This is a genomic window from Paraburkholderia graminis (assembly GCF_003330785.1).
Taxonomy (GTDB): domain Bacteria; phylum Pseudomonadota; class Gammaproteobacteria; order Burkholderiales; family Burkholderiaceae; genus Paraburkholderia; species Paraburkholderia graminis.
Genome location: NZ_CP024934.1, coordinates 2761320 through 2992005, shown reverse-complemented (window position 1 = coordinate 2992005; position 230686 = coordinate 2761320). Strand labels below are relative to the sequence as shown.

Below are 230686 nucleotides of genomic sequence, written 5' to 3'. Positions count from 1 at the left end.
CGGCCTGCCGATCGACTCATGCGTCTTGCGGCCCATGATGATGGGCGCGCCCATCGTCGTGCGCTTGAAAAACGCGAGGTCTTCGGGAAGTCGCCAGGGCAACTGGTTGTCGCGGCCGATCACGCCGTTATTGGCGCGAGCGACGATCAGGGTGAGCGTCGTCATCGAATGGAAGGGGGAACGTAATCGGATCGATTCTACCTGAGCGAAGCGCCGCGGCCGCCGACGGAGCCGGCAGCGGCAACGGTAGCGGCGGAGCGACCTCGTCCCACAAGGTCACGCGCGCGCTTTTCGCACGCGCCGGTCGTGGCGCGCCGCGAGTCCCGATCCGCGGAATCGGCATCGTGATCGTCCGACAAAGTACCGCATGCGTTGCAATCCGTGCCCGACGGACGCGCAACCGAAGTGTTCGCATAATGACTCTCCAGATGCAGGCAATTAGCGAAACACGTGCCACCGGGCGCAATCCCTTGGTGGGTCGGGTTGCAACTTCTTGCTCGCGCAATCCGATAAAAGGAATCGGCTGTAAACGTTTCAGGTCTGAAACGGCGAGAAGAAAATACCTATTAACTGTTAATTGCAGCGGTATGAACTACCTCCAGCGCTATGTATGAGAGAACCGCTTCCCACAATTGGTTATTCGTAAGTTGATTACTTATTTATCCCCGCGCGCGCCTTGCTGGACAAGGGCAGCCGGATTAAATTCGCATAATTGTTTTCCAAGCGGCGCGCGTATAGTAAGCTCTCGGAAAGAGCTTCAAATTTAAAAAAGCCCGCTAACGGGCCGTCTCAAACACACACGCCGCTTTCTGGGGATCAGCTGTCCGCACGGAATGGAATGGCCGTTCGGTTTTTGCTATTTGCGAATCCCGAATGTGCCAGCGTGTCTGAATTGCGGTTCAGGTGCGTGCATCATCCTTAACGTTCGTTGACGAGAGGATCTGAATAATGGAACCCGCAACGCGGCAACTGATTTACGTTTCGCGAGAGCCAAGCGCGGAACTGAACACCCGCTTTCACCAGCGTGGCTGGCATGTGGAAGTGGTGGGATCGGCGCGCGACGCGCGCCGGGCCGTACGCGCCGGTTCGGCAGCGGGTGGCCTGCTTGATCTGTCCAGTCATTTCCAGCCGCATGAAATCGCCGCTTTCGAATCCTGCCTGACCATGCCGAACGTCGGCTGGGTCGCCGCGACCATGCCCGGCCAACTCCAGGACGCGGCGCTGCGCCGCCTCGTGCGCGATTATTGTTTCGACTATGTGACCGTGCCGTATTCCGGCGACCGGATCGTCGATTCCGTCGGCCATGCATACGGCATGATTTCGCTCGGCGAACCGGCTTCGAACGACGGATCGCAAGGCGCAGAAGGCGAAATGGTCGGCTCGTGCGACGCGATGCTCGCGCTGTTCCGTTCCATCCGCAAAGTTGCGATGACCGATGCGCCGGTCTTTATCTCCGGCGAATCGGGCACCGGCAAGGAACTCACGGCGGTCGCGATTCACGAGCGTTCGTCGCGGCGCAATGCGCCGTTCGTGCCGATCAACTGCGGCGCGATCCCGCCGCATCTGCTGCAGTCCGAACTATTCGGCTACGAACGCGGCGCGTTCACGGGCGCGAATCAGCGCAAGATCGGCCGCGTTGAAGCGGCCAACGGCGGCACGCTGTTTCTCGACGAAATCGGCGATCTGCCGCTCGAAAGCCAGGCGAGCCTGTTGCGCTTCCTGCAGGAGCGCAAGGTCGAGCGGCTCGGCGGTCATAGCGCGATCGACGTCGACGTGCGGATCATTTCCGCCACGCACGTCGACATGACGGCGGCCATGATCGAAGGCCGTTTCCGCTCGGATCTTTACCATCGGCTGTGTGTGCTGCAAATCGACGAGCCGCCGCTGCGCGCGCGCGGCAAGGATATTGAACTGCTCGCGCGTCACATGCTGGAACGTTTCAAGAAAGACGCAAGCCGGCGGCTGCGCGGCTTTGCGCCCGACGCGATCGCGGCTTTGCACAACTACGGCTGGCCGGGCAACGTGCGCGAGCTGATCAACCGCGTGCGGCGAGCCATCGTGATGTCCGAAGGACGCGCGATCACGGCGCGCGATCTGGAGTTGGCCGAGTACGTCGAGATCGTGCCGGTCTCGCTCGCGCAAGCGCGCGAAGCCGCCGAGCGTCAGGCTATCGAACTCGCGCTGTTGCGGCATCGCGGGCGTCTTGGCGACGCCGCGCAGGAGCTCGGTATTTCGCGCGTCACGCTATACCGGCTGCTCTGCTCGCACGGCATGCGTCATATGGAAAGCGAGCCGCTTTCGGCGCCGAACGGTACGTTGCCGGCATCGGTGCCGCATCTCTGAGCTGAGGGGCGGGCTTTACCGGGCGTTGCGTCTGTGAATGAGCGCCGCTGCGGGTGCTGAGTTGCGCCGCGGCGGCGACTTGCGGGTGCGCCTGCGTAGTGTTGGCGTTGCGCGCGTTCGCCTCGCCTCGCCCCGATCCTGGTTCCGTCTGTTCTCACCACTGCTCATCAGTTCCCGTCTGTCGCATCGCGGCGGCGGCGCCATGTCGCCGCGCTTGGTAAAATCGGGTTTTCCGCTCAATCTCGCGGCACGCCGGCTGTAGCGTGCGCCGGCCTGCGCCGCGTCGAAGGAACCCGCATGAAACAATACCTGGACCTCGTCCGCACGATTCTCGACACTGGCTCGTGGCAGGAGAACCGCACCGGCATTCGCACGATCAGCATGCCGGGCGCCATGTTGCGCTTCGATCTCCAGCAAGGTTTCCCGGCGGTGACGACGAAGAAACTCGCGTTCAAGTCCGCCGTGGGCGAACTGGTCGGTTTCCTGCGCGCGTCGCGCAGCGCGGCGGATTTCCGCGATCTCGGCTGCAAGGTGTGGGACGCCAACGCGAACCAGAACCCGCAGTGGCTGGCCAACCCGTATCGCGAGGGGCCCGACGATCTCGGCGATGTCTACGGCGTGCAATGGCGTCAATGGCCGGCGTACAAGGTGCTGGACGCCGCGGCGAGCGCGCAGCTTGCCGACGCGACCGCGCGCGGCTTTCAAGTAGTGACGGAGTTCGACGAAAACGGCAGCCGCAAGGTGCTGCTGTACAAGGCAATCGATCAGTTGCGCCAGTGTCTCGACACGATCATGCAGAACCCGTCGGACCGGCGAATTCTGTTTCATGCGTGGAACCCGGCCGTGCTGGACCAGATCGCGTTGCCCGCGTGCCATCTGCTTTATCAGTTCCTGCCGAACGTCGCGCGCAAGGAGATTTCGCTGTGCCTGTACATCCGCAGCAACGATGTCGGGCTCGGCACGCCGTTCAATCTGACCGAGGGCGCGGCGTTGCTGCATCTGGTCGGCCGCCTGACGGGCTATACGCCGCGCTGGTTCACGTACTTTATCGGCGACGCGCACATCTACGAGAATCAGCTTGCCATGCTGCAGGAGCAGCTCAAGCGCGAGCCGTATGAAAGCCCGACGCTCGCGATTTCCGATCGCGTGCCGGACTACGCGAAGACCGGCGTGTACGAGCCGGAATGGCTCGAGAAGATCGAACCGTCGGACTTTTCGCTAGTCGGCTATCGGCATCACGAGCCGCTGACGGCGCCGATGGCGGTTTAAGCGGCGCTGTACGGAGAAGGGTAAAGCCCCTGCGATGTGAATCGCGGGGGCTTTTTTTATGTCGATGAACGCTGCGGTTTGGGAAAGCAGAGAGCGCTCAGCCTCGGTGATGCTCGTCGTGGCCACCGCCCGAACGCTGCTCGCCGTGCGGCGGTTGTGGTTGCGGCTGGGGGCGCGGTTGCTGCTGCTGCGCTTGCGGCTGAGGACGCGGCTCGGGGCGCGGCTGCGCTTGCTGCGGATGGAACTCGGGGCGCGGCTGCTGCTGAGCCTGCGGCTGAGGACGTGGTTCTGGACGCGGCTGCATCTGCTGCGGATGGAACTCGGGACGCGGTTGTTGCTGCGCCTGCGGCTGAGGGCGCGGTTCGGGGCGCGGCTGCATCTGCTGCGGATGGAACTCCGGACGCGGCTGCTGTTGCGCTTGCGGCTGAGGACGCGGCTCGGGGCGCGGCTGCATCTGCTGCGGATGGAACTCCGGACGCGGCTGCTGTTGCGCCTGCGGCTGACGCTGCGGCTCAGCCCCCGGCTGTGCCTGCTGCGGACGAAACTCCTGCCGAGGCGGCTCTTGCCCCCGCGGTTGCGGGCGCACTTCGCCACCAGCCTGCGCCTGAACCGCCTGACGCGGCTGCTCCTGAACCTGCTGCGGCCGCCCGAGCGCCTGCCCGCGTTGGTCCCGCTGCGCCGGCTGCCCATCCTGCCGCAGCCCCTGACTTTGACCTTGCCCGATCCGCGTCTGCTGTCCCACGGCCGGATTCTGCACCGGACGAGGTGCACCGCCTTGCCGCCCCGCGGCATCCACGTCACCGCGAGCTTGCTGGGCGCCCCCCACCCTTGGCACCTGCGATCCCTCACCTCCGCGCTGCAAACTCTGCTGCGCTTGCTGAGCCATCGGCACATGCGGCTGAGTCCAGGCAGGCTGCTGACGACCATCGGCTCCAGCTTGCCGCCCCGCGTCCTGTGACCGCGCAAACCCGGCCGCGTTGCCGCCGTTCTCACGCGGCGGACGCGGCACGCCGTTGAACGCGGCGCCCGCCGCGCCAGCCGGCTGGCCGTTCGCCACTGCCTGCATGCCGGGCCGCCCCTGCTGCATCGCTGCATGCGGCGGTTCGCCTGCGCCAGGCGCCTCGCCGGGGCGGAGCGCTGCCTGCTCCCCGCGATCAACTGCGCCCGGCGCGGGCCGGCCGCCAAGCCCCGGCTCAGGAGCCGGCGCACCTGCCGCCGCCCCAGGCATTCGTCCGGGAAGATGCGACTGCACGACCCGGACGTTTTGCATCGGCGAAGAACCAGGCGCGCCCGCGAAGTGCGCCGGCACCGACGTCCGCACGATCGGCTGCCCCGCGCCAGGCACGCGCGCGCCGCTTTGCGCAAAACGCTGCGCGAGGCCGTCGTGGTACGCGGGCGGCAGCGACGGACTGCGCGTCGCCATCACCGGACGCCCGATGACGCCCGCCGGCGGCCGGTAATTCGCGTTGCGCTGGCCGGGCCCGAAGCTCTCGCGCACCGGCGCGATGCCCGGAGCGCCGGGGTTGATCCGCGCGTTGCGCCACTGCGCCGGGTCGACCTTCTGCGCGAACCGTCCGACCGGCTGTCCGTGAACGAAAGCCGTAGCGGGCACGGCGGTCACGGCCCGCGGCGCCCGATAGTTGATGTACGTGTTGTGGACGTTGGTGATGTTGGTGATGTTGGTGTGGTTGTAGCTGTTGACCACCGTCGTGCGATTGACGCGTTCGTAGTAGCGCGGGCTCCAGTTGTCGCGGCCGCCCCATTGCGGGTGCCATCGTTCGCCGGGGCCGAGCGGGAACCACGCGACGCCCGCAGCCATCGCGCCGCCGATCGCCAGATTCACGCCCCAGTCGACCCCGCCGCCACCGCCGCCGACGAACGCCACCAGCGCCGGCGCATAAACCGGCGGCGCGTTGACCACTACAGGGCCCGGCACCCACGCCCACGAATCGTCGACATAAGCCCAGCGGCCGTAGTGGTAGGGCGCGAAACCCCACGGCGCGTCGTCGACCCATGTCCAGCCCCACGGCGCTTGCCACACCCAGTGGCCGTCGTGGTAGGGCGCCCAGCCTGCGGGCGTCGCGCGCGGCACCCAGACTTCGCCGTATTGCGGACTGCTGCGCCACGTGCCGTTGGCGTCGAGGTCCTGATAACCCGGAATTTCCCGCGATACATACCGCGCCGATACCGAGCGGTCTTCCGCGGCGTCGCGGCTCGCGGCCCATTGGTCGAACGCGTCGGCGCCCGGCGCGCCGTTGTCGGCGAGCGCCTGCAGATTGGTGCCGGCAAAGCGCAACTGCTGGCCGGCGGCGATCGGCACCTGAGCGCCGTCGCCATACGCCGTTGCGCTGCCGCTGCGCACGGTGACGGTGGTGCTGCTGCCGTCGGGCGCGACGTCCACGCGGTAGTCGCCCGCGCCGTTCAGCCCGAGCGCGAGATTCGGCGTGTCGATTTCATACGACGAGCCCGGCGGCAATTCCCGCACGCGCGCCGACAGCGTGCCTTGCGCGACCTTCAACTGCGCGCTGTTGTCGTCGAGATTGAGCAGATCGAGACTCGTGGACTCGCCCAGACGCACGGCCGTGGAGCCGATATGCAGCTCGGAGCGTGCGTTCCGGTCGTTCCACAACTGATCGCCGGTGGTGAGCGGCCGATTGATTTGGGCGTACGACCAGTCGGCGGCGCCGGCGGGCTCTGTCGTGACGGTCCCGGCCATGTAGTTGAGACGCGCGACGCGCCCCGGCGGATCGGCGTCCTGCGTCGCGACGCCTTGCGGCGCGGGAGCGGCTTGCTGCGCGAGCGCGCATTGCGTCGCGAACAGGAAGGCGGCGGTGGCGAGCAACGTGTAGCCGAGTGTCCGATGTCTCGACGGTTCGCGCGGGGTCGTGGTTTTCATGATTCGTTCTCCGACGGACGATGCACATGCAGCATCCGTGAACCACTCTACCCGCGCCCCATGTTTCAAGGCCCCCACTTTTGTAAGGCCGTCTCACCAGCGGTAACAAAAGGTCTCGATCGAGGCGTGGAGGCGGGCTCGGCTGCGTTTGGCGCGCCAACCCGGACTCAACGCCGAGCCGCTCCGGAGTCAACGCTTCGGCGTTCCGCCTGCCCGCCGCTCACTCCGCGAGAAACGCGTCGAAATGCCGATGACCTGCCGGCGTGATCCGCAAAATGCGCGGCCGCTCGGTCCGTTCGACCCAGCCGCGCGCCGCCCACGAATCCAGCAATGCCGCGCCGAGCGCGCCGCCGAGGTGCGGGCGTCGCTCGCTCCAGTCCGGGCATGTGCAGGCGAAGCGGCGTCGACGGCTGCGCTGCGCCGACACGTCGATGCCCCAGTCGGCGAAGCGGGCAGCGCCGTCGGACGTGGCTTCGAGCGACGTCCCTTGCAGGCTCAGCAGTCCGCGGCCGACGAGCCGCTCGAACACCCGCACCGACAGTTCGCCCGCCATGTGGTCGTAGCAGGTGCGCGCGTAGCGCATGTCGGTCGGCACCGTGCGCACCGGACGCGGCGCGGGGCGCTGGGGCGCGCTGACTTGCGCGACGTTGGCCAGCGCTTCGATGGAGGCCGCGATATCCGCCGACGCAATCCGGAAATAGCGATGCCGGCCGCGCACCTCGAGCGCGAGCAGGCCGCCGTCGGTGAGACGCGCGAGATGCGCGCTGGCCGCCGACGGCGACAGCCCGGCGATCATCGTGAGTTCGCCGGCGGGGCGGGCGCTGCCGTCCATCAGCGCCCACAGCATGGCCGCGCGGCCGGGGTCGGCCAGCAGCGCGCCGATCCGGCTCAAGCCTGGAAAATGGTTGTGTTCGTCTGCGAGGATGGCGGGCATGGGGCGCTCCGTGTTCGGTCTTTCGGGCGATGCGCGGGTCGCACAACGCGTCATGTGGCCACTCTACGCGGCGCATGCATCCGATGTTTCAGCTTAACGTGAACCGTCGAATGCAGCAGCTACGAAAACCCGGCCCGTCTGCGGACGGACCGTGCTCGGCGCTTGCCTGTGCGTTCATGCGTGCGCTTACGCCGCCAAGCTAGAATCGACGCCTGTCTTTCGAAGGAACGCAGTCATGAAAATGGTTTTGGCCTTAGTGGCGTCGATCGTGTTGCTGGGCGCTTGCGCGCAGGGCGGTTCGACGTCGGGCGCGGGCACCGGCAGCGTGACCATGTACGGCACGATCGACGAAGGCATCACATTTCGTAAGTAACGGAACGGCCGCACGGTCTGGTTAAACGGCCCGGGATGGCAGAAAGTGATGCATCATTGTCATGACTGCCACGCGTGAGCATGTGACGATGCGGCTTTCGCTACTCGAGCCACTCGAGCCACTCAGGCCACTCGAGGCACTTGGCCCACTTGGACCACGGAAGCCGCGATGGCTTGAACAGCGACCGCCGCGATCACTCTCCGCCGCCGGAACCGACCTATGCCGCCAGCCGCTTCTGCCTCTACTTCCACCCCCAGCACCGCGTCGACTTTCTCCGACCACGCCGCCGATCTGCGCGGCCCCGATCCCCACGGCCGGCGGGCGGCGCGCGTGCTGGCCGTTTGCCAGGCGCTGTACACATCGTCGGTATCGATCGATCTGACGCTGACCGGGCTCGTCGGCTACACGCTCGCCGACGACAAGGCGCTCGCCACACTGCCGTTCTCGTTGATCACGGTCGCGGCCGCGCTCACGACCGTCTTCGCGTCCTTCCTGATGGCGCGCATCGGCCGTCGCGCGGGCTTCGTACTCGGCGCGGGCGTCGGCGCGCTGGGCGGCGCGGTGTCGGTGTGGGCGATCTTTCATCACGACTTCTGGGCGTTCTGCGCGGGCCCGGCGACCGTCGGTGTGTTTCAGGCGTTCGCGCAGTACTACCGGCTCGCCGCCGCCGACGCGGTCGGACTCGAAGGCAAAAGCCGCGCGATCTCGACGGTGCTCACGGGCGGCGTCGTCGCGGCCGTGTGCGGTCCGCTGCTCGCCGCGTGGAGCAAGGACTGGCTCGCGCCGGTCGCGTTCGCGGGCTCGTATGCGCTCGTGACCGGACTCGGGCTCGCGTCGATCGTCCTGCTGATGCTGCTGTACCGCGACATGGCGCCTGCGCCCGCCGCGGCCACTTCCGACGACGCCGCGCGGCCTCTGCGCGAGATCGTGCGGCAGCCGATCTTCGCGGCGGCGCTCGCGAACAATGCGCTCGGCTATGCCGTGATGATGTTCGTGATGACCGCGACGCCGATCGCCGCAGTGGCGTGCGGGCACAGCATCGGCGACGGCGCCGCGATCATCCAGTGGCATCTGGTCGGGATGTTCGCGCCGTCGCTGTTTTCCGCGCGGCTGATCCGGCGCTTCGGCGTGCTGCCGGTGATCGGTGCGGGCATCGCGCTGTCGGCGTTGTGCGGCGTGTTCGCGTTGCGTTCGACCGATCTCCCGCATTTCTACGCCGCGCTCGCGTGCCTGGGCGTCGGCTGGAACTTCATGTTCGTCGGCGGCTCGACGCTGCTCGCGCAATCGTACCGGCCGTCGGAGCGCGCGAGGACGCAGGCGACCAGCGAATTCACCACGTTCGCGTGTTCCGCGCTCGGCTCGCTGTTCGCCGGGCAATTGCTGGCGCGCTTCGGCTGGGCGGCGATCAATGCGGCGACCTTTCCGCTCCTCGGCGTGGCGGCGCTTGCGACGCTGGCTTACGCGCGCTCGTTGAAGCGCCGCGCGGCGTCGGGAGTCGCGTGATGAGCGCGCGTCATATCGTGTTCGCCGTCGCGCCCGATCTCGTGTTGCTCGACGCATGCGGCCCGCTCGAAGCGTTCTGGCGCGCGGAACTGACTATGGCCGCGGGGAGGGGGGATGGTAGGGGCGCTGGTGCTGGCACTGGCAACGGCAACGGCAGCGGCAGCGGCAACGGCAACGGCAACGGCAACGGCAACGGCAACGGCAACGGCAACGGCAACGGCTCCGGCAACGGCAACGGCAACGGCAACGGCTCCGGCAACGGCAACGGCAACGGCAACGGCAACGGCAACACCAACGGCAACACCAACGGCAACACCAGCGGCGCCTCGCCCGTGCCCCACTCGCCGCACTCCCGCCCCGTCGCATACCGCACGACGGTTGCATCGATTGACGGCGGCGTCCTTCAGACCTTTCCTGGCTTGCCGGTCGTGACCGAACGGCTTGACTCGCTCGACGCCCAGCCGATCGACACACTGATCGTCCCCGGCGTTCCCATCGATGAGCACTGCACGCTGCAACCCGAACTCGTCGCGTGGATCAGGCGCAATGCGCCGCGCGCCCGCCGCATCTGCTCCGTGTGCACCGGTGCGTTCTACCTGGCGGCGGCGGGCCTGCTCGACGGCCGGCGCGCGACCACGCACTGGCGCGAGGCCGCGCATCTCGCGCGCCGTTTTCCCAATGTGCACGTCGACGCCGATCCGATTTTCATCCGCGACGCGGGGCCAGGCGCGGGGTCAGACGGACACACCAGCACAACCCCGCGCGAAAGCGTGGTCTGGACGTCGGCAGGCGTGACCGCAGGCATCGATCTCGCGCTTGCGCTGATCGACGAAGACCTCGGCCACGCAGTCGCGATGCAGGCCGCACGGCGCCTCGTCGTCTTCATGAAGCGGCCGGGCGGCCAGTCGCAGTTCAGCGCGGCGCTGGCGGCGCAGGCATCGGCGGGCGGGCCGTTCGACGCGTTGCATAGCTGGATGGCCGCGCATCTGCGTGACGATTTGACGGTCGAACGGCTCGCCGAGCGCGCGCGGATGACGCCGCGGACTTTCGCGCGCCGCTACGTCGACGAAGTGGGGCGCACGCCGGCGAAAACCGTGTCGGCGCTGCGTCTCGAAGCGGCTTCGCGGGCGCTCGCGGAATCACGTCGGCCGCTTAAGCGGATCGCGCTCGACTGCGGCTTCGGCAGCGAGCAGAACTTGCGGCGCGCGTTCGTGCGGCGCTTCGGCGTGCTGCCGCTCGATTATCGCGAGCGGTTTATGTCGGCGGCAGCAGCGCCGTCGTCGGCGGCGAGCGGCGTGGTTGCCGCGGACAGCAGGCGCCTCGAAACGCTCTGAACCGCGATGCTCGCGCGGAGAACCCGCCGCATCGAGTAGTGGAAATTCGACGTCAAAATCCGCGCCACGCGTCGCCGCACCGCTTCGGCGTGCTGCCGCTCGATTATCGCGAGCGGTTTATGTCGGCGGCCGCGCCGTCGGTGACCGCGAGCGGTGCGATTGCTGCGGACAGCGCGGGCCTGGAAACGCTCTGAACCGCGACGCTCGCGCGCCGAGACCCGCCGTATCGAATCGTGGGAATTCCGTGTCGGAGGAAGCCTCCGGCACGCGTCGCCGCACCGCGCGCGGCCGCACCCGTCGCCACCGTCGTCGACCTTAAGCGCTCAACAAGCCCAGCCGCCGCCCAAACAAGCACCACCTCGTCCACCTATCGCCTCACCAGCCGATCCCACAAATTGGCGCGCCGTCAATATTGCGCTCGTATAATCGCCTCCTTTCAATGCATCCGATTGACCGGAGTCAAGATGAGCAGCCATCCTGCAGCGCCGCTGGACCGTTCCGAAACCACCTTCCGTTTTCTCGCCGAACCGAGTTCGGTCAACTTCGGCGGCAAGGTGCACGGCGGCGCGCTGATGAAATGGATCGACGAAACCGCCTATGCGTGCGCGGCCGTCTGGTCGGGGCGTTATTGCGTGACGGTGAGCGTCGGCAACATTCGTTTTCGTCGGCCGATTCTGGTCGGCAACCTCGTCGAATTGCGCGCGCGGGTCGTGGCGACGGGACGCACCAGCATGCACATCCACGTGTCGGTGCAGGCGGGCGATCCGAAGGGCGGGGAGTTGCTGCAGACCACGGACTGTCTCGTCGTGATGGTCGCGGTCAACGAGAACGGCAGCCCGGTGCAGGTGCCGTCGTTCGTACCGGAAACCGACGAGCAGAAGCGCCTCGCGAGATACGCAATGGATGTGAAGGAAGCGCTCGACGCGATCGTCGAACTGAAGCCCGAAGAAGTGGCGCAGGGCAAGATCTGAGCAACGAGGGTTACGGGCGCCGACTTCAAAGCGGTGCAAGCCACAAGCGCACGCACCTCACGTACTAAACCCACGTTTCCAGACCGAAAATCAAAGCGGGCAAACGGGCAAACGGGCAAACGGGCAAACGGGCAAACGGGCAAACGGGCAAACGGGCAAACGGGCAAACCGGGCAAACCGGGCAAACCGTGCAAACCGGGCGACTCACCATGAGCCGCCCAACAACCGCCCGAGGCATCGAGGCGTTCCTACGGCGCCGAATGCCCGACCATATCTCCCGGCCGCACCCATTCGTCGAACTGCTGCTCGGTGACATGACCGAGCGCGAGCGCCGCGGCTTTCAGCGTGGTGCCTTCCTTGTGCGCCTTCTTCGCGATCTGCGCGGCCTTGTCGTAACCGATGTGCGGATTGAGCGCCGTCACCAGCATCAGCGATTCGTTGAGCAGCGTGTCGATCCGCTCGCGATTCGGCTCGATGCCGACCGCGCAGTTCTCGTTGAAACTGCGCGCGCCGTCCGTCAGCAGACGAATGGATTGCAGCACGTTGTGCGCGATCATCGGCCGGAATACGTTCAGTTCGAAGTTGCCGCTCGCGCCGCCGATGTTCACCGCGACGTCGTTGCCGAACACCTGCGCGCACAGCATCGTCAATGCTTCGGACTGCGTCGGATTGACCTTCCCCGGCATGATGGAGCTGCCCGGTTCGTTCTCCGGAATCGACAGTTCGCCGAGGCCGCAGCGCGGACCGCTCGCGAGCCAGCGGATGTCGTTCGCGATCTTGTTCAGGCTCGCGGCCACCGTCTTCAGCGCGCCGTGCGCGAAGACGAGTGCATCGGCGGCCGCCATCACTTCGAATTTGTTGGGCGCGGTGACGAAGGGCACGCCGGTGAGCTTCGCGATCTCCGCCGCCACCTTCTGCGCGAACTGCGGATGCGCGTTAAGGCCGGTGCCGACCGCCGTGCCGCCCTGCGCGAGTTCGTACAGATGCGGCAACGCCGATTCGACGTGGCGAATGCCCTGGTCAAGCTGCGCGACGTAACCTGAAAACTCCTGGCCGAGCGTGAGCGGCGTCGCGTCCTGCAAGTGCGTGCGGCCGATCTTGACGATGTCGGCGAACGCGCGCGCTTTGCCGTCGAGCGTATCGCGCAGCGTCTTCAAAGCGGGCACGAGATGTTTGACGATGCCATGCGCGGCGGCCACGTGCATCGCAGTCGGAAACACGTCGTTCGACGATTGCCCGCGATTCACGTCGTCATTCGGATGCACCTTGCGCGCCTCGCCGCGCTCGCCGCCGAGCAGCTCGCTCGCGCGATTCGCGATCACTTCGTTGAGGTTCATGTTGGTCTGCGTGCCGGAGCCGGTCTGCCAGACGGCGAGCGGAAACTCTTCCGGATGCTTGCCGTCGATGATCTCATCCGCCGCCTGCATGATCGCGCGCGCCTTGCTTTCGTCGAGCACGCCGAGGCCCAGGTTCACCGCGGCGGCGGCGCGCTTGATCACCGCGAGCGCGGTAATCAGTTCGGGTGATTGCTTCTCGGTGGAAATGCGGAAATTCTGCAGCGAGCGCTGCGTTTGCGCGCCCCATAGACGGGCGTTCGGCACGGCGATTTCACCGAACGTGTCGCGCTCCATTCGTACGTCTTCAGTCATGGTTCAGCTCCGCTTTTAAAGTTCTGCGTTGACCGGCAATAAGGAGAATAGCCCGGTTAGCGCATTCCGGTATAACCCTGCCTGCGGGTCGAAAATATAGGTGCGCCGCACGCCGTTCTCCACATCGGTCCAGACGAGCGGCGACAGCGGCGCGCCGATCGAGCGGAGATAGGCGAGCTGCGCGTCGTCGGCGAGCGTCACGCGATAGCTTTGTTGCGGTTCGATCGCGCGGTCGAAGATGTCAGCCACCTGCGCCGCCAGTTGCGGACTGTGGATCACGAGCGCGAGTTCGGTGTTCAGATTCGCCGAGCGCGGATCGAGGTTCATTGAACCGATCACCAGAATGCGCCGGTCGATCATAAAGGTCTTCGCATGCAGACTCGCGCGCGAACGCGAGCCCGCGAAACCCGCGGCCGGCGTTTCCTGGCGCGGTCGGAACTCATATAGCTCGACGCCCTGCTTGAGCAGCGGCACGCGAAACGGACTGTAGCCGGCTTGCACCGCGACCGCGTCGGTGGCGGCGAGTGAATTCGTCAGGATTGCTACGCGCACGCCGCGCTGCGTCAGTTCGCTGAGCGCCTTGACGCCCGCCTCGTGCGGAACGAAGTAGGGCGACACGATCAGGAAATCCTTGTGCGCGTCCTTGATCAGTTCGCCGAGCCGCTTCAGCGGCGGACTCACGTAGTCCGGCGACGGGTTCTCGATCTTCTCCGGCTCATCCGCCTTGAACTCGGCGTGCGCCCACGTCAGGCCCAGTTGCCTGCTGGAGATCTGCGCGGCGAGCGGCGTTGCGTTCAGCGGCTTTGCGTTGTACGGATCGGCGTTGGTGCGCCAATGCTGGCGAAGATCGTCGCGCGTCTGGTCGAGTTCCTTTGCGTCGAACTTCTGCTTGTTCAGCACACGCAACGGATACGCGAGACTGCTGTTCCAGTAGTCGTCGAAGCTCGCGGAGACATCGGCGGTGATCGGACCGGCGGCGAGCACGTCGATGTCGCGGAACTGCAGTACCTCGCTCGCGCTGAAGTATTCGTCGCCGAGATTGCGGCCGCCGACAATCGCCAACTGGTTATCCGCGATCATCGCCTTGTTGTGCATGCGGCGCGTGAAGTGGCCGATCTGTGTGAAGAGATTCGTGGTGCGCTCGAACACCCCTTCGCGCGCGCTGCCGAACGGATTGAAGACGCGAATCTCGATGTTGCTGTGCGAATTCAGGCCCGCCATGATGCGGTCGATGTCCTTGAAATTCAGGTCGTCGACCAGCATGCGTACGCGCACGCCGTGATCCGCCGCATAGAGCGCCGCGCCGAGCAGCAGCTTGCCGGTGGTGTCCTCGTTGGCGATGTAGTACTGCATGTCGAGCGTCTTGGTCGCCGCGCGGGCGAGCGCAATGCGCATCTGCAACGCGTCGGTGCCGCTCGATAGCACGCGAAAACCCGACTCGTCCGGATGAGCGGCTTCGAGCGGCGCGAGCGCTGCGCGAAGCGGCGTGTTCTCGGTGGCAGGCAGCGCGTGAGTGACCGGACGGTCGAACGCGGTGGCGGGAGGCCTCGTCGCGCACGCGGTCAGAAATGCCGATGCGCAACACAGCAGGAAGAAATGTCTCGCAGAACTGATTGCACGCTTGCGATGCATCGCGGTCTGCTTTTGTTGTGTAGGCAACTGCACGCTCTTTCCCCTTTGTTGTTCAGGCTTTTCGTGCGGCGGCGCAGTGTCTTCACACGCGCCGCCGAGAAAACCATTCTAAGGGGAATCGGGCCGCCGGACTGTTGGCGGCGGCACGAGATAGGCGTGCTTAGACGCGTCCGGGATTCACCGCGCGTTCGTCGTTGGCATGGGTCGAGCCTTTCGCCGGACGCCCTGCCCAGAAGCCCGCGAGCAGCGAGCCCGAGAGGTTATGCCACACCGAGAACAAGGCGCCCGGCAACGCGGCGATCGGCGTGAAATACAGCTTGCCGAGCGTCGCGGCGAGGCCCGAGTTCTGCATGCCGACTTCGATGGCGAGCGTGCGGCAGACGGCTTCGTCGAAACCGAGCAGACGGCCGCCCCAATAACCGCCGAGCAGACCGATGCCGTTGTGCAGCACGACGCCGAACATCACGACGAGGCCGACGGACGCAATGCTCTTTTGCGTGCCGCCCACCACCGCGCCGATGATCAGCAGAATCGCGACCATCGACACGAGCGGCAGCACGGGTTCCACTTTGCGCACCGTCTTGTTGAACAGATGATTCACCGCGAGGCCGACGACGATCGGCAACGCGACGATCTGCAGGATGCTCATCAGCATGCCGTGCACGTCGACCGCGATCGACGCGTCCACATAAAGGCGCGTGAAGAGCGGCGTCGCGAACACGCCGACCAGCGTGGACAACGCGCTGATCGTTACCGACAGCGCGACGTCGCCGCGCGCGAGATAGATCATCACGTTCGACGCCGTGCCGCTCGCAACGCTGCCGACCAGCACCATGCCCGCCGTCAGGTCGGGCGGCATGCGCAACGCCTTCGCGATCGCCCAGGCGGCAAGCGGCATCACGAGGTAATGCAGCACGATGCCTGCGATCACCGGCGCGGGCCGCGTGAAGACGCGCTGGAAATCGGCGACGGAGAGCGTGACGCCCATCGCCAGCATGATGATGGTGAGGAGTGTGGTGACGTGCGGCGCGATGCCGGAAAACGATGCCGGCGACGAATAGGCGGCAACCGAAATGAGCACGGCCCAGAGTGGAAAGAGACGGGTGATGCGGGCAAGCATGAGGCGAGGTCCTTGGTTGGGTATTTTTTCGTGAGAAGCGACTGGCGAAAAGCGCGGGTCTCTAGTAATGCCGTATTAAGCGCTATTGGCGCGGCGCGCGGCGATGGTTCTGCGAAGCGGCGGTGCCGTTACGGATCGGATCGGCCGCGTGCGAGCCGCTTACCCGCAGCGTGTGTGTCGCGCCGGTTGCGCTGTTCGTCTCTTGCAGGAGAAAGGCAGTGCGTCAGCGGATGGCGGACCTGCCGGCGGCGCGGTCCTTTGTGAGGAGCGCGGCCGCGTTTTTTCGTCGGATGGACGCGGGGTCGCGTCGCTCGGAACGAACGCGCATTTTACCGTTGCCGCGCAAAGGCTGCCGGACGCTTCGTTGCGCGTGCAACGAAAGTAAGCGTTCCGCGAGGCAGCACGAAGTAGCGCCTCGACGCACGAAATTGCCGCTGCCGTACTCGCGCTTATTTCCGCGCGCTCATTCCCGCAGACCCGCCTGGTCCTGCCGCTTTCACACCGATGCAGCAGGCGGCGCATCCTTCGCCGGCACGCGCCGCAAGCTCAGCTTGTGAAAGCGCAGCGTCATCAGCAACGCGACGCTCGCGAGCCCGGCCGCGAGTCCCCACCACAAACCGCGCGCGCCGAGTCCGAAGTGAAACGCGAGCGTATAGCCGGTCGGAAAGCCGATCACCCAGTAACCGAAGGCCGCGGCGATCATCGGTATGCGGGTGTCTTTGAGACCGCGCAGGCAACCGGAACCGACTGTCTGCATGCCGTCGACGATCTGAAAAATAGCGGCCACGCCGAGCAGCGAACTCGCGAGCGCGACGGTCGCGGCATTCGCCGGATCGTCGAGATGCAGGTAGAGGCCGACGATCCAGTGCGGCGCCGCGATCAGCACGATGCCCGACAGCGTCATGAAGCCGACGCCGAGCGCGAGCGCGACGAAGCCCGCGTGGCGCGCGGCCAGCGGCTGCCCCGCGCCGGACCAGAAGCCGACGCGCACATTGGCCGCCTGGCCGATCGCGAGCGGCACCATGAAGGCCACCGACGCGACGTTCAGCGCGATCTGGTGCGCGGCCAGTTGCGATTCGCCGAGCAGGCCGACCATCAGACCGGTCGCGAGAAAGAGCGTCGACTCCACGCCATAGGTGATCGCAACAGGCCAGCCGATGCCGAACAGCTCGCCCATCAGCGGGACATTGGGGCGCGTTGCGACGACGAAGTGGCGATAGCGCGGCCGCAGGTGCAACAGCGCCATCAGCACGAGCGCGGTCAGCCAGACGGTGATCGACGTCGCGGCGGCCGAGCCAAGAAAACCGAGCCGCGGCAGGCCGTACGCGCCGTGAATCAGCCCGTAGTTCAGAACGCCGTTCACGCCGACGCTCACGAGCGATACCCACAGGAGCCGCCGCGCCGCGCCGATCGCCGGCAAAAACGAGCGCATCAGACCCACGCCGATCAGGCTGCCGAGCGCGCCCCAGCGCAGCACCGCCGCATATTCGCCGACGTTGTGCGCGAGCAGCGCGGGCTCGCCGAACGCGAGCAGGATCGGCGTGGCGAACGACAGCAGCGCGAACGCCGGCACCGACAGCAGCACCGACAGCACGAAACCGGTCCAGTAGATGTGCGGCACGCGGCTTTCGTCCTGCGCGCCGCGCGCATGCGAGACGCTCACGCTGACGGACGTCAGCACGCCCTGCAGCAGCGTCACCACGACGAAGAAGAGATTCGCGCCGAGGCCGCCGGCCGCGAGCGCGTCGGGGCCGAGTGAGCCGAGCAGGATGGTGTCGGTGACGGCCATCGCCATTTGCGACAGTTGCGCGATCGCGAGCGGCGCGGCGAGCCGCGCGGTGTCGGCGGCGTGGCGCGAGAAAGTCGGCGGCGGGGCGGCGGACCGGGTGAAGCCGGATTGGGTCATGGAGCGTGCGTATTGAGCGGATCGGGACAGCGCGTTGGGCGACAGGGGCATGGGCTTGCGGACGGCGCGGCTTACGCACGGCGTAGCGGCCGGCGCACGAGGCGCGGGCAAGCGGGGGACGCGGCGGCGGCTAAAAGCTGGCGCGTTCGCCGCGATGGCGCGTGCAGCCACGAGTTCCGAAGCCGACGACGTGGGTCCATGCGCGTGTCTGGCAAAACCAACAGCTTATTGTGTGGCCGCTGAACTGTCGATGGAGAACGCACGTTTTTGGTGCGCGAGCCGGCTGCGGAATCTCGTGGTCCGGCGCAGCGCCCGCGTCAAGCCTCGTGGACTGCGATCCGCGTGTCGCCGAGCAGCACCACCTGACCCGCGCGGATCTTGCACGTTTTACGCGTTTCGACGCGGCCGTCGACGGTCACCGCGCCGTCGGCGACCATCAGTTTGGCCTGGCCGCCGCTGTCCGCGAGTCCCGTAATCTTCAGCAGATTGTGGAGTTCGACGTAGTCGCCAGTGAGCGTGAAATCGAGGTTGGGCATGGGCGTTGCACCTTCAGGCGAGGGGTTCGCATCATAAGCCACAAGCTTGCCCTGAAGAAGGCGCGCTGTGTTTGCCAGTGCGTTTGCCCGCGTCATTGCGGATGCCGGCCGCGCGTCGGCGAGCGCATCGCAAGCAAATGCAAGCAGATGTTATGCGCTTGTCAGAAAGTGAAACGTCGCGTAACACCGGTCGCCACGAAACGACTTCACTCGTAAAGTGGGTCTCAGCAGCAAAGCTTGCCGAAAATTTGTTCGGCTGTGAGCAGACCGGGAGGTGTCCTGCAAAGCGTCGCCGACGCGGCGCCGGACGGCTCGCATCACGACAACCTGAAGAGGAAATCGCCATGACCCAGATTCGTACGCTACTGATCGGTACCGCCATGACCGCCTTTGCCGCCACCGCGGCTGTGGCGCAGACCAGCCAACCCGTTCAGCCGATCCAGCCGGCCGCGGGCGTGAATACGCAAGCGCAACTTCAGGCACAGACGCCGGGCGCCGATGTCGCGCCGGCAGCGCCCGCCGCGCAGGGCGTGCAGCCGGTCACGCCGCCGCCGACGCGTCTGACGGCGCCGGGCTCGGCCGATCCGCTCGTGCAGAAGCGCGAAGCGAACGCGAAGGCGAGCGCGGAATACCGCGCGTCGAAGAAGGCATCGAAGGCCGAGTTGAAGCAGCAGCAGAAGGCCGCGAAGTCCGAGTACACGGAGCAGGTGCGCGACGCGAAGATCAACATGAAGGCGGACAAGCAGGCCGCCAGCAACGAAATGAAGATGAACATGCAGGGCCAGGCCGGCGCGCAGACCGACGGCGGCGAGGTCAAGCATTAATCGCCGGTCGCGTCGGGGCGCGATGCGCCCGGCACGTCGGACTTGCGCCCGGGCGCGACGCGCTCTCGCCCGGGCCCATGAGATTTAGATTTGGCAAGGAGGTATCGCATGAACAGCACTCAATCTACGAAGTCGATGAAATCCGCCGCTGGCCGGCTTTGCGCGCTGATGATCGCGGGCTGCCTGTCGTCGGTGGCTTTCGCCCAGGCTAGCGATCCGGCCGCCGCCCCGGTCACGCACGCCGACAAGAAGGCGGCGAAGGAGCAGTCGAAGGCGGACAAGAAGGCGGCTGTCGCGCAAGCCAAGGCCAACAAGGAAAAGACCGAGGCGCAAGCCGACGCCGACAAGGCTAATGCCGAGGCCAATTTGAAGGATGCCAAGAAGCAGTAGGGTTCTGGCTCTCGGCGCGATGAAGGAGCCGGAAGGCTTGCTGGTCCATGACGGCCCGTTCAGCGTGAAGCGAACGGGCCGTTGTGTTTTCTGACTCGGGCTTGCTGGCCGCCGACGCCATACGGCGCCACGCGTCCCGCGCCAAGTCTGCGTACAACGCCCGGAGCCGTCCGCGAAAAAAGGGCGCTTGTGCGCCAGGGTTGTATGGATATACAGTATGCGTCGCTCCCCAATCCATCCAATGCCTGCCAAAAAACGTGCTTTCCGTCGCCGAATCTCCGCCGCCATCCGACGCCGCCGCCTGGCTCACGAAGCTCAACGACGCGCAGCGCGAGGCCGTCGAATACGGCGCGGATACGCCGCACGCACCGCCCGGCGCGTTACTGGTGATCGCGGGCGCGGGTTCCGGCAAGACCAACACGCTCGCGCATCGCGTCGCGAATCTGATGGTGAAAGGCGCCGATCCCCGGCGGATTCTGCTGCTCACGTTCTCGCGCCGCGCGGCGCTCGAAATGACTCGCCGCGTCACGCGCATCGCCACCGCGGCGCTCGGTACGCGCGCCGCGCTCGCGCAAGGGCTGACGTGGGCGGGCACCTTCCATAGCGTCGGCGCGCGGCTGTTGCGCGAATATGCGGAGCTGATCGGCCTTGCGCCGGCCTTCACGATCAACGACCGCGAGGATTCCGCCGACCTGATGAACCTGGTGCGTCATGAACTCGGGCTGTCGGCGAAAGAACGGCGCTTTCCGGCCAAGAGCACCTGCTTCGCGATCTATTCGCGCGTGGTGAACACGGGCGCGTCGCTCGGCCAGGTTTTGGACAGCGCGTTTCCGTGGTGCCGGGAATGGGAGGCGGATTTGCGCATGCTGTTCGCCGCTTATGTCGACGCCAAACAGAAGCAAAGCGTGCTCGATTACGACGATCTGCTGCTCTACTGGTCGCACATGGCCGCCGAGCCGGCCATTGCCGCCGATCTGTCGGCGCGCTTCGATCATGTGCTCGTCGACGAGTATCAGGACACCAACCGCCTGCAGGCGTCCATCCTGCTCGCGCTGAAGCCCGACGGCCGCGGCCTGACCGTGGTCGGCGACGACGCCCAGTCGATCTACTCGTTTCGCGGCGCGACCGTGCGCAACATTCTCGACTTTCCGGCGCAATTCGATCCGCCCGCCACGCAGATCACGCTCGAGCGCAATTACCGTTCGACACAGCCGATTCTCGCCGCGTCCAATGCCGTGATCGAACTGGCCAGCGAGCGCTACACGAAGAACTTGTGGACCGACAAGGCATCGGCGCAACGCCCGCGTCTCGTGACCGTCGCCGACGAGGCCGACCAGGCGCGCTACGTCGTCGAACAGGTGCTCGAAGCGCGCGAGCAGGGCATGAAGCTGAAATCGCAGGCGGTGCTGTTTCGCGCCGCGCATCACAGCGCCGCGCTCGAAATCGAGCTTACGCGGCGCAACATCCCGTTCGTCAAGTTCGGCGGACTCAAGTTTCTCGATTCGGTGCATGTGAAGGACGTGCTTGCCGTGCTGCGCTGGGCCGAGAATCCGCGCGATCGCGTGGCCGGCTTCCGCGTCGTGCAACTGCTGCCGGGCGTGGGGCCGGCCACCGCCGCGAAGGTGCTGGACGAGATCGTCGCTCGTGCCGGCGCCGGTGTCGGCGCAGGTGTCGGCGGCGGTGCTGGCGGCGGTGTCGGCAATCCGGCCGGGACTGTGGCCGAGGGTCTGGCCAACTCGGCGGCCAACGCGCTCGCGGCGTTCGCGCCGCCGCCCCGCGCGCAGGAGGACTGGCATCCGTTCGTCAGGCTGATGTCGAGCGTGTACGGGCGGCAGACGCCGTGGCCCGCCGAGTTCGAGATGGTGCGGCGCTGGTACGAGCCGCACCTCGCGCGCAATCACGAAGACGCCGCGATCCGCCATGCCGACGTGCTGCAGATGGAAAGCATCGCGGGCACCTATGCGTCGCGCGAACGCTTTCTCACCGAACTGACGCTCGATCCGCCCGACGCCACCAGCGACGAATCGGGCGTGCCGCTCATCGACGAAGACTATCTGATCCTGTCCACCATCCATTCGGCGAAGGGGCAGGAGTGGCGCAACGTGTTCGTGCTGAATGGTGTCGACGGCTGCATTCCGTCCGACCTCGGCACGGGCAGCGAAGACGAAATCGACGAGGAGCGCCGTCTGCTCTACGTGGCGATGACGCGCGCGAAGGAAGATCTGCATATCGTCGTGCCGCAGCGCTTTTACGTGCACAACCAGACGCATCTCGGCGACCGCCATGTGTGGGCGTCGCGCACGCGCTTCATTCCCGCGCATCTGATGCCCTTGTTCGACGCTTATGCGTGGCCGCGCGTGCCGGTGGCGAGCGCGCCGACAGCCGCCGGGCTGGCCGCGGCGGCGCAGGCGAAGATCGAAATCGGGGCGAGGCTTAGGAAGATGTGGGATTGAGAGCCGGTTATAGCCGGTTGCTGGCGGCTTGCCGGAGCAGTCATCGGCGAGACAAGTGGGGTCGGTGCGGCGGGGCGCTAGCGGCGCGGCGGGGGCGAGCAAGGTGACCAGAGGCCGCAGCGCCCCAATGCCCCGGAAGCAGCCACGCGAGGCGGCCACCGCGGCCAAAGACCGCAGCGCCCAAAGGCCACCGCGCCAAGACCACCGCGCCAAGACCACCGCGTCAAGACCACAGCGCCAAGACCACAGCGCCAAGACCACAGCGCCAAGACCACAGCGCCAAGACCACCGCGCCCAAGGACCACCGCGCCAAAGACCACAGCGCCAAAGACCACAGCGCCAAAGACCACAGCGCCAAAAACCACCGCGCCAAAGACCGCAGCCACAAATTGCCCGGAAAGCGGCTAAGCGCTCACCACGCTCACCGCGACTGACGTTGCTGCTGCTGAGGCGTCGGACGCGGCGGAACGAAAAAGTTGCGCAGCCATGCCGCCATCCGCGAAAACACGTCGTACGGTTCTTCGACGAAAATTTCCGGTTTCAGCAGGCGCAGATATTCCATGATCTGCTGCGCTTCCTGTTTCTGGAACGAGCCGTGCGAAATGCCGAGGCGCAACAGCCCGCGCAGTTCGCCGAGCTTTTCGCGCGCCGTGCTGCCCACGTTCGTTTCGCACGCGACCTTCGCCTCGTACACGCGCTGACGCAACGATTCGACGAGCCGCCATGCCGGCGTCTGCATGACTTCCTCGAGCGCCTGGATGTCCTGCACGGCGCCCTTGATCTGCGCGGCGAGCGGGTCGACCAGCACGGCGTCGCCTTCGGCTTCCTTGACGATGGCCGCCGCCCAGTCGCGGCACTGCTTGGCGAGTTCTTCCGGCGTCCATTCCGAGCGTGCCGCGAAGCCGAAGCCGAACTCGCCGGCCTGCTGCATCAGAATCGCGACGACGTCCGGGAACTCCTTGTCCAGCGTGCGTTTCGCCCATGCATACTGGCCGCCCTGCAACATCCGCTGAACCGCGTGTTCGGTCAGCGGCACCATGTTGTCGAGCAGCTTTGCGCGCAAAAAGTCCTCGAACGACGGCGTCGCGAACTGCGGATCGAGCTTCAGCGATACGCGCAGAAAAGCCTCGAAATCCTTGCGCAGCGTCGCGATGGTCTCGTCTTTGAGCGTGAGGGTGATTTGACCCATGTGTCTATCCCGTTTGGTCCTGCCGCGCGGCCTCGTCGTGTGCTCCGGTCGCAAGCGGACCCGGAGATTCGACGCGCGATCGATGGCCACGCGCTTGATTCCTGCCTGTTGCCGCGTCGTTGGCGGGACGTATCCCGTATCCCGACGAGCGGACCTCGACTGCTTATCGGCGGATTGACGGGAAACTTAAGGGTTTTATCGGGTAGCGCGCGGGCGCTGGAGGCGTCCTTTGGCGGCGGGATGCGGCGAGGATGCTGAGGAGTGGGCGGCGGCGACGGCGGCCAATGCGTCCGGCGAGCGGGACGAGCGGGACGAGCGGGGGCGTTGGTGGCGGTGGATTATGCATCCGGCGCGCGGACGAGCGGGCGTAGGCGGCGGTGGGCACTGCATCGGGTGAGTGGACGAGCACGGGCGTAGGCGGCGGGCAATGCGTCGGGTGAGTGGACGAGCGGGCGGCGGCGGACTATGCGTCCGGCGCGCGGACGAGCGGGTGCAGGCGGCGGTGGGCACTGCATCCGGCGAGTGGACGAGCACGCGTAGGCGACGGGCAATGCGTCGGGTGAGCGAACGACCGGGCGTTAGCGGCGGCGGGCAACGCGTCAGGCGAGCAGACGCGCAGGCGTTTGCGGCGGCCGGCCGCCGCAGCCATTGGCAATGCGACGGGCGCAACCGCCACCAGCGCCGCTTCCCACGTGAGTAGGCACTCACCAGGGCGCCGCCCAAGTCACTACCTCAGCACCACGCATTGCCAAACAAAAAACACCGCCAGCCCAATCGCGATGGTGACCAGCGGGCGCCGCGTCAGCGCGCTCGCCGCCACAGCGGCCAGCGCGCCGACCAGTTGCGGATTGCGCCAGGTCAACTCGGCGCCGGCGTCGGCGCCATGCGGCGAGACGGCCATCGGCACGATGATCGCTGTCAGCACGGTGACCGGCACGAAGCCGAGGGCAGTGCGCACCAGCGGCGGAAACACCAGCCGGTCGCCGAGCACGAAGACGGCCGCGCGAATCACCCAGGTGATCAGCGCCATGCCGAGTATCAGGACGACGTAGTTCATCGCGACGCCTCCGCGGAACGGCGCGAGCGCCGCGAACGAAGCCCCGGCGTCGACAGCAGAACGCCGACGACGACGCCCGCGAACACCGCAGCGAGCAGGCCGAGCTTGTACGGCCACGCCTGCCAGAGGAAGGCCAGCGTGCCCGCAGTGACCGCTGCCGCGATGTAGCGCAGCGCAACCAGTTGCGGCACGACGATCGCGATAAACGTCGCGACCATCGCGAAGTCGAGCCCGAGCGATTGCAGGCCCGGAAACGCCGCGCCGAACAGCAGACCGGCGATCGTCCAGCACTGCCAGTTCAGATACATCGCGAGACCCGCGCCGAAGAAGTAGTGCGGTCCAACGGTGCCCGGCTCACGGTGGCGATAGTGCTCCCAGGCGACCGCGAAGACCTCGTCGGTGAGAAGCGCGCCGAGCGCCCAGCGCCAGCGCGCCGGCAGATGCGCCACATGCGGCGCGAGCGTCGCGCTGTACAGTACGTGCCGCAGATTGACGACGAGCGTCGTCGCCCAGATCACGGCAAAACTCGCGTGACCGGCGATCAGCCCGAGCGCAATGAACTGCGCGGAGCCGGCGAATACGACGAGCGACATCAACTGGCCGTGCCACAACTGCAGCGGGCCGGACGCGACGAGCGTGCCGTAAATGACACCGAAGGGCGCTGCGCCGATCATCATCGGGATGATGTCGCGTGCGCCGGCGGTGAATTCCTTGAGATGGTTCGAGCGGGTCAAGACTTGCCTCCTTGAGCCGGGAAGCATAGCGGGCGAGGCGCGGCCGCACTTGTACGTTCTTGCGGACGAGCGATCGTCACGCTCCCTGCCAGCGTCCGGGCGGCACGCCGAACATGCGCCGGAAGTGCCGCGTGAAGTGGCTCTGATCGGTGAAGCCGCTGGCGGCGGCCACATCGGTGACTGGAACGCCCGCGCGCAGCGGCGCAAGCGCGCGTTGCAGCCGCACCTGGTTGCGCCACGCGTGCGGCGGCAGGCCGGTCGCGCGGTTAAAGAGCCGCGCCGCGTGAAACGGCGAGAGCCCCGCGGCCTGCGCGAGTTCGGCGAGCGTAACGGGCTCTAGCAAATCGCCCGTCAGACGCTCTTTCATCGTCGCGACGCGGGCGTCGTCGGCGGCAACGCGCGAGGGTTCCGGCTGTGTCTGCGCGTAGCGCACGAGCAAGGTGGACAGCGCGTCGAGCATCGCGGCTTCCGCGGCGAGCGCGTCGGCGCCGTCTTCGAGCAGACGATGCGCGTTCGCGAGCCGCGCGGCGAGATCAGGATCGCGGATCACGCCGGGCGTGAACCACGGCAGCGGCTGCGGCTTGCCGGCGACTTCGTCGGCGAGTTCGTGGATGAACTGCACGGGCGCATACATCACGCGATACCGCCAGCCGGCCTCCACCGCCTTCGAGCCCGTGTGCAACTCGCCGGGGTTGATGATCGGCACGCCGCCCGCTTCGGCAACGTAGTCCGAGCCGCGATACCGGTAGCCTTCCGCGCCCGCGACGATCACCGGGATCGTGTACGCGTCGTGCCAATGCGGCGCGAATTCGTGATCGTGATATTCGGCCGTGAGCAGGTCCGCGCCGGGCAGAAGCGGCGTGCGCCAGTAACGGGCGGAGTTGCGAAAACGATGGGCGGCGGTCATGGCATGGCTTTCATTCAGCCACTCAGTTTAGCGCGGGCAAGCGGTCGGCGGCATGCGCCTTCCGGCTATGCGCATGCTGCACTTTTTCGTAGGACGCTGGTTATGTGCTGCTATGTCGCGCGTTGTCTCGCCGCTGCGGGCTCACTTGAGCGGAATGGTCGTGCCGGCCGGCATGGGCACGGCGCTCACGCTGTTTTTCGCGCTGCCGCTCACCACGCGGTCGCTGTACGTGAGATAGACGAGCGCGTTGCGTTTCGTGTCGACCACGCGCACGACATGCAGCGCCTTGAAGATCAGCGACATGCTGACGGAGAACACATCGGCTTGCTGCTTGAGCGGTCCGCTGAAGTGGATCGCACCGACCTGGCGGCAGGCGATGGACGCCTCCGTGGGGTCTTCGGCGATGCCGAGCGTGCCCTTGACGCCGCCCGTCCGCGCGCGCGATACGTAGCAGGTCACACCTTGCACGAGAGGATCGTCATAAGCCTCGACGACCACGCGATCCGAGCCGGTGATGCGAAAGTTCGTATTGACGCTGCCGACTTCCTCGGCGTGCGCAAACGGCACGAGCGCGGTGGAGGCCAGTGCAAACGCAGCTGTAAGTGCGACCGCAAACGCGGCCGCAGGCGCCGTGCGCAACGAGATGAATTTCATGAGATTGCCGACTGATGAGCAGGGTTCGTTGGGCAGCGCGGTGATGCGCTGCGAAGCCGTCATCGTATACCGCCGCGTCGTTCGCGCGACGATGGATGGCCAAAGCCATCGGCAAAACAAAAAGGCCCGCACGGATGCGGGCCTTCGAATTTTGGCTCCTCGACCTGGGCTCGAACCAGGGACCTACGGATTAACAGTCCGGCGCTCTACCGACTGAGCTATCGAGGAACAGCAGTACAACTTGATCTACATAAAAAAGCCCGTCTTGGTTAACGGGCTTTTGCAATTCTTGGCTCCTCGACCTGGGCTCGAACCAGGGACCTACGGATTAACAGTCCGGCGCTCTACCGACTGAGCTATCGAGGAACAGAACAACAACAGCAGAGAAACGGAATTGTAGGAGCAGCTTTCGCACCTGTCAATACTTCGCGTTCATCTCGATTTGGCTGAAACGGCCGCGTACCGACAGCGCCGCAACGCTCAGCGCACCAGCAGCGCGAGCTTTTCCTTGACGTCCTTGAACTCGTCGGCTTCCGGCAGCGGGGCCTTCGTCTTGGTGATGCTCGGCCAGTTCTTGGCGAGATCGGCATTCAACTCGATGAAGTTTTGCTGGTCGCCCGGCACGTCTTCCTCGGCGTAAATGGCGTTCACCGGGCACTCGGCCACGCACACAGCGCAGTCGATGCATTCATCGGGGTCGATCGCGAGGAAGTTGGGACCTTCGCGAAAGCAGTCCACCGGGCACACATCGACGCAGTCGGTATAGCGGCACTTGATGCAGCTTTCGGTCACAACGTGAGTCATTCAGGCAGCTCCTGCATGCGGAATCAGAAAGGCGCAAACGCCAAAAGCGCTATTGTAACGTAACGTCAAGAGGCGCATGCGGCATCACACAACGCCTTTTATATGTTTTCGTGATTAGTTTATTGCGCGCGAAAACAGTATCCCGCCGACGGCAAGCGGCGCCGCGCGGGCCGCGGCCGGGAGCCTGAAGGCCGGCGCATTCGGGTAACATGCGTCAAGCCGGTGCGCACGAGGCGCGCCGTATGCATGGGTTGAGTCACGCCTCCCGTACTTCGCAGTCCCGTTCGCACCATCATGATTATTACTTCGCTGCTCGACACCGATCTGTACAAGTTCACGATGATGCAGGTGGTCCTGCATCATTTTCCCGCGGCCAACGTCGAGTACCGCTTTCGTTGCCGCACGCCGAACGTCGACCTCGTGCCGTACATCGGCGAAATACGCGCGGAAGTGCGCAAGCTCTGCAAGCTGCGCTTCACCGACGAGGAACTCGACTACCTGCGGCGCATGCGTTTCATCAAGGGCGATTTCATCGAGTTTCTCGCGCTCTTTCATCTGAACGAGAAGTACATTTCGATCGAGCCTTCGCCGAAGAACAACGGCGAGATCGACATCGAGATCAAGGGTCCGTGGCTGCACACGATCCTGTTCGAGATTCCGATGCTCGCGATCGTCAACGAAGTCTATTTCCGCAACACGCAACAGGAACCGGACTACAGCGAAGGTCGCGGGCGCCTCGTCGAGAAGATGAAACTTCTCGGCGCGCGGCCGGAATTCGCCGACTGCAAGATCGCCGACTACGGCACGCGCCGCCGCTTCTCGAAGCAATGGCACGAAGAAGTGATCCTCACGTTGAAGGACGGTCTCGGCGAGCAGTTCGCCGGCACGAGCAACGTCTTTTACGCGATGAAGCACAGCCTCACGCCGCTCGGCACGATGGCGCACGAGTACTTGCAGGCGTGCCAGGCGCTGGGTCCGCGGCTGCGCGATTCGCAGATCTTCGGCTTCGAAATGTGGGCGAAGGAATATCGCGGCGACCTGGGTATTGCGCTCTCCGACGTGTACGGCATGCAGGCGTTTTTGCGCGACTTCGACATGTACTTCTGCAAGCTGTTCGACGGCGCGCGTCACGACTCCGGCGATCCGTTCGATTGGGGCGAGCGCCTGCTCCAGCACTATGAAGCGAACCGTTGCGATCCGCGCACGAAGATCCTCGTGTTCTCCGACGCGCTGGACATTCCCAAGGTGCTGCAACTCTACGAGCGCTTCCGCGGACGGTGCAAGCTCGCATTCGGCGTGGGCACCAATCTGACCAACGATCTCGGCTATAACCCGCTGCAGATCGTCATCAAGATGGTCCGTTGCAATGGGCAGCCGGTGGCGAAACTGTCGGATTCGCCGGGCAAGAACATGTGCGACGACAAGGCGTATCTCGCGTATCTGCGGCAGGTTTTCGGCATCGCGCAGCCCGAGGAAGAGCCCGCGAAGTAGCGGGTTTGTAGCGCGTTTGTCGCGTGTCCGATGTGTTCCTATGCCGTTCGGCCAGGGTGTTCGCGCGGAGGGTGGCCGGTATAATTCCTCGCATGCACGCCCCGCATCTCGCATGGCCATGCACACGAGGACTATCGAGGACTTTCGCATATGGACACATCGATTGCCCGCCGCAATATCCTGGCGCGCATCCGCGCGGCGCAAGGCCGTGAGCCCGAGCCGTCCGCGTCCGAACGCGAGGCCGCGGCGGATTATCTCGCGCGCCATCCGCCGGGTCCGCGCCCCGACATGCCTGCGGATCTCACCGCGCGCTTCATCGAAGAAGCGCAGAAATTGTCCACCACGATCGACACGGTTGAGTCGCTGAGCGACGTGCCGATCGCCGCACATCGCTATCTGGTCGAACATGCATTGCCGTTGCAGGCGATCGCGTGGCAGACGCTGCAGGATCTGCGCTGGAGCGACGCGGGCCTCACCGTCGAATTTCGCAAGCCGAAAGACGGCGACGTGGTCGGTCTCACCGGCTGCTTTTGCGCCACTGCCGAAACCGGCTCACTCGTGCTGCTGTCAGGGCCCGAGACTTATGCGTCAGCAGGCCTGCTTCCCGAAACGCACATCGCCATCGTGCCGGCTTCGCGCATCGTGGCGGGACATGAAGAAGCGTTCGCGCTGATTCGTAGCGAGCGGGGCGAGTTGCCGCGTGCGGTCAACTTCGTTTCGGGGCCTTCACGCACCGGCGATATCGAACAGACCATCGTGCTGGGCGCGCACGGGCCCTATCGGGTGCACGTGATCGTCGTACTCGGCGCCTGAGTGCCGCGGCGGCGTCTATTCGTTCGCCGATGTACGCCGGCTTGCGCCGTCAGTTGCCATTTCAAAAGAACCAGGGAATCTGTTGCATATGACTAGACGTGCCGCTCCGGCGAGCATGGTGCTCGCTGCTGCATTGACGTTAATGAGCTGGCCTCAACTCGCGTGCGCCGCGACATTGGATGGCGCAACGCTTTCCGCGCTATGGGGATTGCCGTTCGCCGGCGTGCTGCTTTCCATTGCCGTCTTTCCGCTCGTCGCGCCGGCTTTCTGGCATCACCATTTCGGCAAGATCGCGGCGGCGTGGGCGCTGGCGTTTCTGGCGCCGTTCGCGTTCGCATTCGGCTCGGACGTTGCCTTCGCCACGCTCATCCATGCGTTACTCGAAGAGTACATTCCGTTCATCGTGCTGCTTACCGCGCTCTACACGGTCGCGGGCGGTATTTGCGTGCGCGGCAATCTGCACGGCACGCCGCGGCTGAACGTGACGATCCTCGCGCTCGGCACCTTGCTCGCGAGCGTGATGGGCACGACCGGCGCGGCCATGCTGCTGATCCGACCGTTGCTGCGCGCGAACGATAATCGGCGGCACGTCGTTCACGTCGTCGTGTTCTTCATCTTTCTGGTGGCGAATGCCGGCGGCTCTTTGTCGCCGCTGGGCGATCCGCCGCTGTTCCTCGGCTTCCTGCAGGGCGTCGACTTCTTCTGGACCACCACGCATCTCGCGTTGCCGATGCTGTTCGTGTGCGCGGTGCTGCTCGTCGCGTTCTATTGTCTCGACTCGTATTATTTCCATCGACGGGAAGAGGAGCGCTCGCTCTTCCTCGATCCGACGCCGGATTCGCCTCGGCTCGGGATCGACGGCAAGATCAATTTTGTGCTGCTCGGCGCGGTGGTCGGCCTCGTCCTGATGAGCGGGCTATGGAAGCCGGGCGTGAGCTTCGACGTGTTCGGCACGCACGTGGCCCTGCAGAACGTCGTGCGCGACGTTGCGCTCATCGGCGTCACGGTGCTTTCGATTCTGTGGACGCCCCGTGCGGCTCGCGCAGGCAACGACTTCAACTGGGCGCCGATCGAAGAGGTCGCCAAGCTCTTTGCCGGCATCTTCGTGACGATTGCGCCGGTTATCACGATGCTGCGTGCGGGCGAAGCCGGCGCGTTTGCCGGCATCGTGCATCTGGTCAACGATTCCGCAGGCCAGCCGCACGACGCGATGTACTTCTGGGCGACGGGCCTGCTATCTTCGTTTCTCGACAACGCGCCCACCTATCTCGTGTTTTTCAACCTGGCCGGCGGCGACGCACAGTCGCTAATGACCACTGGCGCCACCACGCTTGCTGCGATCTCGGCGGGCGCGGTCTTCATGGGCGCGAACAGTTATATCGGCAACGCGCCGAACTTTATGGTGAAGTCCATCGCGGAGTCGCGCGGTGTGCGCATGCCGAGCTTTTTCGCTTATCTCGGTTGGTCAGGCGCGGTGTTGCTGCCGCTTTTTCTCGTCACCGGCTGGCTGTTTTTCTGACACCGGGCCTGCTGCCGAGGCTGTCTCACTCGATTCGCTACACGGAGAATTGCAATGCAGAAGATCCTCGTCGCCCGTCCGATTTTTCCTGACGTGATCGAACGGCTTCAACAGTATTTCGACGTCGACTGGAATCAGGGCGACGTGCTGCCGGCGGAAGAACTCAAGCGCCGCCTCGCCGACAAGGACGGCGCGTTGACTGCCGGCGACCCGATCGGCGCCGACGTTCTCGCGGCCGCGCCGCGTCTGCGCGTGGTGTCGAATATGGCGGTGGGCTACAACAACTTCGACATGGCCGCGTTCAACGCGGCGAACGTGCTCGGCACGAACACGCCGGACGTGCTGAACGAATCGACCGCCGACTTCGGCTGGGCGCTGATGATGGCCGCGGCCAGGCGCATCGCCGAATCGGAGCACTGGCTGCGCGCGGGCAAGTGGCAGAAGTGGTCATATGACGGCTTTCTCGGCGGCGACATCCACGGCTCGACGCTGGGCGTGATCGGCATGGGCCGTATCGGTCAGGCGCTCGCGCGGCGTGCGCGCGGCTTCAACATGCAGGTGATCTATCACAACCGTTCGCGCGTCGCGCCGGAAATCGAAGCCGAACTGAATGCCGAATACGTGTCGAAGCAGGACCTGTTGCGGCGTGCCGATCATGTCGTGCTCGTTTTGCCGTACACGAAGGAAAACCATCACACGATCGGTGCGGCCGAACTCGCGCTGATGAAGCCGACCGCGACGCTGACGAATATCGCGCGCGGCGGTATCGTCGACGATGCGGCGCTCGTTCAGGCGCTGCGTGCAAAGCAGATCGCCGCGGCCGGTCTCGATGTGTTCGAAGGCGAGCCGAATCTGAACCCCGATCTGCTCACGGTGCCGAACATCGTGTTGACGCCGCATATCGCGAGCGCGACAGAAGCGACGCGCCGCGCGATGGCTAATCTCGCCGCGGATAACCTGATCGCCGGTCTTGGCGAAGGTCCGCGCGCGGGTCAGCCGCCTAATCCGATCAATGCCGAAGTCATCGGCCGGGCGCGTGCATGACGATGATTCTGGTCGCGGCCGTCGCGGTGCTCGCGGTCGCTCTCGTGCTTGCTTTGGCGTTGCTGATGCGCGGCCGGGGCCGCGCCGGCGAACAGGAACAGTTCGACCTGCTGAACGAACGCATCGACGCGGCAGCCGATGCGCAGGCGCACGCGTATGAGCGCATCGAGCGGCAATTGCGCAACGACATCACGGAGACGGCGCGCGTTTCGCGCACCGAGCAGAGCAGCGGCTTTGCGCATTTCCAGCAGACGCTGGCCGCGCAATTCAGCAGCATGACGACGGTGCAGGGCGGCAAGATCGACGGATTCGCGCAACAGCTCGACGCGGTGCGTCACAGTCTGCAGCAGCAGGCGCAACAGGCGCGCGATGAACAGGGGCGCTCGCTCAAGCAGTTCGGCGATACGCTCAGCCTGCAACTCGGGCACCTCACCGAGGCGAGCGACCGGCGCTTCGCCGAAGTTCGCGCGACCATCGAGCAGCGGCTCAAGGACATCGAGGCGAACAACGCGAGCAAGCTGGAAGAAATGCGCCGCACCGTCGACGAAAAACTGCACGCCACGCTCGAACAACGACTGGGCGAATCGTTCAAGCTCGTGTCCGATCGGCTCGAGCAGGTGCATCGCGGCCTGGGCGAAATGCAGACGCTTGCGGCCGGCGTCGGCGATCTGAAGAAGGTGCTGACGAACGTCAAGACGCGTGGCACCTGGGGCGAAGTGCAGCTCGAGGCATTGCTCGAGCAACTGCTCACCGCGGACCAATACGCGAAGAACGTGGCCACGGTGCCGAAAAGCGCTGATCGCGTCGAGTTTGCGATTCGCTTGCCGGGGCGGGTAGAAGCGGGCGTGGCGGGCGCGGCCGGTGCCGCGGGCGGCGCGGCGGCGCCAGTGTGGCTCCCAATCGACGCGAAGTTTCCGCGCGAAGACTACGAACGCCTGATCGACGCGCAGGAAAGAGCCGACCCGCTCGCGGTAGAAGAAGCGTCGCGCGCGCTCGAAGCGCGGATTCGCGCGGAGGCACGCAGCATCGCCGAGAAGTACGTGTCGCCGCCGCACACCACCGACTTCGCGCTGCTGTTCCTGCCGACCGAAGGTTTGTACGCCGAAGTGCTGCGTCGGCCGGGGCTCTCGGATCTGCTGCAACGCGAGTATCGCGTGACGATTGCCGGTCCCACCACGCTGACCGCGTTGCTCAACAGTTTGCAGATGGGTTTTCGCACGCTTGCCATCGAACGGCGCTCGAGCGAGGTGTGGCAGGTGCTCGGCGCGGTCAAGACGGAGTTCGGCAAATTCGGCGATGTGCTCGCGAGGACGAAGGCGCAGCTCGAAACGGTCACGCGTTCCATCGAAGCGGCGGAGACGCGCACTCGCGTCATGAACCGCAAGCTGCGCGACGTGGAGGCCCTACCCGGCGAGGAGGCGAATGGTTTGATAGGCGGCGGTGCAGTGCCGGGCATCGAGCCCGATGAGCAGTGAGGTAACAAGAGGCTGACGCCGCGCGTGGACATCGGCGGTCCGCGCCTGCTGCCCGACCGGGCCCGCGCTCGCGGGCTCGGCGGCAGTGACGCGGAACGCAGCGCGCGTCATGCTTCTTCGGGTGCGTCGGTCAACTGGATTTCAATGCCGCCGAAGCGCGACGCCACCCAGTTGTACGCGTGGCAGGCGATCCACAGCAGGATGAAGCCGAGAATCGCATTCAGCAGCAGCGCGCTGAACACCGTGCTCAATTCAACCGAACCGTAGCGCACGAACGCGACCAGCACGCCCAGCAGCACGATAGGCACGGAGAACGTCAGGTAGACGAGGATAAGTGCTTTGGCCGTTTGTCCCGGTGCAATGAACGAGATCTGTTTTTTCATGTAAGTCAAACCCGCATGTCGTAGTGGTAATGGGTAAAACAAATGTGCCGGTGATGACAGCGCCGGATCGCGAATGTTCGCCGAACCGTTAGATCAGGCCGTGGAACAGCATGATACTGACGCGCTCGCCCTCGGCAACGTCGCCGTCTTCATGGCCGAGCACGATGAAACAATTGGCTTCGCTCATCGAACTCAGCACGCCCGAGCTTTGCGACTCTGTCGGCGTGACCTGCCATTGGCCGTTTGCATGCTGGGCGGCGATGCCGCGCTGAAACTCAGTGCGTCCGGGGCGCTTGCGGATCGAGCGCAGGCTTGCCGCGTGGATCACCGGCAGCGGCTGCGGCGTGGCGCCCGACATGAGCAGCAGAACCTCGCGGACGATCTGATAGAACGTCACCATGACGGCCACCGGATTGCCCGGCAGACCGAAGAATAACGCAGGCAGTCCGACACCCGGCCGCTCGCCGGACCAGATGCGGCCAAATGCGAGGGGGCGGCCGGGGCGCATGGCGAGACTCCAGAACGCGACGTCGCCGAATGTTTGCAACAAGCGCCTCGTCACATCCGCCTCGCCGACCGAGACGCCGCCCGAGGTCAGCACCACGTCCGCGCTCGCCGCGGCGCTGCGCAACGCGGCTTCGAGCGCGGCGGGTTCGTCGCGGATCACGCCGAGATCGAGCGTGTCCACGTTCAGGCGGCGCAGCATCGCGAAGAGCGTGTAGCGATTGCTGTCGTACACGGAGCCCGCTTCGAGCGGCTCGCCGAGCGAGCGCAACTCGTCGCCGGTCGAAAAGAAGGCGACGCGCAAACGCCGCCGGACATTGATTTCCCCGATGCCGAGCGAAGCCAGCAAGCCTAAATCGGACGCGCGGATCACGCGGCCCGCGCGCAACGCCGCATGGCCGCGGGCGAGGTCCTCGCCGGCCAGGCGCCGGTTTGCGCCGGCCTGCACGGCGTCGGCTGCAAAACGGATCGACGCAGAATCGGCGCTGCGCTCGACCAGCTCCTGCGGCACGACCGTATCGCAACCGTCCGGAATGCAGGCGCCCGTCATTACGCGCACGCATTGCGCCGTTGCTTCGACGCGGCCCGCGAACGGATGGCCCGCCAACGCCTTGCCGACCACTGCGAGTTCGACGGACGGCGCGCCGCTCGTCAATGCGGCGCGGTTGAACGCATAGCCGTCCATCGCGGAATTGTCGTGCGAGGGAACGTCGATCGGCGAGACGATGTCTGCGGCGAGCACGCGGTCGAGTGCATCGCGCAGTGCCACGCGTTCGACCGCGGCGACGGGCGTGGCCCACTCGCGAGTAATCGCCTGAGCCGCCGAAACAGGCAGCGCATGAGGATCGTACTGCGCGACGCAGCGGGAAAATTCGTTTTGCGTGGTCATGAAGAAGCGGGACGTCGCGGCCGGCGGCGGGCGTGGCGCTTGCCGTGCGGCGGAGCGGGATTTCAGCCGGGACCCCGATGACGCTCGAGGTCGGCGAGTTCTTGTAAAGAATTGATATTGTAAAACGCGCGCTCGTCGGTAAAGGCGACTTCCACGGTCGTGTGGCGCGCGTACCACGCGCGGACCTTGCGCTCGCCGGCTTCGAGAAAATCCGCGAGGTCGTCGGCGAGACGGGTGCGCAGCAGCGCGAAGACCGGGTGCAGCGATACATTGCCGCCGGCGTCCGAGGTCGTGACGGTGGCGATGTCGGCGGCATTCGACTCGAGCGCTTCAGTGAGCCGTGCACCCAGATCCACGGGCAGCCACGGCGTGTCACACGGTGCGCTCAGCAGATAATCGCTTTCGGCCGCGCGCAAACCGGCGAGCAAGCCGGCCAGTGGGCCAGGAAAGTCGGGCAGCGTATCGGCGACGATCTTTGCGCCGAACGGCGCGCCGAGTGCGGCGTAAATGTTCGCGTGACGATTCGCGCTGATCAGCAGCGCGGCGGTTTGTGGCGCGAGGCGCTTCAACACATGCGCGGCGAGCGGTTCGCCGTGCAGTGGCTGCAAGCCTTTGTCGACGCCGCCCATGCGGGTGCCGCGCCCGCCCGCGAGCACGAGGCCGGTGATCCGTTCGCGTGTCGGCCGCGGGGTTGGCTCCATGCGCCGATCAGCCGCCGATGTACGACATTTCGACGCGGCGGGCATCCTGCGCGCCGGAGTCGGCCGCGTTGCTGCCGCGCAGTTGCGAGTAGCGGTCGCCGCGGCCTTGCCAGGTTTCGGCGACGGCCGTCGCGATGTCGGCGTCGCTCGCTCCGGCGCGCAGCAGCGCGCGCAGGTCGTGGCCCGCCGATGCGAACAGGCACAGGTACAGCTTGCCCTCGGTCGAAAGGCGCGCCCGCGTGCAGCTTGCGCAGAACGCGCGCGTCACGCTGGAGATCACGCCGATCTCGCCGCTGCCGTCCGCGTAACCCCAGCGTTGCGCGGTTTCCGCGGCGCTATGCGCTTCGAGCGGCGCAAGCGGGAAATGCTCGGCGATGCGCGCGACGACATCGGCGGAAGGCAGCACTTCGGTCATGTTCCAACCGTTCGACGTGCCGACGTCCATGTACTCGATGAACCGCAGCACCGTGCCCGAGCCTTTGAAATGGCGCGCCATCGGCACGATTTCGCTGTCGTTCGTGCCGCGCTTGACCACCATGTTGACCTTCACGGGCGCGAGTCCCACAGCCTGCGCGGCGGCAATGCCGTCGAGCACGTCGGCTACCGCGAAGTCCGCGTCGTTCATGCGGCGAAACAGCGTGTCGTCGAGCGCGTCGAGGCTGACGGTCACGCGAGTCAGGCCAGCGTCTTTCAGGCTGCGGGCTTTGCGCGCGAGAAGCGAGCCGTTGGTGGTCAGCGTCAGGTCGAGCGGCCGGCCGGCCGGCGTGGTGAGCTGCGCGAGCCGCTCGATCAGGAATTCGAGGTTCTTGCGCAGCAGCGGTTCGCCGCCCGTCAGACGAATTTTCTCGACACCATGCGCGACGAAGAGCCGCGCAAGCCGTTCGATTTCCTCGAAGGTCAGCAACGCGCTGTGCGGCAGGAACGCATAGTCCTTGTCGAACACGGCGCGCGGCATGCAGTAGACGCAGCGGAAATTGCACCGGTCCGTCACCGAAATGCGCAGGTCGCGCAGCGGGCGCGCGAGCGTGTCATGCAGCGCGCCGCTAGGCGTCTGCAGCGGACCGGAGATGACCGGCGCCGCGCTGAGATCGGCAACAGGGATGATGCGTCGGGACATGGGTTGCTTGGGTTGCGCCAAACCGGGAAGGCGAGTTCTTCATTCTATCGGAAATGCATGTTCCAGCAGGGCGAGGGCGGGCGCCTTCGGGGTTTACGGGGATGGCTACTGGCTGCGGGCGGGCTGCGGTTCTTCGGGCGAAAAAAAGCCCGCCGGTGAGGCGGGCTTTTCGAAAGCGGCATCGCAGACTTACTGCGGATGCCTGTTGGTTTCCACTTGCTGCATCGGCGCGCTGTCGGTCGGCGGCAACGGCTTGCGTTCGCGCACGACGCGCGGCGGCTTCACCGTCTGCGCGGCGGCTTGCTGCGCGGCGCGCAGCTTGTCGGCGTCCGTATTGACCCAGACGAGACCGGCTTTCTCCAGCACGGGCTTCAGCGCTTCCGCCGACACCCCGCCGTTGAACGACGCCTGAGCCGGCTTGGCCGCTTGCGACACCTCTGCTGCCTGCGTGGCTTGCACGGCTTGCGACGGCGCTGCAATCGCCGGCTCCACTGCCGGCGCGGCTTCGTCCGCGGCCGGTTTCGGTTCGACGATTTCGGCTTGCGGCGCGGGCTCAGCGACCGGCGCGGCGACTACTTCGGCCGGAGCGGCGGGCTCGACGTGAGCCGGTGCTGCTTGCGCTTCAGCGGCCGGCACAACAGCCGGTGTCTCTTCACGAACGACCGGTTCTGGAGCCGGCGATACCGTTTCCGCAGCCGCGAGGACTGCCTGAGCCGGTTCGGCGGGCGCGGTGGCCGCGACCGGAGTGTCGGCGACCGGCGCTTCGGCAACCGGTTCGACGGCAGCCGGAGCAGCCGGCAGTTCCGCGACCGGCACGATCGTTTCGGTCTTCGCAGCCTTTTCGGCGGCGAGGGCCGGCGTTTCCGTGGCCGCGTGCAGTTCGCTGACGACAGCCTTTTCGGTCGCGACGGCGGCAACGACGACTTCCACCGGCGCCACTTCATTCGCTTCGTTCGCTTCCGGCTTGCGTTCCACCGGCTGCTGGGCGACGCGCACGGGTGCGTCCTCGCTCACGTTGGCGTTGTCGCCTTCCGCTTCCGCGACGTCCGCAGCCAGATTGCCGTTGACGTCTTCCTCACGCTCACGACGACCGCCACGACGGCCGCGACGGCGACGACGACGCTCTTCGCCCTCACGCGCCACCGCTTCCTGATCGACCGGCGCAACGTTTTCAGTGAGGGCGGCCTGGTTTTGCGCCACGTCCTCTGCGATCTGGGTATCGGCTTGCGTCAACGCGTCCGCGGTTTCCGTCTGCGGCTTGCGACGCTCGCCGCGCTCAGCACGTTCGCCACGTTCCCGACGCTCACCGCGTTCCTGGCGTTCGCCGCGCGGGGTGCTTTCCACTGCTTCCGCACGGTCGGCGCCGCGGGTGTCGCGGTCGCGGCCTTCACGGCCTTCGCGTGCTTCGCGCGGCTCACGGTTCTCACGCGGTTCGCGGTTGCCACGCGGTTCGCGTGCTTCCCGTGCCTCGCGCGGTTCACGGCCTTCGCGTGGTTCCCGAACCTCGCGTCCCTCGCGTGCTTCACGCGGTTCCCGTTCCTCACGACGCTGCGACGGCTGCTGGCCCTGACGGCCGCCGTTTGCACCTTCACCACGCGCTGCCACGTCACGGCCGCCCGCGCCGCCACGGCGATTGCGGTTACGATCGCCGCCGCGTTCGCCGGTACGCTCACCGCGCTCCGTGCGTTCGCCGCGCTGCGGACGGGCCTGCTTTTCTGTCGTAGCCGGCGCAACCGGTGCCGGCGCCGCCGGCTGCACGCCGAACAGATTCTTCAACCAGCCGATGAAGCCGCCGCTCGCCTGCGTCACCGCAACCGGAGCCGGTGCCGCGACCGGGCGAACCGGCGCGCTCGGCGCCGGCTTCTCAGGCGTGATGCCCTTGACCGCCGCTTCCTGCTTCGGCTTCACTTCTTCGGTTCGCTTGCTGTAGCCGGTTTCCGACTCGAGCTCGCGAGCCGCTTCCTCGGCCATCTTCCAGGACGCGCGCGGCTCGTCGAGGCGGGCGTCGTCGTGACGCAGGCGTTCCAGCTTGTAATGCGGCGTGTCCAGATGCTTGTTCGGCACCAGCACGACGTTGACCTTGAAGCGCGACTCGATCTTGTTGATTTCCGAGCGCTTTTCGTTCAGCAGGAAGGCGGTCACCTCGACCGGCACCTGGCAATGGATCGCCGCGGTGTTTTCCTTCATCGCTTCTTCCTGAATGATCCGCAGCACTTGCAGCGCGGACGATTCGGTATCGCGGATATGACCCGTGCCGTTACAGCGCGGGCAGGTCACGTGGCTGCCTTCCGACAGCGCCGGACGCAGACGCTGACGCGACAGTTCCATCAGGCCGAAGCGCGAAATCTTGCCCATCTGGACGCGCGCGCGGTCGTGCTTGAGCGCGTCTTTCAGGCGCTGTTCGACTTCGCGCTGGCTCTTGGCCGACTCCATGTCGATGAAGTCGATCACGATCAGGCCGCCCAGGTCGCGCAGACGCAACTGGCGCGCGACTTCGTCGGCGGCTTCGAGGTTCGTGCGCGCGGCCGTTTCCTCGATGTCGGCGCCCTTGGTGGCGCGGGCCGAGTTCACGTCGATGGCGACGAGTGCTTCCGTGTGGTCGATCACGATCGCGCCGCCCGACGGCAGCGGCACCGTGCGCGAGTACGCCGTTTCGATCTGATGCTCGATCTGGAAGCGCGAGAAGAGCGGCACGTCGTCGTGGTAGCGCTTCACCTTGCTGACGTTGTCCGGCATCACGATGTCCATGAAGGCGCGCGCCTGGTCATGGATTTCGGTGGTGTCGATCAGAATTTCGCCGATGTCCGGCTGGAAATAGTCGCGAATCGCGCGAATCACGAGGCTCGATTCGAGGTAAATCAGCATCGGCTGGCCGGCCGAACCGCTTTGCGACGCGGCTTCGATCGCGCGCCACAGCTGCATCAGGTAGTTCAGGTCCCACTGCAGTTCTTCGGCGCTGCGGCCAATGCCGGCCGTGCGCGCGATGATGCTCATGCCTTCCGGCAATTGCAGCTGCGCCATGGTTTCGCGCAGTTCCTGACGGTCGTCGCCTTCGATCCGGCGCGACACGCCGCCGCCGCGCGGGTTATTCGGCATCAGCACCAGATAACGGCCGGCGAGCGAGATGAACGTGGTCAGGGCCGCGCCCTTGTTGCCGCGTTCTTCTTTTTCGACCTGAACGATCAGTTCCTGACCTTCCTTGAGCGCGTCCTGGATGCGGGCGGAGCGCATGTCGACGCCGTCGCGGAAATACTGGCGGGCGACTTCCTTAAACGGCAGAAAACCGTGGCGGTCTTCGCCGTAGTTGACGAAACAGGCTTCGAGCGACGGCTCGATGCGGGTGATGATGCCCTTGTAAATGTTGCCTTTGCGCTGTTCGCGCCCGGCGGTTTCAATGTCGATGTCGATGAGTTTTTGCCCATCGACGATGGCGACGCGCAGTTCTTCCTGCTGCGTCGCATTGAACAACATGCGTTTCATTGAACGGCTCCAGAGCGGCTCGGCCGGCCTCCGCTCCGCGGTTGTCAGGCGCGAGAGCGGGAGGCAGCGGCATGCCGCGCCTTATTGTGTTTTCACAAGCACGCTGGAGCGGGAAGAATGGCGGGAGAATTGCCTGAGAGGGCCCGGCTCCACAAACAAAGGAGCGCGGTGCCGCAGGGCACATGCGAACACGGCTTCAAATAACGACCCGACACGCCGCGGGTTCTGCCGGCAGACTTTCATAAACCCACGTCCCCCTCGCCGGCGCGCCGACTGGGCGCGGGACCGGAGGGTCGAAGGCTGCGGTCATGCCGCAACGGGAAGTTCGCGCAAGAGGCGCGTCTTTTCCTGCTGGGGGTGTCTCGCCTCATTTTGACGTCGCCAAGTCTTGCACTTTCTACAAGACGCCACGGGCGCACGCCGTATTTTCGCAACCTGCAGCTTCGTACAGCCGGGCGTAACGCCGCCCGATACCGAAGCTGGAAGTTAAATTCTTTTTTACCAAAATTCCGTTACCGTCGAAGCCGACCTTGACCGAACGCGCCTGTGGGCGCCGTCCCTGCCGGGTACTGACTTCGTGCGTGCAACTTGTTGCATCTCATTTTCAGGGCGAGCAACCAGCCCCCGGCACAAGTAAAATAACGATTTACGCTTGCACCTGCGCAGTCCGCCCGAATTCCGGACACTGCGCCGGCCGCCGCAGACTGCTGGGCAAATTATATTCAGAATGAAAGAGTTAGGCAAAATATCCCAGAAATCGGTAACAAGCGCGGTCGCGAGCGACCAGGTCTCCGTCATCGAGATCGACGACAGTGCGGCCGGACAGCGCATCGACAACTTTTTGTTAGGCGTCTGCAAAGGCGTGCCGAAAAGCCATATTTACCGCATCCTGCGCAGCGGGGAAGTGCGCGTCAACAAGGGCCGTATCGACGCGCAGTACCGGCTTGAACTGGGCGATCTGGTGCGCGTGCCGCCCATCCGCGTCGCGCAACATGACGAAACGGTGCCGTCGGCGCCGGTTCCGAGCGCCGAATTCAGGATCATTTTCGAAGACGAGCATCTTCTTGTCATCGACAAACCGGCCGGCGTCGCGGTGCACGGCGGAAGTGGCGTCGCCTTTGGCGTCATCGAGCAGATGCGCCAGTCGCGCCCGCAGGCGAAGTTCCTCGAGCTCGTGCATCGGCTGGATCGCGAGACCTCGGGCATTCTGATGCTCGCCAAGAAGCGTTCGGCGCTCGTCAATCTGCACGACCAGATCCGCGAGAACCGAATGGACAAGCGGTACTATGCGTGCGTCCACGGCGAATGGGCGAGCGACTGGGGCCGCCGTCGGGCGGTGAAGGAGCCGCTGCACAAATATCTGACCGCGGACGGCGAGCGGCGCGTGCGCGTGCAGGCCGACGGTCTGGCGTCGCACACGGTGTTCAACCTGATCGACCGCTGGCCGGACTACGCGCTGCTGGAGGCGGAGCTGAAGACGGGCCGCACCCATCAGATACGCGTGCATTTGCAGCATCTGGAGCTGCCGATCGTCGGCGATGCAAAATACGGCGACTTTGCGCTGAACAAGGCGCTCGCCCGCTCGAACGCGAAGCCGGGGCTCAAGCGCATGTTCCTGCACGCTTACCGCCTGAAGCTCACGCATCCGGCCACCGGCGCGCCGCTGCAACTGGAGGCGCCATTGCCGGCCGAGTGCCGCAATTTCATCGCGCAGCTCAACGAATTACGAAATGGGTCATACCCGGAGACGGCACCGCATGGCTAGAGAGCAATTTGACCTGATCGTCTTCGACTGGGACGGGACGCTGATGGATTCGACTGCGCACATCACGCGCAGCATTCAGGCGGCGTGCCGCGATCTCGGTTTGCCCGTGCCCGCGGACGAAGCGGCGAGCTATGTGATCGGCCTCGGCCTGCGCGACGCGCTGCAGATCGCCGCGCCCACGCTCGATCCGGCCGACTACCCGCGGCTCGCCGAGCGCTACCGGTTTCACTATCTGGTGAAGGATCAGACCACGGAGTTGTTCGCCGGCGTGCGCGAGATGCTCCAGGAACTGCGCGATCAGGGCTATCTGCTGGCGGTCGCGACCGGCAAAAGCCGCGTCGGCCTGAATCGTGCGCTCGATCAGGTGCGGCTCACGAGCCTGTTCGACGGTACGCGCTGCGCGGACGAAACCTTCTCCAAGCCGCATCCGGCCATGTTGCACGAACTGACGCGTGAACTGGGGCAGGACCCGGTGCGCACGGTCATGGTCGGCGATACGACACATGACCTGCAGATGGCGATCAACGCGGGCGTCGCGGGTATCGGCGTGACCTACGGCGCGCATCCGGCGGACTCGCTGAGCGCGCTGTCGCCGAAATATATGGCGTCGAGCATCAGCGCGCTGTCGGGCTGGCTGAAGGACAACGCATGAGTTCGGCGGAAGAGCCCGGCGGGCGGGCAACGGAGGCGGCGCAGGCCGTGCGCGTGTGCCGTTCGGAGGAACTGGTCGATGGCGGCATTGGCGTTCGGCGTGCCGCGCGAGTCGGCGCCGAAGAAGTCGTGGTGTTTTTCGTCCGCTACGACGGTCGCGCCTACGGCTATCTGAACCGCTGCGCGCACGTGCCGATGGAGCTGGACTGGGCAGAGGGTCAGTTCTTCGAATCGTCGGGTTTATACTTGATGTGCGCCACCCACGGGGCAATTTACGCGCCGGACACCGGCAAATGCGTAGGCGGTCCGTGCCGCGGCGGGCGGCTGCGAGCGCTCCAGGTCGACGAACGCGATACGCCTGAAGGCCGCGCCGTTTTCTGGCTTCCCGACGGCGAACTGCGGCCCATCGAGTCCTGATCTGCGTCGCCCCGTCTTTCTCCCTTACTGAAAAGCCTGAATGTCCGACAACTTGACGCCTGAAACCAAAGAGCCGTCCACGAACGGCCGCGCTAACGCCGAACCCGGTTGGGAGCGCGCGGCGCTCGAGCGCATCGCGCTTGCCGCTGTCAATGAACAACGGGCCGCGCGCCGCTGGAAAATCTTTTTCCGTCTGCTTTTCCTGGCCCTGGTGGCTTTCGTCGTCTGGACCGTGTTCGATTTTTCCGGCGACAAGCTGGCGGCTTCCGGCCGTCACACGGCGTTGATAGCGCTCGAAGGCGAAATATCGGCGAACACGCGTGCGAACGCCGAAGATATCAGCGCCGCGCTGGAAAGCGCGTTCGAAGACTCCGGCACGGCGGGCGTCATTCTCCGCTGCGACAGCCCCGGCGGCAGCCCGGTCCAGGCGGGCATTATCTACGACCAGATGCGGCGTTTGCGCGCGAAACATCCGTCAATTCCGCTTTATGTGGTGGTCGGCGACATGTGCGCGTCGGGCGGGTACTACGCCGCGGCGGCGGGGGACAAGATTTATGTCGACAAGGCGAGCATCGTCGGCTCGATCGGCGTGCTGATGGACAGCTTCGGTTTCACCGGGCTGATGGACAAGCTCGGCATTCAGCGCAGGCTGCACACCTCGGGCGAGAACAAGGGTTTTTACGATCCGTTCTCGCCCGAAACGCCGAAGATGGACCAGCACGCGCAGGAAATGCTCGACCAGATCCACGCACAGTTCATCGAAGCAGTGCGTCAGGGCCGCGGCAAGCGTCTGCATGAGACGCCGGATATGTTCTCCGGCCTCTTCTGGACGGGCCAGAAGAGTGTCGAGCTCGGTCTCGCCGATGGTTTCGGCGACGCCAACTACGTGGCGCGCGAAATCATCAAGGCGCCGGATATCGTCGATTACACGGTCAAGGAGAGCATTACCGACCGCGTCGCGCGTAAATTCGGCGCGGCCGTGGGCAATGGCGCGGTACACGCGTTGGCGCTTGGCGGGAAGCTAGGTTTGCGCTGAGGCGAGGCGGCCGGAAAGGCTTGTGGGGCTTGTGCCGCGCGCCGGGATTAGCCGCGCGGTCCCCGTCTTCACACTTCAGCCGTCGTCATCTCACGCCGCCAATATCAGAAAAATGGCGGGGCGCTTGTGCAAGTCGAGCGCCGGTTTCTTCTTCCAGTCCGCCACCGTGTGGCTGCGGATGGTTTCGGTGTCCAGCGTCAGGTCGACTGCGACGCAAACCAGCGTCGACGGCGCGCAGGTGGCGAGCAATGTGTCGAGCAGCGCCCGGTTGCGGTACGGCGTCTCGATAAAAATCTGCGTCTGCTTGCCCTTGCGCGATTGCATTTCAAGATCGCGCAGACGTTTTGCCCGCTCTGCCGCATCGACCGGCAAATAGCCGTGGAATGCAAAGCTTTGTCCATTGAGCCCCGAAGCCATCAGCGCCAGCAAAATCGAGCTAGGCCCGACGAGCGGCACCACCTTCACACCGCGCTCGTGCGCCCGACGCACCAGCAGCGCGCCGGGGTCCGCTACCGCCGGGCAGCCCGCTTCGGACACGAGGCCCGCGTCGGTGCCGGCGAGTAGCGGCGCGAGCAGTTTGTCGATTTCGCCGGCCGGCGTGTTGACGTTCAGTTCGCGGATCTCGATGTCCTGAATCGGCCGCTCGGTGCCCACTTTCTTCAGGAACGCGCGCGTCGTCTTCGCGTTTTCGCCGATGTAATACTGCAGCGCCGCGGCGCGGGCGCGCACCGGAGCGGGCAGGACAGCGCCGAGCGCGTCCGCGTCGCCTTCGCCTAGCGTGTTCGGAATCAGATAGAGCGTGCCGCTCATCGTGCCCCCAATAGCGGATAGCCCGCCGTCAACAGCATGCCCGACAGCGCGATCAGCGGCAGGCCGATGAGTGCGGTCGGATCGTCGGAGTGGATTGCTTCGAGCAGCGCAATGCCGAGCCCCTCGGACTTCGCGCTGCCGGCGACGTCATACGGCGTTTCGGCGCGCAGATAGGCTTCGAGCGCCGCATCCGGCAGGTCGCGAAATTGCACGCGAGTGACGACGTCGACGGTCTGTGCGGCCCCCGAGCGGCTGTCGAACAGGCACAGCGCGCTATGGAACAGGACCTCGCGGCCGCGCATCGCCTGCAATTGGGCGAGCGCCTTGTCGTGCGTGCCGGGCTTGCCGATTTGCAGGCCGTCGTAGGTGGCGACCTGGTCGGAGCCGATCACGAGCACCGCCTGATCCGGCGCAAATGACTGGGCCACGGCGCGTGCTTTCGCCTCGGCGAGGCGTAACGCGGTGGCCTCGGGCGTTTCACCGGCATGCGGCGTTTCGTCGATCGCGGGCACGGCCACGTCGAATGGAACGCGCAGGCGTTCGAGCAACTCGCGGCGATACGGCGAACTCGACGCCAGAATCAGGTGTGGCGGGCTTTTTGGGGAATCTGGCATGGTCGATCAACGGCTTGAAGGGCGGGGCATACAGGGTTGCGCGAAGGCCACGCCGGTACGGGCTTAAGTGTTTGACTCGAAAAGACAAAACGGATATGATTTTGGGCTTTTCATCGGTATGCTTGCGTCAGGCGGGCTCGGTGCGTGCTGAAGCAGATCGAGAGCAAATCAAGAACTGCCGGGCACATTGCCGAAGTTACGCGGGCATTCTCGCAACTGATTTACCCCGCGATTTGGCGGCGCGAAACAAACAAACGTCGACCAACAGCAAAAAGCGGCGAAACCTTTGCCGACGCAGGAGCGCACATGACTCAACATCCTGGCAAACCTGCAGGTCTGTCCGACCCGCATGAACTCGATCTGTTCGAATTTGCGCGGAGCGGCCGGCAGGCCGCGGGTGTCGTGCGCGTCTCGCAACTGCCGCGCATGTTAAACGAAGTCCCGGCAGAAGCGCCAGACCGCGATACCGGGTTCACCTGGCAAGCCGAAGGGTCGACGCAGCCGGAATTGCAGGACGACGGCACCGAGGGTCCCCAGCCGTATTTGAGGCTGGCGATTCACGGCGCGGCATGGCTCGAATGTCAGCGGTGCATGACCCCGTACTCGCAGGCCTTCAATGTCGACGCGACCTACCGGATCGTCAGCACTGAGGCGGAAGCCGAAGAGTTTCCGCTCGACGAAGATGAAGTCGAAGTGATCGTGGGCTCGCGCCAGTTCGATCTCATCGACCTGATCGAGGAAGAGTTGCTGCTTTCCTTGCCGCTTGTGCCCAAGCACGAGGTTTGTCCCGAGGTGCACGAGAGTCTCGTCTCTGGTGCGGCCGGTGCCGAGGGCGAGGGCGACGAAGCCGCGCTGGACGAAGCTGGCGAGGGCGAAGAGCCCGAGCGGCCGAATCCGTTCGCGGCGCTCGAAAGTCTCAAGCGCGGTGAGCCGGGCGACAAGAAGCACTGAACAGTTGCATGGGAGCGCGAAGCGGGGCGCATAGGCCATTCGGCCAGTGGCGGACACCGTGTCGGGCTGTGTTAGAATTCGGAAAATTTTTAGGAGTTAGTCATGGCAGTTCAACAAAACAAGAAGTCGCCGTCGAAGCGCGGCATGCACCGTTCGCACGATTTCCTGACGGCAGCGCCGCTGGCCGTGGAACCGAGCACGGGCGAAGTGCATCTGCGTCACCACGTTAGCCCGAACGGCTACTATCGCGGCAAGAAAGTCGTCAAGACGAAGAACGACTAATCGTTTCACTGCGTTGCGCCCACTGGCGTTTCGCGTGGCGATCAGCTCGCTTGACATTTTCCCGGCTCGGCAAAAAGGCGGCATTCAATTGCCGCTTTTTTATGTCTGAAATTCGCCGCACTCCATGACAGTAAAGCTCACGATAGATTGCATGGGAGGCGACCACGGCCCGTCCGTGACCGTTCCCGCTGCCGTCAACTTCGTTCGCTCGCATCCCGACGCGCAGTTGCTGCTCGTCGGCATTGAAAGTGCGATTCGTGCGCAGCTGAAGAAGTTGAAGGCTCAGGACCTGTCGGCGTTGACGGTCGTTTCCGCTTCCGAGATCGTCGCGATGGACGATCCGGTCGAAGTCGCGCTGCGCAAGAAAAAAGATTCGTCCATGCGCGTGGCGCTGAATCGCGTCAAGGAAGGCGAGGCGCAAGCCTGCGTCTCCGCCGGCAACACCGGCGCGCTGATGGCTGTGTCGCGCTATGTGCTGAAAACGCTGTCGGGCATCGAGCGCCCGGCGATTGCGTCCGCCTTGCCGAACCCCAACGGCTACACGATGATGCTCGACCTGGGCGCCAACGTCGACTGCGAACCGCAGCATCTGCTGCAATTCGCGGAGATGGGGCACGCGCTCGTGTCCGCGCTCGAAGGCCGCGAGCGGCCCACCATCGGCCTTCTGAATATCGGCGAAGAAGTCATCAAGGGCAACGACACGATCAAGCGTGCCGGTGAACTGCTGCGCGCGAGTACACTGAACTTCCACGGCAACGTGGAAGGCAACGACATCTTCAAAGGCACGGTCGACGTGATCGTGTGCGACGGGTTCGTCGGCAACGTGGCGCTCAAAACGTCCGAAGGCCTCGCGCAGATGCTGTCGAATATCATCAAGGAAGAGTTCGGCCGTTCGTGGCTCACGCGAGTCATGGCGGTGCTCGCATTGCCCGTGTTGATGCGTTTCAAGAAGCGCGTCGATCATCGGCAATACAATGGTGCCGCGCTGCTCGGCCTGCGCGGACTGGTGATCAAAAGCCACGGTTCGGCAGACGCCTACGCGTTTGAGTGGGCTATCAAACGCGGGTATGATGCCGTCAAAAACGGCGTGCTGGAGCGCCTTGCGCAAGCGATGGAAGAGAACGCGGGTTCTCTTGAACAGGCGGCGCGCGACGCAAGCGGTGCGGGCCACGCAAGCCCCATCGCAGGCCAGCCGGCCGAGCCCTACGCTGCGCAATCCTCGAAGGCATAATGGCTCAATCGACAATTTATTCCCGCGTCCTCGGCACCGGCAGCTATCTGCCGCCCGCGCGCGTCACCAATCAGGACCTCGCCGAGCGTCTCGCGAAGCAGGGCGTCGAGACGAGCGACGAATGGATTGTGGCCCGCACGGGCATCCATGCGCGCCACTTCGCCGATCCGGACGTCACCACGAGCGACCTCGCGCAGTTCGCGTCGCAGCGCGCGATCGAAGCGGCGGACATCGACCCGCAAGCCATCGACCTGATCATCGTCGCGACTTCCACGCCTGACTTCGTGTTTCCGAGCACGGCGTGCCTGTTGCAGAACAAGCTCGGCATCAAGAATCACGGCGCGGCTTTCGACGTGCAGGCCGTCTGCTCGGGCTTCGCGTACGCAGTCGCGATGGCGGACAGCCTGATTCGCGGCGGCCAGCATCGCACGGCGCTCGTCGTCGGCGCGGAGACGTTCTCGCGCATTCTCGATTTCAACGACCGCACGACCTGCGTGCTGTTCGGCGACGGCGCGGGCGCGGTGATCCTGCAGGCATCGGCTGAGCCGGGTGTGTTGGCCAGCGCTTTGCACGCGGACGGCAGCCATTCGGGCATTCTCTGCACGCCGGGCAACGTGAACGGCGGCGTGGTGGCGGGCAGCGCCTTCCTGCACATGGACGGGCAAGCGGTCTTCAAGCTCGCCGTCAACGTGCTGGAAAAGGTCGCGGTCGAGGCGCTCGAGAAAGCGAACCTGTCGGCCGATCAGATCGACTGGCTGATTCCGCATCAGGCCAATATCCGCATCATGCAAAGCACTTGCCGCAAGCTCGGCTTGCCGCAGGAACGCATGGTCGTCACGGTGGGCGAGCACGGCAATACGTCGGCGGCGTCCATTCCGCTCGCGCTCGACGTCGCGGTGCGCGACGGCCGCATCAAGCGCGGCCAGAACGTGCTGATCGAAGGCGTCGGCGGCGGCTTCACGTGGGGCGCGTCGGTCATCCGCTACTGATAACGGGCCGACTTCCGGCGGCGCCTTTCAGGGCGCCTTGCGCCGCGTCCGCGCGCTTTGAAGCCGCGCGCCTACATCTGACTAAATCGTTTTTGGGGACGATATGAAATTTGCGTTCGTTTTTCCCGGACAGGGTTCGCAATCGGTCGGCATGCTCAACGCGTTTGCCGATCACGCCATTGTGCGCGAGACGGTTCAGGAAGCCTCCGACGCGCTCAGTCAGGACCTCGGCAAGCTGATCGCCGAAGGTCCCGCCGAAGATCTGAATCTCACCACCAACACACAGCCGGTCATGCTCACCGCGGCCTACGCGATCTATCGCGCGTGGCAGCAGGCGGGCGGCCCGGCGCCCGCGATCGTCGCGGGTCATAGCCTCGGCGAATACACGGCGCTCGTCGCGGCCGGTGCGATCGCATTTCGCGATGCCGTGCCGCTGGTGCGCTTTCGCGCGCAGGCCATGCAAACGGCAGTGCCCGTCGGCGAAGGCGGCATGGCCGCGATTCTCGGTCTCGACGACGACACGGTGCGCGCGGTGTGCGCGGAAGCGTCGGTTGCAGGCGTCGTCGAAGCGGTCAATTTCAATGCGCCGGCGCAAGTCGTGATCGCGGGGCACAAGGCTGCTGTCGAGAAAGCGTGCGAAGTGGCGAAAGCGAAGGGCGCGAAGCGCGCGTTGCCGCTGCCGGTGTCTGCGCCGTTCCACTCGTCGTTGCTCAAGCCCGCTTCGGATCAACTGCGCGAGTACCTGGCGAGCGTCGACGTGAAGGTGCCGTCGATCCCCGTCATCAACAATGTCGACGTCGCGATCGTCAACGAGCCGGCGCAGATCAAAGACGCGCTGGTGCGTCAGGCGGCCGGTGCGGTGCGCTGGGTCGAGAGCGTGCAGGCAATGGCCGCGCAAGGCGTCACGCACGTCGTCGAATGCGGGCCGGGCAAGGTCCTTGCGGGCCTGACGAAGCGCATCGACGGCAATCTGGTCGGCGCTTCGGTGTTCGATCCGGCCTCGCTCGAGGGAACGCTCAAGCTCGTGACAGCAGGCTAAGCGCGACGCCGCACAGACGCGGCAACTCGTATCGGCAATCAATCAGCCCTGCGAAGGGCATTCGGATCGACAGATGGAAAAGAATCTCGACAAGCACATCGCAATCGTAACGGGCGCCTCGCGCGGCATCGGCCGCGCCATCGCCATGGAACTCGCGCGCCAGGGCGCCACCGTGATCGGCACGGCGACCAGCGAAAGCGGCGCGGCGGCCATCAGCGAAGCGTTCAATGCAGCCGGCGTGAGCGGCCGCGGCGCGGTGCTCGACGTGAACGACGCAGCGGCTGCGGAAGCGCTGATCGACGGCACGGTGAAGGAATTCGGCACGCTCAGCGTGCTCGTGAACAACGCCGGCATCACGCAGGATCAACTCGCCATGCGCATGAAAGACGACGATTGGGATGCGGTGATCGACACCAATCTGAAGTCGGTGTTCCGTCTGTCGCGCGCGGTGCTGCGTCCGATGATGAAGGCGAAGGGCGGGCGCATCATCAACATCACGTCGGTGGTCGGTTCGGCGGGCAACCCTGGGCAGATCAATTACGCCGCGGCGAAAGCGGGCGTGGCGGGTATGACGCGCGCGCTCGCACGCGAGATCGGCAGCCGCGGCATCACGGTGAATTGCGTGGCGCCTGGCTTCATCGATACCGACATGACGCGCACCTTGCCCGAAGAGCAGCAAACCGCGCTGAAAACGCAGATTCCGCTGGGCCGTCTCGGCAGCCCGGAAGACATCGCGCACGCTGTCGCATTCCTCGCGTCGCCGCAAGCCGGTTACATCACCGGCACGACGATGCATGTGAACGGCGGAATGTACATGTCGTAACCAAATTCGGTTACTATCCGCGCCTTGATGCGTTTGCGAATGCGTAAGGCGCATGCCTTGACAGCAACCTGATGCGCCGCTTTTTTGCCGGGTCAAACCTGATAAAATGCGCGCACCTGTATTTTTGAACTTCTTTCCCTTGGAGGGGTAATGGACAATATCGAACAGCGCGTCAAGAAGATCGTCGCAGAACAACTGGGCGTGGCCGAAGCTGAAATCAAGAACGAAGCTTCGTTCGTGAACGACCTCGGCGCCGACTCGCTGGACACGGTTGAACTCGTGATGGCCCTCGAAGACGAATTCGGCATGGAAATTCCGGATGAGGAAGCCGAGAAGATCACCACCGTTCAGCAAGCGATCGACTACGCTCGCGCAAACGTCAAGGCCTAAGGTCATTCGCGCCTGCGTTTCTGCGTTCGCGGCGCATGACGCCCTGCCGCGTCGGTTGCCGACGCTATTGGGGCTGGCGTGTTTTGCCACGCCGCTTGTCGCAAGAGTTGCCATGCAGGAGCCAGCGATGTTGACAGCGCAAGTTTCCGCGCGATTGCCGACTTAACAGCCACAGGGTACACAGGGCAGGTTCCTGTGGCCGCTGTGGCTTTTGCTTTTGTCATCTATGAAAAAGGGGTTACCGTGAGCCGCCGTCGTGTTGTTGTTACAGGCCTGGGGCTGATTTCGCCTGTTGGCAATAATGTTGCCGACGGCTGGGCCAATCTGGTCGCCGGCAAGTCGGGTATTGCCAATATCACGAAGTTCGACGCTACGAACTTCTCGACTCGTTTCGCCGGCGAGGTGAAGGGCTTCAATATCGAGGACTACATCCCCGGTAAGGAAGCGCGCCACATGGACACGTTCATCCATTACGGCGTGGCTGCCGGCATCCAGGCGATGCAGGACAGCGGCCTGGAAGTCACCGACGAGAATTCGGAGCGTATCGGCGTCGTGGTCGGCTCGGGCATCGGCGGTCTGCCGATGATCGAAGTCACGCAAACCGAATTGCTCAATCGCGGCCCGCGCCGCATTTCGCCGTTCTTCGTGCCGGCGTCGATCATCAACATGATCTCGGGTCACCTGTCGATCAAGTTCGGCATCAAGGGTCCGAATCTGGCGATCGTCACCGCGTGTACGACGGGTCTGCACTGTATCGGCGAGGCTTCGCGCCTGATCGAATACGGCGACGCCGACGTGATGATCGCGGGCGGCGCTGAATCGACCGTGTCGCCGCTCGGTATCGGCGGCTTCGCGGCGGCGCGCGCGCTGTCGCAGCGCAATGACGATCCGGCAACGGCGAGCCGTCCGTGGGACAAGGACCGCGACGGTTTCGTGCTCGGTGAAGGCGCCGGCGTGATGGTGCTGGAAGAGTATGAACACGCGAAGGCGCGCGGCGCGAAGATCTACGCGGAAGTCGGCGGCTATGGGATGAGCGGCGACGCGTATCACATGACCGCACCGCTCGAAGACGGCGACGGCGCACGCCGCTGCATGCTCGCGGCCATGAAGAACGCGGCCATCAACGCGGATCAGGTGAATTACCTGAACGCGCATGGCACGTCCACGCCGCTCGGCGATCTGGCTGAAACCACCGGCATCAAGCGCGCATTCGGCGACCACGCCAGGAACATCGTCGTGAATTCGACGAAGTCGATGACGGGTCACCTGCTCGGCGGCGCCGGCGGTCTCGAGTCCGTGTTCACTGTGCTCGCCGTGCATCATCAGGTGTCGCCGCCCACGATCAACATCTTCAACCAGGACCCCGAGTGCGACCTGGACTACTGCGCCAACACCGCGCGGGAGATGAAGATCGACGTCGCGCTGAAGAACTCGTTCGGGTTCGGCGGCACGAACGGCACGCTCGTGTTCAAACGCGCCTGACGCTCGTAGCCGGGTGACGCACCAGTCGACGGCGCCGGCCTCGCCGGCGCTTTGCCCTGAAACAACGGCTATGTCCGAAAGAGCGCCGCAGCGAATTGCGCTGCGGCGCTCTTTCGCGATGCGCGTTGCGTCGGCTGCTTTTGTAGCGACGGCGTCGGCGGCGGTTTATCGCTGCGTGTCGCCGTGGCTCGGCGCGTGGCAGGCGGTTCCGTTGACGCTTGCCGCGTTCGCGCTTCTCGCGCTTTGCGCGCTGAGGCACGACCGGGCGCAACCTGTGGCTCTGCAGATCGGCCGCGAGAATCTCACTGCGTGGGCGCGGGCCGGTATCCTGCTCGCACGAGGCCGCATAGCGGGCTGCGCGCACTGGGGCGACCGTTTGCTGGTGCTCATCCTGAAGCCGGACGAGGGTGGCCGGCAAACGCTGCTGGTTCCCGCCGACACCGTCCCGCCAGCGGTCTTTCGCGAGTTGGCGGTGCGCGCCCGGCGCCGCGCCGGCGCGTGACTGTTACGACTGTAACCGCTGTTACCGCGCGGCATGACCTCCGTAACGTGCCTCGCCGAGGGGGACGCTACAATGGTGCCCCCGTCATGCGCCCTCAAGTTAACGGATTTATCAGGTGAGCGAAAAAGAAATTGATCAGGTGCTGGTCGAGCGCGTCCAGAAGGGCGACAAGGCCGCGTTCGAGCTTCTGGTCTCCAAATACCACCGCAAGATTCTCCGGCTGATTTCGCGCCTCGTGCGCGATCCCGCCGAAGTCGAAGACGTTGCACAAGACGCTTTCATCAAGGCGTACCGGGCGTTGCCGCAATTTCGCGGGGAATCCGCGTTTTATACGTGGTTGTACCGGATTGCGGTCAACACCGCGAAGAACTACCTTGCGACCCAGGGCCGGCGCGCACCCACATCGACCGAAGCAGATGCTGAAGAAGCTGAAACTTTCTCGGACGCCGACCAACTAAGGGATATCAACACGCCTGAGTCGATGTTGATGAGCAAGCAGATCGCTGAGACGGTCAATGCTGCGATGGCGGTTTTACCGGAAGAGCTGCGTACCGCCATTACTCTTCGTGAAATTGAAGGTTTGAGCTACGAGGAAATCGCTGAGATGATGGGCTGCCCAATCGGCACCGTCAGATCGCGAATTTTCCGCGCTCGCGAAGCCATTGCGGCAAAATTGCGTCCGTTGCTTGACACACCTGAAGGCAAGCGCTGGTAAGTCACTAGCGCGCCGAACGGGGCTCGGGTGCAATATCTGGATTAGTGGTGTCACTACGGGGTTTTCGTAAGATGGGGAGCATCATGGGGTCGGTCTCGATGCAATCGCAAGCCAGTTCGCGCGGCGAGCGTCTGTCAGCTTTTGTCGACGGCGAGCTGTTCGGTGAAGAGCATCTGAATGTGGACAAGTTTGTGTCCGAGCTGGACGGCGAAGATCGCGCCGCATGGTCCAGCTATCACCTGATCGGCGACGCATTGCGTTCCGACGATCTGGCGGTCGGTTCCGCGGCTAGCAACGCGTTCCTGAGCGGATTCGCTGCGCGCTTCGAAAGCGAGCCGCATCTGCTCGCGCCATCCGCTCAGCCGGTTACGCGCCGTCTGCTGGCGCTGCGTCGCCGCGTGGTGCCGGCTTTCGCAGTCGCTGCCGCGGCCGCCACGCTGACGTGGATCGTCGTGCCGCAACTGCAGGGCGTGCCGGGCGGCCCCGGCGCGACGCAGGTCGCCTCGGTGTCCTCGCATGGCGATGCGCTGCAAAAGGTCGCGATGGCGTCCGTGCCCTCGGCGAATGTGATGCCGGTCGCGCAAGACGCCAACATCATTCGCGACGCGAGTCTCGACCAGTATCTGGAAGCACATCAGCAATTCGCGCAGCAACCGGTCATGCCGGGTTCCATGCCGCTGATCCGCGCCGCCGCCGTTTCCACGCAAGGCCAATAGTTTGATGCAGACTCCGCGGTTCAATAAAACGACTATCTGGGGGCGGCTGCCGGCATTTCTCTTCTGCGCAGCCGTATTGTTGTCCGCGACACCGCGGGTCTTTGCACAAACCGACGATCCGCTCGTCGCCCGTCGCACGGCCGCCGATCTTCTCGATCGCATTCACCAGGCCGCGCAGCAGCAGAACTACGAGGGCGCGTTCGTTTATCAGCGCGGCAACTTCGTTCAAACGTCGCGCATCGCGCATTACGCGACCCGTGCCGACGGCGAATTCGAGCAGTTGGAAAGCCTCGACGGCAAGCCGCGCAAGATGCTGCGCCATAACGACGAGCTCTACACGTTCGTGCCGGAACGCCACTTGTGCGTCGTTGAAAAACGCCAGAACAAAGACTCGTTCCCCGCGTTGCTGGCTGTGAGCGGCGAACAGGTTCTGTCCGTGTATGAACCGAAACTGCTCGGCGACGATCGCGTTGCCGGCGTCGAAAGTCAGGTGATCGAACTCGATCCGAAAGACGCGTACCGCTTCGCTTACAAACTGTGGGCCGACAAGAAGACCGGCTTGCTGCTGCGCGCGCAGACGCTCGACCCGAACGGCCAGGTGCTCGAACAACTGTCGTTCTCCCAGATTCGCATCGGCGTGCCCGTCGACAAGACTGGCATTGTCAACGGCATTCGCAATACCGCCGGCTGGACCGTGGTGCGCCCGCCCATTGAACCGGTGGATATGGCCGCGCAAGGCTGGCAGTTCGGGGCCTCGGTGCCGGGTTTTCGCAAGATCCGCGAATTGCGTCGTCCGATGGCGGCGCGCGAGGCGGGCCAGCCGACCATTCCGGTCGACCAGGCTGTGTTCTCGGATGGTCTAGCCGCGGTCTCGGTGTTCATCGAGCCGGTTGAGAACAACACGCGCAAGGAAGGCGCGGGCAGCAGCGGCGCGACGCACGTGCTGGTGAAGCGGCGCGGCGATTTCTGGATTACCCTGCTCGGCGAAGTGCCCCAGGCCACGTTGCAGCAATTTGCCTCTGCCATAGAATACAAGGCTCCGAAGTAATTCTCCGACTCCTGAATCCCTCGGCTTCCTACGATATGACGACTTTCTCGGTGCGCAAATTCCTCGCGGCCGCGGTGGTGGCGGCATGTTTGCCGTTCGCACCGCACACGGCGTCGGCCGCTTCCGCCGCCAATCTGCCCGACTTCACCGACCTTGTCGACAAGGTCGGTCCGGCGGTCGTCAACATTCGCACGACCACGCGCGCGACGAGCAGCGGCCCGCGCGGCGCGTTGCCGCCGGGTATGGACGACGGCGATATGTCGGAGTTCTTCCGGCGCTTTTTCGGCATTCCGATGCCGCAGTCGCCGCAATCTCCAGGCGCGCCGCGCGGCGGCGATAACGGTGGCAGCGGCGGAAGTGGCGGCGGTCAGGACACGCCCGACAGCAACGACCCCGAACAGAACAGCGGCGTCGGCTCAGGCTTCATCCTGTCGGCTGACGGCTACGTGATGACCAACGCGCACGTCATCGACGACGCGGACACCATCTACGTCACGCTGACCGACAAGCGCGAGTTCAAGGCGAAGCTCATCGGCGTGGACGATCGCACCGACGTCGCAGTCGTGAAGATCAGCGCCGCGAATCTGCCGACCATCACCATCGGCGATTCGAACAAGGTTCGCGTGGGCGAGTGGGTCGTCGCGATCGGTTCGCCGTTCGGCCTCGAAAACACGGTGACGGCCGGCATCGTCAGCGCGAAGGGGCGCGACACCGGCGACTATCTGCCGTTCATCCAGACCGACGTGGCCGTCAATCCGGGCAACTCGGGCGGACCGCTCATCAACATGCAGGGCGAGGTGATCGGCATCAACTCGCAGATCTATAGCCGCACCGGCGGTTTCATGGGCATTTCGTTCGCGATTCCGATCGACGAAGCGATGCGCGTCGCCGATCAGCTCAAGGCGTCGGGCAAGGTCGTGCGCGGCCGGATCGCCGTGGCAATCGGCGAAGTGACCAAAGACGTTGCCGATTCGCTCGGCTTGCCGAAGGCGCAGGGCGCGCTCGTCAGCAGTGTCGAGCCGGGCGGCCCAGCGGACAAGGCCGGCGTGCAGCCGGGCGACATTATCCTGAAGTTCAACGGCCATTCGGTCGATACCGCGACGGACCTGCCGCGCATGGTCGGCGACACGAAGCCGGGCACGAAGGCCACCATCACCGTGTGGCGCAAGGGCCAGACGCGCGACCTGCCCGTCACCATCGCCGAAATGCAGCCGGACAAGACCGCCAAGGCCGACCAGAAGAAGCCGCAGCCGCCGAAGCAGCGCGCCACGAACGCCTTGGGCGTGGCCGTCAGCGACATTCCGGCCGATCAGTTGCGCGCGCTCAAACTGCGCAACGGCGTGCAGATCGACGCAGTGGACGGTCCCGCTGCGCGAGTCGGCTTGCAGAAGGGCGACATCATTTTGCGCGTCGGCGATACCGACATCACAAGCGCAAAGCAGTTCGACGAACTGAGCTCGCATCTGGATTCGCAAAAGATGGTCGCGCTGCTGGTTCGCCGCGGCGAGAACACGCAGTTCGTGCCGATTCGTCCGCGCGGCGTTCAGAAATGACGGAGAGGGCGCCGCTCACGCTCTACGGGCGCGCGTGGTGCCATCTGTGCGACGACATGCGCGCCGCGCTCGAGTCCTTGCTGGCCGAGTTCGGCGCGCAGGTCGAAGTTGTCGACGTCGACAGCGACCCGTTGCTCGAAGCCCGCTACAACGAACTTGTGCCGGTTTTGCTGTGCGACGGCGTCGAGCTGTGTCATTACCATCTGGACGAATCGCGGGTCCGCGCTGCGCTCATGGCGCGCGCTAAGGCCGCATCGGCGGCCACACGTTGAGAGCGGCCGCGCTCTCGTCATCAGGCGCTGGCACGCGCTTTCAGCTCTGGCGGAGGTCGAATCGCGCGTGCTGCGCCGTTCGTCTCGCCGTCCCACCCTCGCAAGATCCGCCGGGCACCTGCCTTTTCGGCTAAAATAGACAGGTTTTTCACCTACTTACAAGGCGTGCTCCGCTATTGTCCGAGCGCGCCTTTTTTGCTTGATCGGCACTGAATGGATCATATTCGTAACTTCTCGATCATTGCGCACATCGACCACGGCAAGTCGACGCTTGCCGATCGCATCATCCAGATTTGCGGCGGCTTGTCCGACCGCGAGATGGAAGCCCAGGTGCTCGACTCGATGGACCTCGAGCGCGAGCGCGGCATCACCATAAAGGCGCAAACGGCCGCGCTGGCGTATCGCGCGCGCGACGGCAAGGTCTACAACCTCAACATGATCGACACGCCGGGCCACGTCGACTTCTCGTACGAAGTCAGCCGCTCGCTGTCCGCGTGCGAAGGCGCGCTGCTGGTTGTCGACGCGAGCCAGGGCGTCGAGGCGCAAACGGTCGCGAACTGCTACACGGCAATCGAACTCGGCGTCGACGTCATTCCGGTGCTCAACAAGATCGATTTGCCGGCCGCCAATCCCGAGAACGCGATCGCCGAAATCGAAGACGTGATCGGCATCGACGCCACGGACGCGACGCATTGCAGCGCGAAGACCGGCCAGGGCGTCGAAGACGTGCTCGAAGCGCTGATCGCGAAGGTGCCGCCGCCGAAGGGCGATCCTGAAGCGCCGCTGCAGGCGTTGATCATCGACTCGTGGTTCGACAACTACGTCGGCGTCGTCATGCTGGTGCGTATCGTCAACGGCACGCTGCGTCCGAAAGACAGAATTCGCATGATGGCTACCGGCGCCCAATATCCGGTTGAGCATGTCGGCGTGTTCACGCCGAAGTCGAAGAATCTGGAATCGCTGTCGGCGGGGCAGGTGGGCTTCATCATCGCGGGCATCAAGGAATTGGCCGCGGCGAAAGTGGGCGATACGGTCACGCTGCTGAATCGTCCGGCTGCTGAGCCGCTGCCGGGCTTCAAGGAAGTGAAGCCGCAGGTGTTCGCCGGTCTCTATCCGGTCGAAGCAAACCAGTACGACGCGCTGCGCGACTCGCTCGAAAAGCTGAAGCTCAACGACGCGTCGCTGCAATACGAGCCGGAAGTTTCGCAAGCGCTTGGCTTCGGTTTCCGCTGCGGCTTCCTGGGGCTGCTGCATATGGAGATCGTGCAGGAACGTCTCGAGCGCGAGTTCGATATGGACCTGATCACCACGGCGCCCACGGTGGTCTACGAAGTCGTGCAACGCGACGGCACGACGATCATGGTCGAGAATCCGGCCAAAATGCCGGAGCCGTCGAAGATCGAGGAAGTGCGCGAGCCGATCGTCACGGTGAATCTGTACATGCCGCAAGACTACGTCGGCCCGGTGATCACGTTGTGCACGCAAAAGCGCGGCACGCAGATCAACATGCAATATCACGGCCGCCAGGTGCAGCTGACCTACGAAATTCCGATGGGCGAAGTCGTGCTCGATTTCTTCGATCGCCTGAAGTCCATTTCGCGCGGCTATGCGTCGATGGATTACGAGTTCAAGGAATACCGCGCGTCGGATGTCGTGAAGGTCGACATGCTGATCAACGGCGACAAGGTGGACGCGCTGTCGGTCATCGTGCACCGTTCGCAAAGCCAGTATCGCGGCCGCGAAGTCGCGGCGAAAATGCGCGAGCTGATTCCGCGGCAAATGTACGACGTGGCGGTTCAGGCCACCATCGGCTCGAACATCATCGCGCGTGAAAACATTAAAGCGTTGCGTAAGAACGTGCTGGCAAAATGCTACGGCGGCGACATTTCTCGTAAAAAGAAGCTGCTGGAAAAGCAGAAGGCAGGCAAGAAGCGAATGAAGCAAGTGGGGTCCGTCGAGATTCCGCAAGAGGCTTTCCTCGCCATCCTGCGTGTCGAAGACAAATAAGACGAACAACGGAACCCTATGAATTTTGCGCTGATTCTTTTTGTGCTTGTCGTTTTGACGGGCGTCGCATGGATCGCAGACAAACTGGTGTTTATGCCGCAACGGCGGCGCGCGGCAGATGCCGTGGTCGCCGAGTTCGACCGTCAGCAGGAACGCGTGGGCGAGCGTTTCGCCGACGAAAACGCCGCTCAAACGCGCGCGCGTCTGCGTGACGACAAGCTGCGCCAGCCCTGGTGGCTCGAGTATTCGGCGAGCTTTTTCCCCGTCATTCTGGTGGTTTTCGTGGTGCGCTCGTTCGTTGTCGAGCCGTTCAAGATTCCGTCGGGCTCGATGGTGCCGACGCTGCTGGTGGGCGATTTCATCCTCGTCAATAAATTCGATTACGGCCTGCGTCTGCCGATCGTCAACACGAAAATCACCGAAGGCCGTCCGCTTCAGCGCGGCGACGTGGTCGTGTTCCGCTACCCGAAAGACGAGTCGGTCGACTACATCAAGCGCGTGATCGGCTTGCCCGGCGACACCGTTGCCTATCAGGACAAGCAGCTGACGATCAACGGCAAGCCGGTGCCCGAAACGCCGCTGCCCGATTATCTCGACGAAGAGCGTCTCGGCTATGCGAAGCAGTTCGAAGAAAATCTCGACGGCCGCAAGAACGCGATTCTGAACAATCCCGCGGTGCCGCCGTTTATCGTGGGCGCCGAAGATTATCCGTATCGCGATAACTGCAGCTACAACGCGCGCGGCGTTATCTGCAAGGTGCCGCCGGGCAATTACTTCATGATGGGCGATAACCGCGATAACAGTGCGGACAGCCGCTATTGGGGCTTTGCGCCGGACAAGAATATCGTCGGCCGCGCGTTTTTTATCTGGATGAACTTCAGCAATCTCAAGCGCATCGGTTCGTTCCAGTGAGCGATCACGCGCGCTCCTGTGAGTGGCAACGTGTTATCACGCCACTTTAAGAAAGTCCGGTAACGTCGCTTCACCACGCTTTTTCCGCTGGCCGTACCGCGTTTTCGCCCGGTACGGCGCCCGCGTTATACTCTGCCCATGCCCTCATCTCCGTTGGAAAGCCGTCTGCGCTATGAATTTCGCAATGCGGAATTGTTGCGCCAGGCTTTAACGCACCGCAGTCACAGTTCCACGCATAACGAACGGCTCGAGTTTCTTGGCGACTCCGTTCTGAATTGCGCGGTGGCTGCGCTTTTGTTCCAACGTTTCGGCAAGCTGGACGAAGGCGATTTGTCGCGCGTCCGTGCAAATCTGGTCAAGCAGCAATCGCTGTACGAAATCGCTCAGGCCCTGAATATTTCCGAAGGTCTTCGCCTCGGCGAGGGCGAACTGCGCAGCGGCGGCTTCCGTCGGCCGTCGATCCTCGCCGACACGCTCGAAGCCGTGCTGGGCGCGGTGTTCCTCGACGGCGGCTTTGACGCCGCGCAGACGGTCATCAAGCGTCTTTATGTGCCGATTCTCGATCACATCGACCCGCGCACGCTCGGCAAGGACGCCAAGACGCTCCTTCAGGAATATCTGCAGGGACACAAGATTGCGTTGCCGACGTACACCGTCGTCGCCACGCATGGTGCGGCGCACAATCAGCAGTTCGAAGTCGAATGCACCGTGCCGAAGCTGGACGTGAAGGTGTCCGGCTCGGGCGCGAGCCGCCGCGCGGCGGAGCAAGCCGCGGCGAAGAAGGCGCTCGACGAAGTCATGGCCGCGGCGCCGGCTGTCGTCTCCAAGTCGAAGCGGTCGAAGGGCGCGCGCGCGGCGAAAAAGGCCGAGGCGGAGATCGTGCCGGGCGTGACCGGCGTGCAGGCGGCGCTGGATCTGCGCAGTCCCGACCGCAAGAACGAACGCGCGGCGGCGCGCGGCGAAATGCGGACGGCGCCGGCCGCTGAACCGATACCGGAACGCACGGCGATCGCGGTGGCGGCCGTCGCTGCGCCGCTCGCGGTGATTCGCGCCGCGCATGTCGAGTACAGCGCGCCGGAGAAGCTGGAGCGCGCGGACAGGGTCGAAAGGGGCGAAAAGGCGGATAAAGCCGACAAGCTAGACAAGCCCGCCGCCGAACCGAAGATGGCCGAAGCGAAGCCCGCCGAAGCCAGGCCCACCGACCCAAAACCCGCCGAACCCGCCGCCCGCACAACCGACAAGCCGCACCGCACTCGCGACGCCGCGGCTAGTGCGGCGGCCAGTGCAGCGACCAGCTCCGCATCGCCCGCCACCAACGCGGCGGCGCCCACCGAACACGAACCCGGCGTAGCCGACGCGGTACAAACGCGCGTCGCCGACGCGGGCCATTGATTGCCCCGGCGCGCGACTTCCGCGCGTCCCCGAACCTGCCGTAGCCCGAATATGAACGCTCCCACTCCCACTGGTTTTCGCTGCGGCATGGTCGCGATCGTCGGCCGTCCGAACGTCGGCAAATCGACGCTGATGAACGCGCTGGTCGGCCAGAAAGTCAGCATCACGTCGCGCAAGGCGCAGACTACGCGCCATCGCATCACCGGCATTCACACGCTCGAAGACGTCCAGTACATTTTCGTCGACACGCCCGGCTTTCAGACCAAGCACAGCGGCGCGCTGAACCGTTCGCTGAACCGCGCGGTGACGTCCACGCTGACTTCCGTCGATGCGATCCTGTTCGTGATCGAAGCCGGCCGTTTCGGCCCGGACGACCAGAAAGTGCTCGACCTGATTCCGCCGTCGGTGCCCACGCTGCTGATCGCGAACAAGCTCGATCGCGTGTCGGATAAAGATTCGCTGTTCCCGTTCATGCAGCAGATGAGCGCGCTGCGTCCGTTCAACGAGATCGTGCCGCTGTCGGCCAAGAATCCCGACGACATCAAGCGTCTGATGGCGACCATCAAACCGTATCTGCCGGAAGGCGCGCCGATCTACGGCGAAGACGATCTCACCGATCGCAGCGAGCGCTTTCTGGCGGCCGAAATTCTGCGTGAAAAAGTGTTCCGCTGGACCGGCGACGAACTGCCGTACACGAGCACCGTGCTGATCGACAAGTTCGAAACCGAAGGGCGCCTGCGCCGAATCTTCGCGACGATTCTCGTCGAACGCGATACGCACAAGGCAATGATCATCGGCCAGAAAGGCGCGAAGCTGAAGCAGATCAGCACCGAGGCGCGCCTCGACATGGAAAGACTGTTCGACGGCCCGATATATCTCGAAACCTTCATCAAGGTGAAGAGCGGCTGGGCCGACAACGAAGCAGGACTTCGTGCGTATGGGTACGAATGACGCGTGGGTCACGCTGAATTCCGGCACCGACCCGGACGACTCCGAGTCGGCCGAGCCGTCGCGCGGCCGCTCGAAATCCGTTCGCTCTAGCCGCCAAACTTCCACCAGAAAGACCTCCAGCGCCGATGCCGGCGCTGCCGGCGACGAGCCGCGCAAGACGCCGGCTCGCAAGTCGTCGCGCTCGGGCTCCGCTTCCGAATACCGGATCGCCGAGCAGCCCGCATTCGTTCTGCACAGCTATCCGTATCGCGAGACGAGTCTGATCATCGACGTGTTGTCGCGCGATCATGGCCGCCTCGCGCTCGTCGCGAAGGGCGCGAAGCGTCCGCACTCGGCGTTGCGCGGCGTGTTGCAGACCTTCCAGCCGCTCGCGCTGTCGTGGTCGGGCAAGTCGGAAGTGCGCACGCTGACCGGCGCCGAATGGGTCGGCGGCATGTTGCCTTTGACGGGCGACGCGCTGCTGTGCGGCTTCTACGTGAACGAGCTGCTCGTGAAGTTCTGCGCGCGCGAAGATCCGCATCCGCAACTGTTCCATCACTACGTCGTCACGATGACACGCCTCGCGCATGACGAGCCGCCCGTGCAGGTGCTGCGCTCATTCGAGCGCGTGCTTTTGCGCGAGACCGGTTACGCGATGTCGCTCGATCGGACGGTCACGCGCAAAGCGGTCGATGCCGGCAAGCGCTACGTGTTCGACCCCGAGCGCGGCGTGCGCGAAGCGTCCGACGACTTGCCCGCGCAATGGCCCGTGGTCGCGGGCCAAACCTTGCTCGATATGGAACAGGACGATTACCATCGAGCGCAGACCGTGGCGCAAAGCAAAACGCTGATGCGCTTTCTGCTCAATACTTACCTTGGCGGCACGCCGCTCGCGACGCGCCAGATCCTGATCGACTTGCAGAACTTATGAGCTTCCTTCTAACGTCGCCGAATGTGATCGATCTCGGCGTGAATATCGATCACGTCGCCACGCTGCGCAACGCGCGCGGCACGTCGTACCCCGACCCGATCCGCGCCGCGTTGATGGCGGAGGAGGCCGGCGCCGACGCCATCACGTTGCACCTGCGCGAGGACCGCCGCCATATCGTCGACGCCGACGTGCGCGCGCTACGTCCGCTGCTGAAGACGCGGATGAATCTGGAATGCGCGGTCACGCAGGAAATGCTCGACATCGCTTGCGACGTGCAGCCGCACGACGTCTGCCTCGTGCCGGAAAAGCGCCAGGAGCTGACGACCGAAGGCGGCCTCGACGTCGCCGGGCAGTTCGAGGCCGTGCGCGCTGCATGCAGGCAGCTTGCGGACGCGAACTCGCGCGTGTCGCTCTTCATCGATCCTGACGAGACGCAGATTCGCGCGGCGCACGAAGCGGGCGCGCCGGTGATCGAGCTGCATACCGGCCGCTACGCCGAAGCGCACGATCCCGCGGAACAGCAGCGCGAATACGAGCGCGTGGTCCGCGCGGTCGAATTCGGCGCGACGCTCGGCATCAAGGTCAATGCGGGCCACGGCCTGCACTACACGAACGTCCAGCAGATCGCGGCGATCGACGGCATCGTCGAACTGAACATCGGCCATGCGATCGTCGCGCACGCGATCTTCGCGGGCTGGGACAACGCGGTGCGCGAGATGAAGGCGATCATGGTCGCCGCGCGTCTCGGCGCACGCGCCTGATGCCGTCGCCGGGACGGTCGCGCCTATGACGATCTACGGTATCGGCACGGACATCGTGCAAGTGAGCCGCGTCGCCGCGGTGATGACGCGCACCAACGGCCGCTTTGCCGAGAAGGTGCTCGGCCCCGACGAACTGCGCGTCTATCACGCACGCAATGCGCGGTCGGCGGCGCGCGGGCTCGCGTTTCTGGCCACGCGCTTTTCGGCGAAGGAAGCCTTCTCGAAGGCGATTGGCCTCGGCATGCACTGGCCGATGACATGGCGCGCGCTGCAAACGCTCAACAAGCCGAGCGGCGAGCCGATGGTGGTCGCGTCGGGCGAACTCGCCGAATGGCTCGAGGCGCGCGGCATCACCGCGCGCGTGACGATCAGCGACGAGCGCGATTACGCGGTGTCGTTTGTGATCGCCGAAAGCGCTGAGCCGTCATCCCGCGTTGAATAGACACCACTCCGAATGCGGCCGAAACGGCCGCGTCTGTCCTTGCACGCAATCTTCCAACGGAATTCGATGAAAACCATTCCCGGACCGGTGATGCTCGACGTCGTCGGCAAAACGCTGAACGACGACGACAAGCGCCGCCTTGCTCACCCGATGACCGGCGGCGTGATCCTGTTCGCGCGCCACTACGAGAGCCGCGCGCAACTCATCGCGCTGACCGATTCGATCCGTGCGATTCGCGACGATCTGCTGATCGCGGTCGATCACGAAGGCGGCCGCGTGCAACGTTTTCGCACCGACGGTTTCACCGTGCTTCCGGCGATGGGCAAGCTCGGCGCGCTGTGGGACAGCGACGTTTTGCACGCCACCAAGGTCACGACCGCGGTCGGCTATATCCTCGCTTCCGAGCTGCGCGCGTGCGGCATCGACATGAGCTTCACGCCGGTGCTCGATCTGAACTACGGGCAGTCGCAGGTGATCGGCGATCGCGCGTTTCATAGCGATCCGCGCGTGGTGACGCTGCTTGCCAAGAGCCTCAACCACGGTCTCGCGCTGGCCGGCATGAGCAACTGCGGCAAGCATTTTCCGGGGCACGGTTTTGCCCATGCCGATTCGCACGTCGCGATGCCCGTCGACGATCGTTCGCTCGACGAAATTCTGCGCGACGACGTCGCGCCGTACGATTGGCTCGGTTTGTCGCTGGGCTCGGTGATTCCTGCGCACGTCGTCTATCCGCAAGTCGACTCGAAGCCGGCGGGTTTTTCGCGCGTGTGGCTGCAGGAGATTCTGCGCGGCAAGCTGCGCTTCGAAGGCGCGATTTTCAGCGACGACCTGTCGATGGAAGCCGCGCGGCAGGGCGGCACGCTCACCGAAGGCGCGACCGCGGCGCTGCAGGCCGGCTGCGACATGGTGCTGATCTGCAATCAGCCGGAACAGGCCGAAAAGGTGCTGGACGAGTTGCGCTTCACGCCGTCGAAGGAATCGCAGCAGCGGCTTAAGCGCATGCGCCCGCGCGGCAAGGCGCTCAAGTGGAGCAAGCTGGTCGCGCAGCCGCAGTATCTGCAAGCGCAGACGTTGCTGCGCAGCGCGTTCGCCTGAGCGGCGAGCGGAGGCAACAAGAAAACGGCGCCTTGCGAACAAGGCGCCGTTTTTCATTGCACGTTCGCGCGCGAAGCGCGCTGTGTGTCAGTTCAGCCGCATCCGCTGCAGCTTGTTATAGAGCGTCTTGGGACTGATACCGAGCAGCGACGCCGCGCGATGACGCGTGCCGCCGACCGCATCGAGCGTCGCGCGAATCAGCATCTCTTCGACATCGGCGAGCGGCGTGCCGACCGTGACCTGCACGCGGCTGCCGTTCAGATCGCGGCCGTTGACGGAGCCCGCTTCGTCGGCGCGCAGCGATTCGAGCACATCGCCCGACGCGAGATAGGCGCGCCGCACGCGGTCCTCCAGCTCACGCACGTTGCCCGGCCATTCGTAGCTCAGACATTCGCGCAGGAAATTCGGCCCGACCTGTTTCGCGACATCCGACGCGCCGCGCGCAGCGGCGTCCTGATTCAGTTCGTCGACGATGGCCTGCGCGATCAGCGCCGGGTCCTCGCCGCGCTCGCGCAACGGCGGCAGCGTCACGGCGGCGGCTTCGAGGCGCAGCGCGAGATCTTCGTGCAGGCTGCCGTCGGCGACCGCGGCGCGCGGCGCCTTGCGCGTCGACGCGATCAGGCGGAAATCGGTCACCACCTGGCTCGTTCCGCCGACGCGCATGAAGGTCTGCGAATCGAGCGCGCGCAGCAGCGCCTCCTGCTGGGCGCGCGGCAACTCCGCGATTTCGTCGATGAAAAGCGTCCCGCCGCTCGCCTGCTCGAAAAGACCAGGCTCGCGCTGCTCCGCGCCGCTGAACGCGCCGCGTTCGTGGCCGAACAGAATGCTGTCCAGCGAACGGAGCGCCGCCGTGCCACCCGCGCTGCGGCAGTCGAGCGTCACGAACGGGCCTTTGCGGCGCCGGCTCATGTCGTGCATCGTGCGCGCGGCGACCTGCTTGCCGGTGCCGGCTTCGCCTGAAATCAGCACGGCGGCTTCCGTCGGCGCGATATGTTCGATGGTGTCGTAAACGTGCTGCATCGCGCCGCTGCGGCCGAGCATCGAGCCGAAGCGACCCAGTTGGCGCAGCGACGTACGCAGCGTCTGAACTTCCTCGGTCAGCTCGTACGGCCGCGGAATGCGCGCGAGCAGACTGCGCAGCCGCGGAATGTTGACGGGCTTCAGCAGATAGTCCCAGATGCCGTGCCGCAAGCCCTCGATCGCGCTTTCGACGGTCGCGTTGCCCGTCATGACGATGACCGGCAACGCGCCGCCTGGCGGATGCGCGGGCAGATGCTGCAACAGATCGAGCCCGCTGCCGTCCGGGAGATTCAGGTCGACCAGCACGACATCGGGGATGAAGCGTGTGAGCGCGGCCCGTGCCTCGGCGATGGTCGTCGCCGTGTCGACGGAAAAGCCGTCGGCAGCAAGAATGGCGGACAGACCAGACAGGCTATTGGGATCGTCTTCAACAATCAGGGCGTGTGGCATGGCGAGCGCAACTTTTTAAATGAATGGAATATCCGTTGCCGCGCTGCAATTGCTGCGCGTGGCGGGGGCACGATGGCTGGCCGGTACTGTCGGTCGGATGCGTCGCCACGCGCGCAGCCTCAGCCGAGGCGGCGTAGCAGCGGCCTTCCAGTCGGCATGAGCGCGGTATCCGGCGCGCAGGGCGCCGGGCGAAGCGGACGGCGAGTCGACTCACGTAGTTCGGGTCCTTTGCTGTAGCAAAAGGGCGGTGCGCGACGCACCGATGCACGTCGCGCTGCCCCCGGTCCAAATCCGCCGGCATCCTTGCGGCCACGGCGTGGCCGGCAAGGGCGCCGGTATTTACGTCGGTTCTGCTGTCAAAAATCGCGGTTGCTGTCGAAAAAGCGGCGCACTTCGCGCTCGGCGTCTTCGCGGCTCTTGCCGTAGCGTTCCTGGATCAGCCCGGCGAGACGGTCGGCGCGGCCTTCGGCCCGCGTCAATTCGTCGTCGGTGAGCTCGCCCCACGCCGCCTTGGCTTTGCCAACGAGTTGCTTCCACTTGCCTTCAGCGATGTCGTTGTTCATCTCGCATCTCCGGTCGACAAACATAAGGTAAGTGCTGACTAGCATGACTTGTGCCAATGCGCTTTGATTCGCTAGATCAAGGGCTTACATCGTCGCGGGCGGCAAGATCGGGCAACGCGACCGGCAATTTGGACAAAATTGCCGGTAAAGTTTTCCTCAACGATACTCGGCGGCACAAAAAAGAAAAAGCGCCCATTTGGGCGCTTTCGTATTTTTTCTCAGCGCGCGATGCGTTGCGCTGGGATCAGGTTGCCGGCGTTTAGGCGCGGCTGCGGTACTCGTGCGTGCGCGTGTCGATTTCGATCTTGTCGCCGATGTTGCAGAAAAGCGGCACTTGCAGTTCGAAACCGGTGTTGAGCTTGGCGTTTTTCAGCACCTTGCCCGACGACGTGTCGCCCTTGACAGCCGGTTCCGTGTAGATGATTTCGCGAACCAGCGTGGTCGGCAGTTCGACCGAGATGGCCTTCTCGTTGTAGAACACGACTTCGCAAGCCATGCCGTCTTCGAGGTAGTTCATCGCGTCGCCCATCATTTCGGCTTCGACTTCATACTGGTTGTAGTCGGCGTCCATGAACACGTACATCGGGTCGGCGAAGTACGAGTACGTCACTTCCTTGCGCTCGAGCACGACAACGTCGAACTTGTCGTCTGCCTTGTAGACGCTTTCCATGCCTGCGCCGGTCAGCAGATTCTTGAACTTCATCTTGACGACGGCGGAGTTGCGGCCCGATTTGTTGTACTCGGCCTTTTGCACGACCATTGCGTCTGTGCCGATCATCACGACGTTGCCGGTGCGGAGTTCCTGTGCGGTCTTCATAAAACTGTCCTGTACGAAATTAATAGCTTCAACTTGTGCTCAACGGCATACGGCGCAAGCGGCTTCGACGTTTCCTGCGCGTTGCGCCGCGCCGCGACGAGGCGGCATGACGGGAGGCGATGCACGAAGCGTGGTTGGCTTGCCGCGGGATTCACGAATGGCGCCGCTCGGCAGCATGGTCCTGACGCGGGTTATTCCGACTCTGCCTCGCCTTTGCGACCGTTTCAGGTCGGAAAAGAGCTCGGACGAAACCGGAAACACCAGGATTTTTTGCTGCGATCGGACCGCGCTTGCGTCGTCGGCCGTTGGATAACCGCTTATTTTAACTGAGTTTTTGTGAACAAGGCGAGATTTCCGGCGAGGTCGCCGACTTGCGCCAGCTCGCCGGCCCATTCGAGCGCGCGCCGCCGCAGCGCCGGGTAGTGGCGGCGCAGCGCTGCCCAGTCGGGCGCGCCGGCGCCGTTCCATGCATGCCAGAAGCCGGCGAGCGCAGAGGCGGCATCGGCGGGAAGCGTGCGGGCGTAGTGCGCGAGCGCCGCGTCGAGCTTCGGCAGATGGGCGTCGTCGGCTTGCGGGTAGATGTGCCAGACAAAGGGCTTCGCTGCCCACTGCGCGCGCACGAACGAATCTTCGCCACGCACGAAGTTGACGTCGCTTGCCCACAGCAGCGCGTCGTATCCGGATTGTTCGGTGAATGCGAGGCCGTGCGCGTTCAGCGCGCCGCGTTCTGCGTGCGCGCCCGCGCCGAACGAAGCCAGCCCGAAAAAGCGCGCCAGCGCGCCGGAAATGCGGCCCTCCGGCGCGAGTAGCACGATCGGCTCGTCGCCGTCGCGCCATTGTTCGAGCAGACTGTCGACGGCGGGATTTTCGTAGGCGAACAGCGAGACGACCGTGGCGCCGACCGGCGGCGCGCGGCCCACGGTTTTCCGCCACCACGCGTCGCGCGCAGCGGGCGACGCTTCGAACGCGGCGCGCGCTGCCTCCAGATGGTTCTCCTTCAGCACGCCGCCGGTGCCCGGGCCGAGTCCCGGAAAGAAGAACGTCTTGACGAGCGGATAGCGAGGATGCGGCGACGGCCGCAGATGAAAATCCGCGACCCAGTCTTCGGCGCTCAGATATTCAAGGTTGATCCACACGGGCGCGCGCTCGCGCTGCGCCATCGCCGCCACGTAGACGGGCGGCAGCTCGCAGGCAAATGCTTCGATGACGACGTCGGCGATTTCGAGCGTGTCGCCCGCGTGCGCGGGCGTGTGCCAATGCTCCACGACGATCCCGTCCACCGTCTGCCGCGCGCGATCCAGCGCGAGCGACGGGCACAGTCTCTGGAACGCATGCAGATCGTCGACGAAGACGCGCACCTGCCAGCCGTGTTCGCTCGCGAGTTGCCGCGCGAGGCGCCAGCACACGCCGATGTCGCCGAAATTGTCGATCACCGCGCAGAAAATATCGCAGGCGATCGCTACGGGCGTCGCTGCGGGCGATTCGATAGACGAGCCGGCAGACGGGCCGGCAAGCGGCGCAGTGGAGGACATCGCAGGGCTCCGGCGGACGCGGAATGTTCTAAACTGGCGATTCTAAAGCACTCGCACGAAGAAGCACCCGTCGGATTTTCTTGCGCCGGCGCTCATGCGGCGCGCGGCCCACGGCGCGCCGCTTCGCAAGACAGTTCCACCAGCCGATCCTGCATGACCGAACCCGAAGCAAGCATCGAATTCGAGCCCAAGAAAGTGCTCGCCCAGTTGCCGCATCTGCCAGGCGTCTATCGCTATTACGATACGCACGGCGCCGTGCTGTACGTCGGCAAGGCGCGCGACCTGAAAAAGCGCGTGTCGAGCTATTTCACGAAGACGCAACTGTCGCCGCGCATCGCGATGATGGTGACGCGCATCGCGCGCATTGAGACGACCGTGACGCGCTCCGAGGCCGAGGCGCTGCTGCTCGAAAACAATCTGATCAAGGCGCTCGCGCCGCGCTACAACATTCTGTTTCGCGACGACAAGTCGTATCCGTATCTGAAGCTGACCGGTCACAAGTTTCCGCGCATGGCGTATTACCGCGGCTCGGTGGATCGCAAGAACCAGTACTTCGGGCCGTTTCCGAGCGCGTGGGCCGTGCGCGAGAGCATCCAGATCCTGCAGCGCGTGTTCCAGTTGCGTACCTGCGAGGACTCCGTCTTCAACAATCGCACGCGGCCGTGTCTGCTGCATCAGATCGGCCGCTGCACGGCGCCGTGCGTCGGCAACATCAACGAAGAAGACTATGCACGCGACGTCGCGAACGCGTCGCGCTTTCTGCTCGGCCGCCAGGGCGAAGTGATGAAGGAGCTCGAGCAGAAGATGCATGCGTTCGCGAGCGAGCTGAAGTTCGAGCAGGCCGCGGCGGTGCGCAACCAGATGAGTTCGCTGTCGACGGTGCTGCATCAGCAGGCGATCGAGGTCGGCAGCGACAGCGACGTCGATATTCTCGCCGTGGTCGCGCTGGGCGGGCGCGTCTGCGTGAATCTCGCGATGGTGCGCGGCGGCCGGCATCTCGGCGACAAGGCGTATTTCCCTGCGCACGTCGAAAGTGCGTTGACCGCGGACGAGGGCGGGCTGGAAGACGCAGGCGATGAGGGCGCGCTTACTGATGTTGCGTTGGATGCGGGGTCGTCGGTTGAAGAGAGCGCGGGCAACGAGGCCGGGTCGCTCGATGCGGACGCGCTCGCAATCGCACAGGAGTTGCCGCCTGAAGAAGACGAGGCGGGCGAAGCCGACGCCAACGCCGACATACAAGCCGATTCCGCCGCCACCCAGGAGCCCGCGAAACAACCCAAACCCCGCGCCGCAGCCGGCATCGAATCCGAAGTGCTCGAGGCGTTCATCGCCCAGCATTATCTCGGCAACCGCGTGCCGCCCGTCCTCGTGGTCAGCCACGCGCCGGCCGCGCGCGAACTCGTCGACGTATTGATCGAGCAGGCCAGGCATAAGGTCACGGTGCTGCGTCAGCCGCAAGGCCAACGCCGCGCGTGGCTCGCGATGGCCGAGCAGAACGCGCGGCTCGCGCTCGCGCGGCTCCTGTCGGAGCAGGGCTCGCAGCAGGCCCGCACGCGCGCGCTTATCGACACGCTCGGCATGGAGTGCGACGACCTCGCGCATGTGCGCATCGAGTGCTTCGACATCAGCCATACGATGGGCGAGGCGACGCAGGCGTCGTGCGTCGTCTATCACCATCACAAGATGCAGTCGTCGGAATATCGCCGCTACAACATCACCGGCATCACGCCCGGCGACGACTACGCGGCGATGCGCCAGGTTCTCACGCGCCGCTACGAGAAGATGGTCGAGCAGGCCGCCGCGAATGCCGTCGACGAAGCCACCGACTTGCAAAGCGACGCCGCCGACAATCCGCCGTTGACGCAGCAGGCCGGCGAACCGGTCGCGTCGGGCGGAATCTTGCCGAGCATCGTGTTGATCGACGGCGGCAAGGGCCAGGTCGAAATCGCGCGCCAGGTGTTCGCGGAGTTGGGGCTGGACACCGGCATGCTGGTCGGCGTCGCGAAGGGCGAGGGGCGCAAGGTCGGCCTCGAAACCCTGATTTTCGCCGACGGCCGCGCGCCGCTCGAACTCGGCAAGGAAAGCGCGGCACTGATGCTGGTCGCGCAGATCCGCGATGAAGCGCACCGCTTCGCCATCACAGGAATGCGCGCGAAGCGCGGCAAGACGCGCCAGACGTCGCGGCTCGAAGAACTCGAAGGCGTGGGCGCGAAACGGCGTCAGCGGCTGCTGGCGCGCTTTGGAGGATTACGCGGCGTGGTCGCGGCGAGCGTCGAGGACCTGGCGAGCGTCGAGGGCATTTCGCAGGCGCTCGCCGAGCAGATCTACCGGCAATTGCACTGATTCGCCGCGCGCGCGGGATGACGTCGTTCGACTGGAAAGTGGCTACGAAGTGGCTACGTCTTGCGAAACGCGCGCGGACGCCGCCCGCGAGCCTGGCGCCGATTCCCGGCGCCGACGCCTCGCTTCCGGGCCGCTTTGCTTGTGGCAGGCACGGTGACACGGCACAATTGCAACTCTCCCGTCAGACGCTGCGCCTGCCCATGCCGTTCAATTTCCCGATTTTCCTGACCTGGCTGCGGATCGTTCTGATTCCGCTCGTCGTCGGCGTGTTTTATTTGCCCGACATGATGATGAGCCCCGCGCACCGCAATCTCGCGGCGGCGACCATCTTCGTGCTGGCCGCGCTGACCGACTGGTTCGACGGCTACCTCGCGCGCAAGTGGAATCAGACGTCGGCGTTTGGCGCGTTTCTCGATCCGGTCGCCGACAAGCTGATGGTGACCGCCGCGTTGCTCGTGCTCGTGCAGCTCGCGCGAATCGACTCGGCGATTGCGCTCGTGATCGTCGGGCGGGAGATCGCCATTTCGGCGCTGCGCGAATGGATGGCGCAGATCGGCGCGTCGAAGAGCGTCGCCGTGAATTCGCTCGGCAAGTTCAAGACCGCTTGCCAGATGGTCGCGATTCCGATGCTGCTGTTCAACGGCGTGTTGCCGTTCGGCGGCGGCGTGGCGATCGACACGCGCACGTGGGGCCTGTGGCTCATCTATCTCGCGGCCTTCCTGACCATCTGGTCGATGCTCTATTACATGAAGCTCGCGTGGCCGCAAATTCGCGAGCGGGGCGGGGCCGTCTGAGTGCGTTCGCTCGCTTGCATGGCGGTTGCATGTCGGTCGCATGCCGGCGACGGACGGAGAGACACGGCCACGTCGTGAGTGAAATCTGTTCAGTTAAAGAGATTCGCTAAAGGGGTTGACACGTTTCAGTCGTTTCTCCATAATCTCGTTTCTCCGATGCACGCGGTTTCAAACATCGGGTGCAGTAGAGCGTAGTACGCAGCAGTAAGCAGTCAATACGCGGGAGTAGCTCAGTTGGTAGAGCGCAACCTTGCCAAGGTTGAGGTCGCGAGTTCGAGCCTCGTCTCCCGCTCCAGATTTTTGAAGCAGCGCGTTGTAGGTTTGGCGAATTAAGTTTTGCGAAGTAAGAGTGCAAGGCGTTGCGAAGCAGTGCAATGCGGGAGTAGCTCAGTTGGTAGAGCGCAACCTTGCCAAGGTTGAGGTCGCGAGTTCGAGCCTCGTCTCCCGCTCCATACATCAGGGGAAGCAACGCTTCCCTTTTTGTTTGGTGGACTTGAAGCTTGTCCACGAGACAAATCAGCGAATCTGCAGCTAGATTCCGATCCGCTTGCGGCGCGATAGCAAAGCGGTTATGCAGCGGCCTGCAAAGCCGTTTAGGCCGGTTCGACTCCGGCTCGCGCCTCCAGTAGTTGAAGTGCAGAAAAGCCCCGCCATGTCGGGGCTTTTCTTTTTTGCGCGTTCACAATCTCTTTGCCTTGCGTGTTGAGTGCAACGCGCATCGCCGGCTACGCGACGCGCGCACGATCTGGCGCACAATGCGGCTTTCGTCCTCGTCATCAACGCGCATGTATCTACACATCCCCGGCACTAACGTGCGCCTGCTTGGCTCCATGCATCTCTTTCCCGCATCGAGCCGCAGAACGCCGCCCTGGATCGAAGAAGCCTATGACTGGGCCGAAACGCTGGTCTTCGAATCCGATCCGCCGACGATCCTGCCGTTCCTCAAAGCCGATACACAAGCCGGCGCACAAGCTCTGCAATCGCTCGTTTCCGCCGACGTCTGGACTCGTCTGCAAGCCGCCTGGCCCACGGAAGGTCCGTTGGCGCCGCTCGCGGATCTTCGTCCGTGGGCCACGCTGATCGTTGCGCCGACACTTTTCCAGCAGCTTGTCGACGGCGTCGAGCCGCGCATGCTGCGGTGGGCGAATGCGCATGGCAAACCGTATCGGTATCTGGAGACGGCGAGCGAGGTCGCCGACGCGCTCGAGTCCATTCCGCTCGACACCGTCGCCGCCGCGCTCTCGCTGCTGATGTCCGATACCGGCGAGCCGCAGCGCACGCTCGAGCGCATGCATGCTGCATGGCTCGAAGGAGATCTGCCGGCGGTGGCTCGGATCGCCGATGAATCGCCGATCTTCACGTTGCCCGCAATCCGTCACGCGATTCTCGATGCGCGCAATCGCCTGTGGGCGCAGCGCGTGCGCGACCTGTTGCCGCAAGCGCAACGAACGCTGGTGGTGGTCGGCGCGCTGCATCTATGCGGGCCGGGCAACCTTGTCGAATGCCTCGGGCGGGGCCGCACAACCTATACTCGACGACGAGTAACGACGACGAGTCACGACGACGCTTCCGGGAACTTGTCCAGATGCGCAAAATCGCACGATTGACACAGCCCGGATTGCCCGCATTGCCACTGCCTTGCGCAAGATGGTCCCAGGGGACACGCCATGCATACACCACCGATTCCCAGCAACGAAAGCACGCGGCTCGACACGCTACGCGCACTGCATATTCTCGACACGCCGCCCGAAGAGCGCTTCGACCGCCTCACCCGGCTCGCGAAGCGTCTGTTCGGCGTGCCGATCGCGCTCGTCAGTCTCGTGGACGCGAACCGGCAATGGTTCAAGTCGTGTATCGGTTTGACAGCGAGCGAGACTTCGCGCGACGTCTCTTTCTGCGCGCATGCGATCCTCGACGATGACATCCTGGCCGTGCCCGACACGCTCGCCGACGAGCGCTTCCACGACAATCCGCTCGTGACCGAGGCGCCGAATATTCGCTTCTATGCCGGCTGTCCGCTGACCGTGCCAAACGGCAGCAGGCTCGGCACGCTATGCCTGATCGACGTGAAGCCGCGCGAGCTCGACGACGAAGAGCGCGAACTGCTGCGCGATCTCGCACGCATGGCCGAACAGGAGCTCGCGGCCGTGCAGCTTGCCACGCTGGACGACCTGACGCTGCTGTCTAACCGGCGTGGTTTTTCCGCGCTCGCGCAGCATGCGCTGAATGTCTGCAAGCGGCTCGACAGGCCGGCGTCGCTGCTGTTCTTCGATCTCAACGATTTCAAGCAGATCAACGACACGTTCGGTCACGCGGAAGGCGATCACGCGCTGAAGACTTTTGCCGACGTGCTGCGCGGCACGCTGCGCGAGAGCGACGTGATCGGGCGGCTGGGCGGCGACGAGTTCGTCGTCCTGCTCAGCGACACGGACGCCGCCGCCACCCAGGAAGTGACCGAGCGGCTCACGCTTTCACTCGACGAGCGCAATGCGCAGGCGCAACGCGGTTACAGCATTCGCTTCAGCGTGGGCCAGATCGAGTACGACGCGGCGCGGCACGGTTCCATCGCCGAATTGCTGTCCGCTGCCGATGCCGCGATGTACAGCCACAAACAGGCGTCGAAGGCGCGGGCCGCGCGCGAGGCGTGAGTATCTTCGATGGGTTGCGCTTCGTTGCCATTGGTTGCACACCGCCGCGCGCGGCATAATTGCGCGGTCGCCGCTCTAATGCGGTCATCACGCCGCACCATCAAACGGCGCACCTTTTTCTTTTAGCAAAGCTCTCATGACTGAACCGCAGCACACTGCCGCCGCCCGCGTCGCGGCACTCGACTGGCGCTGGAAAGCGTTCGACGAACTGACGAGCGCGGAGGTCTACGCGATGCTCGCCGCGCGTAGCGCTGTCTTCGTGATCGAGCAGAACTGCCTGTATGGCGATATCGACGGACTCGATCTCGACGCGTGGCACCTGCTCGCGTTCGGTACGGCTGCGGTTGCGTCCGCGCAAGCGCTCACGGGTGCCGCGCGTCCGCCGCTCGCCGGCTATCTGCGTGTGCTTCTGCCCGATGCCGACGACGCCGATATTCGCATCGGCCGTGTGCTGACGACCGCGGCATTTCGCGGCATCGGTCTTGGCAACGCGATGCTGGATCGTGCGATCGCGCATATTCGCAAGCAGTGGCCCGGCACGCCGATTCGCCTGCATGCGCAGGCCCATCTGCAAGGTTTCTATGGCGCGTTTGGTTTTGAGCCGGTGTCAGAAATTCACGAGGAAGACGGCATTCCGCACGTGTGGATGCGCTCGGCGTGATGGAGACTCGGCTGCGATGAGCGCACGCCCGAGCGGCGTGGGATAAGTAAGACCGCGCAAGCCGCGAGCAAGGCGCAGCCGTGCGTTAGCCGCGCATCAGCAGCAAAGCCGACCACGGCAGCGCATTATAGCCCCGCCTCAGCGCTGCCCCGCGTCGCTCGTCGAAACCGCCTTCGCGGTGAGTGTGCCGCTCGTCGGCCTGCTCGCATTGGCCACCACCACCGCACGCCGTTCACCGCGCACGCGTCCGCGAGCCGACAGACGCATCCAGTGGCGCAACGCCAGCAGCGCACCTATCACGCTCATCATCGAGCCGGGGATCCACAGCAGCAGCCCGCCGATCTGTTGATCGCGCATCGGGCTAAGCCAGGTGAACGCGCGGCCGCAGATCGAATAGATCGGATACAGCTCGCGCGGCGTGAAGAAGATGAATGCGCCGAGGACGATCTGCGGCGGAATCGCGGCGATCACCACCAGCACGCGCTTGCCGGGCGACAAACGCGCGGGCGGCGCCGGACGCGGATCGAGCACGAGCCACCAGAACAGCAGGCCGTCGATCACCATGCTCCAGTTCATCACGCGATAAAGCCGCCAGTCGAGCATCGCGACGAAATGAATCGGCGACATCAGCCAGAAGTAGATCAGCCCGACGAACAACGTCACCGCGACGACCGGATGCATCACGACGTCGATCAGCTTGCGCACGAACGGCATGGCGAGCGCGGGCCGCACGAAACGCTGGCGCCAGCCGAACGGAATGCCGGCGCGCAATGCCGCGCCCGGATACGACAGCGCGATAAAGAACGGTCCGAGATGATGCAGCACCAGATGCTGCGCGCGATGCATGAAAAACTCATGCTCGAAGAAATAGTCGAGCCGCGTGTGCAACGCGACGTACAACGCCACGAGCCCGAACCAGAAGGAAATGCGCCGCGCCACCGACACCTTCGCCTTGCGCGCGCCGCGCACGAACAGGACGGCGGGCAGCAGCAGAGCGACGACGACCGTCGGCGAAAATTCCCAGGGATCGAGCCAGTACAGCAGGTCCATTGCCGCGAATCGCTCCGCTTACTTCGTTTGCGCGGGCGACTTGACCGCGAAGGGCGTATCGAGCGTCGCGCCGTCGGAGAACTTCAGCTTCAGGTGCACGGTGTCGCCCGGCGCGATCTTGTGCTTCGCGTCCTCGAGCATCACGTGATAGCCGCCGGGCGCGATCGCGACCTGTCCGTGCGCGGGCACCGTGAGCTTGTCGACCATCACCATCTTCTGCGACGAACCGTTCGAGACCGTTTGATGCAGCATCGCGTCGCCGTAATCGCTGCTCGAAATATCGACGAGATCGAGCGGCTTGTCGCCCGCATTGACGAGCGTCACGTAGCCGGCCGCCGGCAGATTGTTCGGCAGCCAGCGCACCCATGCGTCTTTGGCGGTGATGGCCTGCGTGCCGGCGGCGTGAGCGGCGGTTGCAAAGGCGAGCGAAAGGGCGAGGGCGCCGGCAACAGCGGACAGCGTTCTGGTTTTACGGATGATGTGCGTGACGTGGTTGATCTTTGTCATGGCTGAAGGTCAGGAGCGTTGATCGACGATGCGTCGCAAGTCTTGGGCGATCGCATCGGGCGTGTCGTTATCGGTCGCGAGCAGGCGCGCGCGGCCTTCTGCGTCGAATACATAGACGGCGGAACTATGCGTGACTTCGTAGCTGCCGTTCGGGTCGCGCTTTTCCATCTGATAAGCAACGCGGTAGCGCTTCGCGAGCGACTCGATCTGCCGGTCGGTGCCGGTCAGCCCCTCGGCATGCTTCGAGTCGAATGCGCCGACATAGTCGTGCAGCGCTTGCGGCGTGTCGCGCGCCGGATCGACGGTGACGAACAGGATGCGCACCTTCTGCGCGTCGGGTCCGAGCTTGTCGAGCACCTGTATCAGCCGTCCCATCGTTTCGGGGCAGACGTCCGGGCAATGCGTGTAGCCGAAATAAACGAGCGATGTGCGGCCTTTGAACGACGCGCCGGTGACGGGGCGACCGTCGTCGCCCGTCAGCGAGAAATCGAGGTCGGGCAAATGGCCGCTCACGTTCGTCAAATGCCACGGCTCCGCGCGATTGGTGCAGCCGGCCAGCGCGATCATGGTGACGAGCGCGCAGGCTTTGGCCGTCGACATCGATCCACGCGCGCGGCCGCCGCGACGCGATGACGCGTGAGCAGGTTGCAGCCGTCGCAGTGAGATGATCGGGAACAAAGCAGGTATCAATGACTCGATTGTAGAGCGGCGCATTGCCGCCGCGCGCCCCGCGCTAGCTCGCACCCGGGCGTGCGTGCGTTGAGGCGGACGTTCGCGATCATGGACAAAAATCGTCGTAACGCCAAAGTCTCGTGTGGCTGCGACTGTATCGCAAAATGACGGAAGGCGTCGCTCGCAGCCCACGGGCGCACGGCTTGCGAGGCAATTTGACGCACATGGCTGAAAGCGCGCTGAAGCCGGATCGTTTCCGTTTTGAATGCAATTCGACTGGGCGCGGCATGATCGCGCCGCCGCACCTTGCGTTCGCGCTTGCCGCGCGGCCTGGTTTCTCGAAAAATTGATGGATGCGCGGTAAGATGCGCACACTTTTCCGGCTGCACAAGGCCGAAAGGCAAATTAACCCGATGCAAGCACTTCCGGCTTTCCTGTCTCCAAGCGAGACCGCGTTTTTCTTCGATTTCGATGGCACGCTCGTCGAACTCGCGCCCACGCCGGATGGCGTGCAGGTGCAACCTCGCGTGATTGAACTGCTTGGCGAACTGCGACGTTTGACGAACGGCGCGGTCGCCGTGGTGTCGGGCCGCGGTATCGACAGCATCGACGCTTTTCTCGGCATGCCCGATCTGCCGATTGCCGGTTTGCACGGGGCCGAGCGGCGCGACGCGAACGGCGACACGCAGCGCATCGGCTTTCACGACGAGCGGCTCTTGCGCATGGAGCAGGTGCTCGCCGAAGTCGTCAACGCGAACCCCGGCATGCTGCTCGAGATCAAGGGCGCGGCGCTCGCGCTGCACTATCGCAACGCGCCCGATCGCGAGACCGCGGCGCGCGAGGCGACGGAGCGGCTGGTCGCGGATTACCCGAACTCGTATGTGCTGCAGCCGGGCAAGATGGTCTACGAAATCAAGCCGAAGGATGTGGACAAAGGCCGCGCGCTGCGTGCGTTCCTCGACGAGCCGCCGTTTGTCGGACGCAAGCCGCTTTTTGCCGGCGACGATCTTACCGACGAAAAAGGCTTCGCGGTCGTCAATGAACGCAACGGACTGTCGATCAAGGTCGGCGCGGGCGAGACGACGGCGCAAGCGCGCGTGGAGTCGGTGACCGCGCTGCTCGACTGGCTCGCGACAGTGGTCGCGGCCGCGCGTGGCGCATGACGCTCGCATCGCCCGCGCTGCAACGCATACAACGCGCACGACATAGCGCGACAACAACGTATTACATCGGGGACAGCGCTTCATGAGCCGACTGATTATCGTTTCGAACCGGGTCGCGCCGATCTCGGAGGGCGGCCCGGCGGCGGGCGGTCTCGCGGTCGGCGTATACGACGCGCTCAAGGAAACGGGCGGCATGTGGTTCGGCTGGAGCGGCGAGGTGCTGAGTTCGGGCCAGCCGCAGATCAAGCTCGAAGAGCGCGGTCCCGTGACCTTCGCGACCATCGCGCTGATGCGGCGCGATTACGACCAGTACTACCGCGGCTTCTCGAACGCCACGCTGTGGCCGGCTTTCCACTATCGGGCCGATCTGGTGCAATACGACCGGCACGATTTCGGCGGCTACTGCCGCGTGAATGCATGGCTCGCGCAACAACTCGTGCCGCTCTTGCGCGACGACGACGTGATCTGGGTCCACGACTATCACCTGATTCCGTTTGCCGAGGCGTTGCGCGCCGCGGGCGTGAAGAACCGCATCGGCTTTTTCCTGCACATTCCGTTTCCCGCTTCGCAAGTGCTGCTCGCCGTGCCGCCGCATCGCGAACTGGTGCAAGCGCTGTGTTCGTTCGATCTGCTCGGTTTCCAGACGGCGCCGGATTTGCGCGCGTTCTGCGATTACATCGTCAACGAGGCGAACGGCACGGTCGACGCGTCGTCCGACGGCCCGCTCTCGATTCATGCGTTTGGCCGCACGCTGCGCGCCGCCGCTTACCCGATCGGCGTCTATCCGGACGAGATCGCCGAACTTGCGAAAGCGGGCGAGCGCGGCAAGCCGGTACGCACGATGAAAGCGACGCTGCATTCGCGCAAGCTCATCATGAGCGTCGATCGCCTCGATTATTCGAAGGGACTCGTCGAGAGGTTCCGCGCGTTCGAGCGTCTGCTGGAACACGCGGCGGCGCAGCGCAACAAGGTGTCGTTCCTGCAGATCGCGCCGCCCACGCGCGCCGACATGCACGCGTATCAGGACATCCGTCTGCAACTGGAAGGGGAGTCCGGCCGCATCAACGGACGTTTCGCCGAACTCGACTGGACGCCGATTCTCTACATCCACAAACAATATGAGCGCTCGGTGCTTGCCGCGCTGTTTCGCACCGCGCACGTCGGCTACGTGACGCCTCTGCGCGACGGCATGAACCTCGTCGCGAAGGAATACGTATCGGCGCAGGACCCGGAGAATCCGGGCGTGCTCGTGCTGTCGCGCTTTGCCGGCGCCGCGCAGGAACTGGACGGCGCGCTGATCGTGAATCCTGTCGATATCGACGGCATGGCGGACGCGCTCGCGACGGCGCTCGAGATGCCGCTCGCGGAGCGCCAGGCGCGTCATCGCGACATGATGGCGCAACTGCGCGAGAACAATGTCTCGGTGTGGCGCGACAACTTCATGCGCGATTTGCAGAGCGCCAATGGTGCAGCACGCACCGCAAGCGCACGGCCGCGCGCCCGAGTGGGGAAAAAAACCGCGCGCGAGATTGTGGCGAGCTAGCGGCGGGGCGCGACGCGCAGCGCTCGCAATGACGATGCGATAGCGAGCTCGTAAAGCCCGGCCCACAAAGCAGAAAAGCCGCTTTTTAGCGGCTTTTCCGTTGGTGAGCGACTGGGCGCAATGCGATGTGGCGCAATGCGGCGCGCGCCTCAGATCACATGCTGTTCATCGACCTTCTTGCCGCCCACATGCAGCGTCGTGCCTTTGCCGTATTGCTTCGAAAGCAGATCGCGATAGAGGCCGGGGCGCTGGCGCAGCTCTTCGGGACTGCCGTCGTCGATGACCTTGCCCGCGCTCATCACGATGATGCGGTCGAAGTTATGCAGCGTCGACAGGCGGTGCGCGATCGCGATCACCGTGCGGCCGACCATCAGCCGGTCGAGCGCCTTCTGGATCGCTTCTTCCGATGCGCTGTCCAGCGCCGAGGTGGCTTCGTCGAGCAGCAGGATCGGCGCGTTCTTCAGGATCGCGCGTGCGATCGCGATGCGCTGACGCTGTCCGCCGGACAGCTTCACGCCGCGGTCGCCGACGATCGTGTCGAACCCTTCCGGCATCGCCTCGATGAAGTCAGTGCAGCGCGCCTCGCGCGCCGCCGCCAGCACTTCGTCGCGGCTCGCTTCGGGGCGGCCATAGGCAATGTTCTCGTACACCGTGCGATGGAACAGCGAAATATCCTGCGGCACGAGCGCGATGGTGTGGCGCAGGCTGTCCTGCGTGATCGTGGCGATGTCCTGCCCGTCGATCTTGATCGCGCCGCCTTGCGTCTCGTAGAAACGCTGGAGCAGGGCGAGCACCGTCGACTTGCCCGCGCCCGACTTGCCGATCAGCCCGACACGCTGACCCGGTTCGATATGCAGATCGAAATGATCGAGGATCGGCCGGCGGCGCGGATACGCGAACGTCACGCTTTCGAAGTCGACGCGCCCGCCTTGCGGCACGAGTTCGGTGGCGCCGTCGCGATCGGGCATGCCGTGCGGCTCGAGCAGCGTGCGCACAGCTTCGGCGAGTCGCGCGACGTGCTGCGTGACGTCCACCAGTGCGACCGCGAGATCGCGCGTGCCGTGCAGAATCGTGAACCCGAGCGAGCTGACGAGCACGATGTCGCCCGAAGTCGCCTTGCCTTGGTCCCACAGCAACAGCGCCCAGCCGAGCAGACCCGCCGACAGCAGCGCGGTGATCACCGCGTGCAGCAGGCGCAGCTTCTCGAGATACAGCAGGCTCTGCTGACGCGCGTCCATCTCGGCCTTGACCGTCGCGCCGAAACGCTGCTGCTCGCGAAACGTCATGCCGAACGCACGAACGAGGCCCATGTTGCTGATGACGTCGACGAGCTCGCCGTCCACCGAGGCCGCTCTGGTCGCGAAATGGTGATGGCGCACCGAGCCGCGGCCGGCGAGCTTGTACAGCACCACCGACAGGATCGCCGAGCACAGCATCAGGCCGCCCGCCATCAGCGGGTTGACCGCGATGATCATGAAGATCGCGCCGAGCACGGCGATGCACGGCGGCAGAACGTTCCACGCCGTGGTGTTTTCGGCCGTGTAGACGGCGTTCGAGGTCGCGGTGATCCGGCTTGCCAGCATGCCGGGCTGCTTCTCGGCGTAGTAGGTCGGCGAATGTCCGCTCAGATACTGGAAGAGGTCGCGCCGCAAGTCGCCGGTCACGGCGACGAACGTATGCGCCGCGACCCAGCCGCCGACCCGCCACAGCAGGTTATCCGCCGCGATCAGTCCGACGAGGATCGCGAACGCACCCCACAGCGGCCCGGGATGATGCCGGCCGGTGCCGAGCACGTCGATAAGATGTTTGATCGCGTACTGCGAAGCGAGCGCACAGCCCACGGCCGCTACCACGCTGCACAGCACGATCGTATGAGCGAGCGGATGGCGGCGGATAAAACGGAAAAGGAACGCAAGCGGCCTGTGCGCATAGCTCGCGAGCTTTGCGTTTTCGGCGTTGCGCTGGGCGATGGTCAAATGTTCCAATTGATCGAGAGGTCGGTGTGGTTCGGAGGTGTGCATGCAAGCCATGGGCCACGCGAAAAAGCATCGCGGCGAAGCCAATGCTTCGCATTGTAAACATGCAAAGACGATTGCGCCCTGTGTATCCGGGCTTTTGGCGCGATTGATGTCGCGATGGACGTCCGCGATCTACCTCTTGCTCGACTGACTGCGGCGGCAGTGGTTCACGCGGATCGCGGAATATTTCGGGATATAATTACAAATTGCATTCAGCCCGGCGCTGAATTCTCTTCAATGGGTGCCGGTACGCTTGTGCAAGAACTTACAAAGCACGACCGTCGAGCCGGGGCAAGCATGCACGACGGCACAGTAGCAAGCCAGTCGTTACTGTAGAACTGCCTTGCAAAACAAGGGTTTGCAAAGTGTATCCCTGCTGTAACAAAGTAAAGTCTTTGAAATGTTGTGGTGCAGCGAGAATCCCGGCATCGATAATACATGCGCTGTAGGCCCTGCCGAAATTTCTGACAGTTTGTCAACGTCGGGCACGTCTGTGCGTTTACCGCACAGGCATGGACGGCGACCGTCGTCCGGGCTATTTAAACTGAAGCGATCCTTCGCAGGCTATCTCGAGAGAATAGGCCCGCGCCGGCGTGTCCGGCCCGACTGCCCTGGCGAGCAAGCGAGTCGCTTTTACCAAACGCAGTACTTTTGCCGGTTTTTTACGAGGAGTTCTTCATATGCGAATCGCTCAAATCGCTCCGTTGCACGAGGCGGTTCCGCCCAAGCTGTACGGTGGTACGGAACGTGTGGTGTCTTATCTGACCGAAGCGCTGGTCGAGCAGGGCCACGACGTCACGCTCTTTGCGAGCGGCGATTCGCAAACCTCGGCAAAGCTCGAAGCCTTCTGGCCGCAAGCACTGCGCCTCGACCCGACCATCCGCGACGTGATGGCGCCGCACATGCTGCTGCTCGAAGAAGTACGCCGCCGCGCGGAAGAATTCGATGTGCTGCATTTCCACATCGACTACTACCCGTTCTCGCTGTTCGCGCGCCAGCCGGTGCCGTTCGTGACCACGCTGCATGGCCGTCTCGATCTGCCGGAACTTCAGCCGATCTTCAACACGTTCAACGACGTGCCGGTTGTGTCGATCTCGGACAACCAGCGCATTCCGCTGCCGCAGGCAAACTGGCTGCAAACCGTCTATCACGGTCTGCCGGAAAACGTGCTCACGCCGATCAAGAACGTCGAGCCCGGCTACCTCGCATTCCTCGGCCGCGTCTCGCCGGAGAAGGGTCTTGACCGTGCGATCCGTATCGCCGGCCAGGCAGGCATGAAGCTCAAGGTCGCGGCCAAGATCGACAAGGCCGATCGTGCCTATTACGAAGAAGTGATCAAGCCGCTGATGGCGCTCCCGCACGTCGAATACATCGGCGAAATCGGCGAAGCCGAAAAGCGTGAGTTCCTCGGCAACGCGCATGCACTGGTGTTCCCGATCGACTGGCCGGAGCCCTTTGGTCTCGTGATGATCGAAGCAATGGCTTGCGGCACGCCGGTGATCGCGTTTAACCGCGGTTCGGTGCCGGAAGTGATCGACAACGGCGTGTCGGGCTTCGTCGTCGAAGACGAAATCAGCGCGGTCGCGGCGGTCAAGCGTCTGCACACGCTGTCGCGCGAAACGGTGCGCAAGTCGTTCGAAGCGCGTTTCTCGTCGAAGGTGATGGCGCAGAACTACGTCGCGACGTACGAAGAACTGCTGCGTCGCAAGCACCGCACGGTGCTGCGCGAAGTCAACGCAAACTAAAACGCTAGACCGGAAGCTGCCGGTCGAAGCAAACCGGTTCGGCGGATCAAGCGTGTTACAGCGCTTCGCCGGCCACCCGCAACGCCCCGCGTGCCACGCGCTCGCGGGGCGTTGTTGCATGCGCGCCGCGTTTTTTCGCGTTTCGCGATGCAAAGCGGGTGTTTCGCGACCGCCGCAGCAGCCGCCTTTCGTAATATCCCTATAATGGCCGTGCCGCAAATTTGGCTGCGGCGCCGCCGACGACAGGAGGATGCCTTGGCGAGAACGAAAGAGACGCGAGCGAATGCCGCGCCCGGCGCCGGAACGATTTTCGCGCTGCGCGCCATCGGTCTCGTGCTTCTCGCCCGCTGGCTGTTTTCCATGTCGGCGATGGATCTGACGACGTCGCTATCGGCGATGGCGTCGTCGCCGTGGGCGTGCGTCAACCTCGTCTTCCTGTTCCTGCTGATCTTCTTGCCGGGCGCGCGCGCCGTGGCCGAGCGTCCGTTCCATCCGCTGCCGCAATGGCTGCGGCAAGCGCTGCGTCTCTTTGCGTTCCTCGGGTTTCTGTTTGCGGTCTGGGTAGTCAGCGCGTTTGCGATGAGCGCCGGCTGGCGCCGCGCCGCGCAAACCGTGGCCGCGACCAACGGCTGGCTGCTGGTCGCACCGGCGCTCTACGCGGCGGTTCTGTGGATCTGCCGGCCGCGGCCGCTCTGGCGCACCAACATCGCCGCGCGACGCTTTGCGATCGGACGCTATGCGGTGTCTCTTGACCCGCTGACACGCACGGTGAGCGTATGGGCCGAGCGTCGCAAGGTGGGGCAGTACGACGCGCGCGAGCTCTCGGTGCGCTGGGCCGACGGTGCGGGCACGCGGTCTGCGGCGCCGCCCACGCCGGTGATCGCGCTGCATGCCGCAGGCGATGCGGTGACGCAGTCTGCGCCGCGCGCGAGCGGCGCGCCGTCGCTTGCGCGGGCCGCGTTTGGCCGTCGTCCGAAAATCGAATTGCTGTGGGATTCGCCTGCGGCCGCGGGTCACAACCGGCAGACGGTGTTTCGCGCGGCGTTGACGACGGAAGGCGATCGCGTCGCGGCACGCGCGCTCGACAGCACGTTGCGGCAAGTCTGAATCTGAAGCGCGCTGTGTGCCGTCGCTCACATGCCATGACGGACGAGCGCGTTGTAAAGTAAGCCGTGGTCGATAATGAAACCAGGACGCCGCCCGCGCTTGACGGCGGGCGAGCGATAACAACGATGTGCCGTGTCGTTAGCAGGAGTCGCTATGCTGGTTCGCTGGTTACTTGCCGCTCTTCATCTGCTTGCTTATGGCTTCGCGCTTGCGTCGATCCTGCGGCGCACGTGGTCGCTGCGCCGCGCGGCGGTGCCTGCCGCGCTGCGCTCCGTGTTCCGGGCCGACACGCGGTGGGGTCTGTCCGCCCTGGTGCTGATCGTGACGGGGCTGATGCGCGTTTTCGGTTCTTATGAGAAGGGCGCCGACTACTATCTCCACGAGCCGCTCTTTCACCTCAAGATGACGCTGCTCGTCATCATCGTCCTGCTTGAAGTTCCGTCGATGCTCGCCTTGATGCGCTGGCGCGCGTCAATACGAAAGGGCGAGGCGCCGGACCTGCACAACGCACGCCGCTACGCGCACCTCAGCGTCATTCAGACGGTCCTGCTGGTGCTGATGGTGTTCGCCGCGACCGGCATGGCGCGCGGCATCGGCTTGCCTGCGGGCGTGGTGTAAGCCGGCGGCGCGTCAACGGAATAGGCCTTGAATAAAGGCATTTCCGTGTGACGCGCATCATCGTCGGCGTTCTTACTTGCCGACCAGCAGGCTCGAATCGTCAGTCGTCGAACTGCGCATGCGCGCCGTTTCCTGGCGGACGGGGACGGGCGGTTCGCTCAAGCCCTTGATCAACTCCAGCGCCTGCCGCTCGAAGAGCCGCCGGTACAGGCCGTTCTCGAGACCGATCAGCGTTTCGTGGCTGCCTTCTTCGATCACCTTGCCCTTGTCGAGCACGAGCAACCGGTCGAGTGCGCGCACGGTCGACAGGCGGTGCGCGACCACGAGCGTCGTGCGGCCGAGCATCAGCCGCTCCATAGCCTGCTGGATCAGCACTTCGCTTTCGCTGTCGAGGCTCGACGTCGCTTCGTCGAGAATCAGAATGCGGGCGTCGGCGAGAAACGCGCGCGCGATTGCCACACGCTGACGCTCGCCGCCCGACAGCTTGATGCCGCGCTCCCCGACCAGCGTGTCATAACCGCCGGGCAACGCGCTGATGAAGTCGTGCGCGTTCGCAAGCCGCGCGGCTCGCTCGATGTCGGCGCGGCTCGCGTCCGGACGCGCATAGGCGATGTTCTCCGCGAGCGAGCGATGAAACAGCACCGGCTCCTGCTGCACGATCGCAATCTGGCTGCGCAACGACGCCTGCCTGACCTGCGCGATGTCCTGACCGTCGATCGTGATGCGGCCTTCCGAAACGTCGTAAAGGCGCTGGATCAGCTTGATAAAGGTCGTCTTGCCCGAGCCCGAATGGCCGACCAGCCCGACGCGTTCGCCAGGCGCAATGCGCACGGAGAAGTCGCGGTACAGCGGCGTGGCGTTCGCCCCATAGTGGAAGGTGACGTGCTCGAAGCGGATCTCGCCTTTGCCAATCGCGATCGGACCGGCGCCCGGCCGATCTTCGATACCGAGCGGCTGGCGCTCCAGCGACACGAGTTCTTCCATGTCGTTGACGGAGCGCTGCAAGTTGCGAATGTGCATGCCCACGTCGCGCAAATAGCCTTGCAGCATGAAGAACATCGTCAGCGCGAACGTGATGTCGCCGACGCTCGCCTCGCCGCGCAACCACAGCACGAGCGCCGCGCCGAGGATAGCCGTCTGGATTGCCACCAGCATCGCGCCCTGCACGCCGCCGTTGATCGTGCCGCGAATCCACGTGCGCCGCGTGCGTTCGCGCCACTTGCCGATCACGCGCGCAAGCAGCACTTCTTCGCGCTCTTCCGCGCCGAAGGCCTTGACCACGCCGTTGCAGCTCACCGCGTCCGCGAGCGCGCCGCCCATGCGCGTGTCCCACGCATTGGCGAGGCGTGCGGCGGGCGCGACATAGCCGAGCGACAGCGCGACCGTTACCGTGATGTAGATCAGCGAGCCGATGCCGACCACCGCGCCCATCATCGGCCAGCGCCAGCCGAGCAGCAGCGTCGCGCCAACCAGCATGATCAGCGACGGAAACAGCGCGATCAGCAACGTGTCGTTCAGCAGGTCGAGCGCCCACATGCCGCGCGTGATTTTGCGCACGGTGGAGCCCGCGAAGCTGTTCGCATGCCAGTCGGTCGAAAACCGCTGCACGCGATGAAACGCGTTGGCGGCGATCTCGCTCATCATCTTCAGCGTCAGCTTGATGATGTTGAAGTACATGCCTTGCCGCAGCAAGGTCGCGCCGAGGCCGAGCGCGCCGAGCACGCAAAACGCCGTGACCGCCGCGTGCCAGGCGCTGCCGCGCGCGGCCGGGCCCGACGCGATGGCGTCGACGAGGTGGCCGGCGAACATCGGCGTCAGCACGTCCGCCACTGCGGAGAGCATGACGAGCGCTGCAATGACGACGATGCGCCAAGGCTGTTTCGCCCAGTGAATGAAGGTGAAGCCGAGGACATCCTTAAAGGCTTGTCCGCGAAAGTCGAGTTTTTTTCCGGTCATTTTTCGACAACCCCGGCGCGCATGGCGCAACGGGGTTCCAGTCAAAAGCAGGATGAAGAGATAGTCGAAGCACGCGGTTAAACCGCAATGAAGCTGCGGCAATGAAACTGCGGGCAACAAGCCTGCGGAGCGAGCGGTGGACTATCTGGAATTGCGCGGCGCGCCTGCTTCGGCTGCACCGCGGATGGCGACAGGTCAGTGACCCGTCAGCGGCGACTCAGGAAACAACTGAGAGGCAAACGCGAGCGCCGCGGGACCATGTCAGGGACGCCCATATGCACTGCAAACATGTGACGCCTCCCTGTGGTCAATGAGGTGGAGAAAGTAGACGGGGCGAATGCCCGAACACCGACTATATCAGCGCTGTTTTGCCGTCGCAATCGACGAGGTTTCGGTGTTGACGGCACGGCCGATTACGGAGCCACAAAAACCGTATGCCAATACAACCACAAGACAGCGCGCCAAAACGGAAAAGGGCTCACGCATTTCTACGTGAGCCCTTTGTCTTCGGTGATCGACGCACCAAGAATCTGGTGGGTAGTACTGGGATCGAACCAGTGACCCCTGCCGTGTGAAGGCAGTGCTCTACCGCTGAGCTAACCACCCGAAGAGATTGAGATTATGTCAGGCATTGCGGAACTCGTCCAGCACTTTTTAAGCGGCTTGCTCATCCGACACGGCCGACACGGGCGCAGGTTCGAGACGCCATACGCTCGTGCCTTTGATCGCCTTGTCGAGGCCGTCGAGAACTTCCTGATGCGCGGCGAGCTCGTCGTCGCTGGCCGCGATCACCACGAGATCCAGCGATTCGATCGCCACGCGCGGCGCATGCGCTTCGCCGCCGGCGTGCGATTCGCCGAGCATGTCGATGACGAGGCTTTCCTGGCCGCGCGTCATCGCAAGATAAACCTCGGCGAGCAGTTCCGAGTCGAGCAGCGCGCCGTGCAGCGTGCGGTGCGCGTTACTGATGCCGAAGCGATCGCAGAGCGCGTCCAGTGAATTGCGCTTACCGGGGAACATCTGCTTGGCGCGCGCGAGCGTGTCGATGATCTCGCCGCAATACGTGCTCACGGGCGGCAGGCCGAGCAACGCGAATTCGGCGTCGAGAAAGCCGATGTCGAAGGGCGCGTTGTGAATGATCAGGTCCGCGCCCTGGATAAAGTCGCGAATCTGGTCGGCGATGTCGGCGAACTTCGGCTTGTCGCTGAGGAATTCGGTGGTCAGGCCGTGGACCGCCAACGCGCCGGGATCGCTGTCGCGTTCGGGATTGATATAGAAATGCAGGTTGTTGCCGGTGAGCCGCCGGTTCACCAGTTCGACGCAGCCCAGCTCGAGGATGCGGTCGCCGGTGCGGGCGTTCAGGCCCGTCGTTTCGGTATCGAGGATCAGTTGACGCATATCGGTTTTAGCTTTGCCTCAGAAGTTGCAGCCGCAAACAAGCAGCAAAAGAACGCACTGGCCGGCGGCGCGGCGTCATAGTTCCGCGAGCGACGCGACGCCGCGGTTGGCGAGCTGATCGGCGCGCTCGTTCTCCGGGTGCCCGTTATGGCCGCGCACCCAGCGCCATTCGATTTCGTGCTGCGCGACGAGCGCGTCGAGCCGCTTCCACAAATCCGCGTTCTTGACCGGCTGCTTCGCTGCCGTGACCCAGCCTTTCTTTTTCCAGCCGTGAATCCACTCGCTGATGCCTTTCTGCACGTACTGCGAATCGGTGTGCACGACGGCCTTGCACGGACGCTTGAGCGCTTCGAGCGCGGAAATCACGCCCATCAGCTCCATGCGGTTGTTGGTCGTATTCGCTTCGCCGCCGAACAGCTCTTTTTCCTGATCGCCGAAGCGCAAAAGCGCGCCCCAGCCGCCGGGGCCGGGGTTGCCCTTGCAGGCGCCGTCCGTATAAATGTCGATGGTGTTCGCTGTCATTGAGTGTGGTTGCGTGTATTCGGTGTGGCGGCGGGCGCGAGGCCCGCGGCGAGGACGGGTTTTTTCACTTTCAGCGGTCCGACGAGGCGCATGCCGCGCACGCGCTTGATCGCCTTGATCATGTAGGTCGCGCCGAAAATCGGCCACCAGCGGTCGCCGGCGGCTTCCATGAAGCCGTAGCGGGAGAGCCACTGGTCGCTGTCGAGCGGCGGACGATAGCAGCCGAAGCGCCCGCGTTCAAGGTCGAAACCAAGCAGCTTGATCCAGTCCTTAAGACGCGTGAAGGCGATCAGATCGACGGCGGCGGGCACGAACGGCCGGCCGGTCATTTTGCCGACCGATTGCCGCGCGCCCCAGAGCGACAACGAGTTGAAGCCGAGAATGATCAGTTGGCCTTCCGGCATCAGCACGCGTTCGGCTTCGCGCAGCAGGCGGTGCGGGTCGCTCGTAAATTCGAGCGTGTGCGGCATCACGATCAGGTCGACGCTCTGCGCCTCGAACGGCAGATCCAGCAAATCGCACCAGACGGCACTGCGCCCCGTTGGCGAAGGCAGCGGCGCAAACGCGCCGCGCGCCGGGCCGTGCGTCGCGCCGTGCGTCGGATTGCCCGCTCCGTTGCCGGCGTGCGCGTCCGCGCGCGGAAAGCTGTAGGGCGCGCTCGCGCCGCTGGCGGCATCCAGCACCAGCCCGCGGCAAGGCATGCGATTTTCGCGCAAGGCGTCGAGCTGCGGCAGGCCGAGTTGCAGCGCGTGGTAGCCGAACACGTCCGACACCACACGGTCGAGCTGGGTCTGTTCCCAGTCGAGCACGTAACGGCCAGGCGGCGAATCCGTCCAGGCGGGCCAGTCTATAATCGCTCGGTCAGTCATATCAAAGAATGCGTCGCCTATGAATGCGCTCGAGTACGTACCGGTCCCGGCGTTTGAAGACAATTACATCTGGGTCGTTTCCGACGGACACCACGCGGTAGTCGTCGATCCGGGCGAGGCCGCTCCGGTTCGCGCCTATCTGGCCAAACGCGGGTGGCGGCTGAGCGCTATTTTACTCACGCACCATCATCAAGACCACGTCGGCGGGGTGGCCGATCTGCTGAATGGCCAGGACGTTCCGGTCTACGGGCCCGCCGGTGAAGCGATCGAGCGCGTCACGCAGCGTCTTGAAAATGGCGATCGGGTGACGATTGCGGCGCCCGCGCTCGAACTGAGCGTGCTGGACGTGCCAGGTCATACGAGCGGCCACATCGCCTATTTTCAGGCGGCAGATCCCGGCGGCACGCCTCACGTGTTTTGCGGCGATACGCTGTTCGCTTGCGGATGCGGCCGGCTGTTCGAAGGCACGCCGCAGCAGATGCTGGCGTCGCTCGACTCGCTCGCCGCGTTGCCCGGCGAAACGCAAGTGCACTGCGCGCACGAATATACGCTCTCCAACATCCGCTTCGCGCTCGCCTGCGAGCCGGGCAACGCCGACCTGCAAGCCTGGCGGGACCGGGCGGCCGACTTGCGAGCCCGCAATCTGCCGACGCTGCCCACCACGATCGCCCACGAACGCGCGGTGAATCCTTTCCTGCGGGCCGGCAATCCCGCCGTCCAGGCGGCCCTGCAAGAGCAGTTGCAGGAGAAAGTATCGGACCGGCTTGGAGCGTTCACGCTGATGCGCGAATGGAAGAACCGCTTCCGGTGACCGGGTCGGCCCTGGGGTCTTCCTCAAGCGAAGAATCGGAAGAATTCGCCAAGCCTTAGATTTGCTTGATTTTTTCGTCAATTTCCAATTGACGTAGACGTTAGGGTTTCGTACTATCGGCTGCAAATTCCAGCCCTTGTGGAAGCCGAGACGTTCATGCGATTTATCTTTAGTGCGTTGCTGGTCCTGACGCTCGCCGCCTGCGCGAGCCAGGGACCAACGACGGTCAGCCCCACCACCGCAACAAATCCCGCCAGTCAGCAAGCCGTAGCAGACGCACTTCGCAAGACAGCCACCGCCAAGGAAACCATCAACGTCGACAAAGGCTCCGTCACGCAGTTGACGAGCGCGGACGCCGACTTGTGGGGCCGTATTCGCCGTGGTTTCCAGATGCCCGACCTGCAGACCGACCTGGTCGACATGCAGGTCAACTGGTATGCGCAGCGTCCCGATTACGTGCAGCGCATGACCGAGCGCTCGCAGAAGTACCTGTACCACATCGTCGAGGAGCTCGAGGCGCGCCATATGCCGACCGAGCTCGCGTTGCTGCCGTTCATCGAGTCGGCGTACAGCCCGCAGGCGTTGTCGGTCGCGAAGGCGGCCGGCATGTGGCAGTTCATGCCGGGCACCGGCCGCACCTACAACCTCAAGCAGAACATGTGGCAGGACGAGCGCCGCGACGTGCTGGCGTCGACCAGCGCCGCGCTCGACTATCTGTCGCGTCTGCATGACATGTTCGGCGACTGGCAGCTCGCGCTCGCGGCGTACAACTGGGGCGAGGGCAACGTGCAGCGCGCCATCGCGCGTAACGAAGCGGCGGGCTTGCCGACCGACTACCTGAGCCTGCGCATGCCGAACGAGACGCGCAACTACGTGCCGAAGCTGCAGGCCGTCAAGAACATCGTGATGAACCCGCAGATGTACGGGCTCGCGCTGCCGTCCATTCCGAATCACCCGTATTTCGTGACCGTCACCACGTCGCACGATATCGACGTGGACATGGCCGCCAAGCTCGCCAATCTGCCGCTCGACGAATTCCGCTCGCTGAACCCGTCGTTCAGGAAGCCGGTCATTCTCGGCGCGACGCAGCCGCAAATCCTGCTGCCGTTCGACAATGCGAGCGCGTTCGAGCGCAATCTGAAAACGTATTCGGGTTCGCTGTCGTCGTGGACCACGTACACGGTCACCGAGCGTTCGGCGCCCGCGGCGATTGCGCAAAAAATCGGTGTCGACGCCGACACGCTGATGGAAGTGAACAAGATTCCGGTCGGCATGCGTCTTAAGCCGGGCTCCACGATCGTCGTGCCGCGTGGTTCGGACGACGACGAGGACATCAGCGCGGACGTCGCGGAAAGCGCCGTGCTCGCGATGGAGCCGGACGTCCCCGACACGCGCAAGATGCTGATCCGCGTGCGCCGCAATCAGTCGATGGCGGCTATCGCGCTGCGCTATGGCGTGTCCGTCGGCCAGTTGAAGGCGTGGAACCGCACGCATCGCGACAGCGTGTCGCGCGGCCAGGTCGTCGTGCTGCACGTGCCGGTCGGCCGGGCAGTCCCGAGCGAACCGGGGCCGGAGCGCATCGCGACGGATGTCGAAGGTGGCGGCGTCCAAAAGATCGGCACGCGCGTCGGCGGCTCGAAGCGCGAAGCGCGCAGCGAGAGGACGAAAGGGCGCGGACATTCGGCAGCGGTGGTGAAGGTGTCCGAGCCGGTGGCGAAGGGCGGCAAATCGAAAGCGTCCGCGGCGCCTGCCGGCAAGGTGACGAAGGTATCGGCTTCCACCTCCAGCAAGAGCAGCAAGAGCACGAAGAAGAGCAACTGATGCAGATTAATGCTGGTTGATGCGCCGATCGGGCTTCCGATCGACGCAGAGCCTGCCGCGCTCCGACATGAAATGAGTTTTCGACGCCGTCACCCTGTGGTGACGGCGTTTTTCATTGTGCGCCGTCCGGCAACTGGTGCTTGCCTACGAGCCGGGGCGTGCTACTGCCGTCGGGCGCCAGGCGCGACGATGCGCGAATCTTTCCTCCGCGATTTCGATCCCGCCGCCGGGCGTCTTGACGCTATCCCGAAACGGCCGCCGCGCATAAGCCCGGCAACCGCGCAAGCCGCTCGCAGCAAGGCTTTGACCCGCCGGGCGAGCACCGCCACGCCCCCGCCCAGCCATCTCGGATTTGGAGAGAACGGCGGTTTCCGGCTATAATTCCAAGGTTTGAGCTTATCAACCCGCACCCTAGCGCCTACCTCTCCCATACCGTTCATCCGCCGCGCGCCACAGGCGTAGCAAGAAGGGCCCGCACCTCGCCGATCCGTCCACACAATGGACCCATCGTGCGCCCCTTGCGACGTCAACGGCAGTACGCGAGCGAGTCTGCGCGCGCATCCCGTGATGCTGTTCGCTGCGGCTCGCAAACCGGATAGGCAGGTCGGCAACAGGGTGTTCCCCCAAGGAGTCTCCCGTGTTGCCGTCATTTTCTCCCGCTCTGCTCGCGCTCGCCGACGGCACGGTCTTTCGTGGTTATTCGATCGGCGCCCCCGGGCATACCATCGGCGAAGTCGTGTTCAACACGGCTATCACCGGCTATCAGGAAATCCTGACTGACCCGAGCTACGCGCGCCAGATCGTCACCCTCACGTATCCGCACATCGGCAATGTCGGCGTCAACGCCGAAGACGTCGAGGCGACGAAAGTCCATGCCGCCGGGCTGATCATTCGCGATCTGCCGGTCCTCGCGTCGAACTTCCGCATGGAGCGCACGCTCAGCCAGTATCTGCAGGACGAAGGCGTGGTCGCCATCGCCGGCCTCGACACCCGCAAGCTGACCCGCGTTCTGCGCGACAAGGGCGCGCAGAACGGCGCGATTCTCGCCGGTTCGGACGACGAAGCAAAGGCCATCGAACTCGCGCGCTCGTTCCCGGGCCTCTCGGGCATGGACCTCGCGAAGGTCGTGTCGACGAAGGAAACCTACGAGTGGACGCAAACCGAATGGCGTCTCGGCAACGGCTACGGCAAGCAGAACGCGCCGAAGTACCGCGTCGTCGCATTTGACTACGGCGTCAAGTACAACATCCTGCGCATGCTGGCCGAGCGCGGTTGCCACGTCACCGTGCTGCCGGCGCAAGCTACCGCGGCTGATGCGCTCGCGCTCAATCCGGACGGCATCTTCCTGTCGAACGGCCCCGGCGACCCGGAGCCGTGCGACTACGCGATCAAGGCAACCAAAGAGCTGATCGAGCGCGGCATTCCGACCTTCGGCATCTGCCTCGGCCATCAGATCATGGGCCTCGCGCTCGGCGCGAAAACCGTGAAGATGAAGACCGGTCACCACGGCGCGAATCATCCGGTGAAAGATCTGGAAGACGGCCGCGTGGTCATCACGTCGCAGAACCACGGTTTTGCTGTCGATGCGAACACGCTGCCCGCCAACGCCCGCGTCACGCATGTGTCGCTCTTCGACGGCACGCTGCAAGGCTTCGCGCTCTCCGACAAGCCGGCTTTCTGCTTCCAGGGTCACCCGGAAGCATCGCCGGGTCCGCACGACATCGCGTATCTGTTCGACCGCTTTACCGGGTTGATGGACGCGAAGAAGGCCGGCAAGACCGCGGCGGCTTAAGAACGCACGCCGCGGCAAGCCCGGCGGCAAGCCTGGAATCAGGCAGCCAGAAGCAAAGCGCGCGCAACGCCCACGCGGCGCGCGCCGACGGAAAGAATTCAGGAATACATTAGCGAGAGCGTTATGCCCAAGCGGACAGACATCAAGAGCATTCTCATTATCGGCGCGGGTCCGATCATCATCGGCCAGGCGTGCGAGTTCGATTACTCGGGCGCGCAGGCATGCAAGGCGCTGCGTGAGGAAGGCTACAAGGTCATCCTCGTCAACAGCAATCCGGCGACGATCATGACCGACCCGAACACGGCCGACGTGACCTACATCGAGCCGATTACGTGGGAAGTGGTTGAGCGCATCATCGCGAAGGAGCGCCCGGACGCAATCTTGCCGACCATGGGCGGCCAGACCGCGCTGAACTGCGCGCTCGATCTCCACGCGCATGGCGTGCTCACGAAGTACAACGTCGAGCTGATCGGCGCGTCGCCGGAAGCCATCGACAAGGCGGAAGACCGCCAGAAATTCAAAGACGCGATGACGAAGATCGGCCTCGGTTCGGCCAAGTCGGGCACCGCGCATTCGATGGAAGAAGCGCTGTCGGTGCAAGCAGACATCGCGGCACAAACCGGCAGCGGCGGCTATCCGGTCGTGATCCGCCCGTCGTTCACGCTGGGCGGCTCGGGCGGCGGCATCGCGTATAACCGCGAAGAATTCGAAGAGATCTGCAAGCGCGGCCTCGATCTGTCGCCCACGCGCGAGCTGCTGATCGAAGAATCGCTGCTCGGCTGGAAAGAGTACGAGATGGAAGTGGTCCGCGACAAGAAGGACAACTGCATCATCGTCTGCTCGATCGAAAATCTGGACCCGATGGGCATCCACACCGGCGACTCGATCACCGTCGCGCCGGCGCAAACGCTCACCGACAAGGAATATCAGGTGCTGCGTAACGCGTCGCTCGCGGTGCTGCGCGAGATCGGCGTGGACACGGGCGGCTCGAACGTGCAGTTCTCGATCAATCCGAAAGACGGCCGGATGATCGTGATCGAAATGAACCCGCGCGTGTCGCGTTCGTCGGCATTGGCGTCGAAGGCCACCGGCTTCCCGATCGCCAAGGTCGCGGCCAAGCTGGCAGTCGGCTACACGCTCGACGAGCTCAAGAACGAAATCACCGGCGGCCAGACGCCGGCATCGTTCGAACCGACTATCGACTACGTCGTCACCAAGATTCCGCGCTTTGCGTTCGAGAAATTCCGCGAAGCCGATTCGCGCCTGACCACGCAGATGAAGTCGGTCGGCGAAGTCATGGCGATTGGCCGCACCTTCCAGGAGTCGTTCCAGAAGGCGCTGCGCGGTCTTGAAGTCGGCGTCGACGGTCTGGACGAAAAGACCACGAACCGCGACGAGATCATCCGCGAAATCGGCGAAGCCGGCCCGGATCGTATCTGGTACGTGGGCGACGCATTCCGGATCGGCATGACGGCGCATGAAATTTTCGAAGAGACGTCGATCGACCCGTGGTTCCTCGCGCAGATCGAACAGGTCGTGCTGAAGGAAAAGGCGTTGGCCGGCCGCACGCTCGCGAGCCTTTCGAAGGAAGAGCTCAAGTATCTGAAGCAGAGCGGCTTCTCCGACCGGCGTCTCGCGAAGCTCATCGGCGCGAAGCCCGCTGAAGTGCGCGCGCGCCGCATCGAGTTGAATGTGCGTCCGGTGTACAAGCGCGTCGACACGTGCGCGGCGGAGTTCGCGACGAAAACCGCGTACATGTACTCGACCTACGAGGAAGAGTGCGAAGCGAACCCGACGAACAACAAGAAGATCATGGTGCTGGGCGGCGGCCCGAACCGGATCGGCCAGGGCATCGAGTTCGACTACTGCTGCGTGCACGCCGCGCTCGCCATGCGCGAAGACGGCTACGAAACGATCATGGTCAACTGCAACCCTGAAACCGTTTCGACCGACTACGACACGTCCGATCGTCTGTACTTCGAATCGCTCACGCTCGAAGACGTGCTCGAAATCGTCGACAAGGAAAAGCCGGTCGGCGTGATCGTGCAATACGGCGGCCAGACGCCGCTGAAGCTCGCGCTCGACCTTGAAGCGAACGGAGTGCCGATCATCGGCACGTCGCCGGACATGATCGACGCCGCCGAAGACCGCGAGCGTTTCCAGAAGCTGCTGCAAGACCTCGGCCTGCGTCAGCCGCCGAACCGCACCGCGCGCGCCGAAGACGAAGCGTTGAAGCTCGCCGACGAAATCGGCTATCCGCTCGTCGTGCGTCCGTCGTACGTGCTGGGCGGCCGCGCGATGGAAATCGTCCACGAGCCGCGCGATCTCGAGCGCTACATGCGCGAGGCCGTGAAGGTATCGAACGATTCGCCGGTGCTGCTCGACCGCTTCCTGAACGACGCGATCGAATGCGACGTGGACTGCATTTCGGACGGCGAGGCGGTGTTCATCGGCGGCGTGATGGAGCACATCGAACAGGCGGGCGTGCACTCGGGCGACTCGGCTTGCTCGCTGCCGCCGTACTCGCTGTCGAAGGAAACCGTGGCTGAGCTCAAGCGCCAGACCGGCGCGATGGCGAAGGCGCTGAACGTGATCGGTCTGATGAACGTGCAGTTCGCGATTCAGCAAGTGCCGCAGGCGGACGGCTCGAAAGAAGACGTCATCTACGTGCTGGAAGTGAACCCGCGCGCCTCGCGCACGGTGCCGTACGTGTCGAAGGCGACCAGCCTGCCGCTCGCCAAGATCGCGGCGCGAGCAATGGTCGGCCAGAAGCTCGCACAGCAAGGCGTGACGAAGGAAATCGAGCCGCCGTACTTCAGCGTGAAGGAAGCGGTGTTCCCGTTCGTCAAGTTCCCGGCAGTCGATCCGGTGCTCGGACCCGAAATGCGTTCGACCGGCGAAGTGATGGGCGTGGGCCGCACGTTCGGCGAAGCGCTCTTCAAGTCGCAGCTCGCGGCGGGCTCGCGTCTGCCGGAGTCGGGCACGGTGCTGCTGACGGTGATGGACGCCGACAAGCCGAAGGCCGTCGAAGTCGCGCGCATGCTGCACGAACTCGGTTATCCGATCGTCGCCACCAAGGGCACGGCAGCCGCGATCGAAGCGGCCGGCGTGCCGGTGAAGGTCGTCAACAAGGTGAAGGACGGCCGTCCGCACATCGTCGACATGATCAAGAACGGCGAGATCGCGCTGGTCTTCACGACCGTCGACGAAACGCGCGCGGCGATTGCCGATTCGCGTTCGATCCGCATGAGCGCGCAGGCCAACAAGGTCACGTACTACACGACGATGTCGGGCGCGCGCGCGGCGGTCGAAGGCTTGCGCTACCTGAAGGACCTGGAAGTCTATGATTTACAAGGTTTGCACGCTCGCCTAAACTAAGGCTTCGAATACCTGTCCAGGATGTAAGTGCCGCGGTTAAGCGGCGTTTCGCAGGTGCTGTGGTCCGGGTTTTCCCCCGGCCGCCGGCTCCCGCGAAATGCACTTAACCGCGGTGATTTTTTTTACGGCCGTTTTTTGTTCCAAAGCGCTCCCATCTGCCGCTTTAGCGCCAGATCCCAAAAAGGGCCGGGAGGGTTTGGAGCGGCCCGGCGTTTTTTCGAGAGTTGTTTATGAGCACTATTCCATTGACCAAGCGCGGCGCAGACATGCTGCGCGACGAATTGCAGCGGCTGAAATCGGTCGAGCGTCCCGCCGTGATCAACTCGATCGCGGAAGCGCGCGCGCAGGGCGATCTGTCCGAAAACGCGGAATACGATGCCGCGAAAGAGAAGCAGGGCTTTATCGAAGGCCGCATCGCCGAGATCGAATCGAAGCTGGCGGGCGCGCAGGTGATCGACCCGTCGCAAGTGGAGGCGGACGGCCGCGTGGTGTTCGGCGCGACCGTCGAACTGGAAGACCTGGACTCGGGCGCATCGGTCAAATATCAGATCGTCGGCGACGACGAAGCGGACATCGACCACGGCCTCATCTCCATCAGTTCCCCGATTGCGCGCGCGCTGATCGGAAAGTCCGAAGGCGATGTCGCGTCCGTGCAGGCGCCAGGCGGCGTGCGCGAGTACGAAATCATCGCGGTCAGCTACGTTTGAAGGCGACTCCGGTGTCACTGATGCCGCATCGAATCTTTCGTCTGCTGACGGTCGTGTGGGTCGGCAGTCTGCTGACTATCGGCTATGCAGTCGCGCCGGTGCTGTTCACGTCGCTCGACCGGTCGACGGCGGGCGCGGTGGCGGCGCAACTGTTTCGCATCGAAGGTGTGCTTGGCGCGGTCTGCGGCATTTTGCTGCTCGGTCTCGCCAACGTGGTGATCCGGCGCGGCGGCAACGCATACCGGCGCTTACGCTGGCTGGTGGCCGGCATGCTGGTCTGTGTGCTGGTCGGTTATTTCGCGTTGCAGCCCTTCATGAACGCGATGCGCGTGGCCGCGCTGGAAGCGGGCACGGACATCGCGCATTCCGCCTATGCGGCACGCTTCGGCATGCTGCACGGCGTTTCGAGCGTGTTCTACCTGATCGAAAGCCTGCTGGGCATTGTGCTCGTGTGGAAATTGCCCGTGGGCACGGGAGCCGGCGCCGCGCAGCAGGGCGCTCGCGACGATGTGTCCGGAAAAGTAGCGGGCTAGGAAGGCTGGCGGTTGCGGCAGGCGCCGCACGCAGCGCAGGCAAGGTGCAGCTCGCGCCGCACCGTTAATCCGCCTGCTTGTTTCAATCGATTATTTCAACTGCTTATTTCGACTGCTTATTTCGACTGATGCGCGCGCTTCGCGCTGGTTTGCCGCTTCTTCGCGCGCTTGATGTTGCCGCCTTGCGTGACGCGCTCGTTGCCGCGCACCAGCACGGCTTTCGCCTTCGGCTTGCGCATGGGCACTTCGCTCGGCTTCACGACCTTGACGACGCGCGGCGCGCGGCCTTTGCCGGGGTTGGCTTCGACAGCGGCTTCGCGGGCGCTCGGCAGTGCGCCGCGTTTGCCTTTTACCGCGGGTTGCGCGGCGGCTTCCGGCTTCCAGATGACCAGCAGCTTGCCGATATGCTGGATCGGCGCGGCGTTCAGCTTGTCGCAGATCTGTTCGTAAATCGCGATGCGCTCTTCGCGTTCGTCGCCGAACACGCGGATCTTGATCAGCTGATGAGCGGCGAGGTGGACCTTGATCTCGGCGAGCACGGCGTCGGTCAAACCTTCGGCGCCGACGAGCACGACCGGTTTGAGCGCATGTGCCTGGGAGCGCAACTCGGCGCGTTGGTCGGAAGAGACTTTGAGGGCGGGCATGTGAAGTGGGAGACTCGACTAAAATGGCGGCACCTGCGCTCCCCAGTCCGTCTTTCGGCGAATTGGAGCGGAACACGATTGGGACACTGCGGCAGGCGGCGCGTCAGGACAACAGAATCGCGGATAACTGCCAGTTTTCTGGCGGGAGCCGCGCGAATTAACCGCGTATTATCCGCTAAAGCGTGACATGACGCAGCAAGAGTTCAACGTTTAATGGCAAAAAACAAGTTTAATACGGCGTGGCTGCACGACCACATCAACGATCCCTACGTGAAAATGGCGCAGCGGGAAGGCTATCGCGCCCGCGCCGCCTACAAGCTGAAGGAAATCGATGAGCAGGACAAGCTGATCCGGCCGGGGCAGGTCATCGTCGATCTCGGTTCGACGCCGGGCAGTTGGAGCCAGTACGCGCGCAACAAACTGGCAAAAGGGTCGCAGCGCGACGCGGAACGTCAGGGCGGGATCGACGGCACGATCATCGCGCTCGATCTTCTGCCGATGGAACCCGTCGCCGACGTCCACTTCATTCAGGGCGACTTCCGCGAGGAAGCCGTGCTCGGCCAACTGGAAGAATTAGTCGGAGAGCGGCAAGTCGATCTTGTAATTTCGGATATGGCGCCCAACCTGTCGGGAGTGGCATTGGCGGATGCGGCGCGAATCGAGCATTTGTGCGATCTCGCGCTGGAATTTTCGCAAAATCACCTGAAACCGGATGGAGCCCTTTTAGTCAAATGCTTTCACGGCAGCGGTTACAGCCAGATTGTCGAAAAGTTCAAGCGCCAGTTCAAGGTGGTGGCTGCCCGCAAGCCCAAGGCTTCGCGGGACAAGTCGTCGGAAACGTTTATTTTGGGTAAGCATCTGAAAAGGCCCGCGTAGGGCGCCGCGTAGTCCCCGCCATGCTATTTCTGTGGTAGCGAAACCTTATGGCAGGGGTCTGCGGACTGGATTAGAATGCTTTCGTGGTGCCGCAAGGCAAATGTAGGCGCCCGTCTAAGTGAAGGAGTGGTGCTTTGAACAACAATATGTTTTCGAAGGCAGCAGTGTGGCTGGTTATCGCACTGGTGCTATTTACGGTGTTCAAGCAGTTCGACAAGCCCCGTGTCCAGGAAGGCGTTTCCTATTCGCAGTTCATGGACGACGCGAAGAACGGCAAAGTCAAGAACGTCATTGTCCAGGGGCGGAACCTCACGGTCACTCCAGCAGACGGCCAGAAGTACCAGATCGTGTCGCCGGGCGACATCTGGATGGTCGGCGATCTGATGAAGTACGGCGTTCAGGTAAGCGGCAAGGCTGACGACGAACCCAATGCGCTGGTTTCCGCGCTGTATTACCTCGGGCCGACGATCCTCATCATCGGTTTCTGGTTCTACATGATGCGACAGATGCAGGGAGGCGGGAAAGGCGGCGCCTTCTCGTTCGGCAAGTCGCGCGCGCGTCTGATCGACGAAAACAACAACGCAATCAATTTCACCGACGTCGCCGGTTGCGACGAAGCGAAGGAAGAAGTCTCCGAACTGGTCGATTTCCTGCGCGACCCGCAGAAGTTTCAGAAGCTCGGTGGCCGTATTCCGCGTGGCGTGCTGCTCGTCGGCCCACCGGGAACGGGTAAGACGCTGCTTGCTCGCGCCATCGCGGGCGAAGCGAAAGTGCCGTTCTTCAGCATTTCGGGTTCGGACTTCGTCGAAATGTTCGTCGGCGTCGGCGCGGCTCGTGTGCGCGACATGTTTGAGCAGGCGAAGAAGCACGCACCGTGCATCGTGTTCATCGACGAAATCGACGCGGTCGGCCGTCATCGCGGCGCCGGCATGGGCGGCGGTAACGACGAGCGCGAGCAGACGCTGAATCAGATGCTCGTCGAAATGGACGGCTTCGAGGCGAACTCCGGCGTGATCGTAATCGCCGCAACGAACCGTTCGGACGTGCTCGACAAGGCGCTGCTGCGTCCGGGCCGTTTCGACCGCCAGGTGTACGTCGGTCTGCCGGACATTCGCGGCCGCGAACACATCATGAAGGTTCACCTGCGCAAGGTGCCGATTTCGAACGACGTCGACGCCGCGGTCATCGCGCGCGGCACGCCGGGCTTTTCGGGCGCCGATCTGGCGAACCTCGTGAACGAAGCGGCATTGTTCGCGGCACGCCGCGGCAAGCGCATCGTCGAAATGACGGATTTCGAAGACGCGAAGGACAAGATCTTCATGGGTCCGGAGCGCAAGTCGGCCGTGATCCGCGAAGAGTCGAAGCGCGCTACGGCGTATCACGAGTCGGGCCACGCAGTCATCGCGAAGCTGCTGCCGAAGGCCGATCCGGTGCACAAGGTCACGATCATTCCGCGTGGCCGCGCATTGGGCGTCACGTGGCAGTTGCCGGAGCACGACAACGAAACGTACTCGAAAGACTATCTGCTTGACCGTCTTGCGATCCTGTTTGGCGGCCGCGTTGCGGAAGAGTTGTTCCTGAACCTGATCAGCACGGGCGCGTCGGACGACTTCAACAAGGCCACGCAAACCGCGCGCGCCATGGTCGCTCGCTTCGGCATGACCGACGCGTTGGGACCGATGGTCTACGTGGACGACGAAAACGACGCCACGCCGTTTGGTCGCGGCTTCACGCGCACCATTTCGGAAGCCACGCAGCAGAAGGTCGACGCGGAAATCCGCCGCGTGCTGGACGAGCAGTACAACCTCGCGAAGCGCCTGCTGGACGAAAACCGCGACAAGGTCGAGGCAATGACCGCCGCGCTGATGGAGTGGGAAACGATCGACGCCGATCAGATCAACGACATCATGGCAGGACGTCCGCCGCGCTCGCCGAAGAGCTCGCCGCCGTCGGCAAGCGACGCGTCGTCGGGCGGCAGCCCCGGTACCGAAGTCAAGCCGGGTAGCGCGACCGCGCCGGCCTGATCGGCTGGCAGTAGAAAGTGCGGGCCGGTGTGTTTCACACCGGCCCGTTTTGCATTTATCCGCCTATTCGACTTCACGCTACGTGTCTACCGCCGCTTTCTCTCCTTCCACCATCCCCGAGCCGTTGCAGTGCGGGCGGTTCAAGCTGAGCTTCGAACGCCCGTTGGTCATGGGCATCCTGAACGTCACGCCCGATTCTTTCTCCGACGGCGGCCAGTACGCGATGCGCGCCGATGCGTTGCGCCAGGCGGAGCGCATGATGCTCGAAGGCGCGGACATCATCGACATCGGCGGCGAATCGACGCGCCCCGGCGCGCCGCCGGTGCCGCTCGACGAAGAACTCGAGCGCGTGATACCGCTTATCGAGCAACTGCGTGGCGCCAACGTGCCGCTCTCGGTCGACACCTACAAGCCCGAAGTGATGCGGCATGCACTGAGCGCGGGCGCCGATCTGATCAACGACATCTGGGGCTTTCGCATGCCCGGTGCCGTGGATGCGGTGCGCGACAGCGACTGCGGCCTGTGCGTGATGCACATGCTGGGCGAGCCGCAGACCATGCAGCTCGGCGAGCCGGCTTACGGCGATGTCGTCGGCGAAGTCAGGCAGTTCCTCGAGGAACGAGTGGCCGTGCTTACGCAGGCGGGCATCGCGCGTGGCCGGATCAGCGTGGACCCCGGCTTTGGTTTCGGCAAGGCCGTGGTCGAGCACAATTACGCGCTGCTCGCGCGGCTCGCGGACACCGCGCCGCGGGCAGAGCCGCCGTATCCGATCCTCGCGGGCATGTCGCGCAAATCGATGATCGGCGCCGTCACGGGTCGCGCGGCGCCGGAGCGCGTCGCGGGCAGCATCGCCGCCGCGGTGTTGGCAGCGGAACGCGGCGCGGCAATCTTGCGCGTGCACGACGTCGCGCAAACAGTAGACGCATTGAAAGTCTGGGCAGCTCTGCGCGACGCGGCGAATGGCGCCGGCCCGCGCGGTTGAGCCCAAAGCAAGGAGGAATATAAAAGATGGCACGTCGTTATTTCGGCACGGACGGTATTCGGGGCAAGGTCGGCGAAGGGCCTATTACGCCGGAATTTGTATTGCGGCTCGGCTACGCAGCGGGCAAGGTGCTCGTCGGCGCGGACCGCTGGGCGCGCACGGGCACGCGGCCCACGGTGCTGATCGGTAAGGACACGCGGGTGTCGGGCTACATGCTCGAGGCCGCGCTCGAGGCGGGTTTCTCGGCGGCGGGCGTCGACGTGATGCTGGCGGGCCCGATGCCGACGCCGGGCATTGCGTATCTGACGCGCGCGCTGCGGCTCGCGGCCGGCGTCGTGATCAGCGCGTCGCACAATCCGTATTACGACAACGGCATCAAGTTCTTTTCCGCCGACGGCAACAAGCTGCCGGACGACGTCGAATCGCAGATCGAAGAGCACCTCGAGTTGCCGCTCGCCTGCGCGGCGTCGGAGCAACTCGGCAAGGCGCGGCGTCTCGACGACGCAGCGGGCCGCTACATCGAGTTTTGCAAGAGCACGTTTCCGGCCGCGTTCGATTTGCGCGGGCTGAAGCTGGTGGTCGATTGCGCGCACGGAGCCGCGTATGACGTCGCGCCGCACGTCTTTCACGAGCTGGGCGCCGAGGTCATTCCAATCGGCGTCGCGCCGAACGGCTTCAATATCAACGACGGCGTCGGCGCGACCGCGCCCGATGCGCTGGTGCGCGCGGTGCGGGCGAATCACGCGGACCTCGGCATCGCGCTCGACGGCGACGCCGACCGTCTGCAGGTCGTCGACGCGGCAGGCCGTCTCTATAACGGCGACGAACTGCTGTACGTGCTGGTGAAGGACCGCATCGCGACCGACGGCAAAGTGGAAGGCGCGGTCGGAACCTTGATGACCAATATGGCCGTCGAGGTCGCGTTGCAGGCGGCGGGCGTCAAGTTCGTGCGCGCGGCGGTCGGCGACCGCTATGTGCTCGAGCAGTTGCGCGAGCACGGCTGGCAGCTCGGCGCGGAGGGGTCCGGCCACATTCTGTCGCTCGACCGCCATTCGACGGGCGACGGCATCGTCTCCGCGCTTCTCGTGCTCGCCGCAATGAAGCGCAGCGACAGCACGCTCGCCGAACTGCTCGACGGCGTCACGCTGTTCCCGCAGAAGCTGATCAACGTGCGCATGAAGCCGGACGCCGACTGGAAGGGCAGCGACGCTATCCGGCGCGCGATTGCGAGCGCGGAAGACGCGCTCAATGGCCGCGGGCGCGTGCTGATTCGCGCGTCGGGCACGGAGCCGGTGCTGCGCGTGATGGTGGAGGCGGAGCACGTCGACGATGCGCTGCGGCACGCGGAAGCGATCGCGGCCGCGGTGAAGCAGGCGACGGCGTAAGCGGTCACTCACCTGCGGGCGTGGCGGCTGTGTGTCGCCCTGCTTGTCTGTAGGACCGTGGGCGTTTTCCGCCGCAGTTGCCTGACGGAACGCGCCCGCCAAACCGCATATCTGCCCTGGCTTAGGCGCGTCTGCGGATCTTTCTACTCATTCGCGGTCGCCGCGCTCGGCCGGTGCCCGTGCATTCGCCCACTGGCGTATCCGGAAGCCCGCAGCCGCCAGCGCAGCCGCGCCCACGCTGACACCCGCCACAACCACCGCACCCGCAGCCGCCACACCCGCCTCTCTGCCCCGGCGCAAGAGCGCCTTCCAGCCGGACCGTCCCGTCCTGGTCGCACCCGCAAACGTTCGCGCCCCATCTTTTTCGCCTAATCTCTACAAGGCACGGCCAAACCGCCGCCCGACCACCGATCTGCCCGCGCAAACGCCTTTCACATTAGTAACCCCACTGTCACACGCGTTTCACGGTTAGTCACGTTACTGTCACAAAGAGACCCTAAGCTTCGCGGTGTTCAGTTATCCGCTCACACCGCTCACACCTTGGAGGTTTCGATGAAATTGATGCAAACCGTGTTCGCTGGCGTCGCTGGCGCGTTCTTCGCGATGGCCGCAAACGCAGCAGACATCACCGGCGCGGGCAGCACCTTCGCAGCACCGATCTACACGAAGTGGGCCGACGCCTATCAGAAGTCCGGCGGCGGCAAGGTTAACTACCAGGGCATCGGCTCGTCGGGCGGCGTGAAGCAGATCATCGCCAAGACGGTCGATTTCGCCGGTTCCGACGCTCCGCTGAAGGACGACGAACTCGCGAAAGACGGCCTGTTCCAGTTCCCGACGGTGGTCGGCGGCGTGGTGCCGGTCGTCAACGTGCCGGGCGTGAAGCCGGCTGAACTGGTGCTGTCGGGCGAAGTGCTGGGCGACATCTATCTGGGCAAGATCAAGAAGTGGAACGATCCGGCGATCGTTGCACTGAACCCGAAGGTCAAGCTGCCGGACACGGACATCGCCGTGGTGCGCCGCGCCGACGGTTCGGGCACGAGCTTCATCTGGACGAACTACCTGTCGAAGGTCAACACGGAATGGAAGTCGAAGGTCGGTGAAGGTTCGACGGTCAACTGGCCGACGGGCACGGGCGGCAAGGGCAACGACGGCGTCGCGGCTTTCGTGCAACGCCTGCCGGGCGCAATCGGTTACGTCGAATGGGCGTACGCGAAGCAGAACCACATGACCTACGTCGCGCTGAAGAATTCGACGGGCACGGTGGTCGAGCCGAAGACGGACACGTTCAAGGCAGCGGCAGCGGGCGCGGACTGGTCGAAGTCGTTCTACCAGATCCTCACGAACGAGCCGGGCAAGAACGCGTGGCCGATCGTCGGCGCAACCTTCGTGCTGTTGCACACGACGCAGGAAAAGGCGCCGCAAGGCAGCGAAACCCTGAAGTTCTTCGACTGGGCGTTCAAGAACGGCACGCAGGCCGCGAACGATCTGGACTACATCTCGCTGCCGGAATCGGTCGTGTCGGAAATCAAGACGCAGTGGAAGTCGAAGGTGAAGGACGCTTCGGGCAAGCCGATCGCCGAGTAAGCACCGCCCCCGCAGTAATGGGCAACCGCTTCACGTAACACATTGGCCGTCCTCGCGTGAGGACGGCCAATGGCATTGACCGGCGCCGCTTTCATCGGCCGAACCCGGCGGGCGCCAGTGTCATCAGTGCATGTACGCACCACCTGCATCATCCGCCGCGCGACATACGTCGCATGGCAACTGGAAAAGGTCCATCAGGCTCTTATGTCCGACATCCAATTAGCGTCAGGCGCACCGGGAGCGACGCCGCCAGGCAGCGCCTCGCAGCAGAAAGCGCCCAGCCGCGCCGGCGACGTGATCTTCGGCGGCCTTGCGCGCCTCGCCGCCATCGTCACGCTGTTGCTGCTCGGCGGCATTATTGTGTCGCTCGTCGTCGCCTCCATGCCGTCGATCAGGCAGTTCGGCCTCAGCTTCCTGTGGAACGCCGAATGGGACCCGCCCAGCAAGCAGTTCGGCGCGCTGGTGCCGATCTACGGCACGATCGCCACGTCGATCATTGCACTCATCATCGCGGTGCCTGTGAGCTTCGGCATCGCGCTCTTTCTGACCGAACTCTCGCCCGCGTGGCTGCGCCGGCCGCTCGGCATCGCGATCGAACTGCTGGCCGCGATTCCGTCGATCGTCTACGGCATGTGGGGTCTGCTCGTGTTCGCACCGATCTTCGCGACGTGGTTCGAGAAGCCGCTCGGCGCGGTGCTGGGCGGCATTCCGGTGATCGGCGCGCTGTTCCAGGGCGCGCCCATCGGCATCGGCATTCTGTGCGCCGGCGTGATCCTCGCGATCATGATTATTCCGTACATCGCTTCGGTGATGCGCGACGTCTTCGAAGTCACGCCCGTGCTGCTGAAGGAATCGGCGTACGGCATCGGCTGCACGACGTGGGAAGTGATGTGGAAGATCGTGCTGCCCTTCACGAAGAGCGGAGTGATCGGCGGCGTGATGCTCGGCCTCGGCCGCGCGCTGGGCGAAACGATGGCCGTGACCTTCGTGATCGGCAATACGAATCTGCTCGACAACGTGTCGCTCTTTTCGCCGGGCAACAGCATTACGTCGGCGCTCGCCAATGAATTCGCCGAAGCCGATCCGGGCCTGCATACGTCGGCGCTGATGGAACTCGGCCTCATCCTCTTTGTGATTACCTTTATCGTGCTGGCGATTTCCAAGGTCATGCTGCTGCGTCTCGAGAAAGGGGAGGGCGCGAAATGAGCCGGACCACCTTGAACATGCCGGGTTCGAACGACGCGGCCGCGCTCGAAAAAATGCGCGTGCGTCTGCAAGGACGCCGCCGCCTGCAAAACGCGATCGCGTTGACGCTGTCGCTCGCGGCAATGGCCTTCGGTCTGCTGTGGCTGGTCTGGATTCTGTACACGACGCTGCGCCTCGGCATCGGCGGCTTGTCGGTCGAACTGTTCACGCAGTCCACGCCGCCGCCGAATACCGATGGCGGCGGTCTCGCCAACGCGATCGTCGGCAGCTTGATGCTGGTTGTGCTCGCAACATTCGTCGGCACGCCGATCGGCATTCTCGCCGGCGTCTATCTCGCGGAATATGGGCAGAAGGGCTGGCTCGCGAGCGTCACGCGCTTCATCAACGACATTCTGTTGTCGGCGCCGTCGATCGTCGTCGGTCTCTTCGTCTATGCGCTCGTCGTGGCGAAGATGGGCCACTTCAGCGGCTGGGCCGGCGTGTTCGCGCTCGCGCTGCTGCAGATTCCGATCGTGATCCGCACCACCGAAAACATGCTGAAACTCGTGCCGAACGCATTGCGTGAAGCGGCGTTCGCACTCGGCACGCCGAAGTGGAAGATGGTGCTGTCGATCACGCTGAAGGCGTCGATTGCGGGCATCGTCACCGGCGTGCTGCTCGCTGTTGCACGCATTGCAGGCGAAACCGCGCCGCTGCTTTTCACCGCGTTGTCGAACCAGTTTTTCTCGGCGGATATGAGCCAGCCGGTGGCCAATCTGCCGGTCACGATCTACAAGTTTGCGATGAGCCCGTTCGCGCAATGGCAATCGCTCGCGTGGGCCGGCGTCTTCCTGATCACGCTCGCGGTGCTCGGACTGAACATCCTCGCGCGCACGATCTTTTCGAACAAGTAAGGGCGGAGTGTAATCCGATGAACATGGCAGAAACTCAACTCAATCCGATCTCGCGTCCCACTGCGCCCGCCGGTTTCGATCCTGCACAAAGCGGCCAGGAGCCGTCGCCGTCGCGCCCGAAGATCGAGGTCAACGACCTGAACTTCTTCTACGGCAAGTATCACGCGCTGAAGAACATCAACCTGCAGATTCCCGAAGGCAAGGTGACCGCGTTCATCGGTCCGTCGGGCTGCGGAAAGTCGACGCTGCTGCGCACGTTCAACAAGATGTATGCGCTGTATCCGGAGCAACGCGCCGAAGGCGAGATCCTGATGGACGGCGAAAACCTGCTGACGTCCAAGCGCGATATTTCGCTGCTGCGCGCGCGCATCGGCATGGTGTTTCAGAAGCCGACGCCGTTCCCGATGTCGATCTACGACAACATCGCGTTCGGCGTGAAGATGTTCGAATCGCTGCCGCGCTCGGAAATGGACGACCGCGTCGAATGGGCGCTCACGAAGGCCGCGCTCTGGAACGAAGTGAAGGACAAGCTCGGCCAGAGCGGCTACGGTTTGTCGGGCGGCCAGCAGCAGCGTTTGTGCATCGCGCGCGGCATTGCGATCCGTCCTGAAGTGCTGCTGCTCGACGAGCCTTGCTCGGCGCTGGACCCGATTTCGACGGGCCGTATCGAAGAACTGATCGCCGAATTGAAGAGCGATTACACGGTCGTGATCGTCACGCACAACATGCAACAGGCGGCCCGCTGTTCGGACTACACTGCCTATATGTACCTGGGCGAACTGATCGAATTCGGCGACACCGAAAAGATCTTCATCAAGCCGGTCCGTAAAGAAACGGAAGACTACATTACAGGCCGCTTCGGCTAATTCGCCGGGCAAAACAACGGAGTACGACATGTCCGATAAACATTTGTCCAGCCAGTTCGACGCCGACCTGAACCTGGTTTCCTCGAAGGTGCTCGAAATGGGCGGCCTCGTCGAATCGCAGATCGTCAACGCGATGCAGGCGCTCAACGAATTCGACCTCGACATCGCCGAGCAGGTGATCGCCGCCGAAGAGCGCCTGAACAAGATGGAAGTGGAAATCGACGAGGAATGCAGCAACATCATCGCGCGCCGTCAGCCGGCCGCGCGTGACTTGCGTCTGTTGATCGCGATCTCGAAGACCATCACGAACCTCGAGCGCGCCGGCGACGAAGCCGAGAAAATCGCCAAGCGCACCAAGCGTCTGATGGAAGACGGCGCGTCGCGCACCATCAATATCGCCGAGATCAAATTGTCGGGCGAAATGGCGGTGTCGATTCTGCGCCGCGCGCTCGACGCGTTCGCGCGTCTCGACACGGTGGCCGCCGCGCAGATCGTGCGCGACGACAAGGCCATTGACGAAGAATTCCGCGCGTTCGTGCGCAAGCTGATTTCGTACATGACCGAAGACCCGCGTTCCATTTCGGTGGGCCTCGATTTTCTGTTCATTGCGAAGGCGATCGAACGGATCGGCGACCACGCGAAGAACATCGCCGAATTCATTATTTACATCGTGAAGGGCACGGACGTGCGGCACAAGTCGCGCGACGCGCTCGAACGCGAAGCGCTCAGTTAATCCAGAGATAAGGACCAGAGGTGCCGATGCCCAGCAGCATTCTCGTCATTGAAGATGAGCCCGCCATTTCCGAATTGATTTCGGTGAATCTTCAACACGCCGGACACTGCCCGATTCGCGCGTACAACGCGGAACAGGCGCAGAACCTGATCAGCGACGTACTGCCCGACCTCGTGCTGCTCGACTGGATGCTGCCGGGCAAGTCGGGCATTGCGTTCGCGCGCGACCTGCGCAACAACGAGCGCACGAAGCACATTCCGATCATCATGCTGACCGCGCGCGGCGACGAGCAGGACAAAGTGCTCGGCCTCGAAATCGGCGCGGACGACTACGTCACCAAACCGTTTTCGCCGAAGGAACTGATGGCGCGCATCAAGGCGGTGCTGCGCCGCCGCGCGCCGCAATTGACCGAAGACGTGGTCGCGATCAACGGGTTAAAACTCGATCCGGCGACGCATCGCGTGGCCGCGCATGCCGAAGGCAGCGAGATCAAGCTCGACCTCGGCCCGACCGAATTCCGTCTGCTGCACTTTTTCATGACGCACCCGGAGCGCGTGCACAGCCGCACGCAACTGCTCGATCAGGTGTGGGGCGATCACGTGTTCGTCGAAGAGCGTACCGTCGACGTGCATATCAAGCGTCTGCGCGCGGCGCTCAAGCCGGCAGGTTGCGATGCTATGATCGAGACGGTCCGCGGCAGCGGCTACCGCCTGGCCAAGAGCGCCTGATCTCAGCTTGATCCTGCGCGATCTCTTGCAGCGGCGGCGCGCACGCCGTTTTCTTCGATCGTTTTAGACCATGAACATCATCTGGGCGCGCTCCGTCGTTTCGATCGTGCTGCTCGCCATCCTGTGCGTGGTGGTCGGCGCATTAGTGAACGTGAAGGCGGCATTGATCCTCGCGGTCGTCATGCTGCTTTTGCAGAGCCTCTTCGGCACTTTCCATAAAGAGCGTTTGTGGCGTTTGCTCGACGCGCCGGTGTACGGCGAAGTGCCGAGCGCCCCCGGCATCTGGGGCGAAATCTACTACCGTTTGCATAAGCTCGCGAAGCGCTGGCATGCGCAGGTGCGCCAGGTCGAGCAGCAGCATTCGCGCTTCATTCAGGCTATTCAGGCGTCGCCGAACGGCGTCGCAATGCTCGACGATCACGATCAGATCGAGTGGTGCAATGCCATTTCCGAAGAACATTTCGGGCTCGACGCGAAGCGCGATTTGCGTCAGCACATCACGCATCTGGTGCGTCAGCCGGACTTCGTGCGCTATCTGAATTCGCATCAGTACGAGCAGATGCTGATCATGCGCGGCATGGGCGAGAAGCGGCAGAACGTGCTGTCCGTGCAGGTGTTTCCTTATGGCGAGAATCGCAAGCTGGTGCTGTCGCAAGACATCACCGAGCTCGAGCGCACCGACGCGATGCGCCGCGATTTCGTCGCCAACGTATCGCATGAACTGAAGACGCCGCTTACGGTTCTGTCGGGCTTTCTCGAAACGATGCGCGAGCTGCCGTTAAGCGAAGCGGAACGCGCGCGTTATCTGGAGCTGATGGAGCAGCAGGCGTCGCGCATGCGCCATATCGTGAACGATCTGCTGGTGCTCGCCAAACTCGAGGGCGACAACAAGCCGCCGAGCGATCAGATGATCGACATGCGCGCGGTGTTGCGGCATCTGCGCGACGACGCTGAAAGCCTGTCGAGCGACCACCACATCATCACATTCGAAGCGGACGAAGGGCTGACCGTGACGGGCGTCGAAACCGAACTTTTGAGCGCGTTCGGCAATCTCGTGACCAATGCGATTCGCTATACGCCCGACGGCGGCGCGATCAGGGTGAGCTGGCAGACGCAAGGCGGCGCCGCAGTGTTCTCGGTGACCGATAGCGGCCTCGGCATTCCGGCCGCGGACATTCCGCGGCTCACGGAGCGCTTTTATCGCGTGGACCGCAGCCGCTCGCGCGACACCGGCGGCACGGGCCTCGGACTCGCGATCGTCAAGCATGTGCTGCAACGGCACGACGCGCAGCTCGACGTGAAAAGCGAGGAAGGGCGGGGCAGTACGTTTAGCGTGAAGTTTCCGTTGTATCGCACGACGCGCCGGCAACCGGCGCATGCATAACAGCGCCCCTGTCAAAGACAAAGCCCGCTAACCAAGCGGGCTTTTTTTATGCATCAGCGCAGCCGCATGTGGCGGGTGCCAACACTCACGAGCAGAACTTCGCCAGCAGACTCATCTGCGCGTTGCGCGACGACTTGCCGGGCCGCCGCCGACGATAATGTCCGTCGCTTTGCATGAGCCACGCCGACTGATTGTCGCCGAGAAATGCGGACAGCCCCTCGGCGATCACGCGCCGCTTCAGCCGCCGGTTATTAACCGGGAACGACACTTCGACGCGGCGGAAGAAGTTGCGATCCATCCAGTCCGCACTCGACAGATACACCTGCTCGCGGCCGTCGTCGTAGAAATAATAGATGCGATGATGTTCGAGAAAGCGCCCGACAATCGAGCGCACCGTGATGTTCTCCGACAAACCCGGCACGCCCGGCTGCAACGAGCATACGCCGCGCACGATCAGATCGATCTTCACGCCCGCCTGCGACGCTTCGTACAACTCCGCGATCACCGTGGGTTCGAGCAACGCGTTCATCTTCGCGACGATGCGCGCCTTCTTGCCCGCACGCGCATGCTCGGCTTCGGCACGAATCGCCTCGACGAGTTTCGGATGCAGCGTGAACGGCGATTGCCACAACTCGTGCAGCTTCAGTTCGCCGCCAATGCCGGTGAGTTGCTGGAATACGTGATGCACGTCCTCGCAGATCTTCTGGTCCGCGGTCATCAGGCCGAAGTCGGTATAAAGACGCGCGGTGCGCGGATGATAGTTGCCGGTGCCGAGATGCACGTAACGCTTGAGCGTCGTCTTGCCGCCCACCGTCGCGCGCCGCACGATCAGCATCATCTTCGCGTGGCACTTGTGGCCGACCACGCCGTACACCACGTGCGCGCCGACCGCTTCGAGTTGCGAAGCCCAGTTGATATTCGTTTCTTCGTCGAAGCGCGCAAGCAGTTCGACCACGACCGTCACTTCCTTGCCGTTGCGCGCGGCTTGCATGAGCGCGTCCATTAACGGCGAATCGGTGCCCGTGCGGTAGATGGTCTGCTTGATCGCGACCACGTTCGGATCTTTAGCCGCCTGCAACAGCAACTCGAGCACCGGCTGAAAACTCTCATACGGATGATGCAGCAGCACGTCGCCCTGGTCGATCACGTCGAACATGCTCGCGGCATTCGCGATATGCGCGGGAATAGCCGGAATGTGCGGCACGAACTTGAGGTCCGGCCGATCGACCATCTCCGGCAACTGCATCAAACGCACGAGATTAACCGGACCGTCCGCGTAATAACAGTCCTTGTTCGAGAGGCTGCTCTCGTCGAGCAGACGCCGCACGACATGCGCGGGCGTTTCCGCCGATACTTCGAGCCGCACCGCATTGCCCAGATGCCGCGCAGGCAACTCGCCCTGCAGCGCGACACGCAGATTGGTGATTTCGTCTTCATCGACGAAGAGTTCGCTATTGCGCGTGATGCGAAACTGATTGCAGCTACGCACGACGAGATTCGGAAACAGCTCGCCGACAAAGCGTTGCAGCAGCGAGCTCAGCAGAACGAAACCATGCGGATAGCCCGACAGTTCCTGCGGCATGCGCACCAGCCGCGGCAACGCGCGCGGCGCCTGCACGATGCCCATCATCGCCTGACGGCCGAAGGCGTCCTTGCCTTCCAGTTCAACGACGAAGTTCAGGCTCTTGTTGAGCACGCGCGGAAACGGATGCGCCGGATCGAGGCCGATCGGCGTGAGCACCGGCAGCAGTTCGTCGAAGAAATAATTGCGCGCCCATTCGGTCTGCGCCTCGTTCCATGCTTCGGTGCCGTGAAAATAGATGCCTTCCGCTTCGAGCGCGGTAAGCACGGTGTCGTGCAACATCGTGTACTGCCGATGCACGAGCTTTTGCGCACGCTCGACCACAAGGTCGTACACATGCTGCAGCGACATGCCGTCCGGCGACAGTGCGCCTGGGTTGTCGCGCATCTGCTCCTGCAATCCGGCCATGCGGACTTCGAAGAATTCGTCGAGATTGCTACTGGTGATGCAGATGAAACGCAGGCGTTCGAGCAAAGGAACGGCGGGGTCGGCAGCTTGCGCCAACACGCGCTCGTTGAAACCCAGAATGCCCAGCTCGCGATTCAATAAGGGGTAGCGGATGGACATCGGCAGCGAGAATGGAATTTCGGGTATAGGGGCGGAAAGACGCTCGGAAATTCTCACAATATGATGACATTGTTATGACATTCTCAATGTTATAAATTCTACGCTGTCTTCCTCGCGTGTCGTCAAGCTGACGCAGTGAGTATGGGACCATGGGGCAACCCCATTTTCGCGAGGTGGACATCGTGAGCTCCGGTACGCTTAGAATGGCGTCTTTGAACAGCGCGGCCGGTCGCAAGGCGCCCGGAGCCTCGGGCGGAGGTTCCGCCTTGCTCACATCCACCGCTGCCGCGCTCGCGCGCATGGAGTCCGCATACCCGATGGTCAATACCCCACAACTCCTTGCCGCCGTCGATCTCGGTTCGAATAGCTTCCGGCTGATCGTCGGCCGCGTCGAGGAAACCGACGCCGGCAGCCAGATCTATCAGGTCGATGCGTTGCGCGAGCCGGTGCGGCTCGCCGCCGGATTGTCGCGCGACAAAATGCTCGACCGCGCGTCGCAGGTGCGCGGCTGGGACGCGCTGAAACGCTTCGGCGAGCGGCTGCGCGACTTTCATCCCGATCACGTGCGCGCCGTCGCAACCAACACGCTGCGCATCGCGAAGAATGCCGGCGAATTCCTCGGCGAGGCGCAAGCGGCGCTCGGCTTCCCGATCGAAGTGATCGCGGGCCGCGAGGAAGCGCGGCTGATTTACGCCGGCGCTGCGCACTCGGTGCCGGCGAGTGCGGGCAAGCGGCTCGTGGTGGATATCGGCGGCGGGTCGACGGAGTTCATCATCGGTTCGCATTACACGCCGATCAAGATGGAGAGCCTGTATATCGGCTGCGTGAGCCATAGCCGCACGTTTTTCCCGGCAGGCAACGTCGACGAATACACGATGCGTCAGGCCGAACTCGCCGCGGGCCGGGAAATCCAGATCATTTCGTCCGAATACAAGAAGACGGGTTGGGAGCAGGCCATTGGTTCGTCGGGCACCGCGCGCGCGCTCGCCGAACTGGTCGAGGCAAACGGCTTCAACGATGCAGGTGTCACGCACGGCATTTCGCGCGGCGGCCTCGAGCGCCTGAAGCGCGCGCTGATCAAGGCGGAGAACGTCAACCGGCTGAAGCTCGTCGCGCTGAAGGGCGACCGCATTCCGGTGCTGGCCGGCGGTCTGTCGATCATGATCGCGGTGTTCGACGAACTGGGCGTCGATTACGTCGATACGACGGACGGCGCATTGCGTCTTGGCGTGCTCTACGACCTGCTCGGCCGTTCCCAGCACGAAGACATGCGCACGGTCACCGTCGAAGGCTTCATGCGCCGCTATGGCGTGGATCGCGCGCAGGCGGGGCGCATCGGCGAGCTTGCCGTGCGCTTCTACGATCAGTTCGACGAACCGGACGAAGAACGTCGCGTCGAGAATCGCATGTTCCTCGGCTGGGCGGCGGCGCTGCATGAGATCGGCTTGTCGATCTCGCACAGCGCGTATCACAAGCATTCGGCGTACATCGCGAGCAACGCGGACATGCCCGGCTTTTCGCGCACCGACCAGGCGCGGCTCGCGGCGCTCGTACTCGGTCACGCGGGCAAGCTCGGCAAGCTGTCGCAAACGCGCGAGGTCGAGTGGCCGCTGCTGTTCTGCTTGCGGCTCGCGGCGCTGTTGTGCCGACGGCGCGCGGATGTGGGTCTGCCTGGCATCTCGGTCGCGCAGGCTAACGGCGGTTATGAAGTGCGTTTACCGAATGAGTGGGTCGCTAATAATCCGCTGACCGACTACAGCCTGATCCAGGAAGCCGCGGAGTGGGAAAAGGTTGGGATTCCGTATCGAGTGGTTTATACGGACGAGTGACGCGTCCGTTTTTTGTTTTGCCAGCCTTTGGCAGAACACACAGCAGATGAAGAAAAGCCCGGTTTTTACCGGGCTTTTCTGTCCATGCGGAGGTTGTGCGCTCAGCGCGGCATGGCATCGCCGAGGAAGTGCCGCGCGTAGCGCGCATTGATGTCGGACAGGCGGAACAGCGTCAGGAAATCGGCCGTGTTGAAGTCGGGGTCCCATGCCGGCGCACCGCAAATTTTCGCGCCGAGACGCAGATAGCCTTTGACGAGCGGCGGCGGCGCCACGTTGGCGCCGGTTTGCAGTTCGTCGACGGGCAACGGCGTGTGGGGAAACGCGCGATATTCGGGCGCGGTCAGCGCGCTGTCGCGCAGCGAGCAATACAGGTTCGCGGCGTAGTGGCCGCCGTCGACCATCGCGACGCTCGCGCAGCCGAGCATCGTCTCGTAGCCGTTGTGCTGCATGTAAGCCGCAAGACCCGCCCACAGCGACATGATGACCGAGCCGCTGCGATAGTCGGGATGCACGCACGAGCGGCCCACTTCGACCATCTTCGCGCGCAGGTGCGTGAGACGCGAGACGTCGAACTCGCTTTCCGCGTACAGACGTCCGATGCGCGCCGCCTGGTGCGGCGGCAATGCGCGATACGTGCCGACCACCTTCAGCGTGTCGAGATCGCGCACCAGCAGGTGATCGCAGTACGGATCGAACGAATCCACGTCGAGACCGGCGGGACCGGAAAGGCGTGCGCCCATTTCATCGGCGAACACACGGTAACGCAGACGCTGCGCCTCGCGGAGTTCTTCGTCGGTGCGAGCCCACGTGACTCGCAGCCGATGCTGCGCGGTAACCGTCTCTTCAGCGCGCGGCAGGCGGCGGGACTCGAAGATCGAAGCGAGGGGCAGGGTAGGCGTCGGCAGTTCTCGCATTGGGCGTCCTGGTCGAAAAAAGGATGAGTCTTTTTTCGCCAATGTAGTAACGCGTGGTGACGCTCGCATGGCAAAGCTGTGACGATTGGATGACTGCCTGTAAGGAGCAGTGGAGGAATCGTGCGGGGAGGCGGTTTGTGAGGCGCTCCTTGAGGCGCATGCGCGTTTTATGTGCTGCGGTGCTGCCGCTGCGGTCTTTGCGGTTTGCGGTTTGCGGCTTGCGGTTTGCGGCCGCGGTTTGCGCGCGGCCTGTGAACTGGTTCAGACCAGCTCGGGCGTGATGGCCGCGTGCAGCACCGCCTGATCGTCGCCGTGGCGCTCGCGGCTCGCGATCCACCATAGGCCGGCTTTCTTGATGGGCCAGCTTGCGTCGCTGCTCGCGAGCAGTCTCGCGGCGACGTGGCCGAGCGTCGGCTGATGACCGACGATCACCACCGTTTCGGCGATGCCTTTCGGCCAGCCGGCGGCGGTCAGCACATCGAGCGCACTGGCATTCGGCGCGAGTTCGCGCACGACGCGGTACTGGTCGCTCAGCGTCTCCGCGGTCTGGATGGTGCGCACGGCGGGGCTCGCGAGGATCACGGCGTCGTCGGGCAGGCGCGTGCGCAGCCACTTCGCGACGTTTTGCGCCTGCTTGCGGCCACGCGTGGTCAGCGCGCGGGCGAGATCCGTGGAGGCGTAGTCTTCGGCTTCGGCGTGACGCCAGAGAATCAGATTCATGCGGGCTCCTTTTCTCGAGTCTGAGTGCGGCGAGGGGGCGCGGAGGGGCGAGTTTGGCGGTGTGCTCTGTCCGTGTCCACTGTCGCATGCGGGTGCGGCGGGTTGCAAGGCGGGTAAGGCGGCTTGCCTTGTCACCTCGTCTCGTCTCGTTGCTCGCGTCGAGCGTTCGAATGTCTTACTAGCAGATCGCGGTCCTGAATGCCGCCGGCGGCGGACGCCCAAAAGCAAAAACCCGCGAAGCCGAAGGCTACGCGGGTTCTGTGATGCGCTTATTGCTTGATGCCAATTTCGTGGTCGGAGCGAAAGGATTCGAACCTTCGACCCTCTGATCCCAAATCAGATGCGCTACCAGGCTGCGCTACGCTCCGACGAATCCGAGATTCTACGTGGCTTTAGGTGCCAGAGTCAATCGCGAATTGCGTCGGAGCAAAGTTAGCCGCGTCATATGCGCCCGAGCACCAGCAACACGATGACGATGATCAGCACGACGCCGAGCACGCCGGTCGGGCGGTAGCCCCAACCGCTGCTATACGGCCAGGTCGGCAGCGCACCGATCAGCAGCAGGATAAGCACGATGAGCAGGATGGTTCCGATCGTCATTTGAGTTCTCCCTCTCGGCCCGAAAGGGTGCTGGGCCGCAGTCTGGTTGATCCGGCGCACATTGCTTGCCGCGACAGGCGACGCGCAACGCACGCGCTCCTTGCAGCCTGCGAATCAGCAACGCGCGTGCCCAGGGAGTTGTCGAGGAGGGGGCGAGGGGCGACGAGGGGCGACGGTAGAGCGACGAGCAAGAGCGCCGCTTGGCGCGCATGGCCACGCGGACGAGATCACTCGACGATCAGCAGCGGATCGGGCGCCAGCTCCAGCGAACGCCTTCAAGAAACAAAATCACGCGAACAAAACGACACCGTCCCGCGAGCGCGGGCTCATCTGCAAACGACCGGCGCCAGCCGCGGTTTCAATGCCGGCGACGCATCCAATGCGGCATATGCGGATGCTGATGACTTATCCAGTGATGCAGCATGCCTTCGCCATGTTCGCGTCGATAGGTTCTCGATTCGAAGATGGACAGTGCCAGCAGCACCGCGAGGCCTACTCCGAGTCCGACCAGACCGGCGATCGATTCAGCGTCCATGGCAGTCTCCTTTCACGTTCGGCTGTGACTTTATAGTAGGTCAAGCATCGCGAAATGGCAGAGGCGGCTGCGCGTGCGGCGTCATGGAATGCGCGTTGCGGGTAGACCTCCGCGCTCCCGTCGTGCACACCTTTTCGTTAGAGAGATTAGCGTCTATGTTCCGCGTTTCGATGATTGCATTGCTGCTCGCCGCCGGTGTCGCCGGCTGTGCGGATGGACCGTCCGCCCATCACGCCGGCCCGCCGCAGGACCCCGCCGATTATCACGGCGTGCCCACCGACACCCACCCGCCCGCGATGGTGCCCGCGCCCGTCGCGCGTTGAGCCTGAGTTGAGTGTTCGTTGAGTTTGCGTCTGCGATAAAGCGAAGCGTCGATGCGGGCACACCGGCGCTTCTGACCCACGCACACTGTTTGCGCGGAATGCGAGGGCTGCAGGCATTCTAGAGCCGCGTCCCCGCGGGATATGTGTGCGCTTGTTTCAAGGCGTAACGGGGAAGCGACGCGGCGAGGCCAGGCGAGTTACGGGCGAGCGGCGACGCAACGACGACCAAACCGCGAGGCAACTGCGGCACAGAGTCGATCCGCATTTGGTGGGCGACGCAACGACGACGCAACCGCGAGACGACCACGCAACCGCGCAGCAACCACGAGGAGGATGAGGTGACGACGACGCCACCGCGGCAACGCAACCGCGCCATACGAGAGCGCCGTACGACCACAGTACCAGCACACGAATCTCGAACTCGACCAGCGCTTCCAAACCCAACCGCGGGCGACGGCGGAACGCAACGCCCAATCGCCAGAGAAAACGCCCCTACACCCCCGCCCCCCCGACCCCACGCACCAGCCCCGGCAAATACCGCCCGAGCGTCACACCGCGCGCGGCCATGAAGACGAGCATCGCGGCCCACAGTCCGTGGTTGCCGCACAGCGCGAGCAGCGGCCACGACGCGCCGACGAAAACCGCGAACGACACGATCATCGACGTCATCAGTTCGCGCGTCCGCGTCGCGCCGATAAACACGCCGTCGAGCACATAACCCGCCACCGACACCACCGGCGAAAGCGCCGCCCACGGCAGATACAGCTCGGCCGTGGCGCGCACGCTGGCCTGATCGGTGAGACCTTCGACGATCCACGAACCCGCGCCCGCATACACCAGCGCGAAGCCGCACGCGCCGAGCGCCGACCACAGCGCCGTCACCTTGACCGCCTGCACGAACGCATGCCGGTCGCGCGCGCCGATCGCCGCACCGACGAGCGCCTCGGCCGCGTGCGCGAAACCATCGAGCGCATAAGCCATGAAGGTCTGAAAATTCAGCAGCAGCGCATTGGCGGCGAGCGTCGCGTCGCCTTGCCGCGCGCCGAGATGCGCAAACCATCCGAACGACAGCAGCAAACACAGCGTGCGCACGAAGATGTCGCGATTGAGCACGACGAGCCGCCGCAGCGCCGCAGTGTCAAAAAGCGCGTGGCGGTTCAGTGCAGGCAGGCCGCGCGGCCTGCCATGCCACAGCAGCGCCGCGCCGAGCACGAAGCCGAGCGCGTCCGCGGTGGCGGTGGCCGCGCCGATTCCGGCGACACCCCAATCGAACGCATGCACGTACACGAAGACGGCGACAATGTTCACACCGTTGATGAATACCTGCGACAGCAACGCGAGCCGCACGCGCTGCGTCCCGAGCAGCCAGCCAAGCACCACGTAGTTGCCGAGCGCGAGCGGCGCGGCCCAGATGCGCGCATGGCAGTAAAGCCGCGCGTTGCGCTGCACGGCCTCGCTGCCGCCGATGGCGCGCAGCGCGTAATCGATGAGCGGCGCTTGCAGCGCGAGCACCGCCGCGCCGATCAGAACCGCGAGCAACAGCGCGCGCACGACGTTATCGCGTAGCCCCGCATCGTCGCGGGCGCCGTGCGACTGCGCGACGAGGCCCGTCGTGCCCATGCGCAGAAAGCCGAAACCCCAGAACACGAAGTTGAAAAACAGTCCGCCGAGCGCGACGCCGCCCAGATACGACGCGCCGTCCAGGTGTCCGGCGACGGCGGTATCGACGGCGCCGAGAATCGGCTGCGTCAAATTCGCGAGGACGATCGGAAACGCAAGCGCAAGCACGCGGCGGTGCCAGCGCACCGGCGGCGCGGACGCGGGCACCGGCTGCGCGGCTTCCCTCAATGGCGTTCCTGCACGCACACCCACGGCGACACGACCACGGCCCACAGGTCAGGATCGCGCGCGGCGAAGTCGGCGGCGGTTTCCGCTTGCACACGCTCGACCAGTCCGGACGACAGCCATTGCGTGACCTGCGTGGTGTCGTCGCTGGCGATGGCTTCGGCCACGCTCACCAGATCGAGGTCGCTCGCGACGCGGAGCAGCATGCCGCGCGCAAAAAAGCGTTCCAGCTCCGGCCAGCCGATTTTCGCGGTTTCGGCGAGCAGTTTGGTGTACAGAGGGCTGTGGGTCGCGTCGTTGGAAGTCATCGTAAGCGGGGTTCTGGCGGGGGTCGATACTATAAACCATCGGCGCGGGCAGCCTGCGCGGCGCGCAGCGTTCCGCGGCGCCGGGCCGTTGGGCAGTGATTCGATTCTGAACCTTCATGTCGCGCGGTTCAACGGCGCGAGCGGCTCATAAAAACCATTGCCGCGCGGACGGATTATGACTTTCGGCCGACTTGTGCAGCGACGCTCAAACGATTAACATCTGATTATTAATTATGAGCAGACGATTTTAATCAGCCGGTTCTTTCTGTCTATTTAAAGTTGGGATATTTCGCCAATTGCGAACTTCTGCGGAGGATATTCGGTCGGCACAGGCGCGGTCAATCAAGCTAGTTAATAGAAACGGTGCGGTGGCGCACTAAGCGCTTTTCGCGGCACTGCCCGATGAGATCACGTCCGGCGTGTCCGCTCAACATCGCTGTAAAACTTTCCTCAGCCCAATACGCGGGGCCCGGCACGAGCATTGCTCCATGCGGGTCTCGGGCGCATTAGGCAAATTAGCTTATGAATTAAAGAGCCCGTTGATCAACAGATAAGAGCCCCGTGCACGCCTTTTATTCACCGAGTTTTGCGTTCACATAATGCGGAATCCGTGCGTCGCATCACACTGTTCGGATAATTAATATATTGCGCTTGTAAAAGCCGGTTGTTAAATTTCGTTCTGGCGCATGGTGAACCGGTCCTTTGCCGATATGCGCCGAACCCCCGTTAGCCCGGCCTCGCGCCGGGCTTTTTTTTGCCTGCTTTTAACCGCGGTCACCGCGACGACATACCTCGCGCGGATCATTAAACTTACCTTTCCTTTCGTCGATTATGAACGGGGTAATCATTTTCGTCGCGCTGTGGCCGATTGCATTCGCGGCTTTGCTGGCCTTCGCCGCACGCATCGAACCGCGTTCAGGGCGCTGGCTGCGCCGTCGGCTGGATTCACCGCAATCGGGCGGCGCGGCCAGCGCGGCTTATTGCTTGCAGCGGACGACCATCGACCGGTTTTTCACGTTCGCGCCGAAAATGCCGCCCACGGTGCCGCCCGAGGTGGCGCCGTTATCCACATCTTTCGAGACGACGTCGTAGCCGTAATTACCGCAGACTTCGCCCGCGCGTTTATAGCATTCGGCCCAGCTCGTGCTCGCGTCGCTGCCGCTGCAGTTGATCGCGAAGCCGGTGTCCCCGCTCGGCAAGTAGGTCATGGTGGTGGTCGTGGAACAGCCGGCCAGGCTGCCCAGTGTCAGCACGCCGACACCGATCGCCGCGGCCGTCGCCACGGACGCCAATGCGCTCTTCATTACGGATTTCCTTGCAGATGACGTGGCAGACGTGACGGGTGGCCACGTCTGCCGGATTGAGCGTTTATAGCACGCGGGGTTCCCCGCGCGACCGACGCCGCGGCGCGCCTAGCGCGGCGGCAGCGCGCGCGACGGGTCAATCGAGCGGCCCTGATAACGCAGCTCGAAATGCAGCATCACGCGGTTGGTATCGGTGTCGCCGATCTCCGCGATTTTCTGACCTTGCGCGACCGTTTCGCCTTCCTTCACGAGCAGCGCGCGATTGTGCGCGTAGGCGGTCAGATACTCGGCGTTGTGCTTGAGAATCAGCAGATTGCCGTACCCGCGCAGTCCGTTGCCGGCATAGACGACGGTGCCGGCCGCCGCCGCGACGACGGGTGTGCCCGCCGGCGCGGCAATGTCGATGCCCTTCGAACTCGAGCCGTCGAAGCCGCGAATGACGCTGCCGCTCGTCGGCCAGATGAGCGAAATCGACGACGACGGCGCGGACGACGGCGCATTGTCGCCCGGCGCGGGACGCGGCGCGGCGGACGCACTCGCGCTGCCATTGCCGTTGCCGTTGCTGCGCACGGCGCCGCTCGTCGAGGCCACACCGTTGGGCGGCTCGACACGCAGCACTTGTCCGACTTCGATGCTGTCGGGGTTCGTCAGGTTGTTCCAGCGCGTGATGCTTTGCACCGATTGCCGGTGACTGCGCGCGATCTTCGACAGCGTGTCGCCCCGTTCGACGCGATAAAAACCCGGACCCACCGGCGCCGACCCGCACGCGGCGATGAGCGCCACCAACGACACGCACGCGAGTCGTTTGATCATTCTTGTTGTTTCAGGCATTGGACCTCGCAAAGCGCTGCCGCGCGCCGATCCCGATCACGCGGCAGGTGGATACAAAGCGTCCGATTCTAACGGTTTTGCGTTGCAGCATCGGAAAAGCGGCCAGGAAGGATGACGTCGCCCACCTTCTAACGACGCATGCTCCGTCCCGCTCAGGCCACAAACTCCGCCGCGCTCAGCCCAGTTTGCCTACATGGATGCGCAAAGCAGCCGCTTCGGTTTTGCCCGGCTCGAGCCAGCGCAGGCCCATGCCGTTGTGAATCGCATCGGGCAAGCCGAGCCACGGCTCGACGCAATAGAAGTCCGACTCCGGCGCTTCCGTCCAGGTCGTCACCGCATACCAGGGCACGGAGTTCGGTCGTTGGAGATCGATCGTGATGACGCGGCCGAGGCCCGGCGCGATCAGCCGCACCGGTTGCTTCGGCTCGCCGGTCAGGCAATGGAAGCGGTCGTGAATGCGCGCTTCGTCGAGCGTGTAGCGCGCTTCGCCCGGCTCGGCGGCGCTGATCGAACCGTCGGCCTGCTGGAAACGCCGCTCGGTGGGCGGCAATTCCAGCGACGTCTCGCTGCGCTGCGTGTGCGGCAGCGTGAAGTAAAAGTGATGGCCGGCGTAGTAGGGCAACGGGGCATCGCCGGTATTGGTGGTGGTGAGCGTGACGTCGAGCGTTTCCGCGTCGATCAGCGTGTACGCGGCTTCGAAGCGAAAGCCAAACGGATAGCCGCCGCGCGTCGCCTCGCTATCGGTCAGCACGAGGCGCAGGCCGGCGCCGTGCACGTCGGCGTGGGCGTCGAACGGCAGGTCGCGCGCGAAGCCGTGCATGGCCAACTCGCGCACCGTGCCCTGTGCGTCGCGCCAATAACCGATCTTGCCGTCCACGCGATGACGTCCGAGAAACGGAAACAGCAGCGGATTACCGCCGCGGATGCGCGCCGGCTGGCTCCAGTCGGCGTGTTCCGGCCAATGAATCACCTCCTCGCCGTCGATGAGCCACGAAAGCAGACGGCCGCCGGCTTGCGGCGCGAAACGGAGCACGGAGGCGTCCTGGGCGATTTCGAGAATGTCCTGCTGCGGAGAAAGAGGCATGGTCGATGGCGTGATCAGTAAGTGTTGAGCCGGCGCAAGCCCCGCCGGCCGAGACGACGATTTTGCTCTGCTTTGGCCTACGGGGAAACCCTTCTCGGGAAATTGCGAGTGTCGCGAGTTGGCGGTTGTTGCCGATAATCCGTCTCACTGCCCGGTGACTTCTACCGCCGGGCGAGATCGCTCAGGAGGCGTCATGGATCTCGCAATGGCAATGGGTGTCGCGCTCTTCGGCATGTTCACCGCAAGTACCGTCTACTTCTTCTACAAGCTCGAGCGCTGATCCGGGCGTCCGCTCGCTGCGCGACGCGCGGCTTGCGATCCGTAAGCTTCGCGCGCTTCCAGGCGCGCTGATCGCACGTCTCGCCGTCAGACGATTGAAAGGGCTGCTGCTGGTCGGCGGCCCTTTTCGTTTGCGTTTGGCTGACAACTGTATCGAGTTGTGACGCAGCGCGTCAAAATTTCCCCGAATGTGGCCGAGGCGCTTGGCGCTGACTTGCCACCCAGGCATAATCGGTGCGCTTTTTGACGCGCCGGCTGATTCATTGTGCGGCGCGCTGTCCCCGACATCTTCCTTACAAGGACTGCCGCGTGAATCTGTCGTTTCTGATCTTCCTGAGCGTGCTGCAAGGCGTGACCGAACTCTTCCCCGTGAGCAGTCTCGGGCATACGCTGCTCATTCCCGCATTGTTCGGCATGCATATCGATAAGCACGCGCCACAGTTGCTGCCGTTTCTCGTCGCGCTGCATCTCGGCACGGCGTTCGCGCTGCTGTGGTATTTCCGCGAGCGCTGGTGCGCGCTGGTGCGCGGCTTTTTCGCGTCATTCGGCGGACGCCGCAACGACGACGCGCACATGATGTGGGCGCTCATCATCGGCACGATTCCGGCGGGACTCGTCGGCCTGCTGCTGGAAAAGCGGCTCGAGCGCATCTTTCACGACCTGCGCATCGTCGCCATCGCGCTGATCGTCAACGGCGTGCTGTTGTGGGTGGGCGACCGCCTGCAGCGTTCGCGCGCGCATCAGGCGCCGGAGAAGATGACCTTCCGCCAGGCGTTTTTTGTCGGCCTCGCGCAGATCGGCGCGCTGATTCCCGGCTTCTCGCGCAGCGGTCTCACGATGATCGCCGGCAACGCGGCGGGTCTCACCGCCGAGAAGGCCGCAGAGTTCTCGTTCCTGCTCGGCACGCCGATCATTTTCGCGGCCGGGCTGCTCGAACTGCCGAAGCTCTTCCATGCGCCGGGCCAGCTTGCGGATGCACTGCTCGGCGGCGTGCTGACCGCTATCGCCGCGTATCTCAGCGTGCGTTTCCTGATGCGCTATTTCGAAGGCCGCGGACGCCTTGCTTCGTTCGGCGTGTACTGCGTGATCGCGGGCATCGTGTTCCTCGGCTGGTTCGCATTGCATCCGCAGCCGGTCTGATAATGTTAAGGATGCCCGCCGCGTTCTGGCGGGCGCGGGGCGATCGGTTATAATCCGGGCCCAGTCGTGTGCGGCGGTAGCTCAATTGGATAGAGCACAGGTCTTCTAAACCTGAGGTTGTGAGTTCGATCCTCGCCCGCCGCGCCATCGTCTGCATGAAGAATCCCATCTACCGACTATCCGGCGATGGGATTTTTTTTCGCCCGCGTTTTCGTCAACCCTTGCGCCAATAAAAAAGGGCAGCCGAAGCTGCCCGTCGAAAGCCGCACCGCGCAGGCGGGCTGTTGCTTACCGTTGTGGCTCGCTATCGCGTGTTCCGCATGTTTCGCGCGTTCACTTTCACTGCCTGATGTTCAGCGCGGCGGTCAGGTCGCCCATCGGCTTGCCGCCGTTGGCGACGAGCGCGGCGTCGCGGGCCGCGATGCCCGGCAGCGTCGGCAGCGAGAAGCGATGCGTGATGAAGCGCAGGATCGACGTCGTGTCGTATTGCGTGTGATCGACGAAACCCTTCTTCGCGAACGGCGAGATGATGAGCGCCGGAATACGCGTGCCCGGACCCCAGCGGTCGGCCTTCGGCGGCGCGACGTGATCCCAGAAGCCGCCGTTTTCGTCGTAGGTCACGACGACCAGCATGTTGTTCCACTGCGGGCTCTTTTGCAGATGCGAGATGACATCGGCGATATGCTGGTCGCCCGACGCGACGTCGGTGTAGCCAGGGTGCTCGTTCAGGTTGCCCTGCGGTTTGTAGAACGTGACTTGCGGCAGCGTGCCGCTGTCGATCGCCTTGATGAACTCCGAGCCGCCGAGGCCGCCGTCGAGCAGATGCTGCGCGCGGTTTGCGCTGCCCGGCGCGAGATCGGCGAAGTAGTTGAACGGCTGGTGATGCGGCTGGAAGTTCGGCGCCGTCAGATTCGCGCCGTAAATCACATTCGACGTGCCGTTCTGCGCCGCCGACAACGCCGCGCCCCACGCGCCGCCGTACCACGCCCACGACACCTTCGCGTTGTTCAGCAGATCGCCGATGTGCTGCTGCGTCTGCGCTGGCAACGTCGTGGCCGCGCCTGGGTCGGCGAGATTCGCGTCGCCGCCCGAGGCCGCCTTGTTGCCGCTCGGCTGATACGGCGGCTGCATCGTGTTGATCGCGAAGAAGTCGGGCGTGAGGTTGCCCGACAGCACGAACTTCGGCGGGCCGTTGAGCGACGAAGCCGGCGAGTTCGATGCGAGCTTGAGCGTCACGCCGTCGCTTTCGACTGCCGAAATCGAGCTGGCCGCCGGGCTCTTGTCCGCGTTCGGATAGACCGGCGTGCACGCGCACACGAGCCACTGGTGATTCAGGAACGAGCCGCCGAATGCGCCCATGAAGAAGTTGTCGGCCAGCGTGTATTGCTGGGCGATTTTCCACAGCGGTAGCTTGTCGGCGTCGAGCGTGTAGTGGCCCATCACCAGGCCGCCCGAATCGGCCCATGCGGCGAACTTGTCGTTCTTGCCGCCGTCAATCTGCATCTGGTTTTCATAGAAGCGGTGATACAGATCGCGCGTCGTCTTCGTGATCGGCGTGTTGAAACCGTTGGGGTCGTCGATCGCGAACGGACTGTTCGGCAAGTTGGCGGTCATCGCTTGCGTGACGACCGGTGTCACGCCCGTTTGCGTGAGACCGTTCCAGACTTGCGGCAGCGTCGCGAGCGTCGAGCCGTCGCGGTCCAACTGCTTCGCAGCGGTCGCGCTGACGTTCTGCAAACCGTTCGCGCCCGGGAAGTTGCCATACAGATTGTCGAAGCTGCGGTTTTCCGCGTAAATCACCACGACCGTCTTGATCGAAGCGATGTCGGGTTGCGTGACCTCGTTGCCGCCGCACGCATACAGGCTTAACGCTGCGGCGATCGCCAACGGCGTCGCGCAGATCAGTTTCTTGTTCATTTATCTGGATTCTCTCTCTCGCGTTGGGGACGGGCCTCGGGCATTCCTTAACCCGATGACCGCGCGCAAAAGTGTGGCAACGCAATTTGACAGAAAGATGTATTCATTACGGATCGCTTTGAATCGGCGATGGCCGTCGGCTGGATGTCATTTCGACGACATACAGATGAAATACCCTCGCGGACTTCGATAGCGCACATTCACATCATTCATATGCGGCTCGGTTTGTCGGGGATCAGGAAGACGGTAGGGCGCGTGACGGCGCGGGGCGGCGTGCAAGCGGATGCCGATGCGGTCCACGCTGAGCGCGCGGTGGCGGTTGCTCGCGGGCTTGGGTCTGGATTGGCGTCGACGGTTGCATTGGCAGCCGTGGTGGTAAGCGCGGGGCTTGCAGGGTGCGATTCGGGCGCGAACGCGCAGTCGGGTTTGGCGTCGGCGTCGGCCGCCGCCTCCGCTGCGCAGCCAGTGAAAGTGGCCGCACACGAAGCCGCGCCGGCCGGCGGCCAAACGCGCGCGCAAGTCTACGAATCGGTGCGCAAGATGAGCGCGCTTGGCAAGCAACTGTTCTTCGATCCGTCGCTATCCGGCTCGGGCAAGCTCGCGTGCGCGTCGTGCCACAGTCCCGACCACGCGTTCTCGCCTGCCAACGCGCTGTCCGTGCAACTGGGCGGCAGCGACATGCATCGCGTCGGCATGCGCGCGGCGCCGACGCTCAAATACTTGCAATCGGTGCCCGCGTTCGCCGAGCACTATCACGAGTCCGACGACGAAGGCGACGAAAGCGTCGACGCGGGCCCGACCGGCGGACTGACGTGGGACGGCCGCGTGGATCGCGGCGGCGACCAGGCGCGAATTCCGCTGTTGTCGTCGTTTGAAATGGGCAGTTCGCCGGCGCAAGTCACCGCGGCGGTCAAGGCCGCGCCGTACGCCGGCGATTTCCGCGACGCGTTCGGCAAAGACGTTTTGGATAACGACGACGCGACCTTCAAGGCGGTGCTGCAAGCGCTCGAGACCTTCGAGCAGACGCCCGAACTGTTCTATCCGTACAGCAGCAAGTACGACGCGTACCTGGCGGGCAACGCGCAGCTCACGCAAGCCGAGCTGCACGGCCTGCAACTTTTCAACGACGAGAAGAAGGGCAACTGCGCGAGCTGCCACATCAGTCAGCGCACGATGGACGGCGCGCCGCCGCAGTTCAGCGACTTCGGCCTGATCGCGATCGGCGTGCCGCGCAATCGCGCGCTGCCGGTGAATCGCGATTCGCGCTTTTACGATCTCGGCGCGTGCGGCCCGGAGCGTACCGATCTGAAGGGACGCTCGGAGTTCTGCGGCATCTTCCGCACGCCGACGTTGCGCAACGTCGCGTTGAAAAAAAGCTTCTTTCACAACGGCATCTATCACTCGCTCGAAGACGTGCTGCACTTCTATGCCGAGCGCGACACGAACCCGGAGAAGTTTTATCCGGTTGTCAAAGGCAAGGTTCAGAAGTTCGACGATTTGCCGCGGCGCTATTGGGCGAATCTGAACACGGAGCCGCCGTTCGATCGGAAGCCGGGCGACAAACCCGCGCTCGACGACGCGGAAATCAAGCACGTGGTGGCGTTTCTGAATACGCTCACCGACGGGTACAAGGCGGGGAATTAAAGCGACGGGCTTGCGGGATGGAAGTGCTACTTGCGTGCGAGCGGGTGGCCCGCTTGAATTGATTGGCGCCAGCAGCGCGCCGGATTTAGACGCGTGCGTCGGCGAGTATGACGTAGCAGGCCGACAGCAGCATCGCAAAAGAGACGAGCAGACACGCGATGCCGGCGCGCGTCACGAGGTTGGGCCAGCGCGGCCGGCGAAGTCCGTCGATGCGGACGATAGGGCGCGCGAGACCGGGGTCGCGGCGAATCGCGACGGGCACGAGCGCAAGGCAAAGCAGCGCGAGTGAGACAGCGAAGGTTTCGAGGGCAACGGAGAGTTCCATGATGGGGCGTTTGAAGTCGTTCAGCGTGAAGACGCAATACGGCCAATCATAGGAATGCAGGTTACGCGGCGATATGGGAGCTATCCTAAAAATGCCGACCTTTGCGTGCTTGCGGCCAACTGTCGCTGCCGACGGACTCATGGCGGCCTATGAGGCGACGCGACGCCAGGCTGTTGGAAACGGACATGCTATGCTTTTGGGGTCCAGATCAAGAGCCGCATAAGCTTCACAAGCCGTACAAGCTGCGCTCATGACCGCCCGAAACGTTTCCGAGGAGAACCCTTCATGTCGATGCGAACCCGTGCTTTCCGTCAACTGACCGCCGCCGGTCTGCTGCTTGGCGCGGCGATTGGCGCCCAGGCAGCGAATCTGGGCTTCCTGAACGACACGCCGATCAGCTACATGAAGCAGCGCGACGTCGACTCAGTGAGGCAGGCCGTCTTTACCACGCTCGATCAAAAGCAGGACGGTGAAACCACCACCTGGGTCAACGAAGGCACGCGCAACAGCGTGAAGATCGACGCGACCATTCAGGTCGTGAAGACGTCCAAGGAAGGCGCGCGCACCTGTCGCGACCTCGGCATCGTTCTGAACGCGAAGGGGCAGTCGATGAACCTGCACCCGCAATTCTGCAAACAGGGCAGCGGCACCTGGCAATTGCAGAAAAAGCATTGAGCATGCAGGCAGTGCTGATCGACCACACGCGCGGGCAAGCCGCAAGCCGGGCGCGGCGCGCGCGGCGATGAGTCCGCGGGTCGTCTCGTGCGGCATCGTCCTGCTCGATCCAGAGGGGCGCGTGCTGCTCGCGCACGCCACCGAAACATCGCACTGGGACATTCCCAAAGGTCACGGCGAGGAAGGCGAGGCGCCGCACATCACCGCGCTGCGTGAGATGGTCGAGGAGACGGGAATCGCCATTGAGCCCGAGCGTCTGAAAGACCTGGGCCTTTTTGTCTATCGGCGCGACAAGGATCTGCATCTGTTTGCGGCGCGCGCGACCGCGGACGAACTCGATCTGAGTTCATGCACCTGCACGTCGCTGTTTCCGCGCCGCTCGGACGGCACGCTGATTCCGGAGATGGACGCGTATCGCTGGACCGCACCCGACGAAGTGGACAAGTACGCGAGCCGCAGCCTCGCGCGGCTCTTTCACACAACGCTTTCGCTGACGGAGTTGCATCGGTCGCTGTAGCGGGCGCTGTAGCGGCGAGCGCCGACAGATGCAAAAAACAAAAGGCGTGCATCGGATGAAACCGATGCACGCCTTGATCGACCACCAGATGCGCGACTAGCGCGCTCTCAGGCCATAACACCTCAGGCCGGCTTGCCCCAACTATCGCGCAAGCTCACGATCCGGTTGAACACCGGCTTGCCCGGTTTCGAATCGACGCGGTCCGCGACGAAGTAGCCGTGCCGCTCGAACTGATAGCGCTGCTCCGGCAACGTACCGTGCGCGCCCGGCTCGAGGTACGCGTTGACCACGCGCTTCGAATCCGGGTTCAGCGCTTCGAGGAAATCGCGGCCGCCGGCGTCCGGCTGCGGCTCCTTGAACAGACGGTCGTAGATGCGCACTTCGGCCGGGCACGCGGCTGCCGCGCTGACCCAGTGAATGTTGCCCTTGACCTTATAGTTGTTCGCGCCTTCGGTGCCCGACTTGCTGTCGGGGAAGTAGTTGCAATGCACCGCGACGATGTTGCCGTTCTCGTCCTTCTCCGCGCTCGTGCACTCGATCACATAACCGTAGCGCAGACGCACCTTGTTGCCGGGGAACAGGCGGAAATAGCCCTTCGGCGGCGTCTCGGTGAAGTCGTCGCGCTCGATCCACAGCTCACGCGAAATCGGAAACTCGCGCACGCCTTGTTCCGGATGATGCGGATGCACCGGCGCGCTGCAGGGCTCGGTGAGGCCAACCGGGAAGTTGTCGATGATCAGCTTCAGCGGGTCGAGCACCGCCGCGATGCGCGGCGCCTTCTCGTCGAGATCGTCGCGCAGCGCGCCTTCGAACACGCTCATGTCGATCCACGAATCGACCTTCGTCACGCCGATGCGCTCGCAGAACAACTGGATCGACTCCGGCGTGAAGCCGCGCCGGCGCACGCCGACGATGGTCGGCAAGCGCGGGTCGTCCCAACCGTCGACGTGGCCTTCATTCACGAGTTGCAGCAGCTTGCGCTTGCTGGTGATCGCGTACGTGAGGTTCAGTCGCGAGAATTCGATTTGCTGCGGCAGCGGACGCGTGAAAATGCCGGCATCGGCGAGCTCGTTCAGAATCCAGTCGTACAACGGACGATGGTCTTCGAATTCGAGTGTGCACAGCGAATGCGTGATGTTTTCGAGCGCGTCCGAGATGCAGTGCGTGTAGTCGTACATCGGGTACACGCACCACGTATCGCCGGTGCGGTAATGATGCGCGAAGCGAATGCGGTACAGCACCGGGTCGCGCATGTTGAAGTTCGGCGACGACATGTCGATCTTCGCGCGCAGCACGTGCTCGCCTTCCTTGAACTCGCCCGCCTTCATGCGGCGGAACAGGTCGAGGTTTTCTTCCACCGAACGCTCGCGGAACGGCGACGGCGTGCCGACTTCGGTGGCCGAGCCGCGGTTCGCGCGCATTTCTTCCGCCGACTGGCTGTCCACATACGCCTTGCCGCGCTGGATCAGCAGCTCGGCGAATTCGTACAGCTTGTCGTAGTAGTCGCTCGCGTAGTACAGGTGTTCCTTGCCGTCTTTCTGCCACTCGAAGCCGAGCCAGCGCACGGCGTCGATGATCGACTCGACGTATTCGACGCTTTCCTTTTCCGGATTGGTGTCGTCAAAGCGCAGATGGCACACGCCGCCATAGCTGCGCGCGACGCCGAAGTTCAGGCAGATGCTCTTCGCGTGACCAATGTGCAGATAGCCGTTCGGCTCGGGCGGAAAGCGCGTTTCGACGCGCTGGCTCCACTTGCCGGTGCGGTTGTCGTCGTCAATGATGTTGCGGATGAAATTGGATGCCGCTGGCGCGTCGTTGCGTTCGGTATTCATGCGAGATGGTGAAAGTCTGTCGGGGGCGCGCGGTGCGCTCACTTATCCGACAATTCTACCTGACGAGGCTCGATGCGGCAGGCGAGTGCGGGCTGTGGCCGACGTTTGAGCGCGGTTCGTGTGCGGTTGTGGGGATTCTAGGGCGCGCGGGAAAGCGCTGAGGCCGGCGGGAATGCTGCGCTTTTTTGTTTTTTGCGCAGGTCTCGCGGGCGGGTGCGCGGCCGTCGGCTCGCTGACATGCGGCCGATCGTCGGAGGCGTGGTGGCCGCGGGCCTCGCGGCCCCGCGGCTTGACGGCTTGACGGCTTCGCGGCCTCACGGCCTCACGGCCTCACGGCTTCGCGGCCTCACGGCCTCACGGCTTCGCGGCCTCACGGCCTCACGGCTTCGCGGCCTCACGGCCTTACGGCTTCACGGCCACACGGCCTCACGGCTTCGCGGCCTTACGGCCTCACGGCGCATGTGCCCCTCGCCGCCGCCGGCGCGCGCGAACCGCGCCGGCTATCGCCGGCTTGCACCGGCCGTTGCTGTTCGTGCAACATGGCGCCCTCAGTTCGTCCTCAATGCCGGAGTTTCTCGGATGCCAATGCCGACGCACGGCGCGCCTCGCGCGCCTTTCACCTTTTTCTGGCGGCGGGCCGCGGCCGCGGCGCTATTCGCCGCGCTCACCACGCTCACCACGCTCACCGCCGGCGTACTCGCGCCCGCTCCGGCGCTCGCAAAAACGCCACTGCCCAAAGCCGTCTTCGATGCATCCGCCGTTGCGACGCCGGACCGCTTCAGCGCCGACGCCGCGCAGCAGATCTTTGCCGCGGGCGGCAACGCGGTCGATGCCGCGGTAGCCATCGCCTTCACGCTGGCCGTCACGCGCCCCGACGCGGGCAATCTCGGCGGCGGCGGGTTTATGACGCTCTTCGTCGACGGCAAGCCGTATTTCCTCGATTACCGCGAGCGCGCGCCGCAACAGGCGACCCGCGACATGTATCTCGACGACAAGGGCAACGTGGTGCCGGGCATGAGCGTCGTCGGGCATCGCGCGGTCGCGGTGCCGGGAACGGTCGACGGCATGTGGCAGGCGCAGCAGCGTTTCGGCAAGCTCAAGTGGAAGCAGGTGCTCGCGCCCGCAATCCGTTATGCCACCGACGGCTTTCAGGTCGACCCCTGGCTTCAGCAGCGGCGCGACGCCACGGCGAAAAATTTTGCCGGCAAGACCAATTTCGATGCCTACTTCTCGAGTCTGAAGGCCGGCGCCACGTATCGACAGCCCGAACTCGCGCAAACGCTCGCGCGCATTGCGAGCGACGGCGGCCGCGAGTTCTACGAAGGGCGCACCGCCGATCTGCTCGCGCAGCAGATGTACGGCCACGGTCTCGTCACCCGCGCCGATCTGCTTCAATACAAGGCCCTCTGGCGCCAGCCGCTCGCCGCGAACTGGAACGGCTATCAGGTGCTCACTGCGCCGCCGCCGGGTTCGGGCGGCGTCGGATTGATACAGATGCTCAAGATGAAGGCCAATGTGAAGCAGGCTTTCGACGGCCTCGAAGTGAATTCCGCGCCGTACATTCATCTGATCGCGCAAATCGAGGACCGCGTGTTCGCCGACCGGCAGCAATACCTGGGCGACCCCGACTCGTACAAGCTGCCGGTCGACAAGCTGCTCGACGACGCCTACCTCGCCCAACGCGCCGACGAAGTCAAAGCCGACGAGGTGCCGGGCGCGACGCCCGTCAAGCCGGGCCTTGGCGAAGCGCCGCCGGAAAAGGCGCAGACGACGCACTTCTCGGTCGTCGACAAATGGGGCAACGCGGTGTCGAACACGACGACGCTCGACGGCGAATTCGGCTCCGGCGTGGTGGTCGACGGCGCCGGCTTCCTGTTGAACGACGCGATGGACGACTTCGTGACGAAGCCCGGCACGGCGGGCCAGTCCGGCGCCGAACTCAACACGATATCGCCGGGCCGGCGCCCGCTTTCGTCGATGACACCGACCATCGTCCTCAAGGACAACAAAGTGTCGCTCGTGATCGGCACGCCTGGCGGCTCGCGCATTCCGACCTCGATTTTTCAGGTGATGACCGATCTGTACGACTTCAACATGACGCCCGCCGACGCGCTCGCGGCGATGCGCTTTCATCACCAGTTGCTGCCGCAAAAGACGATCTACTTCGAGCCCTACCGGCCGATTACCGGCGAACTGGCCGAGCAGTTGCAAGCGATGGGCTACGCGCTCGAAGCACAATCGTTCAACGGCGACGTGCAGATGATCCGCATCGACGGCACCATGCCCGAGCCGGCCGCCGATCCGCGCGGTATAGGAGTGGGGCGCGTGATACGTTAAATGCCACGGTAAGCGCGACGTTAAGCGCGACGTTAAGCGCGCTCGGCCGCATTCACGATTGCATCGCCAAAAACAACACGACGGGGAACACCATGAACGCACGAAAACTCAACGCACTCATCCTGCCCGGCTACCAGAACTCCGGTGCCGGGCATTGGCAGACTCGCTGGGAGGCGCTCGATCCGGCATTCACTCGCGTGCAGATGCCGGACTGGGATCATCCCGTGCGCGACGCGTGGTGCCGCGCGCTCGACGTCGCGGTTGCAGCCGTCCCCGCCGCGGATGCGCCGATCGTCTTCGCGGCCCACAGCCTCGGCTGCCTGACAGTCGCGTTCTGGGCGTCGCAGTACGCGAGCGCCGCGCAGCTTGCCAAGGTCGCCGGCGCGCTGCTGGTCGCCGTGCCCGATCCGGTCGAGGCCCACTTTCCGCAGGACGCCGTCGGCTTTGCGCCGGTACCGCTCGAGCGCCTGCCGTTCGCGAGCATCGTCGTCGCGAGCACGGACGACCCGTACGGCGGCGTGCCGTTCTCGCAAGCCTGCGCGAAAGCGTGGGGCAGCCGCTGGATCGACGTCGGCCCGCGCGGGCACATCAATGCCGACAGCGGACTCGGTGACTGGCAGGACGCGCGCGACTGGCTGGCGTCGCTCGGCAAGTGAGCATGAAAGCGCATGGCCGCCATAAGCGTGAACGCGAGGCAGCCGCGCTAGATGCGTCGTGACATTGGTCCGCGCGGCTCTCCGTAGCACGCGCGCCGAACCGTCGACACGACGCTCGCCGCAATCGCGACTACATCGCTCTATCGCGCCCGCCCGTCGACGGCATGCTTCAAATCACCGCCTGATTCCGCAACGCCGCGATCCGCGCATCGTCGTAACCGAGCACCTCGCGCAGCACGCTCTCCGTGTGTTCGCCGAGCGTCGGCGGGTGAGTGAGCGCCTGCGGCGGCGTGCCCGTCATGTTGATCGGATTGCGCACCAGCTTGACGGTGCCGCCCGACGGATGCGGCAAGTCGACCTGCATGCCGCGCGCCACCACCTGCTCGTTCTCGAACACTTCGGCGAGATCGTTGATCGGACCGCACGGCACGCCCGCGGCCTCCAGCGCCGCGATCCATTGCTGCTTGCCCTGCAGGCCGACCATCTCCGCGAGAATCGGCACGAGCACGTCGCGGTTGCGCACGCGCGCGGGGTTGGTCGCGAAACGCTCGTCATCGGCAAGATCGGGACGCCGGCCCACTTCGACGAACTTGCGGAACTGCCCGTCGTTGCCCACCGCGACGATGATCCAGCCATCGCTCGTCTGGAAGGTCTGGTACGGCACGATGTTGGGATGCGCATTGCCCCAGCGCACCGGCGGCTGACCGCTCGCGAGGTAGTTCGAATTCATGTTGGCGAGCATCGCGACCTGAACGTCGAGCAACGCCATGTCGATATATTGGCCTTCGCCCGTGCGGTCGCGGTGCGTGAGCGCGGTGAGCACCGCGATGGTCGAATACATGCCGGTCATCAGGTCGGCAATCGCCACGCCCGCCTTTTGCGGGCCGCCGCCTGGCTGACCGTCGCGCTCGCCGGTAATGCTCATGAATCCGCCGATGCCTTGCACGATGAAGTCGTAGCCCGCGCGCTGCGCATACGGTCCAGTTTGCCCGAAACCCGTCACCGAACAGTAGATGAGATCGGGCTTCACTTCTTTTAGCGACGCGTAATCGAGGCCGTATTTTTTCAACTGCCCGACCTTGTAGTTCTCGAGCACCACGTCGCTTTGCGCGGCCAGCTCGCGAATGATCCGCTGGCCTTCGGGCGATGCGATGTCGACGGTAACCGAGCGCTTGTTGCGGTTCGCCGCGAGGTAGTACGCGGCCTCGTGTGTGTCCGCGCCGTCGGGCGTCTTCAGGTACGGCGGCCCCCAGTGGCGCGTGTCGTCGCCCACTTCCGGCCGTTCGATCTTGATCACGTCGGCGCCGAAATCGGCAAGCGTCTGCGCGCACCAGGGACCGGCGAGCACGCGGGTGAGATCCAGCACGCGGATATGACTGAGAGCGCCCATGTTTGTCGATGTCTCCAATCCAGGTGGGCGGCGCGCGAGGCACCGCGGATGTGGGCAATCTTAAGCGATTGACGCGGGCCGGCGCAGTCGGCCGAACGTCATAAGACGCATGAGACGCATCAGACGCATGCCGATGTCTCACACTGCCCGGTCAAACCTGGCCGAATGGCTAACGGGCCCGCGGCGCTGCCGCGCAAGGGCGCCGATCCCGTATAATCAGTCGTTTAAGAAACAAACAGTTGGCGCATCTCACGATGCCGCCGGTAGAAGTCTGGAATAGTCAGGACCGTCCCCCGCACGCCATGAAAGCCGCCGAAATCCGCGAGAAATTCCTCAAGTTCTTCGAATCGAAGGGCCATACGATCGTTCGCTCGTCGAGCCTTGTGCCCGGCAACGACCCGACACTGCTCTTCACCAATTCGGGAATGGTGCAGTTCAAAGATGTGTTCCTCGGCGCGGAATCGCGTCCGTATTCGCGCGCCACGACCGCGCAGCGCAGCGTGCGCGCAGGCGGCAAGCACAACGACCTCGAAAACGTCGGCTACACCGCGCGTCACCACACGTTCTTCGAAATGCTGGGCAATTTCTCGTTCGGCGACTACTTCAAGCGCGACGCAATCCACTATGCGTGGGAGTTGCTGACGGGTGTCTACCAGTTGCCCAAAGACAAGCTGTGGGTCACCGTCTATCACGAAGACGACGAAGCGCACGACATCTGGGCGAAAGAAGTGGGCGTGCCGGTCGAGCGCATCATCCGTATCGGCGACAACAAGGGCGCACGTTACGCGTCGGACAATTTCTGGCAAATGGCCGACACCGGCCCGTGCGGTCCGTGCTCGGAAATTTTCTACGACCACGGCCCGGACGTGTGGGGCGGCCCGCCGGGATCGCCGGACGAAGACGGCGACCGTTACATCGAGATCTGGAATCTCGTGTTCATGCAGTTCAACCGTGACGCGCAAGGCAACATGACGCCGCTGCCCAAGCAGTGCGTCGACACCGGCATGGGCCTCGAGCGGATTGCCGCTGTCTTGCAGCACGTGCACAGCAATTACGAAATCGATCTGTTCCAGGCGCTCATCAAGGCTGCGGCGCGCGAAACCGGCGTGAGCGATCTGACGAATAACTCGCTGAAGGTGATCGCCGATCACATCCGCGCGTGCTCGTTCCTGATCGTCGACGGCGTGATTCCCGGCAACGAAGGCCGCGGCTACGTGCTGCGCCGTATCGTGCGCCGCGCGATCCGTCACGGCTACAAGCTCGGCAAGAAGGGTTCGTTCTTTCATCGCATGGTGGCCGACCTCGTCGCGCAAATGGGCGGCGCTTACCCCGAACTGAAGGACGCGGAACAACGCGTGACCGACGTGCTGCGTCAGGAAGAAGAGCGCTTCTTCGAGACCATCGAGCATGGCATGTCGATTCTCGACAACGCGCTCGCCGAGCTGGACAGGAAGGGCGGCAAGACGCTCGACGGCGAACTGGCGTTCAAGCTGCACGACACGTACGGCTTCCCGCTCGACCTCACGGCGGACGTGTGCCGCGAGCGCGAAGTGACGGTGGACGAAGCAGCGTTCGACGAAGCCATGGCGCGTCAGCGCGAACAGGCGCGTGCGGCCGGCAAGTTCAAGATGGCGCAGGGCCTCGAATACTCGGGCGCGAAGACCACGTTCCACGGCTACGAGGAAATCGTTTTCGACGACGCGAAGGTCGTGGCGCTGTATGTGGACGGCGCGTCGGTGCAGCAGGTCACGCACGGCCAGCAGGCCGTCGTCGTGCTCGACCACACGCCGTTCTACGCGGAATCGGGCGGCCAGGTCGGCGACCAGGGCTTGCTCGCCAACGCAAGCGTGCGCTTCGCCGTCGCGGACACGTTGAAGGTCCAGGCCGACGTGGTCGGTCATCACGGCACGCTCGAACAGGGCACGCTGAAGGTCGGCGACGTGGTGAAGGCCGAGATCGACGCAGTGCGCCGCGCGCGCACGGCACGCAATCACTCGGCCACGCACCTGATGCACAAGGCGCTGCGCGAAGTGCTCGGTTCGCATGTGCAGCAGAAGGGCTCGCTCGTCGATCCGGACAAGACGCGCTTCGACTTCGCGCACAACGCGCCCATGACGGACGAACAGATCCGCCGCGTCGAGCAAATCGTCAACGCCGAGGTGCTGGCGAACGCGCCGGGCATCGTGCGCGTCATGCCGTTCGACGAAGCGGTGAAGGGCGGCGCGATGGCGCTGTTCGGCGAAAAATACGGCGACGAAGTGCGCGTGCTCGATCTCGGCTTCTCGCGCGAATTGTGCGGCGGCACGCACGTGCATCGCACGGGCGACATCGGTCTTTTCAAGATCGTGATGGAAGGCGGTGTGGCCGCGGGTATTCGTCGCGTGGAAGCGATTACCGGCGATAACGCCGTGCGCTTCGTGCAGGACCTCGACGCGCGCATCAACGCCGCGGCTGCGGTGCTGAAGGCTCAGCCGTCCGAACTGACGCAGCGCATCACGCAGGTGCAGGATCAGGTGAAGCAGCTCGAGAAAGAACTGAGCGCGCTCAAGTCGAAGATGGCGTCGAGCCAGGGCGACGAACTGGCCGGTCAGGCAATCGACGTCGGCGGCGTGCAGGTTCTCGCGGCAACGCTGGAAGGCGCGGACGTGAAGACGCTGCGCGAAACGGTGGACAAGCTCAAGGACAAGCTGAAGAGCGCGGCGATCGTGCTGGCTTCCGTCGAAGGCGGCAAGGTCAGTCTGATTGCCGGCGTGACGGCGGACGCGAGCAAGAAGGTCAAGGCCGGTGAACTGGTCAATTTTGTCGCGCAGCAGGTTGGCGGCAAGGGTGGCGGCCGGCCGGATATGGCTCAGGCCGGTGGCACAGAGCCGGCCAATCTGCCGGCAGCGCTGGCTGGCGTGAAGGGCTGGGTCGAAGCGCAGCTTTGATTCTGATTCGCTGGTGAGCTGCGGTTGGCTGTTTTAAGGCCGGCTGTAGAGTTCAGAAAGAGGGCCACGTAGCGCGCCGGATTGTCGGCGTGGTGCGTGGCCCGATTTTTTGCACGAGCGGCTTTGCGCAAGCGGTTGCTTGCCGGTTCGGAGCCGGTTGTGAACGCCTCACTTCGGCGTGAACCGCAATCGCTCACTGAAACAGCCGCAAACCACGCAGCGCTTCAGCGCAAAATTACGCGACGTCCGCGCCCACGTCAGCCTGAACGCGTGCATGCGCTTCGGCATCGCCAGCCACATCCGCCACATCGACGCCCCCGGCTTCCCCCAAACCCCGCACATTCTCCTGCCCCAACAGCGTCTGCTTCAACGCATTGAGCGCCGACGAAAAATGCCCGCGTCGCCAGACGAGCAGCGTTTCGATCGCGCCGATGTCCGGCAAGTCATGCACGGCGATATTGCTCGCGTCGGCGGCCAAGCCGAGCACCGACCGCGGCGCCACCGCGACGCCCGCGCCCGCCGCGACGCAAGCCACGATCGCGTGATACGAGCCGAGTTCCAGCACACGCGCCGGCCTCACGCCGTGCTCCAGATACCAGTTCTCGATGTAGGTCCGATACGCGCAGCCGCGCTCGAATGCAACCAGTGTCGACAGCGCGATGTCGCGCACTTCGCGGATCGGCCGATGCCCGCGCGGCGTCAGCATCACGAGTTCCTCCTTGAACACCGGCACCGTCTCGAATACATCGCCGAGGACCGCCGGGTCGAACGGCGTAGCCACCAGAGCGGCGTCGACGTCGAATTCGCGCACGCGCTCGATCAGCTTGCCGGTCGTGCCCGTCTCCAGTTCGAGCGCGACATCCGGCCATTGCTGGTGATACTGCGCGAGCAGGCCCGGAAGACGTGTGGCCGCGACGCTCTCCATCGTGCCCAGACGCAGGCGTCCGCGGGGACGGTCGGCGCGCACGGCATGGCGCGCTTCGTCGGCGAGAGCGAGCAGGCGTTCGGCGTAGGGCAGCAGCGTTTCACCGGCGGGCGTCAGCACAAGACGCCGCCCGTCGCGGATAAAGAGTTCCGCGCCGAGTTGCTCTTCGAGCTGCTTGATGCGTGTGGTGACGTTCGATTGCACGCGGTTGAGCTTCGCGGCGGCGCGCGTCACGCCGTTCTCGCGTACGACGGCCCGAAAAATCGTCAAGGCGGCCAGGTCCACGATTCTCTCCTAGCGATGGATGGTATCCAAATTATTCATTTTTCATGATTGGATCGTCAAGCTAATATGAGACTACCGGTGCGACTCACCGGGCCCGCGATCCCGACGCGGTTTCCACCGCTCCCTCGCCTTTCGAATGGCCGCCCATGAACGATCTCGCTTCCGACGCCCACCGCCTTCCCACCGAATCTCACGCGGCCCGGCGTGCGGCGCTTGCGTGCATGGTGACGCTCGCCGTCGCGCTCGGCGTCGGGCGGTTCGCCTTCACGCCGCTTTTGCCGCTGATGCTGCACGGCGGCGCGTTCGGTCAGCCGCCAATCGACATCGAGCACGGCGGCTGGCTCGCGTCGTTCAACTACGCGGGCTACTTTGTCGGCGCGCTCACGTGCGCGGCGTTGCGCGTGGAACCTGCACGGGTGGTGCGCGCGGGGCTCGCACTGACCGTGCTGTTGACGCTCGCGATGGGCGTCACGAGCCAGTTCTGGGTGTGGGCGGTGGTGCGCTTCGTCGCGGGCGCGGTCAGCGCGTGGACTTTCGTTTTCGCGTCGCAGTGGGGCTTGCGGCGGCTCGCCGAGCTCCGTCAACCTGCGTGGAGCGGCGTGATTTATACGGGGCCGGGCGTCGGCATCGTCGGAACGGGGCTGCTGGTGAGCGCGGCGGGCGGTTATGGCGCGACGGCGGGCTGGATCGGCTTCGGCCTGATTTCGGCGGTGCTGGCGGCAGCCGTGTGGCCGGCGTTTGGCAATGCCGCTGCGTCTGATCGCAAGGCGGCAGGGCGCGCGTCGGCGTTGTCTGCGACAGAACGGAGAGCCAGCGACGTGGCCGCCGCGACGTCGGACGAAACCGGCGCAAGCCGTGCGGGCGCCGCCACAACGCGACATCCAACCGTCAACAGCGCGCCTGCCACGCATCGTGCGGACGCCTTCTGGCTGGTCGTCTTGTACGGCGTGCCGGGCTTCGGCTACATCATCACCGCGACGTTCCTGCCGGTCATCGCGCGCCACGCGTTGCCCGGCTCGCCGTGGCCCGACCTGTTCTGGCCGATGTTCGGCGCGGCGCTGATGGTCGGCGCATTGCTGGCGGCGCGCCTGCCGTTGCATCTGGATAACCGAGTGCTGCTGGCGGGCAGCTACGTGCTGCAAGCCGCGGGTATCGCGCTTGGGATCGTCTGGCCGACGGCGGGCGGTTTCTCGCTCGGCAGCATTTTGATCGGCGTGCCGTTCACCGCGATCACCCTGTTCGCGATGCGCGAGGCGCGGCGTCTGCGCGGCGACGATGCAGCCGGCCTGATGGGCTACGCGACAGCCGCTTATGGCCTCGGTCAGATCGTCGGCCCGCTGGTCGCCGCGCCGATCGCCGCGCACACCGGCTCGTTTTCGCTCGCGTTGTGGCTCGCGGCCGGCGCGTTGCTGGTGGGCGCTGCGGGCCTTGTCGTCGTCGCGCGGATGCCGCGTGGGCGAGGGCGGATGCCGGACTGCGGCTGCGGTTGAGCGCGCGCGGCCACGGCGGCGATGCCGCCCAGGAACAAGGCGGAATTGTCCGTCTGCAGGCTTTTGCTGCTGCGGCTTGGGTTTGGCGGCCATGTCGGCTACGGTTGATGAACAAAAGGAGCGACACGCCAACTGCTATCGGCCAAGCCGAACGGCGAGGAGCCCTAGCGCTTTGCGCCCAGTCGCCCCGCCTCAGCCCCGCTGCCACTTCAGCGAAGCAAAGCGATACAACAAACGGCCGCCGGGCGCACTAAAATGAGCGCTTTCCGTCATCCCCGCGCGCCTGTCGCCGGCCGCGCCGCCCAGCATGCAACATTTCGCGTCCGACAACTACGCCGGCATCTGCCCCGAGGCGCTCGACGCGCTGATCGCCGCCAACAACAGCGGCCACGAACCGGCCTACGGCGACGACTCCTGGACCAGCCAGGTCTGCGACCGTCTGCGTGACCTGTTTCAGACCGACTGCGAGGTGTTCTTCGTGTTCAACGGCACGGCGGCCAACTCGCTCGCGCTGGCGTCGCTGTGCCAGTCGTACCACTCGGTGATCTGCCATGAACTCGCGCACATCGAAACCGACGAATGCGGCGGCCCCGAATTCTTCTCCGGCGGCTCGAAGCTGCTGACGGCGCCGGGCGTTGGCGGCAAGCTCACGCCGGACGCCATCGAGGCCGTGGTCACGCGCCGCGCCGACATCCATTATCCGAAGCCCAAGGTCGTCACGCTGACGCAGTCGACGGAAGTCGGCACCGTGTACAGCGTCGACGAAGTGCGCGCGATCGCGGAGGTCGCGAGGCGGCATCGTCTGAAAGTGCATATGGACGGCGCGCGCTTTGCGAATGCGGTCGCCGCGCTGAACGTGCATCCTTCGGAAATCACATGGCGCGCGGGCGTCGACGTGCTGTGTTTCGGCGGCACCAAGAACGGCTTGCCGGTAGGCGAGGCGGTGGTGTTCTTCGACAGAACGCTCGCCGACGACTTCGCTTACCGCCTGAAGCAGGCAGGGCAGCTTGCGTCGAAGATGCGCTTCATTTCCGCACCTTGGCTCGGTCTGCTCGATAACGACGTGTGGCTGCGCAACGCGCGTCATGCGAACGCGATGGCCGAGCTGCTGCAAACGCGCTTGCAGGACATTCCCGGCGTGAGCATCATGTTTCCGCGCGAGTCGAACGCGGTGTTCGCGCAGTTGCCCGCACGAGCCGCGAAGGCCATGCGCGAACGCGGCTGGAAGTTCTACGAGTTCATCGGCGCGGGCGGCTGCCGGCTGATGTGCGCGTGGGACACGCAGCCGGAAACGGTCGAGCGCTTCGTAGCGGAAGTGCGCGAGCTATGCGCGGCGTAAGATGGCGTGCGTCGCGCAAGGCGCGGAGGGCGCTGGAGGTGGGCGAAGTGGGCGCGGCGGCGAGCGACGCAGGCCATGCAAGCCACGCGAGCGATGCAAGGCACGTGAGTGATGCAAGGTGCGCGAGCGATGCAAGGTGCGCGAGCTATGCAAGGTGCGCGAGCGATGCAAGGTGCGCGAGCTATGCAAGGTGCGCGAGCTATGCAAGGTGCGCGAGCTATGCAAGCCATGCAGGCCACCCACGCCACCCACGCGCGATAGGCCGCACAAGCTACGCACACCACGCACGCAAACCCTCGGGCCATGCTGCCTCAACCCATGAAAGCGACGAGCCGCGCAACCCACAATGCCACACGATCTGCGCTGCGCCAAGCCGGCCTCGCCAGTCCGCAGAGCCCATGAACCGGCGAGGCCCGCACAATAGCGACCGAGGCCCACGCAGCCCAACGCACGAAACGCACCACATGCACCCACCGCCGCCCGCGACAAACCCCACAAAAAACCACTCACCATGACCGACTACCGATTCTGCCCGCGCTGCTCGACGCCTCTCATCGAGCGGGCCGACGCCGAGCATGAAGGCGGGCGCATCCGCCAGACCTGTCCCGACGAGCAATGCGGCTACGTCCACTGGAACAATCCGCTGCCGGTGGTTGCCGCGATCGTCGAATACGAAGGCAAGATTCTGCTTGCGCGCAACGCCGCGTGGGCCGAGGGTGTGTTCGCGCTGATCACCGGCTTCCTCGAAAACGGCGAGACGCCGGAGGAGGGCATTGCGCGCGAGGTGTGGGAGGAGACGTCGTTGCACGCGGAGTCGGTTGAACTGATCGGCGTGTATGAATTCATCCGCAAGAACGAACTGATCATCGCGTATCACGTGAAGGCGCATGGCACCATTTCGCTGTCGCCCGAACTGCTCGAATACCGGCTCGTGGAACCGGCGAATCTGCGTCCCTGGCGCGCGGGCACCGGTCAGGCGCTCGGCGAATGGATGCGGCGGCGCGGTCTGCCATTTGAATTCGTCGACAAGCCGGGACAGTAAGTGCGCGCGCCGAGTTCGACGGGTTCGCCGCAAGCAGGTCTCGCAGCAGCGTCGACGAACGGCACTACGGCACCAATGGCACCAATGGCACCACGACAACGACTCTCCGCGATGCACCGATAAACAAAAGCGCCCCACAGCCACCTTCGTTCGAACCAACGCCCATGTCCACGACCGCATCCAAACCCCAACCCACCGCACGAAGCGCCTATCCGCATTTCCTCACCATCACCACGCGCTGGATGGACAACGACGTCTACGGTCACGTGAACAACGTCGTCTACTACAGCTACTTCGATACGGTGGTGAACGAGTATCTGATCCGCGCGGGCGTGCTCGACTTCGAGCGCGGCGCGACCATCGGACTCGTGGTCGAAACGCATTGCAACTACTTCGCGCCGGTGGTGTTTCCGGAGCGCGTCGACGCAGGCTTGCGGGTGACGCGGCTCGGTGCGTCGAGCGTGCGCTATGAAGTCGGACTCTTTCGCGAAGGCAGCGACGAAGCCGCCGCCCAAGGCCACTTCGTGCATGTGTACGTGGATCGCGTGACGCGCCGTCCGGTGAATCTGCCCGACGCACTGCGCGCGGCGCTCGAGCCGATCGGCGTTGCCATCGGCACCGCGGACTAGGCGTGCAGTCGTTCGTCATCAATCTGCTGAACGGAATCAGCTTCGGCCTGCTGCTCTTCATGCTGTCGGCGGGCTTGACGCTGATCTTCAGCATGCTCGGCGTGCTCAACTTCGCGCACGCGAGCTTCTACATGCTGGGCGCTTACGTCGGCTATTCGGTGGCGGCGCGCTTCGGTTTCTGGGCCGCGCTCGTGATCGCGCCGCTCGTCGTCGGCCTGATCGGCGCGGCGCTCGAGCGCTGGCTGTTGCGCCGCGTGCGAAGTCACGGACATCTCGCCGAGTTGCTGCTGACCTTCGGCGCGGCCTACGTGCTCGGCGAACTCGTCAAGCTCGGCTGGGGCTTGAGCCCGCTCGGCGCGAGCGTGCCGGCTGTACTCGACGGTCCGCTTTTCACGCTTTACGGCGCGACCTTCGCGCGCTATCGCGCGTTCATGATGGCGCTCTCGCTCGTCATGCTTGCGGCGCTGTACGCGGTGCTGCGTGTGTCGAAGGCGGGGCTCGTGGTGCGCGCCGCGCTCACGCACGCGAGCGCCGTCGAAGCGCTCGGCCACAATGTGCCGCGCGTCTTCACCGGCGTGTTCGCGGCGGGCACGGCGTTGGCCGCGCTGGCCGGCGTGATCGGCGCGCCGCTTTCCGTCATCGAACCGTCGATGGCAGAATCGCTCGGCTCGATCGTGTTCGTCGTCGTGGTGATCGGCGGGCTCGGGTCGCTCGGCGGTGCGCTCGCGGCGTCGCTGCTGATCGGCTGCATTCAGACGCTCGCGGTCGCGAGCGACGTTTCGCTCGGCGACGTGCTCGCCGTTTTCGACGCCTCGCTGCCGCGCGAATGGGACGCGCTGACGCTCGCGCAGCTTGCGCCGCTGATCCCGTATCTGCTGCTCGTCGCGATGCTGGCGTTGCGCCCGCGCGGACTCTTCGGACGGCGCGACGATCATGCGTAAGGTCTCGAAGTCAGCAACTGCAGTCGCCTCGACGATAACGCCCGCCGAGCCCGATGCCCCGCATCAACGCGCGTTATGGCGCAATCTTTTACCGTGGCTCGCGCTGGTCCTGCTGCTTCTTGTGCCGCCGCTGCTGTCGCCGCAAAGCTGGCTGCTCGCCTATCTCGCGCAGACCGCGACGATGATCGTCTTCGCGCTTTCCTACAATCTGCTGCTCGGCGAAACGGGATTGCTGTCGTTCGGACATGCGGCGTATTCCGGCCTAGGCGCACTGATCGCCGCGCATCTGTTCAATCGCGCCGGCGTGCCGCTCGTGCTGCTGCCGCTGATCGGCGGGGCAGGGGCCGCGGTATGCGGCGCGCTGCTCGGCTTCATCTCGACGCGGCGCGCCGGCACCGCATTCGCGATGATCACGCTCGGCATCGGCGAACTGGTGGCGGCGGCCGCGTGGACCTTGCCCGACTGGTTCGGCGGCGAGGCGGGCGTCGCGATCGATCGCGCGAGCGGTCCGCCGCTCGGCGCCTTCACATTCGGCCCGGCTCGCGAGGCGTATGCGCTGATCGCGCTGTGGTGCCTGCTCGCGAGCGCGGCGATGTTCGCGCTGTCGCGCTCGCCGTTCATGCGGCTTGCCAATGCGGTGCGCGACAACCCGGCGCGGGCCGCGGCCATCGGCTGCTATCCGCGACGGATTCGCCACGGCGTCGTCGTGATTTCGGCATTTTTTGCGGGCGTCGCGGGCACGCTGGCGCTCATCAATGTCGAGCTGGTGTCGACGGAAAGCGTCGGCATGGTGCGCTCGGGCTCGGTGCTGATTGCAACGGTGATCGGCGGAACGGGCGTCTTTTTCGGGCCGGTCGTGGGCGCGGTCGTGCTGACGTTTTTCAGCGTGGCGGTGGCGAGTGTCACGCGGGCCTGGCTCTTTTATCTGGGGCTGTTCTTCATCGTGATCGTGGTCGCTGCACCGGATGGGATCGCTGGCTTCGCGCAGCGGCACCTGGCGCGGCTAACGCGCTTGGGCTGGCGCTCGTGCCGGGCTGCTTGCATGGTCGCCTATCTGGCAGGCACAGCGGCGCTCCTGCTATGGAGCGCCGCCATCGTGCTCGCGGTGCAGTGGGCCTACGCGGCGCAATTCGGCGCGGACGAAGGCGCCGCGTTGCGCGTCGGCACAGCGTCTTCGCTGATCACGTTTGGCGTGTCGTCACCCTGGCGGCTCGTCGTAGCAATTGTTGCGTTGGCAGCGTGCGGAACGGTAGCGGCGCTCGCCGCGAGCCGCGCGCAAACCCGCCTCGCCGCGCATGCCCGCGCGCTGCACAACGCCGGAGACACACGATGATCCCGGCACTCGCGCTCTATGGCGTCACAAAACGCTTCGGCTCCACGCAGATTCTGCGCGGCGTGAATCTCGCGATCGAACCAGGCGAGCGTCACGCGTTGATCGGCCCGAATGGCGCGGGCAAGTCCACGCTCTTCAATCTGATTGCGGGTGACGCGCGTCCCAACACGGGACGCATCGACCTGTTCGGCGCGGAGATCACGCGGCTCGCGCCGGCGGCGATCGCGCGGCGCGGACTCGCGCGCAGTTTTCAGAGTACGAGCGTGTTCGCGCGCCTGAGCGTATTCGACAACCTCCGTTGCGCCGCGCTGCTCGCCGAGCGCGACCGCTTGCGCTGGTGGCAGCGTTTCGCGGGTTCATCCACGGTCGATGCGCGCGCCTCGCAGGTGCTGCACGCGGTCGGCCTCGGCGCACGCGCGCATGTGCAGGCCGCGACGCTCAGTTATGCCGAGCAGCGCGCGCTCGATCTCGGCATTGCGCTCGCGGGCGGCGCGCATACCTTGCTGCTCGACGAGCCGACGGCCGGCATGAATCGCGCGGAGGCGGCGCGCGCGATCGAACTGATTCGCGAGACCACCGCGGGCCGCACGCTGCTGATGGTCGAGCACGACATGGACGCGGTGTTCGCCATCGCCGATCGCATTTCAGTGCTTGTACAAGGGCGCATTATCGCGACCGGCACGCCCGCGGCGATTCGCGCGGATGCCGCGGTGCGCGCCGCGTATCTCGGCGAAGGTTTCGACGCATGACGCCCTTGCTCGACATTCGCGGACTCAACGCATGGTACGGTCCGAGCCAGGCATTGCATGGCGTGAACCTGCGGATCGGCGCGGGCGAAGTGCTCGCGCTCGTCGGCCGCAACGGCTCGGGACGCTCGACGCTCGCGCGGGCGATCATGGGCCTCGTGCAGTGCGACGGCGAATTGCGCTTTAGAGACCGCTCGCTTGCCGGGCTGCGTACGTTTGAAATCGCGCGGCTCGGTATCGGCTATGTGCCGGAGCATCGTGACGTGTTTCCCACGTTGAGCGTCGGCGAAAATCTCGAACTGGGGGTTGGGCCGGGCAATAGTGCAAATCGCGGACGCGCGCCGCGCTTTACCATCGACGATGCGTATGCGCTTTTCCCAGTTTTGCGCGAGCGCAGGCGCACGCGCGCGGGCGCGCTGTCGGGCGGCGAGCAGCAGATGCTGACGCTCGCGCGTGCGCTGCTCGGCGATCCCGATCTGCTCGTGATCGACGAACCCGGCGAGGGCCTTGCGAGCCTCGTCATGCAGCAGGTCGCGCAATGTCTGCGCATGCTGCGCGAGCGCGGCATGGCGATGCTGCTGATCGAACAGAGGCTCGTGATCGCGGGGGACATTGCGAGCCGCGTCGCGGTGATGGGTCATGGCGAAATCGTGTTCGACGGCGAACTCGATGCTTTCGTGCAGCGCACCGACGTGATGCGCGAGTGGCTCGGTGTCGGTTGAAGGGCGCGCCGTGCCGCTTTGAAAAAAAACCGCGGTGCGATTAGCGTTTGAATTTGCATCGTCGATAGTCCGCTCAGGTCCGGCGCGCAAGGCATTTCGCTGACCGATCGCGGCGATTCAAACGCTTGATCGTTTGGTGAGCGTCCTCCAGAAATCTTGTCGGCAGCGCGCGGACAAATAAAGACAATTATTGAAGACCGCGCGGCGTCGGCGCGCGCGATTTGCGCGTCGAAATGCGTCGAGATGCGTCGCGGCTTCAGGAGGAGACATCATGAAAAACATACGCACGGCCCGCGAGCATGGATGGCGCGCGCCGCTTGTCGCAAGCTTCGCGCTGCTCGTCGCGGCGCTTTCCATGTCTGCATGCGCCGACGCGAATTCGACAACCGCAAACACTGCGCCTTCCGCAGACACGCAAAGCCCAACCGCAAGCCCAACCGCAAGCGCAAGCGCAAGCCCAACCGCAAGCCCAACCGCAAGCGCGCCGCACGCGCAGCCCGCTTCATCCCCACGTCCCGCGATCGAAGCCGCCAAGGCCCGACAACTCGCGTTAGAGCAAAGCATCGCGGCGCGCGTGCCCACAGCGAGCGGCATGAGCATCAAGCGCAGCCGCGCGCTCACGCTGCGCGACTCGGGCATCGACGGCTCGCTGATGCTCGCGCGCGATGTCGACTTTCGCGTGACCGGCGACATCGGCTTCATGATTCACGACATGGCGGCGACGCTCGTGCCGACGCGCGCGGGTGAGCCGATTGTTTTCGATGACCCGACGAGCGTGACGATCGACGTTCATCGCGGCGAAGTCACGCTCGACAGCGCAAAGCTCACGGCGATCTTCGACCGTTATCTGTTCCAGTACCAAGCCTCGCCGCTGCGCAATATGCGCGTGGTGCCGCAAGACGGCGGCAGTTTGCGCATAACCGGCGAGATGCATCGCGATACGTGGGTGCCGATCGTGCTGTCCGGATCGCTTGCGATGCGCGGCGCGGACGAACTCGTGTTCCATGCCGATCACGTCGAAGTCGCGGGCGTGGCCGCCGACCGGTTGATGCAGGCCGCGCATGTGAAGATGGCCGATCTGCTGAAAGTCGATACGCCGATTGCGCGGCTCGACGGCGACGACGTCGTGATGCAGGTCGCGAAGCTCACGCCGCCGCCCGCGCTGCGCATGCGCATCACGCGCATCGACACGAGCGCGGCGGGCGTGCGCTTCACGCTGGACGACGGCACGCTGCCCAACATCGACTGGCCCGCGAACATGCCCGCGCGCGGCATGCTGGTGCAAGGCGGCGACGTGAAGTTCATGCGTTCGATGCCGATGAATATCGACATGGCGCTGACGCCCATCGATAGAAGCGCGCCGTTCGTGCTCGATCTGTACCACTATCGCGAGCAGATGGCCGCCGGCTATTTCACTTTCGACGAAGCCGGCGCGCTCGACGTGCATCTGCCTTCATACGCGACGCTCGCGAGCGCGGCGAAAGAGCCGCCGCCGCGGATCGGCATCGGCATCGGCAGCGCGAGTGCGCGCTTTAACGACAGCCTGATTCGCGCGCAGCAGGCGTCGCTGGCGCAGGCGCGGCTCGTGTGGCAACGTGCGCCGCAGAGTGTGCAACGCGCATCGGCCGCGCATGCGATGCCTGTCAGTCTGCGTACGGGGTTGTCTCGCGGCAGCCGGGACGCTGCAACGCTCACACCCAACGACGAACGTCGTTCGACAGGTCCCACCCCGCTGATCCACGTCGAAAACGTCGACTTCTACGTGGCCGGGCGCATCGGCTTTCACGTGCGTTCGCTCGACGCGCAGATGGTCCCGAAGACGCCTGGCCAACCGGTCGATCTCGACAATCCCGATCAGTACGACATACGCATCATCGGCGGCGAAGTAGTCGAACCGTGGCCGGCGATGGCCGCGCTATTCAACGATTATCTGCTCGATTACGAGCCGCGCTCGCTCAACGATCTGCAACTGAAACCGGTCGACGGCAAGCTCGAAGTCACGGGCGGCATCAAGTTGTGGAATCACTTTCCGGGCGTATGGCTGCCGACGACGATGAGCGGCACAATCGTCGCGCGAGACGAGCGGCATCTCGTGTACGAGCCGGCGTCGGTGAAGGTGCTTGGCGTGCCGCAGGCGGGACTGCTGCGCGCGCTCGACATTCCGCTTGCGTCGTTGACGCCGTTCACGCGCAAGGGCGTCGCGCTCGAAGGCAACCAGCTCGTGTTCGATCAGTACACCGTGTTTCCACCGCCGGTCTTGCAAGGGCGTCTTGCAAGCGCCACCGTCACGGACGAGGGCCTCGTGCTGAAGTTCAAGCGCGAACCCGGCATTACCGTCGCGCGGCCGCCCGCCAACGCTACGAAGAGCTACGTATGGATCGAATCGGGCGACGTGAAGATGTTCAACTCGCTCGTCACGAACGCGCGAACCTTCATCAGCGACAGCTCGAACCCCGGCGTGATGAAGTTCGATTTATATGGCTATCGCAGGGACGTTTCGAAGGGCACGGTAAAAATGAGCACGGACGGCGCGCTCGGCGTGGATCTCGCCGCGCGAGGCAAATAAGAGCGCGCCTGCCTCGCGCGAAGCCAGCCGCACGACTCAATCTTCCTTGTTGACGATCCACTCGTGCGCCGGGTCGTTACGGAAATGCCACGTCCGCTGCGCGCCCGCCATCACGTTCAGATAGTACGAGTCATAGCCATACGGCACGACGACCGGATGATAGCCGCGCGGCACCATCACGACGTCGTGATTCTCGACCGCCATCGATTCGTCGATGTCGCGCATATCGGTGTACACGCGCTGAAACGCAAAACCCTGCGGCGGATTCAGCCGATGGTAGTACGTCTCCTCGAGCGAACTTTCGTGCGGCACGTTGTCGGTGTCGTGCTTGTGCGGCGGATAGCTCGACGCGTGGCCGCCCGGCGTTCTGACCTCGACCACCAGCAGCGACTCGGCGGGTTCGGTCTGCGGAAGAATATCGCAGACGTAACGCGTATTCAGGCTTTTGCCGCGCGTGGAGCGTTTCATCGAAGACGGCTCGATCAGGCGCGCGGGCAACTCGCCTTTTGCAGGCGCGCTCGCCACGCCGATCTCCGCATCGCGGCATGCGCGCACCGCGGCGCGCACGCCTGGCGGCAAATACACCGCATAGGGCGCGGCATCTTCGAACACGCTGTCGCGCGAACCGAGCGAACTCCACTTTGCGTGCTGCGTTTCGATGTCGACCGCGCCCGTGAGCACGACGATGCACACTTCGCGCGACGGCTCGAACACATGCACGACTTCACTCGTGCCGAGACGATAAGCGGCGAAGCCGACATAGCGCCAGCACGCCGACTCGGGTGTCACTCGCGCGATTGTCTGGCCTTCGCGCTCGGCCTTCACTAACAGACTCATGCTGCCTCCTGCGTGTCGAGCGGCGCATCGACCAATGCACGCAATGTATTGAAGCCTTTTTGCGCGTACTCGAACGACGGCGCGACGACCGGGTCCTGTTCTGCTTCGACCACCAGCCAGCCGCAATAGCCGTGCCGCTTCAGACGCGCGATGATCGACGGAAAATCGACGGCGCCGTCGCCGGGCACCGTGAACGCGCCCGCGATCACCGCATCGAGAAAACTCCAGTTGCGATTGCGCGCGAGCTTCATCACGGCGGGGCGCACATCCTTGCAGTGCACATGGCAAACGCGGCCGATGTGCTTGTCGAGCACGGCGAGCGGATCGCCGCCTGCAAACGTGATGTGTCCCGCGTCGAACAGCAGGCCGACTGCGTCGCTCGTGCGCGACATCAACTGGTCGACGTCGGCGGGCGTTTCGACGTACGCGCCCATGTGATGATGGTAAGCAAGCCGCACGCCGCGGCTTAGCGTATAGCGTGCGAATTCATCGACGCGCGCGGCATACGCGGCCCATTGCGCGTCGCCGAAAAAACGCGGCCTCTGATACAGCGGCTTCGGCGCGCCCTGAATCGAATCGGCCACTTCGCCATACACCGTGACGGTCGCGCCATTTTGCGCAAGCAAGTCGAGATGCGGGCCGACCGCCGCGATTTCCTCTTCGACGCTGCCGCGCGCGAGACGCCCCGAATACCATCCCGACACGAGCGCGAGATCGTATTGCGCGAGCAGCGTCTTCAATGCCTGCGGTTCGCGCGGGAATTTGTTGCCGAGTTCGAAGCCCTGATAGCCGATCTGCCGGCCTTCGGTCAGCGCGACCTCGAGCGGCGTTTCGCCGCCGAGCGAGGGCAGGTCGTCGTTCATCCACGACAACGGATTGATGCCGATGCGTACGTTGAAAGCTGTCATGCGAGCGATCCTCGATCGTTGACGTCGTTGTCCTTTTCGTTGCTGTCCTCTGCAACGCCGGATGGTTTTCCGCGTGCCGCAATCTGGGCATCGTAATTCGCTCGCGCGTCGCGCACGCTTGCCCGCGACGATACTTCGGGCACCGCGACTTCCCACCACCAGCCGCCGTCGGTCGTCGTGCGGGCCGGGTCGGTGTCGATGCTAATGACGTATGTGCGATCCGCGGCGCGCGCACGTTGCAGCGCGGCTTCGAGTTCCGCGACGTTCGCCGCATGCTCGGCATGCGCGCCGAGCGCACGCGCATGCGCGGCGAAGTCGATGCGCGGCGCGCCAAGCGGCCCTTGCTTGCAATCGTCGAGCAGGTTGTTGAACGGCGCACCGCCGCATGCCTGCTGCAGTCGATTGATGCAGCCGTAGCCGCGATTGTCGAGCACCACGACAATCAGTTTCGCGCCGAGCATCACGGAAGTCGCGATCTCGCTGTTCATCATCAGATAGCTGCCGTCGCCGACCATCACGATCACTTCGCGCTCGGGACGCGCGAGCTTCGCACCGAGCCCGCCGGCGATCTCATAGCCCATGCACGAGTAGCCGTATTCGACGTGATACGCGCCCGGCGTCGCCGCGCGCCACAGCTTGTGCAATTCGGCGGGCAAGGTGCCCGCCGCGCATACGACGATGTCGTTGGCCGGCGAGTTCGCGCTCGAACGCTGCACGGCGCCGATCACATCGCCCTCGTAAGGCAGCACGGCGTCGCGCTGCGGCGCGTGCGTGAGCGTATGTACGGTGTCGCGCCAGCTTGCCGCGAGTTGCTGCGCGCGAGCGGTCCACGCGCGGTCCGCATGCCAGTCTTGCAGGCGCGAGCCAGGTCCATGGAGCGCATCGAGTGCATCGAGTGCGAGACGCGCGTCCGCTTCCACCACTTGCGCGCGATGCTTGAGGCCGTCGAATGCATTCGCATTGATGCCGATCACGTCCGCCTGCGTGAAGAGCGTGTTCGAGCCGGTCGTGAAGTCCTGCAAACGCGTGCCGAGCGCGAGCACACAGTCGGCGTCGCGCGCGAGTGCGTTCGCGGCAGGCGAGCCGGTCACGCCGAGCGCGCCAACGTTCAATGGATCGTCCCATGCGAGCGAACCCTTACCCGCCTGCGTCTCCGCGACCGGAATGCCGTGCGCGGCGGCGAAGCGTTGCAGCGCGTCAGTCGCGCGGCCGTACAGCACGCCGCCGCCCGCGACGATCAGCGGCCTCTGCGCGCGCCGCAAGCGCTCGATTGCCCGCTCGATTTCATCGACGCGCGGCGCCGGCGCATAAAACGTCACGACGCGCGGCGCGAAGAAATCGGCGGGGAAGTCCCACGCCTGCGCCTGAACGTCTTGCGGCAACGCGAGCGTGACGGGCCCGCAGGACGCGGCGTCGGTGAGCACGCGCAGCGCGCGCGGCAACGCACTCAACAATTGCGCCGGATGCACGATGCGATCGAAGTAACGCGACACGGGTTTGAACGCATCGTTGGCGGACACGCCACCGTCGTGGAAGTCTTCGACCTGCTGCAAAACCGGGTCCGGCGCGCGCGACACGAAAATGTCGCCCGGCAACAGCAGCACCGGCAAACGGTTCACATGCGCGAGCGCCGCGGCAGTGAGCAGATTCGTCGCTCCCGGTCCGATCGACGTCGTGACCGCCATCATACGGCGGCGGAAATGCGCCTTCGCGTACGCAATCGCGCTATGCGCCATCGCCTGTTCGTTATGCGCGCGCAGCGTGGGCAATTCGTCGCGATGCTGATACAACGCCTCTCCCATGCCCGCGACGTTGCCGTGACCGAAGATCGCGAACACGCCGCCAAAGAGCGGCTCGGTGCCGAGACCGTCTTCGGTCGCGACGCGTTGCGCGGCGAGATAACGCACGAGCGCTTGCGCGGTGGTCAGGCGAATCGTGCCTTCCCGAACCGCGCCGCTTGCGGATGCCGCGTGGCCGTGCTCATGTTCCTGCTCGCGTTTGTGATCCATCATGCGCTGATTCATGCGGCCTGCTCCTGATGAACATGCGTCTTCGCGTCGGGTTCGCCGGCCACGGATTCACGCGCCGCGCGCCACGATGCGATCAGCGTTTCGAAGATGCGGCGCACGCGCGCGATCAGTTCGTCGTCGCCGATTTCACCGGCAAGCCACGCATGGCTCGGCTCGTGAAAGATCGTGCGGCCCACCGTGAAGCCGCGGCACGTCGACGAGCGCGCCGCCGCGCGAAAGCCATCGTTCAACTGCTCGACACCCGCCGACAAACCGAGCAGCACGACACCGCGGCAATACGGATCGCGCTCGGCGATCAACGCGTCGACGTTGCGCCACTGCGCGGCGTCCATCGGTTCGAGCTTCCACCACTCGGGATAGATGCCGATGTTGTAAAGCCGCTTTAACGCGCGGTACACCACGTTCGGTCCTTGCGGCAAGTTCGGGTGCTTCGGCGGAATCACTTCGAGCAGCAACTCGTGGCCGCTTGCCTGCGTTGCATCGTAGAGCGCGCGCAATTGCGCTTCCTGTTCGAGACGCTGTTCGATCGGCTCGTCGGGATGGAATTGCACGAGGCACTTCGCGACGTGCTCTTGCGGCCACGTGACGAGCGTCGTGCCCACGGAGCGTCCATGATCGAAGACGAGCGGCACCGAGCCCGGCAATTCGACGGGGCGCCCGATCCACCAGCCGCGGCCGGTCGCCGCATTCAGCGCATCCTGTCCATAACGATCGTCGATCAGCACGCCGATGCGGCCTTGCAAGCTCAATGCGCTTTCGGTCTGCGAGACCGCCTCGACGAACAGGCCCTTGAGCCTCGCGATGCGCGCGTCGCTCGCGCCGGTCTGCTGCGCGAGTTCGAAGAACTGGTTGCGATGATCGAATGCAAAGCCGAGTACTTCGTTCCATTGCTTGCGCGCGGGCGTCACGCGATGCAGGCGCGCGAGCGTCGCGTCGCGGTCCGGGCGGCGCATGCGTTCGGGGTCGGCTTTGGCCTCGCGCAGGAAGTAGTCGAGTTCGGCGGGCGTCGGCATGGCCGGCGCGCACGCGTGGCGCGAGACCACCAGGGCGCCGCTCGCGTTCCCGGCGCGCGCGCATGCTTCGAGCGGTTGATCGCGCAACCATCCTGAGAGAAAGCCGGAGGCGAACGCGTCGCCCGCGCCGAGCACGTTCAGCACTTCCACTTGCACGCCGCCGTGAACCGGCACGTCGTCGAGCGAGGCGGGCACTTTGCCGTCGATAATCTGGCAGCCCAGCGGCCCGCGCTTGAGCACGAGCGTGGCGGGCGTTACCGCGCGCACCATCGCGAGTGCGTCGACGAGTTCGCTCTTGCCGCCTGCGATGCGAAACTCTTCTTCGGTGCCGATCACGAGATCGAACAACGGCAGAATGCGCTGCAAATGCGCGGTGACGCCTTCGCTCGCGACAAAGCGCCTTTCGCCGTCCGCCTTGCCCGTGAGACCCCACAACACCGGACGATAGTCGATGTCGAGCACGGTGCGCACCTGGTTGCGCCGCGCGTAGTCAAGCGCGCGGCGGCTCGTGCGGTTCACCTGCTCGGTGGAAAAGTGCGTGCCGGTAATCAGCAGCGCTTTCGACGACGCGATAAACGCTTCATCGAAATCCGCTTCGTCAACGGCCATGTCCGCGCAATTCTCGCGATAGAAAATCAGCGGGAACGTGTCGCGGTCTTTCAGGCCGAGCAGCACGAGCGCGGTCAGGCGTTCCTGATCGACGCGCACGTGGCTCACGTCGCAGCCTTCCTTCGTCAACGTCTCGGTGAGAAAGCGGCCCATATGGTCGTTACCGACGCGCGCGAGCATCGCCGCGGAAAGTCCGAGCCGCGCGCAGCCGAACGCAATATTCGCCGACGATCCGCCGAGATACTTCGCGAAGCTCGACACGTCCTCGAGGCGCGCGCCGACCTGCTGCGCGTAGAGATCGACGGCGAGGCGGCCAAGGCACACGATGTCGCGGCTGCGCTCCGGCGCGAAGCGGCTGCCGGCGTTCGCGCCGGACATGCCCGCGGTTTCGCCCGAGGTCTGTGCCGGTGTGCCGCCGAATGTACTGGAATGAGCCATGAATGTCCCTGAATGACGGAGCGCGGCAAGCGGTTTCATCGCTGCGCCTGCCGCGCGAATGAATCAGATCGTTGCGCCTTCGAGTTCGCCGATCATCTTCTGCATCTCGGCGCCGCCCGCCATCATGTCGAGCACTTCGTCCTTGCTGATGGTTTCCTTCGTGAAGGTGCCGAGCGATTTGCCGCGATTGAGCAGCGTGAACGAGTCGCCGATCGGATATGCGTGATGCACGTTGTGCGTGATGAAGATCACCGAGATGCCTTTCGCGCGCGCCTTGTGAATCAGCTTCAGCACGTTGAAGCTCTGCTTCACGCCGAGCGCGGCGGTGGGCTCGTCGAGAATCAGCACGCGTGCGCCGAAGTGAATCGCGCGCGCAATCGCCAGACACTGTTTCTCGCCGCCCGACATCGTGCCGATCGGCTGATGCGGATCGCGCACGTTGATGCCCATTTCCGCGAGCTTGTCGCGTGCGGTGGTCGCGCTGGTTTCGAGGTCCATCACGTTCAGGAAGCCGAAGAGTTTCTTTTGCGGCTCGCGTCCCATGAAGAAATTGCGCGCGACGGAAAGCAGCGGCACGAGCGCGAGATCCTGATAGACGGTGGCGATGCCCAGATCGAGCGCGTCTTTCGGCGACTCGAACAAAACCGGCTTGCCGTCGACCAGATACTGGCCCGACGACGGCTGATGCACGCCGGCCAGCGTCTTGATGAGCGTGGACTTGCCCGCGCCGTTGTCGCCGAGCAGGCAGTGCACTTCGCCGCGCTTCAGGCGCAAGGTCACGCCGCTTAGCGCGATCACCTTGCCGAAGTACTTGTTGACGTTTTCGAGCGCGAGGATCACGTCGTCTTGCTGCGCGGCGGCGGTTGCCACCGGCGCTTCGTGAGTCACAGGGTTCGTATCCGACATGTTCGTCTCCTCGTTACGATTGCGACACGCGACGGCGCACGTAGTGATTGAACAGCACCGCGATCAGCAGCATCACGCCGAGGAACACGCGGAACCAGTCGGAACTCACGTTCGTATAGGTGATGCCGATCTGCACGACGCCGAAGATCAGCGCGCCGAAGCAGGCGCCGACCACGGACCCATAGCCGCCCGTCAACAACGTTCCGCCAATCACCGCCGCGATGATCGCTTCGAATTCCTTCTGCAAGCCGCGATCCGCCGCAGCCGAGCCGATGTCGCACACTTGCAATACCGCGAACAGGCACGAGCAGAATGCGGTCAGCACGAACAGCAGAATCTTCACGCGGCGCACCGGAATGCCCACGTTCTTGGCTGCGTTCGCATCGCCGCCGACGGCGAGAATCCAGTTGCCGGCGCGCGTCTTTGCCAGAACGAATGCGCAGATTGCGGCGAGGCCGAACCACCACAGAATCACCTTCGGAATGCCAGGCACCAGCGCATGACCGTTATCGAGCAGCGTGCCGATGCCGTGGTGCGCGAGCATCGTGAAGAGGCCATTGAGCGCGACACCGTGAAAGAGCGTGTTGGCGAGCCAGTCCTGCTGCGCGAGGTCGCCGACGCCCGAGACGATGGTGCGGTCGGCGAACATGATCGACAGCGCGAGCGTGAGGCCGCGCAGAATGAACAGGAAGGCCAGCGTGACGATGAACGACGGCAGCCGCGTACGCATCACGAGATAGCCGTTGAGCGCGCCGAGCAGCATCGAGCCGGCGAATGCAAAGAGGATCGAGAGCGAAATCGGCCAGTGAAAGTATACGCTCGGAATCGCGACCATCATGCCGGCGAAGCCGATCATCGAGCCGATGGAGAGATCGAACTCGCCCGCGATCATCAAGAGACATGCGCCGACCGCGAGGATGCCGAGATACGCGGACACCTGCGACCAGTTCATCACGCCGTCGAGATTGAACATGCCGGAGCCGCCGGCCGTCAGCGCGAAAACGAGAAACACGAGTACCGCGCCGGAAATCGCGGCAAATTCAGGGCGGTTCAGCAGATGACCGAACCACGATTCCTTGCGCACGCGCTCGTCGCGTCCGTCGCGCGCTTCGGCGTCCGGGCGCGGCGCGGCGTTATGCGAGGCGGCGCTGTTTGGATCGACGTGCGGTGGGAAGTGTTTGCCGGCTACACCCATGATGTCTCCTTGGAGCCGGCTGTGCGTTAGGGCAGGCGGGAATGCGTTGCGAGAACGACAGCCGGTGAAATGCGCGCTGGCGGCGAAGCTGCCGGGCGGGAGCGATGCCCGCCGCGCGCGTGACTAGCTAGAAGAAAGAATCAGCGATACTGCCCTGCGTACTTGATGACCTTGTCGAGGTTTTCCTTCGTGATGAAACCCGGGCCCGAACGAATGTTCTTCGGTCCATACGACGGCGCGAGACCGTACGTCGCGAGCCGCGCCTTGAACTTCGGATTCGCTTCGAGAATCTGGCGGATTTTCGCGGGGTCGGTGGTGTGCTCTTTCTTCACGATGGCGAGCACGGCGACCGGAATATAGCCTTGCAAATACGGCTGCTGATCGATCGCGAACTGGATCGTGCCGTTCTGGATGGCCTTCGCGATGTCGTCGGAGAAGTCGAACGTGCAGAAATAGATCTTGCCGTTCAGGCCCATTTGCTGGACCGCTTTCAGCGTGGCCGACGCGGGCGTCGGTCCGAGCGTGAGAATCGCGCCGGTGTTCGGATGGTTGCGCAAATAGGCGCTGACCTTCGATTGGATCTCGGTCGGGTCCTGGCCGGAATCGATGGTGGACGATTTATAGTCGACGCCGATCGCATCCGCGAAACCACGGCAACGGTCGAACGAAACGGTGTTGGTCGCGAGGTGATTCACGCACACGAACGACTTCACGCCGGCCGCTTTCGCCTTCTCGCCCGCCGCCTTGCCGGCGACGTATTCGGGCTGGCCGACGTGCATGATCGCGCCCAGTTGCGCGCTCTGTTCCTCGGTGCCGGAATTGATCGTGACGAGCGGAATCTTCTTCGCGGTCACCTTGCTGATGGAGCTCTTGAGCACATCGTAATCGGCGATGGTGACGATCACGCCGTCGTAGTTGCGCGCGGCGGCCTGCTCGACGAGGCGCGCCATATCGGCGATGTCGCCGTTCGGCGGATTGCGATAGTCGGTCTCGACGTTGAAGTCCTCGTCGGCCTGCTTGATCGCGTTCTTGATCGTGTTCCACCAGGAATCGGAGTCCGGCGCGTGGCTGATCAGCACGAAATGAGCGTCAGCCGCGCGGGCGGCCGAAGCCGCGCCGAATCCCGTCGCCAACGTCAATGCCGTCACCAGAATCCTGAGCGTAGCCTTGCCCTTGCAAAGTCTCATGTCTCCACCTTTCTCGGTCTGTCGTTATTGAGGGAGCGACGCAGCTGCGCCGAAGCGCCATCGCTCACGACCAAGATTAGGTCATCTTCGAGGGTGGTGCAACAGAAATTTCATCGTGAATAAAAATGGAAAATACGTTCCATTTATGCGATGCGCTGCCTATAATCGGCAACGTCAAACACGTCGTGCGGCGCGCGTCGAAAGCGTCTGCCGCACTGCGACAAAGCACCGAAGAGAGACTCATGGCGGAAGAGAGCACCGAGGAATTGCCGAGCGTCGAAGAATTGATGCAGCGCATCGCGGAAAACTACGAAGCGTTGCCGCGTCAGTTGAAGAACGTCGCAACGTATATCGAGCAGCATCGTTCGAGCGTGATGGTCGATCGCACGAGTGATATTGCCGCAAGCTGCGGCGTGCATCCGTCGGCGGTGGTGCGTTTTGCGCAGCGCTTCGGCTTCTCAGGTTTCTCCGATTTGCAGGCGGTGTTTCGCCAGGCGTACACAGGGCAGGGCGCGTCGTCGCCGAGTTATCAGCAGCGCATTCGCAAGCTGATCGACGACAAGCCTGGCGCGCTGTCGGGCGGCGCGGTGGCGCGCGAATTCATCGCGGCGTCGCGCGGCGGCCTGGAAGAACTCGAAGCGGGGCTCGACGACAAACAGTTCGACGCCGCCGTGAAAATGCTGCAGCAGGCGGACAACATCTATGTGATCGGCGTGCGGCGCTCGTTTCCGGTCGCGAGCTACATCGTCTATGCGTTGCAGCACACGCCCAAGCGCGTGCATCTGGTGTCCGGTTTCGGCGGCATGTATCGCGAGCAGATTCGCAGCGTGAAGAAGGGCGACGTGGTGATCGCGATCAGCTTCGCGCCGTATGCGAAGGAAACGCAGTATTGCCTGCGCGTCGCGCATCATCATCAGGCGAAGACGCTGGTTATTACGGATAGCCAACTATCTCCGCTCGCCCGTTACGCGAGCACTCAACTGTATGTGAAAGAGGGCAGCGCGTTTGCGTTCCGCTCGCTGACCAGCACGATCTGCCTGTGCCAGGCGCTTTTCATCGCGCTCGCGTACAAGCTCGAACTGAACGTGGAAGAATCCAAAGACACTGGAGGATACGATGACTGACGCAGCACAACCGATCGACGTCGCGGTGTTCGGCGCGGGGCGCATCGGCAAGATTCACGCGGCCAATCTCGCGCGGCAACCTGGCGTGAGGCTCAAGTATGTGGTCGATGTGAATCGCGAAGCGGCCGCGGCGCTCGCTGCCGCGCATGGCGCGCAAGTGGCGGACATCGACGGCGCGATGGGCGACGCTTCGGTCGGCGCCACGGTGATCTGTTCGAGCACCGACACGCACGCCGATCTCATCATGAAGTCGGCCGCGCAGAAAAAGCACGTGTTCTGCGAGAAGCCCGTCGACCTCACGCTCGAACGCGCACGGGCCTGCGCGGACGCGGTCGAACGCGCGGGCGTGGTCTGCATGATCGGCTTTCAGCGCCGCTTCGACCCGACGTTTTCCGCGCTGAAGGCGCGTCTCGACGCGGGCGAAATCGGCACGCCGGAAATGCTCATTGTGACGAGCCGCGATCCGGGGCCGCCGCCGGTCGAATACATCCGGCATTCGGGCGGCATCTTCAAGGACATGCTGATTCACGACTTCGATATCTTCCGCTGGATTCTGGATGACGAAGCCGACACGCTGCATGCGACCGGCAGTTGCCTCACCGATCCGGCGATTGCAAACGCGGGCGACATCGACTCGACGGCGGTGACGATCCGCACGAAGCGCGGCCGTCTGTGCCAGATCAACACCGCGCGCCGCGCCGCCTATGGTTACGACCAGCGCTTCGAAGTGCTCGGCAGCGGCGGCATGCTGCAAGCGGGCAATGTGCGGCCCACTGAAGTCACCGCTTATTCGAAGACCGAAGTATCGAGCGACGTGCCCGAGGCGTTTTTTCTCGAACGTTATCGCGCGGCGTACGCGCTGGAAATCGCGCATTTCTTCGAAGCCGTGACGCAAGGCAAGCCGGTGCGCACGACCGTCGCCGACGGCGTGAAGGCGCTCGAACTCGCCGAGGCCGCAACGCTTTCGTGGCGCGAAGGCCATGCGGTCAAACTCGGCGAGGCCGCGCGATGAATGCCGCGGCAGCGCATGACAAGCGCGTTCGTTTGGGCGTGGTCGGCCTTGGGCGGCTCGGCAAACGGCACGCGGAGAATCTCGCGTATCGCGTGCCGGGCGCGGAACTGGTCGCCGCTTGCAGTCCGCTGGAAGAGGAGCGGGCATGGGCGCGCGACGCGTTGCCGTCGCCGCGTCTTTACGACGATTACGCGAAGCTGCTCGACGATAGCGAAGTGGATGCCGTGTGGCTCGTCACGCCGTCGTCGTTGCACGCGCAACAGATCGTCGACGCATTGCGCGCGGGCAAGCACGTGTTCTGCGAGAAGCCGTTGTCGCTCGATCTCGCCGAATGCGAGCGCGTGCTGGCCGAGGCCGCGCGCTTTCCGCATCTTCAGGCGACGATCGGCTTCATGCGGCGCTTCGATCCGAGCTACAAGGATGCATTCGACAAGATCGCGGCGGGCGCGATAGGCCGGCCGTTTCTGGTGCGCTCGCAGACCACGGACAAGAACGATATCGACGGTTTTTTCGTGCGCTTTGCGGCGACCTCGGGCGGCATCTTTCTCGACTGCACGGTGCACGATATCGACGTCGCGCGCTGGCTGCTCGGCAAGCCGCGCGCGACGCGCGTGTTCGCGGCCGGCGCGGTCGCGTTACATGAAGGCCTGCGCGAATTCGGCGACGTCGACAACGGCGTCGCAATCTGCGAATTCGAGGGCGGCAAGCTCGCGATGTTCTACGCGTCGCGCACGCAGGCGCACGGCAACGACACGCACAGCGAAGTGATCGGCACGGCGGGCGCGCTCGCGATCGGACGCAATCCGCGCGCGAATCGCGTGGAGATTTATGACGCGAGCGGGATTCGCAACGAGTGCACGCCGAGCTTCTTCGACCGTTTCGAAGACGCGTTTTTGCACGAGGCGCGCGCGTTTGTCGCGGCGGTGCAGGGCGGGGCGGGCTCGGAGGCGCAAGCGGGCGCAACGCTTGCCGACGCGCTCGAGGCGACGCGCATCGGCAATGCGTTGCGGCAGTCGCTGCAGAGTGGGCAGGCGGTGACGCTTTAGCGCCGGGATCGCGGCGGCGGCACTCTCAACGCCGCCACCGGCAGCGCGGCGCAGGCTGCGGTAGAATTTGACCCTCTGTGTGGCGTCGCACAACGGCGTCTCGTCCCGAAGGTCATCGTCGATGCAAATTCAGATTCACAAGGAAGTCGATGCGCGCGGGCTGATGTGCCCGCTGCCCATCCTGCGCGCCAAAAAGGCGCTCGCCGATATGGAAAGCGGCCAGATTCTCAAGGTGCTCGCCACCGACCCCGGTTCGCAGCGCGATTTCGCCGCGTTCGCGAAGCAGACCGGCAATGAGATCGTCGAGAGTTCGTCGCACGACAAGGTTTTCACGTTTCTGATGAAGCGCCGCTGACGCAGGCGCTGAAACACGTTCGCTCGAACGCGTCCTCTCAAACGCGTCCGCTGAAAACGCGCGCTGCAAACAAAAGGCGCTGTGCCCGCCAAAGCGGGGCACAGCGCCTTTTTCATTCGCGCGAAAGAATCAGCCTTCGAGCACCGGCGAACGCGTCCGCAGATATTCTTCGAAATCCGCGGCCACTTCCGGATGGCGCAGCGCGAATTCCACCGTCGCCTTCAGATAGCCGAGCTTGCTGCCGCAGTCGAAACGCGTGCCGTGATACTTGTACGCGAGCACCTGTTCGTCGGCGAGCAGCGACTGGATCGCGTCCGTCAACTGCAGTTCGCCGCCGGCACCCGGCTTGATTGAGCGGATGTGGTCGAAAATGCGCGGCTTCAGCACGTAACGGCCGACAACGCCGAGATTGGACGGCGCGACGTTCGGCTCCGGCTTCTCGACGATGCCCGACATCTTGATGATCGAGTCTTCCCATTCCTTGCCGTCGACGATGCCGTACGACTTGGTTTCCTGCGCCGGGATCTCTTCGACGCCGATCACCGAGCTGTGATAGTGGTCGAACACCTCGATCATCTGCGTCATGACGGGCGGCGTGCCGTACAGCAGGTCGTCCGCGAGAATCACGGCGAACGGGTTGTCGCCCACCAGCTTTTCGGCGCACAGCACCGCGTGGCCGAGGCCGAGCGCTTCCGGCTGACGCACGTAGAAACAGTCGACATGGCTCGGCTTGATGCTGCGCACGAGTTCGAGCAGCTTGTCCTTGCCGCGCGCCTCTAGCTCCGCTTCGATTTCGTACGACTTATCGAAATGGTCTTCGATCGCACGCTTGCTGCGGCCCGTGACGAAGATCATCTCCGTGATGCCGGCCGCCATGGCTTCTTCCACCGCGTACTGGATCAGCGGCTTGTCGACGATAGGCAGCATTTCCTTCGGGCTTGCCTTCGTGGCAGGGAGGAACCGGGTGCCAAGACCTGCTACCGGAAATACCGCCTTTGTAACTTTTAGCATGTGATTTACCCTGAGTCCTCTGGTTTAATCAGTCCGTGCCCGCCGCGCGGGGCGGGCGTGGAGCGCCGATCAGGCCGGCAAGCGCGCGAGCTGCGCTTTCAACTTGCCAACAGTCGCTTCGAATTCCGCCAGCCTTTTCTGCTCCTGCTCGACGACTGCGGGCGGCGCCTTGGCGACAAAACTTTCGTTCTGCAGTTTGGCATTGCACTTGACGATTTCCGTGCTCAACCGCGCAATCTCTTTCGACAGGCGCTCGCGCTCGACGGCCACATCGATCTCGACCTTCAGCACGAGCTTGTCACTTCCTACGATAGCAATTGGCGCGCCATCTGCCTGCGCGTCGAGCGTTGCTTCGTCGGCGATGATCTGCACTTCGGAAAGACGGGCCAATGCCTGGGCGTACGGAGCGAAACTGCGCAGACGCTCCGCGTTGCCGGTGACGAGCAACGGCACCTTCACCGCCGGCGACAGATTCATTTCGCCGCGCAGATTCCGGCACGCATCGATCATTGCCTTCAGGTCGGCGGCCCATTGCTCCGCTTCTTCGTCGATCTTCGACATCTCGGCAACGGGATACGGCTGCACCATGACGGACGCTTCGCCCTCGGCCTTGTCCGCGGGATAACGCCCGGCCAACGGCGCAACTTTTTGCCACAACGCCTCGGTGATGAACGGAATCACCGGATGCGCGAGGCGCAACACCGTCTCGAGCACGCGCAGCAGGGTGCGCCGCGTCGCGCGCTGCTGGTTCGGCTGACCCGTCTGGATCTGCACCTTCGCGAGTTCGAGATACCAGTCACAGTATTCGTCCCATACGAACTTGTATAGGGCGTTGGCCACATTGTCGAAGCGATAGTCGGCAAAACCCTTGGCGACTTCCGCTTCCACGCGCTGCAAGAGCGACACGATCCAGCGATCCGCCGACGAAAAATGCAGATGCCCGTCCGGCCCGCATTCGCCGCATTGCGCCGGCTTGCCGAAGCCGCAGTCGTGGCCTTCGCAGTTCATCAGCACGAAGCGGGTGGCGTTCCACAGCTTGTTGCAGAAGTTGCGGTAGCCTTCGCAGCGCGCGAGGTCGAAGTTGACGTTGCGCCCGAGCGTGGCCATCGACGCCATCGTGAAGCGCAGCGCGTCGGTGCCGAACGCGGGAATGCCGTCGGGGAATTCCTTGCGGGTTTTCTTTTCGATCGACGCCGCCTGCTTCGGATTCATCAGGCCGGTGGTGCGCTTGGCGACGAGCGCATCAAGCCCGATGCCGTCGACGATATCGATCGGATCGAGCGTATTGCCCTTGCTCTTCGACATTTTCTGGCCTTCGGCGTCGCGCACGAGGCCGTGCACGTAGACCGTGTCGAACGGCACCTTGCCCGTGAAGTGCGTGGTCATCATGACCATACGCGCGACCCAGAAGAAGATGATGTCGAAGCCCGTGACCAGCACCGACGACGGCAGGAAGTGCTTCAGTTCCTGCGTCTCGTTCGGCCAACCGAGCGACGAAAACGGCACCAACGCGGACGAAAACCACGTGTCGAGCACGTCTTCGTCACGCTTGAGCGGGCCGGTATAGCCGGCTTCGGCCGCTTTTTCGCGTGCGCCTTCTTCGGTCTTCGCGACGAAGATTTCGCCGTTTTCGCCGTACCAGGCCGGAATCTGATGGCCCCACCAGAGCTGGCGCGAGATGCACCAGTCCTGGATGTTTTCCAGCCACTGGTAATACGTGGAGGTCCAGTTTTCCGGCACGAACCTGATCTGGCCGTTGCGCACCACGTCGAGCGCGGTTTCGGCGATCGACTTGCCCGGAGTGAACGTGCCCTCGGGCGCCGGCTTGCTCATCGCGACGAACCACTGGTCGGTCAACATCGGCTCGATCACGACGCCGGTGCGGTCGCCGCGCGGCACCATCAGCTTGTGCGGCTTGACGGATTCGAGCGCGCCGAGCGCTTCGAGGTCGGCGACGACCTGCTTGCGCGCTTCGAAACGGTCGAGGCCGCGGTATTTTTCCGGCGCGTTTTCGTTGATCTTCGCGTCGAGCGTGAGAATTTCGATTTGCGGCAGCTTGTGGCGCAGGCCGACCTGATAGTCGTTGAAGTCGTGCGCGGGCGTGACCTTCACGACGCCCGTGCCGAATTCCCGGTCGACGTAGTCGTCGGCGATGATCGGCACTTCGCGGTTCGACAGCGGCAGCGTGACGGTCTTGCCGATCAGGTGCGCGTAGCGCTCGTCTTCCGGATGAACCATCACGGCGGTGTCGCCGAGCATGGTTTCGGGACGCGTGGTGGCGACCGTGAGATGGCCGGAGCCGTCCGTCAGCGGATACTGGATGTGCCACAGATGGCCGTTTTCTTCCTCGCTGACCACTTCGAGATCGGACACGGCCGTGAGCAGCACCGGGTCCCAGTTCACCAGCCGCTTGCCGCGATAGATGAGGCCCTGTTCATAGAGGCGCACGAACACGTCGCGCACGGCGGTCGACATTTTGTCGTCCATCGTGAAGTATTCGCGCGACCAGTCGATCGACGCGCCGAGACGCCGCACCTGGTTCGTGATGGTGGAGCCGGATTCCTGCTTCCATTCCCACACGCGTTCGACGAATTTCTCGCGGCCCAGATCGTGGCGCGACACGCCTTTCGCGTCCAGTTGCCGTTCGACGACGATTTGCGTGGCGATGCCCGCGTGGTCCGTGCCCGGCACCCACAGCGTGTTTTCGCCGAGCATGCGGTGATAGCGGGCGAGGCCGTCCATGATGGTCTGATTGAACGCGTGGCCCATGTGCAGGGTGCCCGTGACGTTCGGCGGCGGCAACTGGATCGAGAAGTCTTTCCGGTTGCCGTCGAAAGCGGGCGCGGCGTACGCGCGCTTTTCCCATTCGGGGCCCCAGTGGGCTTCGACGGTGTGCGGCTCGAAGCTCTTGGCCAGGGTGGAGGAGGTATCGCTCGGGGTGTCGCTCATGTGTCGATCGGCTGATGAATGCGGGGAATGTTCGATTATAAGCGGCGCAGCAGGCGCGGGCCTGGTTTTGGGGTTGGGTTGGTCGGCTTGCGTTGGCCCGCTTCGGATCTCGCCAGCCCGCGCCCGTCATAAGACAGCGCTCCGCCCGCGCCGCTCATGGTGAACCCGCGTTGTCCACGCGGCGGCGCGTACTTTATGCTTCATTCACGCGCTTGCCGCCGCCGCTGTCCGTTGCTCCCCGCTGGCGTGCGCCGCGGCGCGCCCGCGTCTTTAGGTTTTCTCACCGCACTCGAAGGATCGCCGCCGATGACCCGCTACCGCGACTTCCACCGCCGTTCGATCGACAATCCCGAGGCATTCTGGCGCGACGAGGCGCGGCGCATCCATTGGGAAACGCCGTTCGACACCGTGCTGGACCGCTCGAACCCGCCGTTTGCGCGCTGGTTTGTCGGCGGACGCACGAACCTGTGCCATAACGCGGTGGACCGGCATCTCGTGGAGCGCGCGCAGCAAAACGCGCTCGTGTATGTGTCGACGGAAACCGGCATCGAGCGCCGCTATACGTACGCCGAGCTGTACGCGGAAATCAACCGCATGGCCGCGGTCATGCGCTCGCTCGGCGTGAAGCGCGGCGACGTGGTGCTGCTCTATCTGCCGATGATCCCCGAGGCGCTGTTCGCGATGCTCGCCTGCGCGCGGCTCGGCGCGATTCACTCGGTCGTGTTCGGCGGCTTCGCGGCGCCGAATCTGGCGGCACGCATCGACGACGCAAAGCCGGTGCTGATCGTGACCGCCGACGCTGGCGCGCGCGGCGGCAGGGTGATCGACTACACGCCGCTCGTCGACGAGGCGCTCGCCCGGGCGAGCCACAAGACGCCGCGCGTGCTGCTGATCGACCGGCAACTCGCGCCGGAGCGCCTGAACGCGAACTATCTGGTCGACTACGAACCGCTGCGTGAAAAGTTCTTCGACGCGCACGTGCCCTGCGAATGGCTCGAATCGAACGAGCCGTCTTATGTGCTGTACACCTCGGGCACGACCGGCAAGCCGAAGGGCGTGCAGCGCGACGTGGGCGGCTACGCGGTGGCGCTGGCGGCGTCGATGGAACACATCTTCGAAGGCAAGGCCGGCGACACGATGTTCACCGCGTCGGACGTCGGCTGGGTGGTGGGCCACAGCTATATCGTCTACGCGCCGTTGCTCGCGGGATTGACGACCGTGATGTACGAAGGCACGCCGATTCGCCCGGACGGCGGCATCTGGTGGCGCCTCGTCGAGCAGCACAAGATCAACCTCATGTTCACCGCGCCGACCGCGCTGCGCGTGCTGAAAAAGCAGGACCCGGCGCTGCTGAAACAGGCCGATCTGTCGAGCCTGCGCACGCTGTTTCTGGCCGGCGAGCCGCTCGACGAACCGACCGCCTCGTGGATCGCGGGCGCGCTCGGCAAGCCGGTGATCGACAACTATTGGCAAACCGAAACCGGCTGGCCGATGCTCGCGATTCCGCGCGGCGTCGAGGCGCTGCCGACCAAGCTCGGCTCACCGGGCGTGCCGTCGGCCGGCTTCAGTCTGACCTTGCGCAACGAGCTGACGGGCGAACCGTGCCCGCCCGGCGAGAAAGGCGTGTTGACGCTCGACTATCCGCTGCCGCCGGGCTGCATGTCGACGGTATGGGGCGACGACAAGCGCTTTGTCAGCACGTACTGGTCGAGCGTGCCGAACCAGCAGGTGTATTCGACCTTCGACTGGGGCATTCAGGACGAAGACGGCTACGTGACGATCCTCGGCCGCACGGACGATGTGATCAACGTCGCGGGCCACCGGCTCGGTACGCGCGAAATCGAGGAAGCGCTGTCGAGCCATCCGGCCGTCGCGGAAGTTGCCGTGGTCGGCGTGACGGACGCGGTGAAGGGGCAGGCGGCGATGGCCTTCGTGGTGTTGCGCGACGCGCAGGCTTACGCCGACGCGGGCACGCGCACGAAGCTGGAAGCCGAACTGACGACGACGGTGGACCGGCAACTCGGCGCGATCGCAAGGCCGTCGCGCGTGGTGATCGTGTCGATGCTGCCCAAGACGCGCTCCGGCAAGCTGCTGCGCCGGGCCATCGCGGCGCTCGCGGAGGGACGCGAGCCGGGCGAGCTGCCGACCATCGAAGATCCGGCGGCGCTGCAACAGGTGCGTGAGGGGTTGAAAGGCTAGGAGTTTGTGGCCGAGCGGGTGGGGTTGCCCCAATCACGCCTCGCCGCGCGCCTTCAGAAAGCGCGTCAGGATCGCATTCGAATACGTGCCGGCGATCTCCGTGAGAAACGAGACGAACGATGCCGGCGCGTGGTCGTCGGCGGTATCGGAGATGGTCCGCACGACCGCGCACGGCACGCCGTACTCGTGACAGACCTGCGCGATCGCCGCGCCTTCCATCTCGACGGCGAGCGCGTCAGGCAACGCGTCGCGCAACGCGCGTACGCCCGCCGCGCTGGCGACGAACTGATCGCCGCTGACAATCAGCCCTCGATGCACGCGCGCCTCGCGCGTGCCGAAACGCGCGGCCGACGCCGCGCCTTCGTCCGCAATGAAACGCTCACAGGCTTGCGCGAGTTGCGCGGCGAGCGCCGCGTCCGCTGCGAAGCGCGACATGCCGAGGAGCGGCACCTCGAAGCGCGGAAAGAGCGGCGACGCATCGAGATCGTGCTGCAACAGCGCATTCGCCACGACGATGTCGCCGACCCGCACCTGTTCGCCGACACCGCCGGCGACGCCGGTGAAGACGACGGCCTCGACATCGAATGCATGAATCAGCGCGCTGACCGTGGCCGCCGCCGCGACTTTGCCGACGCGCGCCAGCGTCACGACGCACGGCACGCCGTGCACGGTGCCGACGTGATAATCGCGCCGGCCGTGGATCACGGTACGCACGCCGGATTCCGCGCGCATCCCCTCGATCAGGTCGCCGAGTTCCTGCGGCAAGGCCGCGAGCACGCCGAGCGGGCGCCGCGCAAGGTGCGTAACCTGTGCATTAGCCCCTTGCGGATCGTCCAGCGGACCGCCAGCCTGCGCCGTGCGCTCGCCGCCGTCGACGCCGCTCACTCAACCGCCTGCAATTTGGCGACCGCCAGCGCGAGCCATTTCTCGCCGTGGCGCTTGAATTTGACCTGCGCCTTCGCGTCGGTGCCGCCGCCTTCGAGCGCGGTGATCGTGCCTTCGCCGAACTTCGTGTGGAACACCTGCTGGCCGACGCGAAAACCGGCTTCCGCCGCGCGCTGTTCATTGGCGAAAGCGGGCAAGGGCGCTGCCGCCGTCGATGCGCCGCCGCCATAGCCCTGCTGACGGTCGGGCCGCGCGAACCAGTCGCGCCCATAGCCCGCGTTGTCGGAGCGGCCGCCCCAGCGCGCGCCCGCCTCGACCTTCGGCGTGAGCCACTTGAGCGTTTCCTGCGGCAATTCGTCGAAGAAACGCGAGCGGATGTTGTAGCGCGTCTGGCCGTGCAGCATCCGGCTTTGCGCAAACGACAGATACAGGCGCTCTTTCGCGCGCGTGATCGCGACGTACATCAGGCGGCGCTCTTCTTCGAGACCGTCCGACTCCATCGCGCTGTTCTCATGCGGGAACAGCCCCTCTTCGAGTCCGGTGATGAACACGGCGGTAAATTCCAGACCCTTCGCCGCGTGCACGGTCATTAGTTGCACGGCTTCCTGGCCGGCCTGCGCCTGGTTGTCGCCGGCTTCGAGCGACGCATGCGACAGAAAGCCCGCGAGCGGCGTCATCGTGTCGGGGTTTTGCGCGGGGTCGGCAATGCCGGGCGCGTCGAGCACGACGACGTTGGGGTCGTCGGTGGCGACGGCCAGTTCCGGCGCGGCCGTCGCGCCTGGGCGCAGCGGAATGGAGCGCGCCGGCGTGTTCATGCCGTAGCCCTCTTCGCTGACGAACGCCGCGGCGGCGTTGACCAGTTCCTGCAAGTTCTCCAGCCGGTCCTGGCCTTCGCGCTCGTTCTGGTAAAAGTCGGCGAGGCCGCTTGCGCGCACCACGTATTCGACGGTGTCCGGCAAGCTCATCTGCTGCGTTTCCGCGCGCATCTTGCCGATCAGGTTCGCGAACGCCGCGAGGCTCGAGCCCGCCTTGCCGGCGACATACGGAATCGCCGCGGCCATCGAGCAGTTATAGAGCCGCGCGGCGTCCGCTAGTTGTTCGATCGAGCGCGCGCCGATGCCGCGCGTCGGAAAATTGACGACGCGCGCGAACGCGGTGTCGTCATTCGGATTGTCGATCAGGCGCAGATAGGCGAGCGCGTGCTTGACTTCCTGGCGCTCGAAAAAGCGCAAACCGCCATACACGCGATACGCGATGCCCGCATTCACCAGCGTGTGCTCGATCGTGCGCGACTGCGCGTTGCTGCGATAAAGCACCGCGACTTCGCTGCGCGACGTGCCCGTGTTGATGAGCGCCTTGATTTCCTCGACGATCCAGCCGGCTTCCTGCGTGTCGGTCGCGGCCTCGTAGACGCGCACCGGCTCGCCGTGACCGGCGTCGGTGCGGAGATTCTTGCCGAGGCGCCGCGAATTATTCGCGATCAACTGGTTGGCCGCGTCGAGAATATGGCCGTGCGAGCGGTAATTCTGTTCGAGCTTGATCAGATGCCGGACGTTGAACTCCTGTTCGAAGTCGCGCATGTTGCCGACGTTCGCACCGCGGAAAGCGTAGATCGACTGGTCGTCGTCGCCGACCGCGAAGATCGAATTCGTCTGGCCCGCGAGCAGCTTCAGCCACGCGTATTGCAGCTTGTTGGTGTCCTGAAACTCGTCGACGAGAATGTGTCTGAAGCGCGCCTGATAGTGCGCGCGCAGCGGCGCGTTGTGCGCCAGCAGTTCGTAGCAGCGCAGCAGTAGCTCCGGAAAATCGACGACGCCTTCGCGCTGGCACTGCTGGTCGTAGGCTTCGTAGAGCTCGACGAATTTGCGGTTGAAGTTGTCGGTGGCGTCGACGTCTTTCGGGCGCAGCCCTTGTTCCTTCGCGTTGTTGATGAAGTACTGGAGATTCTTCGCCGGGTACTTTTCATCGTCGATGTTGAGGCCCTTCATCAGGCGCTTGATCGCGGACAGTTGGTCCGCGGTATCGAGAATCTGGAACGTGGCCGGCAGCGCGGCGTCGCGATGATGCGCGCGCAGCATGCGGTTGCACAGGCCGTGAAAGGTGCCGATCCACATGCCGCGCGTGTCGATGGGTAACAGCGCCGACAGACGCGACATCATTTCGCGCGCGGCCTTGTTCGTGAACGTCACGGCAAGGATGGTCGCCGGCGACGCGAGGCCGTGCTGGATGAGCCACGCAATGCGCGTGATGAGCACGCGCGTTTTGCCGCTGCCTGCGCCGGCGAGAATCAGCGCGGGCTCGTTCGGGAGCGTGACGGCGGCGTGTTGTTCGGGGTTGAGATTGGCTAGCAGATCGGGCATTTTTTCGGAGGGACGGCGGGGTGTTCGTCATTATATGCCCCGACGCTCGCTTGCTTTTTTTGCCTCGTGAGCACCGTTTGGCGCGTTGGGTTTTACGTTGCCGGAGCCGACGCGCGGCCAGCATGCTTCCCGGTCGACAACGGGCAAGCGCCTCGTCCGGCCCGCCGCGGCAAAAAAGAAAAGGCGCCGCAGCGCCTTTTCGTCACAAGTCCGACCGAAAGCCCTCACGCCTTCGCGCGCTTGCCTTCCACATGCGGCAGGAACACCGTCAGCACGCCGAGCAACGGCAGGAACGAGCAGACTTTGTACACATACGTGATGCTCGTCGCGTCGGCGAGTTCGCCGAGTACCGCGGCGCCGATGCCGCCGAGGCCAAACGCGAAGCCGAAGAAGAGGCCCGCCACCATGCCCACCTTGCCCGGAATCAGTTCCTGCGCATAGACGAGGATCGCCGAGAACGCCGAGGCCAGCACCACGCCGATGATCACCGTCAGCACGCCCGTCCAGAACAGGTTCGCATACGGCAGCAGCAGCGTGAACGGCGCGACGCCGAGAATCGACACCCAGATCACATATTTGCGGCCGATCCTGTCGCCGATCGGACCGCCGATCACGGTCCCCGCGGCCACGGCCGCGAGGAACACGAACAGATGAATCTGCGCGGCCTGCACCGGCAGATGGAACCGGTCGATCAGATAGAACGTGAAATAGCTGTTGATGCTCGCGAGGTAGAAGTACTTCGAGAACACCAGCAGGATCAGCACGCTCATCGCGAACATGACCTGGTTGCGCGAGAGCGTTGCGTGAGCGGTCTGGCTGCGCGCCTTTTTCACGGATGGATGCTGCTTGTACCAGCGGCCGATCTGCGTCAGCACGACCATTGCGACGAGCGCCGCCACCGAAAACCATGCGATGCTGCGCTGTCCGTGCGGAATCACGATCAGCGCGGCCAGCAGCGGCCCGAGCGACGATCCCGCGTTGCCGCCCACCTGGAACAGCGACTGCGCGAGCCCGTGACGGCCGCCCGAGGCCATCCGCGCGACCCGCGACGATTCGGGATGAAACACCGACGACCCGCAGCCGACCAGCGCCGCGGCCACCAGCAGCACGCCGAAACTCGTCGCCATCGACATCAGCAGCAGGCCGGCGAGCGTGAAGCCCATGCCGACGGGCAGCGAGTACGGCTTCGGATGTTTGTCCGTATAGATGCCGACGAGCGGCTGAAGCAGCGACGCGGTGATCTGATAAGTCAGCGTGATCAGGCCGATCTGTCCGAACGACAGCGAGAAGTTGTCCTTCAGCATCGGGTAGATGGCGAGGATCAACGACTGGATCATGTCGTTGAGCAGATGCGAGAAGCTGATCGCGCCGAGCACGGAATAGACCGTGCGCTGAACCTTGGCGGCCGGCTGCGCGGCTGAAGATGCGGCAGCCGACGCGGCTGAGGCTGAGGCATTGGCGGCGCTGCCGGTTTGGGCTGACGCGACGGCAAGTGCGCGTTTATCGAGGCTGGTTTCCATACGCTTCAAAGAAAGGGAAAGGAAGGGGCAATCCGGCTGGCGGCGCGTCGCGATTCCTGGTCTGCGTCGTTGCGGCATAACGACGCGAATTCGCGCGTGCTCAGCTATTTGTCGCAGTTTAATGTGGCTCGACCGAAATGTAAGGACAAGTTTTGTCGCGAATCGGACACGGTCATGCGGGCCTCGCGCATCGCTGTAAATCAGAACGGGCGGATTTTTGGCCGTGTATAAAACTGGCGCGGCGCGCGCCCACGAAGCGGCGCGTCGAGGACCGGGCGAATCACGGTCGGCATCGGGCAAACCGCGCTAAAGATCGCGGCCGCTGATGCCGTAGACCCGGAGAGAGAAAAAGCAATGCCGGAACAGACCTTTGCGGCAGGTTTAAACGTGGGGACGGGGAATATGAAAGCAGGTTCAGCAGTGTCAGCAGTTCCGCTGGGCAGCCGGAAGAGCGCGGGGTTCGTTCCGGACACGGAGGCGACCGGCCGGTCGCCGTCGCGGGGAAAGGGTGGCGGGTCGCGAGTCGTGCGGCTCAAGGGGCTGTCGGTCAAGGCGATGTTGCGCGCCGCGTTCGCGGTGCTGCTGGTCGGCACGCTGGCAATCGGCGTGTTTTCGCTCACGCAGATCAGCCGCCTGAACGCGTCCGCGCAATCCATCTACGATCAGGGCCACGTCGCGAGCCGCGCCGCCGAGGAAGCGCGCGGCCATATGCTGCGTGCAAGCCGCGCGCAAAAAATGCTGCTGACGGCGACCACCGCGAAAGAGCGCGACGAACTGGGCGCCGACATCGACAAGGGCTTGAACGGCCTCGCCGCCGAACTCGCCACGCTGCAGCAGTACGTCGACAAATCCGACGCGCAGGCCGTCGAGCATCAGAAGAAATTCGCCGCCGGCGTCGCGACGTGGAGCGCGCATTTGCGTGACTTCGTGACGCTCGTGAAAGCGCAGCCGCTCGACCTTTCGCAGATGAACTGGCAGGTCGGCACGCAGGACGTGTCGCTGCTCGTCGAAACCGGCAAGCTCGAAAAACTCGTCGATCAACTCGTGGCGGAACGCGGCACGGCCGCGAAGGCGACCATCGACGCGTCCGGCTTCATTTATCACTCGTCGTTCGTGATGCTCGCGGTGATGACGGTCGGGCTGATCGTGCTCGCCGCGTTCGTCAGCGAGTGGGTGGTGCGCCGCCTCGCCCGCCAGTTGGGCGGCGAACCGGCCTACGCGAAAGAGATCGCGAGCCGGATCGCGGCGGGCGATCTGTCGAACCAGATCAAGCTCGGACGTAAGGACAAGTCGAGCGTGCTGTACGCGCTCTCCGACATGCAAAGCGGGCTCGCGACCACGGTATCGGATATTGCGTCGAGCGCGGACGCGATTGCGACCGCCTCGGGCGAAATTTCGATGGGCAACCTCGATCTGTCGCAACGCACCGAGCAGCAGGCGATGGCGCTCGAGCGCACGGCGAGCAGCATGGAGCAGTTGACGTCGACGGTTCGCCAGAACGCCGACAACGCGAAGCAGGCGAGCACGCTCGCCAATAACGCGTCGGAGATCGCGGAGAAGGGCGGTGAAGTGGTGAGCCGCGTCGTCGCGACGATGAACGAGATCAACGACAGCGCGCGCAGCATCGGCGACATCATCGGCGTGATCGAGGGCATCGCGTTTCAGACCAATATTCTCGCGCTGAACGCGGCCGTCGAGGCGGCGCGCGCGGGCGAGGAAGGGCGCGGCTTTTCGGTGGTCGCCGCCGAGGTGCGCAACCTCGCGCAGCGCAGCGCCGCCGCCGCGAAGGAGATCAAAGGCTTGATCAGCACGTCGGTCGAGCGTGTCAGCAACGGCTCGACGCTCGCGCAGGACGCCGGCCAGACGATGGACGAAGTGGTCAAGGCCGTGAAGCGCGTCACCGACATCATGGGCGAGATCTCGGCGGCTTCGTCGGAGCAGAGCGCCGGCATTGAGGAAATCAACCTCGCCGTCGCGCAAATGGACTCGGGCACGCAGCAGAACGCGGCGCTGGTCGAGCAGGCGACCGCGGCGGCCCGCTCGCTCGACGATCAGGCGCACGGCCTCAAGCAGATGGTCGGCAAGTTCCGCTTGTAGAGCTTGTATAGCTTGCAGAGCTTGTAGCGGCGCCGCTCAGCTCTGCTTGACGACCACCGTGCAGGTAATGCCCGCCGCCAGCACGACACCGTCGGGCACCGAGTCGATCTTCACCCGCACCGGCACGCGCTGCGCGAGCCGCACCCAGTTGAAGGTCGGGTTGACGTCGGCGAGCAGTTCGCGGCTTTGCGGATTGTCGCGGTCGTAAATGCCGCGCGAGATGCTCTCGACGTGGCCTTGCAGCGTGCCGCCGCTCATCAGCCGGACTTCGGCCTTGTCGCCGATATGCAGGTGCGGCAGCTTGGTTTCCTCGAAGTAGCCATAGACCCAGAACGAGTGGCTGTCGACGATCGCGAGCTTCGCCGCGCCGGCCGTCGCGTAGTCGCCGCGAAACACGTTCAGGTTCGTCACGTAGCCGTCGACGGGCGACACGACGCGCGTGCGGGCGAGATTGAGCTTCGCGGCGTCGAGCGCGGCGAGTGCCTGCTGATAGGCGGCCTCGGCGGCCGATGCCGTATGCGCCGCATTTTCCTGGCTCTCCTTCGACACCACGAGCGAATCCATATCCGCGCGACGCCGCGCGTCGTCGCGCTTCATCTGCAATTCGGCCTTGCGCGCGGCCACCGCGGCCTGCGCCTGCTCGACGGCGATCTCGTAGTGCGACGGGTCGATCTGCATCAGCAAATCGCCTTTCCTCACCAGTTGATTGTCCTTGACCGGCAACTCGACGACGGCGCCCGACACGTCCGGCGCGACATTGACGATCTCGGCGCGCACGCGTCCGTCGCGCGTCCACGGTTCGTCCATGTAATGAACCCACAGCACGCGCCCCAGCAGGATCGCGACGATAAAAACAATGGCTGTCGCGACGAAGCCAACAAGATTTCGGATGGTCATGTTTCGACTCGGATCAACGATAAACGGCAAGGCCGAGCACGCCGCATACGCAGACGAGCAGGCTGGCCCGGAACAGGGACGGATGCCACACCACGCGATAAACGCCCGTATAGGCGATCACGCGATCCAGCACCCAGGTAAGCGCCGCGCCCGCGACGAACAGCAGCACGATCGTGGGCACATAGGCGTCGAAAACGGCAATGTCACGCGGCATGTGAGACTCCTTTGGGTGCGTCTTCCGGCGCGTGTGCTCGCGCGCCCGTCCACGGTTCGAGCGGCGACTGCGGATCGAGCAGCGCGGTACGAATGAAATGCAACTGGCTCAGAATGCGTTGCAGCCGATGGCGCTCGTCGCGCGGCGGGGCGAACGCCAACGCCGTAAGTAACGCCTGCATGGCGTCGATGGCTTCGCTGGTCGCTTTTAGCGCGCGTTCGAAGCGATCGCTGCGCGGCCGTTCGAAGAGGGCGGTCAGCGCGTCGCACATCGCGCGCAGTGCAATGCGCCACGGCGTCGCTTTCGCGTAGCGCGCATCGGCCGGCAGCGCGGCCACTTCGCGGCGCAGATCGATCACCGCGTTGCCGATTTCGAGCACCGAGAACAGCCAGCGCAACGTGTCGCGCCGCGCCGCCGGATCGTTCTGCGCGAGCGCGTTGATCTGAAACATCAGGTCGCGCGCGCCGCTCTCGAAGTGCGAGCGCACGCGGCTCAGGTGCGCGCGGCTCGCGAGCACGACCTGGCGGCGCAGATCGGCGAGCAGCCGGTTGCGCAGCCACGGCGTGGACGGCGGCAGCAACACGGCGAACGCCACCGACGACACCAGCATCGACAGCACGAGCGCCATCGCGTCGTTGATAAAGCTCGTCGGGTCGTAATGCATCACGTTGTCCGGGCCGGCGAGAAAGCAGAAGAAGATGCAATAGCCGACGCCGTAGCCGGCGAGCGCGGGCCGCGTCGTCATGAATACGCCGAGCAGCAGGAACGGCGCGAGCGCCGCGCACAGCAGCGGGAAGCCGTCGATGCGCGGAAACACGCCGTACACCGCGAGCATGCCCATCACCGAGGCCGCGAGCGTCCCGCCGGCCATCTGGAACACGGTGCGTTTCGGGTCCGGCGACGACGACGCGAGCGCGCACACGGCCGCCGCGTTGAGCGTGAGCGTCGAGCCGCTCGGCCATGCGGTGGCGATCCAGAAGGCGCCGAGCGCCATCATCACGAGCGCCGCGCGCAGGCCGGCGACGCCCGCCGCGATTGCGTTCGTCTTCGGCTCGTAGCGCTCGACCCAGCGCTCGCGCGCGTGGGTGTCGACGGCCAGCGACGCGTACGTGGCCGCGTACGCATGCAGGTCGTCGATGAAGCGGTACAGCAGTTCGGCGCCCGTGTCGAAGTCGAGCAGCGGCGCGTCGGGATGCGTTTCGAGCGCGGCGCGCGTCGCGCGCACGCGGCGCGGCAACTCGGCCTTGTACGCTTCGAGTTGCGCGGCGGCATGCGCGGCGTCGGCGGCGCTTCGCACCGGCTCGCCGGACTTCGCGAACAAGGGCGCGATCTCCTTGAAGTACGGCTCCAGCGCGTCGATGGCGATCACGGCGCCATGCGTGCCGGCGTTGCGCAGCCGGTTCATCAACTGATGCAGCGCGTGAAAGCGCGTCGACGCGGTCATGAACTCGCTGTTCAGGCGCGCGAGACGGCCGGCGCGCATCCGCGAATCCGGGCCTTCGAACACGGCGACGCTGCGCGCCGCCTCGAAGCCGACGATGTCCGCGACGAAGCGCGCATTGGTCGCCTCGATCTGCGCGCGGTCGATGCGCCCGGCCAGCGACGCCGACACATAGTCGACGAACGAGGAGAACCGCGCCCGCACCGCGCCGCGCATCTGCAAGCCGGCGAATTGCGGGAACACGAGGCCGCTGACCGCGCCCGCGCAGACGATGCCGAGCACGACTTCCGCGACGCGCGTGAGCGCGGCGAGAAACGCGCCGTCCGGATGCTGCGAGGCGGGGATGCCGATCAGCGCGGCCGTGTAGCCGGCGAGCACGAATCCGTACGACCGGAAATTGCGGTTGCGCGCGGCGCCGGCGGTGCAGATGCCGACCCAGATCGCGGTCGTCGCGATAAAGAGCTCCGGCTGCTGTGCGAAAAGTCCGATCAGCGCGAGCATCACGACGAGGCCGACGAGCGTGCCGCAGATCCGGTAGAAGCTCTTCGCGAACACCATCCCGCTTTGCGGCTGCATCACGATGAAGACGGTGGTCATCGCGGTGCGCGGCTGCGGCAGGTCGAGCTTCATCGCGATGCCGAGCGCGAGGAAGCACGCGGCCAGCGCCTTGAAGAGATAGATCCACGTGAGGCCGTCGGTGCGGGCCCAGTCGGCGGCGGCGCGCGACCAGGCAGCGAGTGACGGCGCGCGCGAGGCGGAAGCGGGGGAGGTTGACATGGCGGGCTTCCTTAGTCGGCTGCGGCGTGGGGCGCGGGGCTTGTTGCTGGGCGCGGTCCCGGGCCTGCCGCCTCGGGCGCAGCGGTTCCGTTCGAGGCGGCAGCGGAGTTGCCGACACTGCCCTCGGCGCCGCCCTTGCCCTTGCCATGCCCCGCCAGCGTTTCGTTCGCCGCCGGCCCGTTCGCCGGCTCGTCGAGGCCGCCGCCCAGCGCGGTAACCAGCGACGCATGCGCGCCGAGCCGCTCCGCGTGGACTTTTGCGACGCCTTCCTGCGCGCGCAGCAACTGGTTTTGCGCCGTCAGCACGTTCAGATAGTCGGTGAGACCGCGCCGATAACCTTCGCGCGCCAGTTCGTAGTTCTTGCGCGCGGCGGCCACCGAGCGCTCGGCGTCCTGCGCCTGCGTCGTCAGCGAGCGGATGCGGATCACCTGATCGGAGACGTCTTTGAGCGCGCCGACGATCGACTGGTTGTAGTTCTCCACCGCCTCGTCGTAACCGGCGGAAGCCGCGCCCAGTTCCGAGCGCAGCCGGCCGCCGTCGAAGATCGGCAGCGACAGCGCCGGACCGGCGCTCCAGCTATGCGACGGATTCTTCAGGAACTGGAAGAGCGGCCCCATCGCCGCATAGCCGCCGATCGACGCGAGCAGATCGATGTCCGGATAAAACCCGGCCTTCGCGACGTCGATGCCGCGCGCCTGCGCCGCCACCGTCCAGCGCGCGGCGACGATGTCCGGCCGATGGCCGATCAGTTCCGCGGGCAGCGCACTCGGCAAGCCCGCGGGCGCGGCAAGCGAGAGCTTCGGCCGCTGGATCGAGTCGCCCGCGCCGGGGCCTTTGCCTGCGAGCGCCGCCAGTTGATTGCGGCCGAGCGCGATCCTTTCCTCGAGCGCATCGATTTGCCGCTCGTATTCCGGCAGCGGCGTTTGCGCCTGGCTCGCTTCGAGCTGCGTGCCGATGCCGCCCTTCAGACGCCGGTTCGCCAGGTCGGCGATTTGCTGCTGTTGCTGCAAGGTGGCGCGGGCGATGTCGAGCAGCGCGTAATCGAGCGACATGCCGATGTACGTGCGCACCACGTTGGCTTGCAGTTCGAGTTGCGCGGCGCGGGCATCGGCGGCGCGCGCGTGGGCGGCGTCGAGGGCGCGCTCGGCGGCGTTGCGGTCCTTGCCCCACAGATCGAGGTGATAGGAGAGCGCGAGCGTGCCGGTGTTGTTCCACGATTGCTCGCCGGCGAGCGGACCCGGACCGTAGTACAGGTTGTCGGCCCACTTCTGGCGCTTGATCGACAGATCGCCGTTCACCTGGGGAGCCAGCGCCGAACGGGCGACGCCCGCCATCGACATCGCTTCGCGCACGCGCGCCTGCGCCGCGGCGAGGCTCGGATTGTTCGCCTGCGCGGCCTCGATCCACGCGTCCAGTTGCGGATCGCCATAGACGCGCCACCAGTCGGCGGCGGGCCACTGGGCGTCGGCGTCGGCCGCGCGGATCGCGTTGCCCGCGTCGAGCGAGGCCGGGTCGGTACGGCTCGCCTGCGGGGCGATGCCTCCGGTACTTGCACAGCCGGCAATTGTTAATAGGATCGTAAGAGCCGCGGCTGCGGCGATCCTCGTGGCGACCGGAGACTGCACGATTTCCTCCAGAAATGACTATAGAAGCTACCGCGCAATTATATTTTTCGATCGATTGGGGAATAACCGGTAAAGATGCAAGGGATTTTTACGGGAATTGTGATAATCGCCTTTGCATTGCGTGTAACAATCGACGGGTTGGCTTGGATGCTGGATAAGGATCAGGTATGGATACGCTTCAAAACATGCGCGTATTTGTCCGCGTCGTCGAGGCGGGCAGTTTCACGGGTGCCGCGCAGCACCTCAATACGACGACCGCGTACGCGTCGCGCGCGGTGTCGGATCTGGAAGCGCATCTGCGCACGCGCCTGTTGAACCGCACCACGCGCCGTATCGCACTCACCGAGGCGGGCGAGCGCTATTTGCAGCGCTGCGAGCAGATTCTCGCGTATGTCGATCAGGCGGAAGCCGAGGCGAGCGACGCGCACGCGCGTCCGTCCGGCAAACTGAAGGTTCACGCGATGACGAGCTTCGGCCAGCACTACGTCGTGCCGGCCGTGGGCCGCTATCAGCAACGCTACCCGGAAGTGCATGTCGAGCTCACGCTCGCGCAGCGCATGCCCGATCTGCTCGACGAAGGTTTCGACGTGTCGCTGACGCTCGCCACGGGTCTGCCGGATTCGGGACTGGTGTCGCAGCGGCTGGGCAGCGCGTTCAGCATCGTGTGCGCGTCGCCGGCTTATCTGGAGAAGCACGGCGTGCCGCAAACGCCGTCCGATCTCGCGAGCCACGCCTGCCTGCAAATGGTCACGCCGGTGTTTCCGCCCGACAAATGGACCTTCGACGGCCCCAACGGCGAGGAAACCATCGCGCTCGGGCCGGCCACGTTTCAGGTGAACGTCGCGGAGGCGATGGCCGTCGCGGTGACGAGCGGCATGGGCATCGGCCTGATTCCGATTTACTCGGCGATCAGCGGCCTGCGCAAAGGCGACCTGGTGCGGCTCCTGCCCGACTACACCTCGCAGGAGATGAACCTGTACGCGTTGTATCCGTCGCGCCAGTATCTGGACGCGAAGATCCGCACGTGGATCGAGCATCTGCGCGACGAGCTGCCGGCGACGCTCGCGGTCGACGAAGCGGAGTTGCGGCAGTTCGCTCGGACCTGAGCCGGCGAGCGGTTTCGGCTCGTCCGGTTGGGTGACGGGCGGTTGAATCGGCGCGCTGTTACATCGGCGCCGCGCCGCAACATTTCCTTACTTCCGCGCGCGAATCGATTTGCTACCGTGTGGTTAATGCGCGGCGCGTCAAACCGGCGCGTTGTTGTCGCCGCCACGTTCGGCAATCGCAATCACCGAAGGACGAGGATTTCATGGATACGCATCTGATGATCGGCGTGGCCGTCATGTTTGGACTGATCGGCATTGCCGCATCTCGCGACCTGCTGCGCCGCCTGCGTCAGCAGCAGCCGCAACTTGCGCCGATCAGGATCGAGCGTCCCGAAGCCGGCAAGCAGCGGAGCGGGCGGTAGTCGTTTGGGCTTGCGGCGGGGCGCGTCTGCGGTTTGAGGCCGCAGCGCCGCCGCGCTAGATCTCGACGACCTTATCCCACGCGAACTGCGGATTTTCCCACTGCCTGCTGCGCCGCTCGAAATAGCCCCGCGGATTGCACACCACGCGCGTGCCGTTCACCGTGTAGTCGAACGACGTATGCGTGTGCCCATGAATCCATAGCGTGACGGGCGCCCGCACGAGTTCCGGCAAATGGTTGACGAAGCCCGCGGACACGCGGTCTTCCGCGTAACGCTCGGCGAGACTCAAACGATGCGGCGCGTGATGCGTGACCACGACCGTCTGCCCGGCAAACGGTTTCGCCAGTTCGTTCTCGAGCCAGGCGCGCGCCTGGCGATGCAGCGCGAGCGCGTCGCCGGGCGTGAAGTCGCGCGCGTCGTCCTCGGCGCGGTTTTCCAGCCCGTGCGGCCAGTTGATCTGAATCGGCCCGCGAAAGTCGAGCATCGCGCGCCGCGACGCCTCCATCGATTCTTCCAGCGCCGCGCTGTCCGCGCCGAACAGCGCAAAATCCGTCCATAACGTCGTGCCGAGCACGCGCCAGCGTCCCTGCGGATCGACGAGTGCGGCGTTGTTCAGCACGTACACGTTGTCGACCTGCGCAGCCGCGTCGTACAACGCGGTTTCGAGCGCGCCGAACTCGCCGTCGTAGTACTCGTGATTGCCCGGCACGTAGATCACCGGCGTCGCGCCGTCGAAGGTCTGCGCGGCCCAGCGCGGGCCCGCCGCGTGATTGTGAATGTCCCCGGCCAGCACGATCAGATCCGCTTCTGCGTGCGGAATCAGTTCAGGCTCGTCGTTCTCGAGATGCAGATCGGACAGCACGCGAATTTTCACGAAGAGGGCTCCTGCGAGTGGCTGGGTTGCATCCGGTTTCAACCGGTTGCTTCACGCTTTTAGCGTAGCACTTTGCCCGGGTTCATCAGGTTCAGCGGATCGAGCGCGTGTTTGACCGCGCGCATCATCTGGACCTCGACGTCCTGCTTGTAGTGCATCGCTTCATCAATTTTCAACTGCCCGAGCCCATGTTCCGCGCTGATGCTGCCGCGATGCCGATGCACGCTGTCGTACACGATACCGTTGATCGGGCTCTGGAATTGCGCGAGGAACGCCTTCGCGTCGACACCCTCCGGCGCCTGCACGTTGTAATGCAGATTGCCGTCGCCGAGATGGCCGAACGTCACCATGCGCGCGCCGGGCGCGGCCTGCGCGATCGCGGCATCGGTTTCCTCGATGAAATGGCCGATGCGCGAGATCGGCACCGCAATGTCGTGCTTGATGTTCAGACCTTCCTCGGCCTGCGCGAGCGGAATATGTTCGCGCAGGTTCCAGAACGCGCGCGATTGCGCGAGGCTTTCCGCGACCACCGCGTCCTGCACCACGCCGTCTTCGAGCGCCGTTTCCATCAGACGCTCGAACAGTGCGCGCGCGTGCTCCTCGCTTTCGCTGTCGGACAATTCGAGCAGCACGATTTGCGCGTGCGGTTCGGCAAACGGATAGCGCATCTGCTCGAAGTGCCGGCCGACTAGCCGCAGGCAGAAGTCCGACATCAGTTCGAAGCCCGTGAGCAACGGCCCGGCGATGCGTTGCGCGAGCGACAGAAAGTCGAGCGCCGCATGCGGCGACGCGAGCGCAGCGAGCGCCGTGACGCGCGCGGCCGGCTGCGGATGCAGCTTCAACACCGCAGCGGTGATGATGCCGAGCGTGCCTTCCGCGCCGATGAACAGATCGCGCAGATCGTAGCCGGTGTTGTCCTTGCGCAGCCCGCGCAGACCGTCCCACAGTTCGCCTTGCGGCGTGACGACTTCGAGGCCGAGACAGAGTTCGCGCGTGTTGCCGTAGCGCAGAACGCCGGTGCCGCCCGCGTTGGTCGCGAGATTGCCGCCGATCGTGCAACTGCCTTCGGCGGCAAGACTCAGCGGGAACAGACGGCCGGCTTCTTCCGCGCGTTCTTGCACTTCCGCGAGAATCACGCCGGCTTCGACGGTCATGGTGTTGTTGTGCGGGTCGATTTCGCGCACGCGGTTCAAGCGCCGCAAGCTGACGACCGCCTGCGCGCCGCTCGCATCGGGCGTGGCGCCGCCTGCAAGACCGGTGTTGCCGCCTTGCGGCACGAGCGGGACGCCATGTTCGACGGCGAGCTTCACGAGCGCCGCGACTTCGGCGGGCGTCGCCGGGGACAGCACCGCGCAGGCCGCGCCGGTGTAGCGGCGGCGCCAGTCGGTGAGGTAGGGCGCGGTGTCGTGCGCATCGGTCAGCACATGGGCGGCGCCGATGGCGTCGCGGCAGGCAGTGAGGAAAGCGGATTGGGTCATGTTGGTTGGGTGCGGGATTGGGCGGCGGATGCTGAGGCGCAAGTCGAGCGTATTACGTTCAGACGTCCGCGTTTTCCGGATGTTCGCGGGGCGGCTTCGCGGCGCCGTTCGATACCTTTTCCGCTGCCGTTTTTTCCGCCTCTCGTGCCGCATCTTTCGCCGCCGTTTTTGCCGCGCGTTTGAACGGCGCGACATACGCGAGCGTACAGACGAAAAAGAGCACGCTAAGCATCGCTTCCAGCCAGCCGAAGCCCGCGCTCAAGCCACGCTCGCTCCAGCCGCGCACGACGCCCTCGGTAAAGTAAAGCAGGATCAGCATCGACGCCCATTGCATCGTATAGACACGCCGCCGCCACACGCCCGGCAGCGCGAGCAGCAGAGGCACGGCCTTCATCACGAGCGCCGAACCGCCCGGGCGCAGCGGCGCGAGCCACGCTTCCCAGGCAATCGACAACGCGATCAGCGTGACGAGCGAAGCCGTCGCGCCGAGCGCGGCGTGCAGGTTTGGCGACGGCGGCAGCGTGCGATTCACGGTCTTTCGCTCATGGATGCCGCCGTGCGCGCGACACGTGCGCCGAGCGCGACGGCGAGCGTTTTCTCGTCGGCGGAAATGCCTTGTGCGGCGCTGCCCGCGCGCGCGAAATGCGACGCGCCGTAGGGCGTGCCGCCGCTTTGCGTTGTGCTCAATGCGCTCTCCGTGTACGGGATGCCGACGATCAGCATGCCGTGATGGAGCAGCGGCAGCATCATGGACAACAGCGTGGACTCCTGGCCGCCGTGCAGACTGCCGGTGGACGTGAACACGCAGGCCGGCTTGCCCGACAGCGCGCCCGACAGCCACTGCGGCGTGGTGCCGTCGAGAAAGTATTTCAGCGATGCGGCCATGTTGCCGAAACGCGTGGGCGAGCCGAGCGCGAGACCGGCGCATTCCTCGAGGTCGCGCAGTTCGGCGTACGGCGGTCCTTCGGCGGGAATGTCGGGCTGCGTCGCCTCGCAGACGGTGGAAACCGCCGGCACGGTGCGCACGCGCGCCTGCATGCCGGGGACGCTGTCGACGCCGTGCGCGATCGCCAGCGCAAGCTCGCGCGTGGCGCCGTGACGGCTGTAATAGAGCACGAGAATGTCTTTCATAAGCCTCATCAGTGAACGGGTATTATAGGGCTTGGGTCCGCTCTAGAGGCCGTTCCCAGCCATTCATAGCCATTCGGCCAGGGCTCGAGTAAGGCGCGTCGAGGGTGCTCTCAGAATGCTTTAAGAGTGCTTTGAGAGTTCGCTGAAGGTTCGGCCGGGTGGTCCTGAAACACAGTCAGACAAAGCAAGGAGGCAGGTTTGTTGTCCAGGGTGCGTTTCGACCTCGATACGCTCAAGCGGCTCGCGCAGTTCGCCGCGAAGCGCAGCAGCGAAGACCGCATTGCGCAGGTGGCCGGCAGCCTCACGTTCACCACGATGCTCGCGCTGGTGCCGCTCGCCACCGTCGCGTTCGCGCTCTTCACGGCGTTTCCGCTGTTCAGTTCGTTCCAGGAGTCGCTGCAGTTTTTCCTCGCCGACCACCTGATGCCCGCGCAACTGAACAGCCAGATCTTCAAGTATCTGAATCAGTTCGCGTCGAAGGCGAAGGGCTTGACGACCATCGGCATGGTGCTGCTGTTTCTCACGGGCGTCATGACCATGATGACGATCGAATCCGCGTTCAACGTGATCTGGCGCGTGCGCAAGGCGCGGCCTATCGCGCAGCGCATCCTCGTGTACTGGGCGATCATTACGCTGGGTCCGATTCTGATTGGCGTGAGCCTTTCGATCTCGTCGTATCTGTTCACGCAGTCCATGACGTTCAGCGCGGCCCAGCGCATGACGCCGGTGATCGAATTCGCGCTCGCGGGCGCCGCGTTGCCGCTGACGGCGCTCGCCTTCACGATTCTCTATGTCTATCTGCCGAACTGCCGTGTGGAGTGGCGCGATGCGGTGATCGGCGGCGTCACGGCGGCTATTGCGTTCGAACTCGCCAAGCGCGGCTTCGGCTATTACGTGCGTCGCATGCCGACCTATACCGCGGTGTACGGCGCATTCTCGGCGGTGCCGCTTTTCCTGCTGTGGATGTACCTCTGCTGGTTCATCACGCTGGCGGGCGCGATGATCGCGTCGGCGTTGCCGGCCATTCGCATCGGCCAGTTTCATCGACCGACTTTCGAGGGCAGCAATCTGTTCGATGCGCTGGAATTGCTCGCGCGGCTTTGCGAAGCGCGCGATGCCGGCAAGCGCGGCTACACGGTGACAGAGCTTTCGCGGATGCTTCGCCGCGATATGGACACGACGGTCAATCTGCTGCAAAAGCTCGAACAGATCGAATGGATCGCGCAGTTGCAGGAAGACGCGTCGCGCCCGCACTTCCTGCTGCTGGCCAATCCCGCGCAGATCACGGTGCAGCAGCTATACGACCTGTTCGTCATGGATCGCGCTGAGCTGGAGTATCAGCTTCAACTCGCGTCGACTCGTGTGGACGGCGCCACGCTGCTCGCGGCGCTCGAGAACGACAAACTGCGGGTGACGCTCGCGACGCTGCTCGCCGTGCGTGCCGCGGCGCGCGCGGCGGCCGCGGAAGAGAACGAGCGCGGCACGTCGTCGATGCCGCATCAGGCGGCCTAGCGCTCAGAATGCAGCGAGGCGGCGGTTCCAGCGCCGCCCGCTCGCTCGCGCTACAACGAAATCTTGCCGACGCAGATGTCCTTGAACATCACCCAGTCGCCCATCAGGCTGTAGAGCGGGTGGCGAAACGTTGCGGGCCGATTCTTCTCGAAGAAAAAATGGCCGACCCAGGCAAAGCCGTATCCGCAGACGACGGCCGCGGGCAGCCACAGCCAGTCGCCGGTGGCGAGCGCCATCGCGAGGCAGCCGATCACGCCGAGCGAGCCCACGAAATGCAGCCGCCGCGAGACCAGGTTGCGATGCTCGCTCAGGTAGTACGGGTAAAACTCCGCGAAGTTCGCGAAGTGATCGGTATGCGCGGTATGAGCCATAACGGCCTCCGGATGGCTACGCGTTGCGAATCATCGCCTGTTGTTGCGAACTGCGTTTTCTCGACGCGCCGACGGCGCGCGAAATGACAGGCTCGATTCATTGTCCGGCTATCGCGTGCCTGGCGCAACCTGGCCATTCGGACGATGGCGAAGGCGCTTCGGGGCGGTTATCGTGGGTGCGTGAATTGGCTGGCGAGCGGGCTGAGGAGCGAACCGACAAGCGAACCAACGACCAACTCGCGACGAAGCGCAGCACCGCGCGTTAATCCGCCGCGTGAACCGGTCTCGAAGCAAAACTGAACAGCGCGTCGAGCGTGGCGTCGGGCTGTTCGGTCATCAGCGCGTGTCCGGCTTCCAACGTGACGGTGTCAACGGGCGCGCCTGCCTGCGCGAGCGCATCGGCGAGTGCCTTGGCGGCGCGCGGCGGCGTCATCGCGTCGCGGCGGCCGACCACTAGGCGCGTCGCGCAGCGAACCTGCGCGGCACGCGCAAGGCCGTCCGCGTAGCTATTGCAGGCGGTGAAGTCGGTGTGAAAGAGATGCGTCTCGCCTTTTGCCGAAACGCGCTCCATCAGCCGCTGGTTCATACCGTGCAGCCAGAAGCCAGGACCGGGGCAGGACGGTTTGGCCGCGAGCGTCGAGTGCGACCATTCGTTGACCATGCCGATTGCGTCCGGCTCTCGATGTAGGGCGGCTTCGAGCAAGGTATCGGAGACCGCCATCGGCAACGCGGTGGCGAGGAGCGCGAGATGCGTGGTTCGCTGCGGGTAGCGGCCGGCGAAGTCGAGCGCGATCAGCGACCCCATGCTATGGCCGGCGACGAATGCGCGCGCGACACCTGCGGCGTCGAGCAACGCGGCGAGCCAGTCGGCCAGCGCGCCGATGGTGTGCAACGCGGGGCCGGCGCTGCGGCAGTGTCCGGGGAGATCGACGGCCAGCACGCTAAAGCCGTGGTGCGCGAAATAGCGCGTTTGCAGCGCCCACACGCTATGGTCGTGCTCGGCACCGTGGATGAAAACGGCAGTCGGCAGACTCCGGTCGAACGGTTTGCCGCCGGTGTAGGCATAGGCGGCCTTGCCTTGAACGGTCAGGATCATGGCGACTCCGGGCGCGGTTGCGAAGCGGTGTTGCCGTCTGTCTTCGGCGCGCCGTCCTGCGCGGGCTTCTGCGCCGGCTTCTGTGTCGGCTTCTGCGTCGGCTTCTGCGTCGATTTCTGCGCGGCTTTCAGGCCGCGCTTCAGATCGTCGATGAGGTCATCCGGGTCTTCGAGACCAATGGAGAGCCGGATCGTGCCTTCCGCGATGCCCGCCGCGGCGAGCGCGGCCGCGTCCATCCGGAAGTGCGTGGTGGAAGCAGGGTGAATCACCAGCGAGCGCGCGTCGCCGACGTTCGCGAGATGCGAGAACAGCGACAGCGCTTCGATGAAACGGCGGCCGGCCTCGCGGTCGCCTCGCAGATTGAAGCTGAACACGGCGCCCGGGCCGCGTGGCAGCAGGCGTTGCGCGAGCGCGTAATCGGCATGCGTCGGCAGTTCGGGATACGCGACGGCTTCGACCGCCGCATGGCCGGCGAGGAACTCGACCACGCGGCGCGTGTTGGCGACATGCCGTTCCATCCGCAGAGGCAGGGTTTCGATGCCTTGCAGAAGCTGCCAGGCGGCTTGCGGATGCAGGCATGCACCGAAGTCGCGCAAGCCCTCGCGGCGAGCGCGCAGCAGGAATGGCGCAACGGTGCTTTCCTCGCTGAACACCATGCCGTGGAAGCCGTCGTAGGGTTCGGTGAATTCGGGAAAGAGCCCGGAGGCGTCGAAGTCGAACGTGCCGCCGTCCACCAGCACGCCGCCGATGGTCGTGCCGTGGCCGCCCAGGAACTTGGTCGCCGAGTGATAGACGAAGTCCGCGCCGTGCTCGAACGGTTTCAGCAGATACGGCGTGGTGAAGGTGGAATCGACGAGAAGCGGCACGCGATGCTCGTGGGCGAGCTGCGCGACGGTGGCGATGTCGAGCACGTCGAGGCCCGGATTGCCGAGCGTCTCGCCGAACAGCAGGCGCGTGTTCGGGCGCAGCGCCGCGCGCCATCCGTCGATGTCGCCGGGTTTGACGAACGTCGTTTCAATGCCGAAGCGGCGCAACGTGTAGTGCAGCAGATTATGCGAGCCGCCGTACAGCGCGCTCGAAGCGACGATGTGCGAGCCCGCGCCCATCAGCGTGACGATCGCGAGGTGCAAGGCGGCCTGGCCGCTCGCCGTGCCGATCGCGCCCGCGCCGTTTTCGAGCGCCGCGACGCGCTCCTCGAATACGGCCACGGTCGGATTCGAGATGCGCGAGTAGACATGGCCGGCGCGCTCCATGTTGAAGAGCGCGGCGGCGTGGTCCGCATCGCGAAACGAGAACGAAGTGGTCTGATAGATCGGCGTGGCGCGCGCGCCGGTGGTGGGGTCGGGCGCGGCGCCGGCGTGCAGCGCAAGCGTGTCGAAACGGTTGGCGGACATGCTGGTCGGCGAGGCCACGGGCGGTCTCGCGAAAGGTCAAGGTGGCGGCCATCGTATCACCGGCGCAGGCTGCTTCAAGCGCGGTTTTCCCGATGCGCGAGTGTGTGCGTGCGGGTGTGCGTGCAGCCTTTGCCTGGCGGCGGAAGGCCGCCCCGCCTTGGTGGGGCGGCCGCTTTCCTTTTATGGGCCTTTCCGATAGGATCGAAAGTCATTGATGCATTACCATGCCTAGCGGGTATTTCGGGAGACAGATCATGCGAGTCAGCGACATTCTTAAAGTCAAAGGCAACACCCTTTTCACGGTCACGCCGGATGCCACGCTGCACGACGCAGTCAACACCATGGCCGAACACGACATCGGTTCGCTCGTCGTCATGGAGTACGGCGACCTGGTCGGCATGCTGACATTCCGCGAGATTATTCTGACGCTCAAGGAGAACGGCGGAAGCGTGGGCACGTCGACCATTCGTAAGGTTATGGACGATCATCCGCTTACCTGCACGCCCGAAACCGACGTCAACGAAGTGCGCCGCATGATGCTCGAGCATCACGTGCGTTATCTGCCGGTCATGGAAAGCCGCACGCTGATGGGTGTCATTTCGTTTTACGACGTCGCGAAGGCGGTGGTCGAAGAGCAGGGCTTCGAAAACCGCATGCTCAAGGCGTATATCCGCGACTGGCCGGAAGAGCAGGGGCAGCAGCCGGCGCGTTAAGGCGGCAGGACCCAATATTGAATGAAGGCGTGCGCGAGAGCGCGCGCCTTTTTTGTGCGCGCGGCGCTCGCTCGTTACGCGCGTTGCGGAACTGCCCCCACTGGCGCGCACTCCAGACGCGCATTTCCCCATCTGTTCGTCAAACTTCATGAGTCAGAGCCCCACGCCTCCTACGCCGCCAACGCGCACGCTACCCGCCGCCGGGCGCGCCGCGCGCCGGCATGGCGGCCATGAATCGCAGTTCAAGCTGCTGGGTGAGCGCCGTTTCGCGCCGTTTTTCTGGACGCAGTTCCTCGGCGCGATGAACGACAACGTCTTCAAGATCGGGTTCACGTCGCTCGTCACGTTTCAGGCGGCGCGCTTTTCGGGCGTCGATCCGAAAACCGCGGCGTTTCTGATCTCGGCCATCTTCATCCTGCCTTTTGTGCTGCTGTCGGCCACGTCCGGGCAGATCGCCGACAAGTACGACAAGGCGCTGCTCACACGCTTCGTCAAGACCTTCGAGATCGCCGTCATGCTGATCGGCGGCGCGGGTTTCCTGCTGCATAGCGCGCCGCTGCTGTATTTCTGCACGTTTCTGATGGGCGTGCATTCGACCGTCTTCGGGCCCGTCAAGTATTCGTACCTGCCGCAACATCTGTCGAGCCACGAGCTTGTCGGCGGCAACGGGATGGTCGAGATGGGCACCTTCGTCGCGATTCTCGTCGGCACGATCATCGGCGGCGCGAGTGCGGGTTTCGTCGAACATGGCGCGCTGCTGCTGGCCTGCGCGTGCGTCGCGATCGCGCTGGCGGGGCGCGTGGTGTCGAGCTTCGTCCCGGTGACGGCAGCGCCGCAGCCGGATCTGCGCATCAACTGGAATCCGGTCAGCGAGACCTGGCGCAACCTGAAGCTCGCGCGCGAAAACCGCACGGTGTTCCTGAGTCTGCTCGGCATATCGTGGCTGTGGTTCGTGGGCGCGACGTTTCTGTCGTCGTTTTTCAGCTTTGCGAAAGACGTGTTGTCCGCCAATCCGGACGTCGTGACGGTGCTGCTCGGCACGTTCTCGATCGGCATCGGCCTCGGCTCGCTGATGTGCGAAAAGCTCTCGAAGCGGCGTATCGAGATCGGCCTCGTGCCGCTCGGTTCGATCGGCATGAGCGTGTTCGCCATCGACCTTTTTTTCGCCAGCCACGCGTTGCCGCCCGCCGGACACCTGTTGAGCGTGGCCGAGTTTCTCGGGCGCGCCGCGCATTGGCGCGTGCTCGCCGATCTGTTCCTGCTCGCGATGTTCGGCGGCTTCTACAGCGTGCCGCTCTATGCGCTGATCCAGAGCCGCAGCCAGCCGAGCCACCGGGCGCGCATCATCGCGGCGAACAATATTCTGAATTCGCTCTTCATGATCGTCTCCGCGCTGATGGCGGTCGGCCTGACGGCGGCGGGCTTCAGCATTCCGGCAATTTTCCTCGTGACGGCGCTGCTCAATATCGTGGTGGCGACTTACATCTATTCGCTCGTGCCCGAGTTTCTGCTGCGCTTCATCGCCTGGCTGCTGGTGCACACGTTTTACCGGATTCGCCTCGTGCACGCCGAGCGGATTCCGGACGAAGGCGCGGCCGTGCTCGTCTGCAATCACGTGAGTTTCGTCGACGCCGTCGTGATCATGGCCGAGAGTCCGCGGCCGATCCGCTTCGTGATGGATCATCACATTTTCAGGACGCCGTTCGCCGGCTGGGTGTTTCGTCACGCGAAGGCGATTCCGATCGCGCCCGCGCACGAGGACGCGCAGTTGCTGACGCGCGCCTACGAGCGCTGCGCAGAGGCGCTTGCCGAGGGTGAACTGGTGTGCATCTTCCCCGAGGGCAAGCTCACTCGCACGGGCGAGATGAATCCGTTTCGTCATGGCGTGACCGAGATCATCCGGCGCACGCCCGCGCCTGTGATTCCGATGGCGCTGCGCGGGCTGTGGGGCAGCGTGTTTTCGCGCGCCAACGACGCGCGCTGGCCGCGGCCGGTGCAAAAGGGCGTGATGAGCCGGCTGACGCTCGCGGTCGGCGAGCCGATCGAGCCGGCGCTTGCCACGCCGGAACTGCTGCAGAAAACCGTCACGGAACTGCGCGGCGCGCGCAAATAGGCCGGCTTGTCCGGAAGTCATAAGCCGGCGCCGCGGGCGGCCTCGTGCCCCAAGGGGCTGGCATAATAGCGTCTTCCCCGCATCCTTTGGACGACGCTCATGTCCGGCAACACCCTCGGTACGCTTTTCACTGTCACGACCTTCGGCGAATCGCACGGCCCGGCCATCGGCTGCGTGATCGACGGTTGCCCGCCGGGCATGGCGCTCGACGAAGCCGACATCCAGCTCGAGCTCGACCGCCGCAAGCCCGGCACGTCGCGGCACGTCACGCAGCGTCAGGAAGAAGACAAGGTCGAAATTCTGTCGGGCGTGTTCGAGGGCAAAACCACCGGCGCGCCGATTGCGCTGCTGATTCGCAATACCGATCAGCGCAGCAAGGACTACGGCAATATCGCGGACACCTTCCGTCCGGGTCACGCCGACTACACCTACTGGCAGAAGTACGGCATTCGCGACTATCGCGGCGGCGGCCGTTCGTCGGCGCGGCTGACGGCGCCAACCGTCGCGGCGGGCGCGGTGGCGAAGAAGTGGCTGCGCGAGAAATTCGGTACTGAAATTCGAGGCTATATGGCGGCGCTCGGCGAAATCGACGTGCCGTTCGTCGACTGGGCGCAGGTGCGCGAGAACCCGTTCTTCGTGCCCAACGCGGACATCGTGCCGCAGCTCGAAGCGTATATGGACGCACTGCGCAAGGACGGCGACTCGATCGGCGCGCGTATCAACGTGGTGGCGTCGGGGGTGCCCGTGGGCCTCGGCGAGCCGCTGTTCGACCGGCTCGATGCGGACATTGCTCACGCCATGATGGGGATCAACGCAGTGAAAGGCGTCGAAATCGGCGCGGGCTTCGCGAGCGTCGCGCAGCGCGGCTCGGTGCATGGCGACGAACTCACGCCCGAGGGCTTTGTGGGCAACCACGCGGGCGGCGTGCTCGGCGGTATTTCGACGGGGCAGGACATCACGGTGTCGATCGCGATCAAACCGACGTCGAGCATCCGCACGCCGCGCCGTTCCATCGACAAAGCGGGGCAGCCGGCAGTTGTCGAGACGTTCGGCCGGCATGACCCGTGCGTCGGCATTCGCGCCACGCCGATAGCGGAGGCCATGCTCGCGCTGGTACTCATCGACCACGCGCTGCGTCATCGCGCGCAATGCGGCGACGTCTCGGTCAGCACGCCGAAGATCGCGGCGAGCGCGCCTTAACGGGCGCCGTTAGCGCCTCTCACATCGCATTGCACAAGCGGCGCGCGGCGCCTTCCTCGCATGAATCCTCCTCCTATCGAGCCAGCGGGCGACGTTTTGACGGCGCTGCGCTCGCGTGCCTCGGCGCCGCACGCGAGCGCGCATGACTATCTCGCGTTCGGTCAGGCGCTGCTGCAACACGCGGGCCGCGACAAGGTGCTGCAACGCGAAGCGCTTGTGGCGCTTGTGCGCGCCTATCAGGCCGAGCCGGCCTGCGAGCCAACGCTGCTTCACACGATTGCGCAGACCGCGTTCATCGTGCGCGATTGGGCGCTTGTCGAATCCGCGACCGCGCTGCTGCTTGCGCAAAATCCCGCCGATGCCAACGCATTAGTCTGGCGCGCGGCGGCCGTTCAGTATCGCGACGACTTCACTACCGCCGAGCAGTTGCTGCGCGAAGCGGTGCGCGTCGTGCCCGGCAATCCGGTGGCGCGTCACAAGCTCGCGTTGTGCGTGAAGGAGCAGTCGCGTTTCGCGGAAGCGGAAGCGCTGCTGCGTCAGGTGCTCGCGTCGTCGCCGGAAAACGCGCATGCGTGGTTCGATCTTTCGGAACTCGAAATCCGCAATGGACGTTTCGCCGAAGGCTGGGCGCATTACGAGTCGCGCAACGCGTTTGCCGGCGAGTTGAACAACGCGCAGCAGGCGCTCGCCGCGATCAGCGCGCACTGGCAAGGCGAGCCGCTGACGGGCAAGACGCTCGTTGTGTACGGCGAGCAGGGCAACGGCGATTGTCTGTGGGCAGTGCGCTTTTTGCCGCTTCTCGCCGAACGTGCGCGGCGCGAGGGCGGCACTGTGATCTTCGGTCACGACGGGCCGTTGCGGCATCTCTTCGAACGGACGTTGCCCGCGGATCTGCGGCTCGAAACGAGCCTTGAAACGCAGCCTGATTTCCATTGCGGGCTAATGAGCTTGCCGCTGCGCCTCGGCATTGTGGAGGCGAGCGGCTGGGGCGCGCCTTATCTGAGCGCCGACCTGCAGCATGTGCAGGTGTGGCGGGATCGCGTAGAAGCGTGCATCGCCGGAAAGCCTGGCGGCAATCGTAAGGTCGGGCTGGTGTGGAACGGCAATCCCGACCATATTCGCGACGCGCGACGGTCGGTGCCGGCGGAACAACTGGAACCGTTACTGGATGTCGCGGGCGTGACGTATTTCGCGCTGTCGCCGGGACGTGGCGAGACCGTCGCGCAGTGGCGTGCGAAGGGCCTCGACGTCGTCGACCTCACGCATCATTTCCAGTCCGGATTCGACGACGTCGCTGCGTTGCTGGCGAATCTCGACCTGATGGTCACGATCGACAGCGGGCCGGCTCATCTGGCCGGCGCGCTCGGCGTGCCGACCTGTTTGATGATCGACCATGTATCCGCGTGGTTCTGGGGCAGCGATTCGGCGGTGACGCCCTGGTACGATTCGATCGAACTGTTCAGGCAACCCACGGTGGGTGCGTGGGCGCCGGTGGTCGCGCAGGTGCGCGAACGTATCGAACGGATGGCGCGCGGCTGACGCCATTGCTTTCGCAGCGCAGGCGTGGGCCGCCTGCGCTGCGAAGGTACAAAGCTCAACCCATCACATGTTCGGATAGTTCGGCCCGCCGCCGCCTTCAGGCGTCACCCACACGATGTTCTGCGTCGGGTCCTTGATGTCGCACGTCTTGCAGTGCACGCAGTTCTGCGCGTTGATGACGAGCCGTTCGCCGCCGTCGTCGTTCTTCACGAACTCATAGACGGCGGCCGGGCAATAACGCGCTTCCGGGCCTGCATACGTCTGCCAGTTCACGTTCACCGGCACCGTCGGGTCCTTCAGCGTCAGATGCGCGGGCTGGTTCTCCTCGTGATTCGTGTTCGAGATGAACACCGAAGACAAGCGGTCGAACGTGAGCTTGCCATCGGGCTTCGGATACTCGATCGGCGTGCATTGCGACGCGGGCTTCAGCATCTCGTGGTCCCAATGCTGGTGATGCAGCGTCCACGGCACGTTGCCGCCCAACAGCTTCTGCTCGATGCCGACCATCAGCGTGCCGAGGTACAGGCCCTTGCTCATCCACTGCTTGAAATTGCGGGCGCGGTACAACTCGGTATGCAGCCACGAAGTCTTGAAGCTCTCCGGATAAGCCGCGAGTTCGTCGTTATGGCGGCCGGCCTGCACGGCTTCGAACGCGGCATCGGCGGCGAGCATGCCGGTCTTGATCGCCGCATGCGAACCCTTGATGCGCGATGCGTTCAGGAAGCCCGCATCGTCGCCGACCAGCGCGCCGCCCGCAAACACCAGCTTCGGCAGCGACATCAGGCCGCCTGCGGTGATCGCGCGCGCGCCATACGACACGCGCTTGCCGCCTTCGAGGAACTGGCGGATCGCCGGATGCGTCTTGTAGCGCTGGAATTCCTCGAACGGCGACAGATACGGATTCGTGTAGCCGAGACCCACCACAAAGCCGACCACCACCTGGTTGTTGTCCATGTGATAGAGGAACGAGCCGCCGTACGTGTCCGTTTGCAAAGGCCAGCCGGCCGTGTGCATCACGAGCCCAGGCTTATGCTTCGACGGATCGATCTCCCACAGTTCCTTGATGCCGATGCCGTAGACCTGCGGATCGACGCCGTCGCGCAGCCTGAACTTGTCGTTCAACTGGCGACCGAGATGCCCGCGCGCGCCTTCGCAGAAGAGCGTGTATTTGGCGTGCAGCTCCATGCCGAGCTGGAAGTTCTCGGTCGGCTGGCCGTCCTTGCCGATGCCGAGGTTGCCGGTCGCGACGCCCTTGACGGAACCGTCGTCGTTATAGAGCACTTCGGCCGCCGGAAAGCCGGGGAAAATCTCGACGCCCAGCGCTTCCGCCTGCTGCCCCAGCCAGCGCGTGACGTTCGCGAGGCTGATCACGTAGTTGCCGTGGTTCTTGAAATTGTCCGGCAGCGCCCAGTTCGGCACGCTTTTCGAACCCGTTTCGGTGAGGAACAGGAAGCGGTCTTCGGTCACGTCGACCGTCAGCGGCGCGCCTTTTTCCTTCCAGTCGGGAATCAGTTCATTCAGCGCGCGCGGGTCCATCACCGCGCCGGAGAGGATGTGCGCCCCGATCTCCGAGCCCTTTTCCAGCACGCAGACGCCAAGCTCGACGCCCTTGCCGGCCGCGAGCTGCTTCAGGCGGATCGCCGCGGACAAGCCTGCCGGGCCGCCGCCGACGATCACGACGTCGTATTCCATCGACTCGCGCGGGCCGTACTGCTCGATGAGACTTGCGGGGGTCATTGATGCTCCTCTTACCGTTAGAATGCTTTTTTCGGGATCGTATTGTGGGCGATGGATTCTTGCACTGCAACCGCATCGACGGAGATTAGCACGGGCGTTCTATTCTCGTGATACGGTATTGACCCGAGTGCAGCGCGGGCCGCGACTGACAACCGCATTCGTAACTACAACCGAACAAGGAACCACAATGGGCCGTTCGATCAATCTGGAAGGCAAGGTCGCGTTGATAACCGGCGCGTCGAGCGGGTTGGGCAAGCGCTTTGCGCAGGTGTTGTCGCAGGCCGGCGCCAAGGTCGTGCTGGCGAGTCGGCGCACCGAGCGGCTCAAGGAACTGCGCGCCGAAATCGAGGCATCGGGCGGCGCGGCGCATGTCGTCTCGCTGGACGTAACCGATTATCAGAGCATCAAGTCGGCGGTCGCGCACGCGGAGACCGAAGCCGGCACCATCGACATTCTGGTGAACAACTCGGGCGTGTCGACCACGCAGAAGCTCTCCGAAGTCACGCCCGCGGACTTCGAGTACGTGTTCGATACGAATACGCGCGGCGCGTTTTTCGTCGCGCAGGAAGTGGCCAAGCGCATGATCATGCGCGGCAACAATGCGCAAAAACCGTCGTACCGGATCATCAATATCGCGTCGATGGCGGGGCTGCGCGTGCTGCCGCAAATCGGCCTTTACTCGATGAGCAAGGCCGCCGTCGTCCACATGACGAAAGCGATGGCGCTCGAATGGGGCAAGCACGGCATCAACGTGAACGCGATCTGTCCTGGCTATATCGACACGGAAATCAATCATCATCACTGGTCGACCGAGCAGGGGCAAAAGCTCGTGTCGATGTTGCCGCGCCATCGCGTCGGCAAGCCCGAGGATCTCGACGGCCTGTTGCTGCTGCTGGCGGCCGACGAGTCGCAGTTCATCAACGGCTCGGTGATCGCCGCCGACGACGGCTTCGGCCTCGCGTGACTTTCGCTGGTTTCAGGCCGGATTCAATCACTTAAGAAGCAGGAAGAGCAGAAGCACAATGAGCGATTTTCACGCAGTCTTTGAGATGTCGATGCCGATCCGCTGGGGCGACATGGACGCATTCGGCCATGTGAACAACACGGTCTATTTCCGCTACATGGAGCAGGTGCGCATTTCCTGGTTCGAGCAGTTGGGGCTGAGCGGCAGTCAGGCGGACGGGCAGGGGCCGGTGATCGTGAACGCGTCGATGGAATTTCTCAAGCAACTGCATTATCCCGGCGACGTGATCGGCCGCATGAGCGTCGCGACGCCGGGCCGCAGCAGCTTCGACACCGGCTTCGAGCTGGTGCGCGCGGACGATCCGAACACGGTTTATGCGCGCGGCGCCGCGCGCTGTGTGTGGATCGACTACGCGGCCGGCAAGTCGGTGCCGGTTCCCGATCTGCTGCGCGCAACGATCGAGCGTGCGGCTCTGGTGAAAACGGCCGAGCGCGCGGCTTAAGTTCGCGAGGGGCGACGTTCGGAGCGCGGTCTGTCTCCGACTCAGTGCCCAAGCAGCCGCTGCAACAACTCCGTCGCGTTCCCCGTATCGTATTTGCGCATCAGGCGCGCGCGGTACACATCCACCGTGCGCGGGCTGATGGCGAGCGCGCGGCCAATCTGCTTGCTGGTTTTTCCCGTCACCAGTTGCGCGGCGATTTCCCGTTCGCGAGGCGTCAATTCGACCGCCACGCGCCGCGTCGCGCTCAGATCCTCGAACGTCCAGACGCCCGCCGCGTGCGGGTCGGTGCGCCGCTGCGCGCGGCCCGTCACGTGGCACCAGAACAGTTCGCCGTTGGCGCGCTTCATGATGCGGTCGTCGGCGTAGCTGCCTTGCGCGGTCATGATCGGCGGAATGCGTGCGCCGATCCGCTCGAATTCGTCCGCCGACGGATACAGAATCTGAAACGACTGGCCGATCAGCGCCGCGCGCGGACAGCCGAAGATCGACGCGAGTTCGTCATTGCAGTCTTCGATAATGCGTTCACGCGACAGCACGAGCCCGATCGGCGCGAGATGAAAAGCGGTTTGATAGTCCAGGGCGGGCATGGGCTGGCGGCAAGTACTTATGTATTTTTGCGTATTGTGCCGCATGGCGCGGCGAGCGTACTCTTTCGGGCACATGAGAACGCGGTGAAGCGTCCGTGAGCGCGCGTGCGCGAGGCTTTGTCCTCTCTCCACGCGATGCGTCTCCCGGATGACTAGAATGACGTGTCGGGCCTCGGCCTGTACGCGTCGTATCAGCCGCAATAAACCGGTTTCGGGTTTCCATAAAGGAAGGGACATACTGATGAACAAGGTCTATCCAGGCGCCGCCGAGGCGCTGAAAGACATCGTCAAGGACGGGCAGACATTCGCCGTCGGCGGCTTTGGCCTGTGCGGCATTCCCGAGGCGCTGATCGCCGCGTTGCGCGATACGAAGGTGCAGGGCATTACGTGCATCAGCAACAACGCGGGCGTCGACGGCTTCGGTCTCGGTCTGCTGCTCGAGACGCGCCAGATCAAGAAAATGATTTCGTCGTATGTCGGCGAGAACAAGGAGTTCGAGCGCCAGTATCTGGCCGGCGAACTCGAGCTCGAATTCACGCCGCAAGGCACGCTCGCCGAGAAACTGCGCGCGGGCGGCTCGGGCATTCCGGCGTTCTTCACCAACACCGGCTACGGCACGCTGATCGCCGAAGGCAAGGAAACGCGGCAATTCGGCGAGAACCACTACGTGCTCGAACATTCGCTGACTGCGGATGTCGCGCTCGTCAAGGCATGGAAGGCCGACAAGTCGGGCAACCTGATCTATCGCCGCACCGCGCGCAACTTCAACCCCATGTGCGCGATGGCCGGCAAGATCACGGTCGCGGAAGTCGAAGAGATCGTCGAAGTGGGCGAACTCGATCCGGACGCGATTCACACGCCGGGCATCTTCGTGCAGCGCATCGTGCTGAATGCGCATCCGGAAAAACGCATCGAACAACGCGTCGTCCGCGCGAAAGGAGACTGATCATGGCATGGACTCGTGACGAAATGGCCGCGCGCGCGGCGAAGGAATTGCAGGACGGCTTTTATGTGAACCTCGGCATCGGCCTGCCGACGCTGGTGGCGAACCACGTTCCGGCGGGCGTCGAAGTGTGGCTGCAGTCGGAGAACGGCCTGCTCGGCATCGGCCCCTCGCCGACCGAAGACGAAGTCGACGCCGACCTCATCAACGCGGGCAAGCAGACGGTGACCACGCTGCCGGGCTCGTCGATTTTCTCGTCGGCGGATTCATTCGCGATGATCCGCGGCGGCCACATCAACCTGGCGATTCTCGGCGCCATGCAGATCAGCAAGAAGGGCGATCTCGCCAACTGGATGATCCCCGGCAAGATGATCAAGGGCATGGGCGGCGCGATGGATCTGGTCGCGGGCGTCAAGCGCGTGGTTGTGCTGATGGAGCACGTCGCGAAGGGCGATCAGCACAAGATCCTCGAAGAATGCACGCTGCCGTTGACAGGCGTGGGCGTGGTCGATCAGATCATCACCGACCTCGGCGTGATCGAAGTCACGGACGACGGCCTGAAGGTCACCGAACTGGCGCCGGGCGTGAGCGTCGACGAGATCAAGGCGAAGACGGGCGCGCCGCTGGATGTGAGCGCGGTTAGCTGATCCTGGGTTGTTGATGGCGCTGTCGGGCTGACGTATAGGCGTTGGCTGACGGTGTCGACCATTCGCGTTGTGTGAAGCATGCAAGAAAGCGGGCGAGGCGTGAGTCTCGTCCGCTTTTGTCTTATGCGGTGGATGTTTTGGGTCGTTCGTCCTATGCCGTCTGGACGATCCTTGTCACGCGGCAAAGCGGTTTACAATCGTCCGAAGCAATCATTTGAAGATTCGACGCGGGCGGTCTTTCGCAGCATTCGCGCCCGCACGCAAGCTCAATCCGCAGCGCTTTTGCAAGGACCCCAAGATGACTGCAACGACCGCCTTCGCCGGTGAGCGGCCCACGCCGCGCCAACGTTATGTGCAGTGCGCGAGCGCCGCGGGCCTGCATCGTATCGCGTACACGGAGTGGGGCGATCCGGACAATCCGCGCGTGCTGTTGTGCGTGCATGGCCTGACCCGCTCGGGGCGCGACTTCGACCGGCTGGCCGCGCAATTCGCCGGCACCTACCGTGTGGTGTGTCCGGATGTGGCGGGCCGGGGCTTGTCTTCGTGGCTTGCCAACCCCAATCTGTATAGCGTGCCGCAGTATGTCGCCGACATGGTCACGCTGATTGCGCGGCTGGACGTGGAAACGGTCGACTGGTTCGGCACGTCGATGGGCGGCCTGATCGGGCTCGGTCTGGCGGGCCTTCCTGAGACGCCGATCCGCAAACTGCTGTTGAACGACGTTGGTCCGCATCTCGAGCCGGAGGCGGTCAAGCGTATCGGCGACTATCTCGGCAAGCCGGCGCGTTTCGAGTCGCTGCAGCAAGGCATCGATCACGCGGCGTTTCTTGCGACGACCTTCGGCCCGCTCACGCCGGACGAATGGCGCGAGATCAATACGCCGCTCTTGCGCGAGGAGAACGGCACGTGGCTGTTTCGTTACGATCCGCGCATCGCGCAGCCCTTCGCCGCGACCACCGAAGAAGCCGCGAAACTCGGCGAGGCCGCGCTATGGCATTCGCTGGCGTCGTTCCAGAAACCGGTGCTGGTGGTGAGAGGCGAGCAGTCCGATTTGCTGTCGCGCGAGACGGTCGCGAAGATGGTCGAGACGGGGCGCGACGTGTCGAGCGTCGAGATTAGCGGCGTCGGGCATGCGCCGGCGTTTCTGTCGGCGGATCAGATCGACATTGCGAAGCGGTTCTTTATCGGCCCCGGCAACGACGCGTCATAATATGCAGTTCCGCGTGACGCTTTCGGGTCATGCAAGCGGCATTTCCATTCAACCTTCTTCTATCTACGTCAGGATTCTCCATGGCAGTCATTCGTCACCATGTTGGTAAGCGCCTCTCGGAAATCGCCGTGCACAACGGCACGGTCTACCTGGCCGGCCAGATCGCCGAAGATGCGGATCAGGACATCACGGGGCAGACGCGCGAAGTGCTCGGCCACATCGACCGCTTGCTGGCCGAGGTCAACAGCGATAAATCGCATCTGCTGTCCGTGCAGATCTACATCTCGGACATGGTGCATTTCGCCGGCATGAACGCGGTGTGGGACGAATGGGTCGCACAAGGCGCGACGCCGCCGCGCGCGACAGTCGAAGCGAAGCTCGCGAATCCGAAGTGCCTCGTTGAAATCGTCGTGGTCGCGGCGCAGCGTAGCTAAGCAACGCAGTTGGGCGACGCAGATAAGCGACGCACCAAGCAACGCAGCATCGTGCAGTCGTAGTTGAAATTCCGTTGATTTGCCAGGGCCCGCTGGGCCGCGCACCATGAATACCGAAACCGTTACGAACGCGCCGCATCCCCTCCCGTCTTTCGACGAAGCGATGGCATTCGTACGGCTGCATGCGGGCGAGGTGCGTCTGTCATCGGGCGAATTGCTGGCGGATCACGCGGCGGGCACCGCGTCCATCATGCGCACGCTCAATGTCGATCCGGCGGCCGTGCTGGCAGCGGCGCTGTTCGCGTTGACGCCGCATTTGCAGGACCCCGAACGCGTGATCGCCGACAACTTCGGCGAAGAAGTCGCGCAACTGGTCAGCGACGTGCGCAAGCTGCTGCGCCTTGGCACCGTGAGCTTGCGCGCCGCGCAGAACACGATGCCCGAAGCGGGGCGCGACGCGCAGGCCGCACGGCGCGCGCAGGTCGAGGCATTGCGCAAGATGCTGCTCGCGTTCGCGCAGGACATTCGCGTGGTGTTGATCCGGCTCGCGTCGCGGCTGCAGTCGCTGCGCTATTACGCGGCGGCGAAGCTCACGCCGTCGCCGGATGTGGCGCGCGAAACGCTCGACATTTATGCGCCGCTCGCGAACCGCCTGGGCATCTGGCAACTGAAGTGGGAACTCGAGGACCTCGCGTTCCGCTTCGAGGAACCGGTGGTTTACAAGCGCATCGCCAAGCTGCTGGATGAGAAGCGCGTCGAGCGCGAAACTTATGTGGCGCAGGCCATTGAACGCCTGCAGCAGGAACTCGCCGCCGCCAACATTCGCGCGGAAGTGAGCGGGCGCCCGAAGCATATCTTCAGCATCTGGCGCAAGATGCGCGGCAAGGAACTGGACTTCGCGGAACTCTACGATGTGCGCGCGTTTCGCGTGATCGTGCCGGACATCAAGGACTGCTACACCGTGCTCGGTATCGTGCACAACCTGTGGCAACCGGTGCCTAAAGAGTTCGACGACTACATTTCGCGGCCCAAGCCGAATGGCTACAAGTCGCTGCATACAGTCGTGATCGGCGACGACGGCCGCGCGTTCGAAGTGCAGATCCGCACGCACGAAATGCATCGCTTCGCCGAATACGGCGTGGCCGCGCACTGGCGCTACAAGGAGGCCGGCACGCGCGGTTACGGCGGCCAGTTCGCGGCCAATGAGAAGTACGACGAGAAGATCGCGTGGCTGCGTCAATTGCTCGCATGGAAAGACGATGTGTCCGAGGGCGAGCACGGCGAAAAGCGCGCGGCGCAACCGTGGGAACAACTGCGCCAGGCCACGCTCGACGACGACCATATCTACGTGCTCACGCCGCAAGCCCGCGTGATCGCGTTGCCGCATGGCGCGACGCCGGTGGACTTTGCTTATCACCTGCATAGCGAGCTGGGGCATCGGTGCCGCGGCGCGCGCGTCGACGGCGCGATGGTGCCGCTGAACACGCAGTTGCAAAACGGTCAGACGGTCGAGATCGTCGCGGTGAAGGAGGGCGGTCCGTCGCGCGACTGGTTGAATCCGCAGCTCGGCTATCTGCATAGCCCGCGCGCGCGTCAGAAGGTGCGCGCCTGGTTCAATGCGGTCGAGTTGCAGGAGCACATCGCAAGCGGCCGCGCGATGGTCGAAAAGACCTTGCAGCGCGAGGGCAAGACGTCGGTCAATCTGGATCAGCTTGCCGCCAAGCTCGGCTTCAAGACCACCGACGATCTCTTCTCCGTCGTGGGCAAGGAAGAGTTCAGTCTGCGGCTCGTCGAGCAGGCGCTGCACGATGCGCCGCCGCCGGAGCCGGTGGTCGAGGCGCCGGAGCAATTCGAGAAGCGCAGCAGCGGAGCGAGCGTGGCGCGCGGCGCGTCGACGGGCGTGCTGGTGGTCGGTGTCGACGCGTTGCTCACGCAGCTCGCGCGCTGCTGCCGGCCTGCGCCGCCCGACGACATCTCGGGCTTCGTGACGCGCGGCAAGGGCATGTCGATTCACCGCAGCGATTGCCCGACGTTCATGCGCATGGCCGAGCGCGCGCCGGAGCGGGTGCTGCAAACCGCATGGTCCGCGGACGTGATGAGCGGGCGCGGGCAGTCGGTGTATCCGGTTGATTTGTCGATCGAGGCGACCGACCGCCAGGGACTGCTGCGCGACATCTCGGAAGTGTTCGCGAGAGAGAAGATGAATGTGATCGGCGTGAAGACGCAGACGCGCCGCAATGCCGCGTTCATGCAATTCACCGTCGAGGTGTCGAGTGCCGCGCAAATCCAGCGCGCCTGCACGCTGCTCGGCGAAGTGACCGGTGTCGTGCGCGCATCGCGTAAAGGGTGATAGCACGGTGTGTTGATGGACTCATGCGGTTATCGCGCGAGTCATGAAATGATGGGCAGTAGCGGATTTAAAGTCGGTGCATAAAAGTACTTGCCAAGCAGTGTGGTGCTCCATATAATCTCGTTTCTTCAGGCTCGTAGCTCAGCTGGTTAGAGCACCACCTTGACATGGTGGGGGTCGTTGGTTCGAGTCCAATCGAGCCTACCAACGAAAGTGAAATTCCGGCGTAGCCGGGATTTCGCAAACTGCAGTAAGCGCCTCGGCGCAAAAGGCGAATACGGTTATGACACCGCGAACGTTGACCGAAACCACTTCGGAGCGACGCTAGTCGAGGACCACTTTCGCCAGTGCAGTTTGCAGGAAATGTGAATGCGGCCCCTCGAAAGCGGGGCCGCATTTTTTTTGGCTTGTTTGATGGTTGTATCTGCCGCCGCCGGTCGGCATCACGGAGAACGCAATGGTTTCGATACGTCTGCCTGACGGTTCTGTTCGACAGTACGAGCATCCGGTGACCGTCGCCGAAGTGGCCGCGTCCATCGGCCCCGGCCTCGCGAAGGCCGCGCTCGGCGGCAAGATCGACGGTGAGCTCGTCGATACGTCCACGTTGATCGACCGCGACGTGTCACTGGCCATCATCACCGAAAAAGACGCAGACGGTCTCGACATTATTCGGCACTCCACGGCGCATTTGCTCGCGTACGCGGTGAAAGACCTGTATCCCGAAGCGCAGGTCACCATCGGTCCGGTGATCGACAACGGCTTTTACTACGACTTCGCCTACAGCCGTCCCTTCACGCCCGAAGATCTCGAAAAGATCGAAAAGCGCATGCAGGAACTCGCGAAGAAAGACGAGCCGGTTTCGCGCCGCGTCGTGTCGCGCGGCGAAGCGGTCGACTACTTCAAGAGCATCGGCGAGAAGTACAAGGCGGAGATCATCGAGTCGATTCCCGCTACCGACGAAATCAAGCTGTACTCGCACGGCGGCTTTACCGATCTGTGCCGCGGTCCGCACGTGCCGTCCACCGGCAAGCTCAAGGTCTTCAAGCTGATGAAGGTCGCGGGCGCTTACTGGCGCGGCGATTCGAAGAACGAGCAGTTGCAGCGCATTTACGGTACGGCCTGGACGAAGAAAGAAGACCAGGAAGCGTATCTGCACATGCTCGAGGAAGCGGAAAAGCGCGACCACCGCAAACTCGGCAAGCAGCTTGACCTGTTTCACATGCAGGACGAGTCACCGGGCATGGTGTTCTGGCATCCGCGCGGCTGGACGTTGTGGCAGCAGGTCGAGCAGTACATGCGCCGCCGCGTGAACGACGCCGGCTATCTGGAGATCAAGACGCCCATGATCATGGACCGGTCGCTGTGGGAGGCGTCGGGCCACTGGCAGAACTATCGTGAAAATATGTTCACGACGGAATCGGAAAAGCGCGACTACGCGATCAAGCCGATGAACTGCCCCGGTCACGTGCAGGTGTTCAACCACGGCTTGCGCTCATATCGGGATCTGCCGCTGCGTTACGCGGAGTTCGGCTCGTGCCACCGCAACGAATCGTCGGGCGCGCTGCATGGCTTGATGCGCGTGCGCGGGTTCGTGCAGGACGACGCGCACATTTTCTGTACAGAAGACCAGTTCATCAGCGAGTCGATCGCTTTCAATACGCTCGCCATGAGCGTGTACAGCGACTTCGGCTTCGATCATGTCGAGATCAAGCTGTCGCTGCGCCCTGATGCGCGCGCCGGCACGGACGAAACGTGGGATCGCGCGGAGCAGGGCCTGCGCGAAGCGCTGACCGCGTGCGGCGTGACGTGGGAAGAACTGCCGGGCGAAGGCGCGTTCTATGGTCCGAAGGTGGAATATCACATCAAGGACGCGCTCGGCCGCTCGTGGCAATGTGGCACGCTGCAGCTCGACATGGTGCTGCCGGAGCGTCTCGGCGCGGAGTACGTCGCGGAAGACAACAGCCGTCGCCGGCCGATCATGCTGCACCGGGCAATCGTCGGATCAATGGAGCGTTTTCTCGGCATCCTGATCGAGCACCATGCCGGTGCAATGCCCGCTTGGCTTGCGCCGATGCAGGTGGTGGTGATGAATATCGCCGAAAGTCAGGCCGAATACGCCCAGTCTCTAGCCCAATCGTTGCAAAAACAAGGGGTTAGAGTAGAGGCCGATTTGCGCAACGAGAAGATTAGCTATAAAATACGTGAGCACACGCTTGAGAAGGTGCCGTACCTGCTTGTGGTCGGCGACAAGGAGCGTGAAGCCCAAACGGTAGCCGTGCGTGCCCGTGGTGGTGTCGACCTTGGCGTGATGCCTGCCGATACCTTCATTGAGCGTCTGCGCCTGGACGTGCAGTCGTTCAACTGAGCCACTTGGCAGCCCGGCTCGTTTTTTTAATTTTTAGAGGAAACGTAACATCGCTACTGATAAGTCTGCGCACCGCATCAACGGTGAAATTACGGCACCCGAGGTGCGTCTGGTCGGAGTCGAGAACGAACCGCTCGGCATCGTGAAACTCGCTGATGCGTTCCGCATGTCGGAACAGCAAGACGTGGATCTGGTGGAAATCGCGCCGCAAGCGGTTCCGCCGGTTTGCCGCTTGATGGACTACGGCAAGTTCAAGTACTCGGAAGCGAAGAAGCAGCACGAGGCCAAGCTCAAGCAGAAGATCGTTCAGGTCAAGGAAGTCAAATTCCGCCCGGGCACTGACGACGGTGACTACAACGTCAAACTGCGCAACCTCATTCGCTTTCTCGAAGACGGCGACAAGACGAAAATCACGTTGCGTTTCCGTGGCCGCGAAATGGCTCACCAGGAAATCGGTATGCGCATGCTGGAACGCCTGCGCACCGACCTCGACGAAGTAGGTCAGGTCGAGCAAATGCCGAAAATGGAAGGGCGCCAGATGATCATGGTGCTCGCTCCGAAGAAAAAGAAGTAAGCGGTCAGAGCGGCGGCGCGCCATGTGGCGCGCGTTCTGGTTGTCAAGTTCGAGTGGCGTCACGCCGGGTGTCCGGCGCGACGTCAGCAGGTTTCGGAGCGGCGCTCGTGCAAACGTGCCGTTTCCTGAAAGCGGCCGCCGGCGGTATCGGCGGTCTGCATACCAAGTGGAGTGGGTTTCGAAGGGCGGGTAATGGCCAACTGGCCGACCGCACACCCATATCCATCTAATAATGGAGTTGTCATGCCGAAGATGAAGACCAAGAAGAGTGCTGCAAAGCGCTTCGTGGTGCGTCCGGGCGGTACCGTCAAGCGCGGTCAAGCCTTCAAGCGCCACATTCTTACCAAGAAGACCACCAAGAACAAACGCCATCTGCGCGGTTCGACGGCAGTTCATGATTCCGATCTGAACTCCGTGCGCGCAATGCTGCCGTTCGCTTAACCCTTAACCGAAACTCATAGGAGCAAGACATGCCTCGAGTAAAACGTGGGGTTACCGCACGGGCCCGTCACAAGAAGATCATCAAGCTGGCCAAGGGTTACCGCGGCCGTCGCAATAACGTCTATCGCATCGCCAAGCAGGCGGTCATGCGCGCAGGCCAGTACGCCTACCGCGATCGCCGCAACAAGAAGCGCGTGTTCCGTGCATTGTGGATCACGCGTATCAACGCGGCGGTGCGTCAGCACGACATGACGTACAGCGTGTTCATCAACGGCCTGAAGAAGGCTTCGATCGAACTGGACCGCAAGGTGCTGGCCGACATGGCTGTGTTCGACAAGGCTGCTTTTGCTGCGATCGTTCAGCAGGTGAAAGCCGCCGTTGCAGCCTGATTGCGCTTCTGGCAATTAACACTGCGTGGTTCGTTGCAGCGAACATCCGGTAGTCTCGGTGACGCTGCAACAAAAACGGGGCTCCTCACCGAGCCCCGTTTTTGTTGGTAGAACCAGTTTTGTTTCGATAGAACACTGACGTTGAAATGATGGGATCAATGGATCTGGACCAGATTGTCGCCGACGCGCAAAAAGCCTTCGCAGAAGCCTCCGACGTCACCACGCTCGAGAACGAGAAAGCGCGCTTTCTCGGTAAATCGGGCGCGCTGACAGAACTGTTGAAGGGCCTTGGCAAACTCGATCCCGAAACGCGCAAGACCGAAGGCGCACGGATCAACCTCGTCAAGCAACAGGTCGAAGCCGCATTGACGGCGCGCCGCCAGGCGCTGGCCGACGCGTTGCTGAACCAGCGCCTCGCCGCCGAAGCGATCGACGTCACCTTGCCGGGACGCGGCGCCCATGCCGGCAGCCTGCATCCGGTGATGCGCACGTGGGAGCGCGTCGAACAGATTTTCGGCAGCATCGGTTTCGACGTGGCCGACGGCCCCGAGATCGAAACCGACTGGTACAACTTCACCTCGCTGAACAGCCCGGAAAACCATCCGGCGCGTTCGATGCAGGACACGTTCTACGTCGACGGCAAAGATGCCGACGGCCGTCAACTGCTGCTGCGCACGCATACGAGCCCGATGCAGGTCCGCTACGCGCGCACCAACACGCCGCCTATCAAGGTGATCGTGCCGGGCCGCACGTATCGCGTGGACAGCGACGCGACTCACTCGCCCATGTTCAACCAGGTCGAAGGCCTGTGGATCGAAGAGAACATCAGCTTCGCGGATCTGAAGGGCGTCTATACCGACTTTCTCAAGAAGTTCTTCGAGCGCGACGATATTCAGGTGCGTTTCCGCCCGTCTTATTTCCCGTTCACCGAACCGTCGGCTGAGATCGACATGTTGTTCGAAACGGGCAAGAACGCGGGCAAATGGCTCGAGATTTCGGGTTCCGGCCAGGTTCATCCCACGGTGATCCGCAACATGGGCCTCGACCCGGAGCGCTACATCGGCTTTGCATTCGGCAGCGGCCTCGAGCGGCTCACCATGTTGCGCTACGGCGTGCAGGACCTGCGTCTGTTCTTCGAAAACGACCTGCGTTTCCTGCGTCAATTTGCCTGAGCGCGCCTATAAGCGCGCCTACTGAGCGCGCCCGAGCGAACGCGCACGGCGCGACGACGAGCATAGAGCGCGGCAACGAACGCAGTGCCTGCCGCCAAAGCGTCCCGCAGTGACAAGCAGTGACAGTTGGCCTCTGCGTCACGTGGACCTAAACCGATCAGAACGTACACAGAACCATGCAATTCCCGGAATCCTGGCTGAGAACCTTTGTCGATCCGCAACTGACCACGGACGAGTTGTCGCACGCATTGACGATGGCGGGTCTCGAAGTGGAAGACCTGCGGCCGGCCGCGCCGCCGACCTCGAAGATCGTGGTCGGTCAGGTGCTGGAAGTCGTCAAGCATCCGGACGCGGACAAGCTCAACGTCTGCCAGGTGAACGCCGGCACGGGCGCGACGCTGAACATCGTATGCGGTGCGCCGAACGTGGCACCCGGCATCAAGGTGCCGGTCGCGCTGGTCGGCGCGCAACTGCCGCCGGCCGAAGAGGGCGGTGCGCCGTTCGCGATCAAGCTCTCGAAGCTGCGCGGCGTGGAAAGCCAGGGCATGCTGTGCTCCGCGCGCGAGCTGAAGCTGTCCGAAGATCATAGCGGCCTGATGATCCTGCCGGAAGATACGCCGATCGGCCAGGACATCCGCGAAACGCTCAATCTCGACGACACCATTTTCGAAATCAAGTTGACGCCGAACAAGGCGGACTGCCTGTCGGTGTTCGGCGTGGCGCGCGAAACGTCCGCGATCACCGGCGCACCGTTGCGTTCGCTCGAGATCAAGCCAGTCGAGGTCAAGCTCAACGAGACGCTGCCTGTCAGAATTTCGGCGCCCGATCTGTGCGGACGTTTCTCGGGCCGCGTCATCCGCGGCGTGAATGCGCGTGCGAAGTCGCCGCAATGGATGATCGAACGTTTGGAGCGTTCGGGTCAGCGCAGCATCTCGGCGCTCGTCGATATTTCGAATTACGTGATGCTCGAGTTGGGCCGTCCGTCGCACGTGTTCGATCTGGACAAGATCCACGGCGGCATGGACGTGCGTTGGGGCCGCAAGGGCGAAACGCTCAAGCTGCTGAACGGCAACACCGTCGAAGTCGACGAAACCGTGGGCGTGATCGCCGACGAGCGGCATATCGAAAGTCTCGCGGGCATCATGGGCGGCGACAGCACGGCCGTCACGCTCGACACCACCAACATCTACCTCGAAGCCGCGTTCTGGTGGCCCGACAGCATTCGCGGCCGCTCGCGCAAGTACAACTTTTCGACGGACGCCGGCCATCGCTTCGAGCGCGGCGTCGATTACGCGAGCACCGTCGAACATATCGAGCGCATCACGCAACTCATCCTCGACATTTGCGGTGGCGAGGCGGGTCCGGTGGACGACCAGATCGTCAACGTGCCGCAGCGCGAGCCGGTGAAGATGCGCGTGTCGCGCGCGAACCGCATCATTGGCGTTGCGATCGGCGCTGACGAAATCGCGCAGATCTTCACGCGCCTCGGCCTCACATTCGAACGTGACGGCGACACCTTCTCGGTGATGCCGCCGTCGTACCGTTTCGACATTGAAATCGAAGAGGACCTGATCGAGGAAGTCGCGCGCATCTACGGTTTCGAAAAGATTCCGGCGCGCCCGCCCGTCGCGAAGAGCGAGATGCGCGCGACCCACGAAACGCGCCGCTCGATCCACACTATCCGCCACGCGCTTGCCGCGCGCGATTACGCGGAAACGGTGAACTTCAGTTTCGTCGACGCCGAGTGGGAACAGGACTTCGCCGGCAACGACAAGCCGGTGCGCCTGCTGAACCCGATCGCGAGCCAGTTGTCGGTCATGCGCACGACGCTGTTCGGCAGCCTCATCCACGTGCTGCGCACGAACCTGAACCGGCGCGCCGCCGACCGCGTGCGCGTGTTCGAAGCGGGCCGCGTGTTCCTGCACGATCCGTCGATCAAGGCGGGCGAGCTGACGGTCGAAGGCTTCGCGCAGCCGAAGATGATCGGAGGCCTCGCGTACGGTCCGGCGCTCGACGAACAGTGGGGCGCATCCGCGCGCACGGTCGACTACTTCGACGTGAAGGCCGACGTCGAGACGTTGCTCGCGCCGGCGGCGGCGCGCTTCGTGAAAGCGGAGCATCCGGCGCTGCATCCGGGGCGCAGCGCACGCATCCAACTCGATGGCCGCGCGATCGGCTGGATTGGCGAATTGCATCCGCGCTGGATGCAAAAATATGATTTACCGCATGCGCCGATTCTGTTTGAACTTGAAGCGGACGCATTAATGCAACGCGTATTGCCCACGCCGTCGGAAGTGTCTAAATTCCCGCCGGTGCGACGCGATATCGCAGTGGTTGTCGATCAGAAAATCGAGGTGCAAGCGCTTCTCGACGAGCTCCAGAAGGCCCAGTCCGAGCCCGCCTGCAAGACCGTTCAGAAGGTTGCGCTTTTCGACGAATTCCGTCCAAAATCAAACACTTCCGGTGGTCTGGCGGCTCACGAGAAAAGCCTTGCGTTCCGAGTTACCTTGCAAGATACTGGCGGGACCCTTCAAGACGAAACGGTCGATCTGGCCATTCAGACTCTGGTGGAACGTCTGGCTCGAGTATATGGCGCACGGTTGCGCGGATAACCCGCATTTAACAATTGCACGGCTGTTTCCGCATCCTTTGTTTTCTGTCTGGCGCGCCATTTGATAGATATGAATGAAATGAACTCGAGTGATTTCGAAGCCCTTCTTACGGCGCAACGCAGCGCCATGATTCGAGAAATTCCGACATCACCCGCCGCCGTTTCAACTGAAACGCCGACGCTCACCAAAGCGGAACTTGCCGAGTTGCTGTTCGACAATGTCGGGCTCAACAAGCGGGAAGCGAAAGACATGGTCGAGGCGTTTTTCGAGGTGATCCGCGACGCGCTCGAGAGCGGCGACAGCGTCAAGCTGTCCGGCTTCGGCAACTTCCAGTTGCGCGACAAGCCGCAGCGTCCCGGCAGAAACCCGAAAACCGGCGAGGCGATTCCGATCGCCGCGCGCCGCGTTGTGACGTTTCATGCAAGTCAAAAGCTGAAGGCTCTGGTCGAGAACGGCGCGGAAGCGAGCTTCACGCGCTGATCGACTGGCGCGTTCCTGCGCAACCCACCACGACGGCTAACTGACGATGACAGCGACGATGGAAAAAGTCGTCTTGCCTCCGATTCCAGCGAAACGCTACTTCACGATTGGTGAGGTCAGCGAACTATGCGGTGTGAAGCCGCATGTGCTGCGCTATTGGGAGCAGGAGTTTACGCAGTTGCGGCCGGTGAAGCGGCGCGGTAATCGCCGGTACTATCAGCATCACGAGGTGCTGTTGATCCGGCGGATTCGCGAGCTGTTGTACGAGCAGGGTTTCACGATCAACGGTGCGCGCAACCGGCTCGATTCGCATGGCGGCGGCGCGCACGGTGCGCCGGCCGCAGCGGGCGACCAGGTCGAGGGCGTCGCACCGCCGGCGCCGACCACGGTTGCCGTCGACGTCGAACAGTTGCGCAAAGAGCTGCTTCACGTGATCGACCTGTTGAATCGCTAATGGCTTTGTTGGTGGCGGCGGTTCTCATCGAATGAAGTGTCTGTTATAATTTCTTGCTGTTCGGGGCGTAGCGCAGCCTGGTAGCGTACCTGCATGGGGTGCAGGTGGTCGGAGGTTCAAATCCTCTCGCCCCGACCAAAGAAAACAAGGCCTTACAAGCATCGCTTGTGAGGCCTTTTTCATTTGCGCCACAGCGTGCCCCGCCAATCGCGCATTCAGTGCGACGCATTCAGTGCGAAATACTCTCCAGAGATTCCCCCAACGTCCGCGGCCCCATCAGACCGATCGCGACAATCACAAGCGCCATCGCGCTCGCGATAAACACAAACACACCCGTCACGCCGAACTCCTTCAGCATAAACGCGATCACAAACGAACTGAACACAGCAGACAACCGGCTCCACGAATACACGAAGCCCACCGCCCGCGCGCGGATTGCCGTCGGATAAAGCTCCTGCTGATACGTGTGATAGGTGAACGAGATGATGTTGCCGGCCAGCGTCAGCAGCACGCCAAGCGTCACGATCATCACCGCCGCCGAGGCCTGGCTGAACAGCAATCCGCTCACGATATTGATCGCGGCCATGCACACGATCACATGCTTGCGTTCGAAGCGATCCGCGATCCAGTAGCCAAGCAACGGGCCGAGCGGCGCGGCGAGGCCGATCACCGTCGTATAGAGCAGGCTCGAGGTCACCGTGATGCCTTGCTTGACCAGCAGGGTCGGCACCCAGTTGGCGAAACCGTAGAAGCCGACCGTCTGGAAAATGTGAAAGACGATCAGCATCAGCGTGCGCTTGCGGTAGGGCGGCTGCCACATGTCGGCGAATCGCGCCTTGCGCGGCACCGGCGCCGCGGGCCCAGGCTGAGGCAGCGGCTTGCCGTATTGCTGCGCGACTTTTTCTTCCAGCCGCGCGAGCACTTCGTCCGCTTCGCGAATTCGCCCTTTGCTCGCCAGCCAGCGCGGGCTTTCCGGCAGATTTCGCCGGAAGTACCAGACGAAGAGTGCGCTGATGCCGCCGAGCAGCACGACCCAGCGCCAGCCGTCGAGTCCGAACGGCGTTCTCGGTACGAGCAGATAGGAAAGAAACGCCACGACAGGCACCGCGGAAAAGCCGATCGCCTGACAGACTGCAAAAGCCCTGCCGCGCAAGTGCTTCGGCGCGAGTTCGGACAGGTAGGTGCCGATGGTGATGAGTTCAACACCGATGCCCATGCCTGAAACGAAGCGCCATAAATTGAGGCCGTGTGCGGTGTCCTGGAACGCCATCACCGTGTTCGCCGCCATGTACCACAGCAGCGACCAGGTGAAGATCGCTCGTCGGCCAAAACGGTCGGCGAGAAAGCCGCACGCGATCGTGCCGACGAACAGCCCGGCGAAGAGCGCCGCAACGAAGCTCGCGACGCCGGACGTGCCGAAGAGCCCCGACGTCGTGGGCGTGAGAATGCCGCTTTTAACGAGACCGGGCGCGACGTAGCCCGTGAAGAGAAGATCGTACAGCTCGAAAAAGAATCCGAGACTGAGCAGCAGAATCAGCTTCCAGACCGCGCGCGTCGCGGGAAGTCTGTCGAGGCGGGCGGAAATTGTTCCGATGCCGGCGACCGTGGCCGCTTCGGCTTGTGCTGCGTCATTACCGACGCGTAGCGATGACGCGCCCTCCAGAATGGCCATGCCTGTCTCCTGTATCTGCATCTCTTTTTGAATATGTCACAACTTGCGCCGCGGCCGTTAGCGGTACTGTTCCTGCAATTCCGCAAACGAAGCGATCTTGCCCGCAAGCGCGCTTGCAACGACCGTCGGCGGACTCGCGAGCCACACCTGCCCAGGCCCGGAGCGGCCCGAGAAATTGCGGTTGATCGCGCTGATCGTGATCTGGTCCGCGTCGGTGGACGAGCCCGGTCCGCAATTGGCGCATGCGCCGCACGAGGGTTGAAGCAGAATCGCGCCGGCCTGCTCGAACGCGTCGATATAGCCGCGTTTCACGCAGTAATCGCGAACCTCCGACGTGCCGAACTGAAGAAAGAGCTTCACACCTGACGGCACCCGCAAGCCGCGCGCGAGCGCCCATGCGAGCACCTCGTGATAGTGATCGAAGTCCTCGCGCTTGCCTGCCGTGCACGAGCCGCCATACGCGATGTCCACCTTCGGGCGTTGCGCGAGATCGCGCAGCGCAATGCCGTTGCCCGGATCGCCGGGCGCGGCGAGCATCGGCGAAATGTGCGAGCAGTCTATATCGATGACGTCGGCGTACGTCGCGCCCGCATCGCTTTGCATCCACGGTTCGAGGCTGAAGTCGACGCCGCGGCGCTCCTTCAAAAAGCGCACCGTCTCTTCGTCGGGCGCGACAATGCCGGAGAAGCCGCCGAGTTCGGCCGTCATGTTGGTGAGCGTGGTTCGCTCGTCGGTCGTCAACTGATGGACAGCGCTGCCGGCGAACTCGAACACCTTTCCGACGCCCGCACCCGCACGTATGCGCGGTTCGGCCAGCAAGTGCAGCACGAGGTCTTTCGCGGTGACGCCCGGCGCCACCGCGCCGTTGAAATTAACCCGCAGCGATTCGGGCACGGTCATCCGCACCGCGCCTGTGACAAACGCATTCGCCATGTCGGTCGTGCCGACGCCGAACGCGAGACAGCCCAAGGCGCCGCTATGCGGCGTATGCGAATCGGTGCCGACAATCAGTTGCCCGGGCAGCGCGTAACGCTCGGCCATCATCGCGTGCGAGATGCCTTCTGAACCTTCGGTGAAGCTGCCGTCGACTTCGCTCAGATAGCCGTGATTCGTGATCGCGTAGTCGCGCGCGAACTGACGATGCGCCGCCGACAGTTCGCGCACGTCGGGCAGCAGGCCGTTGCGCACATGAAGCTCGCTCTTGTGCGAATACGACAGGTGATCCTCGAACGCGAGAATCGTGTCGGGATCGCTCAGCGTGAGCGGCTTGCCGAACGTGGCATGCAGCATGTGCGTGGCCATGCCCGTGTAGTACTCGTGGATGAAGCGCCAATCCGCGCGGACGAACGCGCCGCTGCCGGGCGTCGGCGTGTCGCCGGTTGCATCGGTGGAAAGCGCGTGACGGTCGAGGATTTTTTGCGCGAGCGTGCGCGGCTGCGCGTTGTTGGCGTCAGCGGCATCGGCATTGGCCGCGGAAGTTGTCGAGCGGATTTGGCGCATGTTTTGCGCGCCGTAACGCAGCAGGCCGCCGCTTGTCAGAATCGCAGCGGCGAGGCTATCGCGCGAGGCGACGAGCTCTTCGACGTCGATCGGCTCGCCTCGCTGGATGCGTTCGATCAGGCCGAAGTCCGTCGACGTAAAGAGCCCGAGGTTGTCCGCATTCTGACGATAGATGCGCTCGAAGCTCCGCGCGATCACGAGCCGGATGCCGGCGCGATATTCCGCGAGCGGACTATGTTCGCGCGACGAACCTTTGCCGTACCGGTTGCCCGCCACCGTCACGCGAAAGCCGCCGTTGCGAATCGCGTCGATACCGATCGGATTCGTATCGCCTGCACGGAACCCCACATAAGGCACCCGGCCAAGGCGTTCGTCGAAGCGGGTCAGCACGCTCATCGGCGTGATCTCGTCCGTCGACACGTCGTCTCTCAAGCTGCCTGCCGTCGCCGGGTTCAGCTCCGTACCGTCGAGCTGTTGCGCGATTCGTTCGGGGTCCGCGCAAAGAAACAGTACGCGGCCAGTCAAATCCAGTTTTGCCATCCACTTCTCCTTCTACCCGAATCTAGATGGCGGCGAGAGCTGAGCGAAGTGCTGGATCGGCAAACGGGGCATCGCGATTGGCGATGGCCTCACGAAGGGCTTGCAAGGGGCTTGTGATGGTCCGCCGACGTCTCTTTAACTGGCAGGACCTGTCAGCGCTTCAATCAACGCCTGGACCGCCTTCAGACGCGACGATTTGCGCAGCGCATGAACCCGCAGCGTGCGGCTCGTCGCCCAGGTTTCATCGAGCGGCCGGCGCACGAACGCATGCGATCCGGCGAACGCGGACGCGGCGCTCGTCGGCACAATACCGATGCCAAGTCCTGCTTCGACCATCCGGCACTGCGCATCGAAACTGTTGACGGTGACGGACAGTTTGAGCGGCGTCCGCGCTGCGTCGGCGCGCTCCTTGATGAGCAGGTCCAGCGAGCCGCCGGCCTGTAGCGCAACGAGTGGAAAGCGGAGCACGTCGCTGAAGGTCGGCGCCTCGAGCGCGGCGAGTTCGTGATCGAGAGGGAGCACGACCATCAGCGGGTCATCGGCGAAGTGCCATGATTCCAGTCCGCCGGATGCTTTGCCGCTCGCAGAAATGCCGACGTCGGCCCGGTCGTCCATGCAGGCGCGGATGACTTCGTCGCTGATCTGCTCGGTGAGCGCGATTCGCACGAGCGGGTAGTGGGCCTGAAACGCCTTCAGCCGCTCGGGCAAAAAGCCGACAATCGCCGATGCGTTCGCATACAGACGCACGACGCCGGCGACCTCGCCGCTGAGCGACTGCACCTCGCGGGCGAATGACTGCAACTGATCGTGAACCGACACCGCACGAGAAAACGCATGCCGCCCGGCCTCCGTCAACTCGACTCCCGACGGCGAACGAATCAGCAACGCGAGGCCCATTGCCGACTCCAGATCCGCGATACGCCGGCTCAGTGCGGAAGCGGCAATGTGATTGCGGCTGGCGGCGCGAGCAATCGAGCCTTCCTGCACGACGGAGATGAACAGCTCGAGGCTGTACGGATCGATTCGCATACGGCCGGCGTTGCGCCTGCATAGTTTGAACAGCCAATTCTAGCAGCGACAGTCCTAAGCCCCCGGACGACTGCGTTCAACAATCGTCACTCTCGCCCCAACTCCACAAACCGCTCCAAATGATGATCCTCATCCCCAAGCTGATGATCGATCATCACAAGCCGCTTTGCGTAATGAGCGAGCGGCAGTTCCCACGTCATGCCGATCCCGCCATGCAGTTGAATGCACTCCTGCGCGACGAGCGCACCGATCCTGCCGATGCTGTATTTCGCCGCCGACACCGCGCGCTCGCGCACCTTGCGTTCGGCACCTAACGCGGCCGCGGCGTTGATTACCGCTGAGCGTGCCTGCTCGATCTCGAGCAGCATGTCGGCCATTCTGTGCTGCAATGCCTGGAAGCTGCCGATCGCCACGCCGAACTGCTGGCGCGTGCGCAGATAGTCGAGCGTGTAGTCCTTCGCGACGTCCATCGCGCCGACCGCTTCCGAGCAGAGCGCGAGCACGCCGCATGCAATCGCATATTCGAGCGTTGCGAAACCGTTGCCCGCCGCGCCGAGCAAAGCGTCGTCGCCGAGTATGACGTTCTCGAAGCTCACTTCGGCCGCGCGCCCGCCGTCGATCTTCGGATAACCACGCACGCTCACGCCCGGCGCATCGCGAGGCACCAGAAACAGCGTCACGCCGGCTTCGGAATCGTCCGCACCTTCGGTGCGCGCCGACACGAGGAAGAAGGCAGCCTGCTCGCCGTGCTGAACCACCGCCTTGGCGCCATTCAATTGCCACGCGCTGCCATCACCATCGCCATTGCGCTCGGCGCGCGTCGTCACTCGGGCGAGTTCGTAGTGACTATCCGGCTCGCTATGCGCGAGCGCGACAATACGCGACCCGTCGATCAATCCGCCGAGCAACGCCCGCTGCGCGTCATTGCCGCTGCGAGCAATGGCCTGGCCGACGATGAGCGTATCGAGAAACGGCTCGACCACGAGCCCGCGCCCGAGGCTCTCGAACACGACTGCAATATCAAACCCGCCGCCGCCGAAGCCGCCGCTCGCTTCATCGAACAACGCGCCGATAATACCTAGCTCTCCGAAACGATTCCACAACTCACTGTTAAAGCCATGCGACGATCGCGCGATCCGGTCGCGCGTCGCGAAGCCATACTGTTCGCTGATAAAGCGGTTCAGCGTATCGGCGAGCATCCGGCGATCTTCGGTGTGCTGGAAGTTCATGATGTCCGTTTCCTTCTACAGTCCGAGGATCATTTTGGAAATGATGTTCTTCTGAATCTCATTCGATCCGCCGAAGATCGACAGCTTGCGATTGTTGAAGTATTGCGAAGCCGCGCTCGCCGCTTCGTCGGGACCAACGGGCGCGCCTTGATAACCGTCGTGCAACGCTTCTTCGATAAAGGGCTGCGCATACGGTCCCATCGCGCGGCGCGTGAGCGACGAGATCTCCTGGCGAATCTCCGTGCCGCGAATTTTCAGCATCGAACTTTCGGCGCCCGGCACGCCGCCGCCCGCCACCGCGGCGATCACGCGCAGGTTGGTCGTCTTCATGTTCTCGAGATCGATTTCGACGCGCGCCATGCGCGCCCCGAACGACGGGTCGTCCGCGAGAGGCCGCCCATTGCGCCGCTGTTTCGCCGCGATCTTGCGCAGCCGGTTGAATGCCGCCACCGAAAAGCCGACGCCCGCGATATTGGTGCGCTCATACGTCAGCAGATATTTGGCGTAGGTCCATCCCTTGTTTTCTTCGCCGACGAGGTTCGCAGCGGGCACCCGCACGTCCGTGAAAAACACTTCGTTCACTTCGTGCTCGCCGTCGAGCGTGATGATTGGCCTTACTTCGACGCCCGGCGTTGTCATGTCGATCAACAGGAAGCTGATGCCTTCCTGCTTGCGGACGTCGGTCGCGGTGCGCACGAGGCAGAAGATCATGTTCGCGTAGTGGCCGAGCGTGGTCCACGTCTTCTGTCCATTGACGATGTAATGCTCGCCGTTCGCGTCGACGCTGCGCACAGCCGTCGTTTTCACCGACGCGAGATCGGAGCCCGCGCCCGGTTCCGAATAGCCCTGGCACCACCAGTCGGAACCGTCGAGAATGCGCGGCAACCAGTGATGTTTCTGCGCATCGCTGCCGTATTTGATCAGCACAGGTCCGAGCATATTCACGCCGAAGGGCACGACGCGCGGTGCGCCGGCCAGCGCGCATTCGTTCTCGAAGATGAATTTCTGCACCGCGTTCCAGCCGGGCCCGCCGTATTCCTCCGGCCAATGATTCGCGAGCCAGCCGCGCTCGTTGAGGATCGCGTGCCACTCGGCCATGTCCTCGCGCGTGAGCCGCCGGCCGCCGTGCACTTTGTCGGCGAGACGCCGCGGGAGTTTGTCGCGCAGAAACGCGAGCACCTCGGCGCGGAACGCTTCTTCTTCGGGCGTGAAGTTCAGGTTCATCGCAGCTCCTTTGTAGATTGCAACGCTTACGGCGGGATACACCGGCAAGCAAGCGGCGTCAGATTGTCTGATTGAGGCTCGCAAAATCCGCGCCGCGCTCGACGAGTTCAACGAGCAGCGGCGACGCTTGCCAGAACAACGGGTCTTCTTTCGCGAACCCGCGAATGTCCGCGAGAATGCTCGGCAGGCCAACCATGTCCGCATATTTCATCGGACCGCCGCGATAGCGCGGGAAACCGTAGCCATACAGCAGCGTCACGTCGACGTCGAGCGGACGCAGCGCGATCCGTTCATGCACGACGTTCGCGCCTTCGTTGATCATCGCGGCCATGTAGCGGCGAATGATCTCGTCGTCGGTGAAATTGCGCGGCGTGATGCCGGCGCGCTCGCGCTCGGCGTCGATAATCGCCTCGACTTCCGGGTCCGGCTGGCCGCTGCGCGATCCTTCGGGATACAGATAGAATCCACGGCCGGTTTTTTGGCCGAACCAGCCGCGCTCGCACAGGCGGTCGGCGATCTGGACATAACGCGCCGCGGGATCGCGCGTCGCGGCGCGCCGTTTGCGCGCGGCCCAGCCGATGTCGCCGCCCGCGAGATCGACCACCTGAAACGGTCCCATCGGAAAGCCGAATGCGCGCATCGCAGCGTCGATCTGGTAGGGCGACGCGCCGTCTTCCATCATCGCGTCCGCCGCGCTACGATAGACGGCGAGGATGCGGTTGCCGATAAAGCCGTCGCATACGCCCGCACGCACCGGCGTCTTGCGCAGCTTCTTCGCGAGCTCGAACGCGGTCGCGACGACGTCGGCGCTCACGGCTTGCGGCACGACGACTTCGAGCAGCTTCATGATGTTGGCCGGCGAGAAGAAGTGCAGACCGATCACGTCGGCGGGCCGCGAAATGCTGGCGGCTATCGCGTCGATGTCGAGATACGAGGTGTTGGTCGCGAGCACGACGCCCGCTTTGCAGACGCGGTCGAGTTCGGCGAAGACGGCCTGCTTGACGGCCAGATCTTCGAAGACGGCCTCGATCACGAGGTCCGCGTTCGACAGTGCATCGTATGAGGTGCTGCCGGTCCAGCGCGCCATGAACTCATCTTTCTTCGCGGCACTCAGGCGGCCCTTCGCGATGAGGCCGTCGTAGACCTTCTCGATGTGCGCGCGGCCCCGCGCCAACGACGCCTCGTCGCGCTCGATCATCGTCACTGGCAGGCCCGCGTCGAGCACCGCGACCGCGATGCCCGCGCCCATCGTGCCGCCGCCCACCACGCCGACTGCATTCAACGCGCGCGGTTTTGCATCGCGTGTTTCCGGCGCTTTCAACACTTCACGCTCCGCAAAAAATGCGTGAATCAAGCCGGCGCGCTGCGGACTGTCGAGACATTGCAAGAAGAGTTGACGCTCGACACGCAAGCCTTCTTCGAAGCGCTGCGTGATCGCGGCCTCGATTGCATCGACGATCTTCAGCGGCGAGAACAGACCGCGCGATTTCTTTGCCGTTTCGGCGCGCGCCGCGGCGACCGCTGCGAGGCTGGCGGCGCGATCGCTCAACGCGCCGGCGTCACGCGTGCGGCGCACCGCTGCATCGCCGGCAAGCAGTTCATGCACATAGGCGAGGCCTTCGGCGAGCACGTCGCCGCTCGCGCCCAACCGGTCGACGAGTCCGAGCGCGAGCGCTTCCTTCGCGCTCGCATGGCGGCCGCTCAGGATCAGATCGAGCGCGGCCTCTGCGCCGATCAGGCGCGGCGTGCGCTGCGTGCCGCCCGCGCCGGGCAGCAGGCCGAGCTGCACCTCGGGCAAGCCGAGCTTCGCGCCTTCGACGGCAATCCGGTAGTGCGCGGCGAGCGCCACTTCGAGACCGCCGCCGAGCGCCGCGCCGTGAATCGCGGCGACGACCGGCTTCGTGCACGCCTCGATGCGGTTGCACACGTCCGGCAGCGACGGCGGCACCGGCGGCTTGCCGAACTCGCGAATATCCGCACCGGCAATGAAGTTGCGCCCTGTGCCGACGAGCAGCACCGCTTCGACCGAACGGTCGCTGTCGGCGGCTTCGATCGCGGCGAGCAGGCCACGCCGCACGTCGGCGGAAAGCGCGTTGACGGGCGCGTGGTCGATTGTGACGAGCAGCACCTTGCCGCGCAATTCGCGCGTGACGACGTCGGCTGAAATGTCGGAGGAAGAGGTGAGGGTCATGGGCGCGTCTCCTTTGATTGTCTCGGCGCGCAGACGGCGGGCGACCGCATGCCACGTCTCGCGAATGCTCACGATTGTGGAGCGGTCAAGGTTCATTGACAATCACATCAACGATTGACAGACTGTCAAAATAACTTTGACAAAGGCCGGTCTCGTGGACGTCAATTCGCTAACCCTGCTGGTCGAGATACTCGACGCGGGCAACCTGAGCGAGGCCGCGCGGCGCCTGAAGATGAGCCGCGCGAACGTGAGCTATCACCTCAATCAGCTCGAGCGCTCGGTCGGCCTGCAACTCGTGCGGCGCACCACGCGCCGGGTCGAGGCCACGGAGATCGGTCTGCAGTTGTACGAACATGGCCGCGCGATTCAGAACGCGTTGCTGGCCGCGCGCGAATCGGTGACGACGCTCGGGCAAAGCCTGCAAGGGCGAGTGCGCCTCAGCGTGCCGAGCGGTTACGGTCAACTCGTGATGTCCGAGTGGCTGATCGGGTTCAAGCGCCTTTATCCTGGCATCGTGCTCGACGTGCTGTTCGAGAACCGCGTCGAAGACCTGATGCGCGACGAAGTGGACATCGCCGTGCGAGTGATGTCCGAGCCGCCGCAAAATCTCGTCGCGCGCGACATGGGAGCGGTGCGCTACGTTGCGTGCGCGTCGCGCGCCTTCGCCGATACGCATGGCATGCCGACGCAACTCGACGATCTGCGCACCACGCCGTTGATCACCGCCGCAGTGGTCGGCCGGCAATTGCGCGTTGCCGCGTATCTGCGCGACGAGCGCCACGAGGTGCTGCTGGAGCCGACCATCATCTCCGAGAACTTTCTGTTTTTGCGGCAGGCGGTGCTCGCGGGACTGGGCGTGGGCATCGTGCCCGACTATGTGGTGCATGACGATCTGCAACGCGGCGATGTCGTGACGACGCTCGACGAATGGCGCCTGAGCATCTTCGGCACCAACATGTATTTGCTATACATGCCGAACCGCCATCACACGCGCGCGGCGGCAACCTTCATCGAATTCATTCTGGAGCAGGCACGCGCGAGCGGAAGAGGCCGCGTCGCCTGAAGCGCGGTTTGCGGGTTAAAGACCATTGCGCATTCGCGCGCTTGCCGCGAGTATGCTGAGAAAAAGAGCGCGCACGCGCCGGCACGCAGCACGTCAAAACGTCAGGGGACACCAGAATGAAGCGGTCAAATGCATTGCTCGTCGTGCTCGCGGTTCTTGCATGCGCCGTTGCCGCGCTGCTGGTCGCGCGCTTACCGGGCGAGCAAGCCATTCGCCTCGCGGGCTATGCGGCCACGGCCGCGGTCGCGGCGCTGATCGGTTTCGTGATTCGCAGGCGCAATAGCCGCGCGCAGAAAGGCAAGCCCGCGGGATAACGCAGGGATAAGCGTCGCTCGAAGAAGGGTGCGGGAAAAGGCGCTCGCCGGAGGCCGCATTGCGCGTGCTACGATGCTTCGCTCATTGCGCAGCACGCCGGAGAATGAGATGCGCCCAGACACCGCCGACCGTTTCGATAATGAGTTCGCGCCTCGCATTGCCGAGGCCATCGCTGCGTGCTTCGCCACGACCGTGCATACGGAAGTGCTGCCGTATGGCGGTCCCGGTCGTCCGACACGACTTCGTATTCATGCGGCGCCGCTCGAGCACATCGCGCATTACGCGCATCCGTTGAATCTGTATCTGACGTGGGACAGCGACGAAATCGAGCGGCTCATGAAAGACGAAGGGCAGGCGCGTTTTGCGCGCTATCTGGCCGCGCTGCCTCGCAAGCTGCAGGCGTGGCGCCACGCGCGCGAACTCGATTTTTCGTCGCACACGCAGGCGGAGCCTGTGTCATTAATTGGCGGGCTCGACTTCGAGGCTTGAGCCCGCGCAGCTCACTTCCTGTCACTGATCGGCGGGCTCGACTTCGAAGCGTGAGCCCCGCGCAGTTCACTTCCTGAATGCCGCGCGTCTGCTCGTCGGCAGCCTGGGTGATCTCCGCGACGATGGTCGTCACGTTCGCGGCGTTGCTCACAGTGTCCGACCTCGCGATGCAGACGCAGCAGCAAAAACCCTCGGCGAAATAAAAAACGGCCACTGCATTTCTAATGCAGCGGCCGTTCGAGCTTGCCCGATTGACTACGCGATCACGCGCCCAGTGCAGGATCGCTCATGCTGCTCTTGCCGGTCTCCACATGGCCCGCGAAACGGCGCGCGAACAGCGGGTCGGTATCGACGGTGATCGACAGATCGTACCAGCCGTGCGCATTGCGAAGATCGAGATACAACTCGTCCGTATCGCCGCCGCGCACCACGCGTTTGATCGCGTGCTTCGGGTCGTACGCATTGACGATCGTGAACTTGCAATGCGCGCTGCCCACGTTTTCAAGGCGCAATTGCAGATTGCCGTTCGCGACGTCATAGCCTTCGAGTACTTCCGGACGAGCGATGTCCGAGCCGTCCCACCAGCTACGCGCAATCGGCCGGCCTGTAAAGCGGCGCAAGAAACCGTTCGGACCATGCACGGTGAAGTCGTAAGTACCGTCCACGTTCAGCGCGAACGCGTCCTGCAAGCGCTTGCCGGCTTCCACGGTGTACGTGCGCGGCGCGTCGGCGCTATTCGCTCGATACACCTGAAATACCGCGGCCGCGCTGCCCGTATTCACGAAGCGCATGGTCAGCGTTTTTTCCGCACCTTCGCCGTGGACGCGCACAAACATCTCATACGGCAACGCACGGGCAGGGCGCACGCCGGGTTCCTGGCGCGGCACGGCCTGTATCGCCGGCGGCAGCGGCACATAGTCCGGATGGCGGTTCTGATCGGCCGGCACATAAGCGCTC

200 protein-coding genes and 10 tRNA genes (2 of these 210 only partly in view) are annotated in these 230686 nt (G+C 64.2%); 125 read left to right on the top strand and 85 right to left on the bottom strand.

Annotated features, from left to right (window positions below; translation table 11 throughout):
* A protein-coding gene (locus CUJ91_RS13260) for a dihydrofolate reductase (RefSeq protein WP_114156352.1) crosses the window boundary here: on the bottom strand, positions 1-165 show its 5' end (the start). Its footprint begins 336 nt before the window's first position; the window shows 165 of its 501 coding nt (coding positions 1-165); the start codon lies at positions 163-165; the stop codon falls past the left edge of the window.
* 783 nt (positions 166-948) lie between these two features.
* On the opposite strand from CUJ91_RS13260, the gene CUJ91_RS13250 reads away from it, so the two are divergent.
* Both CUJ91_RS13250 and CUJ91_RS13245 read left to right on the top strand, forming a co-directional pair.
* The gene (locus CUJ91_RS13250) at positions 949-2343 is read left to right on the top strand and encodes a sigma-54 dependent transcriptional regulator (protein ID WP_006052841.1); all 1395 of its coding nucleotides are present in this window, start codon (positions 949-951) and stop codon (positions 2341-2343) included.
* A gap of 297 nt (positions 2344-2640) precedes the next feature.
* On the top strand, positions 2641-3612 hold the full coding sequence (locus tag CUJ91_RS13245) for a thymidylate synthase (RefSeq protein ID WP_053858576.1): 972 nt from the start codon (positions 2641-2643) through the stop codon (positions 3610-3612).
* A 97-nt stretch (positions 3613-3709) separates the two neighbouring features.
* Here the strand turns inward: CUJ91_RS13245 and CUJ91_RS13240 are convergent, their stop codons facing one another.
* Together CUJ91_RS13240 and CUJ91_RS13235 are read right to left on the bottom strand one after the other, a co-directional pair.
* The gene (locus CUJ91_RS13240) at positions 3710-6508 is read right to left on the bottom strand and encodes a DUF6600 domain-containing protein (protein ID WP_114156351.1); all 2799 of its coding nucleotides are present in this window, start codon (positions 6506-6508) and stop codon (positions 3710-3712) included.
* 220 nt (positions 6509-6728) lie between these two features.
* Positions 6729-7442, bottom strand: a complete 714-nt coding sequence (locus CUJ91_RS13235; RefSeq protein ID WP_029967826.1) for an ArsR/SmtB family transcription factor — start codon at positions 7440-7442, stop codon at positions 6729-6731.
* 235 nt (positions 7443-7677) lie between these two features.
* Here CUJ91_RS13235 and CUJ91_RS34390 point away from each other — a divergent pair, with 235 nt between their 5' ends.
* The 5 genes from CUJ91_RS34390 to CUJ91_RS13220 all read left to right on the top strand — a co-directional run bounded on the left by CUJ91_RS34390 (position 7678) and on the right by CUJ91_RS13220 (position 11623).
* Positions 7678-7815, top strand: a complete 138-nt coding sequence (locus CUJ91_RS34390; RefSeq protein WP_165919783.1) for a hypothetical protein — start codon at positions 7678-7680, stop codon at positions 7813-7815.
* Between the two features lie 219 nt (positions 7816-8034).
* Positions 8035-9318: an MFS transporter gene (locus tag CUJ91_RS13230; RefSeq protein ID WP_114156350.1), complete on the top strand. Its 1284-nt coding sequence runs from the start codon at positions 8035-8037 to the stop codon at positions 9316-9318.
* The gene (locus tag CUJ91_RS13225; RefSeq protein WP_114156349.1) at positions 9318-10652 is read left to right on the top strand and encodes a GlxA family transcriptional regulator; all 1335 of its coding nucleotides are present in this window, start codon (positions 9318-9320) and stop codon (positions 10650-10652) included. Before CUJ91_RS13230 ends, CUJ91_RS13225 begins: the two co-directional genes overlap by 1 nt.
* Before the next feature lie 38 nt (positions 10653-10690).
* The gene (locus CUJ91_RS34155) at positions 10691-10846 is read left to right on the top strand and encodes a hypothetical protein (protein WP_161966576.1); all 156 of its coding nucleotides are present in this window, start codon (positions 10691-10693) and stop codon (positions 10844-10846) included.
* 270 nt (positions 10847-11116) lie between these two features.
* Entirely contained in the window at positions 11117-11623 is a 507-nt protein-coding gene (locus tag CUJ91_RS13220; protein ID WP_006052848.1) for an acyl-CoA thioesterase, read from the top strand.
* 248 nt (positions 11624-11871) lie between these two features.
* Here CUJ91_RS13220 and fumC read toward each other — a convergent pair whose 3' ends face one another.
* The 5 genes from fumC to CUJ91_RS13195 all read right to left on the bottom strand — a co-directional run bounded on the left by fumC (position 11872) and on the right by CUJ91_RS13195 (position 18466).
* Positions 11872-13272: a class II fumarate hydratase gene (gene fumC / locus CUJ91_RS13215; protein WP_029967823.1), complete on the bottom strand. Its 1401-nt coding sequence runs from the start codon at positions 13270-13272 to the stop codon at positions 11872-11874.
* 15 nt (positions 13273-13287) lie between these two features.
* Positions 13288-14904, bottom strand: a complete 1617-nt coding sequence (locus CUJ91_RS13210; RefSeq protein ID WP_114156348.1) for a phospholipase D family protein — start codon at positions 14902-14904, stop codon at positions 13288-13290.
* Between the two features lie 160 nt (positions 14905-15064).
* Complete coding sequence (gene panS / locus CUJ91_RS13205) at positions 15065-16024, bottom strand: ketopantoate/pantoate/pantothenate transporter PanS (protein WP_114156347.1); 960 nt, start codon at positions 16022-16024, stop codon at positions 15065-15067.
* Positions 16025-16520: 496 nt separating this feature from the next.
* A complete protein-coding gene (locus CUJ91_RS13200; protein WP_029967820.1) occupies positions 16521-17930 on the bottom strand; it encodes an MATE family efflux transporter in 1410 nt (469 codons plus the stop codon).
* A gap of 317 nt (positions 17931-18247) precedes the next feature.
* A complete protein-coding gene (locus CUJ91_RS13195) occupies positions 18248-18466 on the bottom strand; it encodes an RNA-binding S4 domain-containing protein (RefSeq protein ID WP_006052853.1) in 219 nt (72 codons plus the stop codon).
* Positions 18467-18810: 344 nt separating this feature from the next.
* Here CUJ91_RS13195 and CUJ91_RS13190 point away from each other — a divergent pair, with 344 nt between their 5' ends.
* From CUJ91_RS13190 to CUJ91_RS13180, 3 genes are all read left to right on the top strand, one after another.
* Positions 18811-19290 (top strand): hypothetical protein, encoded by a 480-nt coding sequence (locus tag CUJ91_RS13190; protein ID WP_114156346.1) that lies wholly within the window; start codon positions 18811-18813, stop codon positions 19288-19290.
* A gap of 108 nt (positions 19291-19398) precedes the next feature.
* Positions 19399-19680: a hypothetical protein gene (locus tag CUJ91_RS13185; protein ID WP_006052855.1), complete on the top strand. Its 282-nt coding sequence runs from the start codon at positions 19399-19401 to the stop codon at positions 19678-19680.
* A 257-nt stretch (positions 19681-19937) separates the two neighbouring features.
* The gene (locus tag CUJ91_RS13180) at positions 19938-22133 is read left to right on the top strand and encodes an ATP-dependent helicase (RefSeq protein WP_114156345.1); all 2196 of its coding nucleotides are present in this window, start codon (positions 19938-19940) and stop codon (positions 22131-22133) included.
* Between the two features lie 421 nt (positions 22134-22554).
* Here CUJ91_RS13180 and CUJ91_RS13175 read toward each other — a convergent pair whose 3' ends face one another.
* The 8 genes from CUJ91_RS13175 to fdxA all read right to left on the bottom strand — a co-directional run bounded on the left by CUJ91_RS13175 (position 22555) and on the right by fdxA (position 27478).
* Positions 22555-23322: a DUF4088 family protein gene (locus tag CUJ91_RS13175; protein WP_006052857.1), complete on the bottom strand. Its 768-nt coding sequence runs from the start codon at positions 23320-23322 to the stop codon at positions 22555-22557.
* A 727-nt stretch (positions 23323-24049) separates the two neighbouring features.
* Complete coding sequence (locus tag CUJ91_RS13170; protein ID WP_006052858.1) at positions 24050-24379, bottom strand: AzlD domain-containing protein; 330 nt, start codon at positions 24377-24379, stop codon at positions 24050-24052.
* Positions 24376-25140 carry an AzlC family ABC transporter permease gene (locus CUJ91_RS13165; RefSeq protein ID WP_044022017.1) on the bottom strand — a complete coding sequence of 255 codons (765 nt, stop codon included), beginning with the start codon at positions 25138-25140 and terminating at the stop codon, positions 24376-24378. The genes CUJ91_RS13170 and CUJ91_RS13165 overlap by 4 nt, the downstream gene beginning before the upstream one ends.
* 49 nt (positions 25141-25189) lie before the next feature.
* Positions 25190-26020, bottom strand: coding sequence for a helix-turn-helix transcriptional regulator (locus CUJ91_RS13160; protein WP_006052860.1), 831 nt, complete (start codon positions 26018-26020; stop codon positions 25190-25192).
* Between the two features lie 141 nt (positions 26021-26161).
* A complete protein-coding gene (locus CUJ91_RS13155; RefSeq protein WP_114156730.1) occupies positions 26162-26674 on the bottom strand; it encodes a CreA family protein in 513 nt (170 codons plus the stop codon).
* Positions 26675-26826: 152 nt separating this feature from the next.
* Positions 26827-26902: transfer RNA gene (locus tag CUJ91_RS13150), tRNA-Asn, on the bottom strand.
* A 62-nt stretch (positions 26903-26964) separates the two neighbouring features.
* A tRNA-Asn gene (locus CUJ91_RS13145) sits at positions 26965-27040 on the bottom strand.
* A 114-nt stretch (positions 27041-27154) separates the two neighbouring features.
* Positions 27155-27478 (bottom strand): ferredoxin FdxA, encoded by a 324-nt coding sequence (gene fdxA / locus CUJ91_RS13140; protein WP_006052862.1) that lies wholly within the window; start codon positions 27476-27478, stop codon positions 27155-27157.
* Positions 27479-27772: 294 nt separating this feature from the next.
* Between fdxA and pncB the strand changes: the two genes are divergently transcribed.
* The 5 genes from pncB (at position 27773) to CUJ91_RS13110 (ending at position 33820) form a co-directional block, all read left to right on the top strand.
* A complete protein-coding gene (gene pncB, locus CUJ91_RS13130) occupies positions 27773-28969 on the top strand; it encodes a nicotinate phosphoribosyltransferase (RefSeq protein ID WP_006052863.1) in 1197 nt (398 codons plus the stop codon).
* 150 nt (positions 28970-29119) lie between these two features.
* Positions 29120-29782: a LutC/YkgG family protein gene (locus tag CUJ91_RS13125; protein ID WP_006052864.1), complete on the top strand. Its 663-nt coding sequence runs from the start codon at positions 29120-29122 to the stop codon at positions 29780-29782.
* Positions 29783-29870: 88 nt separating this feature from the next.
* On the top strand, positions 29871-31301 hold the full coding sequence (locus CUJ91_RS13120; protein WP_114156344.1) for a sodium:proton antiporter: 1431 nt from the start codon (positions 29871-29873) through the stop codon (positions 31299-31301).
* Positions 31302-31355: 54 nt separating this feature from the next.
* A complete protein-coding gene (locus tag CUJ91_RS13115; RefSeq protein ID WP_114156343.1) occupies positions 31356-32345 on the top strand; it encodes a 2-hydroxyacid dehydrogenase in 990 nt (329 codons plus the stop codon).
* The gene (locus tag CUJ91_RS13110) at positions 32342-33820 is read left to right on the top strand and encodes a DNA recombination protein RmuC (RefSeq protein ID WP_114156342.1); all 1479 of its coding nucleotides are present in this window, start codon (positions 32342-32344) and stop codon (positions 33818-33820) included. The genes CUJ91_RS13115 and CUJ91_RS13110 overlap by 4 nt, the downstream gene beginning before the upstream one ends.
* 107 nt (positions 33821-33927) lie before the next feature.
* Here the strand turns inward: CUJ91_RS13110 and CUJ91_RS13105 are convergent, their stop codons facing one another.
* The 5 genes from CUJ91_RS13105 to CUJ91_RS13085 form a co-directional block, all read right to left on the bottom strand.
* A complete protein-coding gene (locus tag CUJ91_RS13105) occupies positions 33928-34203 on the bottom strand; it encodes a hypothetical protein (protein ID WP_006053283.1) in 276 nt (91 codons plus the stop codon).
* A gap of 88 nt (positions 34204-34291) precedes the next feature.
* Positions 34292-35596, bottom strand: coding sequence for a molybdopterin molybdotransferase MoeA (gene moeA, locus CUJ91_RS13100; protein ID WP_029967808.1), 1305 nt, complete (start codon positions 35594-35596; stop codon positions 34292-34294).
* Between the two features lie 62 nt (positions 35597-35658).
* Positions 35659-36297 carry a molybdenum cofactor guanylyltransferase MobA gene (gene mobA / locus CUJ91_RS13095; protein ID WP_114156341.1) on the bottom strand — a complete coding sequence of 213 codons (639 nt, stop codon included), beginning with the start codon at positions 36295-36297 and terminating at the stop codon, positions 35659-35661.
* Between the two features lie 7 nt (positions 36298-36304).
* On the bottom strand, positions 36305-37414 hold the full coding sequence (moaA, locus tag CUJ91_RS13090) for a GTP 3',8-cyclase MoaA (protein WP_114156340.1): 1110 nt from the start codon (positions 37412-37414) through the stop codon (positions 36305-36307).
* Positions 37415-37603: 189 nt separating this feature from the next.
* Positions 37604-40894 (bottom strand): Rne/Rng family ribonuclease, encoded by a 3291-nt coding sequence (locus tag CUJ91_RS13085; protein ID WP_114156339.1) that lies wholly within the window; start codon positions 40892-40894, stop codon positions 37604-37606.
* Between the two features lie 727 nt (positions 40895-41621).
* Here CUJ91_RS13085 and CUJ91_RS13080 point away from each other — a divergent pair.
* The 4 genes from CUJ91_RS13080 to CUJ91_RS13065 are packed head-to-tail and all read left to right on the top strand — an operon-like array spanning position 41622 to position 44763.
* On the top strand, positions 41622-42659 hold the full coding sequence (locus tag CUJ91_RS13080; protein ID WP_114156338.1) for an RluA family pseudouridine synthase: 1038 nt from the start codon (positions 41622-41624) through the stop codon (positions 42657-42659).
* Positions 42652-43311 (top strand): HAD-IIIA family hydrolase, encoded by a 660-nt coding sequence (locus CUJ91_RS13075; RefSeq protein ID WP_006051926.1) that lies wholly within the window; start codon positions 42652-42654, stop codon positions 43309-43311. Before CUJ91_RS13080 ends, CUJ91_RS13075 begins: the two co-directional genes overlap by 8 nt.
* On the top strand, positions 43308-43727 hold the full coding sequence (locus tag CUJ91_RS13070; RefSeq protein WP_053858560.1) for a Rieske (2Fe-2S) protein: 420 nt from the start codon (positions 43308-43310) through the stop codon (positions 43725-43727). Before CUJ91_RS13075 ends, CUJ91_RS13070 begins: the two co-directional genes overlap by 4 nt.
* 40 nt (positions 43728-43767) lie before the next feature.
* On the top strand, positions 43768-44763 hold the full coding sequence (locus tag CUJ91_RS13065; RefSeq protein ID WP_053858559.1) for a S49 family peptidase: 996 nt from the start codon (positions 43768-43770) through the stop codon (positions 44761-44763).
* Positions 44764-44853: 90 nt separating this feature from the next.
* Here the strand turns inward: CUJ91_RS13065 and CUJ91_RS13060 are convergent, their stop codons facing one another.
* The gene (locus tag CUJ91_RS13060) at positions 44854-45573 is read right to left on the bottom strand and encodes an SAM-dependent methyltransferase (protein WP_006051929.1); all 720 of its coding nucleotides are present in this window, start codon (positions 45571-45573) and stop codon (positions 44854-44856) included.
* On the bottom strand, positions 45570-46187 hold the full coding sequence (locus CUJ91_RS13055; protein ID WP_114156337.1) for a Maf-like protein: 618 nt from the start codon (positions 46185-46187) through the stop codon (positions 45570-45572). Before CUJ91_RS13055 ends, CUJ91_RS13060 begins: the two co-directional genes overlap by 4 nt.
* 306 nt (positions 46188-46493) lie before the next feature.
* On the opposite strand from CUJ91_RS13055, the gene CUJ91_RS13050 reads away from it, so the two are divergent.
* The 22 genes from CUJ91_RS13050 (at position 46494) to nagZ (ending at position 66650) form a co-directional block, all read left to right on the top strand.
* Positions 46494-47138: a YceD family protein gene (locus CUJ91_RS13050; RefSeq protein WP_029967796.1), complete on the top strand. Its 645-nt coding sequence runs from the start codon at positions 46494-46496 to the stop codon at positions 47136-47138.
* Positions 47139-47240: 102 nt separating this feature from the next.
* Positions 47241-47420, top strand: coding sequence for a 50S ribosomal protein L32 (gene rpmF / locus CUJ91_RS13045; RefSeq protein ID WP_006051932.1), 180 nt, complete (start codon positions 47241-47243; stop codon positions 47418-47420).
* A gap of 124 nt (positions 47421-47544) precedes the next feature.
* Entirely contained in the window at positions 47545-48651 is a 1107-nt protein-coding gene (gene plsX / locus CUJ91_RS13040) for a phosphate acyltransferase PlsX (RefSeq protein WP_006051933.1), read from the top strand.
* Positions 48651-49640, top strand: a complete 990-nt coding sequence (locus tag CUJ91_RS13035; protein ID WP_006051934.1) for a beta-ketoacyl-ACP synthase III — start codon at positions 48651-48653, stop codon at positions 49638-49640. Before plsX ends, CUJ91_RS13035 begins: the two co-directional genes overlap by 1 nt.
* Positions 49641-49743: 103 nt before the next feature.
* Complete coding sequence (fabD, locus tag CUJ91_RS13030) at positions 49744-50679, top strand: ACP S-malonyltransferase (RefSeq protein WP_006051935.1); 936 nt, start codon at positions 49744-49746, stop codon at positions 50677-50679.
* Positions 50680-50752: 73 nt separating this feature from the next.
* Complete coding sequence (gene fabG / locus CUJ91_RS13025) at positions 50753-51502, top strand: 3-oxoacyl-ACP reductase FabG (RefSeq protein ID WP_006051936.1); 750 nt, start codon at positions 50753-50755, stop codon at positions 51500-51502.
* A 150-nt stretch (positions 51503-51652) separates the two neighbouring features.
* The gene (acpP, locus tag CUJ91_RS13020) at positions 51653-51892 is read left to right on the top strand and encodes an acyl carrier protein (RefSeq protein ID WP_004197638.1); all 240 of its coding nucleotides are present in this window, start codon (positions 51653-51655) and stop codon (positions 51890-51892) included.
* Positions 51893-52135: 243 nt separating this feature from the next.
* The gene (gene fabF / locus CUJ91_RS13015; RefSeq protein WP_029967791.1) at positions 52136-53374 is read left to right on the top strand and encodes a beta-ketoacyl-ACP synthase II; all 1239 of its coding nucleotides are present in this window, start codon (positions 52136-52138) and stop codon (positions 53372-53374) included.
* A gap of 118 nt (positions 53375-53492) precedes the next feature.
* Positions 53493-53876, top strand: coding sequence for a protein YgfX (locus tag CUJ91_RS13010; RefSeq protein WP_114156729.1), 384 nt, complete (start codon positions 53493-53495; stop codon positions 53874-53876).
* Between the two features lie 115 nt (positions 53877-53991).
* Positions 53992-54591, top strand: coding sequence for an RNA polymerase sigma factor RpoE (rpoE, locus tag CUJ91_RS13005; protein ID WP_006051939.1), 600 nt, complete (start codon positions 53992-53994; stop codon positions 54589-54591).
* Between the two features lie 83 nt (positions 54592-54674).
* Positions 54675-55307 (top strand): sigma-E factor negative regulatory protein, encoded by a 633-nt coding sequence (locus tag CUJ91_RS13000; RefSeq protein ID WP_006051940.1) that lies wholly within the window; start codon positions 54675-54677, stop codon positions 55305-55307.
* A gap of 4 nt (positions 55308-55311) precedes the next feature.
* Positions 55312-56355, top strand: a complete 1044-nt coding sequence (locus tag CUJ91_RS12995; RefSeq protein WP_006051941.1) for a MucB/RseB C-terminal domain-containing protein — start codon at positions 55312-55314, stop codon at positions 56353-56355.
* Positions 56356-56390: 35 nt separating this feature from the next.
* The gene (locus CUJ91_RS12990) at positions 56391-57908 is read left to right on the top strand and encodes a DegQ family serine endoprotease (protein WP_006051942.1); all 1518 of its coding nucleotides are present in this window, start codon (positions 56391-56393) and stop codon (positions 57906-57908) included.
* On the top strand, positions 57905-58180 hold the full coding sequence (locus tag CUJ91_RS12985) for a glutaredoxin family protein (RefSeq protein WP_114156336.1): 276 nt from the start codon (positions 57905-57907) through the stop codon (positions 58178-58180). Before CUJ91_RS12990 ends, CUJ91_RS12985 begins: the two co-directional genes overlap by 4 nt.
* A 213-nt stretch (positions 58181-58393) precedes the next feature.
* Positions 58394-60187: a translation elongation factor 4 gene (gene lepA / locus CUJ91_RS12980; RefSeq protein ID WP_006051944.1), complete on the top strand. Its 1794-nt coding sequence runs from the start codon at positions 58394-58396 to the stop codon at positions 60185-60187.
* Positions 60188-60205: 18 nt separating this feature from the next.
* Complete coding sequence (gene lepB, locus CUJ91_RS12975; protein ID WP_114156335.1) at positions 60206-61099, top strand: signal peptidase I; 894 nt, start codon at positions 60206-60208, stop codon at positions 61097-61099.
* A 138-nt stretch (positions 61100-61237) separates the two neighbouring features.
* On the top strand, positions 61238-62491 hold the full coding sequence (gene rnc / locus CUJ91_RS12970; protein ID WP_114156334.1) for a ribonuclease III: 1254 nt from the start codon (positions 61238-61240) through the stop codon (positions 62489-62491).
* A 51-nt stretch (positions 62492-62542) separates the two neighbouring features.
* Positions 62543-63442: a GTPase Era gene (gene era / locus CUJ91_RS12965; RefSeq protein WP_029967782.1), complete on the top strand. Its 900-nt coding sequence runs from the start codon at positions 62543-62545 to the stop codon at positions 63440-63442.
* Entirely contained in the window at positions 63429-64352 is a 924-nt protein-coding gene (gene recO, locus CUJ91_RS12960; RefSeq protein ID WP_029967780.1) for a DNA repair protein RecO, read from the top strand. Before era ends, recO begins: the two co-directional genes overlap by 14 nt.
* A complete protein-coding gene (gene pdxJ, locus CUJ91_RS12955) occupies positions 64349-65113 on the top strand; it encodes a pyridoxine 5'-phosphate synthase (RefSeq protein WP_114156333.1) in 765 nt (254 codons plus the stop codon). The genes recO and pdxJ overlap by 4 nt, the downstream gene beginning before the upstream one ends.
* A 25-nt stretch (positions 65114-65138) precedes the next feature.
* Positions 65139-65555 (top strand): holo-ACP synthase, encoded by a 417-nt coding sequence (gene acpS, locus CUJ91_RS12950; RefSeq protein ID WP_053858551.1) that lies wholly within the window; start codon positions 65139-65141, stop codon positions 65553-65555.
* A gap of 66 nt (positions 65556-65621) precedes the next feature.
* Entirely contained in the window at positions 65622-66650 is a 1029-nt protein-coding gene (gene nagZ, locus CUJ91_RS12945; RefSeq protein ID WP_107706446.1) for a beta-N-acetylhexosaminidase, read from the top strand.
* An 87-nt stretch (positions 66651-66737) separates the two neighbouring features.
* Here nagZ and CUJ91_RS12940 read toward each other — a convergent pair whose 3' ends face one another.
* A complete protein-coding gene (locus tag CUJ91_RS12940; protein ID WP_006051952.1) occupies positions 66738-68120 on the bottom strand; it encodes a sigma-54-dependent transcriptional regulator in 1383 nt (460 codons plus the stop codon).
* A 356-nt stretch (positions 68121-68476) separates the two neighbouring features.
* Positions 68477-68683, bottom strand: a complete 207-nt coding sequence (locus CUJ91_RS12935) for a CsbD family protein (RefSeq protein WP_006051953.1) — start codon at positions 68681-68683, stop codon at positions 68477-68479.
* 56 nt (positions 68684-68739) lie between these two features.
* Here CUJ91_RS12935 and CUJ91_RS12930 point away from each other — a divergent pair, with 56 nt between their 5' ends.
* On the top strand, positions 68740-68946 hold the full coding sequence (locus tag CUJ91_RS12930) for a hypothetical protein (protein ID WP_107706447.1): 207 nt from the start codon (positions 68740-68742) through the stop codon (positions 68944-68946).
* Here CUJ91_RS12930 and efp read toward each other — a convergent pair.
* Positions 68943-69500 carry an elongation factor P gene (gene efp / locus CUJ91_RS12925; RefSeq protein ID WP_006051954.1) on the bottom strand — a complete coding sequence of 186 codons (558 nt, stop codon included), beginning with the start codon at positions 69498-69500 and terminating at the stop codon, positions 68943-68945. The two genes, CUJ91_RS12930 and efp, sit on opposite strands and share 4 nt — an antisense overlap.
* Positions 69501-69817: 317 nt before the next feature.
* The gene (gene earP / locus CUJ91_RS12920; protein ID WP_029967774.1) at positions 69818-71032 is read right to left on the bottom strand and encodes an elongation factor P maturation arginine rhamnosyltransferase EarP; all 1215 of its coding nucleotides are present in this window, start codon (positions 71030-71032) and stop codon (positions 69818-69820) included.
* Positions 71033-71185: 153 nt separating this feature from the next.
* On the opposite strand from earP, the gene uvrC reads away from it, so the two are divergent.
* The 8 genes from uvrC (at position 71186) to CUJ91_RS12880 (ending at position 77478) form a co-directional block, all read left to right on the top strand.
* Entirely contained in the window at positions 71186-73375 is a 2190-nt protein-coding gene (uvrC, locus tag CUJ91_RS12915) for an excinuclease ABC subunit UvrC (protein ID WP_114156332.1), read from the top strand.
* 200 nt (positions 73376-73575) lie between these two features.
* Entirely contained in the window at positions 73576-74169 is a 594-nt protein-coding gene (gene pgsA, locus CUJ91_RS12910) for a CDP-diacylglycerol--glycerol-3-phosphate 3-phosphatidyltransferase (RefSeq protein WP_029967771.1), read from the top strand.
* Positions 74170-74388: 219 nt separating this feature from the next.
* Positions 74389-74464 (top strand) — tRNA-Gly (locus CUJ91_RS12905).
* 81 nt (positions 74465-74545) lie between these two features.
* Positions 74546-74621: transfer RNA gene (locus tag CUJ91_RS12900), tRNA-Gly, on the top strand.
* Positions 74622-74720: 99 nt separating this feature from the next.
* Positions 74721-74794 (top strand) — tRNA-Cys (locus tag CUJ91_RS12895).
* Between the two features lie 160 nt (positions 74795-74954).
* Positions 74955-75776, top strand: coding sequence for a TraB/GumN family protein (locus CUJ91_RS12890; RefSeq protein WP_244230939.1), 822 nt, complete (start codon positions 74955-74957; stop codon positions 75774-75776).
* Positions 75777-75836: 60 nt separating this feature from the next.
* Complete coding sequence (locus CUJ91_RS12885) at positions 75837-76817, top strand: sensor domain-containing diguanylate cyclase (protein ID WP_114156331.1); 981 nt, start codon at positions 75837-75839, stop codon at positions 76815-76817.
* Positions 76818-76953: 136 nt separating this feature from the next.
* Positions 76954-77478, top strand: coding sequence for a GNAT family N-acetyltransferase (locus CUJ91_RS12880; RefSeq protein ID WP_053858547.1), 525 nt, complete (start codon positions 76954-76956; stop codon positions 77476-77478).
* Positions 77479-77616: 138 nt separating this feature from the next.
* On the opposite strand, the gene CUJ91_RS12875 is transcribed toward CUJ91_RS12880, so the two are convergent.
* Genes CUJ91_RS12875 through CUJ91_RS12865 form a run of 3 tightly spaced genes read right to left on the bottom strand, consistent with a single transcriptional unit; the run spans position 77617 to position 79749 of the window.
* Entirely contained in the window at positions 77617-78528 is a 912-nt protein-coding gene (locus CUJ91_RS12875; protein WP_114156330.1) for a cytochrome c oxidase assembly protein, read from the bottom strand.
* Positions 78529-78546: 18 nt separating this feature from the next.
* Entirely contained in the window at positions 78547-79035 is a 489-nt protein-coding gene (locus CUJ91_RS12870) for a copper chaperone PCu(A)C (RefSeq protein WP_114156329.1), read from the bottom strand.
* A 9-nt stretch (positions 79036-79044) separates the two neighbouring features.
* Positions 79045-79749: an SCO family protein gene (locus CUJ91_RS12865; protein ID WP_408188861.1), complete on the bottom strand. Its 705-nt coding sequence runs from the start codon at positions 79747-79749 to the stop codon at positions 79045-79047.
* A 371-nt stretch (positions 79750-80120) separates the two neighbouring features.
* On the opposite strand from CUJ91_RS12865, the gene otsB reads away from it, so the two are divergent.
* Both otsB and otsA read left to right on the top strand, forming a co-directional pair.
* The gene (gene otsB / locus CUJ91_RS12855) at positions 80121-80870 is read left to right on the top strand and encodes a trehalose-phosphatase (protein WP_114156727.1); all 750 of its coding nucleotides are present in this window, start codon (positions 80121-80123) and stop codon (positions 80868-80870) included.
* Between the two features lie 82 nt (positions 80871-80952).
* Positions 80953-82413 carry an alpha,alpha-trehalose-phosphate synthase (UDP-forming) gene (gene otsA / locus CUJ91_RS12850; RefSeq protein WP_029967756.1) on the top strand — a complete coding sequence of 487 codons (1461 nt, stop codon included), beginning with the start codon at positions 80953-80955 and terminating at the stop codon, positions 82411-82413.
* Positions 82414-82562: 149 nt separating this feature from the next.
* On the opposite strand, the gene CUJ91_RS12845 is transcribed toward otsA, so the two are convergent.
* Positions 82563-84398 carry an ABC transporter ATP-binding protein gene (locus tag CUJ91_RS12845; RefSeq protein ID WP_035569805.1) on the bottom strand — a complete coding sequence of 612 codons (1836 nt, stop codon included), beginning with the start codon at positions 84396-84398 and terminating at the stop codon, positions 82563-82565.
* A gap of 713 nt (positions 84399-85111) precedes the next feature.
* Here CUJ91_RS12845 and CUJ91_RS12840 point away from each other — a divergent pair.
* The 3 genes from CUJ91_RS12840 to CUJ91_RS12830 all read left to right on the top strand — a co-directional run bounded on the left by CUJ91_RS12840 (position 85112) and on the right by CUJ91_RS12830 (position 87901).
* Entirely contained in the window at positions 85112-86176 is a 1065-nt protein-coding gene (locus CUJ91_RS12840) for a glycosyltransferase family 4 protein (protein ID WP_006051968.1), read from the top strand.
* 255 nt (positions 86177-86431) lie between these two features.
* Positions 86432-87283: a hypothetical protein gene (locus CUJ91_RS12835; RefSeq protein WP_006051969.1), complete on the top strand. Its 852-nt coding sequence runs from the start codon at positions 86432-86434 to the stop codon at positions 87281-87283.
* A 153-nt stretch (positions 87284-87436) separates the two neighbouring features.
* Complete coding sequence (locus tag CUJ91_RS12830) at positions 87437-87901, top strand: DUF2214 family protein (protein ID WP_006051970.1); 465 nt, start codon at positions 87437-87439, stop codon at positions 87899-87901.
* Between the two features lie 72 nt (positions 87902-87973).
* Here the strand turns inward: CUJ91_RS12830 and CUJ91_RS12825 are convergent, their stop codons facing one another.
* The 5 genes from CUJ91_RS12825 to CUJ91_RS12805 all read right to left on the bottom strand — a co-directional run bounded on the left by CUJ91_RS12825 (position 87974) and on the right by CUJ91_RS12805 (position 92646).
* On the bottom strand, positions 87974-89857 hold the full coding sequence (locus CUJ91_RS12825; RefSeq protein WP_006051971.1) for an ABC transporter ATP-binding protein: 1884 nt from the start codon (positions 89855-89857) through the stop codon (positions 87974-87976).
* Positions 89858-90388: 531 nt separating this feature from the next.
* Positions 90389-90463 (bottom strand) — tRNA-Val (locus tag CUJ91_RS12820).
* 48 nt (positions 90464-90511) lie between these two features.
* Positions 90512-91255, bottom strand: coding sequence for a DNA polymerase III subunit epsilon (gene dnaQ / locus CUJ91_RS12815; RefSeq protein ID WP_053858540.1), 744 nt, complete (start codon positions 91253-91255; stop codon positions 90512-90514).
* 75 nt (positions 91256-91330) lie between these two features.
* Positions 91331-91777: a ribonuclease HI gene (gene rnhA / locus CUJ91_RS12810; protein ID WP_114156326.1), complete on the bottom strand. Its 447-nt coding sequence runs from the start codon at positions 91775-91777 to the stop codon at positions 91331-91333.
* Positions 91774-92646 carry a class I SAM-dependent methyltransferase gene (locus CUJ91_RS12805; protein WP_114156325.1) on the bottom strand — a complete coding sequence of 291 codons (873 nt, stop codon included), beginning with the start codon at positions 92644-92646 and terminating at the stop codon, positions 91774-91776. The genes rnhA and CUJ91_RS12805 overlap by 4 nt, the downstream gene beginning before the upstream one ends.
* Positions 92647-92665: 19 nt before the next feature.
* On the opposite strand from CUJ91_RS12805, the gene gloB reads away from it, so the two are divergent.
* From gloB to CUJ91_RS12775, 6 genes are all read left to right on the top strand, one after another.
* Positions 92666-93457: a hydroxyacylglutathione hydrolase gene (gene gloB, locus CUJ91_RS12800; RefSeq protein ID WP_114156324.1), complete on the top strand. Its 792-nt coding sequence runs from the start codon at positions 92666-92668 to the stop codon at positions 93455-93457.
* A gap of 156 nt (positions 93458-93613) precedes the next feature.
* On the top strand, positions 93614-95278 hold the full coding sequence (locus CUJ91_RS12795; protein WP_006051976.1) for a transglycosylase SLT domain-containing protein: 1665 nt from the start codon (positions 93614-93616) through the stop codon (positions 95276-95278).
* 637 nt (positions 95279-95915) lie between these two features.
* Positions 95916-97070, top strand: a complete 1155-nt coding sequence (gene carA / locus CUJ91_RS12790; RefSeq protein WP_006051977.1) for a glutamine-hydrolyzing carbamoyl-phosphate synthase small subunit — start codon at positions 95916-95918, stop codon at positions 97068-97070.
* A gap of 123 nt (positions 97071-97193) precedes the next feature.
* Positions 97194-100448 (top strand): carbamoyl-phosphate synthase large subunit, encoded by a 3255-nt coding sequence (carB, locus tag CUJ91_RS12785; RefSeq protein ID WP_114156323.1) that lies wholly within the window; start codon positions 97194-97196, stop codon positions 100446-100448.
* A 230-nt stretch (positions 100449-100678) separates the two neighbouring features.
* Positions 100679-101155, top strand: coding sequence for a transcription elongation factor GreA (gene greA, locus CUJ91_RS12780; protein WP_013340018.1), 477 nt, complete (start codon positions 100679-100681; stop codon positions 101153-101155).
* A 20-nt stretch (positions 101156-101175) separates the two neighbouring features.
* The gene (locus CUJ91_RS12775; protein WP_029967739.1) at positions 101176-101688 is read left to right on the top strand and encodes a DUF4149 domain-containing protein; all 513 of its coding nucleotides are present in this window, start codon (positions 101176-101178) and stop codon (positions 101686-101688) included.
* Positions 101689-101804: 116 nt separating this feature from the next.
* Here the strand turns inward: CUJ91_RS12775 and CUJ91_RS12770 are convergent, their stop codons facing one another.
* Positions 101805-102332 (bottom strand): YhbY family RNA-binding protein, encoded by a 528-nt coding sequence (locus CUJ91_RS12770; RefSeq protein WP_029967738.1) that lies wholly within the window; start codon positions 102330-102332, stop codon positions 101805-101807.
* A 213-nt stretch (positions 102333-102545) separates the two neighbouring features.
* Between CUJ91_RS12770 and CUJ91_RS12765 the strand changes: the two genes are divergently transcribed.
* The 11 genes from CUJ91_RS12765 (at position 102546) to phoR (ending at position 114993) form a co-directional block, all read left to right on the top strand.
* Positions 102546-103208, top strand: coding sequence for an RlmE family RNA methyltransferase (locus CUJ91_RS12765; protein WP_006051982.1), 663 nt, complete (start codon positions 102546-102548; stop codon positions 103206-103208).
* Positions 103209-103342: 134 nt separating this feature from the next.
* Positions 103343-105232, top strand: coding sequence for an ATP-dependent zinc metalloprotease FtsH (gene ftsH / locus CUJ91_RS12760; RefSeq protein ID WP_006051983.1), 1890 nt, complete (start codon positions 103343-103345; stop codon positions 105230-105232).
* Positions 105233-105314: 82 nt separating this feature from the next.
* The gene (gene folP, locus CUJ91_RS12755) at positions 105315-106214 is read left to right on the top strand and encodes a dihydropteroate synthase (protein WP_083803855.1); all 900 of its coding nucleotides are present in this window, start codon (positions 105315-105317) and stop codon (positions 106212-106214) included.
* A 26-nt stretch (positions 106215-106240) separates the two neighbouring features.
* The gene (glmM, locus tag CUJ91_RS12750; protein WP_029967735.1) at positions 106241-107599 is read left to right on the top strand and encodes a phosphoglucosamine mutase; all 1359 of its coding nucleotides are present in this window, start codon (positions 106241-106243) and stop codon (positions 107597-107599) included.
* Between the two features lie 552 nt (positions 107600-108151).
* Positions 108152-109183 (top strand): phosphate ABC transporter substrate-binding protein PstS, encoded by a 1032-nt coding sequence (gene pstS / locus CUJ91_RS12735; protein WP_006051986.1) that lies wholly within the window; start codon positions 108152-108154, stop codon positions 109181-109183.
* A gap of 204 nt (positions 109184-109387) precedes the next feature.
* A complete protein-coding gene (gene pstC, locus CUJ91_RS12730) occupies positions 109388-110389 on the top strand; it encodes a phosphate ABC transporter permease PstC (RefSeq protein ID WP_029967734.1) in 1002 nt (333 codons plus the stop codon).
* Positions 110386-111282, top strand: coding sequence for a phosphate ABC transporter permease PstA (gene pstA / locus CUJ91_RS12725; protein ID WP_006051988.1), 897 nt, complete (start codon positions 110386-110388; stop codon positions 111280-111282). The genes pstC and pstA overlap by 4 nt, the downstream gene beginning before the upstream one ends.
* A 17-nt stretch (positions 111283-111299) precedes the next feature.
* Positions 111300-112148: a phosphate ABC transporter ATP-binding protein PstB gene (gene pstB, locus CUJ91_RS12720; protein WP_006051989.1), complete on the top strand. Its 849-nt coding sequence runs from the start codon at positions 111300-111302 to the stop codon at positions 112146-112148.
* 28 nt (positions 112149-112176) lie between these two features.
* Positions 112177-112881, top strand: a complete 705-nt coding sequence (phoU, locus tag CUJ91_RS12715) for a phosphate signaling complex protein PhoU (protein WP_006051990.1) — start codon at positions 112177-112179, stop codon at positions 112879-112881.
* Between the two features lie 26 nt (positions 112882-112907).
* Complete coding sequence (gene phoB, locus CUJ91_RS12710) at positions 112908-113609, top strand: phosphate regulon transcriptional regulator PhoB (RefSeq protein WP_006051991.1); 702 nt, start codon at positions 112908-112910, stop codon at positions 113607-113609.
* Between the two features lie 70 nt (positions 113610-113679).
* Entirely contained in the window at positions 113680-114993 is a 1314-nt protein-coding gene (gene phoR, locus CUJ91_RS12705) for a phosphate regulon sensor histidine kinase PhoR (protein ID WP_006051992.1), read from the top strand.
* Positions 114994-115078: 85 nt separating this feature from the next.
* Here phoR and ppk1 read toward each other — a convergent pair whose 3' ends face one another.
* A complete protein-coding gene (gene ppk1, locus CUJ91_RS12700; protein ID WP_006051993.1) occupies positions 115079-117142 on the bottom strand; it encodes a polyphosphate kinase 1 in 2064 nt (687 codons plus the stop codon).
* Positions 117143-117345: 203 nt separating this feature from the next.
* Between ppk1 and ppx the strand changes: the two genes are divergently transcribed.
* Entirely contained in the window at positions 117346-118971 is a 1626-nt protein-coding gene (ppx, locus tag CUJ91_RS12695; protein ID WP_053858535.1) for an exopolyphosphatase, read from the top strand.
* A 101-nt stretch (positions 118972-119072) separates the two neighbouring features.
* Here the strand turns inward: ppx and CUJ91_RS12690 are convergent, their stop codons facing one another.
* The 5 genes from CUJ91_RS12690 to CUJ91_RS34385 form a co-directional block, all read right to left on the bottom strand.
* Positions 119073-119885, bottom strand: a complete 813-nt coding sequence (locus tag CUJ91_RS12690) for a GNAT family N-acetyltransferase (RefSeq protein ID WP_006051995.1) — start codon at positions 119883-119885, stop codon at positions 119073-119075.
* Between the two features lie 261 nt (positions 119886-120146).
* Positions 120147-120605 carry a SixA phosphatase family protein gene (locus CUJ91_RS12685; RefSeq protein ID WP_006051996.1) on the bottom strand — a complete coding sequence of 153 codons (459 nt, stop codon included), beginning with the start codon at positions 120603-120605 and terminating at the stop codon, positions 120147-120149.
* Positions 120606-120896: 291 nt separating this feature from the next.
* A tRNA-Pro gene (locus tag CUJ91_RS12680) sits at positions 120897-120973 on the bottom strand.
* Positions 120974-121046: 73 nt separating this feature from the next.
* Positions 121047-121205 carry a DUF3309 family protein gene (locus CUJ91_RS12675; RefSeq protein WP_006051997.1) on the bottom strand — a complete coding sequence of 53 codons (159 nt, stop codon included), beginning with the start codon at positions 121203-121205 and terminating at the stop codon, positions 121047-121049.
* Positions 121206-121563: 358 nt separating this feature from the next.
* The gene (locus CUJ91_RS34385; RefSeq protein WP_006051998.1) at positions 121564-121740 is read right to left on the bottom strand and encodes a hypothetical protein; all 177 of its coding nucleotides are present in this window, start codon (positions 121738-121740) and stop codon (positions 121564-121566) included.
* Positions 121741-121895: 155 nt separating this feature from the next.
* Between CUJ91_RS34385 and CUJ91_RS34380 the strand changes: the two genes are divergently transcribed.
* Positions 121896-122063, top strand: a complete 168-nt coding sequence (locus CUJ91_RS34380) for a hypothetical protein (protein WP_006051999.1) — start codon at positions 121896-121898, stop codon at positions 122061-122063.
* Between the two features lie 492 nt (positions 122064-122555).
* Here CUJ91_RS34380 and CUJ91_RS12670 read toward each other — a convergent pair whose 3' ends face one another.
* The 5 genes from CUJ91_RS12670 to CUJ91_RS12650 all read right to left on the bottom strand — a co-directional run bounded on the left by CUJ91_RS12670 (position 122556) and on the right by CUJ91_RS12650 (position 127435).
* Positions 122556-123911, bottom strand: a complete 1356-nt coding sequence (locus CUJ91_RS12670) for an MATE family efflux transporter (RefSeq protein WP_114156321.1) — start codon at positions 123909-123911, stop codon at positions 122556-122558.
* Positions 123908-124216 (bottom strand): DUF2288 domain-containing protein, encoded by a 309-nt coding sequence (locus CUJ91_RS12665; protein WP_006052001.1) that lies wholly within the window; start codon positions 124214-124216, stop codon positions 123908-123910. The genes CUJ91_RS12670 and CUJ91_RS12665 overlap by 4 nt, the downstream gene beginning before the upstream one ends.
* Before the next feature lie 977 nt (positions 124217-125193).
* Positions 125194-125520, bottom strand: coding sequence for a hypothetical protein (locus tag CUJ91_RS12660; RefSeq protein WP_006052003.1), 327 nt, complete (start codon positions 125518-125520; stop codon positions 125194-125196).
* 108 nt (positions 125521-125628) lie between these two features.
* On the bottom strand, positions 125629-126351 hold the full coding sequence (locus CUJ91_RS12655) for a peptidoglycan DD-metalloendopeptidase family protein (protein WP_114156320.1): 723 nt from the start codon (positions 126349-126351) through the stop codon (positions 125629-125631).
* 175 nt (positions 126352-126526) lie between these two features.
* The gene (locus CUJ91_RS12650; RefSeq protein ID WP_053858531.1) at positions 126527-127435 is read right to left on the bottom strand and encodes an aldose epimerase family protein; all 909 of its coding nucleotides are present in this window, start codon (positions 127433-127435) and stop codon (positions 126527-126529) included.
* Between the two features lie 154 nt (positions 127436-127589).
* Here CUJ91_RS12650 and CUJ91_RS34620 point away from each other — a divergent pair, with 154 nt between their 5' ends.
* From CUJ91_RS34620 to CUJ91_RS12640, 3 genes are all read left to right on the top strand, one after another.
* A complete protein-coding gene (locus CUJ91_RS34620) occupies positions 127590-127715 on the top strand; it encodes a UDP pyrophosphate phosphatase (RefSeq protein WP_208716164.1) in 126 nt (41 codons plus the stop codon).
* A gap of 308 nt (positions 127716-128023) precedes the next feature.
* Positions 128024-128854 (top strand): undecaprenyl-diphosphate phosphatase, encoded by an 831-nt coding sequence (locus CUJ91_RS12645; RefSeq protein ID WP_053858530.1) that lies wholly within the window; start codon positions 128024-128026, stop codon positions 128852-128854.
* Positions 128855-128924: 70 nt separating this feature from the next.
* Positions 128925-129001, top strand: a tRNA-Arg gene (locus CUJ91_RS12640).
* Between the two features lie 192 nt (positions 129002-129193).
* On the opposite strand, the gene CUJ91_RS12635 is transcribed toward CUJ91_RS12640, so the two are convergent.
* Positions 129194-130771 carry an acid phosphatase gene (locus tag CUJ91_RS12635; protein WP_053858529.1) on the bottom strand — a complete coding sequence of 526 codons (1578 nt, stop codon included), beginning with the start codon at positions 130769-130771 and terminating at the stop codon, positions 129194-129196.
* A 213-nt stretch (positions 130772-130984) separates the two neighbouring features.
* On the opposite strand from CUJ91_RS12635, the gene CUJ91_RS12630 reads away from it, so the two are divergent.
* Positions 130985-132415 (top strand): cytochrome-c peroxidase, encoded by a 1431-nt coding sequence (locus CUJ91_RS12630; protein ID WP_114156319.1) that lies wholly within the window; start codon positions 130985-130987, stop codon positions 132413-132415.
* Positions 132416-132500: 85 nt separating this feature from the next.
* On the opposite strand, the gene CUJ91_RS12625 is transcribed toward CUJ91_RS12630, so the two are convergent.
* Positions 132501-132740 (bottom strand): hypothetical protein, encoded by a 240-nt coding sequence (locus CUJ91_RS12625; RefSeq protein WP_053858528.1) that lies wholly within the window; start codon positions 132738-132740, stop codon positions 132501-132503.
* 285 nt (positions 132741-133025) lie between these two features.
* On the opposite strand from CUJ91_RS12625, the gene CUJ91_RS12620 reads away from it, so the two are divergent.
* Complete coding sequence (locus CUJ91_RS12620; protein ID WP_006052010.1) at positions 133026-133415, top strand: hypothetical protein; 390 nt, start codon at positions 133026-133028, stop codon at positions 133413-133415.
* Between the two features lie 67 nt (positions 133416-133482).
* The gene (locus tag CUJ91_RS12615; protein WP_029967715.1) at positions 133483-133932 is read left to right on the top strand and encodes an NUDIX hydrolase; all 450 of its coding nucleotides are present in this window, start codon (positions 133483-133485) and stop codon (positions 133930-133932) included.
* A gap of 122 nt (positions 133933-134054) precedes the next feature.
* On the opposite strand, the gene CUJ91_RS12610 is transcribed toward CUJ91_RS12615, so the two are convergent.
* Positions 134055-135764, bottom strand: a complete 1710-nt coding sequence (locus CUJ91_RS12610) for a glutamine--tRNA ligase/YqeY domain fusion protein (RefSeq protein WP_006052012.1) — start codon at positions 135762-135764, stop codon at positions 134055-134057.
* A gap of 579 nt (positions 135765-136343) precedes the next feature.
* Between CUJ91_RS12610 and ggt the strand changes: the two genes are divergently transcribed.
* Positions 136344-138101 carry a gamma-glutamyltransferase gene (gene ggt, locus CUJ91_RS12605; protein ID WP_114156318.1) on the top strand — a complete coding sequence of 586 codons (1758 nt, stop codon included), beginning with the start codon at positions 136344-136346 and terminating at the stop codon, positions 138099-138101.
* A gap of 92 nt (positions 138102-138193) precedes the next feature.
* Entirely contained in the window at positions 138194-138757 is a 564-nt protein-coding gene (locus CUJ91_RS12600; RefSeq protein ID WP_114156317.1) for an RBBP9/YdeN family alpha/beta hydrolase, read from the top strand.
* Positions 138758-138926: 169 nt separating this feature from the next.
* Here the strand turns inward: CUJ91_RS12600 and CUJ91_RS12595 are convergent, their stop codons facing one another.
* The gene (locus CUJ91_RS12595) at positions 138927-140147 is read right to left on the bottom strand and encodes a CaiB/BaiF CoA transferase family protein (RefSeq protein ID WP_114156316.1); all 1221 of its coding nucleotides are present in this window, start codon (positions 140145-140147) and stop codon (positions 138927-138929) included.
* 302 nt (positions 140148-140449) lie between these two features.
* Between CUJ91_RS12595 and alaS the strand changes: the two genes are divergently transcribed.
* Positions 140450-143074 carry an alanine--tRNA ligase gene (gene alaS, locus CUJ91_RS12590; RefSeq protein WP_114156315.1) on the top strand — a complete coding sequence of 875 codons (2625 nt, stop codon included), beginning with the start codon at positions 140450-140452 and terminating at the stop codon, positions 143072-143074.
* 235 nt (positions 143075-143309) lie between these two features.
* Here alaS and CUJ91_RS12585 read toward each other — a convergent pair whose 3' ends face one another.
* Complete coding sequence (locus tag CUJ91_RS12585) at positions 143310-144284, bottom strand: LysR family transcriptional regulator (RefSeq protein ID WP_006052019.1); 975 nt, start codon at positions 144282-144284, stop codon at positions 143310-143312.
* A 146-nt stretch (positions 144285-144430) separates the two neighbouring features.
* On the opposite strand from CUJ91_RS12585, the gene CUJ91_RS12580 reads away from it, so the two are divergent.
* The 9 genes from CUJ91_RS12580 (at position 144431) to CUJ91_RS12540 (ending at position 155092) form a co-directional block, all read left to right on the top strand.
* Positions 144431-145774, top strand: coding sequence for a YbfB/YjiJ family MFS transporter (locus tag CUJ91_RS12580; RefSeq protein ID WP_114156314.1), 1344 nt, complete (start codon positions 144431-144433; stop codon positions 145772-145774).
* 307 nt (positions 145775-146081) lie between these two features.
* Entirely contained in the window at positions 146082-147113 is a 1032-nt protein-coding gene (locus tag CUJ91_RS12575) for a threonine aldolase family protein (protein ID WP_006052021.1), read from the top strand.
* A gap of 511 nt (positions 147114-147624) precedes the next feature.
* The gene (locus CUJ91_RS12570; protein WP_053858521.1) at positions 147625-148155 is read left to right on the top strand and encodes an NUDIX domain-containing protein; all 531 of its coding nucleotides are present in this window, start codon (positions 147625-147627) and stop codon (positions 148153-148155) included.
* Between the two features lie 164 nt (positions 148156-148319).
* Positions 148320-148784 carry an acyl-CoA thioesterase gene (locus CUJ91_RS12565; RefSeq protein WP_114156313.1) on the top strand — a complete coding sequence of 155 codons (465 nt, stop codon included), beginning with the start codon at positions 148320-148322 and terminating at the stop codon, positions 148782-148784.
* 2 nt (positions 148785-148786) lie between these two features.
* Positions 148787-149725 (top strand): branched-chain amino acid ABC transporter permease, encoded by a 939-nt coding sequence (locus CUJ91_RS12560; protein ID WP_006052024.1) that lies wholly within the window; start codon positions 148787-148789, stop codon positions 149723-149725.
* Complete coding sequence (locus CUJ91_RS12555) at positions 149718-151058, top strand: branched-chain amino acid ABC transporter permease (protein WP_114156312.1); 1341 nt, start codon at positions 149718-149720, stop codon at positions 151056-151058. Before CUJ91_RS12560 ends, CUJ91_RS12555 begins: the two co-directional genes overlap by 8 nt.
* Positions 151055-151807, top strand: a complete 753-nt coding sequence (locus CUJ91_RS12550) for an ABC transporter ATP-binding protein (RefSeq protein WP_114156311.1) — start codon at positions 151055-151057, stop codon at positions 151805-151807. Before CUJ91_RS12555 ends, CUJ91_RS12550 begins: the two co-directional genes overlap by 4 nt.
* A complete protein-coding gene (locus CUJ91_RS12545) occupies positions 151804-152526 on the top strand; it encodes an ABC transporter ATP-binding protein (RefSeq protein WP_114156310.1) in 723 nt (240 codons plus the stop codon). Before CUJ91_RS12550 ends, CUJ91_RS12545 begins: the two co-directional genes overlap by 4 nt.
* Before the next feature lie 271 nt (positions 152527-152797).
* The gene (locus tag CUJ91_RS12540; protein ID WP_114156309.1) at positions 152798-155092 is read left to right on the top strand and encodes a hypothetical protein; all 2295 of its coding nucleotides are present in this window, start codon (positions 152798-152800) and stop codon (positions 155090-155092) included.
* A gap of 36 nt (positions 155093-155128) precedes the next feature.
* Here CUJ91_RS12540 and iolB read toward each other — a convergent pair whose 3' ends face one another.
* The 7 genes from iolB to CUJ91_RS12505 all read right to left on the bottom strand — a co-directional run bounded on the left by iolB (position 155129) and on the right by CUJ91_RS12505 (position 164215).
* Entirely contained in the window at positions 155129-155929 is an 801-nt protein-coding gene (iolB, locus tag CUJ91_RS12535; protein WP_114156308.1) for a 5-deoxy-glucuronate isomerase, read from the bottom strand.
* Positions 155926-156837, bottom strand: coding sequence for a myo-inosose-2 dehydratase (gene iolE / locus CUJ91_RS12530; protein WP_114156307.1), 912 nt, complete (start codon positions 156835-156837; stop codon positions 155926-155928). The genes iolB and iolE overlap by 4 nt, the downstream gene beginning before the upstream one ends.
* Positions 156834-158861 carry a 3D-(3,5/4)-trihydroxycyclohexane-1,2-dione acylhydrolase (decyclizing) gene (gene iolD / locus CUJ91_RS12525; protein WP_114156306.1) on the bottom strand — a complete coding sequence of 676 codons (2028 nt, stop codon included), beginning with the start codon at positions 158859-158861 and terminating at the stop codon, positions 156834-156836. Before iolD ends, iolE begins: the two co-directional genes overlap by 4 nt.
* A complete protein-coding gene (locus CUJ91_RS12520; RefSeq protein WP_425273888.1) occupies positions 158858-160927 on the bottom strand; it encodes a bifunctional 5-dehydro-2-deoxygluconokinase/5-dehydro-2-deoxyphosphogluconate aldolase in 2070 nt (689 codons plus the stop codon). Before CUJ91_RS12520 ends, iolD begins: the two co-directional genes overlap by 4 nt.
* A gap of 63 nt (positions 160928-160990) precedes the next feature.
* A complete protein-coding gene (locus tag CUJ91_RS12515) occupies positions 160991-161833 on the bottom strand; it encodes an ATP-binding cassette domain-containing protein (protein ID WP_029967685.1) in 843 nt (280 codons plus the stop codon).
* Positions 161834-161846: 13 nt separating this feature from the next.
* Positions 161847-163028 (bottom strand): ABC transporter permease, encoded by a 1182-nt coding sequence (locus tag CUJ91_RS12510; RefSeq protein ID WP_029967683.1) that lies wholly within the window; start codon positions 163026-163028, stop codon positions 161847-161849.
* A 140-nt stretch (positions 163029-163168) separates the two neighbouring features.
* On the bottom strand, positions 163169-164215 hold the full coding sequence (locus tag CUJ91_RS12505; protein WP_006052398.1) for a sugar ABC transporter substrate-binding protein: 1047 nt from the start codon (positions 164213-164215) through the stop codon (positions 163169-163171).
* A gap of 242 nt (positions 164216-164457) precedes the next feature.
* Here CUJ91_RS12505 and CUJ91_RS12500 point away from each other — a divergent pair, with 242 nt between their 5' ends.
* The 4 genes from CUJ91_RS12500 to CUJ91_RS12485 all read left to right on the top strand — a co-directional run bounded on the left by CUJ91_RS12500 (position 164458) and on the right by CUJ91_RS12485 (position 167752).
* On the top strand, positions 164458-165339 hold the full coding sequence (locus CUJ91_RS12500) for a MurR/RpiR family transcriptional regulator (protein WP_029967682.1): 882 nt from the start codon (positions 164458-164460) through the stop codon (positions 165337-165339).
* Positions 165332-166351 (top strand): inositol 2-dehydrogenase, encoded by a 1020-nt coding sequence (gene iolG / locus CUJ91_RS12495; protein ID WP_029967681.1) that lies wholly within the window; start codon positions 165332-165334, stop codon positions 166349-166351. Before CUJ91_RS12500 ends, iolG begins: the two co-directional genes overlap by 8 nt.
* Complete coding sequence (locus tag CUJ91_RS12490) at positions 166348-167397, top strand: Gfo/Idh/MocA family oxidoreductase (protein WP_114156305.1); 1050 nt, start codon at positions 166348-166350, stop codon at positions 167395-167397. The genes iolG and CUJ91_RS12490 overlap by 4 nt, the downstream gene beginning before the upstream one ends.
* A 127-nt stretch (positions 167398-167524) precedes the next feature.
* Entirely contained in the window at positions 167525-167752 is a 228-nt protein-coding gene (locus CUJ91_RS12485) for a sulfurtransferase TusA family protein (RefSeq protein ID WP_029967676.1), read from the top strand.
* A gap of 129 nt (positions 167753-167881) precedes the next feature.
* Here the strand turns inward: CUJ91_RS12485 and galU are convergent, their stop codons facing one another.
* Both galU and CUJ91_RS12475 read right to left on the bottom strand, forming a co-directional pair.
* Positions 167882-168763 (bottom strand): UTP--glucose-1-phosphate uridylyltransferase GalU, encoded by an 882-nt coding sequence (galU, locus tag CUJ91_RS12480; protein ID WP_006052403.1) that lies wholly within the window; start codon positions 168761-168763, stop codon positions 167882-167884.
* 69 nt (positions 168764-168832) lie between these two features.
* The gene (locus CUJ91_RS12475; RefSeq protein WP_114156304.1) at positions 168833-171712 is read right to left on the bottom strand and encodes a valine--tRNA ligase; all 2880 of its coding nucleotides are present in this window, start codon (positions 171710-171712) and stop codon (positions 168833-168835) included.
* 306 nt (positions 171713-172018) lie between these two features.
* Here CUJ91_RS12475 and CUJ91_RS12470 point away from each other — a divergent pair, with 306 nt between their 5' ends.
* On the top strand, positions 172019-173911 hold the full coding sequence (locus CUJ91_RS12470) for a propionate--CoA ligase (protein WP_114156303.1): 1893 nt from the start codon (positions 172019-172021) through the stop codon (positions 173909-173911).
* 33 nt (positions 173912-173944) lie between these two features.
* Here the strand turns inward: CUJ91_RS12470 and CUJ91_RS12465 are convergent, their stop codons facing one another.
* The 3 genes from CUJ91_RS12465 to CUJ91_RS12455 all read right to left on the bottom strand — a co-directional run bounded on the left by CUJ91_RS12465 (position 173945) and on the right by CUJ91_RS12455 (position 178676).
* Entirely contained in the window at positions 173945-174748 is an 804-nt protein-coding gene (locus CUJ91_RS12465; protein ID WP_114156725.1) for a 5'-methylthioadenosine/adenosylhomocysteine nucleosidase, read from the bottom strand.
* 44 nt (positions 174749-174792) lie between these two features.
* Positions 174793-177156 carry a UvrD-helicase domain-containing protein gene (locus CUJ91_RS12460; RefSeq protein ID WP_114156302.1) on the bottom strand — a complete coding sequence of 788 codons (2364 nt, stop codon included), beginning with the start codon at positions 177154-177156 and terminating at the stop codon, positions 174793-174795.
* A gap of 224 nt (positions 177157-177380) precedes the next feature.
* Positions 177381-178676 carry an MFS transporter gene (locus CUJ91_RS12455; protein ID WP_114156301.1) on the bottom strand — a complete coding sequence of 432 codons (1296 nt, stop codon included), beginning with the start codon at positions 178674-178676 and terminating at the stop codon, positions 177381-177383.
* A gap of 420 nt (positions 178677-179096) precedes the next feature.
* Here CUJ91_RS12455 and CUJ91_RS12450 point away from each other — a divergent pair, with 420 nt between their 5' ends.
* The gene (locus tag CUJ91_RS12450) at positions 179097-180773 is read left to right on the top strand and encodes a methyl-accepting chemotaxis protein (RefSeq protein WP_114156300.1); all 1677 of its coding nucleotides are present in this window, start codon (positions 179097-179099) and stop codon (positions 180771-180773) included.
* Positions 180774-180809: 36 nt separating this feature from the next.
* Here the strand turns inward: CUJ91_RS12450 and CUJ91_RS12445 are convergent, their stop codons facing one another.
* Genes CUJ91_RS12445 through CUJ91_RS12430 form a run of 4 tightly spaced genes read right to left on the bottom strand, consistent with a single transcriptional unit; the run spans position 180810 to position 185727 of the window.
* Positions 180810-181670, bottom strand: coding sequence for an efflux RND transporter periplasmic adaptor subunit (locus CUJ91_RS12445; RefSeq protein ID WP_006052410.1), 861 nt, complete (start codon positions 181668-181670; stop codon positions 180810-180812).
* A 13-nt stretch (positions 181671-181683) separates the two neighbouring features.
* Positions 181684-181884 (bottom strand): DUF1656 domain-containing protein, encoded by a 201-nt coding sequence (locus CUJ91_RS12440; protein ID WP_114156299.1) that lies wholly within the window; start codon positions 181882-181884, stop codon positions 181684-181686.
* Entirely contained in the window at positions 181874-184102 is a 2229-nt protein-coding gene (locus CUJ91_RS12435) for an FUSC family protein (RefSeq protein ID WP_114156298.1), read from the bottom strand. The genes CUJ91_RS12440 and CUJ91_RS12435 overlap by 11 nt, the downstream gene beginning before the upstream one ends.
* 11 nt (positions 184103-184113) lie before the next feature.
* Entirely contained in the window at positions 184114-185727 is a 1614-nt protein-coding gene (locus CUJ91_RS12430; protein WP_114156297.1) for an efflux transporter outer membrane subunit, read from the bottom strand.
* A 167-nt stretch (positions 185728-185894) separates the two neighbouring features.
* On the opposite strand from CUJ91_RS12430, the gene CUJ91_RS12425 reads away from it, so the two are divergent.
* Together CUJ91_RS12425 and CUJ91_RS34375 are read left to right on the top strand one after the other, a co-directional pair.
* The gene (locus tag CUJ91_RS12425; RefSeq protein WP_006052414.1) at positions 185895-186833 is read left to right on the top strand and encodes a LysR family transcriptional regulator; all 939 of its coding nucleotides are present in this window, start codon (positions 185895-185897) and stop codon (positions 186831-186833) included.
* Between the two features lie 203 nt (positions 186834-187036).
* Positions 187037-187195, top strand: coding sequence for a hypothetical protein (locus tag CUJ91_RS34375; RefSeq protein WP_006052415.1), 159 nt, complete (start codon positions 187037-187039; stop codon positions 187193-187195).
* 55 nt (positions 187196-187250) lie between these two features.
* Here CUJ91_RS34375 and CUJ91_RS12420 read toward each other — a convergent pair whose 3' ends face one another.
* From CUJ91_RS12420 to wrbA, 4 genes are read right to left on the bottom strand one after another with little or no spacing between them, the layout of a single operon-like run.
* Entirely contained in the window at positions 187251-188069 is an 819-nt protein-coding gene (locus CUJ91_RS12420) for a metallophosphoesterase (protein ID WP_029967659.1), read from the bottom strand.
* Between the two features lie 59 nt (positions 188070-188128).
* Positions 188129-189547 (bottom strand): FAD-binding oxidoreductase, encoded by a 1419-nt coding sequence (locus CUJ91_RS12415; RefSeq protein ID WP_114156296.1) that lies wholly within the window; start codon positions 189545-189547, stop codon positions 188129-188131.
* Between the two features lie 58 nt (positions 189548-189605).
* Positions 189606-190079: a DUF2069 domain-containing protein gene (locus CUJ91_RS12410; RefSeq protein WP_114156295.1), complete on the bottom strand. Its 474-nt coding sequence runs from the start codon at positions 190077-190079 to the stop codon at positions 189606-189608.
* On the bottom strand, positions 190076-190678 hold the full coding sequence (gene wrbA, locus CUJ91_RS12405; protein ID WP_006052419.1) for an NAD(P)H:quinone oxidoreductase: 603 nt from the start codon (positions 190676-190678) through the stop codon (positions 190076-190078). Before wrbA ends, CUJ91_RS12410 begins: the two co-directional genes overlap by 4 nt.
* A 198-nt stretch (positions 190679-190876) precedes the next feature.
* Between wrbA and CUJ91_RS12400 the strand changes: the two genes are divergently transcribed.
* Positions 190877-192190, top strand: a complete 1314-nt coding sequence (locus CUJ91_RS12400; protein ID WP_081652996.1) for a YihY family inner membrane protein — start codon at positions 190877-190879, stop codon at positions 192188-192190.
* Between the two features lie 50 nt (positions 192191-192240).
* Here the strand turns inward: CUJ91_RS12400 and CUJ91_RS12395 are convergent, their stop codons facing one another.
* The 3 genes from CUJ91_RS12395 to CUJ91_RS12380 form a co-directional block, all read right to left on the bottom strand.
* On the bottom strand, positions 192241-192561 hold the full coding sequence (locus CUJ91_RS12395; protein ID WP_025600584.1) for an Mpo1-like protein: 321 nt from the start codon (positions 192559-192561) through the stop codon (positions 192241-192243).
* A gap of 262 nt (positions 192562-192823) precedes the next feature.
* Entirely contained in the window at positions 192824-193657 is an 834-nt protein-coding gene (locus CUJ91_RS12385) for an alpha/beta fold hydrolase (protein ID WP_114156293.1), read from the bottom strand.
* A complete protein-coding gene (locus tag CUJ91_RS12380) occupies positions 193654-195051 on the bottom strand; it encodes an O-acetylhomoserine aminocarboxypropyltransferase (protein ID WP_114156292.1) in 1398 nt (465 codons plus the stop codon). Before CUJ91_RS12380 ends, CUJ91_RS12385 begins: the two co-directional genes overlap by 4 nt.
* Before the next feature lie 254 nt (positions 195052-195305).
* Here CUJ91_RS12380 and CUJ91_RS12375 point away from each other — a divergent pair, with 254 nt between their 5' ends.
* The 4 genes from CUJ91_RS12375 to CUJ91_RS12360 all read left to right on the top strand — a co-directional run bounded on the left by CUJ91_RS12375 (position 195306) and on the right by CUJ91_RS12360 (position 200616).
* Positions 195306-195764, top strand: a complete 459-nt coding sequence (locus CUJ91_RS12375) for a CBS domain-containing protein (RefSeq protein WP_006052424.1) — start codon at positions 195306-195308, stop codon at positions 195762-195764.
* A 148-nt stretch (positions 195765-195912) separates the two neighbouring features.
* Positions 195913-197877 (top strand): MFS transporter, encoded by a 1965-nt coding sequence (locus tag CUJ91_RS12370; protein ID WP_114156291.1) that lies wholly within the window; start codon positions 195913-195915, stop codon positions 197875-197877.
* Between the two features lie 99 nt (positions 197878-197976).
* Entirely contained in the window at positions 197977-199077 is a 1101-nt protein-coding gene (aroC, locus tag CUJ91_RS12365) for a chorismate synthase (RefSeq protein ID WP_006052426.1), read from the top strand.
* A 60-nt stretch (positions 199078-199137) separates the two neighbouring features.
* Positions 199138-200616, top strand: a complete 1479-nt coding sequence (locus tag CUJ91_RS12360) for a tetratricopeptide repeat protein (protein ID WP_114156290.1) — start codon at positions 199138-199140, stop codon at positions 200614-200616.
* A 63-nt stretch (positions 200617-200679) separates the two neighbouring features.
* Here the strand turns inward: CUJ91_RS12360 and CUJ91_RS12355 are convergent, their stop codons facing one another.
* Positions 200680-202353: an electron transfer flavoprotein-ubiquinone oxidoreductase gene (locus tag CUJ91_RS12355; protein ID WP_029967643.1), complete on the bottom strand. Its 1674-nt coding sequence runs from the start codon at positions 202351-202353 to the stop codon at positions 200680-200682.
* Between the two features lie 187 nt (positions 202354-202540).
* On the opposite strand from CUJ91_RS12355, the gene CUJ91_RS12350 reads away from it, so the two are divergent.
* Positions 202541-203317 carry an SDR family oxidoreductase gene (locus tag CUJ91_RS12350; protein ID WP_006052429.1) on the top strand — a complete coding sequence of 259 codons (777 nt, stop codon included), beginning with the start codon at positions 202541-202543 and terminating at the stop codon, positions 203315-203317.
* A 58-nt stretch (positions 203318-203375) separates the two neighbouring features.
* Positions 203376-203819: an acyl-CoA thioesterase gene (locus tag CUJ91_RS12345; RefSeq protein WP_006052430.1), complete on the top strand. Its 444-nt coding sequence runs from the start codon at positions 203376-203378 to the stop codon at positions 203817-203819.
* Between the two features lie 41 nt (positions 203820-203860).
* On the opposite strand, the gene CUJ91_RS12340 is transcribed toward CUJ91_RS12345, so the two are convergent.
* On the bottom strand, positions 203861-204406 hold the full coding sequence (locus tag CUJ91_RS12340; protein WP_114156289.1) for a PAS and helix-turn-helix domain-containing protein: 546 nt from the start codon (positions 204404-204406) through the stop codon (positions 203861-203863).
* Positions 204407-204647: 241 nt separating this feature from the next.
* Between CUJ91_RS12340 and CUJ91_RS12335 the strand changes: the two genes are divergently transcribed.
* From CUJ91_RS12335 to CUJ91_RS12260, 15 genes are all read left to right on the top strand, one after another.
* Positions 204648-205352, top strand: coding sequence for a CoA transferase subunit A (locus tag CUJ91_RS12335; protein ID WP_006052432.1), 705 nt, complete (start codon positions 204648-204650; stop codon positions 205350-205352).
* 2 nt (positions 205353-205354) lie between these two features.
* Positions 205355-205996 (top strand): CoA transferase subunit B, encoded by a 642-nt coding sequence (locus CUJ91_RS12330; protein WP_006052433.1) that lies wholly within the window; start codon positions 205355-205357, stop codon positions 205994-205996.
* 298 nt (positions 205997-206294) lie between these two features.
* Positions 206295-207206 (top strand): alpha/beta fold hydrolase, encoded by a 912-nt coding sequence (locus CUJ91_RS12325; protein ID WP_114156724.1) that lies wholly within the window; start codon positions 206295-206297, stop codon positions 207204-207206.
* An 80-nt stretch (positions 207207-207286) separates the two neighbouring features.
* Positions 207287-207640 carry a RidA family protein gene (locus tag CUJ91_RS12320; protein ID WP_006052435.1) on the top strand — a complete coding sequence of 118 codons (354 nt, stop codon included), beginning with the start codon at positions 207287-207289 and terminating at the stop codon, positions 207638-207640.
* 106 nt (positions 207641-207746) lie between these two features.
* A complete protein-coding gene (locus tag CUJ91_RS12315; RefSeq protein ID WP_053858502.1) occupies positions 207747-209990 on the top strand; it encodes a RelA/SpoT family protein in 2244 nt (747 codons plus the stop codon).
* 130 nt (positions 209991-210120) lie between these two features.
* A tRNA-Val gene (locus CUJ91_RS12310) sits at positions 210121-210197 on the top strand.
* Between the two features lie 250 nt (positions 210198-210447).
* A complete protein-coding gene (gene thrS, locus CUJ91_RS12300) occupies positions 210448-212355 on the top strand; it encodes a threonine--tRNA ligase (RefSeq protein ID WP_029967636.1) in 1908 nt (635 codons plus the stop codon).
* Positions 212356-212404: 49 nt separating this feature from the next.
* The gene (gene infC / locus CUJ91_RS12295; RefSeq protein ID WP_081435533.1) at positions 212405-212929 is read left to right on the top strand and encodes a translation initiation factor IF-3; all 525 of its coding nucleotides are present in this window, start codon (positions 212405-212407) and stop codon (positions 212927-212929) included.
* A 243-nt stretch (positions 212930-213172) separates the two neighbouring features.
* Entirely contained in the window at positions 213173-213370 is a 198-nt protein-coding gene (gene rpmI / locus CUJ91_RS12290) for a 50S ribosomal protein L35 (RefSeq protein ID WP_006052501.1), read from the top strand.
* A gap of 29 nt (positions 213371-213399) precedes the next feature.
* Positions 213400-213759: a 50S ribosomal protein L20 gene (gene rplT / locus CUJ91_RS12285; protein WP_006052502.1), complete on the top strand. Its 360-nt coding sequence runs from the start codon at positions 213400-213402 to the stop codon at positions 213757-213759.
* Between the two features lie 158 nt (positions 213760-213917).
* Positions 213918-214931: a phenylalanine--tRNA ligase subunit alpha gene (pheS, locus tag CUJ91_RS12280; RefSeq protein ID WP_006052503.1), complete on the top strand. Its 1014-nt coding sequence runs from the start codon at positions 213918-213920 to the stop codon at positions 214929-214931.
* 176 nt (positions 214932-215107) lie between these two features.
* The gene (pheT, locus tag CUJ91_RS12275; protein ID WP_114156288.1) at positions 215108-217543 is read left to right on the top strand and encodes a phenylalanine--tRNA ligase subunit beta; all 2436 of its coding nucleotides are present in this window, start codon (positions 215108-215110) and stop codon (positions 217541-217543) included.
* Positions 217544-217612: 69 nt separating this feature from the next.
* Positions 217613-218023 (top strand): integration host factor subunit alpha, encoded by a 411-nt coding sequence (locus CUJ91_RS12270; RefSeq protein ID WP_006052505.1) that lies wholly within the window; start codon positions 217613-217615, stop codon positions 218021-218023.
* Between the two features lie 46 nt (positions 218024-218069).
* The gene (locus tag CUJ91_RS12265; protein ID WP_029967632.1) at positions 218070-218477 is read left to right on the top strand and encodes a MerR family transcriptional regulator; all 408 of its coding nucleotides are present in this window, start codon (positions 218070-218072) and stop codon (positions 218475-218477) included.
* A gap of 61 nt (positions 218478-218538) precedes the next feature.
* Positions 218539-218615 (top strand) — tRNA-Pro (locus CUJ91_RS12260).
* 91 nt (positions 218616-218706) lie between these two features.
* Here the strand turns inward: CUJ91_RS12260 and CUJ91_RS12255 are convergent.
* The 6 genes from CUJ91_RS12255 to CUJ91_RS12230 form a co-directional block, all read right to left on the bottom strand.
* Entirely contained in the window at positions 218707-220149 is a 1443-nt protein-coding gene (locus tag CUJ91_RS12255; protein WP_114156287.1) for an MFS transporter, read from the bottom strand.
* A 57-nt stretch (positions 220150-220206) separates the two neighbouring features.
* Positions 220207-222189 (bottom strand): aconitase family protein, encoded by a 1983-nt coding sequence (locus CUJ91_RS12250; protein ID WP_114156286.1) that lies wholly within the window; start codon positions 222187-222189, stop codon positions 220207-220209.
* Between the two features lie 135 nt (positions 222190-222324).
* Positions 222325-223218, bottom strand: coding sequence for a LysR family transcriptional regulator (locus CUJ91_RS12245; protein WP_114156285.1), 894 nt, complete (start codon positions 223216-223218; stop codon positions 222325-222327).
* An 86-nt stretch (positions 223219-223304) separates the two neighbouring features.
* Complete coding sequence (locus tag CUJ91_RS12240; RefSeq protein ID WP_114156284.1) at positions 223305-224447, bottom strand: acyl-CoA dehydrogenase family protein; 1143 nt, start codon at positions 224445-224447, stop codon at positions 223305-223307.
* A gap of 15 nt (positions 224448-224462) precedes the next feature.
* Positions 224463-225671: an acyl-CoA dehydrogenase family protein gene (locus tag CUJ91_RS12235; RefSeq protein WP_114156283.1), complete on the bottom strand. Its 1209-nt coding sequence runs from the start codon at positions 225669-225671 to the stop codon at positions 224463-224465.
* Between the two features lie 58 nt (positions 225672-225729).
* A complete protein-coding gene (locus CUJ91_RS12230) occupies positions 225730-227862 on the bottom strand; it encodes a 3-hydroxyacyl-CoA dehydrogenase NAD-binding domain-containing protein (protein WP_114156723.1) in 2133 nt (710 codons plus the stop codon).
* A 154-nt stretch (positions 227863-228016) separates the two neighbouring features.
* Between CUJ91_RS12230 and CUJ91_RS12225 the strand changes: the two genes are divergently transcribed.
* The 3 genes from CUJ91_RS12225 to CUJ91_RS12215 all read left to right on the top strand — a co-directional run bounded on the left by CUJ91_RS12225 (position 228017) and on the right by CUJ91_RS12215 (position 229729).
* Positions 228017-228925 (top strand): LysR family transcriptional regulator, encoded by a 909-nt coding sequence (locus CUJ91_RS12225; protein WP_006052513.1) that lies wholly within the window; start codon positions 228017-228019, stop codon positions 228923-228925.
* A gap of 116 nt (positions 228926-229041) precedes the next feature.
* The gene (locus CUJ91_RS12220) at positions 229042-229239 is read left to right on the top strand and encodes a hypothetical protein (protein WP_114156282.1); all 198 of its coding nucleotides are present in this window, start codon (positions 229042-229044) and stop codon (positions 229237-229239) included.
* Between the two features lie 109 nt (positions 229240-229348).
* Positions 229349-229729, top strand: coding sequence for a DUF5594 family protein (locus CUJ91_RS12215; RefSeq protein WP_029967613.1), 381 nt, complete (start codon positions 229349-229351; stop codon positions 229727-229729).
* Positions 229730-229992: 263 nt separating this feature from the next.
* On the opposite strand, the gene CUJ91_RS12210 is transcribed toward CUJ91_RS12215, so the two are convergent.
* A protein-coding gene (locus tag CUJ91_RS12210; RefSeq protein WP_114156281.1) for a phosphocholine-specific phospholipase C crosses the window boundary here: on the bottom strand, positions 229993-230686 show its 3' portion. Its footprint extends 1418 nt past the window's final position; the window shows 694 of its 2112 coding nt (coding positions 1419-2112); its start codon lies beyond the right edge, outside the window — the gene reads right to left on this strand; it ends in the stop codon at positions 229993-229995.

Coding starts and splice junctions, on each gene's coding strand:
- CUJ91_RS13070 (WP_053858560.1), top strand. CDS start 43,308: ATGAGTTCGGCGGAAGAGCCCGGCGGGCGGGCAACGGAGGCGGCGCAG.
- CUJ91_RS12685 (WP_006051996.1), bottom strand. CDS start 120,605: ATGAATCTGATTCTCTGGCGTCACGCCGAAGCCGAAGACTACGCCTCC.
- CUJ91_RS34390 (WP_165919783.1), top strand. CDS start 7,678: ATGAAAATGGTTTTGGCCTTAGTGGCGTCGATCGTGTTGCTGGGCGCT.
- CUJ91_RS12825 (WP_006051971.1), bottom strand. CDS start 89,857: ATGACCGGAAAAAAACTCGACTTTCGCGGACAAGCCTTTAAGGATGTC.
- ppk1 (WP_006051993.1), bottom strand. CDS start 117,142: ATGTCCATCCGCTACCCCTTATTGAATCGCGAGCTGGGCATTCTGGGT.
- CUJ91_RS12245 (WP_114156285.1), bottom strand. CDS start 223,218: ATGCGAATCGATCCGTACAGCCTCGAGCTGTTCATCTCCGTCGTGCAG.
- CUJ91_RS12360 (WP_114156290.1), top strand. CDS start 199,138: ATGAATCCTCCTCCTATCGAGCCAGCGGGCGACGTTTTGACGGCGCTG.
- aroC (WP_006052426.1), top strand. CDS start 197,977: ATGTCCGGCAACACCCTCGGTACGCTTTTCACTGTCACGACCTTCGGC.
- CUJ91_RS12540 (WP_114156309.1), top strand. CDS start 152,798: ATGAAAAACATACGCACGGCCCGCGAGCATGGATGGCGCGCGCCGCTT.
- CUJ91_RS13080 (WP_114156338.1), top strand. CDS start 41,622: ATGAAAGAGTTAGGCAAAATATCCCAGAAATCGGTAACAAGCGCGGTC.
- plsX (WP_006051933.1), top strand. CDS start 47,545: ATGACAGTAAAGCTCACGATAGATTGCATGGGAGGCGACCACGGCCCG.
- greA (WP_013340018.1), top strand. CDS start 100,679: ATGAGCACTATTCCATTGACCAAGCGCGGCGCAGACATGCTGCGCGAC.
- CUJ91_RS12775 (WP_029967739.1), top strand. CDS start 101,176: ATGCCGCATCGAATCTTTCGTCTGCTGACGGTCGTGTGGGTCGGCAGT.
- CUJ91_RS12520 (WP_425273888.1), bottom strand. CDS start 160,927: ATGGCTCATTCCAGTACATTCGGCGGCACACCGGCACAGACCTCGGGC.
- CUJ91_RS12500 (WP_029967682.1), top strand. CDS start 164,458: ATGGCGGAAGAGAGCACCGAGGAATTGCCGAGCGTCGAAGAATTGATG.
- earP (WP_029967774.1), bottom strand. CDS start 71,032: ATGTCCTCCACTGCGCCGCTTGCCGGCCCGTCTGCCGGCTCGTCTATC.
- CUJ91_RS13165 (WP_044022017.1), bottom strand. CDS start 25,140: ATGCTTCCCGGCTCAAGGAGGCAAGTCTTGACCCGCTCGAACCATCTC.
- uvrC (WP_114156332.1), top strand. CDS start 71,186: ATGACCGAACCCGAAGCAAGCATCGAATTCGAGCCCAAGAAAGTGCTC.
- CUJ91_RS12930 (WP_107706447.1), top strand. CDS start 68,740: ATGCGCTTTGATTCGCTAGATCAAGGGCTTACATCGTCGCGGGCGGCA.
- CUJ91_RS13230 (WP_114156350.1), top strand. CDS start 8,035: ATGCCGCCAGCCGCTTCTGCCTCTACTTCCACCCCCAGCACCGCGTCG.
- CUJ91_RS12865 (WP_408188861.1), bottom strand. CDS start 79,749: ATGCGCCGCTCTACAATCGAGTCATTGATACCTGCTTTGTTCCCGATC.
- CUJ91_RS12320 (WP_006052435.1), top strand. CDS start 207,287: ATGGCAGTCATTCGTCACCATGTTGGTAAGCGCCTCTCGGAAATCGCC.
- CUJ91_RS12455 (WP_114156301.1), bottom strand. CDS start 178,676: ATGGAAACCAGCCTCGATAAACGCGCACTTGCCGTCGCGTCAGCCCAA.
- CUJ91_RS12840 (WP_006051968.1), top strand. CDS start 85,112: ATGCGAATCGCTCAAATCGCTCCGTTGCACGAGGCGGTTCCGCCCAAG.
- CUJ91_RS12890 (WP_244230939.1), top strand. CDS start 74,955: ATGTATCTACACATCCCCGGCACTAACGTGCGCCTGCTTGGCTCCATG.
- pheT (WP_114156288.1), top strand. CDS start 215,108: ATGCAATTCCCGGAATCCTGGCTGAGAACCTTTGTCGATCCGCAACTG.
- moaA (WP_114156340.1), bottom strand. CDS start 37,414: ATGTCCCGACGCATCATCCCTGTTGCCGATCTCAGCGCGGCGCCGGTC.
- CUJ91_RS12315 (WP_053858502.1), top strand. CDS start 207,747: ATGAATACCGAAACCGTTACGAACGCGCCGCATCCCCTCCCGTCTTTC.
- CUJ91_RS13115 (WP_114156343.1), top strand. CDS start 31,356: ATGCAGAAGATCCTCGTCGCCCGTCCGATTTTTCCTGACGTGATCGAA.
- fabG (WP_006051936.1), top strand. CDS start 50,753: ATGGAAAAGAATCTCGACAAGCACATCGCAATCGTAACGGGCGCCTCG.
- pstA (WP_006051988.1), top strand. CDS start 110,386: ATGAGCCGGACCACCTTGAACATGCCGGGTTCGAACGACGCGGCCGCG.
- pdxJ (WP_114156333.1), top strand. CDS start 64,349: ATGAGCTTCCTTCTAACGTCGCCGAATGTGATCGATCTCGGCGTGAAT.
- CUJ91_RS12555 (WP_114156312.1), top strand. CDS start 149,718: ATGCGTAAGGTCTCGAAGTCAGCAACTGCAGTCGCCTCGACGATAACG.
- CUJ91_RS13175 (WP_006052857.1), bottom strand. CDS start 23,322: ATGGGTCAAATCACCCTCACGCTCAAAGACGAGACCATCGCGACGCTG.
- CUJ91_RS13225 (WP_114156349.1), top strand. CDS start 9,318: ATGAGCGCGCGTCATATCGTGTTCGCCGTCGCGCCCGATCTCGTGTTG.
- CUJ91_RS12565 (WP_114156313.1), top strand. CDS start 148,320: ATGTCCACGACCGCATCCAAACCCCAACCCACCGCACGAAGCGCCTAT.
- CUJ91_RS12335 (WP_006052432.1), top strand. CDS start 204,648: ATGAACAAGGTCTATCCAGGCGCCGCCGAGGCGCTGAAAGACATCGTC.
- CUJ91_RS13055 (WP_114156337.1), bottom strand. CDS start 46,187: ATGCCAGATTCCCCAAAAAGCCCGCCACACCTGATTCTGGCGTCGAGT.
- CUJ91_RS13250 (WP_006052841.1), top strand. CDS start 949: ATGGAACCCGCAACGCGGCAACTGATTTACGTTTCGCGAGAGCCAAGC.
- glmM (WP_029967735.1), top strand. CDS start 106,241: ATGGCACGTCGTTATTTCGGCACGGACGGTATTCGGGGCAAGGTCGGC.
- CUJ91_RS12220 (WP_114156282.1), top strand. CDS start 229,042: ATGAAGCGGTCAAATGCATTGCTCGTCGTGCTCGCGGTTCTTGCATGC.
- CUJ91_RS13010 (WP_114156729.1), top strand. CDS start 53,493: ATGCGCGTTGCGTCGGCTGCTTTTGTAGCGACGGCGTCGGCGGCGGTT.
- phoB (WP_006051991.1), top strand. CDS start 112,908: ATGCCCAGCAGCATTCTCGTCATTGAAGATGAGCCCGCCATTTCCGAA.
- CUJ91_RS12830 (WP_006051970.1), top strand. CDS start 87,437: ATGCTGGTTCGCTGGTTACTTGCCGCTCTTCATCTGCTTGCTTATGGC.
- CUJ91_RS12675 (WP_006051997.1), bottom strand. CDS start 121,205: ATGACGATCGGAACCATCCTGCTCATCGTGCTTATCCTGCTGCTGATC.
- CUJ91_RS12875 (WP_114156330.1), bottom strand. CDS start 78,528: ATGGACCTGCTGTACTGGCTCGATCCCTGGGAATTTTCGCCGACGGTC.
- CUJ91_RS13245 (WP_053858576.1), top strand. CDS start 2,641: ATGAAACAATACCTGGACCTCGTCCGCACGATTCTCGACACTGGCTCG.
- CUJ91_RS12620 (WP_006052010.1), top strand. CDS start 133,026: ATGTCGATGCGAACCCGTGCTTTCCGTCAACTGACCGCCGCCGGTCTG.
- gloB (WP_114156324.1), top strand. CDS start 92,666: ATGAATGCGCTCGAGTACGTACCGGTCCCGGCGTTTGAAGACAATTAC.
- nagZ (WP_107706446.1), top strand. CDS start 65,622: ATGAAAACCATTCCCGGACCGGTGATGCTCGACGTCGTCGGCAAAACG.
- CUJ91_RS12510 (WP_029967683.1), bottom strand. CDS start 163,028: ATGGGTGTAGCCGGCAAACACTTCCCACCGCACGTCGATCCAAACAGC.
- CUJ91_RS12505 (WP_006052398.1), bottom strand. CDS start 164,215: ATGAGACTTTGCAAGGGCAAGGCTACGCTCAGGATTCTGGTGACGGCA.
- CUJ91_RS12545 (WP_114156310.1), top strand. CDS start 151,804: ATGACGCCCTTGCTCGACATTCGCGGACTCAACGCATGGTACGGTCCG.
- CUJ91_RS12610 (WP_006052012.1), bottom strand. CDS start 135,764: ATGAATACCGAACGCAACGACGCGCCAGCGGCATCCAATTTCATCCGC.
- pncB (WP_006052863.1), top strand. CDS start 27,773: ATGATTATTACTTCGCTGCTCGACACCGATCTGTACAAGTTCACGATG.
- ggt (WP_114156318.1), top strand. CDS start 136,344: ATGCCAATGCCGACGCACGGCGCGCCTCGCGCGCCTTTCACCTTTTTC.
- pstC (WP_029967734.1), top strand. CDS start 109,388: ATGTCCGACATCCAATTAGCGTCAGGCGCACCGGGAGCGACGCCGCCA.
- CUJ91_RS12440 (WP_114156299.1), bottom strand. CDS start 181,884: ATGCCGCGTGACATTGCCGTTTTCGACGCCTATGTGCCCACGATCGTG.
- iolD (WP_114156306.1), bottom strand. CDS start 158,861: ATGAATCAGCGCATGATGGATCACAAACGCGAGCAGGAACATGAGCAC.
- lepA (WP_006051944.1), top strand. CDS start 58,394: ATGGATCATATTCGTAACTTCTCGATCATTGCGCACATCGACCACGGC.
- CUJ91_RS12435 (WP_114156298.1), bottom strand. CDS start 184,102: ATGTCAACCTCCCCCGCTTCCGCCTCGCGCGCGCCGTCACTCGCTGCC.
- CUJ91_RS12615 (WP_029967715.1), top strand. CDS start 133,483: ATGAGTCCGCGGGTCGTCTCGTGCGGCATCGTCCTGCTCGATCCAGAG.
- CUJ91_RS13075 (WP_006051926.1), top strand. CDS start 42,652: ATGGCTAGAGAGCAATTTGACCTGATCGTCTTCGACTGGGACGGGACG.
- rnhA (WP_114156326.1), bottom strand. CDS start 91,777: ATGACAGCGAACACCATCGACATTTATACGGACGGCGCCTGCAAGGGC.
- rpmF (WP_006051932.1), top strand. CDS start 47,241: ATGGCAGTTCAACAAAACAAGAAGTCGCCGTCGAAGCGCGGCATGCAC.
- CUJ91_RS12550 (WP_114156311.1), top strand. CDS start 151,055: ATGATCCCGGCACTCGCGCTCTATGGCGTCACAAAACGCTTCGGCTCC.
- pgsA (WP_029967771.1), top strand. CDS start 73,576: ATGCCGTTCAATTTCCCGATTTTCCTGACCTGGCTGCGGATCGTTCTG.
- CUJ91_RS12600 (WP_114156317.1), top strand. CDS start 138,194: ATGAACGCACGAAAACTCAACGCACTCATCCTGCCCGGCTACCAGAAC.
- alaS (WP_114156315.1), top strand. CDS start 140,450: ATGAAAGCCGCCGAAATCCGCGAGAAATTCCTCAAGTTCTTCGAATCG.
- CUJ91_RS12595 (WP_114156316.1), bottom strand. CDS start 140,147: ATGGGCGCTCTCAGTCATATCCGCGTGCTGGATCTCACCCGCGTGCTC.
- ppx (WP_053858535.1), top strand. CDS start 117,346: ATGGCGTCTTTGAACAGCGCGGCCGGTCGCAAGGCGCCCGGAGCCTCG.
- dnaQ (WP_053858540.1), bottom strand. CDS start 91,255: ATGCGTCAACTGATCCTCGATACCGAAACGACGGGCCTGAACGCCCGC.
- CUJ91_RS12575 (WP_006052021.1), top strand. CDS start 146,082: ATGCAACATTTCGCGTCCGACAACTACGCCGGCATCTGCCCCGAGGCG.
- iolB (WP_114156308.1), bottom strand. CDS start 155,929: ATGAGTCTGTTAGTGAAGGCCGAGCGCGAAGGCCAGACAATCGCGCGA.
- acpP (WP_004197638.1), top strand. CDS start 51,653: ATGGACAATATCGAACAGCGCGTCAAGAAGATCGTCGCAGAACAACTG.
- CUJ91_RS13170 (WP_006052858.1), bottom strand. CDS start 24,379: ATGAACTACGTCGTCCTGATACTCGGCATGGCGCTGATCACCTGGGTG.
- CUJ91_RS12940 (WP_006051952.1), bottom strand. CDS start 68,120: ATGCCACACGCCCTGATTGTTGAAGACGATCCCAATAGCCTGTCTGGT.
- CUJ91_RS12385 (WP_114156293.1), bottom strand. CDS start 193,657: ATGATCCTGACCGTTCAAGGCAAGGCCGCCTATGCCTACACCGGCGGC.
- CUJ91_RS13110 (WP_114156342.1), top strand. CDS start 32,342: ATGACGATGATTCTGGTCGCGGCCGTCGCGGTGCTCGCGGTCGCTCTC.
- thrS (WP_029967636.1), top strand. CDS start 210,448: ATGGTTTCGATACGTCTGCCTGACGGTTCTGTTCGACAGTACGAGCAT.
- CUJ91_RS12325 (WP_114156724.1), top strand. CDS start 206,295: ATGACTGCAACGACCGCCTTCGCCGGTGAGCGGCCCACGCCGCGCCAA.
- CUJ91_RS12475 (WP_114156304.1), bottom strand. CDS start 171,712: ATGAGCGACACCCCGAGCGATACCTCCTCCACCCTGGCCAAGAGCTTC.
- CUJ91_RS12460 (WP_114156302.1), bottom strand. CDS start 177,156: ATGCCCGATCTGCTAGCCAATCTCAACCCCGAACAACACGCCGCCGTC.
- iolE (WP_114156307.1), bottom strand. CDS start 156,837: ATGACAGCTTTCAACGTACGCATCGGCATCAATCCGTTGTCGTGGATG.
- CUJ91_RS12345 (WP_006052430.1), top strand. CDS start 203,376: ATGAGCGATTTTCACGCAGTCTTTGAGATGTCGATGCCGATCCGCTGG.
- CUJ91_RS12660 (WP_006052003.1), bottom strand. CDS start 125,520: ATGAAGAGCGCATTGGCGTCCGTGGCGACGGCCGCGGCGATCGGTGTC.
- CUJ91_RS13035 (WP_006051934.1), top strand. CDS start 48,651: ATGGCTCAATCGACAATTTATTCCCGCGTCCTCGGCACCGGCAGCTAT.
- CUJ91_RS12255 (WP_114156287.1), bottom strand. CDS start 220,149: ATGGCCATTCTGGAGGGCGCGTCATCGCTACGCGTCGGTAATGACGCA.
- pstB (WP_006051989.1), top strand. CDS start 111,300: ATGAACATGGCAGAAACTCAACTCAATCCGATCTCGCGTCCCACTGCG.
- CUJ91_RS12270 (WP_006052505.1), top strand. CDS start 217,613: ATGAATGAAATGAACTCGAGTGATTTCGAAGCCCTTCTTACGGCGCAA.
- CUJ91_RS13085 (WP_114156339.1), bottom strand. CDS start 40,894: ATGAAACGCATGTTGTTCAATGCGACGCAGCAGGAAGAACTGCGCGTC.
- CUJ91_RS12230 (WP_114156723.1), bottom strand. CDS start 227,862: ATGACCCTCACCTCTTCCTCCGACATTTCAGCCGACGTCGTCACGCGC.
- mobA (WP_114156341.1), bottom strand. CDS start 36,297: ATGGAGCCAACCCCGCGGCCGACACGCGAACGGATCACCGGCCTCGTG.
- CUJ91_RS12690 (WP_006051995.1), bottom strand. CDS start 119,885: ATGCGAGAACTGCCGACGCCTACCCTGCCCCTCGCTTCGATCTTCGAG.
- CUJ91_RS12395 (WP_025600584.1), bottom strand. CDS start 192,561: ATGGCTCATACCGCGCATACCGATCACTTCGCGAACTTCGCGGAGTTT.
- CUJ91_RS12665 (WP_006052001.1), bottom strand. CDS start 124,216: ATGACTTCCAACGACGCGACCCACAGCCCTCTGTACACCAAACTGCTC.
- CUJ91_RS34385 (WP_006051998.1), bottom strand. CDS start 121,740: ATGGACGCTGAATCGATCGCCGGTCTGGTCGGACTCGGAGTAGGCCTC.
- CUJ91_RS12795 (WP_006051976.1), top strand. CDS start 93,614: ATGCGATTTATCTTTAGTGCGTTGCTGGTCCTGACGCTCGCCGCCTGC.
- pheS (WP_006052503.1), top strand. CDS start 213,918: ATGGATCTGGACCAGATTGTCGCCGACGCGCAAAAAGCCTTCGCAGAA.
- CUJ91_RS12355 (WP_029967643.1), bottom strand. CDS start 202,353: ATGACCCCCGCAAGTCTCATCGAGCAGTACGGCCCGCGCGAGTCGATG.
- rpmI (WP_006052501.1), top strand. CDS start 213,173: ATGCCGAAGATGAAGACCAAGAAGAGTGCTGCAAAGCGCTTCGTGGTG.
- CUJ91_RS13235 (WP_029967826.1), bottom strand. CDS start 7,442: ATGCCCGCCATCCTCGCAGACGAACACAACCATTTTCCAGGCTTGAGC.
- CUJ91_RS12445 (WP_006052410.1), bottom strand. CDS start 181,670: ATGACCATCCGAAATCTTGTTGGCTTCGTCGCGACAGCCATTGTTTTT.
- CUJ91_RS13210 (WP_114156348.1), bottom strand. CDS start 14,904: ATGCATCGCAAGCGTGCAATCAGTTCTGCGAGACATTTCTTCCTGCTG.
- phoU (WP_006051990.1), top strand. CDS start 112,177: ATGTCCGATAAACATTTGTCCAGCCAGTTCGACGCCGACCTGAACCTG.
- CUJ91_RS12425 (WP_006052414.1), top strand. CDS start 185,895: ATGGATACGCTTCAAAACATGCGCGTATTTGTCCGCGTCGTCGAGGCG.
- CUJ91_RS12490 (WP_114156305.1), top strand. CDS start 166,348: ATGAATGCCGCGGCAGCGCATGACAAGCGCGTTCGTTTGGGCGTGGTC.
- CUJ91_RS13125 (WP_006052864.1), top strand. CDS start 29,120: ATGGACACATCGATTGCCCGCCGCAATATCCTGGCGCGCATCCGCGCG.
- CUJ91_RS12650 (WP_053858531.1), bottom strand. CDS start 127,435: ATGCCTCTTTCTCCGCAGCAGGACATTCTCGAAATCGCCCAGGACGCC.
- CUJ91_RS12985 (WP_114156336.1), top strand. CDS start 57,905: ATGACGGAGAGGGCGCCGCTCACGCTCTACGGGCGCGCGTGGTGCCAT.
- CUJ91_RS13195 (WP_006052853.1), bottom strand. CDS start 18,466: ATGCCCAACCTCGATTTCACGCTCACTGGCGACTACGTCGAACTCCAC.
- CUJ91_RS13160 (WP_006052860.1), bottom strand. CDS start 26,020: ATGACCGCCGCCCATCGTTTTCGCAACTCCGCCCGTTACTGGCGCACG.
- wrbA (WP_006052419.1), bottom strand. CDS start 190,678: ATGAAAGACATTCTCGTGCTCTATTACAGCCGTCACGGCGCCACGCGC.
- acpS (WP_053858551.1), top strand. CDS start 65,139: ATGACGATCTACGGTATCGGCACGGACATCGTGCAAGTGAGCCGCGTC.
- fdxA (WP_006052862.1), bottom strand. CDS start 27,478: ATGACTCACGTTGTGACCGAAAGCTGCATCAAGTGCCGCTATACCGAC.
- CUJ91_RS12265 (WP_029967632.1), top strand. CDS start 218,070: ATGACAGCGACGATGGAAAAAGTCGTCTTGCCTCCGATTCCAGCGAAA.
- CUJ91_RS13155 (WP_114156730.1), bottom strand. CDS start 26,674: ATGAAATTCATCTCGTTGCGCACGGCGCCTGCGGCCGCGTTTGCGGTC.
- CUJ91_RS13240 (WP_114156351.1), bottom strand. CDS start 6,508: ATGAAAACCACGACCCCGCGCGAACCGTCGAGACATCGGACACTCGGC.
- efp (WP_006051954.1), bottom strand. CDS start 69,500: ATGAAGACCGCACAGGAACTCCGCACCGGCAACGTCGTGATGATCGGC.
- CUJ91_RS12515 (WP_029967685.1), bottom strand. CDS start 161,833: ATGTCGGATACGAACCCTGTGACTCACGAAGCGCCGGTGGCAACCGCC.
- pstS (WP_006051986.1), top strand. CDS start 108,152: ATGAAATTGATGCAAACCGTGTTCGCTGGCGTCGCTGGCGCGTTCTTC.
- iolG (WP_029967681.1), top strand. CDS start 165,332: ATGACTGACGCAGCACAACCGATCGACGTCGCGGTGTTCGGCGCGGGG.
- CUJ91_RS12570 (WP_053858521.1), top strand. CDS start 147,625: ATGACCGACTACCGATTCTGCCCGCGCTGCTCGACGCCTCTCATCGAG.
- CUJ91_RS13060 (WP_006051929.1), bottom strand. CDS start 45,573: ATGAGCGGCACGCTCTATCTGATTCCGAACACGCTAGGCGAAGGCGAC.
- fabD (WP_006051935.1), top strand. CDS start 49,744: ATGAAATTTGCGTTCGTTTTTCCCGGACAGGGTTCGCAATCGGTCGGC.
- recO (WP_029967780.1), top strand. CDS start 63,429: ATGGGTACGAATGACGCGTGGGTCACGCTGAATTCCGGCACCGACCCG.
- CUJ91_RS12370 (WP_114156291.1), top strand. CDS start 195,913: ATGAGTCAGAGCCCCACGCCTCCTACGCCGCCAACGCGCACGCTACCC.
- panS (WP_114156347.1), bottom strand. CDS start 16,024: ATGCTTGCCCGCATCACCCGTCTCTTTCCACTCTGGGCCGTGCTCATT.
- CUJ91_RS12235 (WP_114156283.1), bottom strand. CDS start 225,671: ATGAACCTGAACTTCACGCCCGAAGAAGAAGCGTTCCGCGCCGAGGTG.
- CUJ91_RS12415 (WP_114156296.1), bottom strand. CDS start 189,547: ATGACCCAATCCGCTTTCCTCACTGCCTGCCGCGACGCCATCGGCGCC.
- CUJ91_RS12635 (WP_053858529.1), bottom strand. CDS start 130,771: ATGAACAAGAAACTGATCTGCGCGACGCCGTTGGCGATCGCCGCAGCG.
- lepB (WP_114156335.1), top strand. CDS start 60,206: ATGAATTTTGCGCTGATTCTTTTTGTGCTTGTCGTTTTGACGGGCGTC.
- CUJ91_RS12625 (WP_053858528.1), bottom strand. CDS start 132,740: ATGGAACTCTCCGTTGCCCTCGAAACCTTCGCTGTCTCACTCGCGCTG.
- CUJ91_RS13200 (WP_029967820.1), bottom strand. CDS start 17,930: ATGACCCAATCCGGCTTCACCCGGTCCGCCGCCCCGCCGCCGACTTTC.
- moeA (WP_029967808.1), bottom strand. CDS start 35,596: ATGACCACGCAAAACGAATTTTCCCGCTGCGTCGCGCAGTACGATCCT.
- era (WP_029967782.1), top strand. CDS start 62,543: ATGAACGCTCCCACTCCCACTGGTTTTCGCTGCGGCATGGTCGCGATC.
- CUJ91_RS12240 (WP_114156284.1), bottom strand. CDS start 224,447: ATGAACTTCCAGCACACCGAAGATCGCCGGATGCTCGCCGATACGCTG.
- CUJ91_RS12580 (WP_114156314.1), top strand. CDS start 144,431: ATGAACGATCTCGCTTCCGACGCCCACCGCCTTCCCACCGAATCTCAC.
- otsA (WP_029967756.1), top strand. CDS start 80,953: ATGAGCCGACTGATTATCGTTTCGAACCGGGTCGCGCCGATCTCGGAG.
- CUJ91_RS13065 (WP_053858559.1), top strand. CDS start 43,768: ATGTCCGACAACTTGACGCCTGAAACCAAAGAGCCGTCCACGAACGGC.
- CUJ91_RS13190 (WP_114156346.1), top strand. CDS start 18,811: ATGACCCAGATTCGTACGCTACTGATCGGTACCGCCATGACCGCCTTT.
- CUJ91_RS12935 (WP_006051953.1), bottom strand. CDS start 68,683: ATGAACAACGACATCGCTGAAGGCAAGTGGAAGCAACTCGTTGGCAAA.
- CUJ91_RS12350 (WP_006052429.1), top strand. CDS start 202,541: ATGGGCCGTTCGATCAATCTGGAAGGCAAGGTCGCGTTGATAACCGGC.
- CUJ91_RS12770 (WP_029967738.1), bottom strand. CDS start 102,332: ATGCCCGCCCTCAAAGTCTCTTCCGACCAACGCGCCGAGTTGCGCTCC.
- CUJ91_RS12885 (WP_114156331.1), top strand. CDS start 75,837: ATGCATACACCACCGATTCCCAGCAACGAAAGCACGCGGCTCGACACG.
- CUJ91_RS12330 (WP_006052433.1), top strand. CDS start 205,355: ATGGCATGGACTCGTGACGAAATGGCCGCGCGCGCGGCGAAGGAATTG.
- CUJ91_RS12375 (WP_006052424.1), top strand. CDS start 195,306: ATGCGAGTCAGCGACATTCTTAAAGTCAAAGGCAACACCCTTTTCACG.
- CUJ91_RS12470 (WP_114156303.1), top strand. CDS start 172,019: ATGACCCGCTACCGCGACTTCCACCGCCGTTCGATCGACAATCCCGAG.
- CUJ91_RS12805 (WP_114156325.1), bottom strand. CDS start 92,646: ATGACTGACCGAGCGATTATAGACTGGCCCGCCTGGACGGATTCGCCG.
- CUJ91_RS13105 (WP_006053283.1), bottom strand. CDS start 34,203: ATGAAAAAACAGATCTCGTTCATTGCACCGGGACAAACGGCCAAAGCA.
- CUJ91_RS34375 (WP_006052415.1), top strand. CDS start 187,037: ATGGATACGCATCTGATGATCGGCGTGGCCGTCATGTTTGGACTGATC.
- CUJ91_RS12215 (WP_029967613.1), top strand. CDS start 229,349: ATGCGCCCAGACACCGCCGACCGTTTCGATAATGAGTTCGCGCCTCGC.
- rplT (WP_006052502.1), top strand. CDS start 213,400: ATGCCTCGAGTAAAACGTGGGGTTACCGCACGGGCCCGTCACAAGAAG.
- CUJ91_RS12870 (WP_114156329.1), bottom strand. CDS start 79,035: ATGACAAAGATCAACCACGTCACGCACATCATCCGTAAAACCAGAACG.
- CUJ91_RS12995 (WP_006051941.1), top strand. CDS start 55,312: ATGCAGACTCCGCGGTTCAATAAAACGACTATCTGGGGGCGGCTGCCG.
- phoR (WP_006051992.1), top strand. CDS start 113,680: ATGAACATCATCTGGGCGCGCTCCGTCGTTTCGATCGTGCTGCTCGCC.
- CUJ91_RS13220 (WP_006052848.1), top strand. CDS start 11,117: ATGAGCAGCCATCCTGCAGCGCCGCTGGACCGTTCCGAAACCACCTTC.
- CUJ91_RS12765 (WP_006051982.1), top strand. CDS start 102,546: ATGGCAAAAAACAAGTTTAATACGGCGTGGCTGCACGACCACATCAAC.
- CUJ91_RS12250 (WP_114156286.1), bottom strand. CDS start 222,189: ATGGCAAAACTGGATTTGACTGGCCGCGTACTGTTTCTTTGCGCGGAC.
- CUJ91_RS13050 (WP_029967796.1), top strand. CDS start 46,494: ATGACTCAACATCCTGGCAAACCTGCAGGTCTGTCCGACCCGCATGAA.
- fumC (WP_029967823.1), bottom strand. CDS start 13,272: ATGACTGAAGACGTACGAATGGAGCGCGACACGTTCGGTGAAATCGCC.
- rnc (WP_114156334.1), top strand. CDS start 61,238: ATGCCCTCATCTCCGTTGGAAAGCCGTCTGCGCTATGAATTTCGCAAT.
- carB (WP_114156323.1), top strand. CDS start 97,194: ATGCCCAAGCGGACAGACATCAAGAGCATTCTCATTATCGGCGCGGGT.
- CUJ91_RS13185 (WP_006052855.1), top strand. CDS start 19,399: ATGAACAGCACTCAATCTACGAAGTCGATGAAATCCGCCGCTGGCCGG.
- CUJ91_RS12630 (WP_114156319.1), top strand. CDS start 130,985: ATGCGGCTCGGTTTGTCGGGGATCAGGAAGACGGTAGGGCGCGTGACG.
- CUJ91_RS13120 (WP_114156344.1), top strand. CDS start 29,871: ATGACTAGACGTGCCGCTCCGGCGAGCATGGTGCTCGCTGCTGCATTG.
- CUJ91_RS12380 (WP_114156292.1), bottom strand. CDS start 195,051: ATGTCCGCCAACCGTTTCGACACGCTTGCGCTGCACGCCGGCGCCGCG.
- galU (WP_006052403.1), bottom strand. CDS start 168,763: ATGCTAAAAGTTACAAAGGCGGTATTTCCGGTAGCAGGTCTTGGCACC.
- CUJ91_RS12990 (WP_006051942.1), top strand. CDS start 56,391: ATGACGACTTTCTCGGTGCGCAAATTCCTCGCGGCCGCGGTGGTGGCG.
- CUJ91_RS12340 (WP_114156289.1), bottom strand. CDS start 204,406: ATGCCCGCCCTGGACTATCAAACCGCTTTTCATCTCGCGCCGATCGGG.
- otsB (WP_114156727.1), top strand. CDS start 80,121: ATGCAAGCACTTCCGGCTTTCCTGTCTCCAAGCGAGACCGCGTTTTTC.
- CUJ91_RS12880 (WP_053858547.1), top strand. CDS start 76,954: ATGACTGAACCGCAGCACACTGCCGCCGCCCGCGTCGCGGCACTCGAC.
- CUJ91_RS12655 (WP_114156320.1), bottom strand. CDS start 126,351: ATGCCTGAAACAACAAGAATGATCAAACGACTCGCGTGCGTGTCGTTG.
- CUJ91_RS13000 (WP_006051940.1), top strand. CDS start 54,675: ATGGGGTCGGTCTCGATGCAATCGCAAGCCAGTTCGCGCGGCGAGCGT.
- CUJ91_RS34380 (WP_006051999.1), top strand. CDS start 121,896: ATGTTCCGCGTTTCGATGATTGCATTGCTGCTCGCCGCCGGTGTCGCC.